Below are 230686 nucleotides of genomic sequence, written 5' to 3' on the forward strand. Positions count from 1 at the left end.
CCACCTCCCTCTCTTTAGAGGTAACTTATAATATATATAAATATATATATAATAATTTAAATATATATACTTATAATTTGATAGCTGCAAACTCGCAATATACCCCCTCCGCTGAAAACTGTCACAACTGTCACAACTGTCACGCTGTAACGACCCTTGGTCTTTTCCTCTTATGTGTCTCTTAAAGCATCAAGTTTCGATATTTGTAAAAACAATTTTCTCCACTCCGTATAGGTTGTCCTACATGGAGTGGAGAATTTCGTATCGTGTGGAGTATCTTCTATGTCATGACCAGATCCATGTCCTTTGTGAGTTTTTTCATTGCAGGGTTCTTCTCCATAAGAAGTTCCAGAACTTCATTCTTGGTCAGAACCTTGCCTACCTCTTCCTGGTCGGCAAGGCGGTAGCTGATGCTCAGTTCGCTGTTGTGAAGACCTAAGACGAAAGTCTTGAGAATGCGGTTCTTGATGTTCAAAACGTCGTCTAGTAAGAGCTGGTTGTTGATGATAACCTCTATCTGCGGATAGTTGGTTATCTTCGGTACGATACTCTTCATTCGGTTGGCTAAGCCTATGAAATCCAACTTGTTCTGCATTCTCATGCACATACTGAACCATGTTGCTTCCACCTGCTCCTGGGTGAACTCGTTCTGGTCGCCCGTGATGGTCGCTTTTTCCTCATTGGTATCATCATACGGACTGTGCAGGCGGCGCTGGTTCTCCTCCCTCTTCTTCAGGTTAGAGAAAGTCATGCCTATGCCGCCCAGCTTGATATTCTTGAGTCGTGGCTTGTGAGGCGATGCAGCATCAGTAGCAGCTCCGGCAGCGGCTGAGCCTTCTGGAGAGGCAGCTCCGGCTGCGGTGGCAGATGCAGAATAAGATGCAGCATTGGAGGCTGCAGAAGCGGCTGTCGGTGCCCCTGACGAAGGCACAGCAGTAGCTGTAGCAGCAGACGCTCCCGGCTGTGATGACCGGTTTTCGCTGCTGCCAGAAGGCTCAGAACCTGCACCCTGAGAGGCAAGCTTAGACTGAGCCAGGAGTTTCTGAAACAGGGATTTTAATCTATTGGGCGTACGCCCCGCACTAGGCACATCCTGATCCTCGGGCTGCGTAATCTGGCCTATCTGTATCAGGGTGAGCTCTACCAGTAATCGTTTGTTGCTGCTGGCGCGGTAATGGATATCGCACTGGTTCATCAGTTCCAGCGCCTTATATAAGAAAGGTGTAGGTGCCTTCTGGGCCTGAGCCTGGAACTTGGCTTTCTGGTCGTCGCTGGTTTCGAGCAGAGGCAGGGTCTGAGGATCCTTCGCCATCATCACATTGCGCACATGCTGGGCAAGCCCCTGTATCATGTTGCCGCCATCGAAACCGCGGCTCAGAATGCCGTCGAGTGTTACCATCATCTCGGCTACCTTATTCTCCAGAGCCAGGTCTACCAGACGGAAATAGTTGTCGCTGTCGAGCACGTTCAGGTCCTCGATAACCTTCTGGTAAGTGATGTTGCCCATGCAGAAGCTGGCAGCCTGGTCGAAGATAGAGAGGGCATCGCGCATACCTCCGTCAGCCTTTTCGGCTATCACGGCGAGCGCCTGCTCTTCATATTGTATGCCTTCCTTCTCAGCCACCATCTTCAGGTGGTTGATGGTATTGGCTACCGTCATTCGCTCGAAGTCGTAAATCTGGCATCGGCTCAGGATGGTAGGCAGAATCTTATGCTTCTCGGTAGTGGCGAGGATGAAGATGACATGCTGAGGTGGCTCCTCCAGCGTCTTGAGAAAGGCGTTGAAGGCAGCTGTAGAGAGCATGTGGACCTCGTCGATGATAAACACCTTATACTTGCCTACCTGAGGCGGAATGCGGGTCTGCTCCATCAGAACCTTAATCTGGTCAACACCGTTGTTGCTGGCGGCATCCAGCTCGAAGATGTTGTAGGAACGCTGCTCATTGAAGGCACGGCAGCTCTCACATTCGTTGCATGCCTCGCCGTCTTCACGAGGATGCTCGCAGTTGATTGCCTTCGCAAAAATGCGGGCACAAGTGGTTTTGCCCACACCTCTCGGACCGCAGAAAAGATAGGCGTGCGCCAGCTTGCCGCTCTTCACTGCATTCTTCAAAGTGGTGGTCAATGCACTCTGTCCGACAACCGAATCGAAGGTCATCGGACGGTACTTTCTTGCAGAAACTATATACTCTTCCATTATTTTTTCTTAATTGATGATGCAAAGATAACAAAAAAATATTATCTTTGCAAACAAATTCGGAAGAAATGAGTAAAAAACTTGGTATTATATGGAATTATCTCGCTCATTATAAGTATCTTATAGTGATTGTAGCGGGTGTTCTGGTAGTTGGTGTAGTTGACGACAACAGTGTAAGACAGCACATTAAGTACCAGATAGAGATAGCTACGCTCCGTTCGGAGATAGAAAAGTATCGTGAGCAGTATGAAAACGACAAGCGTACCCTGCGCGATATGCAGCATGGTGCGCGGGCATTTGAGAAGATAGCCCGCCAGCGTTATTTCATGAAGGCTGATGATGAAGATATCTTTGTATTGAGTTCGGATATTCCGGAAAAAACTAACGAACAAGACGAAAATGAAACAATTGAGTAAACTGGAAAGTGCTATTTTCTTGCTGGGCGGCGTGCTGATGGTTGTCGGTGCGGCTTGCTTCGCATTTGGTTTTTCACATCCGCAGCTGGTGCAGGTAACGAGCTGGGGGTTCCTGCTGGGCACCATACTCTTCAGTGTAATGCAGGCGATGCAGTTCTATGAGGGATCTTCGCTGGTAATCCACCGCCTGAAGCGCATGCAGTATGTAGCAGACATCTTCTTCGTGCTCTCAGGCATCTCGATGGTAGATACGGTGTATGCTTTCCTGCGCCGCTGGTTTGAGAATTATGAGACCTATATCACCTATTTCTATAATAAGTGGGTAGTCTTTCTCCTCATCGCAGCCCTGCTGGAACTATATACCACGCATCGCATCTCTCATGAACTGAAGAAGGAAAACAATCAGTAATATAGAAAGGACGAGAAAAAAGCTTTCGGTGGCCAATAGGAGTGCAAACAAAACATAAATCTTGTAAGAATGAATTAAATTGCTGCAATTTATTTCGTCAGTTCAAATTAAGATTGTACTTTTGTTCACCGAAAGTGATATAGATAGCTTATGAATAGAATATTTTACGCATTCATTGCCTTGATGGCACTTGCATCTTGTGCCAACAGTTACGATATCTCGGGTACTTCTAACGTAAGTACTCTAGACGGACGCATGCTGTACCTTAAGATACTGGAAAACAACGATTTCAAGAACGTGGATTCTTGCGATGTAGTGCACGGACAGTTCCATTTTCAGGGTTCTGTCGACTCTATGAAGATGGCGAATATCTTCATGGATGATGACCCTGTGCTGCCGCTGGTGCTGGAGAGTGGAAGCATTACGGTGAAGCTCGATGATACACAGCAGGTGGTAAGCGGTACGCCTATGAACGATAAACTCTTCGGATTCTTCAAGAAATACCAGCAGATTCAGAATCAGTTGCGCGAACTGGTACACAAGCACGACCAGGCTATCATGAACGGTAGCGATATGGTGGCTGTCAACAAGCATCTGAACGAGGAATCCATCCGCCTCTCTGAGCAGGAAGACAAGCTCATCACTTCGTTTGTTACCGACAACTTCAACAATGTGCTTGGACCGGGCGTCTTCTTCCTCGTTACAATGGGCAACCAGTATCCGATGCTCTCTCCTTGGATTGAGGATATCATGAGCAAGGCTACCGACTATTTCAAGAATGATCCTTATGTAAAGGACTATTATAAGAAAGCTCAAGAGAATCAGGAGATTATGAACGGTACACGAGATGCGCAGAGCGGCATGCAGCCAGAGATGGAAGCGGCTCCACAGGTAAATCCTGATGCGGCTCCGGCACCTACAGCCAACGAACTGGCTGCGCCTACGATTCCTGAAAAACAGGAAGGTCAGGAGTAGAAACAGGACTCTTTCCGAGGTCTTGGGCATTAACATCTTGTAAAACTCTTCATTTTATAAGTTTAGTAATATGAAATTAATCAAGAATGGAACCATTATAAATGAGGGTCGCTCTTTTGTGGGCGACCTCTTGTTGGATGGTGAATTTATCAAGGAGATATATGAAGGCGAGGCACCCCGTGGCAATTACGATGAAGTCATCGATGCCTCGGGGTGTTTTGTTTTGCCGGGTGTGATTGATGATCATGTTCACTTCCGTGAGCCGGGACTTACGCAGAAGGCTGACATCGAGAGCGAAAGCCGCGCAGCTGCCTTTGGTGGTGTGACCAGTTATTTTGAGATGCCTAACACGGTGCCTCAGACTACCACTCTGGAGGTCTGGCAGGCAAAGCGGCAGCTGGGCGCTGAGAAGAGTCATGTGAACTACAGTTTCTTCTTTGGTGCTACCAATGATAATGTAAATGATTTTGAGCAGCTCGATACGCATCGTGTGCCGGGCATCAAGCTCTTTATGGGCTCCAGTACGGGCAATATGCTGGTGGATAAATATGAGGCGCTGCAGGCTATCTTCAAGAAGGCGAAAGAGCTGGATTTGCCGGTGATGACCCACTGTGAGGATACCGAAATCATTAACCGCAACATGCAGCTGGCTAAGCAGAAATGGGGTGAGGATCCTGCCGTAGAACATCATCCGGAAATACGCAGCGAGGAGGCTTGCTATGAAAGCAGCCGTCTGGCGGTGCAGTTGGCTAAGGAAAGCGGGGCGCATCTCCATATCGCTCACGTTACTACGGCTAAGGAACTGGAGTTCTTTGGTAAGGATGAAAATATTACAGGCGAGGCTGTTGTGGCTCATCTCATGTTCTCGGATAAAGATTACGCTGTGAAGGGCGCACGCATCAAATGCAACCCTGCAGTAAAGACCGCTGCTGATCGCGAAGCTTTGCGTAAGGCGCTGAGTAATGGTAAGATAACTGTAGTAGGTACCGATCATGCTCCTCATCAGTTGAAGGATAAACAGGGCGGTTGTGCCAAGGCTGCATCAGGTATGCCAATGGTACAGTTCTCGCTGGTAAGCATGCTGAAACTTGTTGACGAAAAGGTAATCAGTATCGAGCGTCTGGTTGAACTGATGTGCCATAATCCAGCCCGTCTGTTCCATATCAGTCAGCGCGGCTTCCTGCGTCCGGGTTATAAGGCAGATGTCGTTGTGGTGCGCAAGGGAGAGCCTTGGAAGGTGACCGCAGAGGTGATTCAGAGCAAGTGTAAATGGAGCCCTGTAGAGGGTGATGAGTTTGCATGGAAAGTGGAACAGACTTTCTGTAACGGTCGTCTTATCTATAACAAAGGCGTGTTTGATGCCGCTTGCAGAGGAGAGGAACTGGAGTTCAGAAGCAATTCCTGAAAAGAGGGAAATCTTACGGGGATTGTAAAATAAAATATCGTATCGGATGCGAAGAATAGTATACAATATAAGCGAAATTGAGCCATATATCAACTGGCTATACTTTTATCATGCCTGGGGATTGAGCGGCAAACCTCGAGAGGAAAAAGAAAAAATGAAGGCTGAGGCGCTCGATATGCTCCATTCATGGGAAGGCGAATATCATACCTATGCCGTCTTCGGACTCTTCGAGGCGAACAGCGAGGGGGATGATATCTGGCTGGAAGGGCAGAAAGTCCGCTTCCCGATGCTCCGTCAGCAGCATCCGGCGGCTCAGGGAGAACCCAATCTCTGTCTGGCTGATTTCATCCGTCCTCTGGGCAGTGGAATAACAGACCGGCTGGGTATCTTCTGCACGACGGTAGATGGCGGTCTGGAGAAGAAATATCGCTCGGACGACTACCTCAATATGATGGCACAGACACTCTGCGACCGGTTGGCTGAAGCCACTGCAGAGAAGTTGCACGAAGAGGTGAGACGCAGCATCTGGGGCTATGCTCCCGACGAGCAGTTGAGCATCGAAGACCAGCATCTGGAGCGCTATCAGGGCATCCGTCCGGCTATAGGATATCCTTCGCTGCCCGATACCAGTGCCAACTTCATCATCGACCAGCTCATCGATATGAGTCAGGTGGGCATCCGGCTCACCACAAGCGGAATGATGACGCCTCATGCCAGTGTCTCGGGGCTGATGTTTGCACATCCCAAGTCGCGGTATTTCGAACTGGGACGGATAGGAGACGACCAGCTTCGCGACTATGCACAGCGCAGAGGAGTGCCCGTGCAGGCAATGAAAACGTATCTTCAATCAAGTTTGATCAAGAAATGATAGCAAGAATATTGATACCCGTAGTGGTATTCACCCTGTTGCCGTATCTTTGGATATATAAAAGGTATGGCAAGTTACGGCTGAAGAGTCTCTGGCAGCGGGTGCTCTTCTGGTTCCCGGCTTTCGTGGTTATTGCCTACAGCGCATATATCACGATACTGCCCAACTTCCTGCCACGCAATCCGGTGCTCATCGACATCTGGTTTGTGATGATGGCAGTATGTGCGGTGCCACAGTTTGTTTTCAGCCTGTTCAGTGTCTTCGGCTGGTGCTGTATGAGGCTTCTCCACGGCCATCGCAACTGGGGCAAGCTCCTCGGACTGGTAGTGGGAGCGGTGGCGTTCTTCTGCTTTATCTACGGATTTACCGAAGGTTTTCCTAAGATGCAAGTCAAGCGTATCACCATCTATGTACCTAATCTGCCGAAGTCTTTCGAGGGCTATTGCATCGTTCAGTTCAGCGACATCCATCTCGGGTCATACTATGGCTGGCGTGGTCATCTGCCTCAGCGCGATATCGACAGCATTAATGCCGAAAAACCTGATCTGATTTGCTTTACGGGTGATTTACAGAATGTTACGCCCGATGAATTGCCTGAGTATCAGGCGCTGCTCAGCAGTCTGAAAGCCAGAGATGGCGTGATGAGTGTGCTGGGCAATCACGATTACACCTATTATATGGATGTAGATGATGAGCAGGAGATAGCTGCGCTCGAGAAGCGGATGCAGGACTTCCAGCGGAGTTGCGGATGGCGCCTGCTGATGAATGAGCATGTGGCGGTGCATAGAGGCGCTGACAGCATCTATGTAGCTGGTACAGAGAACTATGACAAACCAAAGCGAACCAACGTAAGGAAGGCGCTGTATGGCATCAGACCGGGCTCTTTCGTGCTGATGCTGCAGCATATGCCGAAGCAATGGCGCGAGACTTGGCCTTCTACTATTAATAAGGAGAAGGATGAGGATGGCGATGTGATAGGACCTGACAGGAAGGATTCGCTGGTCGTAGCACCGCAGCTTACATTGAGCGGTCATACGCATGCGGGGCAGATCAGTATCCTGGGCTTGCGTCCGTCGATGTTTACTCCTTATGATTACGGCCTCTTCGAGGAGGAGGGTTGCCAGCTCTATACCACATCGGGTCTGGGCGGTACCGTTCCTATCCGCATCGGGGCAACGGCAGAAATCGTGGTCATCACACTGAAGAGAAAATGAGGAGTGTTGAATGTTGAATGTTAAATGTTGAATGTTAAATTATTCATTCTTAATTAATTCTTAATTAGAAAATGAAGTACTTATATCGTCTGTATCAACTTGTTATATGCTTGCCTATCCTCTTGTTGGCTAGCGTTTTAACCAGTTTAACTACTGTTTTGGGATGTATGCTGGGCAATGGCCATTTCTGGGGTTATTATCCCGGCAAGTATTGGTCCTGGCTTTGGGTCCGCATCCTCCTCCTGCCTGTAAAGGTGGAGGGACGTGAGCATCTCAAGAAGAACCAGAGTTATGTTTTCGTGGCCAATCATCAGGGCGCTTTCGATATCTTCCTGATTTACGGCTTCCTGGGCAGAAACTTCAAGTGGATGATGAAGAAGGGCTTGCGCAAAGTGCCTCTCATCGGTATCGCCTGTGAGTATGCGCACCACATCTTTGTAGACAAGAGCGGACCTTCTAAGATCCGTGCTTCTTATGACCGTGCTCGCGAGGTGCTTAAAGAGGGCATGTCGCTGGTGGTATTCCCAGAGGGTGCCCGTTCGTTTACGGGTCACATGGGCGTGTTCCGCCGCGGTGCTTTCATGCTTGCCGATGAACTGCAGTTGCCGGTATGTCCGCTTACCATCAATGGCAGTTTTGATGTGAAGCCTCGCATGAAGGACATCTACTGGGCTTTCTGGCATCCTCTGAAGCTCACCATTCATGAGCCTATCGAGCCGATTGGCAAGGGAGCTGACAATATCAAGAACCAGATGAACAAGAGCTATGAGGCGATTATGAACGGGCTTGACAAGAAATATCAGGGTTTTGTAGAGAATCCGGACCAATAATTTCGGTTTTTCGCTTGTTATTTCAAAAATAAGTTGTAATTTTGCATCTGTATTACATTATATAGAATCAGAATCATTAAAATTATAAGAAGTTATGAGTGATAGCATAGTAATCATTCCTACATATAATGAGAAGGAAAACATCGAGAAAATCATCCGTGCTGTCTTCGGTCTCGAAAAGCAGTTTGATATCCTCGTTATCGATGACGGAAGTCCTGACGGTACTGCTGCCATCGTTAAGGGCTTGATGGCTAATGAGTTTGCCGGTCGTCTGCATATCCTGGAGCGTTCGGGTAAACTCGGTTTGGGTACAGCCTATATCATGGGCTTCAAATGGTCATTGAAGCAGGGTTATGACTTCATCTTCGAGATGGATGCCGACTTCAGTCATGATCCTAATGATTTGCCTCGTCTCTATGCGGCAACTCACGATGAGGGGTATGATGTGGCTGTAGGCTCAAGATATATTTCGGGTGTGAACGTGGTCAACTGGCCTATCGGGCGCGTATTGATGAGCTATTTCGCTTCTAAATACGTACGTATCGTAACCGGATTTAAGGTGAATGATACCACAGCCGGATTCGTCTGCTACCGACGTAAGGTGTTGGAAACCATAGATTTGGATGCTATCCGCTTCAAGGGCTATGCTTTCCAGATAGAGATGAAATATACGGCTCATCGAATAGGTTTCAAGATCAAGGAGGTGCCTGTCATCTTTGTTAACCGTCGTGAAGGTGTGAGCAAGATGAGTGGTGGCATCTTTGGTGAGGCTTTCTTTGGCGTGATGCGACTGCGCCTGGATGGCTGGTTCAAGAAATATCCGAAGAAGGATTAATACTCTGTAATCACTACTCAGTAATCAGTAATCACTAATCAGTACTTGGATGGAAATCCAAAAGATAGAAAAAACATACGGGCGTTCGCCACAGGCGGATGCCCTCTTTGATTTGATGGGGAAGAAGTCGGTTCATTCCATTTTTCTCCAGGGTTTGCTGTGCTCTTCGGCTCCGATGTTCTTTGCTTCTCTGCAGGGGAAGATGAGGCGTTCGGTACTCTTCGTATTGGATGATGCCGATGAAGCAGGCTATTTTTATCACGATCTCACTCAGATGATGGGGCAGGAGAAGGTCTTTTTCTTTCCTTCCAGCTATCGGCGTGCCGTGAAATACGGGCAGCGTGATGCAGCGAATGAAATCCTACGTACAGAGGTGCTGGCGCGCCTCTCTTCGGGAGGACATTTCCTGGTAGTCACTTATCCCGATGCACTGGCAGAACTCGTTGTGGCTAAGCAGAATCTGGATGAACGGATTCTGAAACTGACTGTAGGCCAGCAGATTGCTCAGACCGATGTGGTTCATACCCTGCGCGATTTCGAACTCAAAGAAACCGATTATGTTTATGAACCGGGCCAGTTTGCCGTGCGTGGAAGCATCCTCGATGTCTATTCTTACAGCTGCGAATATCCGTTCCGTATCGACTTCTTCGGCGATGAGATTGACACCATCCGTACCTTTGATGTTGAGACCCAGCTCTCGCAGGCGAAGCGCACAGAGATAGAAATCGTGCCCGAACTCGCCCATATCGAGAGCAACAAGCAGTGTTTCCTCAATTTCCTCTCCGAAAGTACGCCAGTCGTTGCGAAAGACCTTTCTTTCGTTTGCGACCGCATCGGTCAGATCTATACCGAAGGCTTCTCATCGCAGAGCCTTACCGAGCAGCTGGAGGGAGCTACTGAGGTAGAGGCTGAGCGCATCAGACATGACATGAAGACCGAGCTCAACCTCGTTTCTCCGCTCGATTTCAAGAAGGCAGTAGCGGCTCATCTCCGTATCGAGTTCGGCAAGGTCGCTCCGTCAGAGAGTTCGGCTGTGATACCTTTCAATATCGCTCCACAGCCTCTTTTCCATAAGAATTTCAATTTGCTTTGCCAGACTCTGGAGGATTTCCTGCTTCAGGGTTACACCTTATATATATTGGCAGATAGCCAGAAGCAGCAACAGCGCCTGAAGGATATCTTTGAAAGCGAAGAGCTGAAGCGCTACGCCATCCGTTTTACACCGGTAGACAAGACGCTTCATGAAGGCTTTACTGACCATGACAAGAAGTGCTGCTTCTTTACCGATCATCAGATTTTTGACCGTTTTCATAAATATAACCTGCGCTCAGATAAAGCGAGAGCCGGCAAGATGGCACTCACCATGAAGGAACTGCAGGAGATGGAAGTGGGAGATTTTATCGTGCATGTAGACTTCGGTATCGGCAAGTTCGGCGGTCTGGTTAGGGTTCCTGCGGGCAACAGCTATCAGGAAATGATCCGCATCGTCTATACGAACAATGACAAGGTGGATGTTTCTATCCACTCGCTTTATAAAATCAGCAAATATCGCCGCAGCGATACCGGTACTCCGCCTCGTCTGTCTACACTGGGTACAGGTGCCTGGGATAAACTCAAGGACAAAGCTAAGAAGCGAATCAAGGACATTGCGCGCGACCTGATCAAACTCTATGCCCAGCGCCGACGGGAGAAGGGATTCGCCTTCAGTGCCGACAATTATCTGCAGCATACGCTGGAGGCTTCCTTCCTGTATGAAGATACGCCAGACCAGAATAAGGCTACTCAGGAGGTGAAGAAGGATATGGAGAGCGGCAGACCGATGGACCGTCTGGTTTGTGGCGATGTGGGCTTCGGCAAGACTGAGGTTGCCATCCGTGCAGCCTTCAAGGCAGCGTGCGACAGCAAGCAGGTTGCGGTGCTGGTGCCTACTACCGTTCTGGCTTTCCAGCACTATCAGACTTTCAAAAAGCGTCTGGAAGGCATGCCTGTAAGGGTAGACTATCTCAGTAGAGCCCGTACAACGAAGGAAACCAGAGAGGTGCTTGACGCCCTGAAAGAGGGTAAGATTGATATCCTCATAGGTACGCATAAGCTGATATCAAAGACCGTGAAATGGCATGACCTGGGGCTGCTCGTCATCGATGAAGAGCAGAAGTTCGGTGTGTCTACCAAAGAGAAACTCCGTCAGCTCAAGGTAAATGTCGATACACTCACGATGAGTGCCACTCCGATTCCGCGAACCCTCCAGTTCTCTCTGATGGGCGCCCGGGATATGAGTATCATGCGCACTCCGCCACCTAACCGTTATCCGATTCATACCGAACTGGTAACGTTTAGTAGTGAAGTTATCTGCGATGCCATCAATTTCGAGATGAGCCGAAACGGACAGGTTTATTTCGTATGCGACAGAATATCCAAGCTTCCGGAACTTAAGATGCTCATCGAGAAGTATATCCCAGACTGTAGGGTAGCAATCGGTCACGGACAGATGAAGCCAGAGGATTTGGAGAAAATCATCATGGGCTTTATCAATTACGATTATGATGTACTGCTTTCTACCACTATTGTAGAGAACGGTATTGACATTTCCAATGCCAATACGATTATCGTGAGCGATGCTCATCACTTCGGATTGAGTGACCTGCATCAGATGCGTGGACGCGTAGGAAGAAGCAACAAGAAGGCTTTCTGCTATCTGATGGCGCCACCTAAGAGTGCACTTACTCCTGAGGCGCGTCGCCGTCTGGAGGCTCTGGAGACGTTCAGCGAACTGGGTAGCGGCTTCAATCTCGCCATGCAGGACCTGGATATCCGCGGTGCGGGTAATCTGCTGGGCTCTGAGCAGAGCGGTTTTATGGAAGATCTGGGTTATGAAACCTACCAGAAGATTCTCTCTCAGGCTGTCACAGAGTTGAAGAACGAGGAGTTCTGTGATCTTTATCAGGAGAAGATGGATGAAGGTGCCCAGCTTACAGGTGATGATTTCGTTGACGATTGTGGCATAGAGAGCGATCTGGAGATGTATTTTCCTCAGACTTATGTGCCGGGTGACAGTGAGCGCATGCTCCTTTATCGTGAACTGGACCGTCTGGAGAGCGATGAGGAAGTAGAGGCTTACCGCAAGCGTATGATAGACCGTTTTGGTCCTGTGCCTCATGAAGCAGACGAACTGATGCATGTGGTAGGTCTGCGTAGGGTAGGCAAGAAGCTAGGTTGCGAGAAGATTATTCTCAAGCAGGGCTATATGCAGATGCAGTTTGTGAGCAATGTAAACAGTCCGTTCTACAGAAGTCAGATGTTTAACCGCATACTCGCTTACGTTACCAGTCATATTCAAGATTGTGTTCTGAAGGAAAAATTCAACAAGCGAATGCTTCGCATCAATGATGTGAAGACTGTAGGACAGGCTGTAAATCTGTTGAATCAGATATCGCAGATAGATTTAGGTAATGAGAAAAAATAATCTGTGTCTGCAGTCTATGGGTAAAATCCTGTATCAATTGTGGAAGTAGACAATAAAACAGACTGTTGATTTATACTGAAAGGTTAGAAATCTGACAACGTTACATGATGATATGTCAACTTTACATGATAATATGTTTCAGTTTAGTGTATAAAAAAACATTGGAATCTCAATATCCCTATTGAACTCCAATGTTTTATTTTTTTGTATAAGTAAAAGATGATGATAAGCGTTTCACAACGCATTTTGAATTTTTCTGTTGCAAAGATACTATTTTTCATTATAATATAGGGGGTAATATTTGGTATTTTATGGGGTAATATTTGATTAAATTTATAGAAATAACACTGAAAATACACTTATATAACAAATAATACCTGTAGAATGAACTATTTTATTGGATAAAAATAAAAAAATAGTGGAAAAACACATAAAAAAGTTCTTTATTTCATTTTTTATTTGTACCTTTGTTCTGGCATACAACAATTTTAAACATATATATAAATATGAGACAGAAAAAGTACATCTTAAGCGAGCAGGAACTTCCTACTCAGTGGTACAACATTCAGGCAGATATGCCTAACAAGCCATTGCCACCGTTGAACCCTCAGACACACCAGCCAATGAATGCTGATGATTTGTCACACGTATTTAATAAAGAGTGCTCAAAGCAGGAACTTGATACAGAGCACGCTTGGATTGATATTCCGGAAGATGTGCTGGAGAAGTACACCTTCTACCGTTCAACCCCTCTTGTACGTGCTTATGCCCTTGAGGAGGCACTCGGTACTCCGGCGCATATCTATTTCAAGAATGAGAGTATCAATCCGTTAGGCTCTCATAAAATCAATTCAGCCATTCCTCAGTGCTACTACTGTAAGCAGGAGGGTGATACCAATGTCACTACAGAGACTGGTGCAGGCCAGTGGGGTGCAGCCCTCTCTTATGCAGCAAAACTCTACGGCCTGGAGGCAGCAGTTTATCAGGTAAAGATTACCATGCAGCAGAAACCATACCGTTCCAGCATCATGCGTACGTTTGGAGCCACTGTAGAGGGTTCTCCTTCCATGAGTACACGCGCAGGTAAGAACATTATCACACGTGATCCTCATCATCCTGGTTCGCTCGGTACTGCCATCAGTGAGGCTGTTGAGCTGGCTACAACCACACCGGGCTGTAAGTATACGCTGGGTTCTGTGCTCAATCATGTGGCACTTCACCAGACCATCATCGGTCTAGAGGCAGAGAAGCAGATGGCGATGGCAGGTGAGTATCCTGATCAGGTGATTGCTTGTTTCGGTGGTGGTAGTAACTTTGGTGGTATTGCCTTCCCATTCCTCCGTCACAACTTCACAGGCGAGCGCCATACTGAGTTTATTGCTGCAGAGCCAGAGAGCTGTCCTAAACTGACTCGCGGTAAGTTTGAGTATGATTTCGGTGATGAGGCAGGTTATACTCCATTGCTGCCAATGTTTACTCTGGGTCATGATTTCAAGCCTGCCAACATTCATGCAGGTGGTCTCCGTTATCATGGTGCGGGCATGATTATCTCCCAGCTTCTGAAGGATGGTTACCTGCATGGTGTAGATATCCCTCAGCTGGAGTCTTTCAAGGCGGGTATGCTCTTCGCTCAGACCGAGGGTATCATTCCTGCTCCAGAGAGCTGTCATGCGATTGCAGCCACTATACGTGAGGCTCTAAAGGCTAAGGAAGAGGGCAAGGAGAAGGTTATCCTGTTCTGTCTCTCTGGTCATGGACTTATCGATATGCCGTCTTACGATAGCTATATCAATGGCGATTTGCGCAATTATTCTGTTAGTGATGAAGAAATCCAGCAGTTCCTCAAGGATGTGCCAAAGGTTGAGTAATAGTTAATAGTTTATAGTTAATAGTTTATAGCAAACAGTTGACAATTATTCTTTGAGATATATTGAAATAACAATATCACATGATAAAAGAAGCCAGGCTGCGAAAAGCAACCTGGCTTTTTATTTAGAGATTCTATTCTCAGTTCGAGACTTCTATCTTTCATTAGAAGTTCAACCACTCTTCAATAGCCTTAGCGATGACATCGAAGCTTGTGGTAGGCTCGAAGCGGGCTACAACCTGACCCTTCTTGTTAACGAGGAACTTGGTGAAGTTCCACTTGATATCGGCACTCTCCTTGTAGTTAGGATCAGCCTCGCTCAACATCTTGTCGAGAACAGGGTAGAGAGGGTGGCTCTCGTCCCAACCAGCAAAGCCCTTACATTCTTTCAGAAATTTGAAGAGAGGGGCAGCATCGTCTCCGTTTACCTTGATCTTCTTGTAGCGCTGGAACTCTGTGCCGTATGTAAGCTTGCAGAATTGATGAATGCTTTCATCTGTACCAGGGGCTTGCTGACCAAACTGGTTGCAAGGAAAATCAAGTATTTCGAAACCTTGAGAATGATAGGTCTCATAAAGTTTCTCCAGTTCCTCATACTGAGGGGTGAAACCACACTTTGTAGCGGTGTTAACGATGAGCAGCACTTCGTTGGCATACTCCTTGAGGGAAACATCCTTTCCCTTTCTGTCTTTAACAGAAAATTCGTAAACAGTTCTCATTTTTTTTATCTTTATGTATGTGTTATCTATATTTCCGATCTCAACTTATGTGATCTAGAGTGCAAAGATACTACTTTTCTCTTAGAATACTTCAAGAGTTTTTTTAAAAATTCTAAAAATCGAACAAAATCATAGATGAAGGAATAAGCGTAATATATATAATGTAGATAGATATTGTATATCTGGGTAAACAGATACCATATAGCTGAGTATATAGATATCGGTTAGATATAGAATATAGAAGAATAAAATAGGTAGACGATATAACTACACAATATCAGTATAAAACAGCATAAAAATAAAAAATGCAGGATTTTCACAAACCCTGCATTTCTTTTTCTTTACCTCTTTTTCCTCAAAAAAACAAAGAAAAAGAGGTTTACGATTAATCTATCATTTAACTTTTCTAAGAACTTGTTGCAAAGATACTACATTTTCTTGTAACACCAAACTTTTTCTCAGCTTTTTTTCAGTAAAAAGGGAAAATTAATCAAATACCCCCCCATTTTTATACTTTTTTGCAATATTCGGTCAAAAAACAAAGCAAAATGGTTCAATTTTATGACTATTCTGCTTTTTTCCTTGCTTGAACGTTTTGCTGTGTACGATAACGAAGAAGACTGTGCCCGACAACAACTGAAGATATGTCCTGTAATATGTATTACTTTTTTGTCAATACAGATAAAGCAGCCATCAGTAATGATGACTGCTTTCATCTGTAATGATGCGGGCTATCCCTGCGTTCTGTTTCGGTATTCAGTAGGCACGATACCCGTTTCTTTCTTGAATACCTTCGAGAAATACTTAGGGTCGGTGAAACCTACTGCAAAGGCGATGCTGCTCAGTGTATCGTCTGTCTTGCGCAACATCTCGCATGCCTTCTTGATACGTATATGGCGAACGAAGTCTACCGGTGTCATTCCGGTTGTTGCTTTCACCTTATTATATAGTACGCTTCGGCTCATACCGATTTCGTTCGAGATATCATCAATCTTGAGTTCCGGGTTGCCTGCATTTTCAACAATAAACCTGAAGGCACGCATCATGGTTCTGTCCTGCATCTGTGCCGCCATCAATGCCAGCTCGCTGTTTGGGTCAACCGCTTCGCTCTCGGCACTAGTTTCAGCCTGGTTAAGAGCAGGCTGAGGAACAACTGTAGGCAGTATTCGCAGGGCTGCTATGGCATCTTTATCGCCAGCTTCCTTCAGTTTTCTGATGATAACCACCTGAATGTTGCGGCGCTGGGTGAGGATAGCCTCTATTCGGCTGAGCAGATAAGGGGTAGAGAATGGCTTGGTGATATAGGCGTCAACTCCTTCATCAAAACCTCGCTGCTGGTCTTCTACGCTTGCCTTGGCTGAGAGAATCATCACAGGGATGTTGTTGAGGGTGGTATCCTGCTTGATCTCGTGAATCATCGACAAACCATCCATCACAGGCATGGTAACGTCCGTGAGGATAAAGTCTGGTATCTCCTTGCGGGCCATCACCAAACCTGCCTTTCCATTCTCTGAGAGCAGCACGTTATAGGTAGGCGAGAGGATACTGTAGAGGAACTTGCGCAGGTCGGCATTGTCTTCTACTACCAGTACCGTCTGGTCTTTGAGTTTCGTTTCTTCCTGTGCTTCTTTCTGTTCCTTGCCCATTTCTTCCAGGCGTTCAGTCTCTTCATCCTTTTCTTCTTTCTGTTTATTTACTTCTTCCAGATAGTCGGATGCATTGTGGTCGTCAATCTGTCCGTTCTCTTTCTCCCTTTCTGTCAGGTCGTAATCTTCCTCGGTCAGACCGCTGTTCGTACGGAAGTCTGCCTTGTTGCCGTATCTCTGAGCCTTGTCCAGCATTACCAGCATTTCGTTGGCATTGTCTATTACCATTCTCAGCAGTTCCTTGCCCTTTCGGGTGATACCCGGTTCGGTATCCAAAACGGTTTTTACCGGGGCTCCGATGAGCGTTAGAGGGGTTCTCAGACGGTTGGCAGCATCGTTATAGAACTCGTTCTTCAGCACGCTCATCTCGTGGGTTACGTTCTCGCGCTGGCGCTGGTTGTAGGTATAGAAGATTGCGCCTACGATACCGAAGAGCAGAAGCAGCATCAGAAATTTGCCCCAGATGCTTTCCCAGAAGGTAGGGCGCACTTCGATAGGCAACTCTGCCACATATTTGCTCCATACACCATGAGAGTTGGTGGCTCTCACCTTGAGTACGTAATCGCCATAACTGATACGGTTGAAGCCGATGGTATGGTTGCTTCCGTTTGATATCCACACGCCTGGAGCTGTATAACCATCTATGCGATAGAGGTATTTGGTCTGATACTTGCGCTGATAGTCGAGCGATGCGAAGTTGATGGTCAGGTTTCGCTTGTTGGCAGGAATCACTATTTTATCTTTGTGCAGGATAGGTTCCGACTCCTTCTCTCCGCTATAATGGAGGGAACAGAAGATGACTTTAGGCTGGTAGTTGCTCTTCTTCAGCGTAGCCGGATTGAAGGTAATCAGTCCCATCGGGGTACCTACCGAGATGTTGTTGCTTGCCGGATCGTGGTAAGGACGGCTTTGCGAGAACGACATGTTGAAGTCGAAGTCGTTAGGTCCGAACACATTGCACTGGCCCGTTTTCGGGTTTACGCAGTCAATACTCGATTCTCTGATTACCCAGATTCTTCCCTGGTTGTCTTCTACCATGCCCTGTACGATGCCTTCGTTAACATCGATGGCATGGAAGTATTTCGTCTTCAGGTTGTCTTGCAGGAGCGATTTGCTCACAATCTCTTCCATCACACCGCCCTGTTGCGAGATATACATCTTGCCGCTGGTGTGCTCCATGATATTGTTCATATCGTTTGCAGCCAGACTTGTTGTATCGTTCGGTATGTAGTAGGTCTTGTGGTAATTGATCTTTCTTGCGTTTGTAAAGGCATCACTGAAAGTGATGAGACCATCTGTGGTTCCTACGAGAATGGTTCCCGTAGTGGTGCAGCAGATGCGGCGTATGCGGTCGTAGTGCTGTTTCTCCCAAGGCAGTCCGTTTCGTTTACTGATGAAGCTGATACTGCCGTCTGCCGCCTCGTTAACAAGTGCCAGCCCACCTCCGTAGGTACCTATCCAGATGCGTCCGGTGCGGTCGGCTACAATGTCTTGTATCTTGTCGAACGGCAGCGATGACGGGTTGTTGGCATCATAAACAAAGTGTCTTACCTGCATTTTATCTATCAGATAGATACCATTTCCGTTGGTTCCTATCCATGCTCTTCCCTTGATGTCGAAGTGGATGGCGAAGATGCCCTTCTCGTCGAAGTTTACTTGCTGTGGCACGATCTGTCCGCTTGGCGACAGGTATCCGATGCTTTGGTAGGATGCGTTGAGCACCTGGATTACTCCGTTGTGATAACCTGCCCAGATATGTCCGTCTGGCGATGCATTCATCGAGAACACTTCGTCTTCGCCCTCATCCAGCTTGTTGATAATGTAAGGGTGATATTTGAAGACTACCTGTGTCAGGTCGTGAGAGCCTGTCAGCCAGAGTATTCCCTGGTCTGAGAGTACATATTTCGTAATCTTCGGTATGCGGTAGTTGCCCGATGAATTGCTTCTCAGCAGATAAGGCACCAGTTTTCCAGCCTTGCGGTCAAAATAACTGAAGGTTCCTCCCCTTGGCACTACCCAGAGGGTCTTGTGTTCATCTTGTGTGATGAAATTGCTTTCGCAGGTTGTGCGGTCCATCGGGTCGTCCTGGTCGGCAAAGAGCCACTGTTTCTGTCCGGTCTTCGGATTGACGAGGGTTACTCCCATGCCGTCTGTAAATGCCCATACCATACCGAAATCATCGGTATAAATCTTCTTTACCTCTGCCAGAGGCTGACTCGGGCTCTGTACGTTGATGATATCAAACTTGAAGGTGCGCGGGTTGTAGATGACCACACCCAGATTGGTTGCCAGCAGGAGTTGGTAACCTGTATTTTTCAGTTGGTTGATACGGGTTACGCCTTCCGGCATTGGTATCATGGTGAGTCGGTTCTGCAGGTCATATTTTGCCAGTTTACCGTCTTCAGTTGCCAGAAACTCATCTTCTCCCACCCCTCTGAGCCATTTGAAAGGCAGTTTGCTTGGAATTTTCGAATGATATATGTATGCGCCTTTATCGGTAAGCACCCATTCTCTTCCGTGTATATCTTGATGGATGTACCATACATTTCCGCTTCTGAGTCCCTTTTCTCCTACTTTGATGAGTTCTATATTCCGCTCATCAAAGGTTCTTCCTGCTGATCGGATGATGTATTTTCCATTTTCTGAAGTAAACCATGTAGCTCCGTTTTTCAATGGGTATACCTGGCTCACGCGCAGGTCGATGTTGAACAGTTCGTTGAATTTCTGTCCAACAGCAAAGAACTGGCAGAAGTGGGTATCGTATACGTAGAGCTGGTGGTCGTATGTGATACACCACACGTTGTTGTTATAGGATGGTTCTATTTTCAGTATACGGTTGGTTGACAGGACGTCAATATCATCGGGGTTGTCTCTGAAAGTATGAAACTTGTAGCCATCATAGAACGACAGTCCGTTCCAGGTACTGAACCACATGAGGTTGTCTTTACCTTGTTTGAGGTCTGAGATGGTATTGGCAGCGAGTCCGTCTGTGATAGAGAATTTTCTCACATCGCAGTAGGGTACAGCTGCTGTCATAATGGTAGAGAGCAGTCCTAATAGGGTGATATATAATTTTCTTTTCATCATTTTTATTCGTATACGTTTATTAATCGCAACAAAGGTAGTGAAAATAAATGAGATATCGTAGTTTTAGGTGTATTTTTTTATGTTATTGCATTAAATTATTCCACTTTTTATGTTATAGGGGTAATATTTGGTTGATTTGCTGTATGTTATGCCTAACAAAAAAATTCCCCCGATAAATGAATATCGGGGGAGTAGTAGGGATATGTTGTTTTGAATTTGATTACTTCTGAATCATCTTCTTTCCGTTCTTGATGACTACACCCTTGTAAGCCTTGGTTACCTTCTGGCCTGCGAGGTTGTAAACAGGAGCGTTCTTTGCAGCTTCATCTGTTGTAATGTTAGTGATGCCGGTAGTTTTACCATTCAGAGAGATGAGAATGTTGTTTTTATCAAGTTCATAAGTAGTACCAAACTTCTTAAGCTTACCATAAACAATGACTACGTCACCTACCTTGATGTCATCTACAGAAGTGAATTTCTGACTCTCGAAAGAAAGACCACCAAAAACCTGCAATTCATTTCCTGTTGTACCATCGTCAGAAATGTTGTAAGAAAGGCTACCGTATGTAGCATTTAATGATGTGCTTGCTTTAGATACAGTACCCTTAACATATACATTTTCGCTCAGACCTTCACCTGCATCAATCAGTTCCTTAGCCTTAGCAATGGTATAAGCGGTTTCTGCTGTGTTTGTGATGTCCACGATTACAGGAGTATCGCCTACCTTATAATATGCAATCTTAGAAACCTGAATCAAACCATTACTTGTTCCTTTTTGGCAATCAAAGACAAACTTATAGTAATTGTTTGCAGCAGACTTAGTTGGCTTGAAGATCAAGTCTCCATCTTCAATCTTTGCAGGGATTTCTTCTGTTACATTCTTGCAATCTGCATCAGTTGCTACCTGCAACTTGATAGAATTGATCTTAGCTTTAGTAATATTGTCGATGGTCAAGACAATATTGCTGATTGGCTGATCAATAGCAGGTGAAGTGATGGAAGCTACAGATGCGTCTTTCTTACTTCCGCATTTGATGAATTTCCAACTTTTATCCCACTTGTTTGAGTTGAAATTTGCAATAGTCCAGACATCTTCTCCTATTGTAGCTTTCCATGTTTTGTTATAAGCACTGATTGCCTTGCCTTCAGTACCTTCGTCAGGGAAAGTCAACACTTTGTAAGGAGTTGTTCCTGCAAACGTAACGCTAGCTACGAACGCCAGAACCAATGATAATGAATAGCGTAAAAATTTGTTCATAACTTAATAATTTTAAAGGTTAAACGATTAATTAACAGTTGAAACTCATTTGTTGAGTTGATTCTTAGAAATTACTTTGTCCTAAAAGTATGATCTTAGAATTATTACTGATGCAAAGATACACAAAATATCGAAACAATGTGTTAAGATTGTGTTAAATATTTGATACATAGAAAGATACATCATTAAAATGGAAATTAATACCATAAAAAAATAGTTTTTTCCTAAAGAATAGGGATTTCCCCCTCAGTTTGTATCCTTTTCCCCTTTGTGGTAGCCGCAAAAACCACTACCTTTGCATCGAGTTCAAGAAAGAATGCTGTTCTTCAAGAGCTCAATAATTAGAAGATATAAGAATATAAATAACTTAACTGATAAATTGATATGAAAAAGTTTACTACTCTTCTCACAATGGCTTTCATAGCTTTGATGAGCATCTCATTCACCTCATGTGATGATGATTCTGATATCGCATACACCCTCGATGGTACATGGACGGGTAATATGTTTGTAAAATATGGTAATAACAAAGCTACTTACTCTGTAATCCGTTTCGACCAGAATGATGGCATCTATTCCGGTACAGGCTATTGGATCGATTATTATCGAGAAAATTACTGGCATGGCAACAATTATATCGCAAACCATATTCGTTGGACGGTACGCAACAGAAACATCTATATCACTCTTCTCGATGAGGGTAGCGATGTTGTGATTTACGATTATGCTCTGGGCGACCGCAAGTTCTCTGGATATGTAGATGCTGATAACGGAAATCGTGCTTATTTCGAGCTTAGTCGCGATTCTTACAACTGGCGCGATGATTATGACTGGGGTTACGATGATGGTTGGGGCTACAGCAAGCAGCATTCGGGCTTGGAGAACACACAGATTGTTTCTCGCGGAGCTAAGGATTCTGTAGAGTATGTTAAAGTGGCAGATGATAATCAGAAGCCTGTTCGCCGTTTTGTAGTGAAGTAAGGCAATAAGGAATTTAGTTTGAAGAAAGGAAACAAGATATGAAAAAGTTTAAGCAGATATGGATGTGGATGGCGATAGCTGCAGCATCTTTCTCATTTACCTCATGTGATGATGATGATTACTGGTATGATGACTATAATCATGGTGGCTGGGGATGGAATCAGGGCGACTGGAACAACGGTTCTAACGGCTCTCAGGATGATAACCTGCTGTCGGAGGCTCAGACTCTTACAGGCGACTGGAGAGGCTCTGTGATGCTCTCTGAACTTGCTGAGGACGGTCAGTCGCGCAACAACTACAGTTTCAATGCCGAGATGACGTTCTATCAGGCGGGTGATAAGGTTAACTCGCTCAGTGGTAATGGTGTAGAAGTGGATAATGCCGATGATGGAAGCAATGAATCCCAGACTCTGAAGTTTACCTGGTACATCGATAAGAATGGTGATATTTATATCCGTTATAATGATTCTGGTGCTACCTATGTGATGGATGCAGGTGCTAAGCAGTATGGTTTCCATCTGGGGCAGGAAGATGGAAAGATAGTCGATACGTTCTATGGTTATATGATAGGAACAGGTAAGGCTAAGGGTGATGTGATGCAAATCGATCTGGAGCGTTACGATCCGAGTGGAGCCCGTAAGAAGACCCGTTCTGCTGCTACAGATTCCGTAGCTCCTAGCTTCGGTAAGGCTACCGGTAGGGCATTCATGCCACATGCTATCAAGAAGTTGCCGAGAAGATGATGATATAAACCAAGAAATCCGCTCTCTCATTGATTTGAGAGAGCGGATTCTTTGTTTGTATATAGTCTGATTTATTTAAAGCCCCAGAGTTTCTTGATGACTTCTGCATCTACGTTTTCCACTTCCTTCTCTATTTCATCAGGGAGATTACAGAAGAAGTCGATGCCGGTTTTGTCTTCCAGCGTCTTGATGTTTACGACATATTTGCCGAGCTTATCGCCCTTTTCAAATGCCTTATTCTCGTGAGGGAACCAGTAGCCGAAAGCGCTGTAGCCATACTGTTTGGTCTTCTGGTTATACTCTTTCTTTAGCACGGCAACGAAGAAATACTTTGGTATTGGGATATAGCCTGGCTTCTTTGTTTCGCTAGAAGCACCATTCTTCTTCCAACCCAGGAGATTACTCTCGCTGCCTACCGGGTCAATAGTTCCACCCTTTACGATAAACAGGGTATCAGAATCAATCTTTGGAGCCTTGGCACGAAGATCTTCCTCCATTTTATACCATGTTCCACGCTCGTTGAAATTGGCATATTGAGGCTGCATGTTGGTCATGAAGAAAGTCTGTTTCTGCTGTGTCAGATTGAGTTTGCGGTCAGCAGAAGGGCAGATATGACCATGGTCAAAGCCTTGAGCTGTAGGAGTAGGGTCTTCTGTGAAATCTGTGATTCCCCATTGTTCTTTCAGATCTGTATCCCATGGATACTTGCGCTCGCCCTGACCAGGTTTCCATCTGTCAACGTTAGAAACCGTGTTTCCTGTATGGAAAGTATAGCAGCTCCATCTCTGGCTCTTCATATTGTCATCCCATTCTGTAGAATAGTTCAACATACCTGTTGTATTATCCATGTGAACGATGGCATAGCTGCTGCCATTATTCTTGAGCTTTGGAAACTCCAGACCACCGATAGCGTTTCTTACCACTTGTGGCATGTTGGCAGTAGCCACATTCTTGTTTGTATTGTTCTTATCGGTTGACTCACCACCGGTATTGCCACCCGTATTACCGCCACCGGTAGTACCACCGTTTTCAGGAAAATAGAACTGCAGGGTATCGTCAGTGCCGCAGGCAGAGAACGTCATCGCAGCTACGAGCGCGAAGATAAAAAACTTAGTATGCTTCATAATTCTCGATAATGTTTTGAAGTTAAAGATTTAGTGCTTTCTATATATAGAGATATGTAGAAAATCGATTGTATGAGGAATTGTAGTGAGAGAAAAAAAGTGCATTCCTACGTATATGCAACTACGCTGGAATGCACTCAGTATCTTTGCGATAATAAATATATCCTTATAAAAAAGGTATATTATTACTTCTTCAATTTGCCGTAACGGTTCATGAAGCGGTCTACGCGACCCGCTGTATCAACGAGCTTGCTCTTACCTGTGTAGAATGGGTGAGATGTGCTAGAGATTTCAATCTTAACAACTGGATAAGTCTCGCCTTCGAACTCAACAGTGTCGTTAGTCTTGCATGTAGACTGAGAGAGGAACATATCGCCGTTAGACATATCCTTGAATACTACAGGACGATAATTCTCTGGATGAATACCTTTTTTCATTTTTCTTTTTTATTTTTATTGGGTTATTAAAATTAGACGTCATGGGGATGCTCGTTGCATCATTTCGTGTCCCTTATCGGGGCATGCCCATTATAGCCTGTTATCAATTTCAGGCTGCAAAGTTACGCTTTTTTCCTGAAACCACCAAATATTTCTTCTTCTTTTTAAGAAATATTTTAGAAATGAGCATAATACGTAGGTTCGCGTTCCCTCCTGCCAACTATGTTTTTAATGGATGAAAAGAAATCCCCATCGTCTCTGTTTGGGTAGAGGACGATGGGGATTTGTATTTTTCTCTAATACATAATATCTACTCAGGGAATTACTTCAAGGTGATGATAATCTTCTCGATGTAGAGAGCACCTGTCTTATTGTTGAAGAGAGTAAAGTACTTAACGTTCTGTGCGCTTAAGTCGAATGTCTCTGTATAGGTCTTGAAATCACCTGAAACCTCATTGGTAGATTTGCCTTTGATAGCTGTATCCTTGCCATTTGCAGCCTTTGCAGCATAGAAGGTATAACTTGGGGCATAAGTAGAATTTGCTTTTGTTGAGAACAGAATTGTTACGGTCTTGATGTCCTTTGCAAAGGCTGTAGAATTAAACAGGAAGCCCTGTTTGCTTGCATCAGATGCATTGCCTTGCATTTGGATACCCTTACCATTTGTTCCGTCAGAAATGCAAATTTTAGCACCTTTAAAGGTGGTGTCGCCAATCTTCCAAGTGTACCAGGTTGATTCGTTTGTAACATTCTGACTATTATAATACTTTTCTACAAGTTCTACATCACCGCTCTTGCCACTCAAGATAGATGCGTCTGTCATTTCGATGTTGCCGCTGGCTGGTGTATCAGGTGTTGGGTCTGGCTTAACCTCACCGCCGCCTGTACCTTCACCTTCAATCTTAATGATAGAGCTGGTCTTGTCAACCTCCATGATATCATTTCCGTTCTTGTCGGTGAACTTCATGATCTTACCCAGGATAGTAACCTTCTGACCCACCTTCAAATCTTCCTTAGAAGCGAAGTCTGCGCCGTTCAGTCCCTTACCAGAGTAAACCTGCATGTCCTTGCCCTTGCCATCGTCTGAGATGTAATAGGTGATGCTCTTGTATTGGTCATTATAGAAAGCAACATCTGAGATGATACCTGTCAGGTAAACCTGTGTAGTAGGCGCTGTGCCAGCCTTGATAGCTGCGATAGCTTCTGCCACGTTGTATGGGTCACTGAGAGAACCCTTACCAGTTGCTGGAGTATCAGGAGTTGTAGTTCCTGCGTTCTCGATAGAGATGATGGTGCTGTTCTTGTCGATTTCATTGACAATAGTGCCATCATTCTTCGTGAATGCCTTGACGATTCCTTTTACTACTACGGTCTGACCAACTTTCAAGTCATCCTTGGAAGAGAAGTTTGCACCATCCTTGCCTTTGCCAGAGTATACTTCGATAACATCTGAAGAACCCTCGTCTGCGATGTTATATGACAAACTGCTATAGGTTTCGTTGAAGAAAGTTACGGCTGTAATCTTACCCTTTACGCATACAGCTGTAGAAGGTGCTGTACCTGCCTTGATGAGGGCGATAGCTTCTGCTACAGTATATGGATTGCTTTCAGAACCCTTTTGGTTAGGATCTGTGTTTCCTGGACCAGCAGGCTGAGTAGGCAGTGTATAAGGCTCTGGTACGTCCTCACAGCTGCTGAATGTGAAGGCAGCCATTGCCGCCATCAAAACTGAAAATATATACTTTTTCATATTATTGTCTTTTTAAATATTGTTACTATTTTGATAATCAGTAATTACTTGATAGAGATGAGATTGCCACCCTTAATCTCTTTGGTGCCGTTATAATCAAGCAGGATACCTGATACAACTACCTTCTTGCCTGGTACAAGGATAACCTTGGTTTCCTCTGTCCACTTTGCACCATCGATGTTGAAGCAACGGAATACCTCGAGAGTCTTGCCTTCTGTATCCTTACCGTCGTCAGAGATAACGAATGTACCGTTACCATACGTGCCAGTATCTACATCTTTCACTTTTACGATGATACCGGTAGCATAAACCTTAGCATCGCCTGCTGTACCGGCATTGATCTTCTCCAGTGCCTGAGCCACAGTGTAAGGCTTCTCCAATGTACCGCCTGTTTCTGATGCCTTCAAATCATCCGTGTTGCGAAGTACAATCTGCCAGGTGTCGCCGAATCGGGTGAAGATACCGGTGATATCGAATACGCCCTGTGGAACCACCTCGTTGGCAAACTTAGAATAACCTGAGTTGCGCACTACCAGATTGCTGCTGCTGATCTTCTTGCCCGTTTCGGCATCAATCAGTTCCAGACTCGTATTGGTATCACCTGGTGCCCATACGTTTGTACCGTTGGCAGAAGCAAACTTCACCTTCTTCAGGGTCATCAGCTTGCCCACGTTAGCCTCCATATAGGCTGCAAATGCAGCCTTTTCTTCTTTTGTTAAATTATTCAGCTTTGTCCGGTCAAACTCCTCTGGCTCTACCGTGCTAGCATCCGCCTCGCCAGGGTTCAGAATCTTGAAGTGCTCGTTCCAGATGGCACGCTCTATCTTTCCCATGCCCAGACTTCCATCTGAGAGCTTGGTATTCACACCGCCAATCTGAGGCAACTTCTTGTAACTTCCGATATAGAGACCCTTCAGGTTTACGAGAATCTCCTGACCGACAGGAAGATAACCCGACAGACCACTTCCGTTGATGGCAATGATGATAGCGCCGGATGCATCCTGTACGCTCACCTGGTTGTAGATATTGCCACTGACATCATTGCCCGTCACTACCGCCTTGATCATCATGTCCTTCTCAATCAGCTTGTAGCCATTGTCGCTGTTGATAATCGTAGCAAACTGGGTCTTCAAATCTGCTATGCTGATCACATTCTTCTCCCTCAGGCTGTTGTTGCCATATGGAGCTGCAGGCACCTTCTCGGTCAGGTCTGGGTCAGCATAACCGTCGCCCATACACGACCCCAGAGTCAGTGCCAGGAATGCCAATGCTATGAATTTTATCTTTTTCATTGTTCTTTCTTTTTATTGTTATAGAGAAACGGGATTGCTCCCTGTTCTTTATGTTAAAGAGAAACTGCTCTTTAGAATCTGTAAGATACCTGGAACATGCCGTTGGTACCCCAGGTGTAATACTTCTTAGGATTCTTAGAGAACTGGTAGAGGCGTGGATTCTTCACGTTGCCGTTAGCATCCAGTGTATAGCTTGAACGTGAGTTCTGCTCATATCCGCCTGTTACGATGGTCTGGTTGTTCAGCAGGTTGGTAATCATGAGGTTGAAGTTGAGAGAACCCTTCTTCAGTCTCACACTCTTGCCTATGCTCAGGTCAACCATCCATCCTCCGTGACCCTTCTCCTGGGCTACAGCATCCTCAGTCCAGCTCATACCGTCGAGTGTGGTAGGAGCAAAGATTTCTGGGTATGCCTTGTAGGCAGCCTGGCGGTTGGTCAGTACCTTCTCATATCTGTAGCTTGGAGAATAAGAGAGGTAGATGCGGTCGTAGTAGTTGGCATTGAGGTTGACGAACCATCCGTTTACGTGGGCATCGAGACCGATGCTTCCCACTGTGAGCGGTGTGCCACTCTCGCGCATATTCATCACGTAAGCCTTGTCCCGGTAAACCTCAGCACTCTTTGAGAGCATGTATACGGCGTTTACATTGTTGATGTTCTTCGCCTCGCTCATAGCACCCAGAGTCTTCAGGTCGAGCCATGATGTGAGCTTGAACTTAGCGCCCACCTCTACACCATAGTATTCCTTCTTCAGTCCGGTCATGCTCACATAGGTGAATGAATTCTCGTCATCGTTGTAGAAGTTCTGCCATTCCGTAACATTCTCCAGTCGGCTGTAGTATCCGCTCACGTTGGCACTCAGCCATGCGTTGCGATACAGGTAGCTGAATTCAGAGCTGAAGATGCGCTCGTTCTTGAGGTTAGTCACGAAGTCGTTACTGATTTCAGGCGAGATGAAGGCTGTGTTTGCCATCGGCGCACGCAGCTCGTATCCGGCTCCTATGCTGAAGGCATGGCCTCTGCCCATATCCACGTTCAGGCTTCCCTTTACGCCACCGTCCAGGAAGTTGGCTGTGCCGCTCTTGCCCTGACTGTTGTTCGGTGCCATACCGTTGCGCATGTAGCCGCGGCGGTTCATTCCGGTATATCCGATACGTCCGCTCAGCATCGCCTTCATGTTGTAGAATTCGGCTGTATAGGTGCTCCATGCGTTTGCCTTGTTTACGTCGATGCGATAGTCGTAACCGAACTTGTCGCCCTCGTAAACCAGTTTGCCTGTGTTGTTAGGACCGGCTGTGTTCAGGTCGTACTGCACACGTGGGTCGGTCTTAGGATAATCGCCCAGGGCATAGGTGTTGATGTTGTGGAAGATGGCACCGCCCAGCATGTCTTCCAATGTCTGATAGTGCTGGTTGGTACTCTTTCCGAGCATGATGCCCGTAGCCAGGTTCGATTTCTTGGTCAGCTTGGTGTTCAGCACGGACGAGAGGGTCAGGGTCAGGTTGTCGTTGTGCTTAGCCTGAACATAGTAGAGCAGATCCTGTCCGTTCTTGGCAGCCTGCTGGTTGGCATAGTACAGGCGGTCCCAGTTAATCTGTCGGTTCTGCTTGCTTGCCTGCCAGTAGTTTACGGCATTGTTCCAGTTTTCCCAGGTATACATGTTGTTGCCGTTCTTGTAGTCGCCCCATACATAGTAGTTGGCTGATGGCATGTTCTTCCAGTAGTCTGGCTGTGGATTCTCTGCGTTGTTGTAGTTGAGCTTGGTGCTCTTGTACATAGAGTATTTTCCGAACACCGATGTGGTGAGCTTCATCTGGTCGTTGATTTCCCAGTCCCATGTAGCGATAGCCGAAGGAGCAAAGTCGTTCACTACGCGTGAGTTTCTCTTGTGTCCGTTCTGGTATCCCCAGTATGGGTTATACTGGTAGTCGTTTGCCAGCCAGTAAGCCTCGTCGGTAGATGCGCCCTGGGTGCTTCTTTCTGTCGGGTTACCCCATGTAGAGAAGCTCAGCGAGTGGCCGTTCATCCACTTCTTCTGTACACCGAAGAAATAGGAGAGGGCGTTGTAGATGGTTCCCTCTACGTATCCCTGGTTAGCCCAACGGTAGGTGAGACCGGCTGTGATTGCCCATCCCTTCTCGTTGAATCCGCTGGAGTAGGAGTAGAGTCCGCGCAGGGTATAGTTGCGGTTGGCAACACCTACGCTTGCATACTGTCCTTCCTGCATGCTTCCGGCACGGAAATCATAGTTGTTGGAGCCTGCCATGCCCGTCATCGAATAGCCGTTGGCTTCGAAAGGCAGGGCGAAGTCTACGTTTCTGGAGAATCGGTTCAAACCGCCGATGTTGGAGAAACGGAACTGTCCGGTCTCCATATCGTTCATGGAAGCACCGTTGATATAGACATCGTTGTACTTCTGGTTGAAGGCACGGTAGCGGAAACGTGCTGGCGAAAACAGGTAACCTGCCTGGCTCGCGTATACGTTGCTGGTAGAATTGAGGATGGTGACATTGGATGACATGTCATCGTCCTCGCCCAACTGTGCCTCGGAGAAGGTGAAAGCATTCTCGTCAAGTCCCTGTGCTACGTTCTGGTCAGTCTTTTCGTTCTGAGCCATAGCCAATGAACACGAGAAGAGCGCTAACATTGCTAAGTTTACTTTCTTCTGCATAGTTTATATGTATTAAGTATTAATAAACCGGCAACAGCAGTCTCTTTGAGCAGTGATGATATATGTCCCGCTAGGTCTTGTTTAGGCGATAAGGGGACTTACCGTGGTCCCTGGTCTTGTGTCTTCTGTTCCGATTCAATGTGTTTAATGCTGCAAAGTAACAAAAAGTTTTTTGAAAAATGAATTTATTTATGTTAAAAATGCATGAAATCTGAAAAAATATTCGTTTTTATGGAGATATTTCCGGTTTTTTTAGGTATCTTTGCTGCCTATTACCTCACTGCGTTAAGGTGAACATATATACTATATATAATAAGGTGAACATTAATAATTACTATTAGTATGAGGAAACATTTGCTCTTGCTGGCTGCCCTCCTCATGATAGGGCTGGGCGCTACAGCACAGAAAAAGAAGTCGCAGGCTTCAGGCAACAGGCAGTTTCAAGTGTATGCTGTAGGTTTCTACAATCAGGAGAACCTCTTCGATACCTGCCATGATGCCGGTAAGAATGATTACGAGTATCTCCCTGCTAAGGGATGGAATGGTATGAAATATACCAATAAACTCAAGAATATGTCGCGTGCACTTGCCGACATGGGTACCGATGTGCTGCCTAACGTGGGCTGTGCCTTCATCGGTCTGTCTGAGGTTGAGAATGCCAACGTGCTGAAAGATCTTACCGCGCAGCCGCCTCTCAAGGCAAGAAACATGCAGTTCTGCCATATCGAGGGTCCCGATAAGCGAGGCATCGATTGTGCGCTGCTCTATAATCCGGCACTCTTCACGGTGAAGAACACCCGATTGGTGCCTTACGTACAGGAACTCGCCAAGGATTCTGCCTACAAGACCCGTGGTTTCCTCACCGTTCGCGGTGAACTGGCGGGCGAGGATGTGGCGGTTATTGTATGCCATTGGCCAAGCCGTTTCTCCGGTCCGTTCTATCGCGAGAGCGGAGCGCGCCAGACTAAGGTGGTAAAAGACAGTTTGCTCCGTCTGAACCCGGCGATGAAAGTGTTCGTGATGGGCGATATGAACGATGATCCTACCGACGCCAGCATGCACAAGGTGCTGAAGGCGAAAGCTGAAATCAGCGAGGTAGGTGCCGATGATATGTATAACCCATGGTATAACATCCTGGCTAAGGAAGGCAAGGGAACCCTGTTCTACAGCGGTTCATGGAATCTCTTCGACCAGATTGTCATCACGCCTAATCTCCTGAACAGGGATAGTAAGAACAAGGACTACAGTTCTCTGAAGTTCTGGAAGAACCACATCTTCCGCCGCGATTACCTCATCCAGCAGGAAGGTCAGTACAAGGGTGCTCCTTTGCGTACCAAGGCAGGCGGCAGATGGCTTAACGGCTACAGCGATCACCTGCCGGTAGTGATGTACCTGGTGAAGGAAAAGAAGTAGAAAATGGTTGAGAATCATCCTTTTGAGCCGTGGCTGCCCGATAATGCGCGGCTGCTGATGCTCGGCACGTTTCCGCCTGCAGAAAAGCGGTGGTGCATGCCCTGGTATTATCCTAACTTCCAGAATGATATGTGGAGGATATTCGGGATTATCTACTTCCAGGATAAGTTCCATTTCGTGGATGTAGAGAAGAAGACCTACCGCCTCGATGCTATTAAGGAATTTCTCAGGGAGAAGGGCGTCGCCATCTATGATACCGCACAGCAGGTGATACGCACCAAGAATACGGCATCCGATAAGGACCTGCAGATTGTGCAGCCCGCCGATCTCGACGGCATGCTCCGCCAGCTGCCCCATTGCAGGGCGGTGCTCACAGCCGGCCAGCTTGCCACGAAGGTATTTTCAGAACACTTCGGCATCAAGGAAAAGCCTGAAATGGGAGGCTATGCAGAATTCCAGTTCGATGGCCGCAGACTCCGTCTGTACCGCATGCCCTCCAGTTCCCGTGCCTATCCTATGGCAGTGGAGAAGAAGGCTGAATTCTACCGCAAGATGTTTGATGAAATCTTATAGAAAGAAGAAAGAATATGAAAGATAAAGTGACCGTTATTGGCATTGCGGGAGGTACAGGCTCCGGCAAGACCACTGTGGTGAAGAAACTCGTAGAAGTGCTGCCGCCTCATTATGTGGCTGTGGTGCCCCTCGATTCATATTATAACGATACCTCGCAGATGACCGAGGAAGAACGTCATCAGATCAATTTCGACCACCCGTCGGCATTCGATTGGAAGCTTTTGCACCAGCAGCTCGCTGATCTGCGTGCTGGCAAGGCGATAGAGCAACCCACCTATAGTTATATCAAATGCAACCGTGAACCGGAAACGGTTCACGTTGACCCCAAGCCGGTTGTGATTATCGAAGGCATCATGACGCTGGTGGACAAGAAGTTGAGAGACCTGATGGACCTGAAGGTGTTCGTGGATACCGATGCTGATGAGCGCCTGATACACAACATTCAGCGTGATACCATCGACAGGGGTCGCACCGTATCGATGGTGGTAGACCGATACCTCAAGGTCCTGAAGCCGATGCACGAGCAGTTTATCGAACCCACCAAGCGCTATGCTGACATCATCATTCCGCAGGGTGGCGAAAACCTCAAGGGCATCGGTATCCTCTGCAAGTATGTAGAGGGACTGATAGAGAAATAAAAATATTTTTGCTCAAGCATTGCATTTCTTTAATGCAAAACAAAGTTTAATTAGGAAACAGGGCGGCCTTCTTCGTGAAAAGAGGTCCGCCCGCTTTGTTTTTATCCCAGTCGGGCTATTCAAGTAGTTCAGTTAGCTAACTCAAGTAGTTCAGTTAGCTAACTCAAGTAGTTCTGTTAGCTAATTCAAGTAGTTCTGTCAGCGAATTCAGCCGTCTCAGTTTGCTGATTCAGCCGTCTCAATAAGCCTACGGATACGTCTGCGCTAGCCGACGCAGTAATATCCGTACCCCGACGCAGTAATATCCGTACCCCGACGCAGTAATATCTGTACCCCGACGCAGTAATATCTGCATCCCGACGCAGTAATATCTGTATCCCGACGCAGTAATATCTGTAACCCGACGCAGTAATATCTGTATCCCGACGCAGTAATATCCGTGAGCCAGCGCAGCACAACGTGTGGTCCGTTTTCGTCAGGTCCCATAGCCATATTCTGCAAAGATTTTCTTGTTTTTTGCAAGAAGATAAGCTGAAAAACGTGATAGATGAAGGCTATTAGTGATGGATAGCGTGATGGATATTGTAAACAATTTGTCCATCCATCACGCTTTCCTAAATAGATAATTCTCTTATTATCAGATGATTAACATTTTGAGAAAAGAAAAAGTGAGGGATGTGAGGGATAAAACTTAAAAGATTATTCCTCTTCCTCCTTCTCAAAAGCCTCTACGAAAGGCTGGTGGAAACCCTGGAAAATGCGGAGATACTCGGCTCGCACCTCATCACTCTCCTCAAAAAGATTCAACTCGCCACGCTTGTGAGCCTTCAGCATACTGCTGTAACGGCGAATCTTACGCTTGTAGTTCCTTGCCATCAACGCATCTGCCTGAACAGGATTCTGACTGACATACGAAAAGGCACAAAGCTGCTTCATGAACATGTCGAACACCGGATTGTCATGACTCCAGTCGTCCTCACTCAGCCAGAACCACTGAAAATGATACTTCTGCTCCAGTGCCATCAGATGCTGCCCCAGCTCGTCAATCTCCATGCCCTTCTGCATCTGCTCCTCAGCAAAAGCTACCAGAGATGCCGCATCTACATTCAACTCAACCTCGTGAGACAGCGTGGTGCCCTCAATCTGAATGCGCCAACGGTGATTCCTGTTCTTGATGAGCGCAGAATTCGTGTTCATCAGCAACTCAGAAAGTTTGCCCTCGGTAGGAATCTGATCTACTACCGAAAGACGGTCGCGCTGGTTGCGAACCACCAGCTGATGGTCCTCATGGCGCAATACACACATGTAAACCAGCCTGTTGCTGTCGAGCTGAAGGGTGAAACGGTCGTTGTTGTCATCGCCCACAAATTCGTAGGTGTAGTCATCCACCTTATCCTGCGGAATGCTCAGCTCGCCATGCACCTTGTTGCCCTCGGCATCGTAGAGCGAGAAACCGATGTAAGGAATCTGAAGACGGAGGACAACCGGATTGCCGCCGTCCTCAGGAATCAGGGTAACAGCCAGTCCGTCGTCGCCGAAATCATCCTTGCGGCATACGAATCCGTCGCTGGTCTTCTCAGCCTTCTCCACCTTCACCTCGCCATGGCGCCACCAGAAATCGAAGGTGATAGTCTGGTCGTCCTCAGCAGCTACACGGATGAAATCCTCAATGTCCTGCCCCAGGTAAATCACCTTGGCAGGCTCAATCTCCTCATCATCATCGCCCAGCGCGCGCACCAACATCTCGCCCGGAACAGGATCATCTTCCCATTCGGCTTCAGCAGGGGCTGCAGTAGATTTGAAAACGAGGAAAACCATTCTTTCTTCTTCCCTCGTGCCATCTTCGCGGCACGTGAAGCACTTCGCCTCCTTAGGGATGAAGAATGGGGTTAACAGGTACGGGTTTTTGCATAATGCGGTATACTCTACCTCGGTCCATGCCGGGAGAGCGTGTGTATTTGTCTTGTCTGTCATATTCTCTTGTTGCATATAATTCTTGAGTTGGTCCTATTTCTTTTCATCATCCGGCGTGTGTGGCAGGACGAGGGGGATGTTGATCCCAAAAAACGGTTGCAAAGGTAATGCAAAATCGAGACACTACAAAATATATCACCTATTTTTTTAATTATTTTACGATTCAATATTTGGTGCTTCCAAAAAATAGTTGTAGTTTTGCATCTGAAATAATGAATAGAAAGATGAAAGTCAAGACAATACTCACACTGGCGCTAGCCGCCACAACCCTCGCAGCATGTCATAGGGGAAAGAAACCACCACGTATGGACAATTCGAAACTCGCCATCAGCCTCTCGAAACCGGCAAAGGGCGACAGGGCTATCTACGGACTTGCCTGCCTGGGCTGCTCGGATACCGCGCTGGTGCTGCTGCCCAACGGAGGCGGCGACCCCGTAAGATACAACATTCTGGATGCCACTCGCAACCATCAGGTGTTTGGAGATATAGAGGTGGGCGACTGGGTTTGCGTGATGCCATGCGAGGAGAAGGATGAGAAGAACCGTGCCGACATGGTGATAGACCTGGACCAGCTGAAGGGCACCTGGACCTATCCGGTGATGCCGAAGCTGCGCGATGTATCGCATCTGAGCAAGCGCCAGCAGGCGAGAATCCTTGCCAATATGCCCGATAGCATCGTAGAAACCTATATGGTGCCGCGCCAGTATGGCTTCACCCTGAAGCGCATGAGCGAGGCGATGGCCGTGGGCAGGGTGATGATAAACAAAGATGTGGACGACGACAGTCCGGTAGAATATCCTGATGTGCCTCAGTATACGGAATGGCATGCCTATAACGGCAAACTGATTCTGGTGCAGGGCCGCCGCGAGTTGGAGGGCGTGGTGATCAACGGAAAGACGAAGCGCGATACCTTCACCTTTGTATATATGAAGGGTGACAGTCTGGCCCTCTCTGATCGTGAGGGCCGCATCCAGGGTTTCCACCGCTCGCTCAATGCGATGAAGGCCAACGCCAAGGCCCATGCTGCAGCCGAGAAGCTGAACAGCAAGATGAAGAAGGAAATATTGAAGTAAATTACATAATAAATATAAAAAAAGAGGCGAATAGGACGATTTCTCAATTTTTTTGTCTAATTTTGCACCTTGGAATTTAATTCATACATCGAATATAAAGAAAAAGAACAAGAATAATGAAGAAGAAAATTCAGTTCAGTCTCGTTTATCGAGACATGTGGCAGAGCTCTGGTAAGTTCCAGCCACGCAAGGATCAGTTGGCTAAAATTGCCCCAGTTATCATCGAAATGGGATGCTTTAGCCGTGTAGAGACTAACGGCGGTGCCTTCGAACAGGTTAACCTCCTGGCAGGTGAAAACCCTAACGATGCCGTACGCGCATTCTGCAAACCTTTCAACGAGGTGGGTATCAAGACTCACATGCTCGACCGCGGATTGAACGCTCTTCGTATGTATCCTGTGCCTGACGACGTGCGCGCCCTTATGTATAAGGTAAAGGCTAAGCAGGGTACCAACATCACACGTATCTTCGACGGACTGAACGATGTGCGCAACATCATTCCTTCTATCAAGTGGGCAAAGGAGGGTGGCATGACTCCACAGTGTGCGCTCTGTATCACCAACTCTCCTGTTCATACCCTGGAATATTACATGAACATTGCCGACCAGCTCATCGCTGCCGGTGCAGAGGAAATCTGTTTGAAGGATATGGCAGGTATCGGCCAGCCAGCATTCCTCGGCAAACTCACCAAGATGATTAAGGACAAGTATCCACAGATCATCATCCAGTATCACGGCCACTCTGGTCCTGGTCTCTCTATGGCTTCTATCCTCGAGGTCTGCAACAATGGTGCCGACATCATCGATACAGCCATCGAGCCATTGTCATGGGGTAAGGTTCACCCAGACGTAATCTCAGTTATCAGCATGCTGAAGAACGAGGGCTTCGAGGTGCCTGAAATCAACATGAGCGCTTATATGAAGGCTCGTGCTATGACTCAGGAGTTCATCGACGAGTGGCTCGGCTACTTCATCAACCCAGGTAACAAGATCATGTCTTCATTGTTGCTCGGTTGCGGTCTCCCAGGCGGTATGATGGGTTCTATGATGGCAGACCTCGGCGGTATGCGTCAGACCATCAACAACATCCGCAAGAAGAAGGGTGAGGAAGAGTTGTCTATGGACGACCTGCTCATCAAGCTCTTCGACGAGGTAGAGTATGTATGGCCACGCGTAGGTTATCCTCCATTGGTAACCCCATTCAGCCAGTATGTAAAGAATATCTCACTGATGAACCTCCTCACCATGGAGCAGGGCAAGGGTCGCTTCGTAATGATGGACGACTCTATGTGGGGTATGATTCTCGGTAAGAGCGGTAAAATTCCTGGAACTATCGACCCAGAACTCGTAGAGCTCGCCAAGAAGCAGGGCCGCGAGTTTACAGATGTTGATGCACACACATTGCTCACCAACGCCCTCGACGACTTCAAGAAGGAGATGGACGAGAACGGTTGGGATTACGGTCAGGACGACGAGGAACTCTTCGAGCTCGCTATGCATCCAGAGCAGTATCGCAACTACAAGAGCGGACAGGCAAAGAAGAACTTCCTGGCCGACCTTCAGAAGGCAAAGGATGCCAAGCTCGGTACAACCCTTACTCCTGCACAGCTTGCAGAGTTCAAGCACGCCAAGGCAGATGCCATCGTGGCACCAGTAGCCGGCCAGCTCTTCTGGGAATTCCAGGGCGAGGGCGAGTGCCAGCCAGCTGTAGAGCCATACATCGGCAAGGAATATAAAGAAGGTGATGCCTTCTGCTATATCCAGGCTCCTTGGGGCGAGTTTGAAACCATCCCAGCTGCATTGGGCGGCAAGCTCGTAGAAATCAATGCCAAGCAGGGCAGCAAGGTGCGCAAGGGCGATGTTATCGCTTACATCGAGCGCAACGCTGAGTAAATATAATTGAAATGAATTATCAAGCTATTATTGATAAGTATTATCCTGAGGATAATGAGCTTCGGCATATCCTCATCACACATAGCCAATCTGTAGCGCGAAAAGCGCTACAGATTGTTTCGTATCATCCCGAATTGCAACTCGATGCCCAGTTTATCGAAGAAGCAGCTATGCTCCACGACCTCGGCATCTTCATGACCGATGCCCCAGGCATACAATGTTTCGGCTCGCAGCCCTACATCTGCCATGGACGACTGGGAGCAGAAATCCTGCGCAAGGAAGGATATGAGCGACATGCCCGCGTATGTGAGCGCCATACCGGTGCAGGCATCACAGAGGCACAGATCATAGCACAGAACCTGCCCCTGCCACATCAGGATTTCCTGCCGGAAACCATGGAAGAGAAGGTGATTTGCTACGCTGATAAATTCTTCAGCAAAACTCACCTCGACCGGGAAAAAACAATTGAGAAAGCAGAAAAAAGTCTCATGAAGTTCGGAGAGGAAGGAGTAAAACGCTTCCAGCAATGGGAACGCATGTTTGAATAGAATTCTAATTTATTGAATGAGAAAACAATCGACGATAGCTATGCTGCTGCTCGCTGCCATCTCGTGTATGATGGTGGCTAATCCGGGTATGCCCGATTCGAAAAAGAAAAAGAAGAAGGAGAAGACGGAAACTGTGGACAGCGTGGGTGACAGTGTGTTCGTAGACTCGCTGGGCAACGAAATAAAGCCCAAGCTGAAACAGGCTGACGACACCACGCAGATGGACTCGCTGCAGAAAGCTATATGGAAACATAATAAAGTGGTGGATGACAGTATCCGCCTCGACAGTATCGCCAGAAAGAAACAGGGTGGAGTAGACGCACCAGTTAACTATCAGGCGGACGACTCTCTCGTATACGATGCCAAGAACAAGGTGGCATATCTCTACGGAAACTCCAACGTGAAGTATACCAACATGGACCTCAGTTCCGACCGCATCTCCATGGATATGGACAAGAGCAACGTGAAGGCGATGGGTACACCCGACAGTACGGCGGAGGGAGGCATCAAGGGCAAACCTGTCTTCAAGATGGGTAGCGATACCTATGATACCGACACCATCAAATTCAACTTCAAGAGCAAGAAGGCCCTTATTAATAATGTATATACAGAACAGCAAGACGGATTCCTGACCGGTATGAAGTCGAAACGCGACTCATCGGGAGTCATCTATCTGCAGCACGGAAGGTATACCACCTGCGATGATCCGCATCCCGACTTCTACATCTCGCTCTCCCGAGCCAAGGTAAGGCCGGGTAAGGATGTGGTATTCGGACCAGCCTATCTCGTGGTGTGCGATGTGCCTATGCCGCTTGCCATCCCTTACGGCTTCTTCCCGTTCACCAAGAGCTACAGCAGCGGTTTCATCATGCCAACCTACGGCGATGAAACGGCACGAGGATTCTATCTCAGAGATGGCGGATATTATTTCGCCATGAACGATAAATGGGACCTGAAGCTGCTGGGCGAGATTTATACTAAGGGATCGTGGGGACTCTCGGCAGCCAGCAACTACCGAAAGAGATACAAATACTCGGGTTCCTTCTTCTTCAGTTACCAGGATACGAAGAACGGCGACAAGGGAATGCCAGACTTTACCGAGCAGGAGAGCTTCAAACTGCAATGGAGCCACCGCCAGGACAGCAAGGCAAACCCATACAGTTCGCTTTCGGCAAGTGTGAACTTCGCCACATCGAGCTACGAACGCAACAACCTCAATTCGCTCTACAATCCGCAGACGATGACGCAGAGTACGCGAACCTCATCTGTTAACTGGAGCACCTCGTTCTCAAGCATCGGTATGACGCTCAGTTCCACCGCCAACCTCTCGCAGAATATGCGCGACTCGTCGATAGCCATGACGCTGCCCGACCTGAACATCAGCATCTCGCGCTTCTATCCGTTCCGCAGAAAGAAGATGGTGGGCGATGAGAAATGGTACGAGAAGATAGCCATGAGCTATACGGGACACATCTCTAACAGCATCAATACCAAAGAGGATAAGCTGATGCACAGTTCACTCATCAAGGACTGGCGCAACGGATGGCAGCATCAGATACCGGTGAGCGCTACATTCACGCTCTTCAAATATCTCAACGTGAACCCATCGTTCAATTTCACCGACCGTATGTATACCAACAAGGTGGAGAGATCATGGGATGAAGCCAGCCAAACGGAGAAATGCGATACCATCTACGGTTTCAACAACGTGTATAACTGGAACATGAGTGTAGGTCTCTCTACCAAACTCTATGGTTTCTACATACCAAGCCGCAAGCTCTTCGGAGATAAGATACAGGCTGTGCGCCACGTGTTTACGCCTACGGTGAGTTTCAGTTATGCCCCAGACTTCGGAGCTTCACGCTACGGCTACTGGGACACCTACCAGAAGACCGATGCCGACGGAAACGTATCGCTGGTGAGCTACTCGAAGTATGCCAATGCCCTCTACGGTGCGCCGGGCAAGGGTAAGAGCGGTAATATCTCGTTTACCCTGGGCAACAACATCGAGATGAAGGTGAAGAGCGATAAGGACTCTACCGGATACAAGAAACTCAGTATCATCGATGCGTTCGACATCAACATGAGTTACAATACCGCAGCCAAGGTTCGCCCTTGGAGCGATATGAACATCAACCTCAGACTGAAGTGGTGGAAGAACTATACCTTCAACATGAACGCTGTGTTTGCCACCTATGCCTACGAGCTGGACGACCAGAACAATGTTTATGTGGGTACCCATACGGAGTGGGGCAAGGGCAGGTTCGGACGATTCCAGGGTATGTCGCAGAACTTCTCGTTCACACTGAACCCGGAGAAGCTGAAGAAACTCTTTGGCGGGGGCGATGATGAGGACGACAAGAAGGACAGCCAGCGCAATGATGATGACGATGAAGGTCTGGATACCGACATCGAGAGCAACGTAGACGACAGCATGGAGAAGGGTAAGACGGCAGCCAAGAAGGGTGGCAAGGCTGAAACGGATTCAGATGGTTATATGGCGTTTAAGATGCCATGGTCGCTGACCTTCGGTTATGGTGTAACGATGCGCGAGGATACGCGAAGAGAGAAGTTCAATGAGAAGACGATGCGCTATGCATACAAGTTTACCCAGACTCTGAACATGAGTGGTAACGTAAGAATCAGTGATGGCTGGAACATCAGTTTCTCATCCGGTTATGATTTTGACAACCACAAGATCAGTATGACCACCGCCAGTCTGGCCCGTGATCTTCACTGTTTTAACATGAGCTGTTCTGTGGTTCTCGCTCCATATACGAGCTACAACTTCACCTTCCGTTGTAACGCAGCCACCCTGACAGATGCGCTGAAATACGACAAGCGCAGTGGTTATTCGAACGCTGTACAATGGTACTAGATGATAGTTTATAGTTGAAAGTTTATAGTTAATAGAGCTTTTCAGCTTATAGTTAATAAAAAAAAACAGGCAAAATCATTTTGCCTGTTTTTTTTGTTTTATCTATATTGCTTTTTACCTTTTTACCCTTTTACTTTTTTACCTTTAAAAGCCTTTTTTTCGCCTCCGGGTGCTCAGGATAAAGGGTGAGGGCCTTGCGGTAATTCATGATGGCAGCCTCTTTCATGCCCTCTTTTTCGCACTCCTTCCCCATAATCACATACTCCGTGGCAAGGCGCTTGAGGAACTTCTGCTGTTTCTCCTTCTCTTCATCCTTCTTTCTTATTTCTTCACGCAACCGCTCGTTCTCTGCCTGAAGCTCGTTCACCCTGTTCAGTTTTTTGCGGATGAAACGCTTGGCAAGCGGCTGCTCGATGTCATAACGACTGTGGATGGCAAGGAAGAAGTTATCGAGAGCCGACTGCATATCGCCCCTGTCAAAGGCCTTGACGGCATCATGATACTGCTTGTCGGCCTTACTCTGGGTAAGCGCTGTGTTGATGGTGCTCTGGTCGTTGTAATGACGGGCAAACTGCTTGACATCATTGCGCACGAAGACATCACTCTGACGCAACGGCTCCTGAAGACTGATGCCCTCGAGACTGGTGCAGCGGGACAAGGCAACATACGTCTGTCCGCCCGCAAAGACACCACCCGTGAAATCAATCTTCACCTGGTTGAAGGTGAGGCCCTGGCTCTTATGAACCGTTATCGCCCAAGCCAGACGGATGGGGTACTGCTCGTATCTGCCAATCTCTTCCTCCTCAATCTTTTTCTCAACCTCATTGAAATGGTATCGCATGTTGCTCCATGCCGCAGGCTCCACCATCACATCCTTGCCTTCCTCGGTACGCACATAAATCTTGGCATCCTCATCCTCATCAAAACCGATGATGGTGCCCAGCGTGCCATTCACCCACTGATGTTCGATATCATTCTTGATGAAGATAACCTGAGCCCCCGTCTTGAGGTAAAGCTCGATAGGGGTAGGGAGACTGCTCTCCGGAAACTCGCCCTGTATGTGGCCACGGAAGAGGCAAGGCTCTCCCGGAAGACACTGGAGCTGGCTGTCGTTGATGTAATCTACCGTATCGCGGCGTGTAGAGAGGGTGATGGCAAGTTTGGAATCGCTCTCATCGAGCTGGGCTCCCACGCGCTGGTTGAGGCGCTGTAGATCCTGCATGGGCACTTGAGACGTGCGGATATGGTCGAGGATGCTGATGAAAACGGGATCGCTCTGACGGTATACCTTCTTGAGTTCGATGCTCACGAGCTTGAAGTATTCGAACACCTTGGCATCGAAGAAGAAACTGCTGCGGTAGAAGGGACTGAGCAGACGGCGGTCGTCCTCTCTTACCACAGGCTCCAGCTGGAAGATATCGCCCACCAGAAGCAGCTGCTTGCCCCCGAAAGGCTCTCGCATGTTGCGGCAATATACCCGCAATATCTTGTCCAGGAAATCGATGATATCGGCACGAACCATACTGATCTCATCGATGATGATGAGCTCTACCTCGCGGATAATCTTTATCTTCTCTGAATTATACTTCAGGGTGTTGCGGATGTTGCGGACGGAATACATGCTGTCGTTGGGCAGCAGCGGGTGGAAAGGAAGCTTGAAAAAGCTGTGGAGCGTGCTTCCTCCGGCGTTGATGGCCGCAATGCCTGTTGGGGCAAGAATGATATGTTTCTTCTTGGTATTGGCGGCTATATAACGTAAAAAAGTAGATTTACCCGTCCCCGCCTTTCCGGTAAGGAAAAGCGAACGACGGGTAAACTGTATGATTTGGAGTGCATTCTGCAACTCCGGGTTGTCGAGATCAATCATTGTATTTAATTTATAGTTTATAATTTATAGTTTATAGCATAAGCCACATTAAATTGCCTTCTTGCTAAACGGCGTAGCCGCTATAAACTATAAACTATTAACTAAATTTAAAGATCATCGAAGTTGACAGGCTGCTCCGTTGGCTTGGCCTTCTTCTTCTCTTTCTTTTCTTCTGTGGTGGCTGTACCGTTGGCAGATTCGCCTTCAGCCTTCTTGGCAGGAACCTCGCGGATGATAGGGTTGCCTTCGTCATCGAGAACGATCTCTTCCTGGAAGGCGGTACTGTCTACCTTGGTGGTATCTACCTTTGGCTTTGGTGCATAGCTTGCACAGATGTACATATCGCTGGTGATATCGCTGTCCTGTGGCTTGTCAAACTTGCCGTGATACTGCTGGAAGGCTGGGTCGCCAAAGACACTCTGGAGGAAGTAACCGCACACAGGAAGAGCGGTTCTCGAACCCTGACCCAAGGCTCCGGTGCGGAAGTGGAGACAGCGGTATTCGCCTCCTACCCAGGCACCAACTACGAGCTTAGGGCTCACACACATGAACCAGGCATCGGAGTGGTTATTGGTGGTACCTGTCTTGCCACCGAACTCTGTATCACGATAGTTGCCTACATAGCCCCAGAGACTCTGGGATGTACCTCCCGGCTCCTTCATACCGCCCTGTAAGAGCTGCTGCATGAGGAAGGCACTCTTGTAAGGTATTACCTGCTCGGAATCGGTAGGGCCCTCGTAAACCACCTTACCGTCGTGGTCTACAATCTTGGTAACCAATACCGGGTCGTGGTGCTTGCCATTGTTGGCAATGGTGCTGTAGGCGCATGCCATCTCCAGGAGGTTGACATCGCTGGAACCGAGGGCGAGAGAAGGGGTGTCATCCAGCGGACTGTTGATACCCATCTTCTTGGCTGTCTCGATGATGCGCTTGATGCCCATCTCCTGTCCTAATCTTACAGCCACAGAGTTGATACTCTTGGCAAAGGCACTCTTCAATGGGATACTGTCGCCCGAGAACGAACCGTTGGCATTGGATGGACGCCAGATGGTCATTTCGTGCTTCTTCTTATCGTATACCTCCATAGAGATATATTCGTCGCGACGCTTATCACAAGGGGTTAAACCCTGATTCATCGCCTCGGTATAAACAAAGAGCTTGAAGGTAGAACCAGGCTGGCGCTCGGCTGTTACCTTGTCATACTTCCAGTGGTCGAAGTCGATATCGCCCACCCATGCCTTTACTGCTCCGGTCTGTGGCTCCATGGCTACAAAGGCGCAGTGCATGAAGGTGGTCATATACTTGATGGAGTCTTCTGATGTCATGTTCATCGTGATGCTGCCCTTGTCATAATCGAATACCTTAACCGGGTGAACCCACTCCTTATAATAATAGTTTACTGAGTCGGGATTGTTAGGGAAGCGGGCTACCAATGCCTTGTAGAATGGCTGGCGCTCGGCGATGCCCTGGATGAAGTTTGGTATCACGTTGTGGTTCTCATCCTGCCAAGGATCCTGACCCATCCAGTTGCCTTTGCCTGCCTGGGTACGGCGGATGCTCCAGTGGTTGTTGAAGTTCTGCTGTACCTGTTTCATCTGCTTGCGGGCTGCATCTTCTGCATACTTCTGCATGCGGGTATCGATGGTGGTATAAATCTTCAAACCGCTGGTATAGAGATCGTAACCTTCGTCTTTACACCAGTCTTTCAGGTAGTTGGCTACTGCCTCACGGAAGTATTTAGCCTGTCCGTCGTAGTTTTCTTCTACCTTGAAATCGAGCTTGATAGGCTCGTCTTTCAGTTCATTGTATCTGTCTTTTGAGAGATCGCCATGTGTCACCATATTATATAATACGGTGTTGCGGCGTGCAAGACTGTTCTCCGGGTTGGTGCGTGGGTTGTAGTAGGTGGTAGCTTTGAGCATGCCCACGAGCACGGCAGCCTGACCGGTGGTCAACTCCTTAGGGGTGGTGTTGAAGTAGGTCTTCGCAGCGGTTTTGATACCATAGGAATTGCTACCGAAATCTACTGTATTGGCATACATGGTGATGATTTCCTTCTTGCTGAATACCGTTTCGAGTTTTACCGCGATGATCCACTCCTTGCTCTTGATGATGAGCAGGCGGAGTACAGGAATCTTGCCCAGCAAACCGGTAGAATATTGCGAACGTACACGGAACATGTTCTTCGCCAGCTGCTGTGTGATGGTAGAAGCACCGCGCCCGTTATGATGGAGGAGTGCATCCTTGGCTGCAGCAAACACACCGATAGGGTCGATACCGATATGCTTGTAGAATCGTTCATCCTCGGTATCTACCAGTGCCTTGAAGAAATCAGGTGTTACCTCATCATATTCTACCGGAGTACGGTTTTCGTTGAAATACTTGCCGATGAGTTTTCCATCAGCCGAATAGATTTCAGAGGCCTCTGAGGTCTGTGGGTCCAGGATGCCTGAGAAATAGCCAGGCGACTTGCCGAAGAGCCATAAGAAGTTGATATCTACTGCGCCCAGATACAAGATGAAGGCGACTATACAACTTGCCAAGCCAATGAGGGTCTTGGTATACCACGCTCTGCCCTGATACAATCCCTTGTACCAAGGCCAGAATGCGCGAAACTTTTGCCATAACCAGGCAAAGAGAGCTTTAATTTTATTCATATATGATGATATAATGATTTCGTTGTTTTACTCTTCGTTCTTCACTTCCTCTACATCCACATAAATCTCCTTTGAATCCTGTTTCTGCTGCTGGTTCTTCAGCCAGATTCTCTTGTTGTTGGAGACTTTAAAGGCGTTGAGAAGCTCTACTACTCCATAGATGAGCATACCCCAACCGATGATGAAAAGAGGAGCAGAGGCGATGGCTGAAGGCTTGATGATGGCGAGCAGACCCAGCAGAAGAAGGGCTGAAGGGAAGAGCCAGAAGAGGATGCCTACGCGTCCCATCTTAGCTGCTGAAGCCAGATTGACAAACTGGGTCAGAGCGCCCAAAATCAGGATGAACGCCAGGATGAACATCAGCCAGGCGATAAACACCTGAGGCATCAGGGCAAGCAGCAATCCCAGGATAAGACTGCCTACGCTCACAAGCGGGAATTTAGGCATCATACCCATGATAGGCTTACCATTGGAATCAGACAGAATCTGGCCCTGCATCTTCTCTGCATTGCGCTTGGCTGCCCAATAACTGGCAAGGGAGATGACACCTGAAAGGAAAAACAAAACACCGATGGCGATGGTTATCCAGGTGACAGTCTGCTCACGATATTGGATGAGCAGGACTCCTACGATGATGGCGCATACTGCGCGGAATATTGAACTGTGTATTACCTTCATACTAAAACTGATTTTGTTATTTCGGGGCAAAGTTACGAAAGAAATCCGAAACTAGCAAGAAGTTTTTTATATAAACTTAAATTATTGCTATATTTAACGCTAATTATTGCTATATTTAACGCAAATTATTTGTTGGTCTCGATAGAAAGCCGTAATTTTGTAAGCAAAATCAGAATCATGATGTCTTGGAAAGAGACTTAGTGAAAGTAAAAACTATGTCTGGAGTATAGACTTAGGAAAAGTAAAAACTCATTTTTGATATAGACGGAAAAAGTAAAGACAATGACAAAATTATATTTGGTGCGCCATGGTGAAACGGTGGATAACAAGGCGCAAATTATGCAGGGACAAACACCGGGAAAACTCAATATGAAAGGTATTGAGCAGGCTGAGGAAGTGGCCAGGAAAATGGCGGGTACACCTATCGATGTTTTCGTATCGAGCGATCTCTATCGCAGTATACAGACCTGTGAAATTATCGCCGGCTCGCATCCCGTTGTCACCACTCCCTTGCTCAGAGAGCGCGATTGGGGCGATTTTACGGGTAAATTCATCCCTGACCTGCCGAAGGACCCAAAGGATTGGCCGGACAACATAGAGACGCTGGAAAAGATGAAATCAAGAGCCCAGAATTTCCTTACCTGGCTCAAGGTTACTTATCCTGATCAGACCGTTCTTGCTGTGGGGCATGGCATCATCAACAAGGCTATCCAGAGTGTTTATTATAAACGTCCGATGAACCAGATAGAGAAAATGGCGAATGCTGAGGTCAGAGTCCTTATTCTTTAAGTGAAGAGTGAAGAATTCAATTGCTTCGCTAATCATAAAGTTCAAAGTATCAAAAGTTCTAAGTATAATTCAAAGTATCAAAGAATATGAATAAAATTGCTCTTATTACAGGCGCAACAAGCGGTATTGGCGAAGGTTGTGCACGTCGTTTTGCCCGTGGCGGCTATAACCTGATTCTTACAGGTAGAAATACGGGAAAGTTGGAAATCCTGAAGAAAGAACTCGAGGCTGAGGGCGTTGAGGTGCTTGCCTTGGCTTTCGATGTGCGTAACCGTGAAGCTGCCAAGAAAGCGGTGGATTACATCCCTGAGGAGTGGCGCAATGTGGATGTGCTTATCAATAATGCAGGACTCGCACGTGGATTGGAACCTGAATATGAGGGCGATTTTGAGGATTGGGACCAGATGATTGATACCAATATCAAGGGACTCTTAACCATGACTCGCCTGATTGTACCTGGTATGGTGGAGCGTAATCATGGTCATGTAATCAATATAGGTAGTGTGGCGGGTGATGCTGCTTATGCGGGAGGTAATGTATATTGTGCTACCAAAGCGGCTGTAAAGGCTATTACAGACGGCTTGCGCATTGATGTGGCACATACGAAAGTGCGTGTTACCAATGTGAAACCGGGTTTGGTTGAAACCAACTTCTCTAACATCCGTTTCCATGGTGACCAGAACCGCGCAGACAACGTTTACCGCGGCATAGAGCCTCTGAACGGCGATGACGTGGCTGATGTAGCCTTCTATGCTGCAAGTGCTCCAGAACACGTGCAAATAGCTGAGGTGCTGGTTCTTGCTACACATCAGGCTAACGGAACCGTGATACACAGAAGCTAGTTAATAGTTTACAGTTAATAGTTAATAGTTTATAGAGGCTGCGCCGTTGAGCAAGATAGTCAAAGCGGTTTATGCTATAAACTGTAAACTATTAATTATTAACTATTAATGATGTGGCAAAGCTGATTGATATCTGATTCGAATGTATCTCGATTAATCGCCTTTGCTCGCATTCCAGACTTGTAGTTATAGATGGTCTGGGTGGAGTAATGCAGTAGGGTGGCAATCTCCTGGCTGTCGGTTACACCCAGTCGCATCAGGGCAAAAATGCGAATCTCAGTAGTCAGGTCGTGCGTAGTAGGAACTTCCATTTGACATTCTGGCAGCAGGAGCTTGTTCAGCTCAGTAACGAAATCCGGATACAACTCCAGGAATGCCTTATCGAACCGGTTGTAGAACATCTGTGATTCCTCTTCTTCCAATTTATGGGTGTTGAGACTCTTCAGCAAATCGGCGGTCTGGTTTGCCTTGATCTTACGGCTTACCAGTTTGCGGTAATCTGATAACTTGCTGATATAAGCCGCACTGATGTCCATAAAGAGGCGCATGTAGGTCTCTCGCTTGATATTGGTCTCTATCAGCTGCTGGTTCAGTTCGGTGAGCTGTGCATTCATCTCTTTCTGCTTCTCGTTCTGTTCTTCAATCTCAGCCTTGTTTTTCTTCAGCCTGTTCTTCTGTCGGTTGTTGACTAAGGAGAGGATGAGGATGATGACCAGCGCTATGCTTACACCAACGAACCCCCAGAGAAAGCGGGTACGCGAGCGCTCGGCAGCCTGCTGGTTGGCTGAAGCGATGACTGGAAGGATGTTGGAAATCTCCATCATGCGCAGTTGGTTGTTGAAGAACTGTGCATCTTCCATCGTGTGCTGGATATATTTGGCAGCTCTCTTACTGTTGCTCGCATCCTTTTTAAAGATGTAGTAGGCTAGCTTTTGAAGCGCAACAGTTTCTTTGAGCTGACACAATCCATCGCTCACGGATGCCTCTACGAGATATTCCTCGTAAAGGTCGAATTTGCCGGTATTTTTGTAATATCTGGCTATACCATAAGCTGACATGGCATGGATACGGGATTTGGCTGGCGACATCTTCAGTGCCTTCAGATAATAGTTGAGCGATTCCTTGCTGGTAGGGTTGTGGAGATAGGCGTATTCGCCCATGAGATACTGATAGAAGACGTTATGCTTATTGTTTTCGTTGAAACTCTGTATCAGAAGGGTCATATAATGTTTCTTCTGGGCACGGAATTCTTCGGCGTAATCAGAGTCCTTGGCGTATGATCCCCAGTAATTATAGAGCCCGGCGAAGGTGAAGTAATAGTATAGCTTCAACTGATATGGCATCTCATCAGGATTGAGAGATTTGAGTATGTTTTCTGCTTTGCTATAAAAACCCCTTACCGAAAGTATTGACGCCTGGTTTATCTGGTTGCGTAATATATAATAGGTGTTATGACATTTTTCTGCCAATTCAAGCCCCTGTTTCATATATGCGTATGCTGAATCGTAGCGGTAAGCGCTATAGGCATGATATATGCTGTCAAGAAACAGTAGTCGGGTTTGGTTGTCTTCAGCTTCATAAGCTTGCCGCTTCAGATGTTTCAATTCCTTTTCCTTGATTCCCTGATAATATTGGTCGTTTTCAATCATCTTGTCAATACGATCCAATAAAGTCTTCTCGTCCGTTTTGCCTTGAGCAGCCAATGGCATAGTAAGCAAAAGAAGTAAATATATAAGTAGTTTCATCATTAATGTTTCTTTATGATTATAACAAAATAGTCTTTTAAATGTTATTTTCGTCCTTTTGTCCGTTTTGTGGTGCAAAGATGCAAATTTCCTTTCATATAATACCATTTACTTTAGATAAAAATAGTTAATATATTAAAGCCTCTGATTCTTAATGAGTTATCTGATTCTTTAGTAGGCTGATTTTTTACCAAAATGCTACTTGGGTATACAACTTTGAAAAAAATGATATAACTTTGCAAACGAAATCAGAAAACAGTAGTTTTAATGGTTTAATTACCACTTCAAGTCTTCTAAAAGTATTTAATGATAAAGAAAATTCCTTTTGTTGATTTAGTATGTTGATTTAAATAGGAAAACAGGTTTAGTTTATATTAGGGAAAAAAGGATTGGTAATAGACTAGGCTACTTGATGATTCAAGTTTGCCCTTAAAGGCAAAGCTTATCTATTATGTTTTAGGGAAAACCGCCATGCTTTTGTGAAAAAGTGTGGCGGTCTTTGTTTAATATATGTTAGTTTCTTCTCTTTTCTTTTTCTTTTCTTTGGTCAACTCAAATTATTTTTTTACCTTTGCCACATATTTTATATATAGATGAATGGATTTATATATATAGGTAGTAGGAAATAGATTTCGAGAGAAAATATCAGTTTTCTTCATGTGTAGAGGGAAATGGTAAGTAGACTTTAAAATATTATATTGAATAAAATATTAAAACAATGAATATATTAGTAACAGGCGCTAATGGTCAATTGGGACATGAAATGCAAATCTGTGCCCAAAAAAGCAATCACAAGTTTGTCTTCACCGATGTGGCTGAAGGCTATGAAAAACTGGATATCACCAATCTTGACGCTATCCGAGAAAAGGTGAGGGAGAATGATATTCAGGTAATTGTTAACTGCGCTGCTTATACCAACGTAGATAAGGCTGAAACAGATTACGATCTGGCTAATCTGCTCAACAATACTGCTGCGGGAAATTTGGCACAGGCTATGAAGGAGGTAGATGGTACATTGATTCATGTATCTACTGACTATGTGTTCCAGGGCGACAAGAATATACCTTGCCGTGAAGATTGGGAAACGAATCCTTTGGGGGTATATGGTAAAACGAAACTTGCAGGCGAAAAGAGTATTGAAGCTACTGGATGCAAGCATATCATCATCCGTACAGCATGGCTCTACTCGCAGTGGGGTAAGAACTTCGTGAAGACCATGCAGAGTCTCACGGCAAGTCACGACACCCTGAAGGTGGTCTTCGACCAGGTGGGTACTCCAACTTACGCTGGCGACCTGGCTGCTGTTATCTCACATATCATCGAAACTGACCAGTTGGATAAGACGGGCATCTACCACTTCTCTAATGAGGGTGTCTGCTCTTGGTTTGATTTCGCTAAGATTATCTGCGAACTGAGCGGAAATACTTGCGATATACAGCCTTGCTACAGCGAGGAGTTCCCAAGCCCAGTGAAGCGTCCTCACTTCTCTGTACTTGACAAGAGTAAGTTGAAGCAGACTTTCGGATTCAAGGTGCCATACTGGACTGACAGTTTGAAGAAGTGCATCGCTGAATTGGCGGCAGCAAAATAATTATTAATTATAAATTATTAATTGAAATGAAGAATATCATTATCACGGGCGGTGCTGGTTTCATCGGCTCACACGTAGTAAGACTTTTCGTGAACAAATATCCTGAGTATCACATCATCAACCTCGACAAGTTGACTTACGCAGGTAATCTGGCTAACCTCAAGGACATCGAGGACAAGCCTAACTATACATTCGTTAAGGGCGACATCTGCGATTTCGACCTGATGTTGAAACTGATGCAGGACTACAAGGTGGATGGCATCATCCATCTCGCTGCCGAGAGCCATGTAGATAGAAGTATCAAGGATCCATTCACTTTCGCTCATACCAACGTGATGGGAACCCTGTCTCTGCTCCAGGCTGCCAAGATTTACTGGGAGAGTCTTCCTGAGGGTTACGAGGGTAAGCGCTTCTACCACATCTCTACCGATGAGGTGTATGGTGCATTGCAGATGACTCATCCAGAGGGCATTCCTGCTCCTTTCACGACCAAGGCATCCAGCGATAAGAACCATGAGGCTTACGGCGAGGAGTTCTTCCTGGAGACTACCAAGTACAATCCTCACTCTCCATACTCAGCATCCAAGGCAAGCTCAGACCACTTCGTCCGTGCTTTCCACGATACATACGGTATGCCAACCATCGTGACCAACTGCTCTAACAACTATGGTCCATACCAGTTCCCTGAGAAGTTGATTCCGCTGTTTATCAACAACATCCGTCATCGCAAGCCATTGCCTGTATATGGTAAGGGTGAGAACGTGCGCGACTGGTTGTATGTAGTGGATCATGCCCGTGCCATCGATATGATTTTCCACAAGGGTAAGATTGCCGAGACTTACAACATCGGCGGTTTCAACGAGTGGAAGAACATCGACATCATCAAGGTGGTGATCAAGACCGTTGATAGATTGCTCGGCAGAAAGGAAGGCGAGGATATGGATCTCATCACTTATGTAACAGACAGAAAGGGTCACGATATGCGTTATGCTATTGACTCTAGAAAGCTGCAGAAGGAACTCGGCTGGGAGCCATCTCTCCAGTTTGAGGAGGGTATCGAGGAAACCGTGAAATGGTATCTCGATAACCAGGAATGGATGGACAATGTAACCTCTGGTGATTATCAGAAGTATTACGATAATATGTATTCAAACCGATAATAGCTTTTGGAGTAATCGGAACATGTTTCTATTGTAACCGGTGCATGTCTCTATTGTAACCGGTGCAAGAGATTCTGTTTTGCATATTGAATCAGGAGTCCTGTATTTGTTTATAACAGCAAATGCAGGACTTTTTTGTTTTATGGCAATTAAAATGCAGTAAATATATTATTATTTCTTAATTTTTTATGCTTTATGTCGAAGAAAACTGAAAACTAGAAAATATTTTTCTATCTTTGCAACCTTAATGATATATAAAAGAAACAGATATGAAGAAAATAATGTTATCAGGCATCGTCATGGCGGTTGCTACCCTGTCGTGCCTTCCCGTTAAGGGACAGGAAAAGGTGGTTCCTTTTAAATATGGTAATATGGACCACTGGGTAATCAGGAATATCAAAGAATCAGGCATTATCGGAGGAAATCAGAAAACAGTTTATGCCGTTGGGCCTAATATGACTATCAATGGTAATATTCCTTATACCAATAAGGGTGGTTCGCCTTGGGGTTCCTCTAATGTCCTGGCACATGTATCGGGCATCTATAAGACGAATAACTCTGTGTTTCGTGATAAACATGGTAGTGGATATTGTGCCAAACTGGTAACCCATATTGAGAAAGTAAAAGTGCTGGGACTCATCAATATCAAGGTCTTGGCTGCCGGTTCTCTCTTTCTGGGTAATGTTCGTGAACCGATAACAAGTACCAAGGATGGTCCTAAAGCCATCAACTGGGGTATACCATTCACCGCACGTCCTAAGGCTTTGCGCTTTGATTATAAGACATCTCTCCCTCATGCAGCCAATCGTATCAAGCAGAATGGATTTAGCGGAGCCTCTACGGTTGCAGGTCGAGATCATGCTATAGCTGTGCTCTATCTGCAGAAACGGCATGAAGATGCTAAGGGAAATATAACAGCTAAACGTGTGGGTACGATGGTAGTCAGATTCGGAAAGAGTACCGATAGATGGGTGGAAGATGCTACCTATACAATCCATTATGGCGATATCCGCCACATGGCAGGTTATCAGGCTGCTACTATGGGACTGCGATCCACTGACTATGCCCGTAACAGCAAGGGTAAGAGTGTGCCGGTAAAAGAAGTAGGATGGGCGAGTGCTAACGAAACACCTACTCATCTGATTCTTCAGTTCTCCTCATCCGATGGTGGAGCCTATATCGGAACTCCAGGCAATACGTTGTGGATTGATAATGTAGCATTGGTGTATTAAAATAATAAAATCGACAAAATGAAGCATATTCTGACAATACTTATTATGATGTTGGCATTGGGCAGCTATGCCTCTGAGCCTTCTGTAACCGATAGTATCTCATCTGCAGAGAAGGTGGATACGACGACTTTACATGCCGGGAAATCATGGGTGAACCGGATTCTTGACTACTTTAATGATTCCAACAAAAACAAGAAGCATAAGCGTTTCGATTTTAGTGTGATAGGTGGCCCTCATTATGCCTCTGATACCAAGTTTGGATTGGGATTGGTGGCAGCAGGACTATACCGTACTGATCCGAATGACAGTATTCTTCCTCCTTCTAATGTCTCGCTTTATGGTGATGTCAGTTCTGTAGGTTTCTATATGTTGGGTGTCCGTGGTAACCATATTGCTCCTAAAGGAAGATATCGCATCGATTATCACCTTTATTTCTATTCTTTTCCCTCTGATTTTTGGGGAATAGGCTATGAGATGGGCGATAACGATGCCAATAAGAGTGACATGAAGCGTTGGCAGGCTCAGGCTGAAGTTAGCTTCCTGTTTCGTGTAGCAGATAATTTCTATATCGGACCGATGGCGAGTTATGACTATGTAATAGGTAAACATATTGAGCGTCCGGAATTACTGCAAGGCATGGATCAGCATACTTGGAATGTAGGAGCTGGTGTTTCTCTGGTATATGATAACAGAGATAATCTTACGAATCCACATCGTGGTATCTGTCTGAATATCAATCAGATGTTCAGACCAGGATTTATGGGAAATGATTATGCTTTCAGTACGACGGCATTTCGTTTTGATGCCTATCAGCGACTGGGTAAGGGAACGGTTCTTGCCGAGGACATTGGGGCTAACCTCAACTTTGGTAATCCTTCGTGGGGAATGATGGCTGAATTGGGGGGTACTCATTCCATGCGTGGCTATTATGAAGGCCGTTATCGCGATAAACATTCTCTGGAAGCTACGGTTGAGTTGCGCCAACATGTATGGAAGCGTAATGGCATCGTAGTGTGGGTTGGAGCAGGAACCATCTTCCCGAAATTCTCGGCATTGCGCTCTAAACAGATTTTGCCGAATGCCGGTGTTGGTTATCGCTGGGAATTTAAGAAGAATGTGAATGTACGTCTGGATTATGGATTCGGTAAGTCGGGGCAGTCTGGTTTTCTCTTCAATATCAATGAAGCGTTTTAGTAATAATGCTCTTTATGTAGTTTGATAATGCTCTTTAAAGTGTTAATGAAAAAGTAGAATGAACAGTTTTACGGATATATATAATAAGGTGGTGTTACCTATATATAATAAGGTGTCATCGGGCGCATTCCTTTACGGGTATGCTGTGGTAGCATTGTTGTTGCCTAATATAGCTCTGTGCTATACCGAATGTCTGGCTCCTTGGGCTTGTGGTGCCAATGTGTTGCTGCCTTTGGCACTCTACATGTGGTTCTTTTCGTTAACCAGATGCCCGGGTAAGATGATCTGGTGGGCTTTTCTTTTTGTTTTTTTCGCTGCCTTCCAACTGGTATTGCTTTATCTCTTCGGGACGGGAGTGATAGCGGTAGATATGTTTCTGAATCTTGTAACTACCAATCCTGGCGAGGTGAAGGAACTGCTTGGTAATCTGTTGCCTGCTGTGGTGGGTGTTTTTGTGGTTTATCTTCCTTTGCTGGTTCTGGCTATTATCAATATCAGCAAGAAAGGGATGATAGTGGTTCAACTCCAGCATCGAGTGCGTCGTTGGGCTTTGGAGATAGCTGCTGTCGGTTTATTCTGTCTGCTGGCTTGCTATGTGGCTGTAGATGATTATCGCTTGCGCAATCAGCTTTATCCTGTTAACGTTTGCTATAATCTCTATCTTGCTTTCGAGCGTGATGCGGCTTCAGAGAATTACAGGGAGGCAAGCAGGAATTTCAGGTTTGATGCCAGGAGCGAGCACGATGCTGAGGCTCCCGAGGTGTATGTGATGGTGGTGGGAGAGACGGCGAGAGCCCACAATTTCAGTCTCTATGGCTATCCGCGCGATACCAATCCTTTGCTTTCCAAGACTCCTGGAATCATAGCTTTTCCCGATGCTACAACCCAGAGTAATACTACGCATAAGAGTGTTCCTATGCTCCTGTCGGCTGCATCAGCAGAGGATTTCGAACGTCTCTTTCATGAGAAAGGTATCCTGGCTGCTTTCAGGGAGGCGGGATTTCATACCGTATTTATCAGCAATCAGCTGCCTAATCATTCTTTTATTGATTTCCTTGGCGAACAGGCTGATGAACATTACTTCCTGAAGGAAGGTGCTTCTGCAAAAGATAATCATTATGATAGTGATTTGTTGCAGAAGTTGGATGGGATATTGCCTGCGGCAGATGCTTCTTCATCCAAGCAATACCGTTATCGGAAACTCTTCGTGGTACTTCATACTTATGGTTCTCACTTTAATTACCAGGAGCGCTATCCCCGTAATTTCGCTTTCTTTAAACCTGACAGTAAGAGCGAAGCGAAGCCGGAGAACCGGCGTGACCTGCTGAATGCATACGATAATACCATCCGGTATACCGATTATATCCTGCATGGTATCGTAGAACGTCTGCAGAAATGGGAGAAGACTCAGGCAAGGACGGATGGGGTATATAGCCAACCTACATCGGCGATGCTCTATACCAGCGACCATGGAGAGAATATCTTTGATGATGACCGTCGCCTCTTTCTGCACGCCGCCCCGAAGGCATCTGATTATGAGCTGCATGTTCCTTTCATCATCTGGACATCAGATGGTTATGGAAAACAATATCCGGGAATACTGAAAACTTTGTCTGGTCATCGTACCCAACAGGTACAGACGAGTCTTTCGGCTTTTCATACGATGTTGGGGATAGGAGGCATCCTGACCCGTTATCGCCAGGATGAATATTCTGTGGCAAGTGAGAAGTATCATCCTGTGAAGTTGTTTTATCTGGATGATCATGATAAAGCGATTCCACAGGAAAATGCCAAATATTAGCATCTGATTTTAAGCGTAAACGCGCTCTTTGTGTAAAATACATGAAAAGAGTTTTCGTAAATGTCAATTATTTGCGAAAACTCTTTGTCGTATCTATAATTTGCTGTATCTTTGCACCCGGATTTAGATAATAATAAAAATACAGTTGTTATGGAACCAACTCGAAAAATCGAAAAGGTAGGCATGCGCAACCTCCGTATGGAGGATTATGATCAGCTTGCCAAGTCATTTAGGCGTATTTACGCAGACTCAGATGTATTCTGGACAAAAGAACAGATTAAGAAACTCATTACTATCTTCCCTGAGGGTCAGGTGGTTATTATCGTTGATGATAAGATTGTGGGCTGTGCGCTCTCTATCATCGTCAATTATAATATGGTGAAGGGTGATCATACCTATGCTCAGGTTACGGGTAATGAAACCTTCAATACCCACGATCCTAAGGGAAACATTCTTTACGGCATCGAGGTATTTATCCACCCTGATTATCGTGGTTTGCGCCTGGCTCGCCGTATGTATGAGTATCGCAAGGAACTCTGCGAGAAGCTCAACTTGAAGGCTATCATGTTTGGTGGTCGTATACCAAACTATCACAAGTATGCCGATAAGATGCGCCCTAAGGAGTATATCGAGCATGTAAGAAACCGTGAAATCTATGACCCGGTTCTTACCTTCCAGCTTTCCAATGATTTCCACGTGCGCCGCGTAATCCGCAACTATCTTCCTAGCGATGAGGAGAGCGAACACTGCGCCACCCTCTTGCAGTGGGATAATATCTATTATCAGCCACCTACGGATTCTTATGTAGACCGCAAGCCAACCGTAAGAATCGGATTGGTACAGTGGCAGATGCGCCCATATGCTTCGGTGGATGACCTCTTCGAACAGGTAGAGTTCTTCGTTGATTCTGTGAGTGATTACAAGAGCGATTTTATCCTCTTCCCTGAGTATTTCAATGCGCCTTTGATGGCTCGTTTCAACGACTTGGGTGAGGCGCAGAGCATCCGAAAGATGGCGCAGTATACCGAAGAAATCCGTGACCGTTTCCGCGAGTTGGCTATCAGTTACAACATCAATATCATCACGGGTAGTATGCCTTATCTTAAGGACGATTCCCTCTATAATGTGGGCTTCCTCTGCCGCAGAGATGGTAGCGTGGATATGTATGAGAAGATTCATGTTACCCCAGATGAGCAGAAGTGCTGGGGATTGAGTGGTGGTAGCCATATCCAGACCTTCGATACCGATTGCGGTAAGATTGGTATCGTCATCTGCTATGATGTGGAGTTCCCTGAGTTGTCAAGATTAATGGCTGAGGATGGCATGCAGATTCTCTTCGTTCCATTCATGACCGATACCCAGAATGCTTACTCCCGAGTAAGAGTCTGTGCTCAGGCGCGTGCCATCGAGAACGAGTGCTATGTAGCCATTGCGGGTAGTGTAGGCAACTTGCCACGTGTTCACAACATGGATATCCAGTATGCCCAGAGCGCCGTGTTCACCCCTTGCGACTTTGCCTTCCCTAATGATGGCAAGCGTTCAGAGGCAACACCTAATACCGAGATGATTCTCGTATCGGATGTTGACCTGAATCTCTTGAATGAGCTTCATACCTACGGTGCTGTAAGAAATCTTCGCGATCGCCGCAAAGATTTGTATGAATTGAAGCAGAAAAAGTAAGTGAGGAAGAAAACTCAACACTCAACATTCAACACTCAACATTCAATAAAAGTGTATAAGATAGAAATCTCGGAGCGCACGCTCCACTTCAAGCAGCCGGCAGGCACGTCTCGTGGCGTATATACCACGAGACACAGTTATTATCTCACTCTCACCTCTGATGAAATGCCGGGAGTAGAGGGAGTGGGAGAGTGTGCTACGCTCCCTGATCTCAGTTGCGATGCCAAACCGGAATATGAGATGACCCTGCGACAGGTTTGTCAGATGGTGGAACAGATGGGACGCATCCCTTACGATATGATTCGTGCCTATCCTAGTATCACCTTCGGATTAGAAACAGCCTTTGCTTCGTTCTTCGATGCAGCGAAGAAGCAGGGAGTAAGTGTCTCTGTTCCAGCTGGAATGGAGAATCTTGTCAATCTCTTCGACTCTCCTTTCGGAAGAGGAGAAGAAGGTATTACCATCAACGGATTGGTATGGATGGGAACCTATGAGGAGATGCTGGCACGACTGGAGGAGAAACTCCAGGCGGGTTTCCATTGCGTGAAACTGAAGATTGGTGCCATCGATTTCTTCAAGGAACTCGATCTCATCAAGCGCATCCGTGATGTGTATACCAAGGAGCAGGTTGAGTTGCGTGTAGATGCCAATGGTGGCTTTTTGCCGGAGAATGCAATGAGCCAGCTGGAGGCTTTGGCTAAATATGACATTCATTCGATAGAGCAGCCTATCAAGCAGCATCAGTGGCCTAAGATGGTCCAACTCTGTCGCGAAACACCGCTTCCTATCGCCCTAGACGAGGAGCTGATTGGTGTGAATGTCCGGAGTATGAAGCAGGCTTTGCTCGATACCATTCGTCCACAATATATCATCTTGAAGCCTTCACTTCATGGTGGCATCTATGGATGCAACGAGTGGATAGAACTGGCAAACCAGCGTGGTATCGGCAGCTGGATTACTTCTGCTCTTGAGAGTAATATCGGTCTGAATGCTATTGCTCATTATGCAGCTAAAGTATATGGACCGGCTGTGCGAATGCCGCAAGGCTTGGGCACCGGACAGCTCTTTACTGATAATATACCGATGCCTTTGGAGATTCGTGGTGAAAAACTGTTTGTAGTAAAATGACTTTAGAAGAATTCCTTTCAGAATGGAATAACGGTAGCGACCGGGTGCTTGTGCATACCAGTGGTTCTACAGGCAAACCCAAACCGATGATGGTAGAGAAGAAGCGAATGCTCAACTCGGCCCGCATCACCTGTGATTTCCTGGGATTGAAACCTGGAGACAGTGCCCTGCTCTGTATGTCGCTCGATTATATTGCAGGTAAGATGGTGGTGGTGCGGAGTATAGAGCGCCATCTCCATCTTATTTCTGTATCCCCAAGTGGGCATCCTTTGAAAGATGTAAATGAAGAGATTACCTTCGCAGCGATGGTCCCGATGCAGGTTTATAACACCCTGCAGGTTCCTGAAGAGCGGGCTCGTCTCTGCCGCGTCAGGCATCTTATTATCGGTGGCGGAGCCATAGATGAGGCTCTCGAACAGAAACTGAAGGCTCTTCCCGGCGATATTGCCATCTGGAGTACCTACGGAATGACCGAAACGCTCTCGCATATTGCCCTGAGAAGAATTAACGGTGCTGAGGCTAGCGAATGGTACCAGCCTTTCGATAGTGTCAGAATCAGTCAGACCGATGAAGAATGTCTGGTGATAGATGCTCCGCAGGTCTGTGCAGAGCCCCTGGTAACGAACGATATTGTGGAAATAGAATCCTATATATATAATAAGGTGGGAAAACTCCGTTTTCGCATCAAAGGCAGAAAAGACAATGTGATTTGCAGCGGAGGCATCAAGATTCAGATAGAAGAGGTTGAGGCTCTGTTGAAGCCTTATCTCGAAAAACCTTTCATGATAGCCAAGAAGAAAGACGGGAAGTTTGGAGAGATTGCAGTCCTCCTGACGGAAGATGAGGAGATAGAAAAAATAGAGGCGACTGTTCGCCGCCTCTTATCTGATCATAAATATTGGATTCCAAGGGAATTCCTTCATGTAGAGCATCTTCCGCTTACCGAAACCGGAAAGCCGAAGCGTGCTATCCTTCTTTAAAGGGATTCTCTGAAGAAAGATTCTTTAGCTGAATTATCCTTCTCTGAAGAAGTCGAGTGCTTCCTTGATTTCTTCTGTCGTAGCAGTCTGGTTGATACGGATATCGCCTATGCCGCCCAGCATCGTGAAGTTGATGATGCCATTCTGGTTCTTCTTGTCATGGTGCATCAGTTCTATCAGTTCATCATAGTCATCGCAGGTAATATTCAGTGTACCATAGAATTCCTTGATGAAGTTTACGGTCTGGCGCATCTTCTCTGTAGGGAATCCGGTCTTGGCAACGCTCAGATAGAGTTCTGGAATCAGACCGAATGCCACAGCATAACCATGCAGGATAGGCTTGCGCTTCAATGCCCAACTCTCGAATGCATGTCCGAAAGTATGGCCCAGGTTCAGCGCCTTGCGGATGCCCTGCTCGTGCGGATCCTGTTCTACAATGCGCTCCTTTACCTTCACGCTGTCGCCCACCATGCGCTGCAGCTGCTTCAAATCAGGCTTGTCGAGGTCGAAACTGACCAGTTCTTCCCACATTGCTTCTGTAGAAATCAGACCGTGTTTCAGCATCTCTGCATAGCCCGAACAGATGTTTTCTGTATCGAGCGTCTTTAAGAATTCTGTATCGAGAATAACGAACTTAGAATCGTTGAACACACCTACTTCGTTCTTCAGTCCGCCGAAGTTGATGCCGGTCTTTCCACCTACCGATGCGTCTACCATAGCCAGCAGGGTGGTAGGAATATTGATAAAGTTGATACCTCTTTTAAAAGTGCTGGCAGCAAAGCCACCCAGGTCGGTTACCATACCGCCGCCCAGATTAATCATACAGGAGTGGCGTGAAGCTCCTCCCTCCTGCAGGCCTTTCCATACCATCATCAGACTTTCGATGTCTTTATGGCTGTCGGTAGCCGGAATAGTGATGATATGGGCTTCCTTCATGCAGTAAAACTTCTGCAGTACAGGCATGCATAGTTCCAATGTAGTAGTATCAGTAAGCACAAAAAGCTTGTCGTGCTCACACTCGGAAAGTGCACTTACCAGTTCGCTTTCCAGTTGGGTTGATATGATTACTCTTTGTTCCATAACATTCTAACGTATTAATTTTTGTGCAAAGATACATTAAAATGGAGACAATACAAAAAAAAAGTAGCTAAATTTGCGTTTTTTATCTCATAATGCATTAAACCTTGGCGTATTTAACGCGTCAAAACAATCGAGTAACAAAAATGATAATAAAATATCATAGCGATTATGTGTGAAAACAATAATTGATAGAAATAATAACAAATTAAAAATAGGAATGAAAAAATCGATTCTAACGATGCTGCTGCTGTTGATGGCAATGGCATCCTTTGCTCAACAGCGACTGATATCCGGTCAGATTACCGACCGCGATACCAAGGAGGCCATTGAGCAGGTAACTGTTCAATTGCTTAAGAGCGACAGCACGTATGTGGCTGGTGCCATCAGTAATGAGCATGGACTCTTTCATGTCACCGCTCCGGCTAATGGCAAGTATCTGCTCAAGATTTCGAGCGTAGGATACAAGGCTACCGTGAAGCGTATCCAAATTTCTGATAACAAGGATCTGGCTATGGGGAAGATTGTGCTGGGTGCTGAGGCTATCATGCTGAAAGGTGCAGTGGTAACAGCCATGGCTCAGAAGGTAACTCTGAAGGAGGATACTTTCGTGTACAATTCTTCAGCCTATCGCACACCGGAAGGCTCGGTAGTAGAGGAACTCGTAAAGCGTCTGCCGGGTGCAGAGGTGAGCGATGACGGTACCATCAAGATTAATGGTAAGGAAGTAAAGAAGATTCTCGTAGACGGCAAGGAGTTTATGACGGGCGATACCAAGACTGCCCTGAAGAACCTGCCTACCAGCATCATCGAGAAAATCAAGGCATACGATGAGAAAAGTGATCTCTCTAAGGTGACCGGTATTGATGATGGCGAGGAGCAGACCGTGCTCGACTTCGGTGTGAAGAAGGGTATGAACAAGGGTTTGATTTCCAATATCGACCTGGGTGTGGGCAACAAGAGCCGCTATAACATGCGTGGCATGGGAGGTTATTTCAATGATAACAACCGCTTCATGCTCTTTGCCAATGCCAATAACACCAGCGACCGTGGTTTCGGAGGCGGTGGCCCCGGTAGAGGCTTCGGCGGTGCTAACGGTTTGAATGCCAGCAAGATGATTGCTGCCAACTACAATTACGAGCTGAAAGATAAATTCAAGTTCAATACTTCACTTCGCTGGAATCACAGCGATGGCGATATTTGGAGCCGTCGTTCCAGCGAGAACTTCATGGGTAGCAGCTCTTCGTTCAGCAACAGCTTGACTCAGAATTTCTCCCGCAGCAACAGCTGGAATGGTAACATCCGATTGGAGTGGATGCCTGATTCCATGACCAATATCCTCTTCCGTCCTTCCATCTCCTGGAGTACCAGCGATGGATTGAGTGGCAGCCAGTCGGCTTCTTACAACAAGGATCCTTATACCATTACCACCAAAGACCCTCTTTCTAAGGAAGGTATTGAGGAGTTGGACAAGGCTGAGGCTATGGTGAACAGTCAGTTGACTAACGGAATCACCTATTCTGATAATAACAATATCAGGGGTATGCTGCAGATCAACCGCAAGTTGGGCAACAAGGGACGCAACATCACCTTGCGTATGGATGCCAAATATACGGATAATGACAGCAAGAGCATCTCGCTCAACAATGCCAAGCTCTATCTCGTACAGACAGCGGAGGGTAAGGATTCTACTTATCAGACCAACCGCTATAACCTGACTCCTTCGAAGAATTACAGTTATGCGGGCCAGTTGACCTATAGTGAGCCACTCTGGAAGGCTACCTTCCTGCAGTTCAGCTATAAGTTTACTTACAGCTACTCCAAGAGCGACCGCAGCACCTACGATTTCAGTAAGTATGCGATGAATGGCAATCATGAATATCGTGGTTGGGATAGCTACCTGAATCCGTTTGCCGGTCAGCTTGGTAATTACAGAAATGATGAATTGAGCCGTTTCTCTGAGTATCGCAACTACAATCACGATATCCAGGTGATGATGCGATTCGTCCGTCAGAAGTATAACTTGAACTTCGGTGTGATGATTCAGCCACAACAGTCGAAGTATATCCAGGAATATCAGGGAGTACATGTAGATACCGTTCGCAACGTGACGAATATCAGTCCAACCCTCGATTTCCGTTATCGCTTCTCAAAGATGAGCAACCTGCGCGTGAATTACCGAGGTTCCACCTCTCAGCCAAGCATCTCTCAGTTGCTTGACATCACAGATAACAGCGACCCGCTGAACATCTCGAAGGGTAACCCTGGATTGAAGCCATCGTTCACTCAGAACTTCCGATTGTTCTACAACAATTTCGTGCAGAACCATAACAAGGGTGTCATGACCTTCATCAACTTCTCAACCACCAACAATAGCATCAGCAATAAGGTGACCTACGATGAGAAGACTGGTGGAAGAATCACCCGACCTGAGAATATCAATGGCAACTGGAATGTGATGGGAGCCTTTATGTTCAACTGCTCTATCGATAGTGCCGGTGTATGGAACTTGAATACCGACACCTACTTGGGTTACAACAACTACGTGAGCTATCTGAGTCTCGACAAGCAGTCTGATTCCCAGAAGAATACCACCCGCAGTACTACTTGGAGAGAGCGCCTCTCTTTCAGCTATCGCAACAATTGGCTGGAGCTTTCGCTCGATGGAACATTGAATTATAATCATGCTACAAACAAGTTGCAGCCAAACAGCAACCTCAATACCTGGCAGTTCTCTTATGGTCCTAGCATGACGCTTACAGCGCCTTGGGGCACCAGCTTGAACTCAAGCCTCTCTATCAGCAGCCGCCGCGGTTATAGCGACAGCAGCATGAATACGGATGAGTTTGTATGGAATGCGCAGCTCTCTCAGGGTTTCCTGAAGGGCAAGCCTCTTACCATCATGCTGCAGTTCTACGATATTCTCCGCCAGCAGAGCACCTTCTCTCGTGCCATTTCTGCTACATCCCGCACGGATACGGAGTATAATGCCATCAACAGCTATGCGATGCTGCACGTGATTTACCGCCTGAATCTCTTCGGAGGCAAGGATGCCCGTAGGGGTGGACCTGAAGGTCCTGGTGGCCGTCCAAACTTCCATGGCCGTCCATTCAATGGCGGTTTTGGCGGTGGTCGTCCAGGCGGCAGAATGTTCTAGAAAAGAAAATGAAGTAAGCTTCATTTTAAACGATAGTAAGCCTCACTCAATGTTTACGTGAGGCTTATTTCAAACAGATATGACGAGAAAAAAGAAATCCCCGCTCTTCGCAATGAAGAACGGGGATTGTTATTTTGTCTTATCAAGAGTTTTCGATTAGAGAGCGAACTTGTAACCTACAGTAATCTGGATTACGTTGTTGTAGTGATCAACGTTATCTGCAATCTTAGTTACACCGATGTTGTAACGAGCATCGAATACGATGTTCTGGTACTCGTAAGAAAGACCGACTGGGATAGAAAGGTCGAATGTCTTAGCATCGTCCCTATCGTCCTTATTTACCAAGAAACCTGGCTGCAAACCTGCCTTGAGAGCAAGGCCAGCTACTGGGTAGTAGTTCAATGTGATAGGCACATTGATGTAGCCTGGATTCCACTTATCGTCATTCTTGATAGTTGCGCCTCCGATTGGAGTATCGATTTCAATATCCTTGCCCTTGAAGCCCTGTACAGAATAGAGGGCACCTACAGCAACACCTAAATTATCTGTTGCCTGATACTGCAATTCAGCACCGGCAGCGAAACCTGCTTTCCAATCGCCGTCACCAATTGTAGAAACGTTCAAACCTACCTTAGGCTGAATAGTTGTTGTACCTGCAGCCTGCTGTGCGAAAGCACCTACTGAAGACAGCACCATAGCTGCCATAACGAATAATTTTTTCATAATCTCTAATATTTAAATTAATAGTTTATAATGCTCATTAGAGCATGATTAGTTATCAGTGTGTATGCTGATTCCATCATTTTTACTAGGTGCAAAGGTATGTTTTTTCTCTATTCGCTCCAAATATTTTAAGCATTATTTTAAAATAAGCAGCAAAATATCACATATAAGTTTCTATTTCGTATATTTTTAGCAATAATTATCCCAATTTTCTTGCATCGTATCTTAAAATGTTGTATCTTTGCAAAATAAAATGAATAGCGTATGGGATTAGAATTTGGAAAATGGTTAATGGACGTTGCCAAATATATACTGACGGCGCTCTTGCTTGCGACTTTCCTAGGGGATATGAATTCCGCAACAACTATTATAGCCTCTATAGTTTTGATGTTAGGAATGCTTGGCATCGGATTGTGGCTGGTTAAGAAATCAAGTAATAATAATAAAAAGAAAGGAAAATAAATATGGATGCTCATGAACTTAATACTTGGCTTATATTAGGTACCCTTTTCTTACTTTGTTTGGTAGGATTAGGAATAGGTATCTATGATACAAAGAAACAAAAGAAAGAAAAAAGCCTTTCGGCTTAAAGGAAAATAATTATGACTAGACAATAAAACTCCCCCTATACTCTTTCAAGTGTAGGGGGAGTTTTATTTTATTCTTCATCTTCGTCCCAGTCTTCTTCGTCAAATCCAAACATAGCGGGATCTACGAAGGCGTCCAGGGCGCGGCGTTCTTTCTTTGTAGGGCGACCAGTGCCTCTTGCTCTATCTACGAATCCGCTGATGCGGCTCATCTCCAGGAGCTCGTATTGCTTAGGGTCGGTTACGTTTTTATAGACACCATACAGCATCTTGGCGCCTACGCGCTGCTCTATGCAGTCGAGAACCTCGAAAGAGTAGGTGATAGGGGCTTTCTTTACGCTCACCACATCGCCACGCTTGATGATGAAGGAAGGCTTTCTCGTTACGCCTCCCACCATGACGCGGCCATTCTTACAGGCATCGGCAGCAATGCTGCGAGTCTTGTAAATGCGGGCAGCCCAGAGCCACTTGTCTATTCTTGCTGATTCTTTCATGATTTCTAATGCTTATGGAGATTAATCACTAATCATTAATAATTAATCACTATAATTACTTCTTTCCTAGCTTATTGTATTGGTTCATGGTGATGTCGATACCAGCCAATACGAAGCTCTTGATGATCTCTACACCCAGGTCGATGGCTGGCTGCAGCTGCTTCATGTCTTCCTCAGTATATTTGCCCAGCACCCAGTCTATCTGGCCGCCACGTGGATAATCGTTGCCGATGCCCATGCGCAGGCGGGCATAGTTCTGACCGATAAGCTGCTGGATATGTCCCAATCCGTTATGGCCGCCGTTGCTGCCGTTCGCCTTCAGTCGGAAAGCACCCAGAGGCAGGGCTAGCTCATCGCTGATAACGAGCAGTCGGCTCTGGTCAATCTTTTCCTGATTTAGCCAATATCTTACCGCATTACCGCTGAGGTTCATGAATGTGGTAGGTTTGAGCAGGAAAATCTTTCTTCCCTTGAGTGTAGTCTCGGCTACGAAGCCATATCGCTTATCCTCAAAATGAATATTGGACGCTTTAGCAAAAGCGTCCAATACCATAAATCCTGTGTTGTGCCTGGTGCCGGCGTATTCATCGCCAGGGTTACCAAGCCCACAAATCAAATATTTATCCAATGTTTGATAATGCTTTACTCAGGTTCGTAAAATCTCTAGATGACTCAGTGATTAAGCCTCTTCTTCCTCAGTAGCCTGAGCTGCGAGCTGAGCGTTACGTGTCATCTTGATAGAGCAAACTACAACAGCCTTGCTTGTAGCCAACTCGAGACCCTCGAATGAGAGGTCACCTACCTTGATGCTCTTACCGATCTTCAACTCTGTAACGTCGATATCGAGGTGCTCAGGGATAACCTGGTAAGGAGCTGTAACGTTGATCTTACGGATAGAGAGGTTCATACGACCACCATCACGTACACCCTGTGCAAGACCTGTCAACTTAACTGGAATACCGATAGTGATAGGCTTCTGGTCGTTAACCTCGTAGAAGTCAACGTGCAGAGGAGCGTCTGTTGTTGGGTGGAACTGGATCTCCTTCATGATAGCTGTATGGCTCTCACCGTCGATGATGAGGTTGATAACGTATACATGAGGAGTGTAGATGATTTTACGCAACTCAGCGAATGGAACTGCGAATGACAAAGCCTCAGGAGCACCGTTCTCGCCCTTCTTCTCACCATAAAGGTTACATGGAATCAAACCTTCCTTACGCAATGTCTTAGAAGCTTTCTTGCCAAGGTCTGTACGCTTCTGACCTGTTACATTAATCTCTTTCATTTTGTGTTACTCTAAATTAAGTTATTAATAAAAAATGTGCCTTAACTCGCCATCACACGGATTAGCTTTGCTTAAAGCGGGTGCAAAATTACGAAAATTATTTGGAATGAGCAAACTTTTTGCCGAAAAACATGTTTTATATGCAGAAAAAATATTGAAAATACAATTTTTTGCTTAAATAAACTGAAATTTTTGCCCGTTTTCTTGTCTATTACCTATTTAATGTGTATTTTTGCAAGCGTATTAGGTAATTTAATAAATGAATCTTTTAAAAACATTAGAGAATGATTAATAGGGATTTGATAAGACGTAAGATTGTGCAGTTAACCTACGCATACTATCAAAACAGCGATCATAACATGGAGAACGCTGAGAAGGAGCTGATGTTTAGTCTCTCCAAGTCATACGATTTGTACAACTACATGTTGCAGCTCATCGTTGCCATCACCCAGGAGGCACGCAAGCGCTACGATGTAGATGTAGCTCGTGCCAAGAGAGAGGGTGAGCAGGAACCTTCACCACGTTTCGCATTCAATAAGTTCGCTCTGCAGCTCGAAGAGAACAAGATGCTGCTCGAATGGATAGATGTTAAGCATTCCAACTGGGATGAGGATATTGAAATGGTGCGCAAAGTGTATACTGCGATTACGTCTAGCGATCTCTATGCTGATTATATCAGCGGTGCTATTGATGAGGAACTTGCCGATCTCGACGAGTACAGCCGCGACCGCGAGGTATGGCGCCGCATCTACAAGCAGTTCATTCAGAATAATGAAGAGCTTGATGCATTCCTCGAGGAGAAGAGCCTCTACTGGAATGATGACAAGGATATCATAGATACTTTCGTATTGAAGACTATCAAGCGTTTCGACCCGGAAGCTAAGGCTAAGCAGGAATTGCTGCCGGAATATAAGGATGCTGAAGACAGAGAGTTTGCACGCAAGCTCTTCCGTGCTACCATCCTCAACTGCGATACCTACCAGCGCTATATGAGCGAGGCTTTGCGCAACTGGGATTTCTCACGTCTTGCCTATATGGATGTGATTATCATGCAGATTGCCATCGCTGAGGTGATGAACTTCCCTGGCATCCCGGCTACCGTCACTATCAACGAGTATGTAGAACTTGCCAAGGCATACAGCACTCCTCGCAGCGGCGGTTATGTTAACGGTATGCTCGACAGCATCTGCCGCGAGCTCATCAGCCGCAACCTCATCCAGAAGGAGATGCCTGAGCGTAAGCAGCATCAGCATGCACAGCACGGCGAACATGCCGGCAAACAGCGCCCAGACAACCAGCACCCAGCCGGCCGTCGTCCGCGCATTCATCGCGCTCCGGGCGAGGGTGAGTAAATAACGGAGGCCTTTCTTGCTGGCCACACCTTATTTATATATAGAACATAAAATAATAATAGATAATACTTTAACGACATGACAAATTTAGTATTGCAAGCAGCTGCCGGTGGTAGCAGCATGAGTTTTCTCATCATGATGGTAGCTATCTTCGCTATCATGTGGTTCTTTATGATCCGTCCTCAGCAGAAGAAGCAGAAGGAAATCCGCAAGTTCCAGAATGCTTTGGCAGAGGGTACTAAGGTGGTTACAGGCGGCGGTGTTTATGGCACTGTTAAGCGTGTTGACCTCGAGGCTAATACCGTTGATGTTGAGATAGCTCGTGGCGTGGTAATCACTGTAGCTAAGGGCTACGTGTTTGCTGATGCAGCTAGTCAGACACCTAATGCATAGTATCAAGAGCATATTAAAAGCTGTCAGAAACTTCCTGTTCAGTGGTCTGAATAAGGAGTTTCTGATTTTTTTGTTCTTTCTCGCTCTCAGCGGCATCTTCTGGCTGATGATGACGCTCAATGAGACTACCGAGAGAGAATTCAATATTCCTGTGCAGTTAACCGGCGTGCCCCGCAATGCGGTGATAACCGGCGAACTCCCTGATACCGTGCATATTACGGTGCGCGATAAGGGATTCACACTCGTTACCTATGCTTACGGAGGCAAGATTCATCCGCTCACATTCCGTTTTGCCAATTATGCCGACGAGGAAACGGGAACAGGACAGATTCCGATGGCCGATGTGCAGAAACAGGTGGCATCCCAGCTCTATGGCTCTACCAAACTGATCTCCATCAAGCCGGCAAAATACGATTTCTTCTTCACCTACGGCTCTTCCAAGCGGGTGCCTGTGGTGTTCAGAGGTAAGATTACAACCAGCAAGAGCTATTATCTGGCACATACCGAATTCCTGCCGTCTACGGTTACGGTTTATGCCAACAAGAAGCAGCTCGACCAGTTGGAATCAGTAGAAATCGAGCCGTTCAACATGCGCAACCTGCAGGATACCATTCATCGCAGCGTACCTATCAAGAAGATACGTGGCATGAAGATTGTGCCTCAGATGGTGCGTCTGGCGGTATATCCTGATGTGCTTACCGAAGAGTCGGTCGATGTGCCTGTTACGGCCATCAACATGCCTGATAACATGGTGCTCCGTACCTTTCCATCCAAAGTGGCGGTAAAATTCACCATCGGAGCCAGCCTCTTCAGAACCATCAAGCCGAGCCAGTTTAAGGTGGTAGTAGATTATAACGATCTGGCTAACAACCCTTCTGACAAGTGCAGACTCCAGTTGCGCAGCGTGCCGCGCTCGGTGAGCAAGGCGCATCTCGAACTGGAAACGGTAGATTATCTGCTGGAACAGCAATGATGATTAATAATTTATAATTTACAATTTATAATTCATCGTGATGAAGATAGCGATAACGGGCGGTATAGGTAGCGGAAAGAGCTATGTGTGCCGGATATTGGAGAAACAGGGCATCCGGGTTTACGACTGCGATGCAGAGGCTAAGCGGCTCATGCGTACCGATGCCCGCTTGCAGGCTGGTTTGAAGAAGCTGGTAGGCGAGCAGGTTTACAGTGCAGAGGGCGTTTTGCAGAAGCCCGTGCTGGCTCAGTTTCTGCTGGCTGGCGAGGCTAACAAGCAGGCTGTCAACGATGTGGTTCATCCGGCTGTGGCGCGCGATTTCGAGCAGAGCAACTATGAGTGGATGGAGAGTGCTATCCTCTTCGATAGCGGTTTCTACCGCCGTATCCACCTCGATTTCGTGGTCTGCGTAACGGCTCCCGTTCCGGTCCGCATCCAGCGCATCATGCAGCGCGACCATATCCCGGCAGAGAAGGCGCAGCAGTGGATAGATGCCGTCATGCCGCAGGAAGAACTTGCAGCCCGCTCCGATTTCGAAATCGTGAACGATGGCGAGCAGGATATCGATGCACAGGTAAGGAAATTATTAGATATCATTAATAATAAAGAATAATAGAAAAGACAATGGAAACAATCCTTTCAATTGCAGGCAAACCAGGCCTTTATAAATTGGTATCAAGAGGTAACAGAAACCTCATCGTAGAAACACTCGATGAGACTCACAAGCGTATCCCAGCTTTCGCTACCGACCGCGTAACAAGCCTTGGTGACATCGCTATGTATACAGACGCTGATGAGGTGCCACTCTGGGAAGTGCTCGACAGCGTAAGCAAGAAGGAAGAGGGCAAGCCTAGCACTTTCAACTACAAGAAGGCGCCTGTTGCTGAGCTCCACGCTTATTTTGCTGAGGTTCTTCCTAACTACGATCGCGACCGTGTTCACGACAGCGATATCAAGAAGCTCCTCCAGTGGTACAATATTCTTGCTAAGTACGGCATCACCGATTTCAAGGCTACTCTCGCTCCTACTGAGGGTGAGAACGTAGATGATCGTGCTGAGCAGGTTGCTGAGTAAAGGAAATTGCAGTTAGTTTATATTAAGGGTGTTCATATTTCTAGAAATAGAGTATGATACACCCTTTTTTTATTCCTTTTCAATCTTTTTCAATTCCTTCTCAAATCTTCTTCGATACATTTCTCCCGCTATGGTCAGACCGAACGGGAAGGCTAACCAGATGCCCAGAATGCCCAAGCCACAAGGGAAACCCAGGGTGTAGCCCAGCGGCAAGGAGATGACGAAATAGGCGATGAAGGCATAAAGCACCATCGGCTTTACACAGGCGATGCCACGCAGCGCATTGGCAAAGGTATACTGCAGTCCGTCGCCAAACTGATATACCATCAACAGGATAATCAGCGTAGCCACATACGCCTGCACCTCCACATTATCATTAAACCAGCCACCTATCTGATGGCGAAGCAGGAACACCGGCAAACCCATGCACAGCGAGAACAGCAGGTTCAGCCGGAACCCGTCGTAGGCATTGCGGCGAACTGCCCCGTAGTCCTTCTGTCCCATAAAATGGCTCACGCGGATAGCCAGCGCTGCCGCTATGCCCGAAAGCACGAGATAGAAGAGCTGCGAGAGGGTAATCATCACCTGATGAGCCGCCAGCGGAATGGTTCCCAGCCAGCCCACCATCACACAACTCAGCGTGAAGGCAGCCGACTCCATGCCCAGCTGCAGCGCCACAGGCCAGCCCAACCGGTTCATCTCCCTGAAGTCAGCCTTGGTCAGAGAACTGTGCAGAATATCGCGTCTGTATTCCCCGAATTTCTTGCCCGTCATCAGCATGCCCACCATTGCCAGCGCCATCAGAATACGGCTCACCAGCGTCGAAATACCGGCTCCCAGCAAACCCAGTTCCGGGAAGCCCGCCACACCGTAAATCAGTACCCAGTTGCCCAGGATATTGATTACGTTGCCGCCAATCATCGCCCACATCGCCACCTTGGTCTGTCCGAGTCCGTCAAGAAATTGCTTCATCGTGAAGAAGATGCCCATGAAGAGCACCGAGGCGAGGTTTACCAGAAAGTAAGGGCGGATGAGCGAGAGCAGCTCTTCAGGCTGTCCGATGCGCCCCAGATTCAGGTAGAGCACAACGAGGGCGAGGGTGAAGATGAAGCCCGTCAGCATGTTGGCACAGAAGGCATTGCGCACTTTCTGTCCGATGCAGTCGGTCCGTTCCTCGCCGTAGAGCCGTCCGATGATAGGAGTGAGTCCGTAGGTGAATCCCATATAGGATACGAAAACGAGACCGAAGATATTGTTCACCAGTCCGGCAGCCGCCAGTTCGGGTGTACTGTGATGGCCAATCATCAGCGTATCAGCAAATCCCAGGATGATGGTACCCAGCTGTCCTATGATGATAGGAATGCCTATAGCCAGCAGTTCCCGGTAGTGATGTTTCTTGTTTGTCGTTATTGATGTCGTATGATTATTCATATTTGCTTTTAATTACTAATCTATTTCCTTTATTCTGCTTAAGAGCATGCAAAGTTACGGCTTTATTCACTAATTACCAAATTTTTCTCCCCTTTTTTTTAGAGGACCAGCGATGGAATCGCTGGGAACGGGGCGCAACGGGGCAGGAATAGGCAGAAAGGGGCAGGAAGAGGCTTTCCCCCTTCCTGTCCCCGTCCCCAGCGATTCCATCGCTGGTCCCCCTAAAAAAGGTAAAAAGAGCCCTAGCTAGCTTACCCCCGCTAGGCTCTTTTTACCTTTTTACCCTTTTACCTTTAAATGTATGAACTTCCTTCCTCTTTCTGTCCATACGAGGTAGGTGTGGGTATAGGCGGTGCCCAGCTTCTCCTGTGCCCCATCGCAGTGAGGGTCGGGGTGGGTAGAGTAGCGGGTGCGGCTCTTCGCCAGGCCCATGTGGGCATAATCAGCATAGAGCAGATACTGGCCGCTCTGGTAGTACTGGATATGAAGGGCACAGAGCTGGCGGTTCAACTCCTGTGCCGTGATACCCAGCTCCTTCGCTATCTGCGTGGTGGTATAGCAGGAAACAGAGTTGAGCACATTGTCGGTGTAGAGCGCCTTCGGCAGAAGATGATCCACCTGATTCTCCAACTGGATGATGTTCTCACCGTTCTTGGCGATGCAAACCACCTGTTCGTCTACCACACCGTTCAGCCGACGAATCTCCGTATCCTGTTCTCCGATGAGTTTCTTCTGCTGATCAATCTGCACCTGCTGGTTTTTCAGCAGATTCTCCTTCTCCTTGAGTGTAGCTCTGAGAATCTCTTCAGCATGCCGAATCGTCTCCTCATCACTCTCGCCCTGCTTTACCGGAATATAACCGCCCGTCTTGCGAATCTGTGGCAGCACCTCGGAAGTAACCCAGTTTTTGAACTTCACCGCCGTTGGAAGCTTGGACCCGAGCACCAAAGCATAGAATCCGCTCTCGTTGACGAAAAGAAGCTGGCACCAGCGCTTTGCCTCACTTCCATCCTTCTTGATACCAGTCGTTACCCTTATGCTGTGTTTTACAGCATCATGCGGGTTAACTAGCTGATACACAGCGCATCTTGCTCTTTTGTATCCCAGTACATCACAGATGTCCTTCGCGCAGAACAAGGGTTCTCCATCTTCATCGGTCAAGGTGCGAATCTTACCGAATTCAGGGTTTTCAAACACAACAGCATTACCCGCTGTCTTTTCATTCTTCATTTCTTCTTTTTTTGTTTTCATATTTTTTTTCATGATATAAAAATGTTAAATTGAATGTTGAGTGTTGAATGTTGAATTATTAGTGTTGAGTGTTGAATGTTGAATGTTGATTTTTTGCCTAACGGACTCAAGGGCGCTAGCCTAATTCAACATTCAACACTCAACATTCAACATTACAAAATCGTTCCCCAAATGCTCTCCTCCCTGTCTCTCGCAGCGGTAATGGCATTGATGAGGCGGTGGAGCCAGATGCGGGAGTTCACAACCATGCCTTTTACACGGTTCTCACCCACCAGGATGCAGCCCTGCGTATCATCGGGATAATTGCCGGCATGAATGCGGATGCCCTCAAAATTAGGGACACCCAACAGCAGCGGCAACCACATCTGAAACCTCGGCGACTTGCTGATCACCAGCGGATAAGTCCCCTCAGGTATCGCCGTCGTGCCCTTCATCTTCTGCGCCTTCTTGCCCGATACACGCCCCAACCGCACATTCTCCTCGGCAGGACTTAGCTCCACACCCAGAAGGTTGCGCCAGCACGGCTCCAGCGTATCACAGAAATACGAGTCCGCATTCAGCTTCTCCTGGGGCACCTCGCACACCGTCTTCAGCCCCCTGCACTTGTTCACACTCTCAATCGTGCGCTTCTTCACATCCTCATCCTTCAGGATGTAAAGGCGACCTATCGTGTAGGTCTTCTTCTTCGCTATACGTTTTAAAACTATCTGCATAAGTAAAAATAAATTTAAGATTCAATAACCATACCGTCGTGGCGGTACTTAAGCTTCTCAAAACTGTCACAACTGTCACAACTGTCACGCTTGCCCGTATACTGATACGCCCGCCTGATGTAATTCCGGTGCAGCCACTGCCTGATCATCATATCGGTACCCTTCGCATCCAGTCCATGCTCCAGCCGGATGGCAAGCAACTGCGCAGCCGTAAAGCTATCGGGCAGTATCTGTAAAAGATTCTGAGGCCCACGCTTCGAACTCTTCTCCGCCATAAAGTTCTCCTTCGCAATCATGTCGCCGAAGAACCGCATCTTGCAGTACAGGTCATACTGCTCGCTCCAGCGGATAAACTCATCAATCTCCGGCTCCCACTTGCAACCATTGGCTACATACAGCACACACGCCTTCAGGTAAGCGATGACGTTGGCACGGAACGAGAGATTCTCAAACGTTCTGTCCTGCGACAACCGGGCAAACTCTGCATTCTCATCCTTCAGTTTGAGAGCAAGCTGAAACGCCTCCTTACACTCAATCAGGCCCGTTACTTTGTTCAGATTTTCGATGTAAGGCCGTAGCGCCTCACGGTACGATTCATCATAAGTTCCGTAAACAGGCATATCTTCGCCGATTTCCCTTTCGGGGATGGTGCAGAAGTTGATACGGCTGATAGGACCATCGGTAAGAACCTTAGAGAAGTAACGCTGACCCTTCTGGATGGTGGTAGATGCATTCCAGTTGAACCGGATGGTGACACGCTCCGTAACACTCATCGTTCCCACACGAGTTTGTCCGTATTTATTACCCGGGTCAGCTGCCAGACACATGATACGGAACTGCTGGCTTCCGCTACCCTTGAGTGCATCAAACTGGTCTAGCTCATTGAGCGAAGTATAGAGGAAATGTTCCTGCGCTTCAGCCGTTCTCATCACGAAAGCCGGGTTCGTCATATCCGCATCAATCTCCTGGATAATCAGGTTTTCAGGTCTCTTGCGCTTATCCTTGTTGGCACCCTTGCGCAGCATCTCATCCTTCCACGCCTTCTCGCGCTTCAGGTTTTCAGCATCCCTCAGCCTGATATCCTCCATAATGAAATCGATAGGCCTGTTCACGCTGCTCTTACCCGCTCCGGTACCCGCAAGCAGCAGCGTCATCAGTCTCGCCTCGTGCTCCACGTTGTCAATATACCGGAACCTCGTCTTCCAGAGATGCGTAGCCAGCGGCGGGAAGATGGCGTGCGCCACAGCCGGCTTATAAATTTCCGGCGTCCTCGATATCAGCAGCTCCACCAGCTTCGGCAGTTTCTTCGGCATCTCCGGCGGGTCAGGATAATCCTCCCCGGTATTTTGAACTTTGAGATTCGAACCTTGAACAGCATGATTACCATCTGCCCTATTAACTTTCAACTGTAAACTGTTAACTTGCTGGCTGGCCTTCTGCTCTGCCAGTGCATTCACTCTCATCACTTCCCTCGACATCGGCTTCGTATTGTCAGCATATTTCGCATAGAAGTCGTGAATCAGCTGATGGCAATCGTTCTCCTGATAGTAGCTCGGCATTTTCACTCTCACCACCTTCATCAGTTCCTCTTCCTCCATCACCCTCGAAGCACCGACGCTCATGATAGCCAGCAGCGAAGAGTGTCTCGACCCCACGGTATCAATCTCCATACCCCCGAGTCCGGCAGCCTGCGTAAAGAGGTCAAACGCAATCAGGTTCTTCTCCCTGGCTCCCAATCCGCCAGCATCCTGATTGCCTCCAGAATCCCCGATATGAGGAGCATCAGCACCATGGCTATTACCAGGTTGGGCAGGCTGAACAGCAGAGCCAGCAGAAACAGCAGGATTGCCGTCATTGCCCTGAAATCGATTGTCTTGAACATCGTCTTTATTTTGAAATTTATGATTTATATTTTGTCCCACAGATGACACAGATTTCACAGATTTTCCTGCATCAGGAACCTCCCCAGAATGTATCTGTGTCATCTGTGAAATCTGTGGGAGATTCCCTGTCCCCGCAGATGCATCGTCTTTAGGTCCCACAGATAACACAGATTTCACAGATTTTACTGGTCCCACGGATTTTCCTGCACCAGGAACTGCCCCAGAATGTATCTGTGTCATCTGTGAAATCTGTGGGAGATTCCCTTTGCCCTTGCCGTCAACCGTCAGTCCGCGGTCCAGATACGCCTGCCTTCGCATCAGAATCTCCTTCTCGCTCAGCACGGCGCACCACATCTTCGACCTGTAGATTTCCGAGTCCTTATCCGTAAGATAAATCATTCTTTCGGGTGTGATGCAGCTCTCGTCATACGGCACCCCCAGCGCCTCGCAATACGCCTTCTGCGTCTCCTCGATGGTCATTCCCACCGGCAGTCTGATACCGATGTGCAGCTTCTTCCGGGCACTGTAGCAGAGGTGCAGCAGCGAGCCGTTCCAGATGCTGTCAGAGCAGTTCAGCTCCCTTGCCTTCTCGATAGCCTTGTCTACATACTCCCTGTCATCCACGTCGATGATAGTCTGGAACATGAAGCTCTCGGGCTGGGCATTCTCCTGTCTGCGCACATTGTTCTTGAAAATGCCGTAGTGGGGACAGAAGAAAGGCAGTTCGCTCTTCAGCCTGTCCTGCGCCTTCTTCACCGCCTCTGCATCGTTGGCATTCACCTTCGGGATAGGCAGCTCGCCCCTGATCTGCTGAATCATCTTCCTGATTTCCGGCGATGCAATCACCTTGTCATACACCGCCATACTGTTGGAAAACACCTTCCCCTTATTGCCCTTGCGATAAGGGTTCAGTGCAATTACATGTTGTGTTTCTGTCATGTTATTTCGTTAATAAAAGATTGGTTTGTGGGGTAATCCCCTCTTCCGTTTTCACCACTCTCAGCCGTCTGTAAGGAGGAGGACTGAACTCATACGCTTTCACTTCCATCATTTTAAATAATTTAGAAGATTGGGGGCTCCCACCATGGTTGATGTGCAGATACACAAAAGCCCCCGAAACTCAGACCGCATTGGTTCTGAATTCCGGGGGCAAAGGTAAGGCAAATTTCTCACTTCTACCTAGTACGTACTATGTACGCGTACTAGTACTACCTGCCAGATTAACCTCTGATAGCAGGCATCACTTTTTCGAGGAAGGGAATCGTTTTCTTCTGATCCATTCCTCGGTTGTAGGCGGCTCTCATCGAGTTCGGATTAGGCCCCCAATAATTGCCGAATACGCTCCATATATTATCGATTTTCAACTCTGTACCTATCTGGTTGGCAAGGATGGCAGCTTCGGATGATGACAGTCCTGAAGGCATGAAATTTTCGGTTACCAAGCCTATCTCTATCAGGTTGTTCTTTATCCTCTGAGCCCTTTCCGTTTTCAGCTCAGCCGGCATCTCAGCATTTCTGCATGAGTTTTGCTCACAGGCATTGCTGCCATAGTAGTTTTCCACATGCTCGAAGTACGAGCTACCAGCGTTCATGATGATCATTCTTTGTCCAGACATTTCTCATCCTCCTTTCCCTGATAGTTGTTCATGTGTTCGATATATTGTCCACCATTCACCTGTATGGTATTGTTGATAACGATGGTGAAGTGCTTTATTACGAAGCGAATAAATTTCCTATAAAAAAAAAGTTTCATCTTCTTTTGTGTCTTTAGGTTGATTAACTGTTTCCGCCTCATTTTAGCAGAGGACGTGTGTTTGCGCTAACGTTTTTAGCGTAAGCCGCTGGAGGCTGCCGAGCGCCTACTATCGTAAGGTGTGGGGGCGGGTAAGGTTGTGTTTACTTTCTGGTTGTTGATATGGCATTAAGTTGATACTTGGTCGCAGATACCTGGCATCTCGACCGATTGTTAATAATTATAGCATACCACAGCTCGCTTAGGAGTTCTCCTAAGCTTCCGAAACACCTTTTCTTCATAAAGTCGAGGTGATTGCTGTTAATATGCTTCATTTTTTTCATAATTTCAAAATTTCGTGCAAAGGTAATAAAAAACATTCAAATAACCAAATAAAAATTGAGCGTTATGACGCTCACTTTAATTTAATGTTTATTATACATACGTGTGATGTTTTTAACAGATTAAACGCCATTCCCCCTCACGCATCCCTGCAATTCCTTTCACGCATCCCTGCAATACCCTTCACGCATCCCTGCAATACCCTTCACGCATCCCTGCAATTCCCCTCACGCCCTGAAGGGGCAGAAGCTCCTAGCCCAGGGCATTCGCCCTGGGTATTCATGTCCGCACGCCTGGCGCCCTGTAGGGGCAAAAGCTTTATATGGCGACCCGAATCTCAGGCTTTGCTCGTCGATTCATCCTTTTTCTTTTTCATGTTGCGATATGCTTGTTGGTGATGCAAAGATATGAATATTTGTAGGGATTTCCAAAAAAATAGAGTGATTTTAAAACTTATTTTTTATAAAATCTATAATCAAGTAGCAAGAAAGTCCTGAAAAGTCCTGAAAAGGAATATGCTTTTGATTATATACGAAAAAAAATGCTTATTTTTGTATATTCATAATCTTCTTAGAAGAGGTAGATAATAAAGATGAAATAGAAATGAAGCAATATAAATTTGTAGACTTATTTGCTGGTTGTGGCGGTCTTAGTCTTGGATTGCAGCAAGCTGGCTTTACTCCATGGTTTGTAAACGAAATCGTAGAGCAGTTTTGTAATACCTACAAGTATAATCATGAATTGAGTGATGATCATTACTTTGTTGGTGATATAGCTGACCTCAATCAGCATCTTGATGAGTATAAGAATTTGTTATCAGATATAACCTTAGTCTGCGGAGGACCTCCTTGCCAAGGATTTTCTATGGCAAACCGACAACGCATATTAGATGATCCACGTAATTCTCTTTATAAACAATATCTGATTTTCTTGCAGAATGTTCGACCAAAGTTCTTTATAATGGAGAATGTAAAGGGAATGATGAACAAAATTGAAGAAATTAAAGAAAATTTTAAAGAGTATCTGGGAGAAGAATATCAATTTGATTATGCTCTTGTAAAAGCGCAAGATTATGGTGTTCCTCAAAATAGGGAACGTTTTATAATGATAGGTAATAGAGTTAATATTTCTCCCAAATTAATTTTTGAAGAGATATATAAACATAAACGAAAACCATTTGTGTTGAAAGACGCCTTAGATGGATTACCACATCTTGTCGCCAAAAAAGAAAAAGGTTCGAAGGGAATAGAGTGCGCAGAGTCTGGTTTTACAGAATGTGATTTTACATATATTCATAATGACTTTTATAAGTTTATTAATGGAGAAAAAGATATTAAGAAACTCTATAACCACAAGAATAGATATAATAATGAGCGTGATATAGAGATATATAGGCGGTTGCCGCAAGGAGCAAATTCTTTGCATGAGTCAATAGCAGATATTATGCCTTATAAAAGAAGAAATGGTATTTTTAAGGATAAATATTTCAAATTGGATGAAACGCAAATTTGCAAGACGATAACTTCTCACATGAGGTTTGATTGTAATATGTATATACATCCATGGGATGCAAGAGGTTTGAGTCCTCGGGAGGCTGCACGTATCCAGACTTTCCCAGATGATTATGTGATAACTGGTTCTCAGAATATGTGGTATGCACAGGTTGGGAACGCAGTTCCTGTAAAACTTGCCAAAGCTATTGGTGATGGCATTATGAAATTTATAAAATGAGACATCTTGAATTATTTGCAGGTATAGGCGGTTTTAGAAGAGCTATGGATCTTCTGACGCAAGACCATATTATGAATTTTCACTGCGTAGGCTATTCTGAAATAGATCCTAAGGCAGTGAAAACATATTGTGCTAATTACAGGCCAGAGCAGGATGAGGAAGTTGCAATGGGGGATATTGTTGAATTTACTAAAAATCCAGAGAATATAGAAAATTTGCCAGACTTCGATCTGATAACAGGTGGATTCCCATGTCAAACATTTAGTATGATGGGAAAGCAGGCTGGGTTCAATGAGGATAGAGGACAGATGTTTTTCCGTATTATAGACATTCTTGCAGCAAGAAGACCTCGATATGTCTTGCTTGAAAATGTAAAGAATCTAAGAAATCACGACCAAGGGAGAACCTATAATAGAATTAATGAAGAATTAGAATTGTTAGGATATAGGGTGTTTAGTGCAGTCTTCAATACTGCAAATTTTCATCTTCCTCAAACTCGGAATAGACTTTTGATATTTGCCACAACAGAACCTCTTCCCGACAACTTCGAGGATATGTTTTCTAGTGCAAATGTTGCTGAGACTTTTGAGAATGTATATGCTAATTTAAGTGTTAGTCATTATGAAACAGTTAATGATTTACTTCAGAGAAATGTTAATCAAAAATACTTTTTATCTGAAAAAATCAAACCAACCATATTGGCTGATGGGTCAGCTAATTTCAAATCTCGTTCAGATATAAATATGAGAATAGCTAGACCTCTGACAGCTACAATGCACAAAATGCATAGAGCTTGTCAAGATAACTATTATAGTCAAGATTTCATAGATTCTCAAGGAGAAATAAATCCTGTAGAAACGATGACAAAAGAAGAACTGGCAAAATTGCCAATTCGTAAAATAACGCCAGAAGAAGCATTTATGTTGCAGGGTTTTCCTGCAAGTTTTGCACTAAATGGTCGTAATGCAGGTGTTGCTGATGGCTCTCTGTATAAGCAAGCAGGAAATGCTGTTAGCGTAAATACTATTTATGCAGTTTTGTATTATCTTATCATAAACAATATAATTCATGAATGATATGTTTTTCTTCTTTTTTGATATTGAAAAGCGCATCGGCTTAAAGAAATTAAGCGGCGTAGAATTGGGTACAAGTGAGTCAAGTAATCAGACTCATATTGGGTTATTTGAAGATGTCCTTCAATTCTTAGGAGATAATGTCGTTACTACGGCAATGTTAGTTTATGGGGATTACTGTCAAATACTGGATTGTTATTTTGACAGAATTAAAAATCCTGATGGAACTTATAGAAGTCCTAAAATACGAAAAGGGGGAGTTGGTGAAGAATCCGTTGTCTCAAAAATTAGAGAGTTTGCCTTGGAAGATAAGAGTGCAGATTGGTATCTCCTTTGGTCTGGATTAGAAAATAAAGATTTGGTATTTTGGCTTATCAATAGTCATTCTGAAGATTTTGCTATTATCAAGACCTTGGTTAAGGATAATGTTCGCATCATTAAAGATGAGGATAAGGCTTATGCTGGTTTAAAGAATATCATGGTGAGTAAGATAAACAACTCTAGTATTGATATTCAAAAGGAGATAGAAATCATCTCTCAAACGGGTGCTGTATGTAAAAAATATAAACCGTTTGATTTAGATAAGGCAAAAAAGCATATTGCTTTAGTAGGTAAGCAAGGTGAAGAATTGGTAAATGAGTATCTAGAAAGATTAAAATCTGCCAAGGAATTAGATTCTTTTGAATGGATGAATAAGAGCAGAGAATCTGGTTTGCCATACGATTTTATTTTGAATGGAACTTCTGATATACATCAGTATGTTGATGTTAAGTCAACAAGATTTGGTTTCAGCCAGAATATTGTTTTCAGCAATCAAGAGGTTGAATTTGCTAATCTATTGAATACTGATACTAATTATTCCGTTTATAGAGTATTTGATATGTCTGAATCTTCTGCTAATCTGAAGATATGCACACAGTGCTTGCCTTATATGAAGGAGATGAATAATAATATTCAAAAGCTTAATGCTGCTATTGTTGAGAGTAAGACGAAACTTATAGATTTAAACATTGCAGTTTCTCCAGTAGATTGCTTTAGTATGATACAGGAATCAATAAAACTCTAAGAAATGGATGAGATTGTAAAACATATAAATGATACAAATGCCAGCTATAGGCATCCAAATGCTGGTGATGCCAAGAATACAGATTTGTTCTTGGATAATGAGCATTATGCTTTTTTTGAAGGTGCTGGCGAACATGTTACGGTAAGATTTTTTAAAGAAAATCTTTCACAGGCTATATTGTTTATAGCTTCAATTTTACCAAGAAAATTCGATCAGTCAGCCACGCATTGCATTATTGAGTATTCTAGTAAGTTTGTTATAGACCAATTGGCTATACTTGATGCTTTGTTTAAAGTAGATGGGAAGTCTGTAGATACAATAACACAGGTCTGGAATGCTCGTAAAAATGTTGTTCAAAAAAATGGAAAAATTGATAATCGTTTCTATTTTAATGGCTTGATGCAGGATGTCGTTTATCTAGATAGTACAGGTGAAGAACGCAAAGCGAAGTTTACTGTTCGTAATTATATGGCAGGGGAATATTCTGAACTGCATATAAAAAAAGCAGAAGATGGAATATTTGATATTGAGATTAAAAATGTAACAACGCCATATAATGATGGGAAAGAAGATGATGTTGAGGAGATATTGAGTAATAATAATTGTTTGATTCCTCTCCAGCAAATCTTCTACGGTGCCCCTGGCACCGGCAAGAGTCACGCTATAAACGAGCTTACAGCGGGCAAGGATGTTATCCGAACAACATTCCATCCTGATACCGACTATTCCACTTTTGTAGGCGCATATAAGCCTACCACTAAGCCTGTACCGGTAATAACTGTTATTGGTACTGAAGCCGTTCCTGTAAGGGATAAAAACGGCAAGGAAATAATGGAGGATAAAATCGTCTACGAGTATGTGAGTCAGGCCTTTTTACAGGCATACGTTGCGGCATGGAGGAAGTATTGTGACGTACAAGAGGGCGAAGAGCCTATGGACGAATTCCTGGTTATAGAAGAGATTAACCGAGGCAACTGCGCCCAGATTTTCGGTGATCTCTTCCAGTTACTCGACCGTGGCGATGAAGGATTCTCTGAATATCCTATCAAGGCTGATTCTGACATGAAGAAACTGCTCGAAAAAGAATTTGAAGGACTGGAAATCAAGAATAAGGAGGGTATTAACGCTCTGTTTAAAGGCGATAAGGATATTGTTGCCCAAGTGTTGGCTGGTGACATCCTGTTGCTTCCTAACAACCTCTATATCTGGGCAACCATGAATACCAGCGACCAGAGCCTCTTCCCGATAGATTCTGCCTTCAAGCGCCGTTGGGACTGGAATTATGTGCCAATAAGTGATGCTGGTAAGAACTGGATGATTGAAGTGAACGGTGCTCAGTATGATTGGTGGAAATTCCTTGAGGCTATTAATAACAAAGTTTACCATGCAACCTATTCTGAAGACAAGAAGATGGGTTACTTCTTCTGCAAGGCTAATGACGGTGTGATAAGTGCCGAAAAATTTGTCAGCAAGGTTATCTTCTATCTTTGGAACGATGTGTTTAAAGACTCTGAATTTGAGGGAGATACCTTTAAAGATGAGGATGGAGAAAAACTCTCATTTGACAAGTTCTACTCTGTAGAAAATAATCAGGTCAAAGTGAATGGGACAAAAATCGTAAAATTCCTGAGTAACTTGAATTTGGAACCTGATTCTGAAGCTGATGAAGACAACAGCGAAGAGGGATTTGAAACCGAAGGCGATAAGAAACTTCCAAAAACTTCTAAAGTGTTTTCTGTTGAATTCCCTGACGGAACCGTAATAAACGAGAATAATAAGTTTGATACCTATCATAAGACGCTTTCTAAAATCGGAATAGAACAGGTGGAGAAAATTGCGGCAGAAATGAAGTATCATCGTCTTCATACACCTTTGGTAACAAAGAGTAAATATGAGGCTATATTGAATAAACCTGAATATAGTTATATCCAGGAGGGCGATTGTTTCATTGTTAAGGGTATTAACAACATCACTATGTACCGCATGGTAATGCTGTTGGATAACCGCTTAGACTTGCAGCTGAAAGTATGTTATGAATAAGACTTTTGTCTGCAAATAATCGATTTAAAAAGTAGGAAAATGAGAATCCTGATAGAAGAATATCAATACAATGTATCTGATGTGCACGATGTATTATACGGCATCGATCCAATGGAGAACGTAGAGGGCAAGGTGTCCATCCATTATGTAGGGTATTATTATAATCCCCTATTAGGAGACTGCGTGTTTATTCTTCCTAAAGTATTGCTGCGTGATGTGGATGGCAAGGAACTTGCTTTTGGCAAGTACCAGCCATACGATATTATCAACCCTGAAGGTCAGGAAAAACTGACAAAAGAGGAGCGTGATTTCCTCTATGGCTTTGCTGTATGGATATATAGAGCCATCGTTGTATATAAGAACGACAAGAGCAACGACTCGACTATTGTTTATCAGAAAATGATTAATCAGGTGGGTGGTAGCAGCAAGCGAAAGAGCAATACATTCCTTGATATTCTTCTGTCGCTAATCCAGTTTAATAAGGACAATAAAAGTTTCTTCTTCTTCGTGCTGAAGAACCTCCATTCAGGCTTGAACAAGATAAACTGGACCCGCACTATCAGTACTACTTCTGCTATCATCCAGGGAGGGGATGCTATCTACTTAAACCCTGTCAACAAGAAACGCAAGATTAACTTCGATGAAGAACTGCTTGTCATCTTCTTCTCGATTCTCAACTATATTGGCGATACATACGGATTTCCTAAAGAAATAAACTGCAATTTTGACCTGATAAAGGGCAAACAGTTTGAGAAATACAGAAGCGGATACGGCAAAGTACGCTTGAACCAGATTAAGTATAAGTATTTCTCTGACAAGGCGTTGCAGCTTTGGAAGCTCTGCTATGCTTTCTTCGACAAGTCACATCATATATATGTAAATACCAGTCAGAAAGAGTATCTGCTTGTCAAGAGTTTTCATATCGTGTTTGAGGCGATTATTGATGCCTTGGTGGGCGATAATCCGCTGCCTGACGGAATGGACAAGAAACAGGAAGACGGCAAGATAGTGGACCACCTCTTTACGGCGAAGAGCTTGATTAATGACGAATCAAGCAATACTTATTATATCGGTGACAGTAAGTATTATAAGATGGGCAACGAACTCGGGAAGGAGTCCATTTATAAGCAATACACCTATGCGAGAAACGTGATACAGTGGAACCTGGATATCTTCAACAGCGGCAGAAAGCCTGAATCCGGCATTAAGCTTCGTGATGATGAAACAGAAGGATATAACATCATTCCTAACTTCTTCATTTCTGCTACTATGGACGAAAAGTTTCGCTATGCCATAGACGGTATTAAGGAAACTGACAGAAAGAACAACAGATACATTTCCAAGCAGTTTCAGAACAGATTGTTTGACCGTGATACGCTGCTTCTGTTCCATTACGATGTAAACTTCCTGTTTGTTCTCTCGCTCTATGCAAGAAATAATAGGGGAGAACAGCAGCAATGGAAGGAGAATATCAGGGCAAAATTCTGTGCTGAGATACGAAACTGGCTCCAACAGGATTTCAGCTTCTATGCCATGCGTCCGCTTCCGTCTGTAAATGTAAAAGAATATGTAGAAACACATTTCAGGCAGGTGCTGGGTAAGGTATATACTCCATTTGAGGAAGAAAACATCTTCTCTCTTGCTCTCGATAAAAACGATGAAAAAAACAATGAAGAACTGCTTTCCGAACTCAGGAAGAATTTTACCGTAAAGGAGTGCAGTCTGGGTACCGACCCGCATGAAGTCTTGCCTGAAGAAGGTGTTTATGAGCATGTTAAGGATGTTATCCCTCAAAAGAGACTGGTATATAGAGCTGAAAATGTATTTGTATTAGCTGTCGAAAGAGATGCTTATGACGATTATGAGCATAATAGATTCTCTATAGAAATCCCTCTGGACATCAATAAAGGTATGTTCAAGATAGATTCTATCGACTATTTTATGTTTATAGTTGAGAATGCATCTGAAGGATATTATAGGGTGACAAATTCCAGACTGAGAATAAAGGATGATAAACTGATTTTAGCCCTGTCGCTGACAGATTACCAGAGCTTTGGTTTCGGTTTCAGGGAGGTTGCTGAGTGTGAGACGAAAACTATCGTCTCATTGCAGGATTTGATGAATGTAAGATAAGGTAGTTTATCGCATCTATTGCTCTGCTATCACTTCAATCCCATCTCTCTCAATTTCCCTGAGCAGGAAGGGATTGAGGTGCTGGTGCTTCCGGATAATATCGACAGGGCAGCCCAGAAGGTCTTCAAGGTATGCTTTCAGCCGGACTATCAGGAAAAACTTAGGGGGCATTTCTACATAGATATCTACATCGCTGCCATCGTGGTGCTGGTTTCTCGCCTTCCCTTGTTTTCATTCTTAATATCCTTTTTTTTAAGGCTTTTGCCCCTACAGGGCGCAAGGCGGATTGCGCTTATACCCAGGGTGTTACCCTGGGCTAGGAACTTCTGGGCCTTCAGCCCGTGCCTGAACCACATGCGGAAGTTCAGTTCCTAACATAATTATATAATTTAAAATGTTTGTAATGCAAACGAGCACAATGAAAGCTGCTTTCAAATTGCCGAGTGCAGCTTTTCTTATGCAAAGAAAATGCAAACGAGTGCAATGAAAGCTTGCTTTCAAATTGCCGAGTGCAGCTTTTCTTCTGCAAATATATGAAATATTTCTCTTTTCTGCAAGTTTTTGGGCTTTTTCTTTGCGTTTTCAAAGGAAAAATGTAAATTTGCAGAAAAATGTAGAACGTTTTAATGTAAAGGTTATGGCAGCAACGGTATTGAATAGTACACAAGTACACCTCTTGCAAATGTTTCAAGTAGATGATTCTCAGCAAGGTTTGGAAGAATTGAAGGAATTGTTGTATTCTTATTATTCAAAGAAAATGGATGAATCTCTGAATGAACTTTGGGATTCGGGCGTGCTTGACCAGAAAAGACTTGACGAAATCAATAATATGGATTTGCCAAAGTGAATACGGAAATGCTCAAATCGATCATTAAAAAAGACATAGAATATGGCAGGAAATATGACATTGGCAGGAAACAGCGAGTTCAAAAGTTGGGTTTCGCAGTTGAAGAAAGATATACGCCATGCACAGGTTAAGGCGGCAATCAAGGTTAACACAGAATTGCTCCGCCTTTATTGGCGTATGGGTGCAGACATCTGTGAAAAGCAGAAATCTGCATCTTGGGGCGATGGCTGGCTCAAAGAATTGAGCCGTGAACTTATGGCGGAGTTTCCAGATATGAAAGGGCTTTCATACAGGAATCTACAATACATTAGGCAATGGTATCTCTTTTATAATCAAGGAAATATAATTGTGCAACAAGTTGTTGCACAATTACAAAAAGGACATGGGCAACAACCTGTTGCCCAAATAAACGAGGACGTATTCTTCTCCGTTCCTTGGGGGCATCATCTGTATATCATATCGCAATGTAAGGATGTTAACCGTGCTGTGTTCTATCTGAATAAGACTGTAGAAAATGGTTGGAGTCGTGCTGTTCTGCTTAATTTCCTTGACACTAATCTGTATGAGCGACAGGGAAAGGCTGTGAATAACTTTAACAATCTGCTGGCGGATTCTCAAAGCGAATTAGCAGCACAAACATTGAAAGACCCTTATAATTTCGATTTCCTCACACTTGACGGTGAGTATCGGGAGCGAGAATTGGAGCAAGGACTTACCCAAAATGTAACACGCTTTTTGCTTGAATTGGGTACAGGTTTTGCTTTTGTTGGAAGTCAAGTTCCTCTACAAGTAGGGGGAGACACTGTATATCCCGACTTGCTTTTCTATCACTTGGAACTGCGCTGTTATGTTGTCGTAGAACTGAAGATTACAAAATTCAAAGCTGAACATTTGGGACAGTTGGGGATGTATATAAGTGCTGTAAATCATATAAAAAAGAAGCCTACGGCTGCGGATTGCAAATCCGCTTTAAAGTGGTCGAACCTTTTAGTCGGCATAGAAGACTTAAAGTCTTTCGGAAAGAGTTTGGATAGTTGATATTCTGATATTCCCATCGGTTCCTTGTATGATCTGATAAGGGTCTTTTGTTATCTGTTGCGCTAAGTCACTCTGCACAGTAGGGAGCGTGGAACGGCGATGATGATCCCAAGGAATGGGAAAAAGCATCTTGAAATCGTCCGCAGCTTGCGGAACATTTAAGCTTATATTTTCCTTTGCCATCGTTCTTTCTTTTTATTTGCTGCAAAAATAAGCAATATTTCTCTTTTCTGCAAGTTTTTGGGCTTTTTCTTTTGTGTTTTCATGAGAAAAGATTAATTTTGCCAATGAATGGTGTTAATTGATATAAGAATTGTTTCTTTTAATAGAATTAAATAATATGAGTATATTGGACAAAATACCTTCTTTGGCAGAAAATGAACTCTTCCAGAAACTTGCTGCGATAGAGGACATTACTGCACTCTGCAAGGAAGATCAAGAGAAATATGATGATGCAATCAAGGTGATGCGTGACCATATTGCAGCTTATAAAGGAGCTATCATAGAGGCTAAAATTGAAGTAGCTAAGAATATGCTGATGGAAAACGAGCCTATTGATAAAATCGCAAGATATACAGGGCTTGCCAAGGAGGATATTTTAAAACTCAACTAATATTTGAACGAGGTTATTGGTAAGAGTGACCTCGTTTTTGTTTCTAAGTTACGTTAAAAGAAGTCTTTGTAAATAAAGAGTATGTCGGATCGTTTGACCATAGAACAGCGCCACAACAACATGGCGGCAATAAGGGGCAGGGATACAAAACCGGAGATTCTTGTCAGGAAATTTCTGTGGAGTAGGGGATTCAGGTATCGGCTCAATCATCCGCGGTTGCCGGGCAAGCCGGACATCGTGCTGAGGAAATATCGCACCTGTATTCTGGTGAACGGGTGCTTCTGGCACGGACATGAGGGGTGCAAGTATTATGTGGTGCCGAAATCGAACACCGGGTTCTGGATGGAGAAGATCAGGAGGAACCGGGAGAGGGACCATGAGGTGCTGCACCGGCTGGCTGAAATGGGATGGCATACCATCGTGATATGGGAATGTGAACTGAAGCCGGCGGTAAGGGAGAAGACGCTGGAGTCGCTCGCCTTTACGCTGAACCATATCTATCTGGAAGATCATCATATCAGAAGATATGAATTGCCGGAAGAAGTGCCGGAAATGGTGGCGGAGCCGGAGGCGGAAAGACGGGAGGAATAGGCAGGGATTTCACGGATTTTTAAAGGCTTTTGCCCCTACAGGGCGCAAGGCGGATTGCGCTTATACCCAGGGTGATGCCCTGGGCTAGGAGCTTCTGCCCCTTCAGGGCGTGTGAGGGGAAGTGACTAGAGCAGCACTGATTTCAGAATTTTGATATAAAATAATTTATAGCTGCTAGTAAGTCATCGAGATTATTCTTGATGACGTCGAACACGATGTCTCCATCAATATCAAAATAGCCATGTGCTATATGGTTGCGAATGCCAATAACATCTTGCCATGGTATTTCTGGGCGCTCATTTAGTAGGCGAGATTGAGTTAATCTGTCAATTTGTTTAACTCCCTCTCCAATTGCTTCGATAAGCATACAGCTAGCTGCAAGATTCTTCATTCTTTCTGGTGTACAATAGTAATCGTCAACAGTCTGTACATCTTTGTTCCAATCTTGCAATTGTTTAATGGCTTCCTTAATTTGTATTAAGGTTCCAATAATTCTATTTGATGATGTATATTCCGTCATGTTCTATTTCTTTAAGGAGGAATGGATTGATATGCTTGTGCAATCTTACAATGTCAACAGAACATTCCAGCAGGTTTTCTAGAAAACGTTTCAGTCTTACTACAAGGAACATTTTCGGTTCCATATCTACGCATATATCAACGTCACTACCTTCTTTCTGTTCGTTTCTAGACACAGAACCGAAAAGGCGTAATGATTTAATGCCAAAGTTCTTTTTTAGCTCTTCGGCATGAGAAGTGATGAGTGATATATAATATTCCCTTGACTTCATAATTATCGTTTTTGTTTCTACCGCAAAGATAGTGCAAATCGAGTGCAGAACATCAAGCTTGCTTGAATGTTTTGCCGAGATGCAGCCTATCTTCTGCAAAGATAAAATAAAAACCTGAAACTACCAAGTAAAAACCTTCTTTTTATGAATTATTACACGATTTATGAGGTTTTTGATAGAATGATTCTAAGAAAGTGGGAAATTCTTCGCTTTTAAATGAAATCGTTGGTTGAATTCACTTTCTATCTGCATTCCTGCTACGAAGCTTTTTCCCTTACAGGGCGCAAGGCTGATTGCGCTTATACCCAGGGTGTTACCCTGGGCTAGGGGCTTCTGCCCCTTCAGGGCGTGTGGGGCAAGGTATCTCAGATATAAAAATGCGGCTTAGTACCCTCTCTGCTTCTCGTAAATGAAATCATCGGCGATGTAGCCATTGCTCATGAGATACAGGCCGGTGCGCTTATCGTGGAGTTGGGCACAGGTCTTGCTGCGATAGAAGAGATCGAGAGCCAGAGCTGGAGATATTTCCAGACGCTGTGACAGTTCGTATGCTACGCCACCTATCTGATAGCTTAGAATCATTTCTTGAATCTCAGGCGTCTTTGTGTTGATCTGTTTATATTTTTTCTGTTCCATTATATACTAAGTATTTATTGATGAGAGTTTGATTGAGTAAGCAAATCTGATTGTTGGGCTTATGAAATATTAACTGCTGTAGGGCTGATTCTGCATCGTAAAAACCTGTCATGTATAGGTTTACGGTATCGATTACTCGGTCGTTAGCGATACCTCCTTCTACATAATCGTAATCTCTGGCAGGGTTTTCGCCCCGTCTGTTGCCCACGATGAAGTCTAGCCAGTCTTTATCGTATGCGGTAAATATCTTGCAGCGAGCTTCTGCGAGAATAGCATCCCTATCCAGAGTGTAGATATTGAGTAGGGGTTGTGCTGCTCTTTTTTCGGCTATGGTTTTAGCCCATTTGATTGCCTGATTCTTTAAATCGGTTACATAGAAGCCTTGGCCAAAGTCTAACCTTGGTCTTCCAACATGATTAAGTGGAGCTTCTATAATTTCTGTAGCTCCATGATAAACAGTTATTTTCATCTGTCTTTCTTCTCCCAATTAGTTAGACACTCAATGATATCTTCTATAAGATACTCTCGACTTTCGGTGTGGAGCGTATCGTAGTGGGGCAGAATGAACTTGTTGATTAAATCAACCTTTCTCATTCTTTCGTATATTTCAATATATGGTACCCCGAGCTTTCTTGCAGCTCCCTCAACGCATGAAGCAGCGAATGCGAGCTTGATTTCTTCTAGGGGTAATTGTATTCTGTTGTTTTCTTGTTTCATATTTTCGTCCTTTCCTCTTAATTCCTGCAAAGATAATGCAAAAATAAGCAATATTTCTCTTTTATGCAAGTTTTTAAGGGATTTCTTTTGTGTTTTCGTGAGAAAAGATTCATTTTGTATCGAATAAAATTCGAGACCATTTACCGCATAGAGCGGTACGTTTGTAACCCAATTTATTCTTCCATTTCAGAAGTTCATTGATAGCTAATCTTTCCATAATCCGTAGCTTAAAATCACATTTTATGAGGGAATAATCATCTATTACCCCACATTTTATGAGGGAATAACGCTGCAAATATACACATTTTATGTGGGAATCCTATCATGTTTTTGCACATTTTATGGGGAACACCTATTTTTTAACTGATTTTAAAGGATGAAAAATGAAGTAACTACTCAGCAGCACCCCCTATGGGCATGAGCGTATCTCCCTAATAACCTCCAGGGGGGTAGGGTGATTTCTCTTTTCTTTATAAAATAGGATGGAGGGAGAAGGATTGAGGGAGCGTTACAGTTGTGACAGTTGTGACAGTTGTGACAGTTTTCAGGGGAGGGGTATATGAAATCGGACTGCTTTCAAATTGTTATTATTATATTTAACTTATTATATATATATTTATATATATTATAAGTTACCTCTAAAGAGAGGGAGGTGGGGGGTAGGCGCTGAAAACTGTCACAACTGTCACAACTGTCACACTTTGGAGGTGAAAATGGGTTCGGTGGTTGATGATGGATTTCTTGCTTCCTGCTGTTTTCGGGATGAGAAAGCATAGAGAAACTTTTTACATCACATAGTTTTCTCGCCCGATAAATTATGAGTTGGCAAGATTAACCAGATACGCTCGAAGTGTTAAATTCGTTTAACACAACTCTGCAGGGTGAAATTTGGTAGTATTAGAAAATTGCCGTACCTTTGCATCGTGATTCAAGAAAGGCTGCACTCGACAAAGCGCACCCCCACCAAGTCAACATTCAACACTCAACATTCAACATTTATATTAACCCTTTAATAATTTAAGATCATGGAACAGAAAGGAACATTGAAGTATCGTAAGTTGCAGCGTACACCACAGAGCGGCGAGAACGCTGGTAAGAAAAAGTGGTATGCCACTGCGGTAACCGACCGCGAGGTGGATTTCGAGGGATTCGTATCCCATATCTCTGACCACGGTTCGCCTTACTCCCGAGGTACTATCCACGGTGTGCTGATGGATGCTCTCGACCATCTGCAGGAGTTGATTCTCGACGGTAAGAGTGTGCGTCTCTCTGACCTCGGTCTGTTCTCCATCGGTATGACTTCGAAGGCGGAGGATACCAAGGAGAAGGTAACGGCTGCCAGCGTAGAGGGTGTACACCTGATTGTGAGAAACACAAAAAGCTGGAGCAACTCTGAGCTGCGCAAGAAGTGCAAGATTCAGGAGTACGGCGGCTATACCGGCACCGACGAGGGTGGCACCTCTGGTGGTACCTCAGGCGGCACAGAACAAGGCGGCACAGAACAAGGCGGCACTGAACAAGGCGGCTCCGGAACTACCGGCGGCGGTACGCAGCCAGGCGGCTCTCAGGAAGGCGGCGACGGGCTTGAATAAAGCCCTCGCCTGAGGGCAACCCCCAACCAAGTCAACATTCAACATTCAACACTCAACATTAAAAATTAAAGATTATGAAAGCAAGTACCTGGAAAACAATTTTGCAGATTGCAATCTCCTTCCTTACAGCCATCGCTACCACCCTCGGTATAACAAGCTGCAGCGGAATTTAAAAGGTAAAAAGGTAAAAAGAACCTTAGCCCCTTTGCGCCCCCGTCCCCAGCGATTCCATCGCTGGTCCCCCCAAAAAGCCTTTACCATAAAGGAAAACAAAAAAAGCCCCGATGCATCACGCATCGGGGCTTTTGCTTTATCTGCTTTTTCTTCGTTTATCGGATATCTCTTCCTGCCTGGCTGTATCCTTCGAGCATCTTCGGACTGCTGATAGGCTTGCGCGAACAGTAGTCGAAATCTACCTTCTTGTAGCCCTTGCTGGAACGCCAGCGGATGGTGAGCTTCACCGTCTTGCCTTTGGTATCAGGCAGGGCATCGTTCAGATTGAAGGCTACGAGGGCATCTCGCCAGTAGTTCTGAGGATCGCCATTGGCATTGTGGCGAAGCTCTACCTCGTAAGGATTCTTTGGATTCACACCCGTAACGAGGTTGATGTAATGCACCTTCTGACCGCCCCAGAGAGCACGGAAACGGAGGGTGAGATAGCCATCTTCTGCCACCGTTACCCAGTCGCGCACGATATCTACCATGTCGTCGCCATACTTCTCGCGGTTCTCGGTATCAGAACCGAGCGATGGAACCGGCTTCTTGGTCAGGATGCTGTCTATCCAGTTGACGTGAACCACCTGGTTGTATTTCTCGCTCTTCTCCGAGGTCTGGGAGTAGTTGACCAGGGCGCGAACCTCCTTGCCATCAAAGATGGTAGGTTTCAGGTTCTGGGCGAGCAGCGTGGTGTTGTCGTCGAGCTGCAGATAGCAGGCATCGCCACTCTTCTTCACGGTTACCAGTGCGTTAGGAAAAACGCGGTCCCAGTCGGTATCGTTATCGTTATCGCATGACTGGAATGTGAGGGCCGACAGGAGCATCATCGCTGCCAGCCCGATCTTCTTGAAATCAATTTTTCTCATATATAATGTTCCTTTCTTTTTATTGTTTCACTTTCTGATAATAAAATAAGAAAGGAACAGAAATCTTGCTTCTGATTTAGAAAAAGATTGTTAAAAGCTCAATTAAAAATAATACGTGCAGCCGATGGTGGCAGCGCGGTTGCCGAAGTGCTGGCTCGCCATATCGTGGAAGCGGCCTTCGAGCGTCCAGTGCTTGCCCAGATTCTTGTATACACCTACCTCGGCATAGAGATTAGCCGGGGTGTAGGCATCGCTGCGGCGACGGGTACACCAGATGAGATTGCCCGTAAAGCGCCAGCCATCGGCCATTGTGAGCTGCGGTGCCAACTTGAACACGGCAAAATGATTGTACTCTGCATTGCGCTGCTGAGCCTCCTCTGAAGGGGTTTCGCTGCGCTGCCAGAAGTAGTTGACTCCGGCTGTGAGGCGAAGGATGCCCTTGTGCCAGAAGGCGGTGGAGCCGATGCCGAGCGTATTGTCGTGGATGGCACTGAACAGGTGCTGGTGGATGTTCTTCACCGAGGTGCTGAGCACGAAGGCAGGGCGGCTGTAGGTATGCTTGAGCTCTACCACATTCGCCATGCTGTTGACGATATCGGCGGTATAAACCGGTTGCCAGGCACCCTCCATATCGCCCGCGGTTACGAAATCGCCAAACTCGGGATTGAAGATGCGGCGGCAGTAGGTGGCCTGCAGGGTATGACCCGGTGTGAAGCTGTAATAGGCGCTCGCCGAGTAGATATGGTTGCGCGTGGTATGCTTCCAGTGCTCTTCCGGCGCAATCTGCTTAGGACGGAAGTTGATGATGCGGAAGCGGTCGCCTGCCATGAATCCCCACTTGCCGATGTTGTAATCCAGCTGGGCGTAGAAATCCTGATAGTTGGAATGGTTGGTGTAACCGGCGATGCAGTTCTTCTCGATGGAGAGTCCGCCCTCGAAACCTGCCGTAATCCAGAGATTGGAGGTGATGACCGGAGTGGCGTATTCTATCACCATGAAGGGGTAGGTAGAGTGGTTCTGATAAGGCGCAGTCTGGGTTTCTTCCTGCGTGCGTCCGTTGTCGCTGATATGCTCGGCACCGAGGGTAAAGAGGATGCTGGAGCCGTTGTCGGCGAGCGTGCGGGTATAGTCGGCCTGCAGATGGTAGGCGCGCACGTAATCGGCTGGGGTGTGGGTGAAATGGTTGCGGGTATAGGTCTGCATCGCATCTATTTCGAGCACATCCTTCGCGGTAGGCGTCCAGAGCAGATTGAGCTTGGCGCCCTCGTGGGAGTAGTGGTTCACGGTGGTGCTTGAGATGCCCTGGTAGGCATCCTTATCGCTGCTGGAGGTGCGCTGGAAGTTGCCTTCTACATGACTGAGCACGCGGAGCTTATCCTGCTGGCTGATGACGCTGACGATGCCTTTTGCGCCGCCGTAGGTATCACCGAAGAGTCCCCATCTGCCGGTGGTTCCGTTCTCCTTCTTCTTGCGCAGGGTGATGTCGATGACTTTCTTCAGACTGCTGCATCCCTTCATCACTTCGGCGTTCTGGCACACCTTGATGGTTTCAATCTCCCGAGCCTTGAAATGGTGGAGGAAGGTGGCGTAATCGAGTCCGTATTCCTGGTTGTCGATACGGATGACGAACTTGCCGTAGAGGTTGGCGAATGGATCTCCGCCGATGATGTTGTTGCCGTCGAGCGAGATGACTTCCGGGCACATCATGAGCACATCGAGGAGTGATTCTTCGCCTGTGAGTTCCATTTCTGGAATATGCATGATGTATCTGTCGCCGATATGTTCTATCGGGGCGGCCTGTGTCTGGTAAGTAGTGCTGGCCATCGCGAGTGCGATGATGAGCAGGCTTTTCTTCGTACTGTTGTTTATCTTCATTTTCTTCTAATTTATTTTATTGGTAAAAAGGATTTCTTCGTGCCAAATTTATTTTGCAAAGATAAGGCAAAAAACGGGGAATAACGAAAAAATGGAGATTTTTTTATCGTTCACTGCGTAAAAAAGGTGTCATTGCGTAAAAAAGTGGGGAACGGGGCAAAAAAAAGAGGGCATAAAACTTGCGTGGCATTTAAAAAAACATTATCTTTGCAAAAGAAGAAATTTCTAAGAACTATACATATTATATAATAACCCTTAAAAAGATAAGAACTTATGAAGCGACTATTACACATTCAATTTCTATTGGTATTGTTGCTGGCGCTGGGATACTCTCCTTTGCAAGCCAAGCGAATCACACAGTGGCAGGCTCAGCAACAGGCCTACAGCTTCTGGGGAAAGCAGATGCCGCAGAAGGCGAAGGCGAAGAGCCGCACGGCTACTACTGCATCGCCATCGGATGCTTACTATGTATTTAACAACGATGCAGGCGGATTCGTCATTATCGCTGGTGATGATGCCGTAACGCCAGTATTGGGCTATACCTCAACGGGAGCATTTGATGCCGAGAATCTGCCTAACGGACTGAAAGACCTGCTGAAGAGCTATGAACGGCAGATTGCGGCGCTGGGCGACAATTATGTAGCGAACCAGACTGCTACGAGAGCCGCTTTTACAGGCGAAAAACTGCTCAATACTGCGAAATGGAATCAGGACGCTCCTTTCAACAAGTATACGCCAAAAAACTATGTAACAGGCTGTGTAGCAACGGCTGGAGCCATCGTAATGAAGCACCACGGATATCCTGCCAAGGGCACCGGAAGCCATTCCTATACCTGGAACGGCAAGACCTGGACAGCCAATTTCGAGCACGATTATGACTGGGCAAGCATGCCTGCCAAATATGACGGCACCAACGATGCTGCTTTCGACGGCGTGGCAAGATTGATGGCAGACCTCGGTGTGGCAGTGGAGATGCAGTATAAGAAGGACGGAAGCGGTGCTTATATCGGCGACCTGGTAACCGCTCTGCAGAAGTATTTCGGTTACAGCAAACTTTCGCATCTGATGGCAATAGAAGATGTGGGTGCAGAGGCATGGAACGGCAGACTGCGCGAGGAGATTGATGCCAACCGCCCTGTGCTCTATGCTGCTTCTGACCCAGCTGGTGGCGGTCATGCCTTCGTAATTGATGGATACAAGGACGAAAGCTTCAGCGTAAACTGGGGCTGGGGTGGCTATTGTAATGGCTTCTACCAGATAGGAGCCCTGAATCCGGAAAGCGCAGAAGGACCAACGGGCGATAAATATAATGTAGGTCAATCGGCAGTATTCGGCATGGAACCTTCTGATGGTACGGAGAAAGTGTCTGCTATCGGATTCGTGAAGGATAAAGATCGGATGCAGGTACAGAATATGAATATTACCGACGTAAAGAAGGGTCAGAAAGGTACACTCTTTTCTATGCCTATCGGTAATACAGGTGACCGTGTTTTTACCGGAGAGTGCGTCGTAGCCCTTATGAATGCTAAGGGAGAAAGGCGAGAAATCGTATCGTCTCAACCTATGAAATTGGACAAATTGGCAGTTAATAGGTATTATATTTCTCCAACTTTTTCTCTGCAGTTTACACTGGATGCAGAACCGGGTGATTATCTGGCTATCCTAGCTAAGGAAGAAGGTTCTTCGGAATACATAGAACTGTACGACCGAAACTTTGAGAGAAAGCGTTTGCCGGCAACTGGATATGAGCCTCTCACATTTGAACTCAATACGAAAATGGGTAAAGGTGCCACATTTAAGCAAGCTAGTGGCGGATATAATCTTCCTAGCAATTTCTATAAAAACAAGCCTGTCCTCGGTTCTTGTTATTACTATTACCTGACAGTGGATGAGGGCATATCAAAGTTTTTTGCAATAATGAATGGTAAACTGGTGGATAATGTCAGCACAGAGCGCATAAATTATTTCGTAGGTGTGAAGCCGGTTTATGATCTCGAGGTAAGGACTTATAGCGACTATCAGGAGCAGGAACTGGTGGTAAATCAGCCAGGAGCCGGGCAGCTGAAGGAAAAACTTGCCAACGAAGATCCTGACTATGTTGTATACCGAAATATCAAGGTGAACGGCGAGATTGACAAGCGCGACTTTGATGAGCTGGCAAGCCATTATTTCAAGAGCATCGACCTGAGCGGAGCCAAGGTGGTTGCTTATGAAGACAGCAGGGCTGATATGGTTCCTAAGTATGCATTTGAAGGCAATGCTTTTCTGGAGCATTTCAAGATGCCTGCCGGTGTAAAAGAGTTAGGTTCCAACGCCTTTTCGGCAACCAAGCTGAAGGAGATTGACTTGCCAGAGACGATAGAGGAATTCGGCCGCAATACATTCAATTACTGCCTCAAACTGACAGATGTATATATGCGCCATAAGGCGGCTCCTGGCTGGATCAGCTGGTGCGTATTTGCTAGCAAGAGCAGTGATTTGTACCGCACGCTGCATCTCTACGAGGGTTGTAAGGCGAGGTATAATGCTTATCCATACACCAAGAACTGGATTAAGTACTTCGATAATGTGGTAGAGGACCTGGAGCCTACCGGCATCCATTCTGTGACATTGGATAAGAAGCCAGGCAATACTGCCATTTACGACCTGAACGGCCGCCGCATAACTGAGGCAATGAAGAAGGGCGTATACATCAAGAATGGCAAGAAAATCAGCGCGAAGTAATGTTGAGTGTTGAATGTTGAGTGTTGATTATTACAATTAAAAGATAAGAATCCCCTGGTGCTCTCTGTAGCATCAGGGGATTCTTTTTGCAGTAAGATACGCAGGTACACCAGGCATTTCACCCTTCCTGCATTACGAAAAGAGGAGGGTGATGAGCGGGATGGTGATGATGCTGCCAACCGTGGTGATGAACGTCATCTCGGTGATGAGCGAAGGATTGCGGCCGTATTTCAGACAGAACATCGTGCCGAAACTCGCTACAGGCATCGCAATGACAACCGTATTGATGTCGTTGACCTGATCGCTTACACCACATACCTTGAACAGGAAATAAATGCTCAGAGGTACTACCACAAGACGCAAGAACGAGGAGAGGTATACCTTAGGACTGCCGATAATCTCCTTCACCGGCAACTTAGCCATCGAGGAACCGATAATCATCAGGGCTGCCGGAACCGTTATGTTGCCCACCATCGTTACCGGACGCGCAATGATATCAGGCGTATGAACCCCGAAAGCTACCAGAAGGGCGGCAACAAAGGCACCCAGAAGAGCCGGAGAAAACAGCACCTTAGGATTGAACTGCTTGATGCTGTACTCGCCCTTGATGAGCATGACACCTGCCGTAAAAATAAAAAAGGTGTTCGGCATGTTGAGCAGCGCGGCATAAAAAATGGCCTTCGGACCGAATATGCTCGAAACAATAGGGTAGCCGATGAAACCTACATTGGCAAACATCAGCGCAAAACCTATCATGCCCTGGTCATCATGATTGCGCGTGATGAGACGCGGCACCCAGAAACCGAATACCAGCAAAAGGATGTAGGTAAGAAAACCTACGCCCAGGAGGGGAAGGATGAGCGTGCGGTCGGGCAGCTCATCGCCCATTACTGACGAGAGCACCAGCAGGGGACAGGTGATATCTACCACCATGCTGGATAACTTCTTGTCAAACTTGTCGCCCATATATCCCAACTTGCAGGCGACGTAACCTAAAATCACGATGATGAAAAGTATCACCATCACTTCCAAATTCTCCATTTTATCCTGAAAATCTATACCTTATATATATATGTATGCCGGAATCCCGATATTCTCTCGGAATTTCCGGCAAAAATGGGTTAATCGATAAATCGCCTGGTAATATCTCCGTAGTTCTCGATGCGGCGGTCGCGGAGGAATGGCCACCAGCGGCGCACATTCTCGCTGTGCTTCAGGTCGATATCTACCACCAGGCTCTCTTCTTCCTGATCGCTGGCGCGGTAGTAGAGCTCGCCCTGAGGACCGGCTACGAAACTGCTGCCCCAGAACTGGATGCCCTCGGTCTGACCGCTAGGATCAGGCTCGAAACCTACGCGGTTTACGGCGATGACCGGCAATCCGTTGGCTACGGCATGGCCTCGCATCACGGTAGTCCACGCCTCGCGCTGGCGCTGCTGCTCCTCCTCGGTATCATAGGTGGCATAGCCGATGGCGGTAGGATAGATGAGCATTTCGGCTCCCTGCAGCGCCATCAGACGGGCTGCTTCGGGATACCACTGGTCCCAGCAAACCAGCACGCCGAGCTTGCCTACAGAAGTCTGGATAGGGTGAAAACCGAGGTCGCCCGGAGTGAAATAGAACTTCTCGTAGTAGGCAGGATCGTCGGGGATGTGCATCTTGCGGTATTTTCCGGCTATGCTTCCATCCTTCTCCATCACTACCGCCGTATTGTGGTAGAGCCCCGGAGCGCGGCGCTCGAAGAGGGAGGTGACGATGACAACGCCGAGATCCTTGGCAAGCTTGCCGTAGAAATCGGTCGAAGGGCCCGGAATAGGCTCTGCCAGGTCGAAGAGGTCAACATCCTCTACCTGACAGAAATAGAGGGAGTTATGAAGCTCCTGAAGCACGATGAGCTCTGCGCCGCGATGGGCGAGGTCGATGATGCCTTCTGCCAGGCGCTGCTTGTTGTTGGCGATATCTGCCGTATTATGAAGTTGTAATAAACCGACGTTCATAGTTTAATATTGAGTGTTGAATGTTGAGTGTTGAATGTTGAATGTTGAGTCTCTGAGTGCGCCTTCAGGCAACTGCATGGTGATGCAGTGGATGCTGCCATGCTGGCGGATGATGGTCTGCGAATCTACGCCGATGATTTCGCGGTCGGGGAAGGCGAGCTGAATCTGCTTGCGTGCCTCCTCGTCCTTTTCCGGCTGATTGTAGGTGGGATAAATCACCGCCTTGTTCAGTATCAGGAAGTTGGCATAGGTGGCTGGCAGGCGGTCGCCCTCGCTCTCCGGGTTGGTGGTGAGGCAGTCGCCCTCATCATAGATAGGGTCGGGCATCGGCAGTTTGAGCAAGCGGTAAGGGTATCCCTCCCAGGTGAAGAGGCCCTTGAGCTGCTTCTCCAACGCCTGGAAGTCTTCATACTGCTCATCTTCGGGATTATCGCAGCCTACATATAATAAGGTGTCGTGCGGTGCCACTCTCACGATGGTGTCGATGTGACCGTCGGTATCATCGCCTATCAGATTGCCGTGATCCAGCCAGACGACTCTCTTGAGCTGGAAGAAAGTCTGCAGCAGATGGTCGATGCTGTCGTGGTCGAGCGGCTGGTTGCGGTGAGGCGCCAGCAGGCACTGTGAGGTGGTGAAGAGTGTACCCTTTCCGTCACTCTCGATGCTGCCTCCTTCGAGCACGAAGCCCTGGTGGTTCTCTATATCGGCATTGAAGGCTGCCTGATAGTATAGTTGCAGGGTGATGGCATTATCCTTCTCCCATCTGAACTTTTCGCCCCAGCCGTTGAACTTGAAGTCGAGTATGCGGTAAGGCACCATCCAGGTGTTCTGCTTTTTGCGCAGCACCATGGTGAGGGGTCCGTGGTCGCGCACCCAGGTATCATTGCTTTCTACCTCGTAGAGCAGCACGCGGCTCATCTGTTCGGCAGAGAGCTTTTTCTCGAGCTGGTATCGGGTGGCAGGCACATCGGGTGTAGCCACAAGCAGCTGCTCGTAGCGCGTGATGATATCTGCCAGTTCGAGATAAGTATCTGTTATTTCAGGCAGATACGGCTTCCAGTCGGTGCCGGCATGTGGCCAGGTGAGCATGATGGCGCTCTGTGGCTCCCATTCGGCAGGGAGTGCGAAATCGCAGGGTAATGTAGATTGATGCATAAGCTATACTATTTTTATGATACGATGTTCTAAACCAATTTATTATACTCTGTTCTTCATCGGGAACCTTTCCTTGGGGACGGGCTCCGTTCTGCTTTTATGAAGTATGCTTGCAAAATTAATAAAAAATCTACAACTATCGGCTGTTTTTGTGAAATATTTTGCGCAAAAGCGAAACTTTGTATTAAAAAAGTTTAAACAGAGGGCTGTATGGAGATAAAATCGGGGAAAAATGAGTAACTTTGCAGTCTAAAAATAAAATATTGAATAGGAGCGTGAAAATTAAACAGGTAGTTGATGCCCTTGAACATTACGCGCCTCTGCCCTTGCAGGAAGGATATGATAATGCCGGCCTGCAAGTTGGATTGACAGAGGCGGTAGAAATGTCAGGGGCATTGTTGTGTCTTGACGTTACTGAAGCCGTGGTAGACGAGGCCATCCGGAAGGGATGTAACCTCATCGTGAGCCATCATCCGCTGATATTCCGCAAACTGGCGAGAATCTCGGACGAGAACTACGTGCAGCGTACCGTGCGCAAGGCGATTAAGAATGATATTACCATCGTGGCGATGCATACCAACATGGATGCGGCTGCGGGCGGCGTGAACTTCAAGATTGCCGAGAAACTGGGACTGCGAAACGTGCAGTTCTTTGCTGGCGAGAAGGAAGTGGACGGCGTGAAGGGCGGCGAGGGCGTCATCGGGGAGGTGGCTGAGGACCTGGCAGCCGACGACTTGGTGCTGATGCTCAAGGAGCGGTTTGGCGTAGAGTGCGTGCAGTGCAACCAGTTGCTTCGCCGGCCTATCAGGAAGGTGGCGCTCTGCGGTGGAGCAGGTGCTTTCTTGCTCGACGCAGCCATCAAGGCAGGTGCCGATGCCTTCATCACGGGCGAGATGAGCTATCACGAGTATTTCGGCCACGAGCAGGAGATTCAGATCTGCGTCATCGGCCACTATCAGAGTGAGCAGTTTACGGGCGAAATCTTCCGCAGCATCATCCAGGAGAATTTCCCTGATGCCAAATGCTGCATCTCGGAGATAAATACGAATCCGATATTGTATTTATAGGTTGGAAGGGCGCAAGCCTCATTCAACATTCAACATTTAACATTCAACATTAAAAAAAATAAAGTTATGGCAAAGAAAGATCCTACAGATTTGACAGTGGAAGAGAAGTTGAAGGCTCTCTATCAGCTTCAGACCACCTTGTCTGCAATTGATGAAAAGCGTGCGTTGAGAGGTGAGTTGCCTCTCGAAGTTCAGGATTTGGAAGACGATATTGCTGGTCTTACCACCCGTATCGAGAAAATCCAGACCGATATTGAGCAGTTTGACCGCGCCATCGATCAGAAGCAGCACGAGATTGAGGAGGCTCAGGCTAGCGTGGAGCGTTATAAGAAGCAGCTCGAAATGGTTAGCAACAACCGCGAGTATGATACTTTGAGCAAGGAAATCGAGTTCCAGGAGCTGGAAATCGAACTTTGCAGCAAGAAGATCCGCGAGGCGCAGCAGACAATCAACGAGCGCCTGTACGACCTTCACAAGGCTGAGGACCAGAAGGCTGACCGCGAGAAGGGCTTGGTAATGAAGCGTTCTGAGCTTGAGTCAATCATGGCTGAAACCCGTGAGGAAGAGGAGAATTTGAAGGAGAAGGCATTCGAGCTCGAGAAGAAGATTGAGCCACGTTTGCTCCAGAGCTTCAAGCGCATCCGTAATGGTGCCCGCAACGGTTTGGGTATCGTTTACGTGCAGCGTGATGCATGTGGCGGTTGCTTCAACAAGATTCCACCTCAGCGCCAGCTCGATATCAAGATGCACAAGAAGATTATCCCTTGTGAGTATTGCGGCCGTATCCTCATCGACCCAGAATTGGCTGGTGTTAAGATTGAGGCTCCTAAGAGCGAGGAGAAGCCAAAGCGCAAGCGCGCTATCCGCAGAAGAAAGACTGAGGATGAGGATTAATCTTCCTCCTCTCTCCGCTCTTTTCGGATGATAATCTTCTGATAAAGATACGATAAGATACAATGAAGGCTCGCCAAAATTGCTTGGCGAGCCTTTATTTTTTTTCGTTTTCAGGCAGCTAGGACAATCTGTCTTAACTCCTTTAATCCTAATCTGGAACCTAGAGTCCTCTAGCCTTGTAAATGCGGTCTTTGGCGTCGTTGATTTCCTGGAATTTCTTCTCGGCTGCACGGCGCACATCTTCGCCTAGGGCTGCTACCTTGTCAGGATGATGCTTGAGCGCCATCTTGCGGTATGCGGCCTTCACCTCATCGTTTGAGGCGTCAGGACTGATACCCAGAACACGGTAGGCATCATCCAGACTGCCTGCTGAAGAAGCCCCGCTCTCCAGGTTCAGCATCTGGTCTACATCCTCGGCAGAAAGACCCATGTGGATGGCCATCTCCTTGAGTGCCTGAATCTCCTGAGAATTCACAACTCCATCAGCCTGGGCTATCATGACGAGGAAATTGAGCAACTGCAGGCGCTGCTCATACATCATGTTGGCACGTATCTGATGACAGCTGTCCTGTATCACCGAACGGTACTGCTGCATGCCCATCTGCTTCTGCTGTTCGAAGAGTTTGAGGAGGATTTCCTCGCCCTGCTGCTTGGCTGCCTCGCCGAAATTCTGACGCAGGAAGCGGCGCACCATCTCCATCTCGGAATGCATGATCTTGCCATCTGCATTGATGATGTAGGAGCTGAGCACCAGCAGCGAGAACATGAAGGAGTTTCGCTCTCCCTCATAACTCTGCTGGCGGCCGTAGCCCTGGTTTCCGAAGCCCTGGCGGCCGTTGTGCTGCTGGCCGCTGTAGGCATCGTAGGCGTTGTTGTAATGGTGGTCGCCGTCGCGGTTTACCGCATCCAGTCCGTGCTCAAAGAGGGAACCGAGGGCATAGCCTGCCAGGGCTCCCAGCGGACCGGCTGTGATGAAACCGAGCACACCACCAATCCATTTACCTGCTGCCATCTTTTAGTTGTTGAAATAGTAGAGGAATGAAGCGATGCCTGAGAGGGCTGGCTTGCGCTGACCTTCTATTTCGATGTCAAACTTGATGCTGGTCTTGCAGATGCCACGGATGTTCTGGATGTCGTGGAGAGTGGCTACCAGGCGCACGCGTGAACCGGTGATGACTGGCTGACCGAACTTCATCTTGTCCATGCCGTAGTTTACGAGCATCTTGAGGTTGTTTACCTCGATAATCTGCTGCCAGAGGTATGGGAGTACTGAGAGGGTGAGGTAACCGTGAGCAATGGTGCTGTGGTAAGGGCTCTCTACCTTGGCGCGCTCTACGTCTACGTGGATCCACTGTGGGTCGAGTGTAGCGTCTGCGAACTTGTTGATACGGTCCTGGTCAATCTGCAACCAGTCTGATTCTCCTAACTTCTCACCGAGGTGAGATGCAAATTCCTCATAGGAATTGATTACTAATTTTGCCATTTCTTATTTTTCTCTTTATTATAAATATTATTGTTTTCCTATTTTCCGTCTTCAGCTTTCAGCTTTCAACTGTTAACTTTTAACTATTAACTTTCAGTTCAGATCAGTCTCTTCTGAAAATATCGCGGGTGTAAACCTTTTCTTCCACATCATCCAGACACTTGTCATACCGGTTGGCGATGATGGCCTGGCTCTGCTGCTTGAAGGCATCCAGGTTGTTTACGATGCGGCTTCCGAAGAAGGTGGTTCCGTCTTTCAGCGTAGGTTCGTAGATGATAACCTGCGCGCCCTTTGCCTTGATGCGCTTCATCACGCCCTGTATGCTGCTCTGGCGGAAGTTGTCGCTGTTGCTCTTCATCGTGAGGCGGTATACGCCGATGGTGCAAGGCTTCTCTTCCTCCTCGCTGAAGTTGTTCTGGTTGGCATAATCGTAGTAGCCAGCCATGTTCAGCACGCGGTCGGCGATGAAATCCTTGCGGGTGCGATTGCTCTCCACAATCGCCTGAATCAGGTTCTCAGGCACATCGGCATAGTTGGCGAGCAGCTGCTTGGTATCTTTCGGCAGACAGTAGCCGCCGTATCCGAAGGAAGGATTGTTGTAGAAGGTTCCGATGCGAGGGTCCAGACCCACTCCGTCGATAATCGCCTTGGTGTCGAGGCCCTTCATTTCGGCGTAGGTATCCAACTCGTTGAAGTAGCTCACGCGCAGGGCGAGGTAGGTGTTGGCGAAGAGTTTCACGGCTTCTGCCTCGGTAAGTCCCATGAACAGGGTTTCTATGTCTTGCTTGATGGCTCCCTCTTTCAGCAGTTCTGCAAAGGTGCGGGCTGCCTGCTCCAGTCGCTCGTCACCATTCGGTCTGCCCACGATGATGCGGCTCGGGTAGAGGTTGTCATAAAGTGCCTTGCTCTCGCGCAGGAATTCAGGAGCGAAGATGATGTTCTTGCTGCCCGTCTTCTGGCGGATGCTTTCGGTGTAGCCTACCGGAATGGTGCTCTTGATGACCATGATGGCATCGGGATTCACCTGCATCACCAGGCGGATGACTTCTTCTACGTGCGAGGTATCGAAGTAGTTTTTCACCGGATCATAGTTGGTTGGTGTGGCAATCACTACGAAGTCGGCATCCTTATAGGCTTCTTCTCCATCGGTTGTGGCTTTGAGGTTGAGTTCCTTTTCAGCCAGATATTTCTCTATGTATTCGTCCTGGATAGGCGAGCGGCGCGAGTTGATGAGCTCCACCTTTTCGGGTATCACGTCTACGGCCACCACCTCATGATGCTGGCTCAGCAGGGTAGCGATGCTCAGGCCTACATATCCTGTTCCGGCTACGGCGATTTTTATCTTTTTATTCTCCATTTCTTTCTGTTCTTTTAAGATAGGCTGCCTGCGGGCAGTTTTTATACCTTAATATATATATATTATCTGCAAAGATAATGCAAAAGGAGGAGACTACAAAATGAAAATGGGTTTTTTATTAAAAAATAACGCGGAAAAGAGGATGGGAGAGAAAGAAGCGACCCAAAAAGGAAGAGAAAGGAGTGCTCAAAAAGGGAGAGGAAAAGGAGGCAGAAAAAGGGAGAGGAAAAGAAGGCAGAAAAAGGCCTTCAAAATTCGCGAATTCTAAAACGGATGGCCGGTTGGGCGGAAATTCGCAAATTTTGAAGGCTGGGGAAAGCTCTGTTTAAAAACTTCCGGACTATCCCCGACGCTCTCATAATGTCAATAAATCGGAATAATCGGGAATAGTCTCTAAAAATACATATTTTTTACTTTCATAATCCATCTTGCAGATGTAATGCTCCAGCCCGTTGCTCACCACCAGAAAGTCGACATGGAGCAGAAGATTGTAGACCGAAATCTGGTCGAACACTTTCTGCGTGATGGGGATGTGAGGGGCTTTGTACTCGATGATCATGCGGGGCTGCAGCTCACGGGAGTAGAGCACACTGTCGGCGCGCAGCACCTTGTCGCCACATTTCAGCTGGATCTCGTTGGCGAGCAGCGAGGCAGGATACCCCTTGTGCTCGATGAGAAAATGAACGAAATGCTGGCGCACCCACTCTTCGGGAGTGAGCGTGATGAACTTCCGGCGCAGCACATCCAGTATCTGGGGATGCTGTTTTGAGCCCGAAACCTTGATGTCGAAAGATGGCAAATTTAAGCGAATCATTTTTCTATACCTTATTATATATAGGGGTTATATTTCTTTCTTTTCTGTTTTCGATATGGTTTCTTTTCTTCTTTTAACCATACCTCATTTTCAAAAACTACCTCTTTTATATAGGCAGTTCAATTTATTTTTTGTAACTTTGCAGTCGAAGTGCAGCTGAAAACTGCACCTCAGAAAACTGCGAACCTGGAGGCGGAGCAAATGCTTGTCCGCACCTCCGGAGTTTGCTGGGTGCAAAGTTACAAAAAATAATCCAATGGTAGAAAAGAAAAGTGCAATAAGTTACGAGTCAATCATGAAAGATTTGAAGGCTCGGAAGTATTCTCCCGTCTATGTTCTGATGGGCGAGGAACCTTTTTATATAGATAAGATCTGCGACTACATTTCAGAAAATGTGCTCCAGCCCGAGGAGCGTGACTTCAACCAGACGGTAGTTTTCGGAGCTGATGTTACGGGTGCGCAGGTGGCAGATTTGTGCAAGGGCTACCCGATGATGGCGGAGTATAGAGTGGTGGTTGTGAAAGAGGCTCAGAATTTGCGGAATTTGGAAGCACTCGAGAAGTATCTCGAAAATCCGGTAAAAACAACCATCCTTGTTTTCTGTCATAAAAACGGCAAGCTCGACAGTCGTAAAAAGTTTTCTGCCCTCGCTGCCAAGGCGGGTGTGGTTTTTGAAAGCAAGAAACTCTACGACCGAAATCTGCCGGGCTTCATCGAGACTTATCTCAAGACCCGCAAGGCGACCATAGAACCCAAAGCTACCCAGATGGTGGCTGATCATGTGGGAGCAGATTTGCACCGACTCACTTCCGAGCTCGACAAACTGCTCATTTCTCTTCCTGAGAACGACCGGCGTGTTACTCCGGAGATTGTGGAGCGAGAAATAGGGGTGAGCAAAGACTTCAATGCCTTCGAGCTGAGAAGTGCCATCGTCAGCCGCGATGTGTTCAAGGCAAATCAGATAATAAATTATTTTGACAGCAATCCGAAGAGCGGTTCTCTCTTCACGCTTCTCCCGATGCTCTTTACTTATTTCCAAAACCTGATGATTGCTTATTATGCACCCAACAGGCAGAACGAAAATGAGCTCGCAAAATTCCTGGATTTGCGCGGAGCTTGGGCGGCGCGCGAATATATTACAGGAATGAGGAACTATACGGGCGTGAAAGTGATGGCGATTATTGAGAAGTTTAAGGAGGTGGATGCGAAGATAAAGGGACTGGATAATCCGTCCACTCCGGTGGGTGAACTGATGAAAGAACTCATCTTTTTTATCCTTCACTGATGCTGAAGAGCGAGGTGGGGGAGAGTAGGCGAGCTCCTGCTGAGAGTTTTCTCTCGGCAGGAGCTCGTTTCCGTTTTCGGCCTTCTTTGCTGCCTGTTTCCTGAAAGCAGCCAACTAGCGTTTAGCATTATAAATTTGCCCCAAATAGGGGATTTTCGGCTCTTTTTGGGGCGCTTTCCTGGGCTCATTTTGGGCGATTTTTGGGCAAAAATGGGGGATTTAAGCGATTTTTCGAGCTAGATGCCCATTTTCCTGTTTCGCCTGAAAATAGACTTAACTTTATTGGTTATCAGTAACTTACATAAATTAACCCTCTTCATTACTCGCGAATTTGCCCGTTTCCTTGCCGATGGGCTGGAATACGCTAGAAATGGAAAAATTAGCCATTTCCTGTTGTCTGAAATCGGTCGTTTGCATTTGTTAAGGTTTATATTTCCTAAGTTTATGTTTTTAAATTCACAAATCAAAACGGGCGATTTTGATTTATAAACATAAACGCAAGAAAACTAAATACACGAATTTATGTTTTATATTTATAAAAATAAAGGTAAAATAGGGTGTTTATGGTTATGAATGAATAAATATTCATACTATATTTTGAATTTGTAAGTAACGGAAACTCAGTTAGTTATGTATTTTAGTTGTTTTATAAACCATAGACTTTTACATAGGTGTTGGGTAAACATTGCATAAACCGCTCTATATACCTTTATTTAGGTGGTTTATGGTATGAATAACCAGTGATTTAGCCTAAATCTATAAAGAAAAGGTTCGTCATATATTTTGATTGATAGGTTTATATTTATAAAACTAAACCTAAAAACCGAACACTGGAGTGAGTAGAATTTAAATTTATAAACAGAAACCTAAAGTTTAAAAATCTAAATTTATTCAGAAATGTTTGGTTATTCTAAATTTTTGCTTTATCTTTGTAAAATCAACCGAAAAAGGGTCAAAAAGTGGCTTGTTCGGAAATAAAACATCGTATCAGTAGAAAAATGAACGCTAAAATTTTTAGAGCATGAAAGATAGAATCAGACAGCTGATGGAGGACCAGCATCTCACTCAGCAAAACTTCGCTCAGATGATCGGAATCTCGACCGCTACGCTGAGCAATATTTTCAACGGGAAGACCAATCCATCGCTTAGCATTGTGGATGGCATCCATAAGAGTTTTCCTCAGGTAAACGTTTATTGGGTACTCTACGGTACTCCTCCTATGTATCAGAACCAGGCTTCCCAGGGTGACAGCGAAGAGGGTGCTGCAGACATGTATCAGGGCATTACGGATGGAGCAGCCGGTGGTGCTGAGGGGATGAAGCAGGGCAGTCAGCCTTCTGGAGCCGCCTCTGCCGAGCCTATGCTCGATTTTGGAGCCGAAGGAGCCACAGCCTCCCCTACTTCTCCTTCGCTCTTTGACCAGCCTCAAATGCAGGGTGTAAATCGTACACCTAAAAATATCGCCCAAGCGGCGGTAAAATATGTAGACAAACCGCAAAGAAAGATTACCGAAATCCGTATTTTCTACGATGATCAGACCTGGGAAACCTTCGTTCCTAAGAAATAAAGTAGGGATTGGAGAACCCTAAAACAAACACATAGGAGCGGCGATAAAGAAAAAATATCTCTTTTCTTTTCGTAAATTCGGATTTTTGATGTACCTTTGCATCGTAGAAACGTAGGTGGGCGTAACCGGAAGCTACGCGTACCTATTATAATATACGTACATTATATAATAAGCATATTAAAAATTAGCAATAAGATGAAAAAATATGTTCTCGACCTCAAGGTGGTTTCTGTAGAGGCGCTTAGCGATAAGCATGTTTTGATTAAGCTTACCGATGAGAAACCTTTGCCTGAAATCTTGCCTGGCCAATTCGTAGAAGTAAGAGTAGACCATTCGCCTACTACCATGCTTCGCCGTCCTATCTCCATCAATTTCGTGGATCGTGAAAATAATCAGCTCTGGTTGCTCGTAGCAATGGTGGGCGACGGTACCCGTCAGCTCGGACAGCTCAAGGAGGGCGACGTGCTTAACTGTATGCTGCCTCTCGGCAACGGTTTCACCATGCCTACCGAGAAGAGCCAGAAATATCTGCTCGTAGGTGGTGGCGTAGGTGTGGCTCCGCTCCTCTATTTCGGTAAACTTATCAAGGATTTCGGAGCTGATGTTACCTTCCTTCTGGGTGCACGCAAGGCTACAGATCTGCTCGAACTGGATGAGTTTGCCAAGATCGGAAAGGTATGCATCACTACCGAGGATGGATCGGCTGGCGAGGTAGGTTTCGTTACCAACCACTCTGTTCTGGAGAACGAGAAGTTTGATATGATTTCTACCTGCGGACCTAAGCCGATGATGGTGAGCGTGGCTCGCTTTGCCAAGAAGGCTGGCGTGGAGTGTGAGGTTTCTCTCGAGAACAAGATGGCGTGCGGCGTGGGCGCTTGCCTCTGCTGCGTAGAGAAAACTACCGAGGGTAACCAGTGCGTCTGCAAGGATGGACCTGTCATCAACATCAAGAAACTTACTTGGGAAATCTAATTGAGTGAAGAACGAAGAGTGAAGAATTCGTTTGGAAACGAAGAACGAAGAGTGAAGAACGAAGAATTCTCTTGTCTTTGTTTGTAAAAACATTTTTAAGTAAAAACAGAAGATTATGGCTGATTTAAGTGTAAAGATAAAGGATTTGAAGTTGAAGAACCCTGTGATGACTGCATCGGGTACTTTCGGCTACGGATTGGAATTTGCCGATTTCGTTCCTCTGGAGGAGATTGGCGGTATCATCGTGAAGGGTACCACCCTGGAACCGCGCGAGGGAAACGACTATCCGCGTATGGCTGAAACGCCTCAGGGCATGCTCAACTGCGTAGGTTTGCAGAACAAGGGTGTGGAGTATTTCTGCTCTCACATTTATCCTCAGATCAAGGACATTGATACCAATATGATTGTCAACGTGAGCGGACATTCGCCTGAGAGTTATGCCGAGTGTGCGGCTCGCATCAACGAGCTGGATAAGATTCCGGCCATAGAGCTGAACATCTCCTGTCCTAACGTGAAGGATGGCGGCATGGCCTTCGGTGTAACCTGCGAGGGTGCAGCCAGCGTGGTGAAGGCGGTGAGAAAGGTTTATAAGAAGACCCTCATCGTGAAGCTTTCGCCTAATGTTACCAGCATTGCCGACATCGCCCGTGCCGTGGAGGCTGAGGGTGCCGATTCTGTTTCGCTCATCAACACGCTGATGGGTATGGCGGTGGACATTGAGAAGCGCCAGCCTCTCTTGAGCATCCGCACGGGTGGTTTGAGTGGTCCTTGCGTTAAGCCTGTTGCCCTGCGCATGGTTTGGGATGTGGCTCATGCCGTAAACATTCCGGTTGTTGGTCTGGGCGGCATTTCTTCTGCTAAGGATGCCATTGAGTTCCTGATGTGCGGTGCTACGGCCATTGAGATTGGTACAGCCAACTTCATTGATCCTGCGGTTACGAAGAAGGTGAAGGATGGAATCAACGAGTGGCTTGATGCTCACGGATGCAAGAGTGTGACTGAGATTATCGGGGCCATCAAGTAAATGACACCTTATTATAATAAGGAGTGGCTCATACCTTGACACCCTGTTTTAGGGTGTCAAGTGGGTTAACTCCATGATATACAATAGAATAACTTTTTGTAAAAATATAAGGTTATGGATTTGAACCAGATAAACCCTGTTCTGTTGCTTGCTACGCTGACGCAGCAGATTGTAGAGCAGGAGAAAGAATTGGCAGAACAGAAGGATTCTGCGGAACACTCGTCTGTAAAAGCCTCTCTGAGCGAGAACCTCCTGAAGCGCGGCAATCTGCTGATGCAGATGGGCGACAAGGATGGTGCCGGAAAGGACATGAAGCGCTACCTGGAGCTGAACCCGGAGAAAGTAGGGGAGCTGACAGGAGAATTCAAGGCTGAAGGCAGAGAACATTGCAGATAAAGGAAGGGGCTTGCCTCACGGATTCCGGCGTTGCGTCTCTCCCTAGCGCCTGGCTTTTGAGTACATTTTTCTGCATTTTTCCGTATTCTGATGATAAAAATCGGGCGAAAATATGTTTTTTAGCATAAAATATAAGGAAAATGAAGAAAAATATATCAAATTGTTTGGCAATATCAAAGAAAAATGTTACTTTTGCAGTCGAGTTGAGATTTTAGCAAGTCGAGACTCGAAATCTGAGCACTCCCTGCTCCTTATATAATAAAGGAGAAACGGGCTCGGAAAGAACAAAAGTGAGTAACATATAAAATGTAAAGACAATGAAGAAGTTTAACGCATTCTTTTTTAGCTATTACTTTTACTTTGCAAATAATTGTAAAGCGGGAAGTTGCGTGTAAATTTCAACTTAGGATATTAGATTCTTGAAATCATCGAAACGGTCCCGCTCTTATTGAGTAGGACCGTTTTTCGTAACATTAGACAAGATAAAAGAAACATGAAGAGAATAGCAATTCAAGGAGAGCTGGGATCTTTCCACGACATTACTGCCCACCAGTATTTCGAGGGCGAACAGATTGAAATCATCTGTTGTGCTACCTTCGAAGAGGTGTTCGAAAACATCAAGCGCGACCCTACTGTAGTAGGCATCTGCGCTATAGAAAACACCATCGCAGGCAGTCTGCTCCACAATTACGAACTGCTTCGGCAGAGCGGAACCACCGTGGTAGGCGAACACAAGCTCCATATAGAGCACAGCATCTGCTGTCTGCCAGAAGACGACTGGAGCACCCTGCAGGAGGTTCACTCCCATCCGGTAGCCCTCATGCAGTGCGGCAAGTTCCTAGCCAACCATCCCGACCTCAAGGCGGTGGAGGCAGAAGATACCGCAGGCTCGGCAGCCTACATCGCCCAGCACAAGGTAAGGGGATGGGCAGCCATCTGCTCTTCTTACGCCGCCCACATGTACGGCATGAAGGTGCTGCAGGAAGACATCCACGACAATCCGCACAACTACACCCGGTTTCTCGTGGTCTGCAATCCCCAGAAGGCAGCCCTGCTCCGTCCCATCGAAAAGGCCAACAAGGCGAGCATCGTCTTCAGTCTGGCTCACGATAAGGGATCGCTCTCCAAGGTGCTCACCATCCTGAGTTTCTACGACATCAATCTCACCAAGATTCAGTCGCTGCCAAACATCGGACATGAGTGGGAATACCTCTTCTACGTAGACCTCACCTTCGACAACCTGACCCGATACCGCCAGAGCATCGACGCCATTACGCCGCTCGTGAAGAAAATAAAGGTGTTGGGCGAATATGAGGAGAAGGAATAGTTGATAGTTAACAGTTAATAGTTAAAAATAAGAATTATGATACAACCAGCCAATAGAGTAACGGAAATACAGGAATACTACTTCAGCCGAAAGCTGAAGGAAGTGGCTAAGCTTAATGCCGAGGGCAAAGACATCATCAGTCTGGCCATCGGAAGTCCAGACATGCCGCCTTCTAAGCAGACCATTGACAAGCTCTGCGAGGTAGCCAACAATCCAAACGCACACGGATATCAGCCTACGGTGGGCATACCAGAGTTGCGCAAAGCAATGGCTGGTTTCTATAAGCGCTGGTATGATGTAGACCTCGACTGGGCTACAGAAATCCAGCCCCTCATAGGTAGCAAGGAAGGCATTCTGCACGTAACGCTCGCCTTCTGCAACCCTGGCGATGAGGTGCTTATCCCGAACCCGGGATACCCTACCTACACCGCCATCAACAAGATTCTGGGTACCAAGATTACCTACTACGATCTGAGAGAGGATAACGGATGGCAGCCCGATTTCGACGCCCTGGAGAAGATGGACCTGAGCCACGTAAAGCTGATGTGGACCAACTATCCTAACATGCCGACAGGCGGTGTGGCAAAGCGCGAAACCTACGAAAAGCTGGTGGCATTCGCCCAGAAGCACAACATCGTGGTGGTGAACGACAACCCATATTCGCTCATCCTCAACGAGCACCCAATGAGCATCATGCAGGTGCCGGGAGCTAAGGACTGCTGCATCGAGTTCAATTCCCTGAGCAAGAGCCACAACATGCCAGGCTGGCGTGTGGCGATGATTTCGAGCAACAAGACTTTCATCTCATGGATTCTGAAGGTGAAGAGCAACATTGACAACGGAAGTTTCCGAGGCATACAGCTGGCAGCTGCCGAAGCGATGCTTAACAACACGGATGAATGGCACCGCGAGAACAACATCCAGAACTACCGCCGCCGCCGCGACATTGCTGAGGAGATCATGAAGGTGCTCGACTGCCAGTTTGACCCTAACCAGGTAGGCATGTTCCTTTGGGGCAAGATACCTGAGAAATATGCTGATGTAGAAGACCTGACAGAGAAGATTCTGCATGAGGCTCGCGTCTTCATCACCCCTGGCTTCATCTTCGGAACCAACGGTAAGCGTTACATCCGTATCAGCCTCTGTGCCAAGGATGAGAAGATGAAAGAGGCCCTGGAGAGAATCAAGAAGGTTTTTGAAAAGTAAAAAAGTAAAAAATAATAATATACGACTATGGAATTAGAATTAGAACCATTGAATTTTCCTAGTGATCAGGAACGCCCTTGCGTCATTGCCGGCCCTTGCTCGGCAGAGACAGAAGAGCAGGTTATGACTACCGCTAAGCAGTTGGCTGCCAAAGGTTGCCACATGTTCCGCGCCGGTGTGTGGAAGCCACGCACCAAACCGGGAGGCTTCGAGGGTAACGGCGAAAAAGCCTTGCCTTGGATGAAGCAGGTGAAGGAAGAAACAGGCATGCTGACAGCTACTGAGGTGGCTACCCCAGAGCATGTAGAGCTCGCACTGAAATATGGAATCGACATTCTGTGGGTAGGCGCACGTACATCTGCCAACCCATTCGCCATGCAGGCACTTGCCGACAGTCTTCAGGGCGTAGACGTGCCTGTGCTCGTTAAGAACCCGGTAAACCCAGACCTCGAGCTCTGGATCGGTGCCCTGCAGCGCATCAACCAGGCAGGCATCAAGAAACTCGGTGCCATCCACCGCGGATTCTCCAGCTTCGACAAGAAGATTTACCGCAACCTTCCTATGTGGCAGATTCCTATCGAGTTGCACCGCCGCATACCACAGTTGCCAATCATCTGCGACCCTAGCCACATCGGCGGCCGACGCGACCTCATCGCTCCTCTCTGCCAGCAGGCAATGGACTTAGGTTTCGACGGCCTCATCGTTGAGAGCCACTGCAGCCCAGACGATGCATGGAGCGATGCCAAGCAGCAGGTTACCCCAGAGGTGCTGGATTACATCCTCAGCCTCCTCGTAGTGCGCGATGAGCATTATTCTACAGAGGGTCTGCACCAGCTGCGCGGTCAGATTGACGAGTGCGACAACCAGCTGATGGATCTCCTGGCTAAGCGTATGCGCGTTTGCCGCGAGATTGGTACTTACAAGAAGGAGCACAACATGACCATCGTTCAGACCAGCCGTTACAACGAGATTCTCGACAAGCGTGGTGCCCAGGCTGCCCTCTGCGGCATGAGCCCTGAGTTTGCCGCTCAGATTTTCGAGCACATCCATGAGGAGAGTGTCCGCCAGCAATTGGAAATTCTGAACCAGAAGTAAAGGATACTGGCGATGAGAATATTGATTATGGGAGCAGGTAAGATGGGAAGTTTCTTCATCGACCTGCTCAGTTTCGACCACGAGGTGGCGGTTTACGAGAAGGATGCCAAGCGACTGCGCTTCACCTACAACTGTTACCGCTTCACCAAGATGGAAGAGATAGAGATGTTCCGCCCCGAACTGGTTATCAATGCGGTGACGGTAAAATATACGCTGCCAGCCTTCGAAGAGGTGTTGCCACATCTCTCTCACGACTGCATTATCAGCGACATAGCTTCGGTAAAGACCGGACTGCAGGAGTTTTACGAGAAGAGCGGTTTCCGCTTCGTGAGCACGCACCCTATGTTCGGCCCAACCTTTGCCAATCTGAACCAGCTTTCAGAGGAGAATGCAGTCATCATCAAGGAGGGTGACTACATGGGCAAGATATTCTTCAAGGACCTCTACCAGAAGTTGGGGTTGAGTCTGCATGAGTATACATTTGATGAGCACGACCAGACGGTGGCCTACTCGCTGAGTATTCCTTTCGTGAGCACCTTTGCCTTTGCGGCAGTGATGAAGCACCAGGATGCTCCGGGCACCACCTTCAAGCGCCACATGCAGATAGCCAAGGGCGTGCTCAACGAAGATGATTACCTGTTGCAGGAAATCCTCTTCAACCCATACACATCGGGTCAAGTGGCACAGATCAGAGAGGAGCTTGCTGAGCTCATCGACATCATTGACCACAAGGATGCGAAGCGTATGAAACTCTTCCTTACCAAGATACGTAATCATGTGAAGGAAGATATTGAGATTAAAGAAAAATAATTAATATGTTTTTAGAGGGGGGAGCACTTATATGATTTCCCCCCATCCGTAAATTTGCAGGTTTTGCATGTGAATGTAGAACTTTCGAGAATTATATTAACACTCAAAAAGCCTTGCATGTGAATGTAGGGCTTTATTTTTGTAGATAATAAGGAAAAAAGCGGGAAAAATGAAAATATGTAAGGAGGATGGGCAATTTATGAAATATTATTTGTACCTTTGCACCCACAAATCAAAGGATAGATTGTAGAATCAATAAAACAGGAGAGCAGTTCTATTATGAGTGAACAGAAAGAAATGAAAAATATGAAGAATGATGCAGCTGAACAGCAGACAGATGCTGCTGCCTTCCAGGTAGTGAACGAGGGTTTTTCAACCCACGAGGCCATTGAAGAGGCAAAACGCTGCCTACACTGCAAGATTCCGCAGTGCAAGAAGGGATGCCCGATAGGCAACGACATACCTGATTTCGTACACGAACTCTCTATGGGTAACATGGGTGCGGCGATGAGCATCATCAATGCCAAGAGCAACCTGCCGGCCATCTGCGGCCGTGTATGCCCTCATGAGAAACAGTGTCAGGGCAACTGCGTGCTCGGAAAGAAAGGCAAACCGGTACAGATCGGCAAACTGGAGCAGTTTATTGCCGATTTTGATACCAAAATGAACCTTTCGCGCGAGATGTTGCCACAGAAAACACGTGGCCGTGTGGCAGTCATCGGTTCGGGTCCAGCGGGCTTGACCGTAGCCGGCGATCTGGCGCGTCAGGGCTTCAACGTCACCATTTTCGAGGGCCAGGCTGAGCCGGGAGGCGTGTTGATGTATGGTATTCCTGAGTATCGCTTGCCTAAGTCGGTAGTGCGCGATGAGGTGGCTAAGATTGCTGCCCTCGGCGTGCAGTTTATCACCAACTGCATGGTGGGTGAGAACAATGTAACCATCGACAGTCTGTTCCGTGCAGGCTACGACGCCATCTTTATGGGCACAGGTACCAGCGTGCCTCAGAACATGGACTCTACACCGGGCTCAAAACTCCACGGTGTGAGCCAGAGTACTTACTTTCTGCATAACGTGAATGCCTATAACGAAGGCGCTTTGACCCGCGACATGGTTCCGCTGCGCGACGGCGAGAAGGTGGGTGTCATTGGCGGCGGAAACGTGGCTATGGATGCTGCCCGTACTGCTATCCGTCTGGGTGCCGATGTTACCGTGCTGTATCGTAAGACCCAGGAAGAGATGCCTGCCATCAAGAGCGAATATGAAGATGCTGTGAAGGAAGGCGTGAAATTTGAGTGGAAAACTACCGTCGAGGTCTTTCTGAAGGGCAAAAACGGCCGTCTGGGAAGCTGTGTTCTGAACACTCCTGAGGGTGAAAGGGTAGAAAAATTCGACAGAATCTATCTCGCCATCGGTTCAAGACCAGCCAACCGTATCGTTTCTACCACTGCCGGAATCGAGGTGGATGAGAAGGGATATGTAAAAGTTGTTGAACGTCCGTTCGGTATGACCACCCGTCGCGGTGTGTTTGCCGGAGGTGATGTGGTACACCGTCCGCAGACTGTAGTCCTGGCAATGAAGGCTGCCAAGGAGGTGGCTCAGGGCATCGCTCAGTATGTAGATGCCATCAAGCTTCTTGAAGAGGCTAAGAGAATCGAGCAACGTGGAATAGTCGAATAATCAAATGAATTCAATAGAATTAAGTGAATTATTTCTGCAGTAACGGTACTGCTTTTACTGGGATTTGTCACTAGGCTCGGCAGATGTGCTGACTGCAGTCGGCAGACCTGCTGACTAGGCTCGGCAGAGCTGCTGAGCCTAGTGGTAATATCTGGGAAACTATGTGTTTTGACTAAAAAGACTATATGCAAGAACTCTAAAGGCTATATGCTTTTACTTATAAAAATATTTCTTAGTTTGAAAACACCATATCTTTCCTTTGAATGATACTATATAAATAGACCAACTGTTATAGACGCTTAATTTTTTTACATTACTCTTTAAATGAACTTAAACTTCTTGGGGAATTTAATGAAGTATCAGATTTAATCATTACTTTTGTATCAGATTCATATTAATAAGAAGAAGTAATTTGTCTGGTACAAAGAAAAGATATAAATCAGAGAAAGAGCATGAAGCGTATCATATTGATTTTAACAGTATTGCTTGCCATGTTAGGGCAGGTAGCCTATGCGCAGAAAACGTGTGTCATCGCATCGGCAGAAAATCATGTGCCTATTCGTGAAGCACTTATTCATACCAATAACAATCATTGGGCAAGAACAGATTATCGGGGCTATTGGACGATGCGCTATCAGTTTGATTCAGCAACCGTATCGAAACCTGGTTTTATGAAGGCAACTATCCGGTACAAGGAACTGCCGGATACTCTGTTTCTCTTGCCGGATGCCAAACAATTAGGCGAAGTGACAGTTTGGGGCAAGAATCAGGAAGGCATCAAAAACATGGAAGAGGATATTCAGGAGAAGATAAACTCTTTGCCAACTTCATCTGCTGGCATTGGTTTTGATGCTTTCGGATGGATGGATAAACAGGGAAAACGTGATAAGAAACATCTGCAACAGGCTAAAAAGGTATTTGAAAAAATGGAACATAAGGATCCTGTGGTAGCTGCTTATGAAAAAGCAACGGGGAAAAAGTATGAATTGACTAATCCGTATGATGTCTCGGCTTTTAAGAAAGATCCTCCTTCTGAAATGGCTACAGAAGAGGAAAAAGCAACTTCTGATGCTGAATCAAAATCGAAAAAGAAGTAGAATCCTGAAAAATAAGCACAAGAGTAAACTGAAGAAATGAACTCGGGAAAGGCAGAGCGACAGCTATTTTAGCCGACGGGATAAAAAAAAGCATAAACAAGTTGGCTTTCTCGAAAAAAAGTCGTATCTTTGTAGCCAAAAATATAAAGAAAGAAAAATGTTTGAAAATTTAAGTGATAGACTGGAACGCTCGTTCAAAATCTTGAAGGGCGAGGGAAAAATTACAGAAATCAACGTGGCGGAAACCATGAAGGATGTGCGCCGTGCACTCCTCGACGCCGACGTAAACTATAAAGTGGCTAAGGAATTCACCAACAAGGTGAAGGAGAAAGCACTCGGCATGAATGTACTTACTGCCGTAAAGCCGGGACAGTTGATGATCAAGTTGGTGCACGATGAACTGGAAGAACTCATGGGCGGTGAAGAAGCCCCATTGAAGCTCGAAAGCCATCCGGCCATCATCCTCATGAGCGGTCTGCAGGGTTCGGGTAAGACTACCTTCAGTGGCAAGCTTGCCAACATGCTCAAGACCAAGAAAGGCAAGAAGCCATTGCTCGTGGCCTGCGACGTTTACCGTCCGGCAGCTATCCAGCAGCTCCATGTAGTGGGTGAGCAGGTGGGTGTTCCGGTATACAGCGAGCCAGAGAACAAGGATGTGCTCAGTATCGCCGACCATGCTATCCAGCAGGCCAAGACTAACGGCAATGATGTGGTAATCGTCGATACAGCCGGACGTCTCGCCATTGATGAGCAGATGATGAACGAGATCAGCAATCTCAAGAATCATCTCCGTCCAGACGAAACCCTTTTCGTGGTTGACTCCATGACCGGTCAGGATGCCGTAAACACAGCTAAGGAATTCAACGACCGCCTCGACTTCAATGGCGTTGTTCTCACCAAGCTCGATGGTGATACCCGCGGTGGTGCTGCCCTCAGTATCCGTACCGTGGTAACCAAGCCAATCAAGTTTATAGGTACCGGCGAGAAGATGGACGCCATTGACGTGTTCCACCCAGCTCGTATGGCAGACCGAATCCTCGGCATGGGTGACGTGGTATCCCTCGTAGAGCGCGCACAGGAGCAGTTCGACCTGGAAGAGGCCAAGAAACTGGAGAAGAAGATCAGAAAGAACCAGTTCGACTTCAACGATTTCTACAACCAGATCCAGCAGATCAAGAAGATGGGTAACATCAAGGACTTGGCAGCGATGATTCCGGGCGTTGGTAAGGCTATCCGCGACGTAGATATCCCAGAGGATGCATTCAAGGGCGTAGAGGCCATCATCCAGAGTATGACTCCTAAGGAGCGCACCAACCCAGCCATCCTCAACACATCACGCCGCCAGCGTATCGCTAAGGGTTCGGGCACCAACATTCAGGAGGTGAACAAACTCATCAAGCAGTTTGACCAGACCCGCAAGATGATGCAGATGATGACCGGCAACAAAATGGCGCAGATGATGAGCCGCATGAAGGGTATGCCAGGCATGCCTAAGATGCCGGGAATGTAAATCAGTTGATAGTTAATAGTTTATAGCGGCTTTGCCGTATAGCAAACTTGCGATAGGCAAGAATGCCCATAAAGCAAGAATGCCCTATAAACTATAAATTATAAATTATAAACTAAAGAAAAAATGGAGCTTATAGACGGAAAGGCGACGGCAGCCGCCATCAAGGAACAGATAGCCCAGGAGGTGGCACAGATTGTTGCCGCCGGTGGCAAGCAGCCACACCTGGTAGCCGTGCTCGTAGGGCACGACGGAGGCAGCGAAACCTATGTGAAGAACAAGGTGCTGGCCTGTGAGAAGTGTGGATTTAAGTCGACCCTCATCCGTTATGAGGAGGATGTTACCGAAGAAGAGCTCCTGCAGTGTGTAGACAAGCTGAACCAGGATGATGATGTTGACGGATTCATCGTTCAGCTTCCTCTGCCTAAGCACATCGATGAGCAGAAGGTGACCATGGCAATAGATTACCGCAAGGATGTAGACGGATTCCACCCGGTAAACGTGGGCAGAATGTCGCTCGGCATGCCTTGTTTCATCTCTGCCACTCCGCTCGGTATCCTCACCCTGCTGCAGCATTACAATATTGAGACCAGTGGCAAGAAATGCGTCATTCTGGGCAGAAGCAACATCGTAGGCAAGCCAATGGCTCAGCTGATGATGCAGAAGCAGTATGGCGATGCTACCGTTACCGTATGCCACTCCCATTCCAAGAATTTGAAGAAAGAGTGTCAGGAGGCAGATATCATCATCGCAGCCATAGGCCGTCCTGATTTCGTGACAGCCGATATGGTGAAGCCGGGAGCCGTAGTCATTGATGTGGGTACCACCCGCGTGCCTGATGCTACGAAGAAGAGCGGCTTCCGCTTGAATGGTGATGTGAAATTCGACGAGGTGGCAGAGAAGTGTTCCTTCATCACTCCTGTTCCGGGAGGCGTTGGTCCGATGACCATCTGTTCGCTGATGAAGAATACGCTGGCTGCCGGCAAGAAGGAATATTACAGCTAGAAAGAAGATAATTATTTCAGAAAGAAGCAGTGCTTAAGTCACTGCATACTTGATTTTTTATAACTCTCTAATTTGTGGGGCAGGGTGCAGTGATGCACTCTGCCTTTTTATCAAGCCGAGAGAAAAAGTGTAAAATGAACAAACAATATTAATCTAAAAATATAGAAACATGATAAAACTAAAGTACATATTTACATCAGCGCTGCTCGTGGCAGCTGCCAGTGCCAGTCAGGCTGTCAGCAGGCAGCAGATGCAGAAGCAAATAGACAAGGATGCCCCTGCATACACCATACAGGGCAAGGACTCCATCTGCCAGATATTCATCTATTCGCCAGCACCCAACCAGGGCTTGCATCTGGCTTATTTCACCGACGATGAGCGTTGGGTGGATGTAGGACAGCTCTGCGCCAGCGACTACGGTCCGTGGGGAGCTGAAAAGAAGATGTATAACCCCTTCGTGGTAAAAGCCAACGACGGCACATGGCGCGCACTCTGGAGCGTGAACCAGCATGCACCGCAGTTTGCCGTAGCCTATTCAGAAGACCTCATCACCTGGCGCCCGCAGGATTATCCCATCATCCGCGAAAAGGGCGTGAAGGATGTGGCTGCCTATCAGATGGATGACGGCAACTTCGACATCTATCTCAAGACATCCAAAGGCAAGCGATACGTACAGGCAAGCAATGATTTCCGTACCTTTAAGGAAGATACGCTGGAGGCTTCAGCTGATGAGATACTCTGGCAGCGCGACACCGCAACCATAGGCGGAAAACTCTTCCAGGGCTGCGATTTCGAGGTGCCGGCAGTGCATCTCAACTACATCCGTTCCTGGTTCCACGCCCTTTCTGAAGAGGCAAAACTCAACGCCCAGCCGATACCGAAGACCGATTCCGACCTCGCAGCTTATGCCAAGGACAACCACATCGACCTGCCGAAAGATTCGGAAATCCCTGCCAACCTCAGCATCAATCCACAGAAATCCCACCGCATCTCCAACAAGCTGATGGGTATCTTCTTCGAAGACATCAGCCGCGCTGCCGACGGAGGACTCTCTGCAGAAATGTTGCAGAACGGCGACTTTGAGTATAACAAGGAAGACCACCGCCATCAGTGGAATGCCACCACGGCATGGGTGGGGGTAGAGAAAAAGGGCATCGCCACCGAAAACGGGGTGAGCCAGAATAATCCTCATTACGCCGTTCTGGGCGCTACACCTATTTATAATATAGGTTGGGACGGCATTGCCATACGTCGCGGAGCTGCCGTTGAGGGCAAGGAGGGTAAGCATCAGCCGGCCATCTACGAGGTGAGCCTGCACGCCCGCTGCATCGATGCCAAGAAGAAAGACCTCACTCTGGCGCTCGTAAACCAGGAGGGATTGCCGGTATGCCAGGCCAAGATTAAGGTGCAGGGAACTGACTGGAAGGAATATAAGGCGCAGCTCATCGTGACCGATAAATATGAGGGCGAACTCGCCAGCGAAGCCATCACCAAGGAAGGCAAGCTGGGCAAGAACATCCGGTTCGCCATCTTGCCTAAGGGCGAGCAGAAAGTGGCGGTAGACTTGGTAAGTCTCAAACCACAAGATACTTACAAGGGTCATGGACTGCGTAAAGACCTTGCCGAGGCCATTGCCGACCTGAAGCCTCGCTTCGTGCGTTTTCCGGGCGGCTGCATGCTCCACGGTCAGGGGCTCAAGAACATTTACCACTGGAAGGAGAGCGTGGGTCCGCAGAAAGATCGCAAGCCAGCCTACAACATCTGGGGATACCATCAGACCCGCCAGCTGGGTTTCTATGAGTATTTCCAGTGGTGCGAGGATATGGGAGCCGAGCCTCTGCCTGTATTGGCGGCAGGTGTTCCTTGTCAGAACTCTGTGGCAGATGAGCGCGGAGTGGCTGGTCAGCAGGGCGGAATCCCGATGAGCGAGATGCCGCAGTATATTCAGGACGTGCTAGACCTGGTAGAATGGGCGAATGGCGACCCTGCCACCTCTAAGTGGGCTAAGATGAGAGCCGATGCGGGTCATCCGGCTCCGTTCAACCTCAAGATGATAGGCATCGGCAACGAAGACCTCATCTCTACCGATTTCGAGCAGCGCTATCTGATGATCTGCAAGGCAGTGAAGCAGAAATATCCTCAGATAGAGGTGGTGGGTACCGTAGGTCCGTTCCACTTCCCGTCTTCCGATTATATTGAGGGTTGGAAGATTGCCCGCGAAAACAAGCGCTGGATTGCTGCCGTAGACGAGCATTATTACGAGCAGCCGGGCTGGTTCCTGAACCATCAGGATTATTACGACCATTACGACCGCAAGGCTCCTAAGGTTTATCTGGGCGAATATGCATCTCGCGGTGCCAATGCGGTAGACAATGCGCTGGCTGAGGGCATCCACCTCTGCAATGTGGAGCGCAACGGCGATGTGGTAGAAATGACCTCCTATGCTCCTCTCTTGTGTAAGGACGGATACAGCAACTGGCAGCCGGACATGATTTACTTTGATAATAATAATGTACGCGCGAGCGAGAGCTACAAGATGCAGAAGATGTTCGGTCAGCATGCCGGTGACCTCTACATCTCATCCGTGCTCAGTCTGCCGGATGCGCTGAAGAAATATGTGGGTACCAGTGTGGTGAAGGATTCTAAATCGGGCAAAACCTGGCTTAAAGTGGTGAATGCCTTGCCTCGCACGCTGAAACTCTCGGTTTCTGGTTTGGGCAACAAGCAGGTAACCATCGCAGGCAGAAGCGCTCAGGTTTTCGAACTTTAGCTTTCTTCAGAAGATGTTTTCTGATAGAAACGGATAGAACCAATAATGGTTCAGATTATTCATTTTGAGTAAAATAGAATGGAGAAATAGGATATTAAAATGTTCTTTTTCTCCATTTTTTATGTTTTACAGCATAAAATATGGCTAAAAATTTGGTAGTTAATAATTTTTTTTATTATTTTGCACCCTGAAAATGAAGTTTTAAGTAATTTATATAAAATCAAATTTTAGAGAGAAAATGAAAAAGTTAGTATTAATGTTTGCTGCTGCCGTAATGGCAGTATCTGCATCTGCTCAGACTACACAGGAGAGCAAGTTCTTTGACAATTGGTATCTTGGTGTAAACGTTGGAGCTGCTACAAAGACTACTCACAATGCATGGTTCAAGAACGTAAATCCTTCAGTAGGTGTACGTCTCGGAAAGTGGTTTACTCCAGTTTGGGGTGCTGCTGTAGAGGCTGACCTCTATGCTCGTAACCGCAACCTGCCTTTTACACATAAGACTTTGGTTCGTGGTGCAAGCGGTAAGTTCATCGGTACTATCAATGCAACAAACCTCTTCTTGGGTTACAAGGGTGAGCCACGTAAATTCGAAATCATCCCATTGGCAGGCATCGGTGGTTACCACTCTTTCAACCTTCATAATGGCAACCTCAATGCCCTCACAGCTAACGCAGGTGTTGACTTTGCATTCAACCTTGGCGCAAACAAGGCTTGGCAGGTATATGTAGAGCCATCTATGAATTGGTTCCTTCACGACAACAAGAGTGCTTGCAATGGTTGCCAGTTTGATGTTAACAAGTCTGCTTTCCAGGTTAAGGTGGGTGTTAACTACAAGTTCAAGGGTTCTAACAACTCTCACAACTTCACTATCGTAACTCCACGCGACCAGAACGAGATTGATGGTTTGAATGGTCAGATCAACAACCTCCGCAACGACTTGAATAGCAAGGATTCTGAACTCGCAGCTAAGGACAAGCAGATCAAGGATCTCCAGAATGCGCTCAATGAGTGCCAGAAGGCTCCTAAGTATGTAAAGCCAGCTACTGCTACCAATTTGCAGCCAACAGTATTGTTTACTGTAGGTAAGTCAAAAGTAGAGCGTAGCCAAATGCCAAACATCGAGATGATTGCTCAGTATATGAAGAATCATCCAAATGCTAAGGTTGAAATTAAGGGTTATGCATCTCCAGAGGGTTCTAAGGAACTTAACCAGAAACTTTCTGAGGCTCGTGCCAATGCTGTAAAGAACATTCTCGTTAAGACTTACAAGATTAGCGCAAATCGTCTTCAGGCTAAGGGTATGGGTGCTACTGACAAGCTCTTCAAGCAGGTTGAGTTCAACCGTGTTGCTACATTCAATGATAACAATGCAGCTGAATAAAGAAATAAGTAGTTTCAGATATTTGGTCTTGTGACCAGGTCCTCCTAAACTTCGGTTTAGGAGGATTTTTTTTTCTTCTTACCTTTCTTACATGTCTGGCCGCCTCGCTTTATACTTTTTCGTCAGGTAATCTTAATAAGATAAGAGTTCAGTGTGGTTAATAAGCTCTTTCTTGTTTTTTTTGCACAAAATCAGCAGAAATGAGTATCTATCGTGATAAATTGTAAGCATTTTATTTATTTTTCTAACAAAAAAACGAAGTTTTCTGAAATTTTATACGAAATTAGTTGGCTATTACATAATTTCTCTGTATCTTTGCAGGCAAATTATAACAAAGGGGCTCGAAAGAGCCCTTTTAAGCAAGAAAATAAAAGAAAATAAAAGATATGAAACATCCATTAAGAAGTAGCGTCTGCACTGAAGGCAGAAGAATGGCAGGTGCCCGAGCACTCTGGGTAGCTGCAGGTATGAAACACGAGCAGTTTGGTAAACCAATCATTGCTATCGTGAACAGCTTTACTCAGTTTGTGCCAGGTCATACCCATCTTCATGAAATCGGTCAGATCGTCAAGAAGGAAATCGAAGCTATGGGGTGCTACGCAGCCGAATTCAATACCATCGCCGTTGACGACGGTATCGCAATGGGACACGACGGAATGCTCTATTCCCTCCCAAGCCGTGATATCATTGCCGACTCTGTAGAATACATGGTCAATGCTCACAAGGCTGACGCCATGATCTGCATCTCAAACTGCGACAAGGTAACCCCAGGTATGCTCATGGCATCTATGCGACTGAACATTCCTACCGTGTTCTGCTCAGGTGGACCTATGGAAGCCGGACGCTGGAAGGGTGAGAACGCCGACTTGATTACAGCTATGATTAAGGGTGCTGATACAAGCGTTTCTGACGAGGAGATGACGCAGATTGAGCAGTGCGCCTGCCCAGGTTGCGGTAGCTGCTCAGGTATGTTTACCGCCAACTCTATGAACTCTCTCACCGAGGCCATCGGTCTGAGCTTGCCAGGTAACGGAACCATTCTTGCTACCCACAAAAACCGCATCCAACTTTTTAAAGATGCAGCACGCCAGATAGTTAAGAACGCTTATGCATATTATGAGGACGGCGACGAGAGCGTATTGCCACGCAATATAGCTACCCGAGACGCATTCCTCAACGCCATGACCCTGGACATCGCCATGGGCGGAAGCACCAACACCGTGCTCCACTTGCTGGCAGTAGCTCAGGAAGCTGGCGCAGACTTCAAGATGGAAGACATCGACCAATTGAGTCGCAAGGTGCCTTGCCTCTGCAAGTTGAGCCCTAACACCCAGAAATATAGTGTACAGGAGTGCAACCGCGCAGGTGGTATCCTCGGTATCCTGAACGAGCTGAACAAGGGCGGTCTGATCAACGGCGCCGTAAAGCGTGTTGACGGCAAAACACTCGATGAGCAGATGAAGAAATACGACATTACCGGCACAGAGATTGATGCCGAGGCTGACAGAATCTACCATTCAGCACCGGGCAGAAAGTTCTCTACCCAGATGGGTAGTCAGGACGCTCAGTGGGAGAGTCTCGACACCGACCGCGCCGAGGGTTGTATCCGCGACCTCGAGCATGCCTACACCAAGGATGGCGGACTGGCAGTGCTCTTCGGTAACATCGCCCAGAATGGTTGCGTAGTGAAGACAGCTGGAGTAGACCCAGTGCTCTGGCATTTTGAGGGTCCAGCCGTATGCTTTGATTCTCAGGAAGATGCATGCGAAGGCATCCTTGGCGGCAAGGTTAACTCAGGCGACTGCGTAGTCATCACCCACGAGGGTCCGAAGGGTGGCCCTGGCATGCAGGAGATGCTCTACCCAACCTCTTACATCAAGAGCCGTCACCTGGGCAAGGAATGTGCCCTCATCACCGATGGCCGCTTCTCAGGCGGTACATCAGGCTTGAGCATCGGTCACATCAGTCCAGAGGCTGCAGCAGGTGGTAACATCGGCAAGATTAAGGATGGCGACATCATCGTCATTGATATCCCTAGCCGCTCCATCAATGTGAAACTCTCTGACGAGGAACTCGCAGCACGCCCACAGCAGCCGCTGAAGCGCAACCGCGTGGTTAGCAAGGCACTGCGCGCTTATGCCCAGAGCGTAAGTTCGGCAGATAAGGGCGGTGTGAGAATCATCGACTAGTCTTCGAGAGTCTTTGAAAAGACAGTTTTTAGAGTCTTTGAGAAAAGAAAAGTTTTTGAATTATTCAGAATAATAACATATAAATGGCAAAAGAAGTAATAACAGGAGCCGAAGCACTGATGCGCTCCCTGAAAAACGAGGATATTAAAACCATCTTCGGATATCCGGGCGGCAGCATCATGCCAGTGTTTGATGCACTGTACGGTTACACGAGAGGTGAAAAGAAGATGTTTGACCACATCTTGGTACGTCACGAGCAGGCTGCTGCTCACGCTGCACAGGGTTATGCCCGAGTCAGCGGCGAAGTGGGCGTCGCTCTTGTCACTAGTGGTCCTGGAGCTACTAATACATTGACCGGCATCGCTGATGCCATGATGGATTCTACACCAATCGTAGTCATCGCCGGACAGGTAGGCGTAGGTGCCCTGGGTACCGATGCTTTCCAGGAGGTAGACCTCGTGGGTGTTACCCAGCCAATCTCCAAGTGGTCTTACCAGATACGCCGTGCCGAGGATGTGGCATGGGCTGTGAGCCGTGCTTTCTACATCGCCCGCAGCGGACGTCCGGGACCTGTGGTGCTCGACTTTACAAAGAATGCGCAGGTGGCTACATGCGAGTGGGAACCAGTGAAATGTGAGAAGGTTACATCTTACAACCCTTATCCTACGATAGATGAAAAGGCGGTGGCTGAAGCTGCCGAACTCATCAACAATGCCAAGAAACCATTCGCCCTCGTGGGTCATGGAGTAGAGCTTGGCGGTGCACATAATGAACTCATCGAATTCCTCGAGAAGGCAGATATCCCTGCCGGCAGAACCCTGCTCGGCCTTTCTGCCCTGCCTAGCAACCACCCGCTCAACATGGGTATGCTCGGCATGCACGGTTCTTATGCTACCAACATGAAGACCCAGGAGTGTGATGTGCTCATCGCCATCGGTATGCGTTTCAGCGACCGTATCACAGGCGTGCCTTCTAAGTATGCTCCCCAGGCCAAGATTATTCACCTGGACATTGACAAGGCTGAGATTGATAAGGTTATCAAGACCGATGTGGCTGTTGTGGGCGACTGCAAACAGAGTCTGCCAGCCATTACCCGTCTGCTGAACAAGAATGTTCACCGCGAGTGGAGAGATTCCTTCGAGGAATACCGCCAGCAGGAACAGGAAAAGGTAATAGAGAAGGATATCCACCCTACAGAGGGACCGCTGCTTATGGGCGAGGTGACCAACGTGGTAACGGAAGCTACTCATAATGAGGCTGTTCTCGTAAACGACGTAGGTCAGAACCAGATGATCAGTAGCCGCTACTTCAAGTTTACCAAGAAGCTGAGCATCGTAACCAGTGGTGGTTTCGGAACCATGGGCTTCGGCCTTCCGGCAGCCATCGGTGCCACCTTCGGAGCTCCCGACCGCACCATCTGCTGTTTCTTCGGCGACGGCGGTTTCCAGATGAACATCCAGGAACTAGGCACCATCATGGAGCAGCAGGCACCGGTAAAGATGATTCTGCTGAACAACAACTATCTGGGCAACGTTCGCCAGTGGCAAGACCTGATGTTCGGCGGCCGTCACTCCTTCACCCACATGATGAATCCTCATTATGCAGAGATTGCCAAGGCCTACGGCATACCATACGATGTGGTAATAGACCGCAAGGACCTTCAGGCTAAGGTGGAGAAGATGATCAGCACCAAGGGTCCTTACCTGTTGGAGTGCGCCATCAAGGAGAATGAAGACATCGTTCCGATGACGCTGCCGGGCAAGAGTGTAGATGAGATGCAACTCGAGTTGAATTATTAAAAGCTTTCGGTTATATATAATAAGGTGTAAATTCCTTCAAGAGGGTGCATCCTCCGAAAAGGAAAGACTCCGAAAAGTAACCGATTATTTTAAAATTTGGAAAAATGGAGAATAACAACGAAAAGAAATTATATACATTGCTTGTTTACTCAGAAAACATTGCCGGTATCCTGAATCAGATTACCGCCGTGTTTACTCGCAGACAGGTAAACATCGAGAGCTTGAATGTTTCGGCCAGCAGTATCAAGAATATACACAAGTATACCATCACGGTTTGGAGTGATGAAGAGCAGATTGAGAAAATCAACAAGGCAATAGAGAAGAAGATTGACGTGGTGAAGAGCGATTACTACTCCGACGACCAGATCTTCATCCATGAAGTGGCTCTCTTCAAGATTTCCACTCCGGTATTGCTCGAAAATCCAGAGGTTTCGCGCACCATCCGCAAGCATGATGCCCGCATGATGGAGGTGAATCCTACCTACAGCACCGTGCTTCTGGCAGGACTTACCGAAGACATCGCCGACCTCTTCCAGCAGCTCAACAGCTACGACTGCCTCCTTCAGTATACCCGAAGTGGCAGAATCGCTGTTACGAGAAGTTTTGACGAACCCATCTCTGATTATCTCAAGCAGAATTCAGAAGATTAGATTTCTTTCATATTTTGATGCCCTTTGTTCCCCTGGCTTCAAACTAGCGGAGCAGGGGGCTTTTTCGGTTTAAAACAACAAGACAAACAACAAGATAAAAGGACGAGACAGGTATTATGGAACAGAAAATATTAGATAAGGTAGGGCGTTACGAATTTCTTTCGGAGCCTTTCCACTGCGATTTCAGCAGCCACCTCTTTATGGGCCATCTCGGAAATCATCTGCTCAATGCTGCCGATTTTCACAGCAACGACCGCGGGTTCGGTATGAACTACCTCATGCCCCGACACAAGACATGGGTTCTCAGCCGACTGGCCATAGAGATGACAGAGATGCCGAAGTCTTACGACCGCTTTGTGGTAGAAACCTGGTGCGAGAGTGCCATGAAATATTTCACATCCCGAGATTTCAAAATCTGCGGCAAGACATCATCATCCGAAGAAGCCAAGGTTTACGGCTACGGCAAGAGCGTGTGGGCAATGATTGATACGGAAACCCGACAGCCTGTTGATATTTTTGAAATTCACGACGGACTCATCAAAGAATATATTGATTCGGAAAAACCTTGTCCTATCCAGGCAAGTTCGAGAGTGAAAATGGGCAAGGATGCCAAGCTGGTGAGAACCATTGACACCTATTATCATGATGTAGATGTTAACGGACACATCAACTCGGTAAAATACATCGAACATATCCTCGACCTCTTTGATCTGGATTATTACAAAAATCACTTTTTGCAAAGATTTGAGATAGCTTACGTAGCAGAAAGTCACCAGGGAGACCAACTTCATTTCTATTTGGAAGAAACAAGTGAGGCAGAAAAAATGCAAGAATACTGCATAAAGATAACAAAAACCGGCAAAAATGACGCAAATGAGGTGGAAGTTGTAAGAAGTAAGGCTAAATTTATTAAAAATTGAAAGAAAAATTTGGTAGTTTCATTTTATTTGCTTACCTTTGCACTCAGAAAATAAGAATAAACCCAGAGCCGCCTTCTTGGATAGGGGGTGGACGGATCAAACAGGCTCTCTTTGGATAAGAATACAGCTCGCATCCGTATGGACAAGTATAACCCGCGGCTCCACAAACGGCAAGCCGCACAAAAAAAATAAAAATTATGGCAGAAATGAATTTCGGTGGCGTAATGGAAACTGTTGTCACCAGTCATGAATTTTCATTGGAGAAAGCACGTGAAGTATTGAAGAACGAAACAATCGCAGTTATCGGTTATGGTATCCAGGGTCCTGGTCAGGCTTGTAACCTTCGCGATAATGGTTTCAACGTCATCGTCGGACAGCGTCAGGGTAAGACCTACGAGAAGTGTCTGAAGGATGGTTGGGTTCCTGGTAAGACTCTGTTCTCTATCGAGGAAGCTGCTGAAAAAGGTACTATCATCTGCATGTTGCTTTCTGATGCCGGTCAGATTGCATGCTGGCCAAAGATTAAGCCACACCTCACAGCAGGTAAGACTTTGTATTATTCACATGGTTTCGCTATCAACTGGAGCGACCGCACAGGCGTTGTTCCACCAAAGGATATTGATGTAATCATGGTTGCTCCTAAGGGTTCTGGTACTTCTCTCCGCACTATGTTCTGTGAGGGTCGTGGTTTGAACTGCTCTTACGCTGTATACCAGGATGCATCTGGCAAGGCAGAGGAGAAGACTATTGCCTTCGGTATCGGTATCGGTGCCGGTTATTTGTTCAAGACAACATTCCAGCGTGAGGCTACTTCTGACCTCACAGGTGAGCGTGGCTCATTGATGGGTGCAATTGAGGGATTGTTGGAGGCACAGTATGACGTGCTCCGCGAGAATGGTCACTCACCATCTGAGGCTTTCAACGAGACTGTTGAGGAGCTCACACAGAGCCTTGGCCCTCTCTTCGGTGCTAAGGGTATGGATTGGATGTATGCTAACTGTTCAACAACAGCTCAGCGTGGTGCTCTTGACTGGGCTCCTCGTTTCCGTGAGGCTATCAAGCCTGTAATGGAGTGGTTGTACTACTCTGTAAAGACTGGTAACGAGGCTCAGATTTCTATCGACAAGAACTCTCAGGCTGATTACCGCGAGAAGTTGAACGCTGAACTCGAGGCTATGCGCAACAAGGAAATGTGGCAGGCTGGTGTTACAGTTCGTAAACTTCGCCCTGAGAATAACTAATTTTTTTCTCGTACATAATGTTGAAAAGGGAATGGCCCGAGAGGTGTCGTTCCCTTTTTTCTGTTTATATGGGGGTATAAGTTGCTGGCATATACAAATCTCGCTGCTGGCGTATGCGAAATCCCAATGCTGGCATATACAAAAAGCCCTGAAAAGGCAAAAGCATCTCTCTTCTGAAAAGCTTTTACTCCTTCAGGACTTATAAGATATTAGGGCTTCATTTCCGGTTTCGGTTCAAGCCGGATTTCATCTTCCTCAACATTCATCATATTCTCCACAACCATTTCTTCAAGAACTGCAGCCATATCTTCTGAATCATATTTCAGTTGGTTTAATTCTGTAATGTCATGTGGCTTTCCGTCTTTCAGCAAGTCTAGAATTTCTGATATAATAGTTTGCTTCTGGGGTATTTTGTGGTCTATGCAGACATCACATATCCCGCAGTCGTCCTTCATTTTCGTTTTTTCGCCAAAATAACTCAGAAGCTGGCGCGAACGGCAGATGCTGTCGTTTTTTGCATAACTGATAATGCTCTTGATGTGGGCAGTAAACTGTTTCTTGCGTACTTCCCATACCTCCTCAGGGATGATAACTCTGAAACCATCTTCCCTAGGACGCGTGTAGCTGATATAAGGTGTCTTGCGGCGGGGAATGAAGTCGATGATGTGGCGGGCACTCAGATTTTTCAGAATCATGTATACCTGCTGACGGTTTAGTTCGCTTACACGCTCTATCAGCGACTCATCAATGTAAACATAGTCGGTAAACAGACCGCCGTAATTACGCAGAAGCCCCGTAATAACAGACTCTTCCTTCTCCGAAACATTCTCTAGCAGATAGAGATCATTTCGGCTGATGTTAAATCTGATTCTTGCTTTTCCGTCAGGATTGTCCTCGTAGTGGATATAGCCTGAGCGCTCCAGAATGCGCAGAGCCGAATCTACGCGAGTAGGGAAGTACTTGTAGGTGAAGCAGAACTTCTCTATCTCGAACATGAAAGTCTGTCCCATTCCGCTTCCAACTGCCACCTGGAAAAAGTAAGCAAGATGCTCGTAAACGTCTTTGATGAATTCTTTGTCTGGAAAGGTTTCGTCTATGCGTTTCATGAGTTTGTTTTCATCGCTCTGGTTGTAGAGCAGCACAGCATAAGCCTTTTCGCCGTCTCTTCCGCCTCGTCCCGCCTCTTGAAAATAGGCTTCCAGTGAATCTGGACAATCTATATGAATTACCATTCTCACATCTGACTTGTCTATTCCCATGCCGAAAGCATTGGTTGCTACCATTACCCTTATCTCGTCATTTTGCCAGTTTTTCTGTCGGATATCCTTCACGTCGGAATCCAGTCCGGCATGGTAAAATGTAGCAGAAATACCTTGTTTGTTCAGAAGTCCTGCCATCTCCTTGGTTCGTTTTCGGCTTCTCGCGTAAATGATTGCTGAGCCTTGGGTACACTGCAGGATATGAACCATTTCGGTCAACTTGTCGTTGGTGGTGCGCACCACATAGGCAAGATTCTTGCGGGCAAAACTCATTTTAAATACGTTTTGCTTCTTGAAGTGAAGTTGGTTCTGGATATCTTCTACTACATCGGGAGTGGCCGTAGCTGTAAGAGCAAGGACTGGTACACCGGGCTTCATATCTCTTATTTTTGCAATTTCGAGATAAGACGGGCGGAAATCGTAACCCCACTGGCTGATGCAGTGAGCTTCATCTACCGTGATGAAACTCACCGTAATGTGGCGCAGTTTAGTTTGGAACAATTCTGAAGAAAGACGTTCTGGTGAAACATACAGAAACTTGATTTCACCGAAAATACAATTTTCCAATATTCGGAGAATCTCTTGGCGCGACAATCCTGTGTAGATGGCTTCAGCCAGGATGTTGCGGGCCTTGAGATGCTGAACCTGATCCTTCATCAGCGCAATGAGTGGAGTTACCACAATGCAGACGCCCTTTTGGGCAAGGGCTGGAACCTGGAAGGTGATGGATTTACCGCCACCTGTAGGCATAAGACCGAGGGTATCCTCACCTCGGGCTATACTCTCGATGATGTCTCGTTGTATGCCGCGAAAGTCAGGATACCCCCAATATGTACGTAGTATTTCTTGATATTTATCTGCCATTTTTTGAAACTTTTGCCCTTGCAGATTTCGATGCTTTTGCGTCCTGACGGATTTGCTCTACAAATCCGTGTAATCCGAGTAATCAGTGCCTAATCCATGCATAGAGCTAAGTACCTCATCCTTCGTTTGGACGGATGTCTTCTATCTGAAGTTGAACTTGGTTTTTCTTAAAAATATTCTCTTCTATGGTGAAGGCTATGTCGAAACTTCGCTTACTCTTGATGTAGCGGGCAGCTGCACTCTGACCGAAAGCGATGCCGTTTAAGACCGTGCTCGATTTTGAGTCTACCAGTTCCAACTTGATGTGTTCCTGTTCTCTGCCCACCACCTTGCTGGTACCATAATCATATACCCGGTTGGTGCAGAAAATAGGTTTCTGGTTACATGGACCGAAAGGAGAGAAGCGCTTCAAGTCGGCCTGCAGATGCTTGGTAATGTCTTTAAAGTCAATTTCAGCATCTATGTTGAGCATCGGTTCTGTCTGTTGAGGCGAAATATGCTCTTCTACATAATGCTGGAACCTGTCTCTGAACTCTCTAACCTTATCCCACTTCAAGGTAAGTCCGGCAGCATAGGTATGACCACCGAAATTGAGCAGGAGGTCGCGGCAACTCTTGATGGCTGAGTAGATGTCAAATCCCGTTACGCTACGTGCTGAACCTGTAGCCATATCACCATCCCGGGTCAGAACAATGGTAGGGCGGAAGTAGATTTCGGTGAGTCGGGAAGCAACAATGCCAATGACTCCCTTTTTCCAACCTTCATCATAGAGCACGATGCTGGAGTTGTGTTTCATGCTTTCCAGACGCGATACGATGCCGTTGGCTTCTTCAGTCATCTGCTTGTCTATGTCTTTGCGCTGCTCATTGTACTCATTGATGTGTCTGGCCATGCGCAGGGCTGAGGAATAGTCTCTTTCTACCAGCAGATCTACGCTCAGCTTGCCGTTCTCCATTCTGCCTGAAGCATTGATGCGGGGACCAATCTTGAACACAATATCGCTCATAGAGAGCTCGCGTCCGTTCAGTCCGCAGATGTCGATGATGGATTTCAGACCGATACTTGGGTTGGTATTCAGCAACTTAAGACCATGGAAGGCGAGTATTCTGTTCTCATCTACCACCGGCACAATGTCGGCAGCAATACTCACGGCGCAGAAGTCGAGCAGAGGAATGAGCCTGGAGAACGGAATGTTGTTGTTCTTGGCAAAAGCCTGCATAAACTTGAATCCTACACCGCATCCGCAGAGATGCTTGAATGGGAAAGGATCGTCAGGACGCTTCGGATTGAGTATGGCCACAGCAGGTGGCATCACATCGTCAGGAACGTGATGGTCGCAGATGATGAAGTCTATTCCCAGACTCTTGGCATATTCTATCTCCTGAATAGCCTTGATTCCGCAGTCTAGAATAATAATCAGTTTTACACCAGTCTGATGAGCAAAATCAATTCCTTTCTTACTCACTCCGTAACCTTCGTCGTAGCGATCGGGAATGTAGTAGTCGATGTTTGAATAGAATTGCTGCAAGAATTTGTACACCAGGGCAACGGCGGTGCATCCGTCTACGTCATAGTCTCCGTAAACAAGGATACGTTCCTTTCTACCCATAGCATCGTTCAGGCGGTCTACGGCAATATCCATGTCTTTCATCAGGAATGGATTGATGAGATCTGAGAGTTGTGGACGGAAGAACCGTTTGGCTGCAGACTCTGTCGTAATCTCGCGCTTGATGAGCAAATGGGCAAGAACTGGGCTCATATTTAGCTTGGCGCCTAATTCTTCAGCTGCTTTTTGCTGTTCAGGTGTTGGTGATTCGTAATTCCATTTAAAATGCATTTTAATTATTTTTTATTTCTGCCCCCAAAGTTACGAAAATAAAATGACAAAAGGAAATGTTTAGGGAGGAATTTTACTAAATTACCTAGAAATAAGTAAAAATAAGACTTGTTGGCAACCCAAAATAAGTAAATAAGAGATTTTCTTGGCAACAAAAAAGGCAGCAAACTCATCGGTTTGCTGCCCCTTGAATATTTTTGTTTAGGAGAATGTCCATAGAAAACCTATAGACTGTTAACTATAAACTTTTAACTATTAAAACTCTCCTAGATTCCGAGCTTCTTGCGGATGTCCTTAGGAAGGGCGTTCTTGTTAACCATGAAGTCCATAGTCTTGTAAGCTACGAAAGCCTTGGTCATGTACCAGGTTCCCTTGTAGTCACCATACTCGCCCCAAGAGTTCTTAACCATGTAGTACTCCTTGCCGTTCTGATCCTTAGCGATACCGTAGATGTGCATACCGTGGTCGTCAGTTGTCTCCCAATTGTCGAATGCTTCCTGACGCATAGCCTGTGTAGGAACAATCTCAGGAGCATTCACGCCGAGAGAATCAAACTTCTCCTTCTTCTCGTCCTTAGAGAGCTTGAACCAATGGTCAGCATCTGTACCGGCCATAGAGCGAACCTTCTTTACGTCGTAAGCGATACCGAGACCCTTGCGAGTGAAACCATCTTCTGTTACGTCACCGCCCCAAGCTACTGTGTAACCGTTGTTTACAGCGTTGTCGATAATCTTGCAGATGTCTTCCATAGGAACGTTGTAGCTCAAAGGCCAGCGCCAGTTGTCCTGTACCTCAACAGCAAATTTGCTCCACATTGGATGGTGGGTGTAGCTGGTAATGGTTACATAATCATCAAGATTCAAACCGAGGCTCTGGCAGAAGCTCTGTGGAGTATACTGCTTGCCCTCGTATGTAAACTTCTCAGGAGCCTTACCGATGTAAGAGTCGATGATGCCCTGAAGACCGCTCTTCCAGGCTGGAGAAAGCTTCTTAGCTGTGCTCTTTGCTACTGCCTCTACGTATGGAGTCATTACATTGAAGAACTCACCGAAGTTAGCCAAAGAGTCACCTGTCAATGAACCTGGTGCAGGCATGGCAGACTCAGGTACAATACCATAGTGCTGCAAAGCATAGAGTACATCGTAGGCGCTACCACCCTCAGAGAAGCTCACGTCGCCGTGCATTCTTACTGCCACTGTGGCGCGGTCCATATAAGTCTTGTTGGCTACGAACATTTCGCTGAGGTCGTAGGTCTTGCCTGTCTTCTTCAAGATTTCGCTCTCGAAGTAGCTGAGGGTAGAGTAAGCCCAGCACGTACCACTGCGGTTCTGGTCCTTGATGCTAGTGATAGGATTCTGCTTTACTACAGTAAATACAGGTTTGTTCTTTGCTACTTCTGCAGAGTCTGCAGCTTTCTTCGCATTTGCTCCTGTGGCTACCAAAGCCATCAAGGCTGCAACAATCATAGTTTTCTTCATGAATTCTTTTCTCTTTATATTAATGTTCTTGTTATATCTTCTCTCTGATTCCTTATTCCTGAAATGATTTCTCTTTCAGAAATTTTATTCCTTGTTGGCTGCCATGAACTCCTCAACATCTTTTGGATGATAAGGTATGCGGTCTTTGCCCAGGAATCTGCAACCATCTTTGGTGATGAGTACATCGTCCTCAATTCGGATACCACCGAAATCTTTATAGGTCTCAATCTTGTCGAAGTTGAGGAATTCTGCACAGTGACCGGATGCCTTCCAGTCGTCGATGAGGGCAGGGATGAAGTAAACTCCCGGCTCGTCGGTTACCACGAAACCTTCCTGCAGACGGCGACCCATACGCAGGCAGTTGGTACCGAATTGCTCCAGATTAGGGCGTACCTCTTCGTCGAAACCAACGTTAATCTGGTCGAGGTTCTCCATGTCGTGAACATCCATTCCCATCATGTGGCCCAAACCATGAGGCAGGAACATGGCGTGTGCTCCAGCCTTTACAGCCTCTTCTGTATCACCCTTTGCAAGTCCGAGCTCCTTCATGCGGTCGAAGAGCAAGCGACATACAGAGAAGTGTACGTCAGCCCATTTTACGCCTGGCTTGGCTACATCCAGTGCATGGTCGTGGCATTCTTCTACAATAGAGTAGATTTCCAACTGGCGCTGGCTGAACTTTCCGCTCACCGGCATGGTGCGGGTGTTGTCTGAACAGTAGTTGTTCATAGTTTCTGCACCTGCATCACAGAGTGCCAGTCTGCCTTCTTCCAGTACATTCATAGATGGATAACCATGCTGAATTTCACCATGCTGACTGAAGATGGTTGGGAAACTGACCATGGCTCCGTAAGAGTGGGCAACGCCGCTTACCTGACCTGCTACATATTTTTCTGTCACACCCGGACGTACGAGTTTCATCGCTGTCGTATGCATCTTATATCCGATGACAGCAGCACGCTCCAATTCCTCGATTTCTTCCTGGGTCTTAGTTGAACGCATCTTCACAACAGCCTTGATGAGGTCCATGCTGGCCTCTTCTTTCTGCTGGTTAGGATGGATGCCCAGAAGGTCGAATACCTGCAGCTTGATGTCGTAGCGGTAAGGTGGCAGGAAATGAATCTTGCGCTTCTTCGACATGGCGTCGTTGCAGATAGTCTTGAGCGTTTTCATAGGCGCTGAGTTGTGAACGCCTACCTGTGCAGCAAGATCGTGAACGCTGTCAACGCTTCCGTACCATACGATGTCTACGAGATCGATGTCGTCGCCAATCAGGGTTTCAATATCGTTGTCTATATCTATCACACCTACCAGACCGTCGCGCTGCAATCCGAAATAATAGAGAAATGTCGAGTCCTGACGGAAAGGGTAATATCCGTTGTTAGGGAAATTACATGGTGAATTGTTGTTTCCGAAAAGTATAATTACGCCGCTTTTCACAAGCTTCTTCAGCTCCTGTCTGCGGCTGATGTAAGTCTCTTTGCTGAACATATTTTTAGTTTTTTACATTATTTTGCTTGCAAAGTTAGCAATTATTTCCAAAAAAATACGTATCTTTGCAAGCAAAATTGAATAAAACGCGTAAATTTATAAATAATTAATATAAAAACGGCTTTTTGCTAGACAAAATGTAAGAAAATTGTCTATGCTGCGAGCAAAATATAATTATTTTCAGAATTTTAAAAGCAGAGAGTGTGTTATGAAATTGAATTTGAAAACAACAGGTTTGGTTCTTGAGGGAGGAGGCATGCGAGGGGTCTTCACCAGTGGGGTACTGGATGCCTTCATGAAGCATGATGTTCATTTCCCTTATACGGTGGCTGTATCAGCTGGGGCATGTAATGGCATGTCGTATATGAGCCGCCAGCCTCGGCGTGCCCGTATCTCTAACATCGATTATCTGGCCCGATACCAGTATATCGGTATTCGCCATCTGGTGACTCAGGGGTGTATCTTCGACCGCAAATTGCTCTACGATAAGTTTCCGAACCAGCTCTTGCCTTTCGATTTTGATACCTATTTTAAGTATGCCGATGGTTTCGAGATGGTTACTACCAATTGTCTTACGGGCAAGGCTATGTATCTTTCCGAGAATCATGACAGGCAGCGTGCACTGGATATTGTGCGTGCTTCCAGCAGTTTGCCATATGTGAGCAAGATTGTGGAAGTGGATGGCATTCCGATGTTGGATGGTGGTATTGCGGACAGTATTCCGGTACAGCACGCCATTGACATGGGGTGGCAACACAATGTGGTTGTCCTGACTCGCAACAAAGGATGGCGTGATATGGGCAAAGACCATAAGATACCTTATTTATATAAGAACTATCCTCGCCTACGTGTGGCTCTGAGTCACCGTCATCGGGCTTATAACGAACAGATCCAGCTTGTAGATGATCTGGAGGCTGCGGATAAGATTACCTGTATCCGTCCAATCCGTCCGTTGGAAGTTGGCAGAATAGAGAAGGATACCGATAAACTGGAACGCCTCTACGAAGAAGGTTTCATGCTGGGTGAGGCTTTCTGCGAAAAATGCGTAGAAAAAGAATAATATTAATAAGGTGTAGTTGATAAATAAGGTGTAGAGTTTTAGTATATGGCTTGAGAATGAGTAGAACGGTGATTTTTAGAAACGGATTACACCGTGCCTAAAAATTACCGTTCTGGGTATGATAGTAATCAGCAATGATTTCTTCTTATTTCAGCAGGTCAGGGCGCAGGCGCTTGGTTCTTTCCATGGCTTGGTCGAATTCCCACTGGCGAATCTTGGCTTCGTTGCCACTGAGCAGAATCTCCGGAACCTTCCATCCCTTGTAGTCGGCAGGACGGGTGTAGATAGGGGCGGCAAGAATGTCGTCCTGGAAACAGTCGGAAAGTGCACTCTGTTCGTCGCTGATGACACCCGGAACCAGTCGGATGACGGCATCTGAGATGATGGCTGCAGCAAGTTCGCCACCCGTCAGCACATAATCACCTACACTGATTTCGCGGGTAATGAGATGGTCGCGCACACGCTGGTCAATACCCTTGTAGTGACCGCAGAGGATGATGAGGTTACCCTGCATCGACATTTCGTTGGCTATCTTCTGGTTGAAAGTTTCACCATCTGGCGAAACGTAAATCACGTCATCATACTCGCGCTCAGCCTTCAGTGCAGCAATGCAGCGGTCTATTGGTTCACATTGCATCACCATGCCGGCACTTCCGCCGTATGGATAGTCGTCCACACGCTTCCATTTATCTAATGTGTAGTCACGCAGATTGTGCAGATGAATCTCCGCTAGACCCTTCTTCTGCGCACGTGCCAGAATGGACTCATTGAAGAATCCCTCCAGCATCTCTGGTAATACTGTAATAATGTCTATTCTCATAACATCTGCAAAAATAATAAATAATGCGGAGAGTACCAAAAAAATTTGCTTTTTCTTTCATTTTAACTCCTCTTTTCTTCACTTTCCTTTCTTTTTTTCTCTGTTTTCCTGCCTTTCCGTAGCCATTCTTGTCTTTTCATATCATAATCCTGTTTTTCCGGAAAAAGAGAGTGATTAACGTATAAATATGCAACAAAATTATCAAAAAATAGAAAAATCATATCAAAATGATAAATTTTCGATAAAACATGCTACTATTTGTAGAAAAAGTTGTATTTTTGCAAACAGAATAGCTCGAAAGAGTGTATAATTAATTAAAATTGTGAACAAGATGATATTGGACATTGAAATGCTGAGAAGCTTTTACGCTTCGTATTCGGAAAGTGTAGCCCAGGCTAAGGCTACGGTGAAACGACCTCTTACTTATGCCGAGAAGGTGCTCTTTGCACATCTTTTCGACCCAACACAGTTGCGACCATATAAAAGAGGTGTGGAATATGTTGACTTCCGACCTAATCGCGTGGCGATGCAGGATGCGACTGCGCAAATGGCACTCTTGCAGTTCATGAATGCGGGTAAGGACAAAGTGGCCGTACCTGCTTCCGTACATTGTGATCACTTGATTCGTGCCGATGTGGGCGCAACACAAGATCTTCCTGAGGCTTGCAAGACCAATAAGGAGGTTTACGACTTTCTGAAGTCTGTTTCTCAGAAATACCATATCGGTTTCTGGGGACCAGGTGCCGGAATCATCCATCAGGTAGTGCTCGAAAACTATGCATTCCCTGGAGGTATGATGGTGGGTACCGATTCTCATACTCCTAATGCCGGTGGTCTCGGCATGGTGGCAGTAGGTGTAGGTGGTGCTGATGCCGTAGATGTGTTGACCGGTCAGCCTTGGGAACTCAAGATGCCACGTCTCATAGGTGTGCATCTCACAGGTAAACTCTCAGGCTGGGCCACTCCTAAGGATGTGATTCTCGAAATCCTCGGCATCCTTACCGTAAAGGGCGGAACCAATGCCATCCTCGAATACTTCGGCGAGGGATTGGACAGCATCTCTACCACCGGCAAGGCTACCATCTGTAACATGGGAGCCGAATTGGGTGCCACATGCTCTATCTTCCCATTCGACCAGAATGCCAGCGAGTATCTCCGCAAGACAGGCCGTGAAGAAATTGCATCTCTCGCACAGATGAATGCAGCCGAACTCCGTGCTGATGATGAGGTGTTGGCAGATCCGTCTGCTTTCTACGACCAGATTGTTGAAATCGACCTTTCTAAGGTTGAACCTCATCTTAACGGTCCGTTCACTCCAGATGCAGCCACACCAATCTCTCATATGAAGGCAAAAGGTCCTGCCAACGATTATCCGATGGTAGTAGAAGTAGGATTGGTAGGTAGCTGTACCAACTCTTCTTATCAGGACTTGGCCCGTGCTGCCAGCATTGCCCGTCAGGCTTATGAGAAAGGTATTGAGGTGAAGGGACAGCTTATCATCAACCCGGGTTCAGAGCAGATTCGCTATACAGCCGAGCGTGATGGCATCCTTGATGATTTCAAGAAGATTGGAGCCCTCATCATGACCAATGCCTGCGGTCCTTGCATCGGACAGTGGAAGCGTCATACCGACGATAATACGCGCAAGAATGCCATCGTTACCTCTTTCAACCGAAACTTCCGCCGCCGTGCTGATGGTAACCCTAATACGTTTGCCTTCATCGGCAGTCCAGAGCTCACCGTGGCTCTCACCATTGCGGGCCGTCTCGACTTCAATCCGGCTACAGATACCTTGCTGGATAAGGATGGCAACAGCGTGATGCTCGATGCGCCTACAGGTTTCACCTTCCCACCTAAGGGTTTTGCCGTAGAGGATAAGGGATTCATTGCCCCAAGCGAAGAAAATGCCAATGTAGAGGTAGTCATTTCGCCTGACAGCAACCGACTCCAGAAACTTGCTCCGTTTGCTCCATGGGATGGAAAAGACCTGACAGATATGCCGCTTCTTATCAAAACCGAGGGCAAATGTACCACCGACCACATCTCTATGGCGGGTCCTTGGCTGAAGTTCCGTGGACATTTGCAGAACATCTCCGACAACCTTTTAATGGGTGCCGTTAATGCCTTTAACGGTGAGAGCAATAAGGTGAAGAACCAGTTGGATGGTGCTTATGTCGAGGTTTCTACCGCTGCCAAGGCTTACAAGGCAAAAGGCATCAGCAGCATCGTGGTGGCAGAGGATAACTATGGTGAAGGTTCTTCCCGTGAGCATGCAGCTATGGAGCCTCGTTTCCTCAACGTGAAGGTGATTCTCGCCAAGAGTTTCGCCCGCATCCACGAAACCAACCTGAAGAAGCAGGGTATGCTTGCCCTCACATTCTGCAACAAGGATGATTATAATAAGGTGCAGGAGGACGACCGCATCTCTTTGACAGGTTTGAAGGAGTTTGCTCCAGGTTCTAAACTCACCGTCACCCTGAAGCACAAGGATGGTTCTGAGGATAGTTTCGAGGTTGAGCATACTTATAATGATACACAGATTGCATGGTTTAAGGCTGGTTCTGCATTGAACTTTGCTGCAAAAAAATAATAGTTGTAGCCATACAGCTAAAAAAGTAACAGTTATGAATAAAGAATATTTAATATATAAATTAAGCGATGAGGTAAAAAACTCATGCAAGATTGATAAGGATGCATTCAAGAAGTTCAATGTGAAGCGTGGACTTCGTAATGAGGATGGCTCTGGTGTGTTGGTCGGACTGACCAATATCGGTAATGTAGTGGGTTATGAGCGCGATGCAGAAGGTAAGTTGACCCCTACAGAAGGTAAACTTTATTATCGTGGTTATGAACTTGATGACCTGGTAACTCCTCTCTTGAAGGAGAAGCGCTTCGGATTCGAGGAAGTAGCCTTCCTGCTGCTCTCGGGCCAGTTGCCTGATAAGGAGGAATTGGATGCTTTCAAGGAACTTTTGAACGATAATATGCCGCTTGATCATCGTACGATTACCCATATCATCGAGCTGGAAGGCAGCAACATCATGAACATCCTGGCCCGTTGTGTGCTCGAAATGTACACCTTCGATCCGAATCCGGATGACATCAGCCGTGACAATCTGATGCGCCAGAGTATTGAGTTGATTGCCAAGTTCCCAACCATCATTGCTTATGCATACAATATCTACCGTCACTCTGTTCAGGGTAGAAGTCTACATATTCGTCATCCTCGTGAGAATCTCTCTATTGCAGAGAACTTTCTTTATATGATGAAGCATGAAAACTATTCCGAACTGGATGCCCGTATGCTCGACCTTCTCTTGATTATCCAGGCAGAACATGGTGGTGGTAACAACTCAACCTTTACAGTACGTGTAACATCTTCTACCCGTACAGATACTTACAGTTCTATTGCTGCTGGTATCGGTAGTTTAAAGGGTCCTTTGCATGGTGGTGCCAATATCAAGGTTATCAATATGTTCCACCACTTGAAAGAAGCTATCAAGGATTGGGGTAATGTAACTGAACTTGATACTTACCTTAAGCGAATGCTCAACAAGGAGGCTTATGACAAGACAGGTCTCATTTATGGTATCGGTCATGCGGTCTATACTTTGAGTGACCCACGTGCCGTTGAACTGAAGCGCCTGGCAGGTGAACTTGCCAAGGAAAAGGGTAGAGAAGACGAGTATAATTTCCTGAAGTTGATAGAGCAGGAAGGTATCAAATGTCTGCAGGAACACCGTGGAGGCAGCAAGCCAGCGTGTGCAAATCTTGATTTCTACAGTGGCTTTATCTATGAAATGATTGGTTTGCCACAGGAAATCTATACACCTATTTTCGCCATGGCACGTATCGTGGGTTGGACAGCCCATCGTATTGAAGAACTCAATTTCGAAGGCCGTCGTATTATCCGTCCTGCATATAAGAATATTCTTGGCGAACTGGAGTATAAGCCACTTAATGAGAGATAAAATTCCTCTTTGTTATTATACAAGAAAGGCAATGCCCGTCGTTGGGTGTTGCCTTTTCCTGTCTATATACAAGCAGGCTATTGTCAAGTGATGCAGTGAAGTTTTTGTTTTGACCATTAGAATTAATATACGTTAAATATTCAAAGTAGTATGTTGTAATTTTGGAGAAATGAATAATTATTCTTATCTTTGTAGCCGAAAAGTATAAAGAAAAGTATAAGTATTGAAGTTTTAACCGTCTAGTTTTAAGACAAAACAGTAAATGGATTGCATGGAAAAAGAATTTGAAGATTACTGGAATAAGCACCAGAAAAGATTAATCTTGAATGCTCCAAAAGCACTACGCGATGAATATATCGAATCAACCAAGCTTGACAGCCCGATAGATTGGGTCTGTTTTATCCTGCCTGTGGCTTTGGGCATTGGCCTCCAGCCAATTTTGGATATTCAGAGTGAGATTCTCTCTTGGGCAGTAGTATTGCTTATTGTGGTAGTTTGTTTTGCTGTGATGCAGCTGGTTAAGCCTATGTTGCAGAAAAAGAAATCTACCATACAAGTGGTCAAGAGCATTAAAGCTTTTTATTATGAAGTATACAAGAAAAATGGTTTAAAGAAATTAGAGCCTTGGAATTAGATTCCAAGGCTTTTTTGTTTATTGAAACCATTATATAATCATGAAATCACTCATCACATCATCCGATATGTAAAGACCTTCCCGAGTGAGGGAGAGCCTGCCGTTCTTTATTTTCATCAGTCCCCGGCTGATATGCGACTGGGCTTCCTGGAGCAGTCTGTCTGCCAGTTCTTTTCCGAATTCCTGCTCCATCTTCATGAGGTTTATTCCGTCGCTTGTTCGCAAGGCGGTTGTTATCAGATCGTTGTATCGGGTGAAAATATCTAGCTGTTCACTCTCAGAAGGCAGAATGCCATCGCCGATGCTTCGAATATAAGTCTGGATATTTTCGATATTCCAGCTGCGCTGCTTCCTATTGTAGGAGTGGGCGGCCGCTCCTATTCCGATATATGGTACCTCGTGCCAGTAACTGCTGTTGTGGCGTGAACGGAAGCCCGGACGGGCAAAATTGCTGATTTCATAATGTTCGTAGCCTGCTCCAGTAAGCTGGTCTATCAGGGTTTCATACATCTTGCGACTGGTTTCTTCATCTATTTCGCTAATCTTTCCCTGTTTCAGCATATGGTAGAGGGGAGTTCCCTCTTCGTACATCAGACTGTAGGCAGATATGTGTTCCACATCCAGCTGTATGGCGTGCCTGATATCGCTCATCCATTGGGAAAGAGATTCTTCAGGGAATCCGAACATCAGGTCGATACTGATATTGCGGATGCCGATGTTACGGAGTCGGGTGACGGCTTCTTCTACCTCTCCGGCATTATGACGGCGATGCAGAAAGCGTAAACGCTCGTTACAGAAGGTCTGTGCCCCCATGCTGATGCGGTTGATGGGGAGTTGCTTCAGCGTTTCACAGAAATCGCCGGTTACATCGTCCGGATTGCATTCCATCGTGATCTCCATATTCTCTGCCAGCGTATAGTTTTTTCTGATAGCAGAGAAAATCTGGTTGAGTTGGGAGCCGTTGAGCTGACTCGGGGTTCCACCGCCCAGATAGATGGTTTCGATAGTTTCATTGCTTCCGAGAGCGGCTTTTGCCGGGCGCATCTGCATCTCCCGGCAGAGTGCATCAGTGTAATCATCCCTTAACTTGAGGGAGGTGGTACTGTAAAAACCGCAGTAGATGCACCGGCTTTCACAAAAGGGGATATGTATGTATAGTCCTGCCATATTTCTGAACTTCTTTTTCTATATATAATAAGGTGTAAAGACAAAAACATGTCTAAACAAAGTGCAAAAGTACTAATATGTTTTAAAAAACAGAAGTTTTTTGCCCAAAACTTTTGGCAATGTGCGATTTTTTTTGTACTTTAGTAGCATGAAACAGAAAAACCGGTGGTTTGACTGTGGATTGCAACTAGCAAATTTAAGTATAACCCTTAAAAATCTATAAGCGTCATGAGAGTTTATCAGACAAATGAGATTAAAAACATTGCGCTGTTGGGCAGTGCGGGTAGCGGCAAGACTACACTTGCCGAGAGTATGTTATTTGAAGCAGGCGTTATCAAGCGTAAAGGCTCTGTAGAAGCGAAAAATACGGTGAGCGACTACTTCCCAGTTGAGTTGGAATACGGCTACTCTGTGTTCCCTACAGTTTTTCATGTAGAGTGGAACAACAAGAAGCTTAACATTATAGATTGCCCAGGTAGCGATGATTTCGTGGGAGGCGCCATTACTTCACTCAATGTTACCGATCAGGCAGTTATCCTTATTAATGGTCAGTATGGTCCAGAAGTAGGTACACAGAACAACTTCCGTTATACAGAGAAGTTGGGTAAACCTGTCATCTTCCTGGTAAACCAGCTCGACTCAGACAAGTGCGACTTTGATAATATCATAGCCACCATGAAGGACATTTACGGTTCTAAGTGTGTGCAGATACAATATCCTATCGAGACCGGTTCAGGCTTCAATGCTCTCATTGACGTCTTATTGATGAAAAAATATTCCTGGAAGCCTGAGGGCGGTGCTCCTATTATTGAAGATATTCCAGAAGAAGAAATGGAGAAAGCCATGGAACTTCATACGGCTCTTGTAGAGGCTGCAGCCGAGAACGATGAGGGACTGATGGAGAAGTTCTTCGAGAGCGAGAGTCTGACAGAAGATGAACTTCGCGAGGGCATCCGCAAGGGATTGGTTACCCGTAGCATCTTCCCTGTGTTCTGCGTTTGTGCAGGTAAGTCGATGGGCGTTCACCGCCTGATGGAGTTCCTGGGCAATGTGGTTCCTTTCGTAAGCGAGATGCCGAAACTGCATAATACACGTGGTGAGGAAATTACGCCAGACAGCAATGGTCCTGAGAGTGTTTACTTCTTCAAGACTGGTATGGAACCTCATATCGGTGAGGTTAGCTACTTCAAGGTGATGAGCGGCTCTATCAAGAATGGTGACGATCTGACTAATGCAGATCGTGGCTCCAAGGAGCGTATCGGACAGATTTATGCCTGTGCGGGTGCCAACCGTGTGCCTGTAGAGCAGTTGAATGCCGGTGATATTGGCTGTACCGTGAAGATGAAGGACGTGAAGACCGGCAATACCCTTAATGGTAAGGGGGCTGAGTGGCGTTTCGACTTCATTAAATATCCTAACCCTAAGTATTCACGTGCTATCAAGGCTGCCAATGTTCAGGATACAGAGAAACTGATGGCTGCACTCCTGAAGATGCGCCAGGAAGACCCTACTTGGATTGTTGATCAGAGCAAGGAATTGCGTCAGGTAATCGTAAGAGGTCAGGGTGAGTTCCATCTCCGCACACTGAAGTGGCGTTTGGAAAACAACGAGAAACTCAATGTGACTTTCGAAGAGCCACGTATTCCATATCGTGAGACTATTACCAAGAAGGCTCGTGCTGACTACCGCCATAAGAAACAGAGTGGTGGCTCCGGTCAGTTTGGTGAGGTTCATCTCATTGTTGAACCATACGCAGAAGGTATGCCTGATCCTACATCATTTACCTTCAACGGCCAGGAATTCAAGATGAATATCAAGAGCCGTGAAGAGGTTAGCTTGCCATGGGGTGGTAAACTGGTATTCCTCAACTCTGTGGTTGGTGGTGCCATTGATGCCCGCTTCATGCCAGCAATTCTGAAGGGTATTATGGACTGTATGGAACATGGTCCGTTGACGGGCAGTTATGCACGTGATGTACGTGTCATCGTTTATGATGGTAAGATGCACCCAGTAGATAGTAATGAACTTTCGTTCATGCTTGCTGCCCGCCATGCGTTCAGCGATGCCTTCAAACAGGCTGGTCCGAAGATTCTGGAGCCTATCTATGATCTTGAGGTTTATGTGCCTGCTGATTTCATGGGTGATGTGATGAGTGATCTCCAGGGACGTCGTGCTCTCATTATGGGTATGGACAGCGAGGCTGGTTATCAGAAGCTGAGTGCCAAGATTCCTCTGAAGGAACTTGCCAGCTATTCCATCTCTCTGAGTTCATTGACTGGTGGACGTGCTTCATTCACTACCAAGTTTGCCAGCTACGAGTTGGTTCCTTCCGACATTCAGAGTAAGCTGATTGCGGATCATGAGGCTGAATTGGAGAAGGATGCTGAATAGTAATCGTTAGGTTAGAGAAAAATCTCTCTTATATAAATTAAAATTTTATGTTGATATGACCAATATGGGGAAGTGTGCATGTGATATGTATACTTCCTCTCTTTTTTTTATGGAAAATAAAAAATAGTTTTATATACGAAACTAAAAATACCGAAAAATGTTAAAAACTAGAAAGAGTAAATAATTAATTAACGATTTTAAGTTAACTGATTAAGAAATTTCTTATCTTTGCCCCCATGAAGAAGAAAACGATTTGGACCATAGCCATTATCATGGGCTTTTCGTTCCTTGCGCTGCTGTACTTGCAGCTCAGTTACATCCAGGAGATGGTAAACATGAAGAAGGAACAGTTTGACGAGTCGGTCAACAGAGCCCTGTATCAAGCTTCAAGAAATTTGGAGCTTAATGAAACTCTGCGCTATCTCGAAAAGAATGTCAACGAGACAGAACGTAAGGCCAATAAAGATAAGAACAAGGGAACGGCAGTTTATTCAACTTTCGAGCTGAAGACAAATGCCACACATCCTGGCAATATGCCGAAGGCGATGATACTGCGTAGCGATAAGAATTCGCTGACAGAAACACAGAAGTCGCTTCAGGAAATCGTGAAGAACCGCTATGTCTATCAGAAAGCGTTGCTGGATGAGGTGGTATATTCTATCCTTTATTCGGCATCAGACAAGCCGCTGAAGGAGAGAATCAACTTCAAGCAGCTCGATCAGGACCTCAAGGCTGAGATGATGAATAATGGTATCAACATTCCTTATCATTTCACCGTGACTACTCAGGATGGACGAGAGGTTTACCGCTGTCCTGACTATACGGACGAGGGTGAGGAATACAGCTACTCACAGGTGCTCTTCCGCAACGACCCACAGTCTAAGATGGGCGTAGTAAGGGTGCATTTCCCGGATATGAACAGCTATATCTTCTCCAGTGTGCGCTTCATGATTCCTAGTGTCATCTTCACGCTGGTACTGCTGATTACCTTCATCTTTACCATTGTGGTTATCTTCAGACAAAAGAGATATACAGAGATAAAGAACGACTTCATCAATAATATGACCCACGAACTGAAGACGCCGATAGCCAGTATCAGTCTGGCAGCGCAGATGCTCAATGATACCTCGGTAGCAAAGAGCGAACAGATGCAGAAACATCTGGGTAACGTGATCAACGATGAATCGAAGCGTCTTCGTTTCCTGGTAGAAAAGGTATTGCAGATGAGTATGTTCGACCGCAAGAAGGCGGTGTTCAAGAAGAAAGAACTCGATCTGAACGAGATGGTTGAGAATATTGCCAATTCCTTCTCGCTCCGCGTTGAGCATACTGGCGGAAAGGTCTATACCGATATTGAGGCTATCGATTCGGGACTCTATGTTGATGAGGTACATTTCCAGAATGTCATCTTCAATCTGATGGACAATGCCGTGAAATACCGCAAGCCAGACGAGCCGCTTAACATTACGATGAAGACCTGGAATGATGAAGAGCATCTGTATCTCTCAATCACGGATACCGGTCTGGGTATGAAGAAGGAGAATCTGAAGAAGATATTCGACAAGTTCTACCGCGTACATACAGGCAATGTCCATGATGTGAAGGGATTCGGACTGGGACTGGCTTATGTCAAGAAGATAGTAGATCTTCATGATGGTGAAATTAAGGTAGATAGCGAATTAGGAAAGGGCACAACCTTTACCATCAAGCTGCCGGTGATTCACAGTTAAGACTTGAAGAAACAGAATAAAGAATTAAAAGAATATTAATAATTTTAAAGAATAAAGATATGGAAGAGAAAATTAAAATCTTGCTTTGCGAGGACGATGAAAATTTAGGTATGTTGCTTCGCGAATATTTGCAGGCAAAGGGATTTACTACAGTTCTGTGCCCTGATGGCGAGGTAGGTTATAAGGAATTCAATAAAAATAAGTTTGATATTGCAGTACTCGACGTGATGATGCCAAAGAAGGACGGCTTTACCCTGGCACAGGAAATTCGTCAGACCAATGCCGACCTCCCAATCATCTTCCTTACTGCCAAGACATTGAAGGAAGATATCCTTGAAGGTTTCAAGATTGGTGCTGATGATTATATCACCAAGCCATTCTCTATGGAAGAATTGGTATTCCGTGTAGAGGCTATTCTCCGCCGCGTACGTGGCAAGAAGAGCAAGGAGTCTACCATGTATCACATTGGTGACTTTACCTTCGATACACAGAAGCAGCTTCTTACCATTGGTGAAAAGCAGACCAAGCTTACTACCAAGGAGAATGAACTTCTTGCTTTGCTCTGTGCTCACTCTAATGAAATTCTGCAGCGCGATTTTGCTCTGAAGACCATCTGGATTGATGACAATTACTTCAATGCACGCTCAATGGATGTTTACATTACCAAACTCCGTAAGCATTTGAAGGACGATCCTCAGATTGAAATCATCAATATCCATGGTAAGGGATACAAACTGATAGTTCCTAACGAAGATTAAATGATTCTGTAATTGGGAAAAGATTCCCAAAGATATAAAAAGGATAAGTCGATGATCGGCTTATCCTTTTTTTAATGAATATACAAATCCGGCTACTCCCGCCAGAATGAAAAAGAGGCCAGCGAAGAGTACGCTGTTTCCCTGAATGGAAAACGCAAAGCTGGCCACCATCAGCAGGACGCCTAAAACGGTGAAAGCCATGCCCATAGATGGTAGGGTATGGAGCAGAGTAATCAGTTTCTTGTTCATTTTTGCCATATTCTTTACAATTTAGAGGTTGTTTTTATACTATTAACAATTATTTTGTGCAAAAGTACGAAAAATATTTGGTTAATTCAAGAAAAAGTCGTAATTTTGCACCGCAATTCGTGAAAAGGCTGTGTTTTCGCACACATTTTCCGGTTTGCATGAGAATTTTTATATTAATATTTAATCATTTAAAGTAGTATGAATCAATACGAAACCGTTTTCATTTTGACTCCCGTTTTGTCTGATGAACAGATGAAGGAAACGGTCGCTAAGTTCGAGAAGGTACTCACCGATAATGGTGCTGAGATTCTGAACAAAGAGGCTTGGGGTTTGAAGAAGTTGGCTTACAACATCGAGAAGAAGACATCAGGCTTCTACAGCTTGGTTGAGTTCAAGGCTGAGCCAACTGTTATCGCTAAGCTCGAAACAGCTTATCGCCGCGACGAGAAAGTAATTCGTTACATGACTGTTAAACTTGACAAGTATGCTGCCGCTTACGCAGAGAAGCGTCGTGCAAAGCTTGGTAAAAAAGAGGAGGCTTAATCATGGCAGATCAGAAATCAGAAATCCGTTATTTGACTGCTCCTTCTATCGACACAAAGAAGAAGAAGTATTGCCGTTTCAAGAAGAGCGGTATTAAGTACATCGACTACAAGGATCCAGAGTTCTTGAAGAAGTTCTTGAACGAGCAGGGTAAAATCCTTCCACGTCGTATCACAGGTACATCTTTGAAGTATCAGCGCCGTGTAGCACAGGCTGTAAAGCGTGCTCGCCAGATCGCTTTGCTTCCTTACGTAACCGATTTGATGAAGTAATTTAAGGAGGATAAAGAAGAATGGAAATTATTTTGAAGCAAGATATTATCGGTCTTGGATATAAGAACGATATCGTAAATGTAAAGAGTGGTTATGGTCGTAACTTCCTTATCCCTACAGGTAAGGCTGTTATCGCATCTCCATCTGCTAAGAAGCAGTTGGCTGAGGATTTGAAGCAGCAGGCTCACAAGCTTGAGGCTATCAAGGCTGAGGCTGTTAAGAAGGGCGAGGCTCTCGAGGGCATTGTTCTTACTATTGCTGCTAAGGTGAGCGCTACTGGTCAGCTCTATGGCTCAGTTAACGCTGCAACTGTTGCTGAGGAACTCGCTAAGAAGGGCATCGAGGTTGATCGCAAGATTATCACTATGAAGGATGCTAAGAAGGTTGGTGAGTACGAGGCTACTGTACACTACCACAAGGAGGTTGAGGTTAAGGTTCCAGTTAATGTTGTTGCTGAGAACGCTCCTGTTGCAGCTCCTGCTGCTGAGGAGGCTCCAGTTGAGGCACCTGCTGAGGCTGCAGCTGAGGAAGAGGCTCCAGCAGCTGAATAATCCTAGCTCAATCAATTTGTATGAAGTACGATATTTTTCGCACTGTAAAGCAAATTAATATAAAGATCCCTTTTGCCGCAAGGCATTAGGGATTTTTTTGTATCTTTTCCCAGTTCTGAATGGAAAGTTTTTACCATTCTTGTAGTAATTTAGAATATATAACTTTATTTTTTGATATTCTCTGCTGATTCTCAGAATTTTATTGTACCTTTGCAGTCGGATTCAAAGAATTCATGTATATTGCAGGAATATTTATTATAAATTTAAAAAATAATAGGATAAAATGAAAGCATTTGTTTTCCCTGGACAGGGTTCTCAGTTCGTAGGTATGGGTAAGGACCTCTACGATAACAACGCATTGGCAAAAGAACTTTTCGATAAGGCCGACGAGATTCTCGGCTTCAAGATTACTGATATCATGTTCGCCGGTACCGACGATCAGTTGAAGGAAACCAAGGTTACCCAGCCTGCTGTATTCCTCCATTCTGTTATCTCTGCTCTTTGCCTGGGTGAGGAGTTCAAGCCAGCTATGGTTGCAGGTCACTCTCTCGGTGAGTTCTCTGCATTGGTTGCTGCCGGTGCTATGGCTTTCGAGGATGGTTTGAAACTCGTTGCTGCCCGTGCCAACGCTATGCAGAAGGCTTGCGAGGCTAACCCTGGTACTATGGCTGCCATCATCGGTTTGCCAGATGAAAAGGTTGAGGAAATCTGCGCTGAGGTAAGCACAGAAGGCAACGTGGTAGTTGCTGCTAACTACAACTGCCCTGGTCAGCTCGTTATCTCAGGTAACGTAGATGCTGTCAATGCTGCTTGCGAGAAGCTGAAGGCTGCTGGTGCTAAGCGTGCATTGCCTTTGAAGGTTGGTGGTGCTTTCCACTCTCCATTGATGCAGCCAGCTAAGGATGAACTTCAGGCTGCTATCGAGAAGACTACATTCTCTGCTCCTAAGTGCCCGGTTTACCAGAATGTAGACGGTAAGCCTCATACTGATCCAGCTGAGATTCAGCAGAACCTCATCGCACAGCTTACAAGCTCTGTACGTTGGACTTCATCTGTACAGGCTATGATTGCTGATGGTGCTGATGACTTCACAGAGTGTGGTCCTGGCAAGGCATTGCAGGGTATGATTGGCCGCATCGACAAGAATGTTGCCGCTCATGGTATTGCTTAATCAACAATAACACTATTCAACGTTTTATCTTTTCAGCAAAGGCGTTGTTGGAAAGGTAAAACGTTTCATTTTTTTTAGTAAAGCCGCTAAATGAAGGAAAAAGTTATTATATACCAGGTTCTCCCACGACTCTTCGGAAACCAGAATACAACCTGTAAGGAAAATGGTACCATCGAAGAGAATGGTTGCGGAAAGCTGAATAATTTCTCAGATGAAGTTCTGGCACGCATCCACGATATGGGATTTACACATATTTGGTATACGGGTGTGATTCGTCATGCCACTCAGACAAACTACTCTTCTTATGGAATTCCTACTCAGCATGCAGAGGTAGTGAAGGGAAAAGCAGGTTCGCCATATGCTATTACCGACTACTATGACATCGATCCAGACTTGGCTGTGAATGTCAGTATGAGAATGAAAGAGTGGGAGCAGCTGATAGAACGTACTCACAAGGCAGGGATGAAAGTAATCATGGATTTCGTTCCGAACCATGTAGCCCGAGAGTATCATTCCATTTGCAAACCAACAGGTGTACGGGATTTGGGAGAAGATGATGATCCGAACATGCACTTCTCTACCAAGAATAATTTCTATTATGCATGGGGCGATTTGGATTTGAATGAAATCCGTCAATCCAAACCAGAGTTCAAGGCTTTTTCTGTGAAAGATGCCAAGATTTATGAACCTTATACCGAGAGCCCAGCCAGAGCTACAGGAAACGACCGGTTTGATAACCGTCCTGGCTGTAACGACTGGTATGAGACCGTGAAACTCAATTACGGTGTAGATTACTGTGATGCAGGAGGCAGAAGCTATCATTATGAACCAGTTCCAAACACATGGGGCAAGATGACAGATATCCTCCTCTTCTGGGCAAGCAAGGGTGTAGATGGCTTCCGCTGTGATATGGCAGAAATGGTGCCAACGGCATTCTGGTCATACGCTACAGGAATATTGAAGGCGAAGTATCCTCACATCGTGGTTATCGGCGAGGTTTACGATCCTAACCAGTACCGCAACTATGTAAAGGCTGGTTTCGATTATCTTTATGACAAGGTAGGAATGTATGATTGCCTGCGTGGCGTGGTTCGTGGTGAGCGTCCGGCAGCCAGTATCACTCACGAGTGGCAGGTAGTGGATGATATCCGCGATCACATGCTCTATTTCCTTGAGAATCATGATGAGCAGCGCATCGCCAGCGATTTCTTCTGTGGCTCAGCCATGAAGGCGATTCCTGCTGCAGCCATGAGTCTCTTCTTCCAGAAGAATCCTTTCATGTTTTACAGCGGTCAGGAATTCGGCGAGAAGGGAATGGATAAGGAAGGATTCAGCGGCACGGATGGCCGTACCACGATATTCGACTATTGGAGTCCTGAAACTCTGACACATGCCTATCAGGATTCATCTGACTCGGCATTGAGTCAGGAGCAGAAGTATCTGGCAGCCACTTATCGTCAGCTTCTTCGCTTCGCCAATGAAGAGAAAGCCATCCGCGAGGGTGAGACCTTCGATTTGATGTATGTGAATCCGGGTTCTGAGAATTTCGATCCCCGTACCAATTTCGCCTTCCTTCGCAAGAAGGATGATGAAGCTATGCTCATCGTACTTAACTTTGCTCAGGAGGCGCGCCAGTTGCAGGTTTGCATCCCTGGTCATGCTTTCGATTTCTTCCATATTGCTGAAGAGGAGGTGCTGGTAACAGAACTGTTCTCGGGTGGCAAGAAGAAGGTTGAGTTGAAGAAGGATGGCGTATTCCCGATATCAATGGATGTTAACGGAGTAAGAATCTATAAATTCAATGTCAAGATGGAGGAAAGTGATATCATATTGAATGAGCATCATAAGGAGGAGTTCCCTCCTGCTCATACGGCAGAGCATCTGCTCAATCAGTTGATGGTTCGCCTGTTTGGCTGTGAGCGCAGCCGCAATGCACATATTGAGCGCAAGAAGAGTAAGATGACCTTCGTAGTCGATCACAAGCCTACCCGCCAGGAGGAGAAGGAGATTGAGACGGAGATGAATCGCCTGATAGAGCTTGATATGCCTGTTACTTACGAGTTTGTGGATCGTGACCATATTCCGGCTAACGTCAAGTTAGACCGTCTGCCGGATGATGCGAGCGAGACCTTGCGTCTGGTTCGTATCGGTGATTATGATGTTTGTCCATGTATCGGCAAGCATGTCCGTTCTACCGCCCAGATTGGCAAGTTCGTATTGCTTGGTACCAATTGGGATGAGCATGCGCATTCTTTGCGTATCCGCTTCAAGATTGTTCAGTAAAATAAAATGAGCAGCAATGGAGTAGTAGCCATTGCTGCTTTTTTCTTTTATAATTACTGCTTTCTTCTTTCCTTTTCTTTCGTGCACATAAAAGTTTTTTCTCGAAAAAAGTCTCAAAGTCTCATTGTTTGTGGCTAAAACCGATGTATATGATTGATATGTAATTGTTTATAAAAATGAGACTTTTCTGTTTATTTTACAAAGAAGTATCATAGAAGTATCATAAATTCAATAGAAGTATCATAAAATTCAGGTAAGTTGCTTGCAAAAAAGCCTTTTTGAGGATTTATGTCTAGAAATACAGGCACAAAAACTAAGAAATGTCTAGTATTTCAGTTTTATAAAATTGCTAGTGTCTACCTTTCTAGTTTATAAAGTATGCAAATATTAACTAGGAATAAGATGGAAAACACAGACAACTGTAGTTAGGAATAAGCACATAGGTTGGTCTCTTAGTGCCCGTCACACGGGCACTAAGGGATCAAGTGACGGGTATCGATAGACCAAGTGTTGGGTACTCATTGCCCGTACTGTGGGCATTGAATGCCCATTTCATGGGGCGATTTTTGGGTACTATTTTGAGCAAGCTAATTGTAGTTTTTCTATATTTAGTTGACTATAATTTCGTGTTTTTTTTATGATGCATCATGGTGATTTAATGATACTTCTATTGAATTTATGATACTTCTATGATACTTCTTTGTAAATATATTTGGAAGTATCATTTTGTAATTCATTATGTATCAGTGATATATTTGCAAATAATGATACTTTGAGACTTTTTTCAAGAAAAAACATTTATGTGCGAGGATAAAGGGATGGGCGAATCTGCGTCATTTGTAAGCGGCTCTCACCCAGAAGAAGGTTGCCGAGTTTACTGGGCTTGGCTTGACCACCATCCACAAGTTTGAGAATGGTACAGCGGGCAATCTTTCGCTTTCCACTTTTCTCCTCTTGCTGAAGGTGGTGGGGCAGATTGATGCTATAAATGATGTGCTTCCAGAACTTCCTCCATCACCTTATCTGATGAGAAAGGATGAGAAGAAAGCGCAGAGAATACGTCATACAAAACGATGATAGATAGATCAGTTCCATAGAGTCGGCTATCAACGCTCAGTATCCAATCTTTCGGAGTCGATGCTCAGAGATTTGGTCGCGAAATTTCTGGTGAGATAGAAGAAAAGTGATTAAAAATAGAAAAAAGGAAAGAAAAGTGAGGCTTATATGCAAATTTTCCCCAAAAACTTATGGCTATGTCGGGAAAGTTTTGTAATTTTACAGCGGATTTGGTGTATGCCATCTCCAAGACATATTAGAATATAAAGAGGCGTTATGCTTATCTTGTACATGAAAACGTAGGAAACTTTCATAGGATACAAGGATGGCATAGTGGTTCTCACGCTATAGCGTGGGCTGCTATTTCCATATCTGTATCCTGGGCTTTTCCTACGGCCTTCATGTAAGACATGGCATAGTCAGCGCCACGCTTTTTGTATATGAAAGTTTAACTAATAAATAACGAGATTATGAAAGTAATTTTAAAGAAAGCCGTTGTGGTTGTTACCATTGGAATGATGGTAATGCTACAGTCTTGTTCTAGTAATGACGACCTGGATGGTTACACTCCTACTAATTTTAATGTAGGTGGTAAAGTAGAAAAAGGTCCTTTTGTTAGAGGTACAGCCATTCAAATGCAGCCTTTAGATGCTGACCTAGATGAAACAGGTGAGTCTTTTACTTCTACGATTACAGATAATGAGGGTACTTTTACTTTTGGATCTAAATTGTTAAAGTCACCCTATGTAAAACTGTCTGCTTCTGGATATTATTTTAATGAAGTAACTGGTGAACTTTCTAAAGGAACTTTGGCTTTAAATGCCGTTGCTAATCTTCAAAATGCGGCTGATGTGAATTTGAATATTCTTTCACATCTTAAGTATCAGAGAGTAATGGATTTGGTTTCTAAGGATGGTAAGTCGTTTAAGGAAGCAAACAATCAAGCTCAAGAAGAAGTTCTCAAGACTTTTGGTCTCGAAAAGTATGCCAAGACTGATGTTAATCATTTCTCAATTACTTCTGGTACAGATGAAGCTGCAGCTCTTATTGCCGTGTCATCTTTAATTCTGTACAATCGTTCTGAAGCACAAATTACTGAATATTTATCTCAACTTTCAGAAGAGTTTGCTGAGGATGGTAATTTCTCAGAAACTACCAAGCTGCAAATTCGTAAAGATATGTTCTCTTTGGAAAGCAAATTGCCTCAAATAGCAGAGAATATCAAGAAACGCTATCAAGAGATGGGTAAAGAGGTTGCCGTTAAGAATCTTATCTATTATTTCGATTGGGATGGAGATGGAACCGCAGGAAATGAAATTGCGCCTGAAAATCATCCTGTCAGTTTGGAAACAAATAATATCAATGTGCCTATGGAAGGTGGAAGCTATGAGGTAAAGGTGAATACAATTGTACCAGTTTACTTAGAGCGACCTAGTTTTTCTGGTGATGATATATACGATAATACTACTCCTGTTTTGGAAATTGGAATTTATGAAACCGGAAGTGGAAACGAACCTTGTATCAATTATACTAAAGAATTGAATAATAATATCTTAAAGGTGGTTGTAAAGGCTGCCTCCTTTAGGAAGGAACAAGCAGTTCCTATTCCTTTATATGATGGTATGGGTAATGAAGTAGCTCGCTTGAATTTAACTCAGCAAGCTAATCCTAATGCAGAAATCATAGTACCTCGACTCGGAAGTGAAGGCATCCGTTTGGTTTCTGAATTTATGGAGAGTTTGTCTGAAGCTATACCCCTTGAGGCGCAGATAAATTATCGTTATACAAAGATAATAAATGATCCTCGTTTTGTTGCTCCTATCAGTAGCAGTGAACCGAATATCCGTAATTGTTGGATTGATTCATACCAAGCGCTGAATATGATAGCAAGGCTGTATAGAGCAGACGCCATGTATAGAGCAGTATATTCTCCTTATCTGAATATATATCGAGATTTGTGCTACTATCAAATGTTGATTTGGTGGGGTGGTGTAGTTGTGATGCCTAATGCAGGTTTTGAAGGTTATGCAGATTCTTATGTTCCAAGAACATCCGAATCTAGTATTCTACAAATGCTGGAAGAAGAACTGGTAGAAGCAATAAGAAATTTGGATGAAAAGAAATGTGTAGCTTTTGCAACCAATGCCAATGATGCTCTGTTCGTATCAAAGGATGTGGCTCGTATTCTTTTGGCGAAAGTATATATGTACCAGCAAAAATGGGCTGCAGCTAGTGGTCTTCTCCAACAAGTTGTTGACAAAAATATATACTCTATGGAAAAAGTTCCAACAAAATATACATCTGAAAACAAAGATTTGATTTTGGCTTTGAAGCTTGGCAATAATGGGTCAAGAGCCTCTAGGGTATATGTAGACGGTAGTCCTGAAGAGGTAGTGCCTATCATGACTACTACAGATGTCATGCTTTTATATGCTGAATGCGAAATCCACTTGGGTAACAATGCAAAGGCTTCAAAATATATTTCAGAAGTGGGTAATATAAATGGCATTTCCGGAACAAATGTTTCAGTTAAGGGAATTAAGCAACTGAGGAAGTCTCTTAAATTGCAAGACTATTTTGCTTTCTTGAAAAGGAATGGTTTGGCGATGAAAGAACTCGGATTAGAAAAATATCAGTTGCTTTTACCTATTCCTCAAAATGAAATAAATATGAATCCAAATATGACTCAAAACCCAGGGTATTGATATACAAAAATAGGGAGCGTTGATATTTCATAACGTTCCCTATTTTCTTGAAATAGACTCTGGTAGTCTAGTCTGTAAAGTCTTATTTTATGATAACAATTAGCCCTAAGGCTCTGATAATTGGCTACAAAGATATTGAATACCGCAAAGGATTTTAGATAAGAATATGCCTGAACAGGGGCGGTAACTCGATTTTTAAGGCCGTTACCGCCCCGTTTCAAGCATGTTTTGTTGAATTGTGGTTCTATTTTTGCAGTGATATATTGTTAATAATCAGAAAAATGCTTGTTTTCTGAAATATTATCTGTATCTTTGTACATTAATTATTAAGAGTAAGATTATGGCTTCAAAGAGATATCCTTTGGGAATACAAACGTTCTCCGAAATCGTGAAGGGGAATTACTTCTATGCTGACAAGACGGCTATCGTCTATCAGTTGGCTCATTATGCCAAGTTTCATTTTCTGAGTCGCCCACGCCGATTCGGAAAATCCTTGTTTGTATCTACTCTCAAGGCCTACTTTGAAGGTAAGAAAGAACTGTTCAAGGACCTTGCCATCGAACAGATGGAGAAGGAATGGACGGCATATCCTGTCATCCACTTGGATCTGAGCTGCGGTAAATATTATAGTTTGGAGAATACATATTCAATTCTAAACGGAATACTAGAAGTAGAAGAGAAAAAATATGGTTTAAAGGTTAATCCGATAGATGAGAAGTCTTTTGGCTCACGTCTCAAGAATATATTGCTTGCAGCAGCTGCTCAAACCGGTAAACAAGCTGTTGTTCTCATCGACGAGTATGATGCTCCAATGCATGATTCTGTAAGTGACGAAGAGTTGCAGAAGACCATCCGCAACATCATGAGAGATTTCTTCAGCCCCTTGAAGCAGCAAGAGGGAAACATTCGCTTTGTATTCATCACAGGCATTTCCAAGTTTAGTCAGCTCAGCATCTTTAGTGAATTGAACAATCTCAAGATTCTCACGTTGAAGGATGAATACAGTAGCTGTTGTGGTATAACCAAGAGTGAATTGACTCAGTATTTCCGTGAGGGTATCGAGGAGATGGCTGAACATAATGGGCTTACTTATGAGGAGACCTTAGAGCAACTCAAGCAGCATTATGATGGCTACCACTTCAGTATCAATAGCGAGGATATCTTCAATCCTTACAGCATTATCAATGCTTTGGACGATAAGGAGTTTAATAGCTATTGGTTTACATCTGGTACGCCTACGTTCCTGATAGAACTGATGCAGCAGAAGAATTTGGATATGATGGACTTAAATGATATCTGGGCTAGAGCTAAACGCTTCGATGTTCCTACTGAGACGATTACTGACCCTGTGCCAGTCCTTTTCCAAAGTGGGTATCTTACGATTAAGGGATATGACAAGCAGTTAGGTATGTATTACCTTAGTTTTCCTAATCAAGAAGTTAGACAAGGTTTTTCGGAAAGCCTTTGCCTATATTATACCCCTTCAGAGGTAGGCGAACTTGATGCTATCGTATATGCTTATAAAAAGAATGTGCTCATCAATGACGACATGGGAGCCTTTATGCCTCATTTGAAGGCATTCTATGATAAGTTCCCATATACGATTATCAACAATAATGAGCGTCACTATCAAGCCGTGATATTCACCATCTTCACCATGCTTGGCGAAGATGTGAAGGTGGAGCATACCACTTCGGATGGAAGAATAGACCTTGTGCTCAAGACGGATAAGAGTATCTTTATCTTTGAGTTGAAATATAAGAAGTCTGCCGACATCGCCATGGCGCAAATCAGCGACAAGGACTATGCCAAGGCTTTTGCCGATGATGGGCGAAAGGTTGTGAAAGTGGGTATTAACTTCTCGGAAAACCAGCGAAGTATAGAGGATTGGGTGATAGAATAAATGAAATAGAAGAAAGTTGGTGACCTTCATCAGGTGTATGTCACCACACTATATAGATAAAATATATCTGAACAGGGGCGGTAACTCGATTTTTAAGGCAGTTACCGCCCCATTTCAAGTATGTTTTGTCCTTTTGTACAGTCGCAGAACTTAGATAATCACCGCCGTTCCGCTGCATGTTACCATCAGCATGGAACCGCTGTTGCCTACGGTTTCGTAATCCAGGTCGATGCCCACGATGGCGTTGCAGCCCAGGGATGCGGCACGGTCGGCCATCTCTCTGAGGGCTGTATCCTTAGCCTCGCGAAGTGTGCTTTCGTAAGAACCGCTTCTGCCGCCGATTACATCACGGACACTGGCAAAGAAATCCTTTACAAAGTTGGTACCGATAATGGTTTCGCCGGTCACTACGCCACGGTATTCACGGATAGGGTGGCCTTCTATTGTTGGAGTGGTACTTAAAATCATAATCTTTTCCTTTCTTTTTTATGTTATTATCAATGTTATTTATAGCTTAGACGATAAAAGTAGAGAAAAGGTTGCAGAAAATCCAAAAATAATTGTTACTTTTGCATCTGAAATATAAATATTTATAGGTTATATGAACAAGAGATTGATGTTTTCGGCAGCACTCGTGATGGCGCTGCTTTCGGCAAACGCTCAGAAAAGGGCGTTTACCATCGAGGATTTGTACAGGGTGAAGGGCGTATCTTCGGTGAGCCTTTCGCCTGATGGTAAGACGGTTTGCTATACCGCCAGTTCTTCTGACCTGAAGAACCAGAAGTCTGGCTCCGATATCTACATCATGAATGCGGATGGCTCTCACGCCAAGGCTCTTACCGAGGATGGAAAGAGCAGTTCTGCCGTATGGAGCAAGGATGGAAAGAGTATCTTCTTTACTAATTATGAGAAAGGGACAGCTCAGATCTTTCGCATGGATCTGACTACCTGTGAGACGGAACAGGTAACTGATTATGAGTTGGGTATCGGTAGTCCTGTCATCTCTCCGGATGAGCGATACATTGCCTTTACCGCAGAAGTATATCCCGACCTGGGAGCTGATGCCAAGGCTAACAAGGCCCGGATGGAGAAAAAGGAGCAGGGACCTGTACAGGCGCATATCGCCGACAAGTTGCTCTACCGTCATTGGACGAGCTATAATGATGGCAGATGCAATCACCTTATCCTTTTCGACACACAGACGAAGACTTACAAGGATCTGACTCCGGGCAATTATTCGCTGATATTCGTGGTTGGGGGTGGAATCACCTATCAATTCTCTCCTGACAGCAAGGAGATCTGTTTTGTATCCAATCATGATGAGCATCAGGAGGCTAGCACCAATGCCGACCTGTGGACGGTATCTGTGAATGGGGGAGAACCGGTCTGCATCACGAAGGAGAACAAGGCTTGGGATGGTACTCCAGCCTATTCGCCTGACGGCAAGTATATCGCTTACCGCTTGCAGCAAGTGCCTGGTTATGAGTCTGATCGCTTCCGTCTTGCTATCTACGACCGGGCTGCAAAGAAGTCTACCATCCTGACAGAGAAGTTTGACAACTGGGTAGATGATTACAAATGGGCTCCCGACAGCAAGAGTATCTTCTTCCTCGGTCAGGTACAGGGCGCTGAGCCGCTCTACAAGCTCGATATAGCCAGAAAAACCATCTCGCCGGTATTGACGGGCAAGGCCATCTCGGAGTTTGATTTCGACAATAAGGGTATGGTATATTATACCTATAGCACGACAGGCAAGCCATCGGCTCTCTATCGCCAGCAGATGAAGAAGTGGAATGGAACTCCTGTAGCAAGCGGCAAGGAACAGCAGATTACCTTCCTCAACCAGCAGTTGGAGGATGAAGTGGATATCCGTCCATCTGAGAGTATCTGGGTAGATGGCGCTGGTGGTGACAAGGTACAGGTATTCATCGTAAAGCCACACAACTTTGATGCCAGCAAGAAATATCCGCTTATCATCAATGTGCATGGAGGACCACAGATGCAGTGGATGAATTCCTTCCGTGGCGACTGGCAGGTTTATCCTGCTGCCGGTTATGTGGTGGCTTATCCTAATCCTCACGGTTCTACGGGATATGGTCAGGCCTTTACCCGTGCCATTTCCGGTGACTGGGGCGGAAAGGTATTCGAGGATGTAATGAAGGTTACCGATAAATTGGCAACCCTGGAATATGTTGATTCTACCAGGATGGGAGCGATGGGATGGTCGTATGGCGGCTATATGATGAACTGGCTGCAGGGACATACCAAGCGATTCAAGTGTCTGGCTTCCATGATGGGCGTATATGACTTGCGCTCTATGTGGGGCAGTACTGAGGAAGTATGGTTTCCTAACTTTGAGTTAGAGGGACAGCCTTATAATTCCGATCTCTACGAGAAGTGGTCACCATCCTCATACATCAAGAACTTCTCAACACCAACCCTCGTGATGACGGGCGAGCTGGACTATCGTGTACCGTATACCCAGAGTTTGCAGTATTTCACAGCCTTGCAGACCCTGAACATTCCTTCGCGACTGATAGTCTTGAAGTATGATGGTCACTGGCCAAGCAACCTGAAGTCGATGCCGCTCTATTACAATGCGCACCTCGACTGGTTCCATCGTTATCTCGGCGGTGCTCCTGCACCTTGGGATACAGAGAAGATGGTGAATAATGAGATAGAGTACTAAAATGCCCTATATATAATAAGGTGTAGAAAAACAAAATAAAAAAGCTCCATTCGCAAACTGATACGAATGGAGCTTTTTTCTGATAATTAAAACTTACTTTGTTTCCTGTTCTTCCTGCATGTCCAGATACTGGTTGTCCTTGTCGTAGAATTCGTACTGGAGGAATGCCAGTTTCTGTGAAGGAATCACATTGAAGCCGAAACCATACTTAAACTGCCATCTGCGCTTCAGGGAAATGAAACCCTTGTTGATGAAGGCAGCCACGTAAGGATTCACATACAAAGTGAATTTCTTGACGCCGATCTTGTTGACTAGGCGGTCGATTTTTCTTTCCAACTGGTCGGTGAAGAGGATGCTAGACTTGATCTTGCCCGTACCGAAACAGGTAGGGCAGGTTTCATCTACATTCACATCCATAGCCGGACGTACACGCTGGCGTGTAATCTGCATCAGTCCGAACTTGCTCAATGGCAGGATGTTGTGCTTGGCACGGTCCTTCTGCATGTTCTTGCACATGCGCTCATAGAGCAACTGTCGGTCTTCGGCAAGATTCATGTCGATGAAGTCGACAACAATGATACCTCCCATATCTCGGAGGCGCAATTGTCTAGCCAACTCATCAGCAGCGCCGAGGTTAACATCCAGTGCATTTGCTTCCTGACCTTTCTCACGAGTTCTGTTACCACTGTTTACATCGACAACGTGCAAGGCCTCGGTGTGCTCAATGATGAGATAAGCACCGTGCTTGTAGTTAACAACACGACCAAAGCCAGCTTTAATCTGCTTGGTAATGCTGAAATTGTCGAAGATAGGCACCTTACCGGTGTAGAGCTTAACTATGCCCGCCTTTTCAGGGGCTATTAGAGAAACATAGTTCTTCACCTCGTTCATCACATCTTCGTTGTTCACGTAGATGTTCTCGTAAGATGGGTTAAACAAGTCACGCAAGAGAGCAACGGCTCTTCCGGTCTCCTCGAATGCAAGTTGCGGGCGCTGCTGGGTCTTCTGTACCTTGGCGATAGCATCCTCCCATCGCTTCACCAGGACTTTCAGCTCAGCATCGAGCTCAGCGACCTTCTTACCCTCAGCCACAGTGCGGACGATAACGCCGCAATTCTTTGGTTTGATGCTGTGAATGAGTTGTTTGAGTCGGGAGCGTTCTTCACCGCTTTTAATTTTCGACGAGACAGAAACTTTATCACCGAATGGCATGAGTACCAGGTATCGGCCCGCGAATGAGATTTCGCCTGTGAGTCGAGGTCCCTTGGTAGAGATTGGTTCCTTTACGATTTGTACCAGCACTTCCTGTCCTGCTTTGAGTACATTCTGTATGCTGCCGTCCTTTTCCAATTCAGGCATTTTGCTGGCTTTAGAGAATGGGAAAAGTTTCTTTCTGTCGCTCTGTACTTGTTTAAGGTACTTCTGGTAGGAATTAAAATGACTTCCTAGGTCAAGATAATGAAGAAAGGCGTCGCGTTCATAACCTACATCCACGAAGCAGGCGTTAAGACCCGGCATCAGTTTTTTTACCTTTGCGATGTAGATGTTGCCCACAGAGAACGATGCCTCACGAGGTTCGTTCTGGTATTCCACCAGCTGCTTGTCCTCCATGAGTGCGATAGAGATGTCTTTCTGTTGGACATCAATTACAACTTCGCTTGTCATATCTTCAATAATCTTTTAACTTTAAATTAATACAAAAAAAGGGTATGTCATTCCATATCAGAACTGACACACCCCCTCAGTCACGAACTGACCGAGAGCTATAGTAGACTAGCTACAATGCTAGCTTACTTGCTCTTATGTCTGTTCTTACGTAATCTTTTTTTACGCTTGTGAGTAGCCATCTTGTGGCCCTTCTTTTTCTTTCCGTTTGGCATGATTTTAAAATTTTAAAATATTGTTATTATAAAAAATGATATTTCTCTCTTTCTGTCCAGCAGTATTACTGAGCGTTCTGCATCTCCTCGATGAAGCTCTTTGATGGCTTGAAGCTTGGTAAGTCGTGAGCTGGAATGGTGATGGTTGTATTCTTAGAGATGTTACGGGCAGTCTTAGCAGCACGATGCTTGATGTTGAAGCTGCCGAAGCCACGCAAGTATACATTGTCCTTCTTTTCGATGAGGCACTTCTTAACCTCTTCCATAAAAGCCTCTACTACAGTACCTACTTCTTTCTTAGGCATACCAGTAGCGATAGCTACCTCATTAATGATATCTGCTTTGGTCATTTCTTTATTTTTTACTAATTTTACTTGTTATTCTTTATTTCGGTGTGCAAAGATACAAGTTTTTTATGATATAACAAAATACTTAAGGCTTTTTTTGCAAAAATAATGCTCTAAGTATTTGCATATAAGGTTTTTATTGCGTATTTTTGCACCAAAATAGAGAAATTATGAGATTTAAGAGATATTTTTTGGCTTTGATGATGGTTGCCTTTCATGCATTGGCGTTGACGGCTGGGGAGGTCTGGACGGCGAAAAATGTACCGATTCCTTTCCTCAGGGATTCTACGCAATATGTTTCCGACCCGGATGGATATGTTGATAAGGCTCAGAAGGATTCTGCCAATTTCTATCTTCAGAAACTGAAGTTGGAGTGTGGCGTACAGAATGTGCTCATCATTGTGGGAAAGGTTGACAACCAGGATGCCTTTCGGATGGCGCAGGATGTGGGCAACCAATATGGTATCGGTTACAAGAAGAGTCGGAGAGGACTGGTTATCGTCATCGCGGTGGAGGATCATAAATACTTTATTGCTCCAGGAAGTGGACTGGAGGGGGAGTTGACCGATGTGGACTGCGATGATATTGCTCGGGCTTGCATCGTGAAGTATATGCGTGAAGGCAATCCGGGCGAGGCAGTAGCATCTGTGAGCCGTGCTATATATAATAAGGTGAAAAGTGGACGGACGGGAATTGCGGATGTTGATGAAGGTTCGGTTAATGACGAAGAGGACTGGTTCCTGGTCATTATCCTGTTTCTTATCTTCTTCGGTATTCCTATCTATCTGTTTATCAGGTATATTCTGGAGATGCTCGGTATTGTGAAGCCAAGACCGAAGAGCAATCAGAGAAACCAGTCTCGTAGGAGAAACAACGATGACGACTGGATACCTCCTTTCTTTATGGGAGGTGGCGGTTCTTCCGGCGGCGGTTTCTCGGGCGGTTCTTTTGGCGGAGGTACCTTTAGCGGAGGTGGCTCTGGCGGAGGATGGTGATGACTGATTATAGTTAATAGTTTATAGTTAATAGTTTATAGTAAATAATTAATTAATAATAATGACAATGGAACAGACAATGAATTCAAACATGCAACCGGCAAAGAGAGGTATAAAGAAAAGTTGGATTATCCTGGGCATCGTAGTTGTGCTGGTACTATGGATGTTCAGTGGTTATAACGGATTGGTAGAGAAACAGGAGTTGGCTACCACAGAGTTGGCTAATGTTCAGACTCAGTATCAGCGTCGTGCTGATATGATGCCACAGTTGGCAAAGATAGTAAAGGCTTATGCCAAGCATGAGAAAGAAACCTTTGCCGAGGTAACCAAGGCTCGTGCTGCTGTTGGTCAGGTAAAGCTGGATGCCAATAATCTTACTGAGGCTAGCCTGAAGAAATATGCTGCTGCACAGGGTGAGTTGGCGAATGCATTCTCCAAACTGATGGTAGTAGCCGAGAAATATCCTGAGTTGAAAGCCAGCGAGAACTTCAAGGCTCTTCAGGTTCAGGAAGAGGGTACGGAAAACCGTATCAGCGAGGCACGCCGCAAGTATAATGAAGCCGTTCAGAACTATAACCAGACGGTTAGAAAAATGCCAAGTGCCCTTATCGCCGGCCTCTTCAATTTCAATGTGATGCCTAAGTTTGAGGCAGCAGCAGGAACTGAGAAGGCGCCAGATTTGGATATCTAATTTAGAATTGATCATTAAAAATCCTGTTTTTCAATGGGATTAATAGATTTGTTATCTAGTCAATGGGAACGAGAAGTGTCCCATTGGCTAGATTTTCTGTTTTATGTGCTTTCAATTTGAAAGTAACTTAATATTTTATATATATTTTGTATTTCAGATGTTTTTTATTTCAGAAATTCTTTGTATCTTTGCACGCAATTTAAGAAATATGGTAGAAATACCGCAAACATTGAAATTTCAATAAGGTTAATTACAAATATGAAACAAACAAAGATTGTCGCTTCCATCAGTGATCGTAGATGTGATCAGGATTTTATCCGAAAACTGTTTTTTGCCGGTATGAACGTTGTTCGTATGAATACTGCTCATGCCACAGAAGAGGGTATACGCACCATCGTAAAGAATGTAAGAGCCGTGTCTCCACATATTGGTATTATGATTGATACCAAAGGTCCTGAGGTGCGAACTACAGGTGTGAAGGAACCTATCCACTACAATGTTGGTGATGTAGTGAAAATCTTTGGACGTCCGGAAATGGAGTCTTCTCATGATATTGTGAATGTGAGCTATCCTGACATCGCAGCCGATGTTAAGGTAGGTGATGATTTGCTCTTCGATGATGGTGAACTCGATATGAAGATTATCGACAACCAGGGCCCTATGCTGGTTGCCGAGGTTCAGAACGAGGGAGTGCTCGGGGCTCACAAGAGCGTGAATGTGCCAGGAGAGCATATCGACCTGCCTGCACTGACAGAGAAAGACCGCCGAAATATTGAACTCGCTATCGAGTTGGATATTGATTTCATCGCTCACTCTTTTGTGCGCAATGCAGCCGATGTGAAGGCAGTTCAGGATATCTTGGACGCTCACAACAGTGATATCAAGATTATCTCTAAGATTGAAAATCAGGAAGGTGTTGATAATATTGACGAGATTATTGATGCCTGCTATGGTATCATGGTTGCCCGTGGTGACCTGGGTATCGAGGTGCCAATCGAGAGAATTCCAGGCATCCAGCGCCGCATCATCTCTAAGTGTGTGAAGGCGCAGAAACCGGTAATCGTAGCAACACAGATGTTGCATACCATGATTAAGAATCCACGTCCTACCCGTGCAGAGGTAACCGATATTGCCAATGCTATCTTCTATCGCACCGATGCGCTGATGCTTTCTGGTGAGACAGCAAGCGGTAAGTATCCTGTAGAAGCAGTGCAGACCATGGCCCGTATTGCTGAGCAGGCAGAGAAGGATAAGTCTCCACTGAATGATATTGATCCAATGGAAGATGGTAAGATTGACCAGAAACTCTTCCTAGCTCATGCTGCTATTGAGGCTACTAAAAAGTTGGGTGTTGCTGGTATTATTACCGATGGCGAGACCGGTCAGACTGCACGCGACCTGGCAGCCTTCCGTGGTCCAAATCCGGTATTGGCAATCTGCTATAAGGAAAAACTCCAGCGCTGGTTGAATCTGAGCTATGGTATTATTCCAATTCATCAGAAGGATCAGGTTTCTACCAAAGCTATGTTTACTGCTGCGGTACGTATGCTTCGCCAGAAAGGCTACTTAGGTGAGGAGGATAAGATTGCTTATCTGAGCGGTAGCTTTGGAGAGGGTGGAGGCACAACCTTCGTTGAGATTAATAAAGTGAAGAAGATTTTCGATAACAGTTATAGCTTTAATTTGCCATCAAATGGCATCGAAGATAAGTAAAAAAGGCTATTATTTCAAAAAAAAATAGACGTAAATAGAATTATTGGTGCAAAAATTTGCAGTATTCAAAAAAATACCGTAATTTTGCACCAATATTTTAAAACGAAAATTTTAGAAAATGAAGAAACTCGTTAGTTCAGTTTTAGTCGCTTTGGCTATGCTCTTAGTACTTGGCAGTTGTGGAAGTACTAAGAATGTAGCTTATTTCCAAAATGCAGATTCTATCAGCTTGGCTGCTTCAAGAATGCTTTATGAAGCCAAGATTATGCCTAAGGACGAACTTACAATTACAGTAATTACAACAGATCCAAAGGCTGCCATGCCTTTCAACCTCTCTGTCTCTCAAACATTGGGTACAGGCGGACAGCTGAGTTATGGTAGTGGTTCCCTGCAAGGATATCTGGTTGATAATGATGGTAATATTGAGTTTCCTGTTGTTGGAACCTTGCATGTCGGTGGTTTGACCAAGAAACAGGCTGAAGATCTCATCAAGAATAAGGTAAAGCCTTATCTGGCAGAAAAAGAAAATCCAATTGTTACGGTTCGCATGGGCAGTTACCATGTATCTGTATTAGGTGAAGTAGAAAAGCCAGGAATTATTTATGCTCCACAGGAGAAGATGAGTATTCTTGAAGCTTTGGCACAGTGTGGCGACTTAACTATCTATGGTAAGCGTGACAATGTATTATTGATTCGTCAGGATGCAGCAGGAGAGAAGCATACTTATCGTATGAACTTGAATGATGCAAATATTATTAATTCACCATTCTATTATCTGCAGCAGAATGATATTATCTATGTAGAACCAAATAAGGTGAAAGCTCAAAACTCATCTATCGGTTCATCTACTACATTGTGGTTCTCTGCCGTTGGTACATTGATTTCTATCGCATCATTGATTGTCAATATCTTGCGATAGCAGGTAATAGGTGGGAGTAAAATCAGGATACTACAAAAATAATAATATATATATGTGTGGCATTGTAGGATATTTAGGTAAGGGTGACGCTTATCCAGCCCTCATCAAGGGCTTGAAGCGTCTGGAGTACCGCGGATACGATTCTGCGGGAGTTGCCCTTATTGGCAATGACGGCTCTTTGAATGTATATAAGGCAAAGGGCAAGGTGGCAGATCTTGAAGCGTTCTGCTCTGATAAGGATATTTCGGGACATGTGGGTATTGCTCATACTCGTTGGGCTACCCATGGAGAGCCTTCAGCTGTAAATGCTCACCCGCATTATTCCTCTAGCAAGAACCTTGCCATGATTCATAATGGAATCATAGAAAACTATGCCGATATCAAGAAGAATCTCATTGCTAAGGGAGTAGAGTTTAAGAGCGAGACGGATACTGAGGTTCTCGTTCAGCTGATTGAATATATTCAGATAAAGAAAAATCTCGACTTGCTGACTGCCGTTCAGGTGGCTCTCCGTCAGGTAATCGGAGCCTACGCTATCGCTATTCTTGATAAGCGTAACCCTAATCAGATCATTGCTGCCCGTAAGCAGAGTCCGTTGGTTGTAGGTATCGGAAAGGATGGTGAGTTTTATCTCGGTTCTGATGCCAGTCCTATCATCGAATATACAGATAAGGTGGTTTATCTGGAGGATGGTAACATTGCTGTGATGCGCCTCGGTGAGGAATTGCAGGTGGTGAACATCCAGAACGTTAAACTCAACCCTGAGGTACAGACCGTAGACATTGATCTCGGTCAGATAGAGAAGGGCGGTTTCCCTCACTTTATGTTGAAGGAAATTTTTGAGCAGCCAGAGTGCCTTCGTAACTGTATGCGTGGCCGTGTAGTTAGCCGCACAGTGGAAACTCGCGTAATGACTGATGGCGACGATACAACCAGCAAGAAGGAGACTGAGATGGGTGTCGTGCTTAGTTCCATTACCGACCATCGCCAGCAGCTTCTCAATGCCAAGCGAATCATTATCGTGGCTTGTGGTACATCATGGCATGCCGGACTTATCGGCAAGCAGATGATAGAGAACTATTGCCGCATCCCTGTGGAAGTGGAATATGCATCTGAATTCCGTTACCGTAATCCTGTGGTAACGAAGGATGATGTGGTCATCGCCATTTCCCAGAGTGGTGAAACCGCTGATACCCTGGCTGCCATCAAGCTTGCCAAGGAGAGCGGTGCGTTTATCTATGGTATCTGTAACTCCATCGGTTCTTCCATCGCACGAGAGACAGATACAGGTACCTATATTCACGTAGGTCCGGAGATTGGTGTTGCCTCTACCAAGGCGTTCACTGGTCAGGTTACCGTCCTTATCCTTCTGGCACTTGCCATCGGTAAGGAGAGGGGAACCATCAGCGAAAATGAATATCAGAAGATTACAGAACAGCTTTGGAACATTCCTGCCAAGATGAAGGAAGTGTTGAAGCTCAACAATAAGATAGCTGACTTGAGCCGTACGTTTACATACGCTCGCAATTTCATCTATCTGGGCCGTGGATTCCAGTATCCTGTGGCTCTTGAGGGTGCATTGAAGTTGAAGGAGATTAGCTACATCCACGCTGAGGGTTATCCTGCAGCGGAGATGAAGCATGGCCCTATCGCATTGATTGACAGCGATATGCCAGTGGTAGTTATTGCTACCCACAACTTCATGTACGAGAAGGTCTTGTCTAATATCCAGGAGATTAAAGCCCGTCAGGGTCGTGTTATTGCTATTGTCAGCAATGGCGATGAAACCATTTCCAAGATTGCCGACGAAGTGATTGAACTCCCTGAGACCTTGGAGTGCCTGGAGCCATTATTGGCTACCATTCCTTTGCAGCTCTTGGCTTACCATGTAGCTGTATGTAAGGGCAAGGACGTTGACCAACCTAGAAACTTGGCCAAGTCAGTTACTGTAGAATAATATATAAAGGGATTCGTCATTTCTTGACGTTTCCCTTTTTTTGGAGGGGGATCCCTCGGATAGGTATATTCAAATTTAACTAAATAAGATAAGGATAATAGAGAGATGGAACCATTGAAACATGAGTGTGGTGTAGCAATGATCAGATTGCTCAAGCCACTGGAGTATTACCAGCAGAAGTATGGTACTTGGATGTACGCACTCAACAAACTCTATCTGATGATGGAGAAGCAGCACAACCGTGGCCAGGAGGGTGCTGGTATGGCTTGTGTCAAACTGGGCGGTAAGCCTGGTCATGAGTATATGTTCCGTGAGCGTGCAGAGGGCAAGAATGCCGTGACCGAAATCTTCGGCAAGGCGAATGCCAACTTCAAGAGCCTGACTCCCGAGCAGCTTGCTGATGCAAAGTTCGCTAAAGAGGAACTGCCTTTTGCAGGCGAACTTTATATGGGACACCTGCGCTACAGTACCACCGGAAAGAGTGGTATTCAGTATGTGCATCCATTCCTGCGACGTAACAACTGGAAGGCGAAGAACCTCTGCCTTTGTGGTAACTTCAACATGACCAACGTAGATGAAATCTTCGAGGAACTTACCAAGCAGGGCCAGAGTCCTCGCATCTACAGCGACACCTACATCATGCTTGAACTGATGGGCCACCGTCTGGACAGAGAGGTGGAGCGCAACTTCGTAGCTGCTAAGGCGATGGAGATGCAGAATACCGATATCACCAACTATATAGAAGACCACGTGAAGATGAGCAATGTACTCAAGACCACGATGAAGAACTTTGATGGCGGTTATGTGGTTTGCGGTATCACCGGTTCGGGTGAAATGTTCTCTATGCGCGACCCTTGGGGCATCCGTCCTGCGTTCTATTACAAGAACGATGAAATCGTGGTAGTAGCCAGCGAGCGCCCTGTACTCCAGACCACCTTCGACCTGGAGGCTGAGGAAGTGCAGGAACTGATGCCGGGCACGGCGCTTCTCGTGAAGAAGAACGGAGAGTGCAGCATCGAGCGCATCATGGAGCAGAAGGGCGATTCAGCCTGCTCATTCGAGCGCATCTACTTCAGTCGTGGTTCCGACAAGGATATCTATAAGGAGCGTAAGCAGTTGGGCGAGCAGTTGACCCAGCCTATCCTGAAGGCTGTGGATTATGATGTAGACCACACCGTGTTCAGCTATATCCCGAACACTGCCGAGGTGGCTTACTATGGCATGTTGAGCGGTTTCAAGAAGTATCTTAATGAGACCAAGATAGAGCAGATTGCCAACCTCGACCATGTTCCATCAAAAGAAGAATTATACGAAATCCTCGGCGACTTCGTCCGCTCAGAGAAGATAGCATGGAAGGATATCAAACTCCGTACCTTCATCACCGAGGGCAACAGCCGTAACGACCTGGCGAGCCATGTGTATGATGTAACCTACGGAAGCATCGAGCCGAATGTGGATAATCTTGTCATTATCGATGATAGTATCGTGCGTGGTACTACCCTGAAGGAGAGTATTCTCCGCATCCTCGACCGTCTGCATCCTAAGAAGATTGTAGTGGTTTCCAGTGCCCCTCAGATCCGCTATCCGGATTACTACGGCATCGATATGGCAAGACTGGAAGAGTTCTGCGTCTTCCGTGCTGCCATCCAGCTTTTGAAAGAGCGCAAGATGGAAGACCTTATCGAGCAGACCTATGAGGCTTGCAAGGCAGAATTGGCAAAGCCAAAGGAGGAGCAGATCAATCCGGTACGCTCCATCTACAAGCCATTCAGCACCGAGGAAATCAACGAGAAGATTGTTGAGATGCTTCGCCCAGAGGGCATGACTACTCCTATCCAGCTTGTATTCCAGAGCATTGAGGGCTTGCGCGAGGCGATTCCAAACCACAAGGGCGACTGGTATTTCACCGGTCATTATCCAACCCCAGGCGGCACGAAGCTCTGCAACCAGTCGTTTGTAAACTACATCGAAAACGTTTATCATAAATAAGTGAATAGAGAAGAACGAAGAGTGAAGAATTCATTTGCTCTTATAAGTATGAAATAAAAGAATCAAATGTCAGATATGAAAAAAGTAACCTTAGTTTTGAGCGATGGAACCAAGTTCCATGGCAAATCTTTTGGATATGATGCCCCTGTAGCGGGCGAGGTTGTGTTCAACACAGCCATGATGGGATATCCAGAGAGTTTGACCGACCCTTCTTACGCCGGTCAGTTGATGACACTTACATTCCCTCTCGTGGGCAACTATGGTGTGCCACCATTTACTTTTGAGGAGAATGGTTTGCCAACCTTCATGGAGAGTGACAAGATTTATGCTTCTGCCATCATCGTGAATGATTACAGCGAGCAGTACAGCCACTGGAATGCAGTGGAGAGTCTTGCCGACTGGTTGAAGCGCGAAAAGGTGCCAGGAATCACAGGCATCGATACCCGTGAGTTGACTAAGGTGCTTCGTGAGCATGGTGTGATGATGGGTAAGATTCTCTTTGATGATGAACCAGACAACATCCCTGAAGCTAACTATGAGGGTGTAAACTTCGTTGACCAGGTGAGCTGCAAGGAGATTATCCGTTATAACGAGGGTGCCGGCAAGAAGGTGGTACTCGTTGACTGTGGTGTGAAGGCAAACATCATCCGTTGCCTCATCAACAGAGGCGTAGAGGTGATCCGTGTGCCATGGAATTACGATTACACCGATATGGACTTCGACGGATTGTTCCTTGCCAATGGTCCTGGTGACCCGGATATGTGCGAGGATGCAGTAAACATTATTCGCAAGCAGATCAGTCAGAGCCGCAAGCCTATCTGCGGTATCTGTATGGGTAACCAGTTGCTTTCTAAGGCAGCCGGTGCTACTATCTACAAGTTGAAGTATGGTCACCGTTCACACAACCAGCCTGTGCGCATGGTAGGAACCAACAATTGCTACATCACCTCTCAGAACCACGGTTATGCCGTTGATGCCAAGACATTGGGCAACGATTGGGAGGAACTCTTTGTAAATATGAATGATGGCTCTAACGAGGGTATCCGCCACAAGGTGAACCCTTGGTTCTCAAGCCAGTTCCACCCAGAGGCTTGCTCTGGTCCAGTGGATACAGAGTTCATGTTTGATAAGTTCGTAGAAACACTCAAATAAGTGAAGAGTGAAGAACGAAGAGTGAAGAATTCGAATGATTTTATTGTAATTTAGGAAAATAATGAAAGACGAAAATATAAAGAAGGTGCTCCTCTTAGGTTCTGGAGCCTTGAAGATCGGTGAAGCAGGTGAGTTCGACTACTCAGGTTCGCAGGCCCTGAAGGCATTGCGCGAGGAAGGTATCGAGACTGTGCTCATCAACCCGAATATCGCAACCGTACAGACATCAGAAGGTGTTGCCGACCAGATTTACTTCCTGCCAGTGCAGCCATACTTCGTAGAGCGTGTTATCCAGAAGGAGAATCCAGACGGTATCCTCCTCAGCTTCGGTGGTCAGACAGCCCTCAACTGTGGTGTAGAACTCTATCGCCAGGGCATCCTGGAGAAATATAATGTCAAGGTATTGGGTACTCCAGTACAGGCTATCATGGATACTGAGGACCGTGAGCTCTTCGTAGAGAAGTTGGATGAAATCAATGTGAAGACCATCAAGAGTGAGGCTTGCGAGAACATCGAGCAGGCTCGCAAGGCTGCTGCCGAACTCGGCTATCCTGTCATCATCCGTGCTGCTTACGCCTTGGGTGGTCTCGGTTCCGGTTTCGCAGACAACGAGGAGGAGCTGAACAAACTCGCTGAGAAGGCTTTCTCTTTCTCTCCACAGGTATTGGTAGAGAAGAGTTTGAAGGGCTGGAAAGAGATTGAGTATGAGGTAGTTCGCGACCGTTACGACAACTGTATCACAGTTTGTAACATGGAGAACTTCGACCCACTGGGAATCCATACTGGTGAGAGTATCGTCATCGCTCCATCTCAGACCCTGAGCAATTCTGAGTATCATAAGCTCCGTGCCCTCGCCATCAAGATTATCCGTCACATCGGAATCGTGGGTGAGTGTAACGTGCAGTATGCCTTCGACCCTAAGAGCGAGGATTATCGTGTAATCGAGGTGAATGCCCGCTTGAGCCGTTCTTCTGCCTTGGCATCTAAGGCTACCGGTTATCCTCTTGCCTTCGTTGCTGCCAAGCTCGGTATGGGCTACGGTCTGTTCGAGTTGAAGAACTCTGTTACCAAGACCACATCTGCCTTCTTCGAGCCAGCATTGGACTACGTAGTTTGTAAGATTCCACGTTGGGACTTGTCTAAGTTCCGTGGCGTAGATAAGGAGTTGGGTTCATCTATGAAGTCAGTAGGTGAGGTAATGGCCATCGGCCGCAATTTCGAGGAGGCTATCCAGAAGGGTCTTCGTATGATTGGTCAGGGCATGCACGGTTTCGTAGAGAACAAGGAGCTTGAAATCGATGATATCGATGCAGCTTTGCGCGAGCCAACAGATAAGCGTGTGTTCGTGATTTCAAAGGCAATGCACAAGGGCTATACCGTAGATCAGATTCACGACTTGACCAAGATTGACAAGTGGTTCCTTGAGAAGTTGAAGCACATCATCGACATCGACGAGGCGATGAAGAAGTGCAACATCAATACTCTTGACCAGGATTTGCTCCGCACCGCTAAGGTTTACGGTTTTACCGACTTCCAGGTAGCCCGTGCCGTGGGTTTGGAGCAGGAGTTGGGCAACATGCACAAGGCTGCCCTGCTGGTTCGCAACAAGCGCAAGAGCTATGGCATCCTGCCTGTAGTAAAGCAGATTGATACCCTGGCAGCAGAGTATCCTGCTCAGACCAACTACCTCTATGTAACTTACGCTGGCGTGAAGAGCGACATCACCTTCGAGAACGACCACCGTTCTATCATCGTACTCGGTTCAGGTGCTTACCGCATCGGTTCTTCAGTAGAGTTCGACTGGTGTGGCGTTCAGGCATTGAACACCATCCGCAAGGAAGGTTGGCGCTCAGTGATGATCAACTACAACCCAGAGACCGTATCTACCGACTACGATATGTGCGACCGTCTCTACTTCGACGAGTTGACCTTCGAGCGTGTGATGGATATCATCGAGATGGAGCAGCCTCATGGCGTCATCGTATCTACCGGTGGTCAGATTCCAAACAACCTGGCTATGCATCTGGATGCACAGAACGTGCCAATCCTGGGTACTGCTGCCAAGGACATCGATAACGCTGAGGACCGTGCCAAGTTCTCTCAGATGTTGACCAACAACGGCATCAACCAGCCAGAGTGGAGCGCCCTGACCTCTATGGAGGACATCGACAACTTCATCGAGCGTGTAGGTTTCCCTGTATTGGTTCGTCCTAGCTACGTGCTTTCGGGCGCTGCGATGAACGTATGTTCTAACGAGGATGAGCTGAAGCGATTCCTGCAGTTGGCTGCCAATGTAAGTGAGGATCACCCAGTGGTAGTTAGTAAGTTTATCGAACATGCCAAGGAGATTGAGATGGATGCAGTGGCAAAGAATGGCGAGGTGATTGCCTATGCGATTTCCGAGCACATCGAGTTTGCCGGTGTTCACTCAGGCGATGCAACCATCCAGTTCCCTCCTCAGAAGTTGTATGTTGAGACAGTTCGTCGTGTAAAGCGAGTTGGTCGTCAGATTGCCAAGGAGTTGCACATCAACGGTCCGTTCAACATCCAGTTCATGGCTCGTGACAATGATATTCTCGTTATCGAGTGTAACTTGCGTGCCAGCCGTTCGTTCCCATTCGTGAGCAAGGTATTGAAGATCAACCTCATCGAGTTGGCTACCCGCGTAATGCTCGGTTTGCCAGTAGAGAAGCCACACAAGAACCTCTTCGATCTCGACTATGTAGGTATCAAGGCATCTCAGTTCAGCTTCAACCGTTTGCAGAAGGCAGACCCAGTATTGGGTGTGGATATGAGCAGTACGGGTGAGGTAGGTTGCTTGGGCGACGATACATCTACCGCACTTCTGAAGAGTATGCTTTCTGTGGGTCATCGCATTCCAGCCAAGAACATCCTGCTTTCTACAGGTTCTGCCAAGCAGAAGGTAGATTTGCTCGATGCTGGCCAGATGCTGGTTAAGCATGGCTACAAGCTGTATGCAACCGGTGGTAGTAGCAAGTTCCTCACCGAGAATGGCATTGAGAACACCCGTGTACTCTGGCCATCAGAGGAGGCAGAAGGTGGTGCGCCTAAGGCTTTGGAGATGCTCCACAACCATGAGATAGATATGGTAGTGAATATTCCTAAGAACTTGACCAGCAGCGAGTTGAGCAATGGTTACAAGATTCGTCGTGCAGCTATCGACCTGAACGTGCCATTGATTACCAACAGCCGTCTGGCGAGTGCATTCATCTATGCATTCTGCACCACCAAGCTCGAGGATATCGACATCAAGGCTTGGGGAGAGTATAAATAGTTGATAGTTAATAGTTAAGAATTGACAGTTTCGTCATTCTTGATGATTCCCAATAGAAAAATCCCTGCTGTAGGAAAGGCTTCCTATGGCAGGGATTTTTTATTATTTGTATGACTATTTTTTGCACATATCCTCAGCTACCATCATAGCTACATTTTGCGTATTTGGAAGTTTGTATGGACGATGGCTCTGTGTTGTGGTAATGATGTCATCACCAAGAACCGTCGCCATCTTTGCAATTGTAGCTAATGTGAGATTATGTGTTCCACTCAGCCAACGACTTACTTCTGTTTCAGTCTTGCCAAGAGCCTTTGCAAAATCACGTTGTTTCATATTTCGTTCCTGTAATAGTTCAAAGACTCTGTTGGCAATAGCAACGCATAAGTCGACTTGTTTGTTTGTGTCCGCAGGAGTTGACTTGCGGATTTCATCCATCAGTTTATTTGTTTTCATATTAAATCCTCCTTATTATAGTCGATATCTATAGTCAATTCAAGTGGTCCATGTAAATTTGTACCATTGATTGTTATGATTCTTCTATTTTCAAGTTTCTTTATAATAATGTCTATCTTTTGTAAGTTTTGTACGGCTCTATGCAGATTTACATCTTCTTGATATGTTTGAGTTTTCTTTATACCACCATTACCTAAGATTAAAATCTTATGGCTGATATTAAGGCAATACAATCTTAAATTAGATGTATCAAGATGAGAGGGTAGTGCCATCACCCTGTCACGTTTGCTTCCTTCATATCTGAAGAATCTATCTTCTGCACCATTTTCTTTGATAATATCAATCCTTCTAATGAGGATTTGTACATCTTGGGCATATTGGTCCTTATAGGTGAGAAGGAATTTCTCAAATTCGGTATATTCCTCACCCTCGAATCTTGGAGAATAAAGGCTGACTTTTTCTCCAGTTTCTAATAGCTCTATTAATAAGTTCTTTTCCATATAACTTATAATTTTTCTGCAAAGATAAACATAAAAGTTGATTTTTGCAAGAATATTATGTTAAACTTTACTTTTATGTTTATCTTTTTTTGATAGCGGGCATACTCCCCCTGAAGTTTTTTATTGAATCTTAACCTTGTGGATGGTAGCGAGTCGTGCTATGTGTCCTTTCGGAAGTGGAGACATTGTAATCTCGCTATGAGCAGGGAAAAACTTGTCGATGTCTTTGTTGTCTATAGTATGAACTTGTATCTTCTTTTCTTTTGTTTCCATATAGCTTTCCTTTCTTTTATTATTGTAGCAAAGATACGCTGAATAATCGAAACAGCCAAACTTTTCTTGTAGTTTTTGAGATTTATAGTCAAATGATAAGGGTGCACCAAAAAAGTAGTGGTAACTTTTGGTATGTCAAAATGAAGTCGTAACTTTGCAGCATCAAATAACTCTATAATCGAAAAAAACTTCAAAAGAAGTGATTTTCTCAGATTTTATTTGTACTTTTGCCATGTCATTCAGAGTTTTATTTGTTTTTAAATGCAACACTAAAATAAGTGAAATTTCTGATATGTCAAAAATCTGTGCAACTTTTTGTTGCTAGGGTGCTTATAAAAAGTATTAAATTATAGTGTTGCGGAAATTAGGATAAGATGAAACGTTATTTAATTCTTTCACTTTGCATTGTATTTTCTATAACATGCTTAGGACAAAAAAGAGTGAACCGGTCTAAAGTTTATTTTAACAATGAAGGGGTAATACTTAACAAAGTTATTGGTTGGGCTTATGACCACAATACAGGTGAATGGATTGACTGGGTTAACTGCATAAAAGCTAAAAAACTTAGCAAAAAAATCAGAACTCAGACAAAACAAAATGCCATCTTCTTGTCAGATTGTTTTAACAATATTATTAGTCTTCAATTTAAAACTATAAAACTAAATAATATTCCTTATTATGTTTTGGTATGGGAAAAATATAACGGAGCATATAGATATCCTAATATTCGTGAAGATTGGCAATATTGGAAAGAAAAGATTTTCTTAATGTTTACCGAGGAAGATATGAAGAAACTTCGAAACCTTTCCAATTCACCAATTATATTGAATCTTCCAGCTCCAATGAAAAGTGAATTAGAAAGAAATATAATAGACGAAGACATCATCCAGACTTCTATGAGTAAGTTGTATCCACTGAAACTGTCTTTCATTATTTATAAAGCAACAGATGGTTGTTCTATCAGATTTAAGTTCATAAAGAACTCGCATGGTGCGGACATTGACAAACAATATTTTGAAATAAGTGAAGCTGACTACCAAAAGTTTATCAATGTAACGCCATAAGTAGCAGACTGCAAGAATAAGTTGGCTTGTGGAGATACTTGGTCAAACTAGTAGGACATATGCCAAGAGAAATCTACTTTAATGAGGATATATCTTGAGTGGCACCAAAAATAGGAACAGCCGTATGCCGAACGGCACGTACGGTGGTGTAAGAGTTCGGAAAACGAGAGTAGGAAGAAAACTGCTTCGTTTTCCTGCTACTCGATTTTAAACAAAAAAGCAGTGAAAACTTTGGTTGTTTCAAAATAAAGCCGTAACTTTGCACATATAAACTGGTTAAATTTCATAGCATGATGAAATAGCAAGTAAAACAAGTACCATACGGAGTGTCTGATTTCGCCACGGTGATGAGTCTGAATCTATATTATGTCGATAAGACGATGTTTTTGCCAGAGCTGGAGAAGCAGCCTCGCAATCTCTTCTTCATCCGTCCCCGTCGTTTTGGAAAGAGTCTGTTTCTCAGTATGTTCTACTCTTACTATGACTGTAATCAGAAGGAGAGTTTCGAAAAACTCTTCGGTAATTTGTGGATAGGTCAGCACCCTACATCCCTGCAAGGAATTTACCAGGTTCTGTTCTTGGGTGATCTACCAGTTCATGATAGATTTTTTGGTATTTTTTGAATAGCTTTGGATTGGATTTCGTCCATTTCTTGATGACATCTTCAGCACTCTTGGAAGTAATGATTGTATAAATCATAAACTCGCAAAGTAATTGTCAATATCATCATGCGACTTCAATGTGATACATTGTCCATTATGAATTTCTTCTCTCGCTTTGTCAAGCTTCGCTTGCAAATCGGGAGTAATCGCATTAGTTGATGTGCTCATATCCTTTGTTTTAAATTGTTATTTGGGGCAAAGGTAATAAAAAATAATGAGAAATGAGGTGTTCTTGTGAATTTTAACACAGATAATCACAATTATAGTTGTTAAGCAAAAGTTTCCTTCACAAAATTTGTGAATATCGAATTAAAATATTATCTTTGCAGCATCAAAACATTAAGGTTATGATAGTAAATTTCAACGAGGATTATCTGCGTGATCTATATAGATCTGGCAAATCTGATAAAAAGCATCGCTTTCAACCGCAAATAGTTAGAAAGTATATTCGAGTGATAGACCTTATGATATCGGAAGATAACGTTCAAGGTCTATGGAAATATAATTCTCTCAATTATGAACGGTTAGAAGGAAATAAAGAAGTTTTGTCCTCGGTAAGAGTGAATGACCAATATCGAATAGAATTTGAAGAAGAATTTGAGGATGGTCAAACTATTGCAACCATATGTAATATAACTGAATTGTCAAACCATTATAAATAATATAGCTATGAGCAACGATAATAAAACAACAAAGGAAATGCGAGCAAACGAGATGACTCCAGCTTTTCCTACGCATCCAGGGGATGTTCTGAAGGATGAGATAGAATACCGTGGAATCTCTCAGCGCCAGTTGGCGGAGGAAATGGGGATTGCTTATTCTGCCCTGAACGAAATTCTGAATGCTCGTCGCCCAGTAACGGAAAAAACGGCCCTGCTCTTTGAGGCTGCACTTGGAGTGAATGCTGAGCCTTTGTTGAAAATGCAGATGAGATATAATCTGCAATCTACTAAAAGTGATTCTACTTTTATGACGAGATTGGCAAAAGTAAGAAGGGTGGCTGCAGCCTTGTAAAAACAGAAGATATGAATAGTGATAATATAGATTTTGTAACTTGTTGCATTGGCTACTTGTCTCGTTGCTTGGGATAATATAATCAGCAAGTATATCAACGTCTTAAGACTTCTGGTATACTTGCTGATTTGATTTTTTACACAGATAATCATAATGTATAGAGTCTGATAACTCTATCTTTTATTACAAAACACCCATTTATATCTCTATCTTTTATCACAAAACATGTCTTTATAACTCTATCTTTTAACAAAGTTAACATAAAATAATTGCTTATCTCGCTAATAATCAGTATTTTTGCGCATAATCTTTTAAGGAATCAAAACAACTAAGAATATGGCTAGAGCAACAGGTTCAATCAATTATTTAGAGCATCGCACGCCCTTGAAGGACGAAAGCGGTAAGTATCAGATACATCCGATGTTCGTGAAACAGGATATCGTTGACAGGGAGAAGATGGAAAAGCGTGTTCGCGATCATTGTGCGATGAACGTTTCGTCCTTTATCTCCGCATTGGAAACGCTGGAGGATGAAACGCTTTACGCCCTGGCGGATGGCAACGAGGTGAGGGTAGGCGATATGTTTATCGTCAAGCCTAAGCTGGGGATGGTGAAGCATAAGGACAAGAATGGAATCGAATGGAAAAGGACCTATCATGAGGGGGATCTGATTCCAGCCAATGAGGTGGATATCTGCGGCTTGGAAATTCAGCCCACGAAGGAGTTTCTGGAGAGGCTGAAGCGCCACTCTAATGGTTGCAGCCGACAGTATTGGAGTGTGAAATCTACTCCAAAAGAGGCGGATAAGGAGTTTGCTGATATTGTAGAGATTTGTCAGCAGCAGGGTTATATCACGGTGAAGGATATGATTCGTGAATTCGGTGTCACCCGCTATCATGCCAATAAGGTGTTGAATGATCTCTGTGAGGAACCGGCTGCCAGAATGTATGCTACCAAGGAAGGTCCTATAACGCTCTATCGTTTGTGGAAGAAGGAGTAACTAAGACGTAGTTGTTGAAACGGCTCTTTAGGTTGACGAAATCGGTTCCTTAACTTGAATGAAGTGTCTCTTCTCGTTGAATGAAGCGTCTCCTTAACTTGAATGAAGCGTCTCTTCTCGTTGAAGGATACGTCTCCGAGAGTTAAAAGAAGCGTTTCCTGGAGTCAGAACTAGCGTCTTTTAGAGTACAAGCATAAACCTTCTCAGACATTGCCACTAGGCTCAGCAGCTCTGCCGAGCCTAGTCAGCAGGTCTGCTGACTGCAGTCAGCACCTCTGCTGAGCCTAGTGACAACACCTTTTAGTCGTACAACTATACCCTCTTTAGTTGTACAACTATACACTTTTTAGTTGTACAATCGTAAAATGATGATACTTCTATGATATATTGGGTGCTCCCATTCAATCCAAACATACAGCATCTTCCTTTTATAACGTTCGTTTGCTTTTGTTCTATTTCAACGAACGAAATGAGGAAAAGCAGCTTCTCCTAATTCAGGCTCATATTCAAAACCTTCGTAACTGAAGCCTGCCAGTTCCTCTGGAGTAAGAAGCTGATTATTCAAGATATATCTCACCATGGCTCCACGGCAAGATTTAGCCCATACAGCCTGCATCTTCAATCTGCCGTCTTTCTGGCGGACATAAAAGAGTGGCTGAATGACCTTTATCTCCTTACATACTCTCTTCCAATCGAACAGATGTTCATATTCCTCTGTAGAAAGATGGATGAGTATACCATCGTCAGCTTTCACACTATCGATGAGAACATCTGTCAGTTTGTCTTTCCAGAACTGATTGATAGGCTTGTCGTTTGTAGCTTCGAGCGATACGCAATGCTCCATACGATAAGGTACAATGCCATCCAACGGTCGAAGCAATCCATAAAGGAAGCAGGTAATCCAGAGATGTTTCTGGGCATACTCTAACGACTCCTCGCTCAAAGAACTGGCACGCAAATGTTTGTATGCCTGACCATTGTAAGCCAGGATAGCAGGCATCTTTTCGGTTGCCATAAAATCATGATATCGCTTCCAGTTCGTCATTGCAATCTTGCTGCTGCAATCCAGTTGCTTAGCCAATTTCTCTACATTCATCATTGCCATTTCTTTGGCCAAGTCATTGGCAACTGATTGGAATAGTGGCACGGAGATAGGCTTCCTGTCTGCCTTCTCAAACATGATTTTGGCATTTGCCAATAATATCTGCATAATAATCAATCTTTTGAATTGTACCTGCAAAGATAAGAAAAAATCAATATACAATGCTAAATAGCCAAGAAAAATCCCATAAAATTAAAATTTTTTATAAAACGAGCATTATATAGTACTTTTTCTTGTGTAATCTATAAATATTTGTTACCTTTGCCCCATGAAAACATTATTAGACGTTCATACACATACAATAGCATCAGGTCATGCCTTCAGCAGTTTGCAGGAAATGACCTTGACAGCAAAGAAGAAAGGGTTGGATATTTTGGGAATCACAGAGCACGGTCCCAATATCCCGGGTACCTGTGATCCTATCTATTTCAGAAACCTTCATTGTGTTCCACGCCAGCTCTATGGAATCAAACTGATGCTTGGAGCAGAACTCAACATTCTCAATACGAAGGGAGATATCGATCTCGACGAGGATTACTGGCGTATGCTGGATATCCGAATAGCAGGCATCCATAGCCTTTGCTGGCAGGGAGGAAGTAAGGAGGAGAATACGCAGGGTGTCATCAATGCCATGCGCAATCCCTTCGTGCAGATTATCTCTCATCCCGGCGATGGTACGGCAGAACTGGATTTCGAAGAACTCATGAAAGTTTCCAGGGAGACGCATACCTTGCTTGAAATCAACAACCATTCTATGGCTCCCATCCGCCACAAGACTGTGGCTGCTCCCAATAATCTGGAACTGCTGCAACTTGCCAAGAAGTATGAAACTCCAGTCATCTTCGGAAGTGATGCCCACTTCTCTGCGATGATTGCCGACTACAGTAACATTATGCCACTGGTAGAAAAAGCAGAGTTCCCGGATGAGCTGGTTCTCAACTATCAGCCAGAGAAATTCATGGCTTACCTCAAGCCAACCCCTGAGAAATAGGAAAATTTAGTTTCACATTTCAATTTACATGACTATGATTATAGAAGAAATCATCAAGTATAATGAAAACTTCGTAGCCAGTAAGGCTTACGAAAAGTATCTTACGAGTAAATATCCAGACAAGAAACTTGCCATTCTTTCCTGTATGGACACCCGCCTCACTGAGCTTCTGCCAGCAGCTTTGGGTCTGAAGAACGGAGATGCCAAACTCATCAAGAACGCCGGTGGACTGGTTATCAGTCCTTTCGACTCAGCCATGCGTAGTCTCCTTGTAGCCATCTACGAATTGGGTGTAGAGGAAATCATGGTCATAGCCCACTCCAACTGCGGTGCATGCCACATGAACGGACAGCAGATGAAGAAATTGATGCTCAAACGTGGCATCCATCAGAATGTTATCGATACCATCGGGCTTTGCGGCATCGACCTCGACCATTGGCTGGAGGGATTCCACGACACAGAGGATTCTGTAAGGAATACCATCAATACGATCCGTACACACCCTCTCGTACCAAAAGACGTCAATCTTCATGGCTATATCATTGACTCACAGACGGGCAAACTGACAGAAGTGAAATAGAATAAAGGTATTAGTTTTAAATAAAACACATAACAGCAGTTTGTTGTACTTTCACCTTCCCTCTATGATGCTCTTTCCAAGAAAGTAACTTTCGTTACAGCCCCCACATATCATTCAGCATTCTGATAGCTGATTCCGAGCGGAAGACATGATTGCGGAAGGTGATGATGCCTTCAAGAGCAAGATGGTCTTCGAAGGAATTCACCAGAAAATCAGCTTCGAGCAGAATGCGGTGGTCGAGGCTGGTAACATCTTTATAAGTATGATGATGGGCAATGAGCCAGCAGATTCTTTCTATCTGTGCGGCTGTGAATCCATCTACTTCTGACAGTACTTTTCTTGCCTCGCCAGGACCCAGTTCTTCCTGGTGCTTGCCATCGCAGTTGCCGTATCTGGCTTCTGAAACGTGAATGCCTACATCGTGAAGAATGGCTGCTGCTTCGAGCACGAAGAGGTCTTCTCCGGTCATTCCTTCTGCTATTGCAATCATACGGGCAAAGTCGTGTACCTTCACGAAATGCTGGATGCGAGGCGCATCGCCACCATCATATTTTATCATCGCCCTCATCAGATTGGCGAGTATCAATTCCTTGTTTGTCATCATTTTATGTTTTAACCAATAAAAAGAATACTAATCGAAGAGTTTCTTCCAAATCCACAATACCGCTATGGCGCCAATGACGCAGAAGACGAAGTTGGTAAGATAACCCTTGCCAAACAGTTCTATGTTCAGCAGATTGCTGATGATGGCGCCGGCATAACTGCCCACAATACCTATGAATAGGTTCATACAACATCCTTTGCCTTCGCCGCTCATGATGCGGTTGGCAATATAGCCAATGAAAATTCCCGTAAGGATTGGCCACGCTGTGAAATCTGCAATGTGTTCTAACATACTCTTTTGATTTTATTTTTTCTTGTTATCTGAGCTTTCTGATAACTCTTGCCGGATTTCCCACAGCCATGGAGTCATCAGGAATATCCTTGACCACTACGCTGCCGGCACCGATTACGCAGCGGTTGCCGATGGTTACTCCAGGGCAGACGATGACTCCTGCGCCCAGCCAGCAATCCTCGCCAATGGTGATGGGGAAGCCTGTTTCTACTGGCTTGCGTCGTTCCATATAATTGATGGGGTGGTTAGGGGTTACCAGCTGGCAGTTCGGACCTATCAGGGTGCGGTTGCCGATGGTAATCCAGCCTTCATCGAGCATCGTGGCGCCATAGTTGATGAATACATTCTCACCCACCTTGATGCCGTGACCATGGTCGCAGTGGAAGGGTGGACAGATGGTGGCTGAAGCTGGAATGCCAGGAATCAGTTCTTCGATAATGGTTCGATAGTCTTCATCAAACAGGGTTAGCGTCTGTAGGCGGCAGCAGAGACGGTTGGCGTGCTCTATGCTTTTCATGCCTTCCTTGTTGCTGAAATCATAGAGCTCGCTGTTTCTCATTTTTTCAAATTCTGTCATCTTTGTTCTCTATTGATGGATGTAATCCAGAATCTGCTCTGCATGAATCTTGGTTTTGATCTCCTTTGGAGTGAAGATCTTTTCGATGACGCCTTCTTCGTTGACGAGATAGGTGGTGCGGAGGATGCCGATGGTCTTTCTGCCGCAGGTTACCTTCTCGCCCCAGCAGCCGAGTTCCTGCAGTAGGGTGGTTTCGGTATCTGCGATAAGAGGGAACTGCAAACCCTTGGTTTCGGCAAACTTCTTCTGCAGAGCCTGCTTGTCCTTGCTCACGCCGATAATCTCGTAACCGGCTGCTGCCAGCTTCTCCTTATGTGCTTGCAGGGAGCAGGCTTCGGCAGTGCATCCGCTGGTGTTAGCCTTCGGATAACTGTAGAGCACTATCTTGCGACCACGGTAGTCGCTTGCCTTTATCTCACGTCCGTCCTGGTCAATGCCAAGAATCTCTGGTATTTTATCTCCTACATTCATAATTCTATATTTATTTATTATATGTCTTGTTATGATGCAAAGATAATAAAAATAATGCGAACCGATGTGATTCTTATGATTTTTAACACAAATAATCGTTGTTTATCTTTCTACCTGGAAGTTTAAACGAATCTTTCTTTTGGATAAAAAAAAGAAAAATATAGGGAGGATATTTGGTAATATGCTGATATTTACTTACTTTTGTGTGATGAACGTTCATGGTATGAAACAGGGAGCGTGATACTAAACAGGTAAAAAAGGAAGAAAATGAAGAAGATATTTTTGTTTATATTATTCTGTCTTTCCGTATGCAGCATGTCGGCTTACGACTTTCTGCGAGCTGTGAAAGATGAGATTCCGGGAGGTTACAACTTCTGGGTTTATACGCCAGTAGATTATTTTTATTCGCAAGAGCAGACACCGGTCATCATCTTTCTGCATGGTGCCAGTCTTTGCGGCAAGAATCTGAATAAGGTGAGAAGATACGGACCGCTTGATGCCATCGTCAAGGGGCGCGATATCGATGCGCTGACCATCGTTCCGCAGAATCCGGGAGGAGCTTGGAATCCGAAGAAAATCATGGATATGCTAGACTGGGTGAAGAAGAATTACCCATGCGATTCTAATAGGGTTTATGTCTTGGGCATGAGCTTGGGCGGTTATGGCACCATGGATGTCTGTGCTACTTATCCCGATAGGATAGCTGCTGGCATGGCGCTGTGTGGCGGCTGTTCGTATAAGGATGTGAGTGGATTGGGCGATTTGCCTTTCTGGATTATCCATGGCACAGCAGATAGGGCAGTACCGGTCAAGCAATCGAAGGTGGTGGTAGATAAACTTGTGAAGGATGGCAAGGATACCCGATTGATATACGACTGGTGGAAGGGTGCCAATCACGGTACCCCTGCTCGCGTGTTTTATCTGAAGAAAACCTATCAGTGGCTCTTCTCGCACAGTCTATTAAATAAAGACAGACCCGTGAACCGCAACATCAGTATTACGATGAGTGATCTGGGCAGAGCATATGGTGATGTAAACCGAAATGCCCCTCAGCCTGAACTCATCGATGGTCCGAGTGTGATCAAGCAAGAGGGAAATGAATATTAAGGAATCTTTTATAATAAGATGTTCTGCCATGATGTCTTTTTATTTGATTAAATCCCTTTATGCGAATGAATTTTATGCCTTGCAAGGATACTGTTTTTTTTAAAATTAGGGGCTAAGAATGGCATAAAGGTTTTAGATTCTGTTTTTGGGAAAGAAATAACAAGTAAACTTTTCTCTTTTCAATCTTTTTTCGTACTTTTGCACCATCAATTAAAATAAAGAAAATCCAGTTTTTTAAATGAAGTAAGAAAATGGCTGATAAAGATATGAAATGGAAGACGCTCTCGCAGAAGTATCTGATAGAGAAGCCATGGCTCACGGCACGAGTGGATAAGGTGGAATTGCCTACGGGAGCCATTATCGATGAATATTACGTGCTGGAATATCCCGATTGGGTGAACACCATCGCCATTACGAAGGAGGGAGAGTTCGTCTTCGTTCGCCAGTATCGCTATGCGATAGGTAAGACGGTGAATGAACTCTGCGCAGGAGTGATAGAGAAGGGCGAAGACCCGATGGTTGCTGCCAAGCGAGAGCTGATGGAAGAGACTGGATTCGGTGGCGGAAACTGGCAGAAGTGGATGACGATTTCTGCCAACCCAAGTACGCATACCAATCTTACCCATTGCTATCTGGCTACGGATGTGGAGCGTATGGATGTTCAGCATCTTGACCAGGCTGAGGATATCGAGATTCGCCTCTTCTCCAGGGATGAAGTGATGGATATGCTGGAGAAGGGAGAAATCTGGCAAAGCCTGATGGCGGCTCCGCTATGGAAGTATTTTGCGAAAGCAAAGTAAGCTGCAGGGCTTCTTTTATAAAAGCCAAGTAAATATTAGACATTAAACACTAAACATTATAAAGATGGTAATAGATTTCGAAAAGATTGCTGAGGCTCATTTGGAGGGCTTCAAGGGTGGACAGGGTAAACTCGATACTCGTAACTATGTGGATGACAAGGTGAAGATTATGTATTCTACCTTGCGTCCGGGTGCATCAACTGGTCTTCATACTCATGAGGGCAACTGCGAGATTATCTATGTGGTAAGCGGCACTGCTACTTTCCATTATGATGATACCGTAGAAGAGGTTCGACAGGGACAGGTGCATTATTGTCCTATGAACCACGCTCATTATATGGAGAATCTCACAGATCATGATCTGGTGTATCTCGCCATTGTGCCTGAGCATCATTAATATCCCTGGAGTATCAAGGAAAACCATATTATATTCCTCCTGAGGAAAATGAAAAAAGAAAGTCCAACTCGGATGCCTCTCTTATAAAAAGGCTCCAAGCTGGACTTTCATCATTCTTATCTCTCTCTTATGTTGCTATAGTCATCTGTTTTAATCTAAAAGAATATGCTGCTGATTATAGTTTCTCGCAGAACTCGATTTTCTCCTTGTTTGGACCCTCGATGGTGAAGAACTTTACGCCGTTCTCCCAGAATGGAAGACCATTTACCTGCTGATCCAGCATCTTGAAGGTTCCTGCTTCCTTCACTACCAGGAAGAGATCCTCTATGTTCTTTACATCGATGGCGATGTGGTCGATGGCTCCATATTCCATCTTTGCCTGATGGTTCTGATAGGTCTCGATGATGAGATTGTGGAGCTGGAGAAAGGCTACTTCCTCGGTGCCGTTCACTGTGCGGAGGGCTGTCTCGAAGCCCAAGGCATGATAAAACTCAATGGTCTTGTTGATGTCGTTGGTAGGAATGCCGATGTGCTGCACACCTGTTGTAAAATCTTTGATTTTCATAATGAATCTGTGTTTAGATGATTGTTATGATAAAACTTTTTTGTGTATTGAAGATTTAGAAGCGGATGATTTCTGCTCCAATCTGGAAATAACTCTGGTTGCTCTGCGGATTCCACATGCCCTTGGCGTAAACCGGAACGGTGTAGTTGCCGAGCTTGAGGTCGTGGGTGGCTTGCAGCGATACGTGAACGATGCCTGCCGTGGTTCCAAAGAAGTGGGCATCTTCGCCAGCTCTGTTCAGGGCGAAGGCTCCACCTACTCCTGCATCAACCTTCCAGCCATCCTTCTGGTAGATAGGGTATTCTGCATAGGCGAAGGTGGAATATTTCTGCTTGGTATTATCGCTGTTGCGGTCGCGTCCGAAGACTACCGTTGACCAGCTCAGGAGCAGTGGAAACTTCTCGTTCTGAAACCGGTAGCTTAATGTAGCATCGAGGAATCGGCCCGTGGTATGGGCTGAGTAGTTCCAGTATTCCTTATTATTATAGGTGGCACCAGGGGAGAAGTTGTAGGTGTCCCACAGGGCGAATCCCCAACCGCCAGCCTTCAGATTCAGATAATGGTTAAACTCCTTGTAGGAGCCTTCCGAGTTGCAGCCTCCCCAAAGTCCCACGGTAACGTGGTCATTGGCCATCGTATAGCTCAGGTCGGTGAGGAGGACGATGCCGTCGGAAACTTCCATGCCACGCCACAGATGATTGTTCTGCACGTTGGCTTTCAGATGGAGCTGTGCCTGGGCATTTCCCAGGCAAGCAGCCATCATCAAAACAATAACTACAATTCTTTTCATGGTTTTACTACAAAATAAACTTTTTGAACCTAACTAACTATGAACCTTATAAACGTTAACTAATTACTTAAACCATATATTACAGATAATTATAATTTGCATATAATTTGGGCAAATAAGGGCTTATCTTGTAAATTCCTTAGGCAAGACCGGCATGGCTCCGTTCTGGGTACAGACGAATGCCGAAACCTTTACTGCCAATTCATGAGCTTCCTTTACGCTCTTACCCTTCAGGATGCTTGCCACGAATGCGCCTGTGAATGAATCACCGGCACCCACTGTGTCTGCCACTTCCACCTTCGGTGTCTCGATAAAAGAAACTTCGCCAGGGGTGAATACATAACTGCCGTTTACGCCGCAGGTAAGAATGAGCATCTTCAGATTGTACTTGCCCAAGAGGAGCCAGCATTTGTTTTCCAGGTCGATGCCCGGATAACCGAAGATGCGGCTTACGGTGATCAATTCCTCGTCGTTGATCTTGAGGATGTTGCATCGCTTGATGCTCTCGGTGATAATCTCCTTGGTATAGAATCCCTGACGGAGATTGATATCGAAGATTTTGAGGATTCCTTCTCCCTCAGGCATGTGGTCGAGGAAGCGGTAGATAGTGTTACGGGAAACCTCATTGCGCTGAGCCAGTGAACCGAAGCAGGCTGCGGTGCAGTTCTTTGCCAAATCCTCCAGGGCTGGGGTGTAAGGAATGTTGTCCCAGGCTGCTCCCTCCTTGATGTCGTAGCAAGGAATGCCGTTGGCATCGAGTGAAACCTGGACGGTGCCTGTAGGGTAGGCTACCTTGTCTATCTGATAGTTGAGATGGTGATCGTTGAGTTCCTTCTCCAGTTCCTTGCCCAACTCATCATCGCCCATTGCGCTGACCGCACAGCTATTGAGTCCGAACTGCGAAACATGGTAAGCAAAGTTGGCTGGAGCGCCACCTAGCTTCTTTCCTTCTGGAAGCACATCGAAGAGTGCCTCACCGATACCTATCACTGATTGTTTCTTTTCCATTGTCATTTTTACTTTAAGAATGTTAGAGATGTTATTTGATTTCTGTTGCAAAGGTAGCATTTTTCAGCTACCTTCACAAAGAAAAATCATCTAAACTTTCTGCAAACGTTCCCGCAATCGTTTCCAATTTCTGCAATCGTTTGCAGTATGTTTCTTCTCTTCTATCTCTTTACTTCTTCTCTCCTGGTTTCTGTTCGAAATCGATGAGAACCTTCATGCTTGTTTCGCGATGAGCGTCGATAAACTTGTAGGCATCATCGTATTCCTCGAAGGCGAAGCGGTTGCTTACGAGTGGCTTGAGGTTAACGATACCCTTGTTGACATAATCGATGGCTGTGAGATAATCCTCGTGGCGATACATCATTGAACCGATGAGTCTCAACTCATGCTCGCCCAGATAGAACATGCTGAGGGCTGGGTCCTTGGCAAAGACTGCCACAACCACGATGTCGCTACCTTTCTCGATGGTCTCCATCAGCGAACGGATGGAAACTTCTACACCTGCTACCTCGAAACCTACCTGATAGCCTTCCTCACCGAAAAGTTCCTGGGCTGCCTCCTTCAAGGTCTTCTTGGTGATGTTGAGGGTGTGCTTGATGCCGCATTCGCGAGCCTTAGCCAGGCGGAGATCGCTTACATCGGTAATGAGTACATTCTTGGCGCCACGGGCAATGCAGAACTGGGCTATGAGGTTGCCGATGGTTCCTGCACCGCTCACTACTACATTCTTACCCTTCACATCGGTGCGGTTGCTGGCATGGGCACCAACGGCTGAAGGCTCAATCATGGCACCATAGTCGAGGCTCATGCCTTCTGGCAACTTAGCCACGCGGTCGTCATCTACTACAAAGAAATCCTGTGCTGCACCATCTGCCTGGAAAGCCTGAACACGCAGGTGCTCACAAACATTATACTGTCCGCGCTTGCAAGGGTTGCACTTGCCGCAAACCAACTGTGGGCGAGCGGTGATATGGTCGCCAGGCTTGCAGACGGTAACTTCGCTGCCTACAGCCATAACCACTCCAGAGTACTCATGTCCCTGAACCACTGGGTAGAAGGTAGCTGGGTGAAGACCGTGGTACGAGTGAATCTCGCTACCGCAGATGCCGATGCGCTTGATGTTGACGAGAACCTGATGAGCAGTTAAGTCTGCTGCCTTTGGTTCTGCTACTTCCTTGAATTCGATATGCTTTGGTTCTACCAATATTGCCTGTCTCATAATTATAATGTTTTGAAATTGTTATTGTTATGTTGGTGGGATAAAAGATCCCGTTTTTTTTATTTCTTCTTATTCTCCAGATCGGTCATGATCTGCTTGTATTGCTTCTTGTTGAGCTTGTAGAAGCAGAGACATCCTGCGGTGATAATCCACAATACTCCAGGAATGGTGCTGAAGGCGTGGTGCATGATGCTTAATACTTCCGGATTCTGCATGGCGTTGCTTACGTATCCTGCACTGCCCAGGGCAATGGCGAGAAGCGATGTGCCGAGTGCCATTCCTATCTTGTTGCCCAGCGAGATGAAGGCGTATTGGAATCCGTCGTTTCTGATGCCCGTCTTCCACTCGCCATACTCCACACAGTCGGGTATGATGGCATAGATGGCTGTATTGAAGCCTGAGAAGAAGAACCACGACAAAGCTGAGAACAGATAGAACATGATGGCGCTGCCGTTAGGGCTGAAGAAGTACAGACCTATCATCGTAATACCGGTGAGGAAAGCGAAGATGGCTGCCGTGAAACCCTTGTTGCCCGTTTTTCTGAATACCAGAGGGAAGCAGGCGGCACCTATGATGCTTGGCACGATGATGGCCATGGAATAGTAGGAGAAGAGCGTTGCCGAACCTTCTACATAAGTGAAATAGTAGAGCATGTCGGCGTTGCGTCCGTAGTGGATGAAACCGAAGAGCAACTGTCCTAAGAGGGCGAGCAGATAGGGTTTGTTCTTCATCACGGAGCGAAGCTGCACCTTTAAAGGAAGCTTCTGTCCCACAGGAACTTCTACCACTTCCCTGGTCTTGTGGAAGCAGAACAGATGGCAGGCGGCGAAGATGATGCCGTAGAGTACTGCCACTGCCAGATAACCATATTTGGTATCGCCTGCGCCAAACCAGCTGATGAGCGGAACGGTTACGATGTTGATTACTCCGATGGCCATCATGGCGCTCACCGAACGGCTGGTGTTGAGCTTGGCTCTCTCATCGATGTCTTGTGTCATGGCTCCGCAGAGTGTGCCGTAAGGCAGGTTCACGCAGGTATATCCCAGCACCAGGATGCAGTAGGTTACTGCCATATAGATAATCTTGGCGGTCTGGCTCCATTCCGGATGGGCCCAGAAGGTGAGTATCAGTACCAGTGCCGTGATAGGAGCTCCGAAGAGCAGCCATGGGCGGAATCGTCCCCATCGGGTGTGGGTCTTGTCGGTAAGTGTGCCGATGATGGGGTCGTTGATGGCGTCCCAGAATCGGGAAACAAGCATCAGGGTTGCTACGGCACTCATGCTGATTCCGAACACATCGGTGTAGAAAATCATGAGGAAATTGCCCACGAACATCCAACTGAAGTTGCAGCCCACATCGCCCATGCCATAGGCGAGCTTACTGATGAAGGGAACCTTTCCCTGTGAATTGTTCTCTAGCGAACAGTTCGCTTGAAATTTAGAATCTTGTTCCATATCCTTTTTTTAGGTTTGATTGTGATACTTAATGTTGTTTATTCTTTGTTTTGTGTAGGAATAGAGCGATTTGAGAAATCGTTTTTCCTTTTCACGCTGCAAAGATAGAACGATTTTGCAGAAGAAACAAGAAAAAAAACGACTCTTTTTTCGCAACCGTTCCCGCAACCGTTCCCATTTTCCGCAACCGTTCCCAAAAAGATTTCTCTGTTTTTTGTTGTTGCTTTCGTGGAAAATAAGTATCTTTGCAGGCACATATAACAAGAAACCAAAAAGAGATATGGCAAAATATGTAACCATCATGGACATTGCAAGGGAGTTGGGGATTTCCAAGTCCACCGTTTCGCGTGCTCTTTCGGGAGATACGGGTAATGTGAAGGCGGAAACCTTGCAGAAGATATTGGCAACTGCCGAGAGGATGGGCTATCATCGCAACGAACTGGCTGTGAACTTTCGCCAGCAGAGTACTCATAACATCGGCATCATCATCCCCGAAATCGTTACAACGTTTTATATGACCTTTATCAATGAAGCTCAAGCCATCTTGCGAAAGCAGGGGTATAAGGTAATGATTGCCATCTCTAACGAGAATCCTGAGCAGGAGAGAGAGAACATTCTGATGATGGAGCAGCTGCGTGTGGATGGCATCCTGATGAGTGCATGCGATAAGGAGCATAATGTGGACCTATATAATAAGGTGATAGAAAGGGGCATTCCCATCGTGTTTTTCGATAGAACGGTGGAGAAGGTAAAGGCTTCACAGGTTCACATGGACGATTACATCATGTCGTTTTTCATGGTGGAGGCTTTGTTGCGTAAGGGGTATAAGCATATTATTCATATCCCGGGACCTGCTTATATCCGAAACAGCTATGAACGATTGAGGGGCTATCGGGATGCGCTAGAAAAGTTTCATATAGAGTATCAGGCGCAAGATGTCTTGTCGCCAGCATTGTCGGCTGAAGAGGGTAGTTGGGTGATGGAGCGTTTCCTGGAGAAGAATGTGCCCTTTGATGCGGTATTTGGCTTTACGGAGACAGCTGTGTTGGGAGCCAAGAGTGCTATCCAGAAGCGTGGCTTGCGCATTCCGGAGGATGTGGCGTTATGCTGCATGTCTGGCACAGCCTTGGCTACCTTGGTTCATCCTCAGTTGACGGTAGTGGAGCAGCCTATTGAGAAAATGGCGCAGGAAAGTTGCCGACTGCTGCTGGAGCATATTGCCGATGGTTATAGAAGGATAGAGGAAATTGCATTGAGAGGTGAAACAGTGATAAGGGAATCTACTTAATAAAGGTATCGGCTTCAGGAATCTGCATAAAAAAAGCTGTTTCAGGAAACAGTAATAAAAGAAACGGGTGTATCATCTATATTATTGAATGATACACCCGTTTTCTATCTCTTTATCTTAAGCTTTTAAACTTAATCTATTTCCTTATCTTAATCTTCCTCTTCTTCATTCTCCAGCAAGTCGGTGCCGAGGTGAGTGGTCTGTTCACGCTTCAAACGATCGCGCACTTCCTTAGGCTTGGTGGCGTAGGTAATCATTCGGATGGAATCGTTATAGCTTACATACTTCCAGAGCCAGTTGAGCATTACCATTACTTTGTTCTTTACGCCAAGGATAGAGCGGAGGTGAACTACCAACCACAATACCCAGGCAAAGAAGCCCTGGCTGTGGAACTTGCCTAGTTCTACCACAGCCTTGTGTCTTCCGATGGTAGCCATAGAACCCAGGTTCTTGTAGCGGAAAGGCTTGAACTGGGATTCAGTGGCTCCCTCGGCAATCTTCTGGATATTCTTAGCCAGGAGTGCTGCCTGCTGAATGGCTACCTGGGCCAACTGTGGATGACCGCCAGGATAAGCTGGGTCTGTGGTCTGGATACACTGGTCGCCGATGGCGAAGAGACCATCCATGCCAGGGATGCGGTTGAACTCATCTACCACGATGCGGAAACCACGACCCAGATGGTCGCCATCAATACCCGTGATAGGCTGTGCCTTTACACCTGATACCCAGAGGAAGGTGCGGGTAGGAATCTCCTGACCGTCCTTCATCAGAACCTTGTGGTCCTTGTAGTCGGTTACCATCTTGCCAAACTGTACATCCACACCCATACTGGTAAGGAATTCGTATGCTTTCTTAGAAGAGTCCTGTGACATTCCGGCGAGCAGTCTGTCGCCCGCTTCCAGAAGATAGATATGCATCAGAGATGAGTCCATATCAGGATAATCATAAGGAATCACGTAGCGCTTCATTTCTGAGAGGGCTCCGGCAATCTCTACACCTGTGGCACCACCGCCTACAATGACCACGTTCAGGAGTTCCTGTCGCTCCTCTTCTGTGGCACAAGTCAGTGCACGCTCCAGGTTACTCAGCACGGCGTTGCGCAATCCCATTGCCTCTGAAACGGTCTTCATCGGAATCGCCCACTTCTCGATGTTGGCATTGCCATAGAAATTGGTGGTGGTTCCTGCTGCGAACACCAGGTAATCGTACTCAATCTTACCGATGGAAGTCTGCAGAATCTTCTTGTCTGGGAATACGGCTCTCGCCTCTGCCATGCGGAAGTAGAAGTTCTTGCGCTTGCGGAAAATCTGGCGGAAAGGGAAGGAGATGGAACTTGGGTCGATACCTGCCGAAGCTATCTGATAGATAAGCGGAGGGAACTGATGGAAGTTATTCTTATCAATCAACACCACCTGCAGGTTTGCCTTGCTCAGGTCTTCTGCCAAGCGAAGACCACCGAGTCCGCCACCTACGATAACTACTCTCTTCAACTGATTTCTCTTGATATTAATGCTCATAACTACTGCTGTTTTTTATAATTACTGAATACATATATTTGCTGAAAATTCTATTCTCTATAAGGCGTAATGCCTGGTTCTGGCTGAAAATTCGACTGCAAAGGTACAACTTTTTGATGAGGCGGCAAAGGAAGAAGCGTAGAAAAATTGGGTAGAAGCCCGTTGCAATCGTTCTCATTTTTGAAACAGAAAACGTATGTTACAAAATGTAATATGCAGATTGCATTTATAGGTGTTTTTCTATCTTTTTCTTGGAAATGTTTTCGGTTTTAAAGAAAAAGTTGTATTTTTGCATCGACAACTTCAAAATACGAACGTTTATCTTATAAAAACATAATAATGAAACATGTAACTATCAAGGATATTGCCCGTTCTCTCTGTATTTCGGTCTCTACCGTTTCCCGGGCGTTGACGGATGACAAGAACATTCGCAGGGAGACGCGCGAGATGGTGGTAGAGGAGGCAAAACGACTCGGCTACAAGCGCAATCCGGTGGCGATGAACCTGAAGATGGGGCGTACGAACACCATTGGTGTCATCGTGCCGGAGATGCATACTCCTTATGCTTCGCAGGTGATTAACGGAATACAGGAGGTACTTTACAAGAAGAACCAGAAGGTGATGATTGCCGAGAGCGATGAGAAACCGGAGCGGGAGTTGGAGAACCTGAAGATGATGGAGCAGTTTATGGTGGATGGTCTGATTGTGAGCCTCTGCAGCTACCGCAAGAATATCGAAATGTATCAGCAGTTGGCAGCAGATGGTATGGCGATAGTCTTCTACGACCGCATTCCATACGGATTGAAAATGCCGCAGGTGATGGTGGATGATAATGTAGATTCTTATTTCATGGTGGAGCATCTGATTCGCCTGGGCAGGAAGCGCATCGTCTATCTGCAGGGACCCGACGACATTTATAATGCCTATCAGCGAGGCTTGGGTTATCGTGAGGCGATGGAGAAATTCCATCTTTTCGACCCGGAGCTGATTGTGAAGACGGGAATGACCTTCAAGAATGGAGCTGATGCCATCGACCGTCTTATATATAATAAGGTGGAATTTGATGCCGTCTTCGCCTTTACTGATACTTTGGCGATAGGTGCGCAGAATCGACTCCGTGCCTTGGGTAGACGGGTGCCGGAAGAGATTTTCGTGGCTGGTTTTTCGGGTACCGAACTATCTACCATCGTATCTCCTCAGATTACTACTATGGAGCCTCCGTTGGAGGAGATGGGCAGAAAGGCGGCAGAACTGGTGATGGAGAAAATCAATAATCCAGAGATGGAAGATAGACAGGTGGTGCTGAAGACCACGATGAAATGTAGAGAATCTACGGGAGAATAATCAAACTTCGTGGTTTCCGGTAATCACTAGAAAGTGGTTTTCGGTAATCGCCTGAAAGTATTTAAAACGTTTGCAGAAATTGGGAACGTTTGCGGGAACGTTTGCAAGTTTTTTTCGAAAAAAACATCTTTTTATCTCGAAAAAACGCAATATCTTTGCCATCGGAAACGGGAGATAAGATAGCTGAGGAAACTCCTCGGCTACTTGCTTCCCCAAAAATGAATAAACAATTAATATTTACAGCTAACAATAAAAGAATTATGGCAAATTTAGTGAATGCAAACGCAGCAAATGCAGCTCAGGTAGTAAAAGGTTATGCTTATAACCGCAGTTTGGTAAAGGCAGGTATCCTGCACTTCGGAGTAGGTAACTTCCATCGTGCTCACCTGGAGTTTATGACCAATATGCTCCTCGAGAACAATACCCAGCAGAACTGGGGTATCTGTGGAGCAATGATTCTCCCAGGCGATGAGCGTCTCTACCATGCCCTGAAGAAGCAGGACGGTGAATACACCCTTACCGTATGTGGACGTGATGACAGCATCCAGGTTTATCAGTTGGGTGCGCTCGTTGAACTCTATTGGGGCATTGAGGAGCAGGAACAGATTCTGAATAAGATTGCGTCTAAGGATATCAAGATCATCACCCTCACCATCACCGAGGGCGGATACAATATCTCTCGTCAGAGTGGCGAATTCATGCTCGACAATGCGCAGGTGGCTCATGATATCGAGAACCCTGCCAAGCCGGTTACAGCCTTCGGATATGTAGCTGAGGGATTGCGTCGCCGCAAGGCAGCAGGCAATGGTCCTATCACCATCCTCTCCTGCGATAATCTGCAGCACAATGGCAATACTGCCCGCAAGGCTTTCATGACTTTCGTGGGAGCTCAGGACAAGGAACTCGCTGCCTGGATGGAGGAGAACGTTACCTTCCCTAACTCAATGGTTGACCGCATTACTCCAGCTACCCGTCCTGCCGACATCGAGCGACTGAATGCTCAGAACGGCACTTGCGATGAGGCTCCTGTTTATTGCGAGGATTTCATCCAGTGGGTAGTAGAGGATAATTTTGCAGCCGGTCGCCCAGCATGGGAAACCGTGGGCGCTCAGATGACCGACGATGTGACTGCCTTCGAGAATATGAAGCTTTCTCTCTTGAATGCTTCACATACATTGCTCTCTTATCCATCTTTCCTCGGTGGTTACCGCAAGGTAGATGCAGCCATGCACGATGAGAGAATCCGTAAGTTTGTACGTGCCTTCATGGACGATGACATTACTCCTTACGTGCCAGCTCCAAAGGATACTGATCTCGAGGCATACAAGCAGTGCCTGGTTGAGCGCTTCGGCAACCGCATGGTCAGCGACCAGGTGGCTCGTCTCTGCTTCGATGGTGCCAGCAAGTTCCCGGTTTACGTAATGCCGAACCTGGAGAAGATGATTGCTGATGATGCTTCTGGCAAGCGCCAGAATGTGGAGTTCAAGCGTGTGGCTTACCTCTTTGCTGCTTACCGTCATTATCTGAAGTATCAGGTAGATGACAATGGTGATGCATTCGAAGTGGCAGATCCATGGCTTACCGTTGATGACCATAAGGCCATCGATAGCGATGATGCGCTCGATTTTCTCGGCATTTCAGCCTTTACAAGTACCGATCTCAAGGCTGCTCCTCATTTCGTAGAGCTTTACTTGAAGATGGTAGAAGACATCAAGGCAAAGGGTGCCATGAAGGTTTTGGAAGATGAAATCTTGTAATATAGAGAGAAACTCTTGAAAATAAGAGTCAGGTGTTTTTATGGATTGTTTAATTCGTCGAAACACCTGACGATAGCGTAACTTTCTCTCATTTAAACCTGGATAAACATGAAACAATCGATAACGCTTAGGAGTGCTGGACCATTTCTACTCCTGACATTCATCTATTTTATAGTGGGCTTCCTTACTACCGTCAATGGTCAGTGTCAGGGTCCCTTGAAGATAGCCTTCCTCTCGGAGGTTACCACTACCAAGAACTCCCTGGCAACGCTCATCTCCTTCGCTTTCTTCCTGGGCTATCTGCTCAATAGTGCGCAGACGGGACGTTTGCTCAACAAAGTGGGCTATAAGAAGACGCTCATCCGTTCGATGCTGGTAATGGTGCTGGGTCTCGCTTTCTATCTTGCTTCGGCGCTGATTGCTGAATATTGGGGTGGGGCAGGCGTGCATCTCTCGCAGGATTTCGTACCATTCGGATATTTCGTTTTCCTTTTCGGATCTTATCTGATGGGTACGTCAGCGGCAATGCTTCAGGTGGTGATCAATCCTTACATTGCAGCCTATCCTTTGCCGGGAACCCAACCGGTGCAGCGCATGAACTTCACCTGTGCGGTGAATTCTTTCGGTACTACCATCGCTCCTTTCTTCGTAACGGGCGTGATGTTTGCAGGTGTGTCCCTGGATTGTGTTTCTGCCGACCAGCTCACCATTCCATTCCTGGTAATGATGCTCATCATTGCCTTTACAACATGGAGCACTTCCAAGGCGAATCTTCCAGATATTGAAGGTACGAGAGAGGAGACTCAAAATGTGGAATCTGAAGGAAAGACAACTCCTTCTGATGATTCCAAAAATGCGAAGAAACGCAGCATCTGGTCGTTCCGCCATTTGAAATATGGTGTGATTACCATCTTCTTCTATGTGGGAACCGAGGTGGGAATCGGCAACAATATGAATCTCCATGCAATGGATCTGATGGGGCATGGTTACGATCTTTCTCCAGCCCTTCTTGCCACGCTCTATTGGGGTGGATTCATGATTGGCAGAATGGTTTCTGCCGGTTTGAAGAACGTAGCGCCTCGCCCTATGCTCCTCGTCGTTACGGTGGCGGCAATTGTATTGATGTCTGTTTCCATGTTTACCGAGAATCTCTGGCTGATGGCTGCTGTGGGATTATTTCATAGTGTGATGTGGAGTTGCATCTTTACTTTGGCGGTGGATGGCTTGAAGGAGTATACTTCCAAGGCTTCGGGCGTGTTTATGATGGGTGTATTCGGTGGTGCTGTATTCCCTGTGCTTCAGGGTTTGCTTGCCGATTATATCGGTTCGTGGCAGTTCACCTGGTTCGTTCCTCTCTTCTGCGAGTTCGTTATCCTCTGGTACGGACTTGTGGGGTATAAGAAGCAGGAGGCATAAAAGGCAATAGTAAGACATAAATTAAGAAGAATATCAAAAACTCGGGATGTTTCAGGTTAGAAGCATCCCGAGTTTTTTATTTTTAAGAGTTATTCCGCAATCTGATGAATCACATAGGTAACCACGCCCCAAATCATGAAGCGGTTGGTTTCATCTACCCGAATAGGGGAGAAGTTCTTGTTCCATGGGATGAGCCAGCCGAAGGTGCCGCTCTCATCCATCTTGAATTGCTTGATGGTGAATTCGCCATCTACGAAGGCGATGACGAAATTGCCGTTTGAGGGTTCTATCTGCCGGTCAACTACAGCTAGGTCACCGTCCAGAATGCCTGCATCCTGCATGCTGTCGCCAGATATGCGCACGTAGAAGGTGGCCTCACGATGGCGAACCAGAATATCGTTGAGGTCTATCTCTCCCTCCATATAGTCTTGTGCCGGCGAAGGGAAGCCTGCTTTTACGCTTTGCTCTGCCAGCGGAATAGGCATCTTGGCTCCGAATTCCGCAGGGTGAAATGTCAGTTTTATCTTGTTATCGTTATTCTTATTCATCTTGTTTTTACTTTCAGAATATCATGGATGTTCGTGGTAAACTGCTTCGACATGTACTCGCGTTTCAGGTCGAATCGGCAGTCTGTGCCTTGTATGGCCTGGCGTATGGTGCCATAACCATTCTTCCGGTTGATGGCGTCGATAGCCTCCATCAGCTTTTTTTGCTTGCTTCGGTCGATGGGGTCGAAGAGGTCTTGCTGGCGAGGATGGTCGGGTGAGATTTGCCACAGGATAACGCCAGCTTTCTTGAAGTGAAACGACATGTCGGAGCGATCGGGCCTGCTGTCTGCCATCGGTTTCGGGTATTTAGCCCGGAGAATGCTGAGGGCAGCACCTACTATTTCTTCCTGCGCATTGGTGGCGATGGGCAGGGTGAGGGAATCGTGGATGGTGTATTCAGGCACATGCTCGTTAAAACGGGACGTCCATGCGAACACTGTGATGCCCTGACATACGCTACCTTGTCTCCTTAATTTTTCTGTACAACGTACTGCGAAATTAGCCACGGCTTCTTCTATCACATTTTTGTCGGTAATGCCCTCGTTGGCAAAACTCCTGCTGGTGCAGATGCTCTTCTTCTGCGGCAATTCCTCGATGCTGATGCAGCTTTCGCCATTCAGTTCTTTCCATGTTCTTAGGGTGGTGATATTGAAATGGCTGCGGACCCAACTTTCTTGCTTGTCGGCAAACTGAGCGGCGGTTCTGATGCCCATATAATCGAGCTTTCGAGCTATCTGTCTGCCTATTCCCCATACATCTTCTATGGGGAAGAGAGACAGCGCCTTGTGTCTCCGTTCATCCGTGTCGATGAGGCAGCAGCCTTGGAAGCCCTTGTATTTCTTGGCGAATTTAGAGCCGATTTTCGCCAATGTCTTCGTTTCTGCAATGCCTACGGATATCGGGATTCCAACAGCCCGAAGTACATCTGCCGATATTTTGGAGCCATAGCGATGGAGCAGGCTATCGGGCTTTTCTGACAACTCGTCTATTGTCATTTTATTGAACAAAGTAGGATGGCCTTCCGCATGCTCCCGAAAGAAAACTTTCGCCATTGATTCGTCTGCCTCGAAGAAACTCTCATCGATAGAGTATTGGTCGATGCGTGGGGAATAATGGGATAGCATCGACATCACGCGGTTGGAGAGCGAACCGTAGAGCGTATAGTTGCTCGAGAAGATAGCCACTCCTTCAGCCTCCAGTTTTTCCTTCACCTGATAGAAGGGGTCGCCCATCTTATAGCCCAATGCCTTGGCTTCTTCAGAGCGTGCGATAACGCACCCGTCGTTGTTGCTCAATACAACCACGGGCTTTCCTGTCAGGTCGGGGCGAAACACTCGCTCGCACGAACAGTAGAAGTTGTTGCAGTCTGCCAGTCCTATCATATCTTATCATTAACACCTTTTGTTATCACCAGAAATCCTGGTATGATGTGCAAAAATACAAAAAATAATCCGAAAACGATAGTTTTTCATTCAAGTTTTTTTGTTGTTTCGTGATTTATTCTTACCTTTGTGGTCATAAGCTAGTATTGAAACATTATAAAACTGAACGAAATGAATGATAAGAATAACATGTTGGCATTGAGCCAGGAGCGTTTTTCGGCTCGCAAGTTTACTCCGGAGGCGGTGAGCCAGGAGAATCTGGACTATATCATGGAGTGTGTGCGCCTGGCACCATCGGCAGTGAACAGGCAGCCTTGGCGCTGGCTCATTGTGCGCTCAGAAGAGGCGAAGAAGAAACTGCAGGATTGCTACGACCGCGAATGGTTCAAGACGGCTCCTATATATATTATAGGTATGAAAAACGTGAATGAGAACTGGGTGCGCAGATATGATGAGAAACCGCATGGCGATATTGATGTGGCGATAGCGGCAGAGCATCTCTGTCTGGCTGCCACCGAAAAGGGACTGGGCACCTGCTGGGTCTGCAATTACGATACGGCGAAGATGCAGCAGTTCTTTGCTCGCGAGGGCTATGAGGCGGTGGTAATTATTCCTGTAGGTCATATTGCTGAAGACTGTCCATGCGCAGAGAAGAAGCGTAAGGAGATGAGCGAAATCACGGAAGAAATCTAGTTCTGAATATAAGAAGAAATCTAGATCTGAATATAAGAAGAAATCTAGTTCTGATATAAAATCTGGTACAAAAAAGAAGCTGTATGGAAATGAACGAAGAATCCATCCTGGCATGGAATATCATAGAAAAGACAAATGCCAACCTCTTCCTTACCGGAAAGGCGGGCACAGGTAAGACGACCTTTCTCAAGCGATTGAAAGAACTGTCACCCAAACGAATGATTGTGCTTGCTCCTACGGGCATTGCAGCCATCAACGCCGGAGGAATGACCATCCATTCGTTCTTCCAGCTTCCCTTCTCGCCTTACGTGCCGGGCACGACCTTTGGCAGCGGCGAACAGAAACGCTATCAGTTTAGCAAGCTCAAGCGCAATATCATCCACAGTATCGACCTGCTCGTTATCGACGAAATCAGTATGGTGCGCAGCGATCTGCTCGATGCTGTAGATTCTGTGCTTCGCCAGTATCGCAAGCGCCACGATTTGCCTTTCGGTGGTGTGCAACTCCTGATGATAGGCGATTTGCAGCAGTTGGCACCCGTGGTTACGCCACAGGAAGAGCATCTGCTGGGGCAGCATTATGATACTCCTTTCTTCTTCAGCAGCAATGCTCTGAAGCAGGTGGGTTATCTCACCATCGAACTTAAAAAGGTGTACAGGCAGCAGGATGAACAGTTTATCTCGCTGCTCAACCAGATTAGGGAGAACAAGGCTTCTGAAGCTACGCTGCAGGCTCTGAACCAGCGCTATATTCCAAATTTTGTACCACCTAAGGAGGGCAATTATATCAGGCTTACCACCCATAATGCGCCTGCCCAGTATATCAACGAACAGCAGCTTGCTGCCTTGCCTGCGCAGTCATTTTCTTTTACAGCAGATATAGAGGGCGATTTCCCTGAAACATCTTATCCGGCCGATTTCAAACTCACATTGAAGCCGGGAGCACAGGTGATGTTCATCAAGAACGACCCGCAGCACCGTTTTTATAATGGTATGATAGGCGAGGTGATAGGGGTTAGGACCGATGAAGATGGCAGCAAGATTACCGTTCGCAGTAAGGATTCGGGCGAGGAATTTGACCTGGAGAAAATGGAGTGGACCAATGCGAAATATACGCTGAACGAGAAAACCAAGGAGATAGAGGAGACGGTGGAAGGAAAATTCATGCAGTATCCTCTGCGTCTGGCGTGGGCGATAACTATCCACAAGAGTCAGGGACTTACTTTCGAACATGCCATCATCGATGCTTCTCATTCTTTTACCCATGGTCAGACCTATGTGGCGCTGAGCCGCTGCAAGACTTTGGAGGGCATGGTGCTCAGTCAACCGCTTTCTCGCGGAGCCATTATCAGCAGTCAGACGGTGGATGCATTCACCAGCCAGCTTGCTGCGCCTAGTCAGGAGCAAATCTGCAGTCTGGAGCTGCAATACATCATTTATTGCATCAGCGAACTCTTCGATTTTTATTCCATCAGAGCCAGCTATGAGCATCTGATGCGCTGCCTGGTAGAGTTTTTTAATGGTAAATATCCGCGCGTGGTAAGCGAGTATCAGAAGCTGCAGGTGGTGCTGAAGAGTCTGATAGCCGTATCGGATAAATTCCGTGTGCAGTATACGGGTATGCTTGCCCGAAATCCTGATGTAAGACAGGCTGAGCTGCAAGACCGTATTCATAAGGGAGCTATGTATTTTCTTGACAAAATCGGCATTCTGAGTGATTTAATCAGAAAGTCGAATCTTGATACAGACAACAAGGTGGCTAGGAAGCAGTTTGAAGACCGCTTCTCTGTTTTCTCAGAGGATGTAAAATTAAAAGAACGGCTTTTGAAGTATGAATGTAGTGCAGAATTCACGGTAACGGATTATCTGAAAAAGAAGGCGCAGTTCTTGCTATTGGATGTAGATGCCTCATCAGATAGCGGTTCGGGCAGAAAGTCAAGAAGACAGAAGAAACCGAATGAACCGAAGGTGCCGAAAACTCCTACAAGGGAAATCAGTTATAACCTTTATAAGCAGGGAATGACGCTGGAGCAGATAGCTGCAGAGCGGGGTTTAGTCAAGGATACGATTGCAGGTCATCTTGCTTCGTATGTGAAAGAAGGAAAGATTGGACTGCGGGCGCTGATTTCAAGTGCCCATGAAAAGAAAATCCGTGATTTCATGAAGGCTCATCCAGAATTGGAGCTTTTTAGTGAAATAAAGGAAGCTCTGGGAGCCGGTATTGAGTATTACGAAATCAAACTGGTTCATGATTTGATGGAGGGGGAATAAAGCATTCTTTCGCCATATTATAATAATAGCCGTAACTATATTTGCAGTAGTTACGGCTATTTTTTTTAAAATTATCTAGAGTTGGCTCACAGCCTTTTCCAGCTGCTGTAAAGCCTGTTTGATAACACTTCTTGGTGCAGCTACATTCAATCGCATGAATCCTTCTCCGCCAGAACCGAACATCTCTCCATCATTCAATGCCAGATGTGCCTTGTCGATGAATAGGTCGAGAAGTGCATCGTGAGAAAGATGCAGATCACGGCAGTTGAGCCATACGAGGAAGGAAGCCTGTGGACGCAAAGGGCGAATGCCCGGAATATGTTCACGGCAGTAATCTTCTACGAACCGGATATTGTCCTCAATATAGGCAAGCATCGCCTTGCGCCATTCTTCTCCCTTGCGGAAGGCTGCGATAGTGGCGATAGGAGCAAAGAGGGTTGGCTCATCCAACTCGTTAGCGCTTAACCATTTGTAAAATCTATTCCGAATATCTTCGTTTGGAATAATGGCGTAGCTGCTCACAATTCCAGCTATATTGAAGGTCTTGGAAGGAGCCTGGAAGGTGATACTGATGTTGCGTGCCTTGTCTGAAACCGAAGCAAACGGGATGTGCTTGTGGCCGAAGAGCGCCATATCCGCATGAATCTCATCGCTGATAACGAGCAGATGGTGCTCATAGCAGAAATCGGCAAGCTGCTGCAGGGTTTCTTTGCTCCAGGTAATACCGCCCGGATTATGAGGATTGCAGAGAATGAGAATCTTGCATTTCTCATCGCAAACCTTCTCGAGATTTTCGAAATCCATCTCGTAATATCCGTCTTCCCTCATCTTCAGCGGATTGAAGACCACCTCTCTGCCATTACCCTCTGGGGTGAGGCGGAATGGGTGATAAACGGGTGGCTGGATGATGACTTTTTCATCAGGCTGTGTGAAGACAGTCACCACGAGACCGATGCCTTTTACAATACCAGGAATGAATCTTATCCACTCTCGCTTCACATCCCACTGATGGTGATCGCGAACCCAGTCGATGATGCTAGGCAGATAATCTTCCGGCTCCATCGTGTAGCCGAAGAGTGAGTGCTCCAGACGTGCCTTGAGTGCATCTGTAATGAAAGATGGGGTCTCGAAATCCATATCGGCTACCCAGAGTGGCAGCAGATCATCTCGCCCCCAGCGAGGCAGCAGGGCGCCATGCTTCAGGTCGTCGCTGCCCGAACGGTCTATGACTTTATCGAAATTGTACATATTTTTACTTTGAACTTTGAACTTTGAACTTTATGATTAGCCCTTTTTACTCAGCCCTATTAACTATAAACTATCAACTATAAACTATTAACCGCTTGCTTGATGTCTTCGAAGAGATCATCCACATCCTCCAGACCTACGCTGAGGCGGATAGTAGTGTCTTTCACATCCATCGACTTGCGCATGCTCTCAGAGAATGCTCCGAAGATGGTGCTTGCCGAATGAATGGCGAGCGAACGGTTGTCGAAGAGGTTGGTGGCGCGATGGATGAGTTTCAGATTGTTCAGAAAACTGAAGCAGGCTTCCTTGCTCTCCAGGTCGATGCAGATCATGGCTCCCGCAGTCTTTCCAAACTGGCGCTGCGCCAACTCGTGATAAGGATTATCCTCCAGACCCACATAGTTTACATATTTTATCTGTGGCAGAGAGCGCAGCTTCTTGGCAAGCTCCAGGGCATTGCTGCTCTGCACACGATAGCGCGCATCGAGCGTTTCGAGTCCGATGGTCTGCATATAAGCCACCTGTGGAGTCATATAGGCGCCAAAATTGAAGAGCATTTCTCCATAGAGACGCTTGGCGAAATCGCCGTTGTAAGGAGTGCCGTAGTCGATAACCAGACCGCCGAGCGAAGTAGCACCGCCGCTTACATATTTAGAGCTGGAAACCACCTCAATATCCACTCCCAGACTCTTAGCCGAGAACTGTGTGAAAGGAATCACGGTAGAATCCACGACCAGCGGAACATTCTTTTCGTGAGCCACTTCCGAAATGGCTTTCAGATCGGCAACCTCCAGCTGTGGGTTGGTCAGGATTTCGAGGAAGACGCAGCAGGTGTCATCATCAATGGCTTCGCGCACGGCTTCGATATTGGTCAAATCGCGCAAACGCACCTTTACACCAAAACGACGCAGAGTGGCAACGAGCAGCGCATAAGTATTGCCGAAGAGATGCTTGGATGTAACAATATTTTTACCTTGTGCTGCCAGCGCCATGAAGGTGTTGCTGATGGCCGCCATTCCTGAGTTGAAGGCTGTGGCGTGGGCAGCATCGGTAAGGGCTGCCACACGGCGCTCCAGATTGGTTACCGTAGGGTTCTCTACGCGAGAATAATCAGGAGCCTTGATCTTGTCGGTGAATGCTTCTGCCATGACGGCAGCATTGTCGAATTCGTAGGCAAGGGTGTTATATACTGGCACGCTCAGCGAGTCGTATGCATCGCGGCGCTCATATTCCAAATGAATAGCTTGAGTCTGTTTCTTCATCATTCTGTTATTTTATGTGATATTTTTCGTGCAAAAGTACAAAAAAGAAATCAAATAGACAATAAATCGCATAAAAAAAAACGAGTTGCGAATGCTTTTTATGCATTGCAACTCGTTGGAGAGGGGTTTAACCCAACAATAACCTACTGGCTCATCCGATTAACTTAAAGATAACATTTGTAAGGCAAAAATGCAGCAAAAAGAGCAAATTGTAACAGAAATATTCGTTTATCTCGAATTTTATTTGTAATTTCGCACCAAAATCAAAATATGGATATTTATGAATAAACTGATTCTGAAAACAACAAAAAGCGGACTGCTGGCAGCTGCCCTGATGGCTTCAATCTCTGCCAGTGCCGAAACCATAGAGGTGAAAACGCTGAAATATGCAGGCCCCTATGCCGTAGCACAGCCTTGGATGGCTGACAGTGTGAACATCAAGGGCGAAGCGTTCGACCTTAAGCAGTTGCTCGATTCGCCGCTGTCTTTCACCTTATTAAATAAGGGTAAGGAGGTGACTGCAGCCCAACTCCTTGCCGACAAGCAGGATGCGCTCCATCTGGCTTCTTTCTGCGTTTCTAACACCCAGCGCACCAAAGCAACCATCGCGGTAGAAGGATTGGAGCAATACCGCCTGTTCGTAGACGGCGAACAGGTAGCGGTGAACGGCGATAAGGCTGAAACTATCCTGACTCCTTCGCAGCATACGGTTGTCATCAAATATCTTACCCGGAAGAATGCATCTTCTGATAAGAAATCTATCAAGTTGACCGTAACCGCAGCCAATGGTGCTCCGCTTTCTGTAGGCGATGCGGCAGCCAAGCGCGCCTATAACATCTATGATGTGATTTGTGCGCCCAACTATCCGAGTGTTTCTATCTCACCAAACGGAAAGTTTATCGTAGTTCGGAAAACATGGGTCGATAGAAAAGGTAATAACCATAGCATTAGCGAATTGCGCAACTCTCAGACTAACAGAGTGATGGCAACATTTGAGGAGAGTGTAAAATGGATGCCTGCAAGTAATAAACTGTATTTCACCCAGAAGGCGAGCGACAGCAGTATTGCCGGAGAAGAAAAGCAGGATGGCACATTGCAGCTCATCACCATCAATCCGCTGACGATGGAGCGCGAAGTGCTGGCAAGCCATCTTCCTGAAGGCTGGTTCCAGTTTACACCCGATGAGAAGACGCTTATCTATACGCTCACTACTGAAGGCAGAAAAAAGGATCCGCAAGTTTATGATGTAAAAGAACCGGAAGACAGACAGCCTGGTTGGCGCGAGCGCAGCAATCTCGCCAAATACGACCTTGCATCGGGCATTCTCCAGCCGCTTACCTTCGGTTACCACAACATCTATCTGATGGATATTTCTGCCGATTCGCGTTATCTGCTGATAGGCAAGGGAGAAGAGCGACTCACCAAGCGTCCTACAACCCTGACATCATTCTACCGCCTGGATTTGGGCAGTATGAATACATCTTCAGCCACAACGCCAAAGGTAGAAACCCTGATAGAAAAGGGCGAATTCCTGAACAGCGCCCAGTTCTCACCGGATGGCAAGAGCATTCTCGTGAGCGCTTCGCCGGAAGCTTTCAACGGCATTGGAAAGAATGTGGAAGAAGGACAGACACCTAGTATGATTGACACCCAGCTCTATCTGATGACCTTGTCGGATAAGAAGGTTCGTCCGCTGACCAGGGATTTCAATCCGAATGTGCTGAGCACGGAATGGAGCAAGGTCGATGGAAACATCTATTTTACAGCCGAAGATAAAGACTGCGTGCATCTCTTCCAGCTCAATCCGAAATCGGGCAAGTTTACGCTTCTCAAGACTCCTGAAGAGTACATCAAGAGTTTCTCTATTGCCTCTTCTGCAGCAGAAATGGCTTTCTCCGGTCAGAGTGCATCCAATGCCGACCGACTCTATAAGATGAATACGAAGGCGCTGAAATCGCAATTGGTTGACGATTTGAGTGCGCGCGAACTGAAGGATGTTGAACTGGGCGAATGCAAGGCTTGGAATTTTGTCAATTCAAGAGGCGACACCCTTTGTTGCCGTTACTATCTGCCACCTCATTTTGATGCAGCCAAGAAGTATCCGATGATAGTAAACTATTATGGCGGATGCAGTCCTACGAGCCGCATGTTCCAGAGCCGTTATCCTCATCATGTTTATGCAGCGATGGGCTATGTAGTGCTGGTTGTAAATCCTAGTGGAGCCACCGGATTCGGTCAGAAATTCTCAGCCCGCCATGTAGATACGGCAGGCGAGGGAGTGGCAGAAGACATCATCTCCAGCACCCAGGCTTTCTGCGATGAGCATGCTTTCGTGAACCGCAAGAAGATTGGCTGCATCGGCGCAAGCTACGGCGGATTCATGACCCAGTATCTTCAGACCAAGACCGACCTCTTTGCTGCTGCCATCTCGCATGCAGGCATTAGCGACCACACCAGCTATTGGGGTGAAGGCTATTGGGGCTACAGCTACAGCGAAGTTTCTATGGCGAACGAGTATCCTTGGACCAACAAGCATCTCTTTGTAGATCAGAGTCCGCTCTATAATGCCGACAAGATTCATACTCCGTTGCTGTTTGTTCACGGCACGGCAGATAATAATGTGCCTGTGGGCGAGAGTATCCAGCTCTATACTGCGCTGAAACTTCTTGGCCGTCCTACGGCGATGGTATTGGTAGATGGTCAGGATCATCACATCATCGACTACGAGAAGCGACTGAAATGGCAGAACACCATCTTTGCCTGGTTTGCCAAGTGGTTGCAGGACGATGCTTCCTGGTGGACGGAAATGTACGGAGATGAAAAGATGTAGTTGAAGTTTCGGCAGAAATGCCAGCTTCAGTCTCTATCAAATAAAAAAGAGATTATGTTCCTGTAAGTCGGGAATATAATCTCTTTTCTTTTATATGTTTATTTCTTGCAGTTTAGCGTGATAAGCAGAGAAATCATGGCGAAGGCGATTCCTACGATGCAGACGCCTAGCCAGTCGGCTTGCGTCCAGACATAACCGGCACAGAAAGTGCCTAGCGAACCACCGATGAAATAGCTGGTCATGAAGATGGTGTTGGCGCGGTTGGAAGCCTGCGGAATCTCCTGCAGGCAGCCACTCTGATTGCTGAGCTGCTGGCATTGCAGACCGATGTCAACCAGCATGATGGCTGCGATGAGTCCAGCATAAGTGTCGCCGAAAATCAAGGCTATTGCCCAGGCGATGATCTGCATTCCTGCTCCGAACAGACTGAATTTTCGAATGCCAAACCTAGGAATCAGTTTTCCTACACCACTGGCTGCAACGGCTCCCATGATTCCGCAAAGTCCGAGCATTCCTACCATATCACTTCCTGCGCTGAAAGGTGGCTGCGCCAGATGGAAGGCAAGGCAAGACCATATTGCCATCATACTGCCGAACCCGAAGGCTGCACGGATAGAGTAGATGCGGACAGAAGGATGGAAAAAGAAAATCTCTGCTATGGTGGTCATCAGTCCTCTGTAGGTTCCTACATAGTTGCGCTTCATTTCAGGCATCATCAGCAGCATGATTCCCATGCAAACCACCATCACGAAGGCAGCTATGATAAACATCTCCCGCCATCCCAGCCATTCGCCGATGTAGCCGCTGATGACTCGTGAGGCGAGAATGCCCGTCAGCAGTCCGGAGAGTACAATGCCCATATTCCTGCTCTTGTTTTTGGGTTCCGAAAACTGTCCGGCTATCGGAATGAAGAACTGCGGAATCACCGAACAGGCGCCAATCAGCAGTGAAGCTCCCCAGAGCATCCATACGTTTTGCGCTGCAGCCATCACGATTGCCATCAATGCAGCAATGGTCATATTGACAAGGATGAGTTTCTTGCGCGAAAGCATGTCGCCCAAGGGGATGAGGAAGAATAAGCCCAGCGCATAACCTATCTGGGTAATGACGGTGATGAGGTTAGCCTTCTGCTCGGTAATATCCAGGTCGTGGCGGATGAGTTCGAGAAGCGGCTGATTGTAGTAGCAGTTGGCTACGGTGAGTCCTGCGACGATAGCCATCATCAGGAGAATGCTGCGGGGAATGCCCTGATTTTCTTTTAGCTGTATCATTTTCTGTCTGTTTGTTTCTTTGTTTTGAGTGCAAAGTTACGAAAAAATTCTCGGCAATCAAAGTTTTTGGGCTCGATTTCTTGGAAAAATCTTCTCTCTCAGGCAGAAAATCTTCTCTCTCAGGCAGAAAAAGTTTCTGTTCTTTCCCTCGCGCGCGTACCTTATTATATGTATATAGGGACGCTGAGAAGAGGTGTTGGCGCACACCCTTGTTACGCTAAAAAACACCGAAAAGTGTTAAAATTAGGCTGTTTCCGAGCACACTAAAAACTTTAACCTTTGTTAGCACTTCGTAAGTAGTTGATTTATAGCGATTTGTAATTTTGTTACAAAATCACCTAAAAAAAAATCGCAAAAAAAAGAACAACGTATCAAAAAAATGCTTACCTTTGCATCGTTCAAAAGAACAAATGATTGTTTTACAGATTTTAAAAAAGCAAAGAAAATGAAGAAATTAGTTTTTATGTTCGTAGCTATCGCAGCTATCTCTTTCGCATCATGTGGTAACAAAACAGCTCAGAACACAGCTTCTGCTGATTCTGACACAGCTCAGGTAGATACAACTGCTGCTGACACAACTGCTGCTGATACAACTGCTGCTGATTCTGCTAAGTAATTTGAAATTACTTGCGAACGAAAAAATGAGAGAAACAACCGCTGGACTTCGGTCTAGCGGCTTTTTTCGTTTTATAGACCCTAAGGTCTTTTTGGGGAGAACGCCCTGAAGGGGCAGAAGCTCCTAGCCCAGGGCAACACCCTGGGGATGAAAGCAATCATCAATGCGCCCTGTAAGGGTAAAAGCTTAAAAGAAACCAAAGAAAAAGATAAATATATGATAGATTCAAGTGCCTTCCAAGGTAAAAAGGCAGCTTACTATACGCTAGGCTGCAAACTCAACTTCTCTGAAACTTCCACTTTTGGCAAAATGCTCGAAGATATGGGCGTCATTACTGCTAAAAAGGGGGAGAAAGCTGATATTTGTCTGATTAACACCTGCTCGGTAACAGAAGTTGCCGATCATAAATGCCGTCAGGCTATCCACCGGATGGTGAGAAACAATCCGGGCGCATTCGTTATCGTGACGGGCTGTTATGCGCAGCTCGAATCTGAGAATGTCAGCAAGATAGAGGGTGTAGACCTCGTGTTGGGTGCTAACGAGAAGGCGAACTTGATTCAATATCTCAGCGATGCATGGGCGCAGAAATTTGCTCAGGAAAACGGATTGACTGCTCTGGCTCCTCAGAACAGCGATGCTGCGTCTCTTCATCAGCATTATAGCGTGAAGACGAAGGAAATCAAGACCTTCCAGCCTTCTTGCTCGCGTGGCAACCGTACCCGTTATTTCCTGAAGGTGCAGGACGGCTGCAACTATTATTGCACCTATTGCACCATTCCTTTTGCCCGAGGCAATTCGCGCAACCCGAGCATCCAGTCGCTTGTGGCTCAATGTGAGCAGGCGGCTGCTGAAGGTGGTAAGGAAATCGTCATTACCGGTGTGAATATCGGTGATTTCGGACAGACTACCCACGAGCGTTTCGTCGACCTTGTCAAGGCGATGGATCAGGTAGAAGGAATCAAGCGTTACCGCATCTCGAGTCTGGAGCCTGATCTCTGCGATGATGATCTCATAGAGTATTGTGCCCAGAGCCGTGCTTTTATGCCTCATTTCCACATTCCTCTGCAGAGCGGAAGCGATGAGGTGCTCAAGCTGATGCACCGCCGTTACGACAAGGCGCTCTTTGCCCACAAGGTGAATCTTATCAAGGAGAAAATGCCTGATGCGTTTATCGGTGTCGATGTGATGGTGGGCTGTCGCGGCGAAACTCCGGAGTGTTTTGAAGAATGCTATGAGTTCCTGAAGAGTCTGCCTGTTACCCAGCTTCACGTCTTCCCTTATTCTGAGCGTCCGGGTACGGCTGCCTTGAAGATTCCGTATGTGGTTGACGAGAAGGAGAAGAAGAAACGCTCCAAGCGACTGTTGGAGTTGAGTGATCAGAAAACGCAGGAATTCTATGCTCAATACATCGGTACAGAGGCTGAGGTTCTCTTCGAAAAGGCGCCAAGAGGCAAGGCAATGCATGGATTCACCAAGAACTATATCCGCGTAGAACTTTCATCGGCTCTCGCCAAGGAAGAATACGACAACCAGCTTATCAAGGTTCGCCTGGGTGATTTCAATCACGATAAGACGGCGCTGAAGGGAGAGCTTCTTTAGTTGATAGTTAATAGTTTATAGTAAATAGGGCTAATCATAAAGTTCAAAGTCCAATGTATTACAACGATTTTGGAACATGGATCCGGAAGCAGTTTCCTGATTTCCGTGTTCAGAAGATTTCGATAGACGCGGGATTCTCCTGTCCTAACAGAGATGGGAGGATTTCGAGTGGCGGATGTACGTATTGCGACAACCGCACCTTCAATCCCAGCTATTGCGACCGGAAAAAGTCGATTACTGAACAGCTGGAGGAGGGAAAGGCTTTCTTCAGCAGGAAGTATCCTGATATGAAATATCTGGCTTATTTCCAGGCTTATACCAATACATACGCCAGGGTGGAGCAACTGAGGCAGATGTATGAAGAGGCTCTTGAGGTGGAAGATGTGGTGGGAATCGTTATCGGAACCCGTCCGGATTGTGTGAGCGATGAATTGCTCGATTATCTGGAAGAACTGAACCGCCGAACCTTCGTGCTGGTGGAATATGGCATTGAGAGTGCCAATGATGAAACCTTGAAACGCATCAACCGCGGACATGATTTTGCCTGTTGCCGTAGTGCTGTGGAGCGTACTCATGCCAGGGGAATCCTTACGGGTGGCCACATCATCATCGGTTTGCCGGGAGAAGATGCGGAAGAAAGTCTGCGCCAGGCTCCTCTCATCTCTTCCTTGCCGCTTGATATTCTCAAGATTCATCAGATGCAGATTATCAGGGGCACCCGACTGGCACAGGAATATGCTGAGCACCCCTTCCATGTTTACACGGTAGAGGAATATATTGATGTCATCGTGAAATACATCCGTCTGCTCAGAAAGGATTTGGTGCTGGAGCGCTTCGTCAGTCAGTCGCCCAAAGAACTGCTGATTGCTCCCAAATGGGGACTCAAGAACTATGAGTTTACCAATCTCCTGAATAACAGATTAAAGAGTTTACAATAAATATGGCAAAAGTAGCAATCGTTATATTAAACTGGAATGGACAGAAGATGCTGGCAGAGTATCTTCCGAATGTCATCGAATATTCCCGTCAGGATGCTGAAATCTGGGTGGCAGACAATTCTTCTTCTGATGGTTCGATGCACCTTCTGGAGACTCAGTTTCCTCAGGTGAAGACCATCGTGCTGGAGCAGAATTTCGGCTTTGCTGAAGGCTATAACCGTGCCTTGAAGCAGATTGATGCAACGTATTATGTGCTCCTGAATAGCGATGTGGAGGTTTCGCATCATTGGCTTACACCGCTCATCGAGTTTATGGATTCGCATCAGCAGGTGGCAGCCTGCCAGCCTAAACTGCTTGCGGAATACGATAAGGACAGTTTTGAGTATGCTGGTGCTTGCGGCGGATTCCTCGACAAATACGGCTATCCGTTCTGTCGCGGCCGCATCTTTGATACGGTAGAGCGCGATAACGGGCAGTATGATTACCAGCAGGAAATCTTGTGGGCTACGGGTGCCTGTATGATGATCCGCTCAAAGGATTATTGGACTGCCGGAGGTTTAGACGGCCGTTTCTTTGCTCATAATGAAGAGATAGATCTTTGCTGGCGCTTGCGTCTGATGGACAGAAAAATCTACTGCATTCCTGAGAGTGAGGTTTATCATGTGGGTGGTGGAACCCTGCCGAAAAGCAATCCGATGAAGACTTATCTGAATTTCAGAAATAATTTAACCATGCTTTATAAGAATCTGAGTGATACGGAGTTGTCTCATGTAATGCGTATGCGCAGATTTCTGGATTACCTTGCTGCTTTCGAGACATTGGTTCTGAATCGCAACTGGGGTGACTTCAAGGCCATCTTCAAGGCGCGCAGGGCTTTCAAGGCATGGAAACATGAGTTTGACGAAGATCGCAGAAAGATACAGGCGAGTAGGGTGAAGGAGGAGATTCCGCAGGTTTATAATCTCTCTATCATCTGGCAATATTACGCCAAGGGTAAAAAACTCTTCTCGCAGTTGTAGACTATTCATAAACAAACTTAAAAATAAAAATCTATGATGAAAAAACAAATGATGATGGCGCTGGTTTCGCTGATGGTTCTGTCAGCCCAGGCGCAGGCTAATTTCCAGGTGTCGGTTTCCAATCCTTCCAAGGTGGCAAGAACCGATGCTCCGGTGGTGGTAGATCTCAGCAAGTTGGGCGCTATTGGCGATATTCAGCGCGCTGTAGTAACCGTTGACGGCAAGGAGATTCCTTCCCAGCTCGACGACACCAACCGCGATTGTACCAACGATGAACTCTGTTTCCTTGCCGATTTGGGCAAGAAAGAAACCAAGACCTATCAGGTACATCTCTATCGTGAGGGTGAGCAGGCACAGTATCCGGCTCGTACCTTTGCCGAACTCTGTCTGCCAAGCAGAAACAGGAAGCTGGCTAAGAACAGGCAGGATATTTATCTGCGCAGCATCTCGTTTGATAAGAAGACCAAGGACCCTTATCACTACGTCCATTCTCATGGCATCTGCTTCGAAAGTGAACTGATTGCCATGCGTGTTTATTTCGACCATCGTCAGACCATCGACCTTTATGGCAAAATCAACAAGGGGCTGGTGGTTCAGGATACGCAGTTCTATCCTTCAGAAGAGCAGATTCAGGCTGGTTCGGGCGATGATTGCCTCTGGGTAGGCAATACCTACGGGCTGGGTGCGCTCCGTGGCTGGGACGGTAAAGACCAGGTGCTGTTCAACAACGTGAAATACCAGGAGCAGCGCGTTATTTCAGAAGGTCCGCTCCGTGCCATCGTCGAGGTAGTGGATAAGGGTTGGGTTCCGGCTCCGGGCTTGCAACCAGTCAATGCCACCATCCGTTACACCATCTATGCCGGTCATCGCGATTTCGATGTAGATGTGTTCTTCAACAAGGATGTTTCTGATTATCAGTTTGCTACCGGACTCATCAACGTAAAGGGTTCCAGCGAATTTGCTGATGGCAAGGGCTTGCGAGGCTGTTACGGCAGCGACTGGCCAACAGGCAAGGACGATGGAAAGCACAAGCTGGAAACCGTGGGCTTGGGCATTTATGTGCCACAGGCAGCCCTGGTAAGTCAGCAGCCAGCCAATAAGGATTGCTATACTCAGGTGGTGAAACCTACAGGCAGCCAACTCAGTTATAAACTTGCTTATACCAGTGCCAACGAAACCTATGGTTTCAAGGGCGAGAAGGAGTGGTATGAGTGGTTGAAAGCCTGGAAGAAGCAGATAGAAGAGCCGGTCAAGGTTTCAGTTTCTGTCATCATCCGATAAGCAGTTTCTTTTATCATCCGATAAGCAGAAAAAACTGCGCAGATAGCCAGTAATGAGCAAAAATGCCTTACGTTTTGCTCATTGCTGGCTATTTTGCAAACAAATTTAAGAGAAAAACCCATTTTTTTTGCGAATACGTATGATTTTTTAGCAAAAAAGCTTGGTAATTTAAATAATTTTTAGTATTTTTGCAGACGTAACTCGAAGATTTGTAAATTATCGTGAAAAGGTTTTTTAATTATATAGTCATATTAGCAATCGTGCTTCTCAGTTCGGCCTGCGAGTTTAAGTTCAAGCCGAACGAGGAAGGAGAGGCTGTGCCCCTGTCAGTACAGCGTTACGACCGATTGGAAAGCAGATATCTTACTACCGGTGATTTCTCAGCCCTGCAGCAGATGAACACCGATTACCCGATAGAAACCCGTACGCTGATAGAGAAAATGCTCCAGCTTGGCACCATTACCGACGCCAATATCAGCAACCGTTTCCTCATGTTCTATCAGGATTCTACCCTGCAGTCACTTATTGCCGATGCTGAGGCAGAATTTGCCAATATGGAAGACATCAACGAGCAGCTGAAATCTGCCTTCTCACGTCTGAACAGTTGGATTCCGGAGCTCCAGCAGCCTTGTTTCTATGCCCAGATTGGCGCTCTCGACCAGAGCATCGTAGTAGGACAGCACTCAGTAGGAATTTCGCTCGATAAATACATGGGCGAAAACTATCCGCTCTACAAGAAATTCTATACGCCACAGCAGCGCAGCACCATGTCGCGCCAGTATATTGTGCCAGATTGCCTTACCTTCTATCTGCTGAGCATCTATCCGATGGATCAGTTCGACACCCGTCCGCAGCTCGACCGCGATCTGCACATGGGCAAGATTATGTGGGCTGTCAACAAGGCGATGGGCAAGGAGATTTTCAAGACCAAGTATGTGAAGACAATCTGCGCTTATGTAAAGCGCAACCCTAAAGTAACAGTAGAACAACTGCTCAAGGACGAAGATTATTCGCCTATTGAGGCATTACATAAAGATTAACACATGAAAAGATTTCCAGTTTTTATTGCAACTGTCATGATGGTTTCAGCAATGCAAGCTGCAGATAAACTCGACCTGAAGGCTATTACCTCCGGCGAGTTTGCTGCCTCTTATGTTACCGGTATTAACCCTATTGATGGCACCGATTTGTACGCTTCTATCAGCAATGATGGCAAGCAGGTTATCAGTTATTCGTTCAAGACGGGCAAGCAGATGAGCATCCTCTTCGATGTGAACGCAGTCAAGGCTCCTTTCGAACAGATTGAAGGTTATGTAATCAGTCCTGATGGTAAGAAATTGCTTATCATGACCCATTGCGAGGCTATTTACCGCCGCTCCTTCAAGGCTGAATATTTCGTATATGATATTGCCAAGAAGAGTTTGAAGAAACTCTCTCAGGGCGTTAACCAGCAGGTGGCTACCTGGTCGCCTGATTCACGCCACATCGCCTTCGTAAAGGATAACAATCTCTTTGTTACCGATGGAGACAAGGAAACCCAGATTACCCGCGACGGTAAGTTCAATGAGGTAATCAATGGTATTCCTGATTGGGTTTACGAAGAGGAGTTCAGCTTCAACCGCGCCTTTGCATGGAATGCGGATGGAACTGCCATCGGATGGATACGCTTCGACGAATCGCACGTAAAGACTTATTCTCTGCAGATGTTCGAAGGTTCTCATCCTACCCATAGCGAGTATCACGACTATCCGGGAGAGTATTCCTATAAATATCCTAAGGCAGGACAGGATAACTCTAAGGTGAGCCTCTGGAGCTATGATATGAAGAACGGCAAGACCGTGGCGCTCGATGTGCCTGTAGATTCCGACGGCTATTATCCACGCGTCAAGACATCGCCAGATGCCAACAGTCTGATTGTCTATACGATGAACCGCCATCAGGACGACATGCGCCTCTATGCAGTCAATCCTTTCACCGGCAAGAGCAGGATGCTCATCAAGGAGAGTGTGCCTAAGTTTGTAAAGGAAGAGGTGATTGAAAACAGCATCGTGGGCAAGAAGAACATCCTGCTGCCTAGCGACCGCGACGGCTTCATGCATCTCTATCTCTATGATATGAACGGCAAGCTCCTGCGCCAGGTAGAGAAGGGCAACTATGATGTTACCTCTATCTACGGAATGGATGAGAAGACGGGCGATGTTTATTTCCAGGCTGCCAAGCTCAATGCGCACGACCGCCAGGTTTACGTGGCTCATAAGAACGGAAAGGTGGAGCGCCTTACCGATGCGGCTGGTTCCAACTCGGCTTACTTCTCGGGCGATTACCGCTATTTCGTCAATACCTGGAGCAGCTACAGCCATCCTTATGTCTTCACCGTACGCAGCAACAAGGGCAAGCTTATCAAGACATTGGAAGACAACAAGCAGCTGCTCGAAAAGACCCGGAAGTATAATTGGGGCAAGCGCGAGACTTTCTCTTTCACCACTTCCGAAGGTGTGAAACTGGACGGCTGGATGGTGAAGCCTGTAGATTTCGACGCCAGCAAGAAGTATCCTGTCATCCTCTTCCAGTATTCCGGTCCGGGCAACCAGCAGGTGCTCGATTCATGGAGCACGGGCAGTATGGGCAATGGCGGTGCTTTCGATTATTATCTTGCACAGGAAGGATTCATCATTGCCTGCGTAGATGGTCGTGGAACAGGCGGTAGAGGAGCTGAGTTTGAGAAGTCTACCTATCTCCGTCTGGGCGATTTAGAGTCGAAAGATCAGGTTGAGACTGCTCTCTACATGGGTTCTCTGCCTTATGTAGACAAGGATAATATTGGCATTTGGGGCTGGAGCTATGGTGGTTTCAATACGCTGATGAGTATGAGCGAGGGCCGTCCTGTGTTCAAGGCAGGTGTGGCTGTGGCTCCTCCTACCTGCTACCGCTTCTATGATTCGGTTTATACTGAGCGCTACATGCGCACTCCTAAGGAGAACGAAGAGGGTTACAAGGTGAACCCTATCGAGCGTGTAAAGCAGCAGCATGGTGCGTTGCTTATCTGTCACGGATTGGCAGATGACAATGTGCATCCGCAGAATACCTTCGAATATGCTGAGGCATTGGTTCAGGCAGACAAGGACTTCAAGACCCTGTGGTACACAAACCGTAATCATGGCATTTCGGGTGGCAATACCCGCAACCATCTGCTTCGCCAGATAGCAAACTGGTTCAAGCAGAATTTGAAGTAGAAAATGATATGATATAAAAAAGTGAAGCCATTCCCGGCTGAAAGGGAATGGCTTCTTCATTTAATGTTTTCCTTTTTACTTTGCGGAGTAAGGGTCTATTTGAAATTCTTATTCAGTTTTAGCGCCTTTTCTGCGCTTTTCTTTCTTGGCTTTTTTAGCCTTCTTCACTTTTACCTCTTCAACCTCTTCATCGTTTGGCTGAACAGATGAAAAATGAAAATCTGTAGAGTTGATGGTCTTCACCTGATAAGGGCTAGGCGCATCGTTCATCTGCTGTCCGTTCTTTGCCTTCTTAGCCTTTGGCTTCTGAATGTATCTTGCATAGAGCTTGTTCCATTTCTTTTCAGCCTTCTTCTGGTTGAAGTCAAACATCACGATACACGTGCGGTTGCCGGCACCTTGCTGCTCCAGATAGTCGCGCAACTGGTATGAATAGTTCTCGCGGCTAACCAGAAACTTGTTCTTGCGGGTGAAATAGGCAGAATCAACCTTCTGAACGTCTGTGAAATAGACTGTAGAGTCATTAAACGACGAGGCAAATCCAAAGATGTATGCAGTCTTAACTTCGTTCTTGGCTGATGCAGAGAGCGAGCTGAAACATGCTAATGCAATAGATGCTAATGCAATTTTTGTAATTTTCATTTCTTTTTCTGTCTTATATTGTTTTGTGCTGTCTGCCCCATCAGTCATGCAGGATCTTTCCTTATCCCAGATAGGACTTCAGCAGTTTATCTGTCGTTTTGTTCCGGAGTCGCCTGATCGTTTTTTCCTTGATCTGACGTACTCTTTCCCTGGTGAGATGATACTTGGTTCCGATTTCTTCGAGCGTCAGTTCAGGTGTTCCTATGCCATAGAAGGCAGCAATGATTTTCTGGTCTTTGTCCGGCAGCGTGCCGAGCAGTCTTTCAATTTCTGCTCTCAGCGACTCTGCCAGCAGTTCATTGTCGGTCGGATCATCCGAATTGGCCATCAGGTCGAGCATGCTGCCATCTTCATCATCAGAAAAAGGCGCATCCACGCTCAAGTGGCGACTTGTCGATGTAGCCTTCATGGCGTCCTCTATCTTGTCTTCCGGCAAGTCTATGCGGTCAGCTATTTCATCTACACTCGGTTTGCGTTCAAATTCCTGTTCGAACTTACTCATCTCTCTGTTAATCTTGTTAACGCTTCCCACCTGGTTGAGCGGAAGGCGCACAAGTCTGCTCTGCTCGGCTATGGCCTGCAGAATGCTCTGGCGAATCCACCATACGGCGTAAGAGATAAACTTAAAGCCTCGGGTTTCATCAAACTTCTGTGCGGCTTTGATAAGCCCCACATTTCCTTCGTTGATAAGATCAGACAAGCTGAGCCCTTGGTTCTGGTACTGTTTGGCAACAGACACCACGAAACGGAGATTGGCTTTTGTTAATCTCTCCAATGCCCTACGGTCACCTTTTCTTATACGCTGAGCGAGCTCCACCTCTTCATCTGTAGAGAGCAGCTCCTCATGAGCAATATCTTGAAGATATTTTTCCAACGATGCGCTTGCGCGATTCGTAATTGACTGAGTAATTTTTAATTGTCTCATGCTGGCATCAAATTTTAAGTAGTTGCAAAAATACACTTTTTTGTTTAAATACCAAAAAAAATAGTAGATATTTTTTAGAAATACCTACTATTTTATTGTTTTTTGTCTGTTTCTTGAGTTTTTTGGCAGCAAAAATGCCTTTTCACTACTCAATCATGAGACGTTTCTCTTCAAACGCTTACTCTTAGTCTTTCTGCAGTGGAACAGCGAAGTAAGCCTTCTTGCCTGTTGGCCATATACCCTGGATGTAGAGCACTGGGTCCTTGCTGGTAGAAGCACTCTTTACAGCCTTCTGCAGGTCATCAATCGTATTGATGTTGTTGTCGTTGATGCGCTGGATGATGAAACCGCGTGAAATGCCACCATCCTTCAGGGCGCCGCTGTTCACCTTCATTACCTCTACACCATACTTGATGTTGAGCTGATTCTTCTGGCTCTCAGTAATAGGGCGGAAGCTGCCACCGAGCACGTCGAGGTCGGCACTCTTGATAACCGAAGTATTACCCTGGGCATTCTTCAGCGTGATGGTCTTGGTGCTTGCCTTCTTGTTGCGCAGGTAAGTGATGCTCATCTTGTCGCCAGGGCGCTTGCCGTTCAGAATTTCCTGCAGCTCAGCCATCTTGGTCACCTTCTTGCCGTCAACCTTGGTAATCACGTCACCTTCCTTCAGTCCTGCCTCGGCACCGTTGCCGTCTTCATCAACCTTGGCAATGTAAACACCCTCGTTGGTTCCCAGGTTCACTTCCTTGCCGTTCTCCTTCTGTGCGTTGATATAGTTCAGCACATCGCTTCCCTGTATGCTCAGCATCACGCGCTGTACGCTGCCGTATTTCTTCAGGTCGTCTACCACCTTGTTCATGATAGAGGTAGGGATGGCGAAACCGTAGCCGGAGTAAGAACCGGTCTGTGAATAGAGCATGGCGTTGATGCCTACCAGTTCGCCCTGGGTGTTGACGAGTGCACCGCCCGAGTTACCTGCGTTGATGGCAGCATCGGTCTGTATGAAGCTCTCTACACCGTTGGCACCGAGCGAACGTGCCTTGGCTGAGATAATGCCGGCTGTAACCGTATTGTTCAGTCCGAATGGGTTGCCCACTGCGATGACCCATTCACCCACCTTCACCTTGTCGCTGTCGGCGATAGGCAGGGTAGGCAGGTTCTTGCCGTCTACCTTGATGAGGGCGAGGTCGGTAGTCTTGTCGGTTCCGATGATGCGAGCCGAGAATTCGCGGTTGTCGTTCAGTGTTACGGTCAGCTCGTCAGCACCTTCTACCACGTGGTTGTTGGTAACGATGTAACCGTCCTGACTGATGATGACGCCCGAACCGGTAGCCTCTCTCTTCGGAGTCTGCACTTTCTGCTTGCGTGTGCCTCCGTTGCCCTGTCCCGGGTTGCCGAAGAAGCCGAACGGGTCGAAGAATCCTCCGAATGGGTCGTCCTGCACATCTACCGTCTTCACCTTCGAGTTCTGTACGTATTTGATATGTACTACAGCAGGCAGCGCCTTCTCGGCAGCATAGGTTAAGTCTACAGGCTGACCTGCTGGCGCAGCGGTAACTGCAGGTGAAGCATTTACTTTCATGAAAGCACCGGCTGAAAATGCGAGCGAACCAACGCAGAGCACAGCCACAACATAATTACTTAATTTTTTCATGTTTCTTATTTTTTTATTGTTTACTTTTCTTTTCCTTGGAACTGCAGCAGCTAATATCATGCCAAAAGTCAGCTTGTCATGCACCGCTCTGTTTTCCGGTTGCAAATATAGGGTCATTTTTTGAGATACGCTTCATTCTCAGCATAAATTTATTCCGTTTTAACATTTCAAATTAACACTTTAACGGCTATTAAACAAGAAATGCCCTAAATTCACAAATATTTGAATGTAAGCATGAAAATCTTAGTTTTGTATACGAAACTATCTTTTATTAATCATTGAATATCTGTTAAAAGGTAGCGGCTTGGAAACTCGGTTTAACCGGGGGAAAAGAGTGAAAATAGCCTTGCGAATAACTAATGATGCATAAAAAAGTGAGGAATCGTGCGATAGTATCAAAAGTTTTTTGTACTTTTGCATGTCGAAAGCAGTGCTCCGGTCTGTCGCTGGCATCTTTCAGGTGCGAGAGGAAAGTCCGGGCAGCATAGAGCATCCCACTTCCGAAACTAGAAGCTATTGGTGACAGTAGGTGTCGGTAGAAGAAAATAACCGCTTTCACTTATCCCGTTTGTCCAGTCTGGGGTGGTGAGAGTAAGGGTGAGAAGGTGGTGTAAGAGACCACCAGCTGGCGGGTGATCGTCAGGCTGTGCCATCTGGGAGCTGTAAGCTCATGTATACCGCAGATTGAGGGCGGCTCGTCCGATTGCCTTAGGGCTGCTGTGGAGGGTAGAGTGCTTGAGCCCAAGGGTGACTTTGGGACTAGATAAATGACAGACGTTCTTATATCTGGTATGAACACAGCATAACAGCATATCTGATATAGAAACACAGAACTCGGCTTACAGGGGCACTGCTTTTCTTTTTTTTTCAGCATCGCAGCCTTTATATATAATAAGGTATAAGATGCATTCATTTTTAAACGATTTTAAAAACTAGCAAGATTATGAAACTCAGAGAACCGGAAAAGCAGATATTAGATGATTTCGA

Annotated in this window: 188 protein-coding genes, 1 other RNA gene and 4 pseudogenes (1 of these 193 cut by a window edge); 121 read left to right on the forward strand and 72 right to left on the reverse strand. The window is 46.0% G+C overall.

Features of this window, described 5'->3' with window-relative positions; genetic code table 11:
* Nucleotides 1-280: 280 nt before the first annotated feature.
* Nucleotides 281-2197, reverse strand: a complete 1917-nt coding sequence (locus F7D47_RS02100) for a DNA polymerase III subunit gamma/tau (protein WP_153086376.1) — start codon at nucleotides 2195-2197, stop codon at nucleotides 281-283.
* A 68-nt stretch (nucleotides 2198-2265) separates the two neighbouring features.
* Here F7D47_RS02100 and F7D47_RS02105 point away from each other — a divergent pair, with 68 nt between their 5' ends.
* From F7D47_RS02105 to F7D47_RS02150, 10 genes are all read left to right on the forward strand, one after another.
* Nucleotides 2266-2613: an FtsB family cell division protein gene (locus F7D47_RS02105; RefSeq protein ID WP_153086375.1), complete on the forward strand. Its 348-nt coding sequence runs from the start codon at nucleotides 2266-2268 to the stop codon at nucleotides 2611-2613.
* Nucleotides 2597-3022, forward strand: a complete 426-nt coding sequence (locus F7D47_RS02110) for a hypothetical protein (RefSeq protein ID WP_022120845.1) — start codon at nucleotides 2597-2599, stop codon at nucleotides 3020-3022. Before F7D47_RS02105 ends, F7D47_RS02110 begins: the two co-directional genes overlap by 17 nt.
* Before the next feature lie 150 nt (nucleotides 3023-3172).
* Complete coding sequence (locus F7D47_RS02115) at nucleotides 3173-3997, forward strand: DUF4369 domain-containing protein (RefSeq protein ID WP_022120844.1); 825 nt, start codon at nucleotides 3173-3175, stop codon at nucleotides 3995-3997.
* A gap of 70 nt (nucleotides 3998-4067) precedes the next feature.
* Nucleotides 4068-5402 (forward strand): dihydroorotase, encoded by a 1335-nt coding sequence (locus F7D47_RS02120; protein ID WP_153086374.1) that lies wholly within the window; start codon nucleotides 4068-4070, stop codon nucleotides 5400-5402.
* Nucleotides 5403-5448: 46 nt separating this feature from the next.
* Nucleotides 5449-6270 (forward strand): vitamin B12 dependent-methionine synthase activation domain-containing protein, encoded by an 822-nt coding sequence (locus F7D47_RS02125; protein ID WP_118153185.1) that lies wholly within the window; start codon nucleotides 5449-5451, stop codon nucleotides 6268-6270.
* Complete coding sequence (locus tag F7D47_RS02130) at nucleotides 6267-7484, forward strand: metallophosphoesterase (RefSeq protein ID WP_153095758.1); 1218 nt, start codon at nucleotides 6267-6269, stop codon at nucleotides 7482-7484. Before F7D47_RS02125 ends, F7D47_RS02130 begins: the two co-directional genes overlap by 4 nt.
* A gap of 71 nt (nucleotides 7485-7555) precedes the next feature.
* Nucleotides 7556-8314: a lysophospholipid acyltransferase family protein gene (locus tag F7D47_RS02135; RefSeq protein WP_153086372.1), complete on the forward strand. Its 759-nt coding sequence runs from the start codon at nucleotides 7556-7558 to the stop codon at nucleotides 8312-8314.
* Between the two features lie 94 nt (nucleotides 8315-8408).
* Entirely contained in the window at nucleotides 8409-9149 is a 741-nt protein-coding gene (locus F7D47_RS02140) for a polyprenol monophosphomannose synthase (RefSeq protein WP_006847253.1), read from the forward strand.
* 49 nt (nucleotides 9150-9198) lie between these two features.
* Complete coding sequence (gene mfd / locus F7D47_RS02145) at nucleotides 9199-12612, forward strand: transcription-repair coupling factor (protein ID WP_153086371.1); 3414 nt, start codon at nucleotides 9199-9201, stop codon at nucleotides 12610-12612.
* Between the two features lie 506 nt (nucleotides 12613-13118).
* Complete coding sequence (locus F7D47_RS02150; protein WP_153086370.1) at nucleotides 13119-14480, forward strand: TrpB-like pyridoxal phosphate-dependent enzyme; 1362 nt, start codon at nucleotides 13119-13121, stop codon at nucleotides 14478-14480.
* 163 nt (nucleotides 14481-14643) lie between these two features.
* On the opposite strand, the gene F7D47_RS02155 is transcribed toward F7D47_RS02150, so the two are convergent.
* The 3 genes from F7D47_RS02155 to F7D47_RS02165 all read right to left on the reverse strand — a co-directional run bounded on the left by F7D47_RS02155 (nucleotide 14644) and on the right by F7D47_RS02165 (nucleotide 21189).
* Nucleotides 14644-15198: a glutathione peroxidase gene (locus F7D47_RS02155; protein ID WP_006847257.1), complete on the reverse strand. Its 555-nt coding sequence runs from the start codon at nucleotides 15196-15198 to the stop codon at nucleotides 14644-14646.
* A 731-nt stretch (nucleotides 15199-15929) separates the two neighbouring features.
* Nucleotides 15930-19928 carry a hybrid sensor histidine kinase/response regulator transcription factor gene (locus F7D47_RS02160; protein ID WP_194253031.1) on the reverse strand — a complete coding sequence of 1333 codons (3999 nt, stop codon included), beginning with the start codon at nucleotides 19926-19928 and terminating at the stop codon, nucleotides 15930-15932.
* A gap of 223 nt (nucleotides 19929-20151) precedes the next feature.
* On the reverse strand, nucleotides 20152-21189 hold the full coding sequence (locus tag F7D47_RS02165) for an OB-fold nucleic acid binding domain-containing protein (protein ID WP_153086368.1): 1038 nt from the start codon (nucleotides 21187-21189) through the stop codon (nucleotides 20152-20154).
* A gap of 384 nt (nucleotides 21190-21573) precedes the next feature.
* On the opposite strand from F7D47_RS02165, the gene F7D47_RS02170 reads away from it, so the two are divergent.
* Complete coding sequence (locus F7D47_RS02170; RefSeq protein WP_153086367.1) at nucleotides 21574-22170, forward strand: hepatitis A virus cellular receptor 1; 597 nt, start codon at nucleotides 21574-21576, stop codon at nucleotides 22168-22170.
* 38 nt (nucleotides 22171-22208) lie between these two features.
* Nucleotides 22209-22913 carry a hypothetical protein gene (locus tag F7D47_RS02175; protein WP_153086366.1) on the forward strand — a complete coding sequence of 235 codons (705 nt, stop codon included), beginning with the start codon at nucleotides 22209-22211 and terminating at the stop codon, nucleotides 22911-22913.
* A gap of 71 nt (nucleotides 22914-22984) precedes the next feature.
* On the opposite strand, the gene F7D47_RS02180 is transcribed toward F7D47_RS02175, so the two are convergent.
* The 5 genes from F7D47_RS02180 to F7D47_RS02200 form a co-directional block, all read right to left on the reverse strand.
* A complete protein-coding gene (locus F7D47_RS02180; RefSeq protein WP_153086365.1) occupies nucleotides 22985-24037 on the reverse strand; it encodes a DNA/RNA non-specific endonuclease in 1053 nt (350 codons plus the stop codon).
* Nucleotides 24038-24222: 185 nt separating this feature from the next.
* On the reverse strand, nucleotides 24223-24474 hold the full coding sequence (locus tag F7D47_RS02185) for a type B 50S ribosomal protein L31 (RefSeq protein ID WP_006847266.1): 252 nt from the start codon (nucleotides 24472-24474) through the stop codon (nucleotides 24223-24225).
* Between the two features lie 322 nt (nucleotides 24475-24796).
* The gene (locus F7D47_RS02190) at nucleotides 24797-26224 is read right to left on the reverse strand and encodes a hypothetical protein (RefSeq protein ID WP_153086364.1); all 1428 of its coding nucleotides are present in this window, start codon (nucleotides 26222-26224) and stop codon (nucleotides 24797-24799) included.
* Between the two features lie 44 nt (nucleotides 26225-26268).
* Nucleotides 26269-27516, reverse strand: a complete 1248-nt coding sequence (locus F7D47_RS02195; RefSeq protein ID WP_153086363.1) for a DUF5689 domain-containing protein — start codon at nucleotides 27514-27516, stop codon at nucleotides 26269-26271.
* 71 nt (nucleotides 27517-27587) lie between these two features.
* Nucleotides 27588-30188, reverse strand: coding sequence for a TonB-dependent receptor (locus tag F7D47_RS02200; protein WP_153086362.1), 2601 nt, complete (start codon nucleotides 30186-30188; stop codon nucleotides 27588-27590).
* A gap of 342 nt (nucleotides 30189-30530) precedes the next feature.
* On the opposite strand from F7D47_RS02200, the gene F7D47_RS02205 reads away from it, so the two are divergent.
* From F7D47_RS02205 to udk, 3 genes are read left to right on the forward strand one after another with little or no spacing between them, the layout of a single operon-like run.
* Complete coding sequence (locus F7D47_RS02205) at nucleotides 30531-31601, forward strand: endonuclease/exonuclease/phosphatase family protein (RefSeq protein ID WP_153086361.1); 1071 nt, start codon at nucleotides 30531-30533, stop codon at nucleotides 31599-31601.
* A gap of 3 nt (nucleotides 31602-31604) precedes the next feature.
* Nucleotides 31605-32174 (forward strand): uracil-DNA glycosylase family protein, encoded by a 570-nt coding sequence (locus tag F7D47_RS02210; RefSeq protein ID WP_153086360.1) that lies wholly within the window; start codon nucleotides 31605-31607, stop codon nucleotides 32172-32174.
* 14 nt (nucleotides 32175-32188) lie between these two features.
* Nucleotides 32189-32812, forward strand: a complete 624-nt coding sequence (gene udk / locus F7D47_RS02215; RefSeq protein ID WP_153086359.1) for a uridine kinase — start codon at nucleotides 32189-32191, stop codon at nucleotides 32810-32812.
* Between the two features lie 699 nt (nucleotides 32813-33511).
* Here udk and F7D47_RS02220 read toward each other — a convergent pair.
* Nucleotides 33512-34786, reverse strand: coding sequence for a hypothetical protein (locus tag F7D47_RS02220; protein WP_153086358.1), 1275 nt, complete (start codon nucleotides 34784-34786; stop codon nucleotides 33512-33514).
* 224 nt (nucleotides 34787-35010) lie between these two features.
* Between F7D47_RS02220 and F7D47_RS02225 the strand changes: the two genes are divergently transcribed.
* The 4 genes from F7D47_RS02225 to F7D47_RS02240 all read left to right on the forward strand — a co-directional run bounded on the left by F7D47_RS02225 (nucleotide 35011) and on the right by F7D47_RS02240 (nucleotide 41177).
* Complete coding sequence (locus F7D47_RS02225) at nucleotides 35011-35859, forward strand: hypothetical protein (RefSeq protein ID WP_228113602.1); 849 nt, start codon at nucleotides 35011-35013, stop codon at nucleotides 35857-35859.
* 116 nt (nucleotides 35860-35975) lie between these two features.
* Nucleotides 35976-37751 carry a biotin/lipoyl-binding protein gene (locus tag F7D47_RS02230; protein ID WP_006847273.1) on the forward strand — a complete coding sequence of 592 codons (1776 nt, stop codon included), beginning with the start codon at nucleotides 35976-35978 and terminating at the stop codon, nucleotides 37749-37751.
* A gap of 11 nt (nucleotides 37752-37762) precedes the next feature.
* Complete coding sequence (locus F7D47_RS02235) at nucleotides 37763-38299, forward strand: HDIG domain-containing metalloprotein (RefSeq protein WP_006847274.1); 537 nt, start codon at nucleotides 37763-37765, stop codon at nucleotides 38297-38299.
* Nucleotides 38300-38315: 16 nt separating this feature from the next.
* Nucleotides 38316-41177 (forward strand): putative LPS assembly protein LptD, encoded by a 2862-nt coding sequence (locus F7D47_RS02240; RefSeq protein WP_153086356.1) that lies wholly within the window; start codon nucleotides 38316-38318, stop codon nucleotides 41175-41177.
* A 130-nt stretch (nucleotides 41178-41307) separates the two neighbouring features.
* On the opposite strand, the gene F7D47_RS02245 is transcribed toward F7D47_RS02240, so the two are convergent.
* The 3 genes from F7D47_RS02245 to F7D47_RS02255 form a co-directional block, all read right to left on the reverse strand.
* Nucleotides 41308-43044, reverse strand: a complete 1737-nt coding sequence (locus F7D47_RS02245) for an AAA family ATPase (RefSeq protein WP_153086355.1) — start codon at nucleotides 43042-43044, stop codon at nucleotides 41308-41310.
* 107 nt (nucleotides 43045-43151) lie between these two features.
* Complete coding sequence (locus F7D47_RS02250) at nucleotides 43152-45701, reverse strand: transglycosylase domain-containing protein (RefSeq protein ID WP_153086354.1); 2550 nt, start codon at nucleotides 45699-45701, stop codon at nucleotides 43152-43154.
* Nucleotides 45702-45728: 27 nt separating this feature from the next.
* Complete coding sequence (locus F7D47_RS02255) at nucleotides 45729-46379, reverse strand: DUF308 domain-containing protein (RefSeq protein WP_022121970.1); 651 nt, start codon at nucleotides 46377-46379, stop codon at nucleotides 45729-45731.
* Between the two features lie 282 nt (nucleotides 46380-46661).
* Here F7D47_RS02255 and F7D47_RS02260 point away from each other — a divergent pair, with 282 nt between their 5' ends.
* Complete coding sequence (locus tag F7D47_RS02260; RefSeq protein WP_118064606.1) at nucleotides 46662-47168, forward strand: histidine phosphatase family protein; 507 nt, start codon at nucleotides 46662-46664, stop codon at nucleotides 47166-47168.
* An 86-nt stretch (nucleotides 47169-47254) separates the two neighbouring features.
* Nucleotides 47255-48010, forward strand: coding sequence for an SDR family oxidoreductase (locus F7D47_RS02265; protein ID WP_117587184.1), 756 nt, complete (start codon nucleotides 47255-47257; stop codon nucleotides 48008-48010).
* 98 nt (nucleotides 48011-48108) lie between these two features.
* Here F7D47_RS02265 and F7D47_RS02270 read toward each other — a convergent pair whose 3' ends face one another.
* Nucleotides 48109-49755 (reverse strand): DUF6377 domain-containing protein, encoded by a 1647-nt coding sequence (locus F7D47_RS02270; RefSeq protein WP_153086480.1) that lies wholly within the window; start codon nucleotides 49753-49755, stop codon nucleotides 48109-48111.
* 718 nt (nucleotides 49756-50473) lie between these two features.
* On the opposite strand from F7D47_RS02270, the gene rfbD reads away from it, so the two are divergent.
* The 8 genes from rfbD (at nucleotide 50474) to F7D47_RS02310 (ending at nucleotide 60521) form a co-directional block, all read left to right on the forward strand.
* Complete coding sequence (gene rfbD, locus F7D47_RS02275) at nucleotides 50474-51346, forward strand: dTDP-4-dehydrorhamnose reductase (RefSeq protein ID WP_117691527.1); 873 nt, start codon at nucleotides 50474-50476, stop codon at nucleotides 51344-51346.
* A gap of 26 nt (nucleotides 51347-51372) precedes the next feature.
* The gene (locus F7D47_RS02280) at nucleotides 51373-52506 is read left to right on the forward strand and encodes a dTDP-glucose 4,6-dehydratase (RefSeq protein ID WP_153086353.1); all 1134 of its coding nucleotides are present in this window, start codon (nucleotides 51373-51375) and stop codon (nucleotides 52504-52506) included.
* A 278-nt stretch (nucleotides 52507-52784) separates the two neighbouring features.
* Nucleotides 52785-53738, forward strand: coding sequence for a PCMD domain-containing protein (locus tag F7D47_RS02285; RefSeq protein WP_417166331.1), 954 nt, complete (start codon nucleotides 52785-52787; stop codon nucleotides 53736-53738).
* 18 nt (nucleotides 53739-53756) lie between these two features.
* On the forward strand, nucleotides 53757-54932 hold the full coding sequence (locus F7D47_RS02290) for a BamA/TamA family outer membrane protein (protein ID WP_153086352.1): 1176 nt from the start codon (nucleotides 53757-53759) through the stop codon (nucleotides 54930-54932).
* A 58-nt stretch (nucleotides 54933-54990) separates the two neighbouring features.
* Nucleotides 54991-56733: a phosphoethanolamine transferase gene (locus F7D47_RS02295; RefSeq protein WP_153086351.1), complete on the forward strand. Its 1743-nt coding sequence runs from the start codon at nucleotides 54991-54993 to the stop codon at nucleotides 56731-56733.
* Between the two features lie 150 nt (nucleotides 56734-56883).
* The gene (locus F7D47_RS02300) at nucleotides 56884-58413 is read left to right on the forward strand and encodes a carbon-nitrogen hydrolase family protein (RefSeq protein ID WP_118155096.1); all 1530 of its coding nucleotides are present in this window, start codon (nucleotides 56884-56886) and stop codon (nucleotides 58411-58413) included.
* 51 nt (nucleotides 58414-58464) lie between these two features.
* Entirely contained in the window at nucleotides 58465-59541 is a 1077-nt protein-coding gene (locus F7D47_RS02305; protein WP_228113429.1) for an o-succinylbenzoate synthase, read from the forward strand.
* Nucleotides 59538-60521, forward strand: coding sequence for an AMP-binding protein (locus F7D47_RS02310; RefSeq protein ID WP_153086350.1), 984 nt, complete (start codon nucleotides 59538-59540; stop codon nucleotides 60519-60521). The genes F7D47_RS02305 and F7D47_RS02310 overlap by 4 nt, the downstream gene beginning before the upstream one ends.
* Nucleotides 60522-60554: 33 nt before the next feature.
* Here F7D47_RS02310 and aroB read toward each other — a convergent pair whose 3' ends face one another.
* Nucleotides 60555-61601 carry a 3-dehydroquinate synthase gene (gene aroB, locus F7D47_RS02315; protein WP_153086349.1) on the reverse strand — a complete coding sequence of 349 codons (1047 nt, stop codon included), beginning with the start codon at nucleotides 61599-61601 and terminating at the stop codon, nucleotides 60555-60557.
* A 217-nt stretch (nucleotides 61602-61818) separates the two neighbouring features.
* Between aroB and F7D47_RS02320 the strand changes: the two genes are divergently transcribed.
* Complete coding sequence (locus tag F7D47_RS02320) at nucleotides 61819-64755, forward strand: TonB-dependent receptor (protein ID WP_153086348.1); 2937 nt, start codon at nucleotides 61819-61821, stop codon at nucleotides 64753-64755.
* A gap of 156 nt (nucleotides 64756-64911) precedes the next feature.
* On the opposite strand, the gene F7D47_RS02325 is transcribed toward F7D47_RS02320, so the two are convergent.
* Nucleotides 64912-65478 carry a porin family protein gene (locus F7D47_RS02325; protein ID WP_153086347.1) on the reverse strand — a complete coding sequence of 189 codons (567 nt, stop codon included), beginning with the start codon at nucleotides 65476-65478 and terminating at the stop codon, nucleotides 64912-64914.
* A 264-nt stretch (nucleotides 65479-65742) separates the two neighbouring features.
* Here F7D47_RS02325 and F7D47_RS02330 point away from each other — a divergent pair, with 264 nt between their 5' ends.
* Nucleotides 65743-65940: a DUF6722 family protein gene (locus F7D47_RS02330; protein WP_153073975.1), complete on the forward strand. Its 198-nt coding sequence runs from the start codon at nucleotides 65743-65745 to the stop codon at nucleotides 65938-65940.
* 196 nt (nucleotides 65941-66136) lie between these two features.
* On the opposite strand, the gene F7D47_RS02335 is transcribed toward F7D47_RS02330, so the two are convergent.
* Genes F7D47_RS02335 through F7D47_RS02345 form a run of 3 tightly spaced genes read right to left on the reverse strand, consistent with a single transcriptional unit; the run spans nucleotide 66137 to nucleotide 67844 of the window.
* Nucleotides 66137-66559 (reverse strand): RNA-binding S4 domain-containing protein, encoded by a 423-nt coding sequence (locus F7D47_RS02335; RefSeq protein ID WP_022121567.1) that lies wholly within the window; start codon nucleotides 66557-66559, stop codon nucleotides 66137-66139.
* Nucleotides 66560-66614: 55 nt separating this feature from the next.
* Nucleotides 66615-67187, reverse strand: a complete 573-nt coding sequence (gene pth / locus F7D47_RS02340; RefSeq protein WP_006847297.1) for an aminoacyl-tRNA hydrolase — start codon at nucleotides 67185-67187, stop codon at nucleotides 66615-66617.
* Nucleotides 67188-67238: 51 nt separating this feature from the next.
* Nucleotides 67239-67844, reverse strand: a complete 606-nt coding sequence (locus F7D47_RS02345) for a 50S ribosomal protein L25/general stress protein Ctc (protein ID WP_153086346.1) — start codon at nucleotides 67842-67844, stop codon at nucleotides 67239-67241.
* Between the two features lie 284 nt (nucleotides 67845-68128).
* Here F7D47_RS02345 and nusB point away from each other — a divergent pair, with 284 nt between their 5' ends.
* From nusB to F7D47_RS14680, 5 genes are all read left to right on the forward strand, one after another.
* Complete coding sequence (gene nusB, locus F7D47_RS02350) at nucleotides 68129-69196, forward strand: transcription antitermination factor NusB (RefSeq protein ID WP_119238045.1); 1068 nt, start codon at nucleotides 68129-68131, stop codon at nucleotides 69194-69196.
* Nucleotides 69197-69274: 78 nt separating this feature from the next.
* Nucleotides 69275-69589 (forward strand): preprotein translocase subunit YajC, encoded by a 315-nt coding sequence (gene yajC, locus F7D47_RS02355; protein WP_006847301.1) that lies wholly within the window; start codon nucleotides 69275-69277, stop codon nucleotides 69587-69589.
* Nucleotides 69582-70562: a CdaR family protein gene (locus F7D47_RS02360; RefSeq protein ID WP_153086345.1), complete on the forward strand. Its 981-nt coding sequence runs from the start codon at nucleotides 69582-69584 to the stop codon at nucleotides 70560-70562. Before yajC ends, F7D47_RS02360 begins: the two co-directional genes overlap by 8 nt.
* A gap of 40 nt (nucleotides 70563-70602) precedes the next feature.
* Nucleotides 70603-71175: a dephospho-CoA kinase gene (coaE, locus tag F7D47_RS14675; protein WP_194252636.1), complete on the forward strand. Its 573-nt coding sequence runs from the start codon at nucleotides 70603-70605 to the stop codon at nucleotides 71173-71175.
* Between the two features lie 11 nt (nucleotides 71176-71186).
* Entirely contained in the window at nucleotides 71187-71636 is a 450-nt protein-coding gene (locus F7D47_RS14680) for a DUF5606 family protein (RefSeq protein WP_022121573.1), read from the forward strand.
* A 69-nt stretch (nucleotides 71637-71705) separates the two neighbouring features.
* Here F7D47_RS14680 and F7D47_RS02370 read toward each other — a convergent pair whose 3' ends face one another.
* The 6 genes from F7D47_RS02370 to F7D47_RS02400 all read right to left on the reverse strand — a co-directional run bounded on the left by F7D47_RS02370 (nucleotide 71706) and on the right by F7D47_RS02400 (nucleotide 78667).
* Nucleotides 71706-73067 (reverse strand): MATE family efflux transporter, encoded by a 1362-nt coding sequence (locus F7D47_RS02370; protein ID WP_153086344.1) that lies wholly within the window; start codon nucleotides 73065-73067, stop codon nucleotides 71706-71708.
* Between the two features lie 279 nt (nucleotides 73068-73346).
* On the reverse strand, nucleotides 73347-74318 hold the full coding sequence (locus F7D47_RS02375) for a phage antirepressor (RefSeq protein ID WP_228113428.1): 972 nt from the start codon (nucleotides 74316-74318) through the stop codon (nucleotides 73347-73349).
* 152 nt (nucleotides 74319-74470) lie between these two features.
* Nucleotides 74471-75031 (reverse strand): DUF5675 family protein, encoded by a 561-nt coding sequence (locus tag F7D47_RS02380; RefSeq protein ID WP_153086342.1) that lies wholly within the window; start codon nucleotides 75029-75031, stop codon nucleotides 74471-74473.
* A gap of 14 nt (nucleotides 75032-75045) precedes the next feature.
* Nucleotides 75046-77853: a hypothetical protein gene (locus F7D47_RS02385; RefSeq protein ID WP_228113427.1), complete on the reverse strand. Its 2808-nt coding sequence runs from the start codon at nucleotides 77851-77853 to the stop codon at nucleotides 75046-75048.
* 281 nt (nucleotides 77854-78134) lie between these two features.
* Nucleotides 78135-78530: a hypothetical protein gene (locus F7D47_RS02395; protein WP_153079735.1), complete on the reverse strand. Its 396-nt coding sequence runs from the start codon at nucleotides 78528-78530 to the stop codon at nucleotides 78135-78137.
* Nucleotides 78512-78667, reverse strand: coding sequence for a hypothetical protein (locus F7D47_RS02400; RefSeq protein WP_153086341.1), 156 nt, complete (start codon nucleotides 78665-78667; stop codon nucleotides 78512-78514). Before F7D47_RS02400 ends, F7D47_RS02395 begins: the two co-directional genes overlap by 19 nt.
* Before the next feature lie 924 nt (nucleotides 78668-79591).
* On the opposite strand from F7D47_RS02400, the gene F7D47_RS02405 reads away from it, so the two are divergent.
* From F7D47_RS02405 to F7D47_RS02425, 5 genes are read left to right on the forward strand one after another with little or no spacing between them, the layout of a single operon-like run.
* Entirely contained in the window at nucleotides 79592-80719 is a 1128-nt protein-coding gene (locus F7D47_RS02405) for a DNA cytosine methyltransferase (RefSeq protein ID WP_118152069.1), read from the forward strand.
* Complete coding sequence (locus F7D47_RS02410; protein WP_153086340.1) at nucleotides 80716-81795, forward strand: DNA cytosine methyltransferase; 1080 nt, start codon at nucleotides 80716-80718, stop codon at nucleotides 81793-81795. The genes F7D47_RS02405 and F7D47_RS02410 overlap by 4 nt, the downstream gene beginning before the upstream one ends.
* Nucleotides 81788-82858: a protein NO VEIN domain-containing protein gene (locus tag F7D47_RS02415; RefSeq protein ID WP_153086339.1), complete on the forward strand. Its 1071-nt coding sequence runs from the start codon at nucleotides 81788-81790 to the stop codon at nucleotides 82856-82858. The genes F7D47_RS02410 and F7D47_RS02415 overlap by 8 nt, the downstream gene beginning before the upstream one ends.
* A gap of 3 nt (nucleotides 82859-82861) precedes the next feature.
* Nucleotides 82862-84898, forward strand: coding sequence for an AAA family ATPase (locus F7D47_RS02420; protein WP_228113426.1), 2037 nt, complete (start codon nucleotides 82862-82864; stop codon nucleotides 84896-84898).
* 39 nt (nucleotides 84899-84937) lie between these two features.
* Nucleotides 84938-87031: a restriction endonuclease gene (locus F7D47_RS02425; RefSeq protein ID WP_228113425.1), complete on the forward strand. Its 2094-nt coding sequence runs from the start codon at nucleotides 84938-84940 to the stop codon at nucleotides 87029-87031.
* A 15-nt stretch (nucleotides 87032-87046) separates the two neighbouring features.
* On the opposite strand, the pseudogene F7D47_RS15075 reads toward F7D47_RS02425, so the two are convergent.
* Nucleotides 87047-87238 (reverse strand): annotated as a pseudogene (locus F7D47_RS15075) (nucleotidyltransferase family protein); the annotation flags it as partial.
* 430 nt (nucleotides 87239-87668) lie between these two features.
* Here F7D47_RS15075 and F7D47_RS02430 point away from each other — a divergent pair.
* The 4 genes from F7D47_RS02430 (at nucleotide 87669) to F7D47_RS02445 (ending at nucleotide 90120) form a co-directional block, all read left to right on the forward strand.
* Entirely contained in the window at nucleotides 87669-87878 is a 210-nt protein-coding gene (locus F7D47_RS02430; protein WP_153081233.1) for a hypothetical protein, read from the forward strand.
* Nucleotides 87879-87920: 42 nt separating this feature from the next.
* Nucleotides 87921-88916, forward strand: coding sequence for a PDDEXK nuclease domain-containing protein (locus F7D47_RS02435; RefSeq protein ID WP_228113424.1), 996 nt, complete (start codon nucleotides 87921-87923; stop codon nucleotides 88914-88916).
* A gap of 340 nt (nucleotides 88917-89256) precedes the next feature.
* A complete protein-coding gene (locus tag F7D47_RS02440; protein WP_153081231.1) occupies nucleotides 89257-89529 on the forward strand; it encodes a hypothetical protein in 273 nt (90 codons plus the stop codon).
* 81 nt (nucleotides 89530-89610) lie between these two features.
* The gene (locus F7D47_RS02445; protein WP_006847330.1) at nucleotides 89611-90120 is read left to right on the forward strand and encodes a very short patch repair endonuclease; all 510 of its coding nucleotides are present in this window, start codon (nucleotides 89611-89613) and stop codon (nucleotides 90118-90120) included.
* A 142-nt stretch (nucleotides 90121-90262) separates the two neighbouring features.
* Here the strand turns inward: F7D47_RS02445 and F7D47_RS02450 are convergent, their stop codons facing one another.
* The 5 genes from F7D47_RS02450 to F7D47_RS02470 all read right to left on the reverse strand — a co-directional run bounded on the left by F7D47_RS02450 (nucleotide 90263) and on the right by F7D47_RS02470 (nucleotide 92264).
* Entirely contained in the window at nucleotides 90263-90640 is a 378-nt protein-coding gene (locus F7D47_RS02450; protein ID WP_153086338.1) for a HepT-like ribonuclease domain-containing protein, read from the reverse strand.
* Nucleotides 90615-90911 carry a nucleotidyltransferase family protein gene (locus tag F7D47_RS02455; RefSeq protein WP_022121250.1) on the reverse strand — a complete coding sequence of 99 codons (297 nt, stop codon included), beginning with the start codon at nucleotides 90909-90911 and terminating at the stop codon, nucleotides 90615-90617. Before F7D47_RS02455 ends, F7D47_RS02450 begins: the two co-directional genes overlap by 26 nt.
* A 384-nt stretch (nucleotides 90912-91295) precedes the next feature.
* The gene (locus tag F7D47_RS02460; RefSeq protein ID WP_117588197.1) at nucleotides 91296-91547 is read right to left on the reverse strand and encodes a hypothetical protein; all 252 of its coding nucleotides are present in this window, start codon (nucleotides 91545-91547) and stop codon (nucleotides 91296-91298) included.
* Nucleotides 91528-92016, reverse strand: a complete 489-nt coding sequence (locus F7D47_RS02465; RefSeq protein ID WP_118079320.1) for a DUF3990 domain-containing protein — start codon at nucleotides 92014-92016, stop codon at nucleotides 91528-91530. The genes F7D47_RS02460 and F7D47_RS02465 overlap by 20 nt, the downstream gene beginning before the upstream one ends.
* Nucleotides 92013-92264, reverse strand: coding sequence for a DUF3791 domain-containing protein (locus F7D47_RS02470; RefSeq protein ID WP_117728104.1), 252 nt, complete (start codon nucleotides 92262-92264; stop codon nucleotides 92013-92015). The genes F7D47_RS02465 and F7D47_RS02470 overlap by 4 nt, the downstream gene beginning before the upstream one ends.
* A gap of 1025 nt (nucleotides 92265-93289) precedes the next feature.
* Between F7D47_RS02470 and F7D47_RS02475 the strand changes: the two genes are divergently transcribed.
* Nucleotides 93290-93856 (forward strand): HU family DNA-binding protein, encoded by a 567-nt coding sequence (locus F7D47_RS02475; RefSeq protein ID WP_153086337.1) that lies wholly within the window; start codon nucleotides 93290-93292, stop codon nucleotides 93854-93856.
* Nucleotides 93857-93930: 74 nt separating this feature from the next.
* Nucleotides 93931-94029, forward strand: a complete 99-nt coding sequence (locus F7D47_RS02480; protein WP_153073181.1) for a smalltalk protein — start codon at nucleotides 93931-93933, stop codon at nucleotides 94027-94029.
* A gap of 156 nt (nucleotides 94030-94185) precedes the next feature.
* On the opposite strand, the gene F7D47_RS02485 is transcribed toward F7D47_RS02480, so the two are convergent.
* Nucleotides 94186-94938 (reverse strand): NigD1/NigD2 family lipoprotein, encoded by a 753-nt coding sequence (locus tag F7D47_RS02485; protein ID WP_153086336.1) that lies wholly within the window; start codon nucleotides 94936-94938, stop codon nucleotides 94186-94188.
* Nucleotides 94939-95040: 102 nt separating this feature from the next.
* Complete coding sequence (locus F7D47_RS02490; RefSeq protein ID WP_153086335.1) at nucleotides 95041-96813, reverse strand: TonB-dependent receptor domain-containing protein; 1773 nt, start codon at nucleotides 96811-96813, stop codon at nucleotides 95041-95043.
* Between the two features lie 273 nt (nucleotides 96814-97086).
* On the opposite strand from F7D47_RS02490, the gene F7D47_RS02495 reads away from it, so the two are divergent.
* The gene (locus tag F7D47_RS02495) at nucleotides 97087-99537 is read left to right on the forward strand and encodes a C10 family peptidase (protein WP_153086334.1); all 2451 of its coding nucleotides are present in this window, start codon (nucleotides 97087-97089) and stop codon (nucleotides 99535-99537) included.
* Nucleotides 99538-99669: 132 nt separating this feature from the next.
* Here the strand turns inward: F7D47_RS02495 and F7D47_RS02500 are convergent, their stop codons facing one another.
* From F7D47_RS02500 to F7D47_RS02510, 3 genes are all read right to left on the reverse strand, one after another.
* Nucleotides 99670-100578, reverse strand: coding sequence for an AEC family transporter (locus F7D47_RS02500; protein WP_006847346.1), 909 nt, complete (start codon nucleotides 100576-100578; stop codon nucleotides 99670-99672).
* Between the two features lie 80 nt (nucleotides 100579-100658).
* Nucleotides 100659-101534, reverse strand: coding sequence for a carbon-nitrogen hydrolase (locus F7D47_RS02505; RefSeq protein WP_153086333.1), 876 nt, complete (start codon nucleotides 101532-101534; stop codon nucleotides 100659-100661).
* 3 nt (nucleotides 101535-101537) lie between these two features.
* A complete protein-coding gene (locus F7D47_RS02510) occupies nucleotides 101538-102689 on the reverse strand; it encodes an agmatine deiminase family protein (RefSeq protein WP_153086332.1) in 1152 nt (383 codons plus the stop codon).
* A 275-nt stretch (nucleotides 102690-102964) separates the two neighbouring features.
* On the opposite strand from F7D47_RS02510, the gene F7D47_RS02515 reads away from it, so the two are divergent.
* Together F7D47_RS02515 and F7D47_RS02520 are read left to right on the forward strand one after the other, a co-directional pair.
* Nucleotides 102965-103756, forward strand: a complete 792-nt coding sequence (locus F7D47_RS02515) for a Nif3-like dinuclear metal center hexameric protein (protein ID WP_006847350.1) — start codon at nucleotides 102965-102967, stop codon at nucleotides 103754-103756.
* Between the two features lie 66 nt (nucleotides 103757-103822).
* Nucleotides 103823-104650, forward strand: coding sequence for a zinc ribbon domain-containing protein (locus F7D47_RS02520; RefSeq protein ID WP_153086330.1), 828 nt, complete (start codon nucleotides 103823-103825; stop codon nucleotides 104648-104650).
* Between the two features lie 160 nt (nucleotides 104651-104810).
* On the opposite strand, the gene F7D47_RS02525 is transcribed toward F7D47_RS02520, so the two are convergent.
* The 3 genes from F7D47_RS02525 to F7D47_RS02535 all read right to left on the reverse strand — a co-directional run bounded on the left by F7D47_RS02525 (nucleotide 104811) and on the right by F7D47_RS02535 (nucleotide 107490).
* Complete coding sequence (locus F7D47_RS02525; protein WP_153086329.1) at nucleotides 104811-105662, reverse strand: TerB family tellurite resistance protein; 852 nt, start codon at nucleotides 105660-105662, stop codon at nucleotides 104811-104813.
* A gap of 3 nt (nucleotides 105663-105665) precedes the next feature.
* Nucleotides 105666-106133 (reverse strand): MaoC family dehydratase, encoded by a 468-nt coding sequence (locus tag F7D47_RS02530; RefSeq protein ID WP_006847353.1) that lies wholly within the window; start codon nucleotides 106131-106133, stop codon nucleotides 105666-105668.
* A gap of 103 nt (nucleotides 106134-106236) precedes the next feature.
* The gene (locus F7D47_RS02535; protein WP_153086328.1) at nucleotides 106237-107490 is read right to left on the reverse strand and encodes a nucleotide sugar dehydrogenase; all 1254 of its coding nucleotides are present in this window, start codon (nucleotides 107488-107490) and stop codon (nucleotides 106237-106239) included.
* Nucleotides 107491-107632: 142 nt separating this feature from the next.
* On the opposite strand from F7D47_RS02535, the gene F7D47_RS15020 reads away from it, so the two are divergent.
* On the forward strand, nucleotides 107633-107758 hold the full coding sequence (locus tag F7D47_RS15020; protein WP_262884369.1) for a hypothetical protein: 126 nt from the start codon (nucleotides 107633-107635) through the stop codon (nucleotides 107756-107758).
* Nucleotides 107759-107845: 87 nt separating this feature from the next.
* On the opposite strand, the gene F7D47_RS02540 is transcribed toward F7D47_RS15020, so the two are convergent.
* Nucleotides 107846-108304, reverse strand: coding sequence for a type I restriction enzyme HsdR N-terminal domain-containing protein (locus F7D47_RS02540; RefSeq protein ID WP_022120899.1), 459 nt, complete (start codon nucleotides 108302-108304; stop codon nucleotides 107846-107848).
* Between the two features lie 256 nt (nucleotides 108305-108560).
* Between F7D47_RS02540 and holA the strand changes: the two genes are divergently transcribed.
* The 20 genes from holA (at nucleotide 108561) to ilvC (ending at nucleotide 134225) form a co-directional block, all read left to right on the forward strand.
* On the forward strand, nucleotides 108561-109589 hold the full coding sequence (gene holA, locus F7D47_RS02545; protein ID WP_153081215.1) for a DNA polymerase III subunit delta: 1029 nt from the start codon (nucleotides 108561-108563) through the stop codon (nucleotides 109587-109589).
* A 1021-nt stretch (nucleotides 109590-110610) separates the two neighbouring features.
* On the forward strand, nucleotides 110611-111156 hold the full coding sequence (locus tag F7D47_RS02550; RefSeq protein ID WP_153086327.1) for a helix-turn-helix transcriptional regulator: 546 nt from the start codon (nucleotides 110611-110613) through the stop codon (nucleotides 111154-111156).
* 195 nt (nucleotides 111157-111351) lie between these two features.
* Nucleotides 111352-112128, forward strand: a complete 777-nt coding sequence (locus F7D47_RS02555; RefSeq protein ID WP_117692222.1) for a dihydroorotate dehydrogenase electron transfer subunit — start codon at nucleotides 111352-111354, stop codon at nucleotides 112126-112128.
* 115 nt (nucleotides 112129-112243) lie between these two features.
* A complete protein-coding gene (locus F7D47_RS02560) occupies nucleotides 112244-113152 on the forward strand; it encodes a dihydroorotate dehydrogenase (protein ID WP_118200035.1) in 909 nt (302 codons plus the stop codon).
* Nucleotides 113153-113266: 114 nt separating this feature from the next.
* The gene (locus tag F7D47_RS02565) at nucleotides 113267-113548 is read left to right on the forward strand and encodes a hypothetical protein (protein WP_022120894.1); all 282 of its coding nucleotides are present in this window, start codon (nucleotides 113267-113269) and stop codon (nucleotides 113546-113548) included.
* A gap of 493 nt (nucleotides 113549-114041) precedes the next feature.
* Entirely contained in the window at nucleotides 114042-114875 is an 834-nt protein-coding gene (locus F7D47_RS02570) for a prephenate dehydratase (RefSeq protein WP_006847366.1), read from the forward strand.
* A gap of 36 nt (nucleotides 114876-114911) precedes the next feature.
* A complete protein-coding gene (locus F7D47_RS02575) occupies nucleotides 114912-116081 on the forward strand; it encodes a pyridoxal phosphate-dependent aminotransferase (RefSeq protein ID WP_022120892.1) in 1170 nt (389 codons plus the stop codon).
* A 27-nt stretch (nucleotides 116082-116108) separates the two neighbouring features.
* Nucleotides 116109-117176: a bifunctional 3-deoxy-7-phosphoheptulonate synthase/chorismate mutase type II gene (locus F7D47_RS02580; RefSeq protein ID WP_118065221.1), complete on the forward strand. Its 1068-nt coding sequence runs from the start codon at nucleotides 116109-116111 to the stop codon at nucleotides 117174-117176.
* 12 nt (nucleotides 117177-117188) lie between these two features.
* Complete coding sequence (locus F7D47_RS02585; protein ID WP_022120890.1) at nucleotides 117189-117986, forward strand: prephenate dehydrogenase/arogenate dehydrogenase family protein; 798 nt, start codon at nucleotides 117189-117191, stop codon at nucleotides 117984-117986.
* Between the two features lie 306 nt (nucleotides 117987-118292).
* Nucleotides 118293-119663 carry an NAD(P)-dependent oxidoreductase gene (locus tag F7D47_RS02590; RefSeq protein ID WP_153086476.1) on the forward strand — a complete coding sequence of 457 codons (1371 nt, stop codon included), beginning with the start codon at nucleotides 118293-118295 and terminating at the stop codon, nucleotides 119661-119663.
* 452 nt (nucleotides 119664-120115) lie between these two features.
* Nucleotides 120116-120760 (forward strand): hypothetical protein, encoded by a 645-nt coding sequence (locus F7D47_RS02595; RefSeq protein ID WP_153086326.1) that lies wholly within the window; start codon nucleotides 120116-120118, stop codon nucleotides 120758-120760.
* Nucleotides 120761-120917: 157 nt separating this feature from the next.
* Nucleotides 120918-122270, forward strand: a complete 1353-nt coding sequence (gene ffh / locus F7D47_RS02600; RefSeq protein WP_153073190.1) for a signal recognition particle protein — start codon at nucleotides 120918-120920, stop codon at nucleotides 122268-122270.
* A 123-nt stretch (nucleotides 122271-122393) separates the two neighbouring features.
* A complete protein-coding gene (gene folD / locus F7D47_RS02605; protein ID WP_153086325.1) occupies nucleotides 122394-123272 on the forward strand; it encodes a bifunctional methylenetetrahydrofolate dehydrogenase/methenyltetrahydrofolate cyclohydrolase FolD in 879 nt (292 codons plus the stop codon).
* A 169-nt stretch (nucleotides 123273-123441) separates the two neighbouring features.
* Complete coding sequence (locus F7D47_RS02610; protein WP_153086324.1) at nucleotides 123442-126042, forward strand: alpha-L-arabinofuranosidase C-terminal domain-containing protein; 2601 nt, start codon at nucleotides 123442-123444, stop codon at nucleotides 126040-126042.
* Between the two features lie 238 nt (nucleotides 126043-126280).
* A complete protein-coding gene (locus F7D47_RS02615; protein WP_117728068.1) occupies nucleotides 126281-127426 on the forward strand; it encodes an OmpA family protein in 1146 nt (381 codons plus the stop codon).
* Nucleotides 127427-127812: 386 nt separating this feature from the next.
* A complete protein-coding gene (gene ilvD / locus F7D47_RS02620; RefSeq protein WP_040552905.1) occupies nucleotides 127813-129615 on the forward strand; it encodes a dihydroxy-acid dehydratase in 1803 nt (600 codons plus the stop codon).
* Nucleotides 129616-129698: 83 nt separating this feature from the next.
* Nucleotides 129699-131414, forward strand: a complete 1716-nt coding sequence (ilvB, locus tag F7D47_RS02625) for a biosynthetic-type acetolactate synthase large subunit (RefSeq protein WP_153086323.1) — start codon at nucleotides 129699-129701, stop codon at nucleotides 131412-131414.
* Between the two features lie 104 nt (nucleotides 131415-131518).
* On the forward strand, nucleotides 131519-132064 hold the full coding sequence (ilvN, locus tag F7D47_RS02630) for an acetolactate synthase small subunit (protein WP_022121921.1): 546 nt from the start codon (nucleotides 131519-131521) through the stop codon (nucleotides 132062-132064).
* A 116-nt stretch (nucleotides 132065-132180) separates the two neighbouring features.
* Nucleotides 132181-132984 (forward strand): acyl-[acyl-carrier-protein] thioesterase, encoded by an 804-nt coding sequence (locus F7D47_RS02635; protein WP_022121920.1) that lies wholly within the window; start codon nucleotides 132181-132183, stop codon nucleotides 132982-132984.
* A gap of 197 nt (nucleotides 132985-133181) precedes the next feature.
* Nucleotides 133182-134225: a ketol-acid reductoisomerase gene (gene ilvC / locus F7D47_RS02640; protein ID WP_089543564.1), complete on the forward strand. Its 1044-nt coding sequence runs from the start codon at nucleotides 133182-133184 to the stop codon at nucleotides 134223-134225.
* A gap of 209 nt (nucleotides 134226-134434) precedes the next feature.
* Here ilvC and F7D47_RS02645 read toward each other — a convergent pair whose 3' ends face one another.
* The 4 genes from F7D47_RS02645 to F7D47_RS02660 all read right to left on the reverse strand — a co-directional run bounded on the left by F7D47_RS02645 (nucleotide 134435) and on the right by F7D47_RS02660 (nucleotide 141154).
* Nucleotides 134435-136348 (reverse strand): RecQ family ATP-dependent DNA helicase, encoded by a 1914-nt coding sequence (locus F7D47_RS02645; RefSeq protein ID WP_022121918.1) that lies wholly within the window; start codon nucleotides 136346-136348, stop codon nucleotides 134435-134437.
* Between the two features lie 115 nt (nucleotides 136349-136463).
* Entirely contained in the window at nucleotides 136464-138185 is a 1722-nt protein-coding gene (gene recJ, locus F7D47_RS02650) for a single-stranded-DNA-specific exonuclease RecJ (protein ID WP_006847382.1), read from the reverse strand.
* Between the two features lie 266 nt (nucleotides 138186-138451).
* Complete coding sequence (locus tag F7D47_RS02655) at nucleotides 138452-139663, reverse strand: aminopeptidase C (RefSeq protein ID WP_022121917.1); 1212 nt, start codon at nucleotides 139661-139663, stop codon at nucleotides 138452-138454.
* Nucleotides 139664-139747: 84 nt separating this feature from the next.
* On the reverse strand, nucleotides 139748-141154 hold the full coding sequence (locus F7D47_RS02660; protein WP_153086322.1) for an aminopeptidase P family protein: 1407 nt from the start codon (nucleotides 141152-141154) through the stop codon (nucleotides 139748-139750).
* Between the two features lie 208 nt (nucleotides 141155-141362).
* Between F7D47_RS02660 and F7D47_RS02665 the strand changes: the two genes are divergently transcribed.
* The gene (locus F7D47_RS02665; RefSeq protein ID WP_153086321.1) at nucleotides 141363-142214 is read left to right on the forward strand and encodes a patatin-like phospholipase family protein; all 852 of its coding nucleotides are present in this window, start codon (nucleotides 141363-141365) and stop codon (nucleotides 142212-142214) included.
* Between the two features lie 145 nt (nucleotides 142215-142359).
* Here the strand turns inward: F7D47_RS02665 and trmD are convergent, their stop codons facing one another.
* The gene (gene trmD / locus F7D47_RS02670) at nucleotides 142360-143034 is read right to left on the reverse strand and encodes a tRNA (guanosine(37)-N1)-methyltransferase TrmD (RefSeq protein WP_006847387.1); all 675 of its coding nucleotides are present in this window, start codon (nucleotides 143032-143034) and stop codon (nucleotides 142360-142362) included.
* A 331-nt stretch (nucleotides 143035-143365) separates the two neighbouring features.
* Here trmD and F7D47_RS02675 point away from each other — a divergent pair, with 331 nt between their 5' ends.
* From F7D47_RS02675 to F7D47_RS02685, 3 genes are all read left to right on the forward strand, one after another.
* Nucleotides 143366-145624, forward strand: coding sequence for an aconitate hydratase (locus F7D47_RS02675; RefSeq protein WP_153086475.1), 2259 nt, complete (start codon nucleotides 143366-143368; stop codon nucleotides 145622-145624).
* A 34-nt stretch (nucleotides 145625-145658) separates the two neighbouring features.
* A complete protein-coding gene (locus F7D47_RS02680; protein ID WP_117692257.1) occupies nucleotides 145659-147005 on the forward strand; it encodes a citrate/2-methylcitrate synthase in 1347 nt (448 codons plus the stop codon).
* Between the two features lie 271 nt (nucleotides 147006-147276).
* The gene (locus tag F7D47_RS02685) at nucleotides 147277-147639 is read left to right on the forward strand and encodes a hypothetical protein (protein WP_022121911.1); all 363 of its coding nucleotides are present in this window, start codon (nucleotides 147277-147279) and stop codon (nucleotides 147637-147639) included.
* 30 nt (nucleotides 147640-147669) lie between these two features.
* On the opposite strand, the gene hemW is transcribed toward F7D47_RS02685, so the two are convergent.
* Nucleotides 147670-148806: a radical SAM family heme chaperone HemW gene (gene hemW / locus F7D47_RS02690; protein ID WP_153086320.1), complete on the reverse strand. Its 1137-nt coding sequence runs from the start codon at nucleotides 148804-148806 to the stop codon at nucleotides 147670-147672.
* A gap of 228 nt (nucleotides 148807-149034) precedes the next feature.
* Between hemW and F7D47_RS02695 the strand changes: the two genes are divergently transcribed.
* From F7D47_RS02695 to rprY, 3 genes are all read left to right on the forward strand, one after another.
* The gene (locus F7D47_RS02695) at nucleotides 149035-151197 is read left to right on the forward strand and encodes an elongation factor G (protein WP_118254846.1); all 2163 of its coding nucleotides are present in this window, start codon (nucleotides 149035-149037) and stop codon (nucleotides 151195-151197) included.
* A gap of 236 nt (nucleotides 151198-151433) precedes the next feature.
* The gene (locus F7D47_RS02700) at nucleotides 151434-152927 is read left to right on the forward strand and encodes a sensor histidine kinase (protein WP_006847395.1); all 1494 of its coding nucleotides are present in this window, start codon (nucleotides 151434-151436) and stop codon (nucleotides 152925-152927) included.
* A gap of 59 nt (nucleotides 152928-152986) precedes the next feature.
* Nucleotides 152987-153685, forward strand: coding sequence for a response regulator transcription factor RprY (gene rprY / locus F7D47_RS02705; RefSeq protein WP_006847396.1), 699 nt, complete (start codon nucleotides 152987-152989; stop codon nucleotides 153683-153685).
* Nucleotides 153686-153745: 60 nt separating this feature from the next.
* Here the strand turns inward: rprY and F7D47_RS02710 are convergent, their stop codons facing one another.
* Nucleotides 153746-153943 carry a hypothetical protein gene (locus F7D47_RS02710; protein WP_153086319.1) on the reverse strand — a complete coding sequence of 66 codons (198 nt, stop codon included), beginning with the start codon at nucleotides 153941-153943 and terminating at the stop codon, nucleotides 153746-153748.
* 189 nt (nucleotides 153944-154132) lie between these two features.
* Between F7D47_RS02710 and rpsF the strand changes: the two genes are divergently transcribed.
* The 8 genes and pseudogenes from rpsF to F7D47_RS02750 all read left to right on the forward strand — a co-directional run bounded on the left by rpsF (nucleotide 154133) and on the right by F7D47_RS02750 (nucleotide 164418).
* On the forward strand, nucleotides 154133-154477 hold the full coding sequence (rpsF, locus tag F7D47_RS02715; RefSeq protein WP_006847398.1) for a 30S ribosomal protein S6: 345 nt from the start codon (nucleotides 154133-154135) through the stop codon (nucleotides 154475-154477).
* 2 nt (nucleotides 154478-154479) lie between these two features.
* Entirely contained in the window at nucleotides 154480-154749 is a 270-nt protein-coding gene (gene rpsR, locus F7D47_RS02720; RefSeq protein ID WP_006847399.1) for a 30S ribosomal protein S18, read from the forward strand.
* Between the two features lie 20 nt (nucleotides 154750-154769).
* On the forward strand, nucleotides 154770-155300 hold the full coding sequence (gene rplI, locus F7D47_RS02725) for a 50S ribosomal protein L9 (protein WP_006847400.1): 531 nt from the start codon (nucleotides 154770-154772) through the stop codon (nucleotides 155298-155300).
* A 283-nt stretch (nucleotides 155301-155583) separates the two neighbouring features.
* Complete coding sequence (gene fabD, locus F7D47_RS02730) at nucleotides 155584-156471, forward strand: ACP S-malonyltransferase (RefSeq protein ID WP_153086318.1); 888 nt, start codon at nucleotides 155584-155586, stop codon at nucleotides 156469-156471.
* A 90-nt stretch (nucleotides 156472-156561) separates the two neighbouring features.
* On the forward strand, nucleotides 156562-158754 hold the full coding sequence (locus tag F7D47_RS02735; RefSeq protein WP_153086317.1) for an alpha-amylase family glycosyl hydrolase: 2193 nt from the start codon (nucleotides 156562-156564) through the stop codon (nucleotides 158752-158754).
* An 849-nt stretch (nucleotides 158755-159603) separates the two neighbouring features.
* Nucleotides 159604-159831 (forward strand): annotated as a pseudogene (locus F7D47_RS02740) (helix-turn-helix domain-containing protein); the annotation flags it as partial.
* Nucleotides 159832-160280: 449 nt separating this feature from the next.
* Nucleotides 160281-162515: a RagB/SusD family nutrient uptake outer membrane protein gene (locus tag F7D47_RS02745; RefSeq protein ID WP_153086474.1), complete on the forward strand. Its 2235-nt coding sequence runs from the start codon at nucleotides 160281-160283 to the stop codon at nucleotides 162513-162515.
* A gap of 340 nt (nucleotides 162516-162855) precedes the next feature.
* On the forward strand, nucleotides 162856-164418 hold the full coding sequence (locus tag F7D47_RS02750) for an ATP-binding protein (RefSeq protein WP_153086315.1): 1563 nt from the start codon (nucleotides 162856-162858) through the stop codon (nucleotides 164416-164418).
* 150 nt (nucleotides 164419-164568) lie between these two features.
* Here F7D47_RS02750 and F7D47_RS02755 read toward each other — a convergent pair whose 3' ends face one another.
* On the reverse strand, nucleotides 164569-164886 hold the full coding sequence (locus F7D47_RS02755; protein ID WP_006847412.1) for a heavy metal-binding domain-containing protein: 318 nt from the start codon (nucleotides 164884-164886) through the stop codon (nucleotides 164569-164571).
* 133 nt (nucleotides 164887-165019) lie between these two features.
* Between F7D47_RS02755 and F7D47_RS02760 the strand changes: the two genes are divergently transcribed.
* Entirely contained in the window at nucleotides 165020-167107 is a 2088-nt protein-coding gene (locus F7D47_RS02760; protein WP_153086314.1) for a S9 family peptidase, read from the forward strand.
* 93 nt (nucleotides 167108-167200) lie between these two features.
* On the opposite strand, the gene F7D47_RS02765 is transcribed toward F7D47_RS02760, so the two are convergent.
* Nucleotides 167201-168772 (reverse strand): Rne/Rng family ribonuclease, encoded by a 1572-nt coding sequence (locus F7D47_RS02765; protein ID WP_117692278.1) that lies wholly within the window; start codon nucleotides 168770-168772, stop codon nucleotides 167201-167203.
* 280 nt (nucleotides 168773-169052) lie between these two features.
* A pseudogene (locus F7D47_RS02770) lies at nucleotides 169053-169349 on the reverse strand (HU family DNA-binding protein); the annotation flags it as partial.
* A 155-nt stretch (nucleotides 169350-169504) separates the two neighbouring features.
* On the opposite strand from F7D47_RS02770, the gene F7D47_RS02775 reads away from it, so the two are divergent.
* From F7D47_RS02775 to carB, 8 genes are all read left to right on the forward strand, one after another.
* The gene (locus F7D47_RS02775) at nucleotides 169505-170329 is read left to right on the forward strand and encodes a TPM domain-containing protein (protein ID WP_117727874.1); all 825 of its coding nucleotides are present in this window, start codon (nucleotides 169505-169507) and stop codon (nucleotides 170327-170329) included.
* 67 nt (nucleotides 170330-170396) lie between these two features.
* Entirely contained in the window at nucleotides 170397-171020 is a 624-nt protein-coding gene (locus F7D47_RS02780; RefSeq protein WP_228113423.1) for a LemA family protein, read from the forward strand.
* Nucleotides 171021-171278: 258 nt separating this feature from the next.
* Nucleotides 171279-172733, forward strand: a complete 1455-nt coding sequence (gene pyk / locus F7D47_RS02785; RefSeq protein WP_022121475.1) for a pyruvate kinase — start codon at nucleotides 171279-171281, stop codon at nucleotides 172731-172733.
* Nucleotides 172734-172851: 118 nt separating this feature from the next.
* Nucleotides 172852-173652 carry a polysaccharide biosynthesis/export family protein gene (locus F7D47_RS02790; protein WP_153086313.1) on the forward strand — a complete coding sequence of 267 codons (801 nt, stop codon included), beginning with the start codon at nucleotides 172852-172854 and terminating at the stop codon, nucleotides 173650-173652.
* Between the two features lie 52 nt (nucleotides 173653-173704).
* Nucleotides 173705-175609: a glutamine--fructose-6-phosphate transaminase (isomerizing) gene (gene glmS / locus F7D47_RS02795; RefSeq protein WP_006847422.1), complete on the forward strand. Its 1905-nt coding sequence runs from the start codon at nucleotides 173705-173707 to the stop codon at nucleotides 175607-175609.
* Between the two features lie 105 nt (nucleotides 175610-175714).
* Nucleotides 175715-177598, forward strand: coding sequence for an amidophosphoribosyltransferase (locus F7D47_RS02800; RefSeq protein WP_006847423.1), 1884 nt, complete (start codon nucleotides 175715-175717; stop codon nucleotides 177596-177598).
* A 75-nt stretch (nucleotides 177599-177673) separates the two neighbouring features.
* Nucleotides 177674-178750: a glutamine-hydrolyzing carbamoyl-phosphate synthase small subunit gene (gene carA / locus F7D47_RS02805; protein WP_040553026.1), complete on the forward strand. Its 1077-nt coding sequence runs from the start codon at nucleotides 177674-177676 to the stop codon at nucleotides 178748-178750.
* Between the two features lie 61 nt (nucleotides 178751-178811).
* Entirely contained in the window at nucleotides 178812-182045 is a 3234-nt protein-coding gene (gene carB, locus F7D47_RS02810; RefSeq protein WP_153086312.1) for a carbamoyl-phosphate synthase (glutamine-hydrolyzing) large subunit, read from the forward strand.
* Between the two features lie 114 nt (nucleotides 182046-182159).
* Here the strand turns inward: carB and F7D47_RS02815 are convergent, their stop codons facing one another.
* The 3 genes from F7D47_RS02815 to F7D47_RS02825 form a co-directional block, all read right to left on the reverse strand.
* Nucleotides 182160-182498, reverse strand: a complete 339-nt coding sequence (locus F7D47_RS02815) for a helix-turn-helix domain-containing protein (RefSeq protein WP_117664301.1) — start codon at nucleotides 182496-182498, stop codon at nucleotides 182160-182162.
* Entirely contained in the window at nucleotides 182495-182998 is a 504-nt protein-coding gene (locus tag F7D47_RS02820) for a hypothetical protein (RefSeq protein WP_153083679.1), read from the reverse strand. Before F7D47_RS02820 ends, F7D47_RS02815 begins: the two co-directional genes overlap by 4 nt.
* Before the next feature lie 120 nt (nucleotides 182999-183118).
* The gene (locus tag F7D47_RS02825; RefSeq protein WP_153083680.1) at nucleotides 183119-183271 is read right to left on the reverse strand and encodes a hypothetical protein; all 153 of its coding nucleotides are present in this window, start codon (nucleotides 183269-183271) and stop codon (nucleotides 183119-183121) included.
* A gap of 374 nt (nucleotides 183272-183645) precedes the next feature.
* Here F7D47_RS02825 and F7D47_RS02830 point away from each other — a divergent pair, with 374 nt between their 5' ends.
* The 5 genes and pseudogenes from F7D47_RS02830 (at nucleotide 183646) to F7D47_RS02850 (ending at nucleotide 187010) form a co-directional block, all read left to right on the forward strand.
* Complete coding sequence (locus F7D47_RS02830; protein ID WP_153086311.1) at nucleotides 183646-184335, forward strand: hypothetical protein; 690 nt, start codon at nucleotides 183646-183648, stop codon at nucleotides 184333-184335.
* A 326-nt stretch (nucleotides 184336-184661) separates the two neighbouring features.
* Nucleotides 184662-184916: pseudogene (locus F7D47_RS02835) on the forward strand (AAA family ATPase); the annotation flags it as partial.
* 428 nt (nucleotides 184917-185344) lie between these two features.
* On the forward strand, nucleotides 185345-185659 hold the full coding sequence (locus F7D47_RS02840; protein WP_153086310.1) for a type II toxin-antitoxin system RelE/ParE family toxin: 315 nt from the start codon (nucleotides 185345-185347) through the stop codon (nucleotides 185657-185659).
* Between the two features lie 7 nt (nucleotides 185660-185666).
* On the forward strand, nucleotides 185667-186011 hold the full coding sequence (locus tag F7D47_RS02845) for a HigA family addiction module antitoxin (protein WP_117587730.1): 345 nt from the start codon (nucleotides 185667-185669) through the stop codon (nucleotides 186009-186011).
* A gap of 336 nt (nucleotides 186012-186347) precedes the next feature.
* Nucleotides 186348-187010: a hypothetical protein gene (locus F7D47_RS02850; RefSeq protein ID WP_153086309.1), complete on the forward strand. Its 663-nt coding sequence runs from the start codon at nucleotides 186348-186350 to the stop codon at nucleotides 187008-187010.
* Between the two features lie 457 nt (nucleotides 187011-187467).
* Here the strand turns inward: F7D47_RS02850 and F7D47_RS02855 are convergent, their stop codons facing one another.
* Nucleotides 187468-188220: a YaaA family protein gene (locus tag F7D47_RS02855; RefSeq protein ID WP_153086308.1), complete on the reverse strand. Its 753-nt coding sequence runs from the start codon at nucleotides 188218-188220 to the stop codon at nucleotides 187468-187470.
* Between the two features lie 160 nt (nucleotides 188221-188380).
* On the opposite strand from F7D47_RS02855, the gene F7D47_RS02860 reads away from it, so the two are divergent.
* Both F7D47_RS02860 and F7D47_RS02865 read left to right on the forward strand, forming a co-directional pair.
* The gene (locus F7D47_RS02860) at nucleotides 188381-189103 is read left to right on the forward strand and encodes a phosphatase (protein WP_153086307.1); all 723 of its coding nucleotides are present in this window, start codon (nucleotides 188381-188383) and stop codon (nucleotides 189101-189103) included.
* 37 nt (nucleotides 189104-189140) lie between these two features.
* Entirely contained in the window at nucleotides 189141-189683 is a 543-nt protein-coding gene (locus F7D47_RS02865) for a beta-class carbonic anhydrase (protein ID WP_117587733.1), read from the forward strand.
* 94 nt (nucleotides 189684-189777) lie between these two features.
* Here the strand turns inward: F7D47_RS02865 and F7D47_RS02870 are convergent, their stop codons facing one another.
* The 4 genes from F7D47_RS02870 to F7D47_RS02885 are packed head-to-tail and all read right to left on the reverse strand — an operon-like array spanning nucleotide 189778 to nucleotide 191626.
* The gene (locus F7D47_RS02870) at nucleotides 189778-190287 is read right to left on the reverse strand and encodes an HD domain-containing protein (protein WP_228113422.1); all 510 of its coding nucleotides are present in this window, start codon (nucleotides 190285-190287) and stop codon (nucleotides 189778-189780) included.
* Nucleotides 190288-190314: 27 nt separating this feature from the next.
* Nucleotides 190315-190578: a GlsB/YeaQ/YmgE family stress response membrane protein gene (locus tag F7D47_RS02875; protein WP_022120864.1), complete on the reverse strand. Its 264-nt coding sequence runs from the start codon at nucleotides 190576-190578 to the stop codon at nucleotides 190315-190317.
* A gap of 25 nt (nucleotides 190579-190603) precedes the next feature.
* Nucleotides 190604-191155 (reverse strand): sugar O-acetyltransferase, encoded by a 552-nt coding sequence (locus F7D47_RS02880; RefSeq protein ID WP_119227872.1) that lies wholly within the window; start codon nucleotides 191153-191155, stop codon nucleotides 190604-190606.
* Between the two features lie 9 nt (nucleotides 191156-191164).
* Nucleotides 191165-191626, reverse strand: coding sequence for a peroxiredoxin (locus F7D47_RS02885; protein WP_153086306.1), 462 nt, complete (start codon nucleotides 191624-191626; stop codon nucleotides 191165-191167).
* Between the two features lie 267 nt (nucleotides 191627-191893).
* Between F7D47_RS02885 and F7D47_RS02890 the strand changes: the two genes are divergently transcribed.
* The 3 genes from F7D47_RS02890 to F7D47_RS02900 all read left to right on the forward strand — a co-directional run bounded on the left by F7D47_RS02890 (nucleotide 191894) and on the right by F7D47_RS02900 (nucleotide 193930).
* Entirely contained in the window at nucleotides 191894-192733 is an 840-nt protein-coding gene (locus tag F7D47_RS02890; RefSeq protein ID WP_022120867.1) for a phospholipase/carboxylesterase, read from the forward strand.
* A 251-nt stretch (nucleotides 192734-192984) separates the two neighbouring features.
* Nucleotides 192985-193533: an NUDIX hydrolase gene (locus F7D47_RS02895; RefSeq protein WP_153086305.1), complete on the forward strand. Its 549-nt coding sequence runs from the start codon at nucleotides 192985-192987 to the stop codon at nucleotides 193531-193533.
* Between the two features lie 64 nt (nucleotides 193534-193597).
* A complete protein-coding gene (locus tag F7D47_RS02900) occupies nucleotides 193598-193930 on the forward strand; it encodes a cupin domain-containing protein (RefSeq protein WP_022122055.1) in 333 nt (110 codons plus the stop codon).
* A gap of 175 nt (nucleotides 193931-194105) precedes the next feature.
* Here F7D47_RS02900 and F7D47_RS02905 read toward each other — a convergent pair whose 3' ends face one another.
* The 5 genes from F7D47_RS02905 to F7D47_RS02925 all read right to left on the reverse strand — a co-directional run bounded on the left by F7D47_RS02905 (nucleotide 194106) and on the right by F7D47_RS02925 (nucleotide 198966).
* The gene (locus tag F7D47_RS02905) at nucleotides 194106-194495 is read right to left on the reverse strand and encodes a VOC family protein (RefSeq protein ID WP_119227867.1); all 390 of its coding nucleotides are present in this window, start codon (nucleotides 194493-194495) and stop codon (nucleotides 194106-194108) included.
* Nucleotides 194496-194550: 55 nt separating this feature from the next.
* Nucleotides 194551-195285 carry a hypothetical protein gene (locus F7D47_RS02910; protein WP_153086304.1) on the reverse strand — a complete coding sequence of 245 codons (735 nt, stop codon included), beginning with the start codon at nucleotides 195283-195285 and terminating at the stop codon, nucleotides 194551-194553.
* Nucleotides 195286-195408: 123 nt separating this feature from the next.
* A complete protein-coding gene (locus F7D47_RS02915) occupies nucleotides 195409-196293 on the reverse strand; it encodes a carbohydrate kinase family protein (protein WP_118080829.1) in 885 nt (294 codons plus the stop codon).
* Nucleotides 196294-196462: 169 nt separating this feature from the next.
* The gene (locus tag F7D47_RS02920; RefSeq protein WP_022122051.1) at nucleotides 196463-197512 is read right to left on the reverse strand and encodes a zinc-dependent alcohol dehydrogenase; all 1050 of its coding nucleotides are present in this window, start codon (nucleotides 197510-197512) and stop codon (nucleotides 196463-196465) included.
* Between the two features lie 59 nt (nucleotides 197513-197571).
* Nucleotides 197572-198966, reverse strand: a complete 1395-nt coding sequence (locus tag F7D47_RS02925) for an MFS transporter (protein WP_153086303.1) — start codon at nucleotides 198964-198966, stop codon at nucleotides 197572-197574.
* A 280-nt stretch (nucleotides 198967-199246) separates the two neighbouring features.
* On the opposite strand from F7D47_RS02925, the gene F7D47_RS02930 reads away from it, so the two are divergent.
* Nucleotides 199247-200254 (forward strand): LacI family DNA-binding transcriptional regulator, encoded by a 1008-nt coding sequence (locus tag F7D47_RS02930; protein ID WP_117692317.1) that lies wholly within the window; start codon nucleotides 199247-199249, stop codon nucleotides 200252-200254.
* Between the two features lie 149 nt (nucleotides 200255-200403).
* Here F7D47_RS02930 and F7D47_RS02935 read toward each other — a convergent pair whose 3' ends face one another.
* On the reverse strand, nucleotides 200404-201771 hold the full coding sequence (locus F7D47_RS02935; protein WP_153086302.1) for an NAD(P)/FAD-dependent oxidoreductase: 1368 nt from the start codon (nucleotides 201769-201771) through the stop codon (nucleotides 200404-200406).
* A 339-nt stretch (nucleotides 201772-202110) separates the two neighbouring features.
* Here F7D47_RS02935 and F7D47_RS02940 point away from each other — a divergent pair, with 339 nt between their 5' ends.
* The 3 genes from F7D47_RS02940 (at nucleotide 202111) to F7D47_RS02950 (ending at nucleotide 206288) form a co-directional block, all read left to right on the forward strand.
* Nucleotides 202111-203115, forward strand: a complete 1005-nt coding sequence (locus F7D47_RS02940; RefSeq protein ID WP_153086301.1) for a LacI family DNA-binding transcriptional regulator — start codon at nucleotides 202111-202113, stop codon at nucleotides 203113-203115.
* A gap of 260 nt (nucleotides 203116-203375) precedes the next feature.
* Nucleotides 203376-204872, forward strand: coding sequence for a mannitol dehydrogenase family protein (locus F7D47_RS02945; RefSeq protein WP_153086300.1), 1497 nt, complete (start codon nucleotides 203376-203378; stop codon nucleotides 204870-204872).
* 108 nt (nucleotides 204873-204980) lie between these two features.
* Complete coding sequence (locus F7D47_RS02950) at nucleotides 204981-206288, forward strand: MFS transporter (RefSeq protein ID WP_153086299.1); 1308 nt, start codon at nucleotides 204981-204983, stop codon at nucleotides 206286-206288.
* An 89-nt stretch (nucleotides 206289-206377) separates the two neighbouring features.
* Here the strand turns inward: F7D47_RS02950 and F7D47_RS02955 are convergent, their stop codons facing one another.
* On the reverse strand, nucleotides 206378-206836 hold the full coding sequence (locus F7D47_RS02955) for a LexA family protein (protein WP_022122043.1): 459 nt from the start codon (nucleotides 206834-206836) through the stop codon (nucleotides 206378-206380).
* On the reverse strand, nucleotides 206833-208218 hold the full coding sequence (locus tag F7D47_RS02960) for a Y-family DNA polymerase (protein ID WP_153086298.1): 1386 nt from the start codon (nucleotides 208216-208218) through the stop codon (nucleotides 206833-206835). Before F7D47_RS02960 ends, F7D47_RS02955 begins: the two co-directional genes overlap by 4 nt.
* Nucleotides 208219-208389: 171 nt before the next feature.
* Here F7D47_RS02960 and F7D47_RS02965 point away from each other — a divergent pair, with 171 nt between their 5' ends.
* Both F7D47_RS02965 and F7D47_RS02970 read left to right on the forward strand, forming a co-directional pair.
* Entirely contained in the window at nucleotides 208390-208911 is a 522-nt protein-coding gene (locus tag F7D47_RS02965; protein ID WP_153083945.1) for a nitroreductase family protein, read from the forward strand.
* Between the two features lie 83 nt (nucleotides 208912-208994).
* The gene (locus F7D47_RS02970; RefSeq protein WP_153086297.1) at nucleotides 208995-211181 is read left to right on the forward strand and encodes a helix-turn-helix domain-containing protein; all 2187 of its coding nucleotides are present in this window, start codon (nucleotides 208995-208997) and stop codon (nucleotides 211179-211181) included.
* Nucleotides 211182-211256: 75 nt separating this feature from the next.
* Here the strand turns inward: F7D47_RS02970 and F7D47_RS02975 are convergent, their stop codons facing one another.
* Both F7D47_RS02975 and F7D47_RS02980 read right to left on the reverse strand, forming a co-directional pair.
* Complete coding sequence (locus tag F7D47_RS02975) at nucleotides 211257-212429, reverse strand: MalY/PatB family protein (RefSeq protein WP_153086296.1); 1173 nt, start codon at nucleotides 212427-212429, stop codon at nucleotides 211257-211259.
* 77 nt (nucleotides 212430-212506) lie between these two features.
* Nucleotides 212507-213691, reverse strand: coding sequence for an aminotransferase class V-fold PLP-dependent enzyme (locus F7D47_RS02980; protein ID WP_153086470.1), 1185 nt, complete (start codon nucleotides 213689-213691; stop codon nucleotides 212507-212509).
* A gap of 280 nt (nucleotides 213692-213971) precedes the next feature.
* Between F7D47_RS02980 and F7D47_RS02985 the strand changes: the two genes are divergently transcribed.
* Nucleotides 213972-216521, forward strand: a complete 2550-nt coding sequence (locus tag F7D47_RS02985) for a S9 family peptidase (protein ID WP_153086295.1) — start codon at nucleotides 213972-213974, stop codon at nucleotides 216519-216521.
* A 98-nt stretch (nucleotides 216522-216619) separates the two neighbouring features.
* On the opposite strand, the gene F7D47_RS02990 is transcribed toward F7D47_RS02985, so the two are convergent.
* A complete protein-coding gene (locus F7D47_RS02990; RefSeq protein ID WP_153086294.1) occupies nucleotides 216620-217792 on the reverse strand; it encodes an MFS transporter in 1173 nt (390 codons plus the stop codon).
* A gap of 445 nt (nucleotides 217793-218237) precedes the next feature.
* Between F7D47_RS02990 and F7D47_RS14685 the strand changes: the two genes are divergently transcribed.
* The 7 genes from F7D47_RS14685 to F7D47_RS03020 all read left to right on the forward strand — a co-directional run bounded on the left by F7D47_RS14685 (nucleotide 218238) and on the right by F7D47_RS03020 (nucleotide 226478).
* A complete protein-coding gene (locus tag F7D47_RS14685) occupies nucleotides 218238-218408 on the forward strand; it encodes a hypothetical protein (RefSeq protein ID WP_194252635.1) in 171 nt (56 codons plus the stop codon).
* A gap of 216 nt (nucleotides 218409-218624) precedes the next feature.
* Nucleotides 218625-220007 (forward strand): tRNA (N(6)-L-threonylcarbamoyladenosine(37)-C(2))-methylthiotransferase MtaB, encoded by a 1383-nt coding sequence (gene mtaB / locus F7D47_RS02995; protein WP_153086293.1) that lies wholly within the window; start codon nucleotides 218625-218627, stop codon nucleotides 220005-220007.
* A 53-nt stretch (nucleotides 220008-220060) separates the two neighbouring features.
* The gene (locus F7D47_RS03000; RefSeq protein ID WP_022122033.1) at nucleotides 220061-220945 is read left to right on the forward strand and encodes a TIGR01212 family radical SAM protein; all 885 of its coding nucleotides are present in this window, start codon (nucleotides 220061-220063) and stop codon (nucleotides 220943-220945) included.
* A 2-nt stretch (nucleotides 220946-220947) separates the two neighbouring features.
* Nucleotides 220948-221964 carry a glycosyltransferase family 2 protein gene (locus F7D47_RS03005; RefSeq protein WP_153086292.1) on the forward strand — a complete coding sequence of 339 codons (1017 nt, stop codon included), beginning with the start codon at nucleotides 220948-220950 and terminating at the stop codon, nucleotides 221962-221964.
* Between the two features lie 33 nt (nucleotides 221965-221997).
* Nucleotides 221998-223245, forward strand: a complete 1248-nt coding sequence (locus F7D47_RS03010; RefSeq protein WP_153086291.1) for a DUF4861 domain-containing protein — start codon at nucleotides 221998-222000, stop codon at nucleotides 223243-223245.
* Nucleotides 223246-223505: 260 nt separating this feature from the next.
* Nucleotides 223506-224285: a gliding motility protein GldB gene (locus F7D47_RS03015; RefSeq protein ID WP_228113421.1), complete on the forward strand. Its 780-nt coding sequence runs from the start codon at nucleotides 223506-223508 to the stop codon at nucleotides 224283-224285.
* Nucleotides 224286-224288: 3 nt separating this feature from the next.
* A complete protein-coding gene (locus F7D47_RS03020; RefSeq protein ID WP_153086290.1) occupies nucleotides 224289-226478 on the forward strand; it encodes a S9 family peptidase in 2190 nt (729 codons plus the stop codon).
* Between the two features lie 108 nt (nucleotides 226479-226586).
* Here the strand turns inward: F7D47_RS03020 and F7D47_RS14690 are convergent, their stop codons facing one another.
* The 3 genes from F7D47_RS14690 to F7D47_RS03035 form a co-directional block, all read right to left on the reverse strand.
* Complete coding sequence (locus tag F7D47_RS14690; protein ID WP_194252634.1) at nucleotides 226587-227120, reverse strand: hypothetical protein; 534 nt, start codon at nucleotides 227118-227120, stop codon at nucleotides 226587-226589.
* A 61-nt stretch (nucleotides 227121-227181) separates the two neighbouring features.
* Nucleotides 227182-228045, reverse strand: coding sequence for a sigma-70 family RNA polymerase sigma factor (locus F7D47_RS03030; RefSeq protein ID WP_022122021.1), 864 nt, complete (start codon nucleotides 228043-228045; stop codon nucleotides 227182-227184).
* 184 nt (nucleotides 228046-228229) lie between these two features.
* Nucleotides 228230-229699, reverse strand: a complete 1470-nt coding sequence (locus F7D47_RS03035; protein WP_153081168.1) for a Do family serine endopeptidase — start codon at nucleotides 229697-229699, stop codon at nucleotides 228230-228232.
* A 427-nt stretch (nucleotides 229700-230126) separates the two neighbouring features.
* Between F7D47_RS03035 and rnpB the strand changes: the two genes are divergently transcribed.
* Both rnpB and F7D47_RS03045 read left to right on the forward strand, forming a co-directional pair.
* Nucleotides 230127-230557: RNase P RNA component class A (gene rnpB, locus F7D47_RS03040), an RNA gene on the forward strand.
* Nucleotides 230558-230642: 85 nt separating this feature from the next.
* A protein-coding gene (locus F7D47_RS03045) for a hypothetical protein (RefSeq protein WP_022122018.1) crosses the window boundary here: on the forward strand, nucleotides 230643-230686 show its start. It continues 394 nt past the right edge of the window; only the first 44 of its 438 coding nucleotides appear in the window; its start codon is at nucleotides 230643-230645; its stop codon lies beyond the right edge, outside the window.

It is taken from the genome of Segatella copri, assembly GCF_009494835.1.
Taxonomy (GTDB): Bacteria; Bacteroidota; Bacteroidia; order Bacteroidales; family Bacteroidaceae; genus Prevotella; species Prevotella copri_F.

Excerpts from the sequence above, each read along its gene's own strand:
- F7D47_RS02100 (WP_153086376.1), bottom strand. The coding sequence starts at position 2,197 with ATGGAAGAGTATATAGTTTCTGCAAGAAAGTACCGTCCGATGACCTTC.
- F7D47_RS02105 (WP_153086375.1), top strand. The coding sequence starts at position 2,266 with ATGAGTAAAAAACTTGGTATTATATGGAATTATCTCGCTCATTATAAG.
- F7D47_RS02110 (WP_022120845.1), top strand. The coding sequence starts at position 2,597 with ATGAAACAATTGAGTAAACTGGAAAGTGCTATTTTCTTGCTGGGCGGC.
- F7D47_RS02115 (WP_022120844.1), top strand. The coding sequence starts at position 3,173 with ATGAATAGAATATTTTACGCATTCATTGCCTTGATGGCACTTGCATCT.
- F7D47_RS02120 (WP_153086374.1), top strand. The coding sequence starts at position 4,068 with ATGAAATTAATCAAGAATGGAACCATTATAAATGAGGGTCGCTCTTTT.
- F7D47_RS02125 (WP_118153185.1), top strand. The coding sequence starts at position 5,449 with ATGCGAAGAATAGTATACAATATAAGCGAAATTGAGCCATATATCAAC.
- F7D47_RS02130 (WP_153095758.1), top strand. The coding sequence starts at position 6,267 with ATGATAGCAAGAATATTGATACCCGTAGTGGTATTCACCCTGTTGCCG.
- F7D47_RS02135 (WP_153086372.1), top strand. The coding sequence starts at position 7,556 with ATGAAGTACTTATATCGTCTGTATCAACTTGTTATATGCTTGCCTATC.
- F7D47_RS02140 (WP_006847253.1), top strand. The coding sequence starts at position 8,409 with ATGAGTGATAGCATAGTAATCATTCCTACATATAATGAGAAGGAAAAC.
- mfd (WP_153086371.1), top strand. The coding sequence starts at position 9,199 with ATGGAAATCCAAAAGATAGAAAAAACATACGGGCGTTCGCCACAGGCG.
- F7D47_RS02150 (WP_153086370.1), top strand. The coding sequence starts at position 13,119 with ATGAGACAGAAAAAGTACATCTTAAGCGAGCAGGAACTTCCTACTCAG.
- F7D47_RS02155 (WP_006847257.1), bottom strand. The coding sequence starts at position 15,198 with ATGAGAACTGTTTACGAATTTTCTGTTAAAGACAGAAAGGGAAAGGAT.
- F7D47_RS02160 (WP_194253031.1), bottom strand. The coding sequence starts at position 19,928 with ATGAAAAGAAAATTATATATCACCCTATTAGGACTGCTCTCTACCATT.
- F7D47_RS02165 (WP_153086368.1), bottom strand. The coding sequence starts at position 21,189 with ATGAACAAATTTTTACGCTATTCATTATCATTGGTTCTGGCGTTCGTA.
- F7D47_RS02170 (WP_153086367.1), top strand. The coding sequence starts at position 21,574 with ATGAAAAAGTTTACTACTCTTCTCACAATGGCTTTCATAGCTTTGATG.
- F7D47_RS02175 (WP_153086366.1), top strand. The coding sequence starts at position 22,209 with ATGAAAAAGTTTAAGCAGATATGGATGTGGATGGCGATAGCTGCAGCA.
- F7D47_RS02180 (WP_153086365.1), bottom strand. The coding sequence starts at position 24,037 with ATGAAGCATACTAAGTTTTTTATCTTCGCGCTCGTAGCTGCGATGACG.
- F7D47_RS02185 (WP_006847266.1), bottom strand. The coding sequence starts at position 24,474 with ATGAAAAAAGGTATTCATCCAGAGAATTATCGTCCTGTAGTATTCAAG.
- F7D47_RS02190 (WP_153086364.1), bottom strand. The coding sequence starts at position 26,224 with ATGAAAAAGTATATATTTTCAGTTTTGATGGCGGCAATGGCTGCCTTC.
- F7D47_RS02195 (WP_153086363.1), bottom strand. The coding sequence starts at position 27,516 with ATGAAAAAGATAAAATTCATAGCATTGGCATTCCTGGCACTGACTCTG.
- F7D47_RS02200 (WP_153086362.1), bottom strand. The coding sequence starts at position 30,188 with ATGCAGAAGAAAGTAAACTTAGCAATGTTAGCGCTCTTCTCGTGTTCA.
- F7D47_RS02205 (WP_153086361.1), top strand. The coding sequence starts at position 30,531 with ATGAGGAAACATTTGCTCTTGCTGGCTGCCCTCCTCATGATAGGGCTG.
- F7D47_RS02210 (WP_153086360.1), top strand. The coding sequence starts at position 31,605 with ATGGTTGAGAATCATCCTTTTGAGCCGTGGCTGCCCGATAATGCGCGG.
- udk (WP_153086359.1), top strand. The coding sequence starts at position 32,189 with ATGAAAGATAAAGTGACCGTTATTGGCATTGCGGGAGGTACAGGCTCC.
- F7D47_RS02220 (WP_153086358.1), bottom strand. The coding sequence starts at position 34,786 with ATGACAGACAAGACAAATACACACGCTCTCCCGGCATGGACCGAGGTA.
- F7D47_RS02225 (WP_228113602.1), top strand. The coding sequence starts at position 35,011 with ATGAAAGTCAAGACAATACTCACACTGGCGCTAGCCGCCACAACCCTC.
- F7D47_RS02230 (WP_006847273.1), top strand. The coding sequence starts at position 35,976 with ATGAAGAAGAAAATTCAGTTCAGTCTCGTTTATCGAGACATGTGGCAG.
- F7D47_RS02235 (WP_006847274.1), top strand. The coding sequence starts at position 37,763 with ATGAATTATCAAGCTATTATTGATAAGTATTATCCTGAGGATAATGAG.
- F7D47_RS02240 (WP_153086356.1), top strand. The coding sequence starts at position 38,316 with ATGAGAAAACAATCGACGATAGCTATGCTGCTGCTCGCTGCCATCTCG.
- F7D47_RS02245 (WP_153086355.1), bottom strand. The coding sequence starts at position 43,044 with ATGATTGATCTCGACAACCCGGAGTTGCAGAATGCACTCCAAATCATA.
- F7D47_RS02250 (WP_153086354.1), bottom strand. The coding sequence starts at position 45,701 with ATGAATAAAATTAAAGCTCTCTTTGCCTGGTTATGGCAAAAGTTTCGC.
- F7D47_RS02255 (WP_022121970.1), bottom strand. The coding sequence starts at position 46,379 with ATGAAGGTAATACACAGTTCAATATTCCGCGCAGTATGCGCCATCATC.
- F7D47_RS02260 (WP_118064606.1), top strand. The coding sequence starts at position 46,662 with ATGACAAAATTATATTTGGTGCGCCATGGTGAAACGGTGGATAACAAG.
- F7D47_RS02265 (WP_117587184.1), top strand. The coding sequence starts at position 47,255 with ATGAATAAAATTGCTCTTATTACAGGCGCAACAAGCGGTATTGGCGAA.
- F7D47_RS02270 (WP_153086480.1), bottom strand. The coding sequence starts at position 49,755 with ATGAAACTACTTATATATTTACTTCTTTTGCTTACTATGCCATTGGCT.
- rfbD (WP_117691527.1), top strand. The coding sequence starts at position 50,474 with ATGAATATATTAGTAACAGGCGCTAATGGTCAATTGGGACATGAAATG.
- F7D47_RS02280 (WP_153086353.1), top strand. The coding sequence starts at position 51,373 with ATGAAGAATATCATTATCACGGGCGGTGCTGGTTTCATCGGCTCACAC.
- F7D47_RS02290 (WP_153086352.1), top strand. The coding sequence starts at position 53,757 with ATGAAGCATATTCTGACAATACTTATTATGATGTTGGCATTGGGCAGC.
- F7D47_RS02295 (WP_153086351.1), top strand. The coding sequence starts at position 54,991 with ATGAACAGTTTTACGGATATATATAATAAGGTGGTGTTACCTATATAT.
- F7D47_RS02300 (WP_118155096.1), top strand. The coding sequence starts at position 56,884 with ATGGAACCAACTCGAAAAATCGAAAAGGTAGGCATGCGCAACCTCCGT.
- F7D47_RS02310 (WP_153086350.1), top strand. The coding sequence starts at position 59,538 with ATGACTTTAGAAGAATTCCTTTCAGAATGGAATAACGGTAGCGACCGG.
- aroB (WP_153086349.1), bottom strand. The coding sequence starts at position 61,601 with ATGGAACAAAGAGTAATCATATCAACCCAACTGGAAAGCGAACTGGTA.
- F7D47_RS02320 (WP_153086348.1), top strand. The coding sequence starts at position 61,819 with ATGAAAAAATCGATTCTAACGATGCTGCTGCTGTTGATGGCAATGGCA.
- F7D47_RS02325 (WP_153086347.1), bottom strand. The coding sequence starts at position 65,478 with ATGAAAAAATTATTCGTTATGGCAGCTATGGTGCTGTCTTCAGTAGGT.
- F7D47_RS02330 (WP_153073975.1), top strand. The coding sequence starts at position 65,743 with ATGGGATTAGAATTTGGAAAATGGTTAATGGACGTTGCCAAATATATA.
- F7D47_RS02335 (WP_022121567.1), bottom strand. The coding sequence starts at position 66,559 with ATGAAAGAATCAGCAAGAATAGACAAGTGGCTCTGGGCTGCCCGCATT.
- F7D47_RS02345 (WP_153086346.1), bottom strand. The coding sequence starts at position 67,844 with ATGAAAGAGATTAATGTAACAGGTCAGAAGCGTACAGACCTTGGCAAG.
- nusB (WP_119238045.1), top strand. The coding sequence starts at position 68,129 with ATGATTAATAGGGATTTGATAAGACGTAAGATTGTGCAGTTAACCTAC.
- yajC (WP_006847301.1), top strand. The coding sequence starts at position 69,275 with ATGACAAATTTAGTATTGCAAGCAGCTGCCGGTGGTAGCAGCATGAGT.
- F7D47_RS02360 (WP_153086345.1), top strand. The coding sequence starts at position 69,582 with ATGCATAGTATCAAGAGCATATTAAAAGCTGTCAGAAACTTCCTGTTC.
- coaE (WP_194252636.1), top strand. The coding sequence starts at position 70,603 with ATGAAGATAGCGATAACGGGCGGTATAGGTAGCGGAAAGAGCTATGTG.
- F7D47_RS14680 (WP_022121573.1), top strand. The coding sequence starts at position 71,187 with ATGGAAACAATCCTTTCAATTGCAGGCAAACCAGGCCTTTATAAATTG.
- F7D47_RS02370 (WP_153086344.1), bottom strand. The coding sequence starts at position 73,067 with ATGAATAATCATACGACATCAATAACGACAAACAAGAAACATCACTAC.
- F7D47_RS02375 (WP_228113428.1), bottom strand. The coding sequence starts at position 74,318 with ATGAAAACAAAAAAAGAAGAAATGAAGAATGAAAAGACAGCGGGTAAT.
- F7D47_RS02380 (WP_153086342.1), bottom strand. The coding sequence starts at position 75,031 with ATGCAGATAGTTTTAAAACGTATAGCGAAGAAGAAGACCTACACGATA.
- F7D47_RS02385 (WP_228113427.1), bottom strand. The coding sequence starts at position 77,853 with ATGACAGAAACACAACATGTAATTGCACTGAACCCTTATCGCAAGGGC.
- F7D47_RS02395 (WP_153079735.1), bottom strand. The coding sequence starts at position 78,530 with ATGTCTGGACAAAGAATGATCATCATGAACGCTGGTAGCTCGTACTTC.
- F7D47_RS02400 (WP_153086341.1), bottom strand. The coding sequence starts at position 78,667 with ATGAAACTTTTTTTTTATAGGAAATTTATTCGCTTCGTAATAAAGCAC.
- F7D47_RS02405 (WP_118152069.1), top strand. The coding sequence starts at position 79,592 with ATGAAGCAATATAAATTTGTAGACTTATTTGCTGGTTGTGGCGGTCTT.
- F7D47_RS02410 (WP_153086340.1), top strand. The coding sequence starts at position 80,716 with ATGAGACATCTTGAATTATTTGCAGGTATAGGCGGTTTTAGAAGAGCT.
- F7D47_RS02415 (WP_153086339.1), top strand. The coding sequence starts at position 81,788 with ATGAATGATATGTTTTTCTTCTTTTTTGATATTGAAAAGCGCATCGGC.
- F7D47_RS02420 (WP_228113426.1), top strand. The coding sequence starts at position 82,862 with ATGGATGAGATTGTAAAACATATAAATGATACAAATGCCAGCTATAGG.
- F7D47_RS02425 (WP_228113425.1), top strand. The coding sequence starts at position 84,938 with ATGAGAATCCTGATAGAAGAATATCAATACAATGTATCTGATGTGCAC.
- F7D47_RS02430 (WP_153081233.1), top strand. The coding sequence starts at position 87,669 with ATGGCAGCAACGGTATTGAATAGTACACAAGTACACCTCTTGCAAATG.
- F7D47_RS02435 (WP_228113424.1), top strand. The coding sequence starts at position 87,921 with ATGGCAGGAAATATGACATTGGCAGGAAACAGCGAGTTCAAAAGTTGG.
- F7D47_RS02440 (WP_153081231.1), top strand. The coding sequence starts at position 89,257 with ATGAGTATATTGGACAAAATACCTTCTTTGGCAGAAAATGAACTCTTC.
- F7D47_RS02445 (WP_006847330.1), top strand. The coding sequence starts at position 89,611 with ATGTCGGATCGTTTGACCATAGAACAGCGCCACAACAACATGGCGGCA.
- F7D47_RS02450 (WP_153086338.1), bottom strand. The coding sequence starts at position 90,640 with ATGACGGAATATACATCATCAAATAGAATTATTGGAACCTTAATACAA.
- F7D47_RS02455 (WP_022121250.1), bottom strand. The coding sequence starts at position 90,911 with ATGAAGTCAAGGGAATATTATATATCACTCATCACTTCTCATGCCGAA.
- F7D47_RS02460 (WP_117588197.1), bottom strand. The coding sequence starts at position 91,547 with ATGGAACAGAAAAAATATAAACAGATCAACACAAAGACGCCTGAGATT.
- F7D47_RS02465 (WP_118079320.1), bottom strand. The coding sequence starts at position 92,016 with ATGAAAATAACTGTTTATCATGGAGCTACAGAAATTATAGAAGCTCCA.
- F7D47_RS02470 (WP_117728104.1), bottom strand. The coding sequence starts at position 92,264 with ATGAAACAAGAAAACAACAGAATACAATTACCCCTAGAAGAAATCAAG.
- F7D47_RS02475 (WP_153086337.1), top strand. The coding sequence starts at position 93,290 with ATGGAACAGAAAGGAACATTGAAGTATCGTAAGTTGCAGCGTACACCA.
- F7D47_RS02480 (WP_153073181.1), top strand. The coding sequence starts at position 93,931 with ATGAAAGCAAGTACCTGGAAAACAATTTTGCAGATTGCAATCTCCTTC.
- F7D47_RS02485 (WP_153086336.1), bottom strand. The coding sequence starts at position 94,938 with ATGAGAAAAATTGATTTCAAGAAGATCGGGCTGGCAGCGATGATGCTC.
- F7D47_RS02490 (WP_153086335.1), bottom strand. The coding sequence starts at position 96,813 with ATGAAGATAAACAACAGTACGAAGAAAAGCCTGCTCATCATCGCACTC.
- F7D47_RS02495 (WP_153086334.1), top strand. The coding sequence starts at position 97,087 with ATGAAGCGACTATTACACATTCAATTTCTATTGGTATTGTTGCTGGCG.
- F7D47_RS02500 (WP_006847346.1), bottom strand. The coding sequence starts at position 100,578 with ATGGAGAATTTGGAAGTGATGGTGATACTTTTCATCATCGTGATTTTA.
- F7D47_RS02505 (WP_153086333.1), bottom strand. The coding sequence starts at position 101,534 with ATGAACGTCGGTTTATTACAACTTCATAATACGGCAGATATCGCCAAC.
- F7D47_RS02510 (WP_153086332.1), bottom strand. The coding sequence starts at position 102,689 with ATGCATCAATCTACATTACCCTGCGATTTCGCACTCCCTGCCGAATGG.
- F7D47_RS02520 (WP_153086330.1), top strand. The coding sequence starts at position 103,823 with ATGGCAAAGAAAGATCCTACAGATTTGACAGTGGAAGAGAAGTTGAAG.
- F7D47_RS02525 (WP_153086329.1), bottom strand. The coding sequence starts at position 105,662 with ATGGCAGCAGGTAAATGGATTGGTGGTGTGCTCGGTTTCATCACAGCC.
- F7D47_RS02530 (WP_006847353.1), bottom strand. The coding sequence starts at position 106,133 with ATGGCAAAATTAGTAATCAATTCCTATGAGGAATTTGCATCTCACCTC.
- F7D47_RS02535 (WP_153086328.1), bottom strand. The coding sequence starts at position 107,490 with ATGGAGAATAAAAAGATAAAAATCGCCGTAGCCGGAACAGGATATGTA.
- F7D47_RS15020 (WP_262884369.1), top strand. The coding sequence starts at position 107,633 with ATGGGAGAGAAAGAAGCGACCCAAAAAGGAAGAGAAAGGAGTGCTCAA.
- F7D47_RS02540 (WP_022120899.1), bottom strand. The coding sequence starts at position 108,304 with ATGATTCGCTTAAATTTGCCATCTTTCGACATCAAGGTTTCGGGCTCA.
- holA (WP_153081215.1), top strand. The coding sequence starts at position 108,561 with ATGGTAGAAAAGAAAAGTGCAATAAGTTACGAGTCAATCATGAAAGAT.
- F7D47_RS02550 (WP_153086327.1), top strand. The coding sequence starts at position 110,611 with ATGAAAGATAGAATCAGACAGCTGATGGAGGACCAGCATCTCACTCAG.
- F7D47_RS02555 (WP_117692222.1), top strand. The coding sequence starts at position 111,352 with ATGAAAAAATATGTTCTCGACCTCAAGGTGGTTTCTGTAGAGGCGCTT.
- F7D47_RS02560 (WP_118200035.1), top strand. The coding sequence starts at position 112,244 with ATGGCTGATTTAAGTGTAAAGATAAAGGATTTGAAGTTGAAGAACCCT.
- F7D47_RS02565 (WP_022120894.1), top strand. The coding sequence starts at position 113,267 with ATGGATTTGAACCAGATAAACCCTGTTCTGTTGCTTGCTACGCTGACG.
- F7D47_RS02570 (WP_006847366.1), top strand. The coding sequence starts at position 114,042 with ATGAAGAGAATAGCAATTCAAGGAGAGCTGGGATCTTTCCACGACATT.
- F7D47_RS02575 (WP_022120892.1), top strand. The coding sequence starts at position 114,912 with ATGATACAACCAGCCAATAGAGTAACGGAAATACAGGAATACTACTTC.
- F7D47_RS02580 (WP_118065221.1), top strand. The coding sequence starts at position 116,109 with ATGGAATTAGAATTAGAACCATTGAATTTTCCTAGTGATCAGGAACGC.
- F7D47_RS02585 (WP_022120890.1), top strand. The coding sequence starts at position 117,189 with ATGAGAATATTGATTATGGGAGCAGGTAAGATGGGAAGTTTCTTCATC.
- F7D47_RS02590 (WP_153086476.1), top strand. The coding sequence starts at position 118,293 with ATGAAGAATGATGCAGCTGAACAGCAGACAGATGCTGCTGCCTTCCAG.
- F7D47_RS02595 (WP_153086326.1), top strand. The coding sequence starts at position 120,116 with ATGAAGCGTATCATATTGATTTTAACAGTATTGCTTGCCATGTTAGGG.
- ffh (WP_153073190.1), top strand. The coding sequence starts at position 120,918 with ATGTTTGAAAATTTAAGTGATAGACTGGAACGCTCGTTCAAAATCTTG.
- folD (WP_153086325.1), top strand. The coding sequence starts at position 122,394 with ATGGAGCTTATAGACGGAAAGGCGACGGCAGCCGCCATCAAGGAACAG.
- F7D47_RS02610 (WP_153086324.1), top strand. The coding sequence starts at position 123,442 with ATGATAAAACTAAAGTACATATTTACATCAGCGCTGCTCGTGGCAGCT.
- F7D47_RS02615 (WP_117728068.1), top strand. The coding sequence starts at position 126,281 with ATGAAAAAGTTAGTATTAATGTTTGCTGCTGCCGTAATGGCAGTATCT.
- ilvD (WP_040552905.1), top strand. The coding sequence starts at position 127,813 with ATGAAACATCCATTAAGAAGTAGCGTCTGCACTGAAGGCAGAAGAATG.
- ilvB (WP_153086323.1), top strand. The coding sequence starts at position 129,699 with ATGGCAAAAGAAGTAATAACAGGAGCCGAAGCACTGATGCGCTCCCTG.
- ilvN (WP_022121921.1), top strand. The coding sequence starts at position 131,519 with ATGGAGAATAACAACGAAAAGAAATTATATACATTGCTTGTTTACTCA.
- F7D47_RS02635 (WP_022121920.1), top strand. The coding sequence starts at position 132,181 with ATGGAACAGAAAATATTAGATAAGGTAGGGCGTTACGAATTTCTTTCG.
- ilvC (WP_089543564.1), top strand. The coding sequence starts at position 133,182 with ATGGCAGAAATGAATTTCGGTGGCGTAATGGAAACTGTTGTCACCAGT.
- F7D47_RS02645 (WP_022121918.1), bottom strand. The coding sequence starts at position 136,348 with ATGGCAGATAAATATCAAGAAATACTACGTACATATTGGGGGTATCCT.
- recJ (WP_006847382.1), bottom strand. The coding sequence starts at position 138,185 with ATGCATTTTAAATGGAATTACGAATCACCAACACCTGAACAGCAAAAA.
- F7D47_RS02655 (WP_022121917.1), bottom strand. The coding sequence starts at position 139,663 with ATGAAGAAAACTATGATTGTTGCAGCCTTGATGGCTTTGGTAGCCACA.
- F7D47_RS02660 (WP_153086322.1), bottom strand. The coding sequence starts at position 141,154 with ATGTTCAGCAAAGAGACTTACATCAGCCGCAGACAGGAGCTGAAGAAG.
- F7D47_RS02665 (WP_153086321.1), top strand. The coding sequence starts at position 141,363 with ATGAAATTGAATTTGAAAACAACAGGTTTGGTTCTTGAGGGAGGAGGC.
- trmD (WP_006847387.1), bottom strand. The coding sequence starts at position 143,034 with ATGAGAATAGACATTATTACAGTATTACCAGAGATGCTGGAGGGATTC.
- F7D47_RS02675 (WP_153086475.1), top strand. The coding sequence starts at position 143,366 with ATGATATTGGACATTGAAATGCTGAGAAGCTTTTACGCTTCGTATTCG.
- F7D47_RS02680 (WP_117692257.1), top strand. The coding sequence starts at position 145,659 with ATGAATAAAGAATATTTAATATATAAATTAAGCGATGAGGTAAAAAAC.
- F7D47_RS02685 (WP_022121911.1), top strand. The coding sequence starts at position 147,277 with ATGGAAAAAGAATTTGAAGATTACTGGAATAAGCACCAGAAAAGATTA.
- hemW (WP_153086320.1), bottom strand. The coding sequence starts at position 148,806 with ATGGCAGGACTATACATACATATCCCCTTTTGTGAAAGCCGGTGCATC.
- F7D47_RS02695 (WP_118254846.1), top strand. The coding sequence starts at position 149,035 with ATGAGAGTTTATCAGACAAATGAGATTAAAAACATTGCGCTGTTGGGC.
- F7D47_RS02700 (WP_006847395.1), top strand. The coding sequence starts at position 151,434 with ATGAAGAAGAAAACGATTTGGACCATAGCCATTATCATGGGCTTTTCG.
- rprY (WP_006847396.1), top strand. The coding sequence starts at position 152,987 with ATGGAAGAGAAAATTAAAATCTTGCTTTGCGAGGACGATGAAAATTTA.
- F7D47_RS02710 (WP_153086319.1), bottom strand. The coding sequence starts at position 153,943 with ATGGCAAAAATGAACAAGAAACTGATTACTCTGCTCCATACCCTACCA.
- rpsF (WP_006847398.1), top strand. The coding sequence starts at position 154,133 with ATGAATCAATACGAAACCGTTTTCATTTTGACTCCCGTTTTGTCTGAT.
- rpsR (WP_006847399.1), top strand. The coding sequence starts at position 154,480 with ATGGCAGATCAGAAATCAGAAATCCGTTATTTGACTGCTCCTTCTATC.
- rplI (WP_006847400.1), top strand. The coding sequence starts at position 154,770 with ATGGAAATTATTTTGAAGCAAGATATTATCGGTCTTGGATATAAGAAC.
- fabD (WP_153086318.1), top strand. The coding sequence starts at position 155,584 with ATGAAAGCATTTGTTTTCCCTGGACAGGGTTCTCAGTTCGTAGGTATG.
- F7D47_RS02735 (WP_153086317.1), top strand. The coding sequence starts at position 156,562 with ATGAAGGAAAAAGTTATTATATACCAGGTTCTCCCACGACTCTTCGGA.
- F7D47_RS02745 (WP_153086474.1), top strand. The coding sequence starts at position 160,281 with ATGAAAGTAATTTTAAAGAAAGCCGTTGTGGTTGTTACCATTGGAATG.
- F7D47_RS02750 (WP_153086315.1), top strand. The coding sequence starts at position 162,856 with ATGGCTTCAAAGAGATATCCTTTGGGAATACAAACGTTCTCCGAAATC.
- F7D47_RS02755 (WP_006847412.1), bottom strand. The coding sequence starts at position 164,886 with ATGATTTTAAGTACCACTCCAACAATAGAAGGCCACCCTATCCGTGAA.
- F7D47_RS02760 (WP_153086314.1), top strand. The coding sequence starts at position 165,020 with ATGAACAAGAGATTGATGTTTTCGGCAGCACTCGTGATGGCGCTGCTT.
- F7D47_RS02765 (WP_117692278.1), bottom strand. The coding sequence starts at position 168,772 with ATGACAAGCGAAGTTGTAATTGATGTCCAACAGAAAGACATCTCTATC.
- F7D47_RS02775 (WP_117727874.1), top strand. The coding sequence starts at position 169,505 with ATGAGATTTAAGAGATATTTTTTGGCTTTGATGATGGTTGCCTTTCAT.
- F7D47_RS02780 (WP_228113423.1), top strand. The coding sequence starts at position 170,397 with ATGGAACAGACAATGAATTCAAACATGCAACCGGCAAAGAGAGGTATA.
- pyk (WP_022121475.1), top strand. The coding sequence starts at position 171,279 with ATGAAACAAACAAAGATTGTCGCTTCCATCAGTGATCGTAGATGTGAT.
- F7D47_RS02790 (WP_153086313.1), top strand. The coding sequence starts at position 172,852 with ATGAAGAAACTCGTTAGTTCAGTTTTAGTCGCTTTGGCTATGCTCTTA.
- glmS (WP_006847422.1), top strand. The coding sequence starts at position 173,705 with ATGTGTGGCATTGTAGGATATTTAGGTAAGGGTGACGCTTATCCAGCC.
- F7D47_RS02800 (WP_006847423.1), top strand. The coding sequence starts at position 175,715 with ATGGAACCATTGAAACATGAGTGTGGTGTAGCAATGATCAGATTGCTC.
- carA (WP_040553026.1), top strand. The coding sequence starts at position 177,674 with ATGAAAAAAGTAACCTTAGTTTTGAGCGATGGAACCAAGTTCCATGGC.
- carB (WP_153086312.1), top strand. The coding sequence starts at position 178,812 with ATGAAAGACGAAAATATAAAGAAGGTGCTCCTCTTAGGTTCTGGAGCC.
- F7D47_RS02815 (WP_117664301.1), bottom strand. The coding sequence starts at position 182,498 with ATGAAAACAAATAAACTGATGGATGAAATCCGCAAGTCAACTCCTGCG.
- F7D47_RS02820 (WP_153083679.1), bottom strand. The coding sequence starts at position 182,998 with ATGGAAAAGAACTTATTAATAGAGCTATTAGAAACTGGAGAAAAAGTC.
- F7D47_RS02825 (WP_153083680.1), bottom strand. The coding sequence starts at position 183,271 with ATGGAAACAAAAGAAAAGAAGATACAAGTTCATACTATAGACAACAAA.
- F7D47_RS02830 (WP_153086311.1), top strand. The coding sequence starts at position 183,646 with ATGAAACGTTATTTAATTCTTTCACTTTGCATTGTATTTTCTATAACA.
- F7D47_RS02840 (WP_153086310.1), top strand. The coding sequence starts at position 185,345 with ATGATAGTAAATTTCAACGAGGATTATCTGCGTGATCTATATAGATCT.
- F7D47_RS02845 (WP_117587730.1), top strand. The coding sequence starts at position 185,667 with ATGAGCAACGATAATAAAACAACAAAGGAAATGCGAGCAAACGAGATG.
- F7D47_RS02850 (WP_153086309.1), top strand. The coding sequence starts at position 186,348 with ATGGCTAGAGCAACAGGTTCAATCAATTATTTAGAGCATCGCACGCCC.
- F7D47_RS02855 (WP_153086308.1), bottom strand. The coding sequence starts at position 188,220 with ATGCAGATATTATTGGCAAATGCCAAAATCATGTTTGAGAAGGCAGAC.
- F7D47_RS02860 (WP_153086307.1), top strand. The coding sequence starts at position 188,381 with ATGAAAACATTATTAGACGTTCATACACATACAATAGCATCAGGTCAT.
- F7D47_RS02870 (WP_228113422.1), bottom strand. The coding sequence starts at position 190,287 with ATGATGACAAACAAGGAATTGATACTCGCCAATCTGATGAGGGCGATG.
- F7D47_RS02875 (WP_022120864.1), bottom strand. The coding sequence starts at position 190,578 with ATGTTAGAACACATTGCAGATTTCACAGCGTGGCCAATCCTTACGGGA.
- F7D47_RS02880 (WP_119227872.1), bottom strand. The coding sequence starts at position 191,155 with ATGACAGAATTTGAAAAAATGAGAAACAGCGAGCTCTATGATTTCAGC.
- F7D47_RS02885 (WP_153086306.1), bottom strand. The coding sequence starts at position 191,626 with ATGAATGTAGGAGATAAAATACCAGAGATTCTTGGCATTGACCAGGAC.
- F7D47_RS02890 (WP_022120867.1), top strand. The coding sequence starts at position 191,894 with ATGAAGAAGATATTTTTGTTTATATTATTCTGTCTTTCCGTATGCAGC.
- F7D47_RS02895 (WP_153086305.1), top strand. The coding sequence starts at position 192,985 with ATGGCTGATAAAGATATGAAATGGAAGACGCTCTCGCAGAAGTATCTG.
- F7D47_RS02900 (WP_022122055.1), top strand. The coding sequence starts at position 193,598 with ATGGTAATAGATTTCGAAAAGATTGCTGAGGCTCATTTGGAGGGCTTC.
- F7D47_RS02905 (WP_119227867.1), bottom strand. The coding sequence starts at position 194,495 with ATGAAAATCAAAGATTTTACAACAGGTGTGCAGCACATCGGCATTCCT.
- F7D47_RS02910 (WP_153086304.1), bottom strand. The coding sequence starts at position 195,285 with ATGAAAAGAATTGTAGTTATTGTTTTGATGATGGCTGCTTGCCTGGGA.
- F7D47_RS02915 (WP_118080829.1), bottom strand. The coding sequence starts at position 196,293 with ATGGAAAAGAAACAATCAGTGATAGGTATCGGTGAGGCACTCTTCGAT.
- F7D47_RS02920 (WP_022122051.1), bottom strand. The coding sequence starts at position 197,512 with ATGAGACAGGCAATATTGGTAGAACCAAAGCATATCGAATTCAAGGAA.
- F7D47_RS02925 (WP_153086303.1), bottom strand. The coding sequence starts at position 198,966 with ATGGAACAAGATTCTAAATTTCAAGCGAACTGTTCGCTAGAGAACAAT.
- F7D47_RS02930 (WP_117692317.1), top strand. The coding sequence starts at position 199,247 with ATGGCAAAATATGTAACCATCATGGACATTGCAAGGGAGTTGGGGATT.
- F7D47_RS02935 (WP_153086302.1), bottom strand. The coding sequence starts at position 201,771 with ATGAGCATTAATATCAAGAGAAATCAGTTGAAGAGAGTAGTTATCGTA.
- F7D47_RS02940 (WP_153086301.1), top strand. The coding sequence starts at position 202,111 with ATGAAACATGTAACTATCAAGGATATTGCCCGTTCTCTCTGTATTTCG.
- F7D47_RS02945 (WP_153086300.1), top strand. The coding sequence starts at position 203,376 with ATGGCAAATTTAGTGAATGCAAACGCAGCAAATGCAGCTCAGGTAGTA.
- F7D47_RS02950 (WP_153086299.1), top strand. The coding sequence starts at position 204,981 with ATGAAACAATCGATAACGCTTAGGAGTGCTGGACCATTTCTACTCCTG.
- F7D47_RS02955 (WP_022122043.1), bottom strand. The coding sequence starts at position 206,836 with ATGAATAAGAATAACGATAACAAGATAAAACTGACATTTCACCCTGCG.
- F7D47_RS02960 (WP_153086298.1), bottom strand. The coding sequence starts at position 208,218 with ATGATAGGACTGGCAGACTGCAACAACTTCTACTGTTCGTGCGAGCGA.
- F7D47_RS02965 (WP_153083945.1), top strand. The coding sequence starts at position 208,390 with ATGAATGATAAGAATAACATGTTGGCATTGAGCCAGGAGCGTTTTTCG.
- F7D47_RS02970 (WP_153086297.1), top strand. The coding sequence starts at position 208,995 with ATGGAAATGAACGAAGAATCCATCCTGGCATGGAATATCATAGAAAAG.
- F7D47_RS02975 (WP_153086296.1), bottom strand. The coding sequence starts at position 212,429 with ATGTACAATTTCGATAAAGTCATAGACCGTTCGGGCAGCGACGACCTG.
- F7D47_RS02980 (WP_153086470.1), bottom strand. The coding sequence starts at position 213,691 with ATGAAGAAACAGACTCAAGCTATTCATTTGGAATATGAGCGCCGCGAT.
- F7D47_RS02985 (WP_153086295.1), top strand. The coding sequence starts at position 213,972 with ATGAATAAACTGATTCTGAAAACAACAAAAAGCGGACTGCTGGCAGCT.
- F7D47_RS02990 (WP_153086294.1), bottom strand. The coding sequence starts at position 217,792 with ATGATACAGCTAAAAGAAAATCAGGGCATTCCCCGCAGCATTCTCCTG.
- F7D47_RS14685 (WP_194252635.1), top strand. The coding sequence starts at position 218,238 with ATGAAGAAATTAGTTTTTATGTTCGTAGCTATCGCAGCTATCTCTTTC.
- mtaB (WP_153086293.1), top strand. The coding sequence starts at position 218,625 with ATGATAGATTCAAGTGCCTTCCAAGGTAAAAAGGCAGCTTACTATACG.
- F7D47_RS03000 (WP_022122033.1), top strand. The coding sequence starts at position 220,061 with ATGTATTACAACGATTTTGGAACATGGATCCGGAAGCAGTTTCCTGAT.
- F7D47_RS03005 (WP_153086292.1), top strand. The coding sequence starts at position 220,948 with ATGGCAAAAGTAGCAATCGTTATATTAAACTGGAATGGACAGAAGATG.
- F7D47_RS03010 (WP_153086291.1), top strand. The coding sequence starts at position 221,998 with ATGATGAAAAAACAAATGATGATGGCGCTGGTTTCGCTGATGGTTCTG.
- F7D47_RS03020 (WP_153086290.1), top strand. The coding sequence starts at position 224,289 with ATGAAAAGATTTCCAGTTTTTATTGCAACTGTCATGATGGTTTCAGCA.
- F7D47_RS14690 (WP_194252634.1), bottom strand. The coding sequence starts at position 227,120 with ATGAAAATTACAAAAATTGCATTAGCATCTATTGCATTAGCATGTTTC.
- F7D47_RS03030 (WP_022122021.1), bottom strand. The coding sequence starts at position 228,045 with ATGAGACAATTAAAAATTACTCAGTCAATTACGAATCGCGCAAGCGCA.
- F7D47_RS03035 (WP_153081168.1), bottom strand. The coding sequence starts at position 229,699 with ATGAAAAAATTAAGTAATTATGTTGTGGCTGTGCTCTGCGTTGGTTCG.